General features: G+C 33.3%; 209 protein-coding genes, 3 tRNA genes and 2 riboswitches (2 of these 214 cut by a window edge). Of the genes, 137 read left to right on the top strand and 75 right to left on the bottom strand.

What is annotated here, in order from left to right; genetic code table 11:
- The 17 genes from Q1A73_RS07225 to tsaB all read left to right on the top strand — a co-directional run.
- Positions 1–639 carry the 3' portion of an energy transducer TonB gene (locus Q1A73_RS07225; RefSeq protein ID WP_299603516.1) on the top strand. Its footprint begins 108 nt before the window's first position, so 639 of the gene's 747 nt are visible here — the last part of the coding sequence; its start codon lies off the left edge, out of view; it ends in the stop codon at positions 637–639.
- 111 nt (positions 640–750) lie between these two features.
- The gene (locus Q1A73_RS07220) at positions 751–1,494 is read left to right on the top strand and encodes an energy transducer TonB (protein WP_299603512.1); all 744 of its coding nucleotides are present in this window, start codon (positions 751–753) and stop codon (positions 1,492–1,494) included.
- Between the two features lie 231 nt (positions 1,495–1,725).
- The gene (cyoE, locus tag Q1A73_RS07215; RefSeq protein WP_299603509.1) at positions 1,726–2,628 is read left to right on the top strand and encodes a heme o synthase; all 903 of its coding nucleotides are present in this window, start codon (positions 1,726–1,728) and stop codon (positions 2,626–2,628) included.
- Entirely contained in the window at positions 2,619–3,200 is a 582-nt protein-coding gene (locus tag Q1A73_RS07210) for a cytochrome c oxidase subunit 3 (protein ID WP_299603506.1), read from the top strand. Before cyoE ends, Q1A73_RS07210 begins: the two co-directional genes overlap by 10 nt.
- A gap of 48 nt (positions 3,201–3,248) precedes the next feature.
- Entirely contained in the window at positions 3,249–4,232 is a 984-nt protein-coding gene (locus Q1A73_RS07205; RefSeq protein WP_299603503.1) for a cytochrome c oxidase subunit 3, read from the top strand.
- Between the two features lie 25 nt (positions 4,233–4,257).
- Positions 4,258–4,617, top strand: a complete 360-nt coding sequence (locus Q1A73_RS07200) for a cytochrome C oxidase subunit IV family protein (protein ID WP_299603500.1) — start codon at positions 4,258–4,260, stop codon at positions 4,615–4,617.
- Between the two features lie 100 nt (positions 4,618–4,717).
- Complete coding sequence (locus Q1A73_RS07195) at positions 4,718–5,371, top strand: hypothetical protein (RefSeq protein ID WP_299603497.1); 654 nt, start codon at positions 4,718–4,720, stop codon at positions 5,369–5,371.
- Positions 5,372–5,373: 2 nt separating this feature from the next.
- On the top strand, positions 5,374–6,108 hold the full coding sequence (locus Q1A73_RS07190) for an SCO family protein (RefSeq protein WP_299603493.1): 735 nt from the start codon (positions 5,374–5,376) through the stop codon (positions 6,106–6,108).
- On the top strand, positions 6,101–6,643 hold the full coding sequence (locus Q1A73_RS07185) for a DUF420 domain-containing protein (protein ID WP_299603490.1): 543 nt from the start codon (positions 6,101–6,103) through the stop codon (positions 6,641–6,643). The genes Q1A73_RS07190 and Q1A73_RS07185 overlap by 8 nt, the downstream gene beginning before the upstream one ends.
- 31 nt (positions 6,644–6,674) lie before the next feature.
- The gene (locus Q1A73_RS07180; protein ID WP_299604661.1) at positions 6,675–6,893 is read left to right on the top strand and encodes a hypothetical protein; all 219 of its coding nucleotides are present in this window, start codon (positions 6,675–6,677) and stop codon (positions 6,891–6,893) included.
- A gap of 240 nt (positions 6,894–7,133) precedes the next feature.
- On the top strand, positions 7,134–7,835 hold the full coding sequence (locus tag Q1A73_RS07175) for an ABC transporter ATP-binding protein (protein WP_299603488.1): 702 nt from the start codon (positions 7,134–7,136) through the stop codon (positions 7,833–7,835).
- Complete coding sequence (locus tag Q1A73_RS07170; RefSeq protein WP_299603486.1) at positions 7,828–9,075, top strand: ABC transporter permease; 1,248 nt, start codon at positions 7,828–7,830, stop codon at positions 9,073–9,075. The genes Q1A73_RS07175 and Q1A73_RS07170 overlap by 8 nt, the downstream gene beginning before the upstream one ends.
- Before the next feature lies 1 nt (position 9,076).
- Positions 9,077–10,342 (top strand): ABC transporter permease, encoded by a 1,266-nt coding sequence (locus Q1A73_RS07165; protein WP_299603483.1) that lies wholly within the window; start codon positions 9,077–9,079, stop codon positions 10,340–10,342.
- Positions 10,343–10,400: 58 nt separating this feature from the next.
- The gene (locus tag Q1A73_RS07160; RefSeq protein ID WP_299603481.1) at positions 10,401–11,513 is read left to right on the top strand and encodes an efflux RND transporter periplasmic adaptor subunit; all 1,113 of its coding nucleotides are present in this window, start codon (positions 10,401–10,403) and stop codon (positions 11,511–11,513) included.
- Positions 11,514–11,628: 115 nt separating this feature from the next.
- On the top strand, positions 11,629–13,077 hold the full coding sequence (locus Q1A73_RS07155; protein WP_299603479.1) for a TolC family protein: 1,449 nt from the start codon (positions 11,629–11,631) through the stop codon (positions 13,075–13,077).
- A 77-nt stretch (positions 13,078–13,154) separates the two neighbouring features.
- Complete coding sequence (locus tag Q1A73_RS07150) at positions 13,155–14,435, top strand: efflux RND transporter periplasmic adaptor subunit (protein WP_299603477.1); 1,281 nt, start codon at positions 13,155–13,157, stop codon at positions 14,433–14,435.
- A 35-nt stretch (positions 14,436–14,470) separates the two neighbouring features.
- Positions 14,471–15,130 carry a tRNA (adenosine(37)-N6)-threonylcarbamoyltransferase complex dimerization subunit type 1 TsaB gene (gene tsaB / locus Q1A73_RS07145; protein ID WP_299603474.1) on the top strand — a complete coding sequence of 220 codons (660 nt, stop codon included), beginning with the start codon at positions 14,471–14,473 and terminating at the stop codon, positions 15,128–15,130.
- 104 nt (positions 15,131–15,234) lie between these two features.
- Here tsaB and Q1A73_RS07140 read toward each other — a convergent pair whose 3' ends face one another.
- The 4 genes from Q1A73_RS07140 to Q1A73_RS07125 form a co-directional block, all read right to left on the bottom strand.
- Positions 15,235–15,939 (bottom strand): hypothetical protein, encoded by a 705-nt coding sequence (locus Q1A73_RS07140; RefSeq protein ID WP_299603471.1) that lies wholly within the window; start codon positions 15,937–15,939, stop codon positions 15,235–15,237.
- A gap of 456 nt (positions 15,940–16,395) precedes the next feature.
- Positions 16,396–17,091, bottom strand: coding sequence for a hypothetical protein (locus Q1A73_RS07135; RefSeq protein WP_299603469.1), 696 nt, complete (start codon positions 17,089–17,091; stop codon positions 16,396–16,398).
- Positions 17,092–17,428: 337 nt separating this feature from the next.
- Entirely contained in the window at positions 17,429–17,629 is a 201-nt protein-coding gene (locus Q1A73_RS07130; protein ID WP_299603466.1) for a dodecin family protein, read from the bottom strand.
- A 124-nt stretch (positions 17,630–17,753) separates the two neighbouring features.
- The gene (locus Q1A73_RS07125) at positions 17,754–18,659 is read right to left on the bottom strand and encodes a NifU family protein (RefSeq protein ID WP_299603463.1); all 906 of its coding nucleotides are present in this window, start codon (positions 18,657–18,659) and stop codon (positions 17,754–17,756) included.
- 246 nt (positions 18,660–18,905) lie between these two features.
- On the opposite strand from Q1A73_RS07125, the gene Q1A73_RS07120 reads away from it, so the two are divergent.
- Entirely contained in the window at positions 18,906–19,934 is a 1,029-nt protein-coding gene (locus tag Q1A73_RS07120; RefSeq protein WP_299603460.1) for a type IX secretion system membrane protein PorP/SprF, read from the top strand.
- Positions 19,935–19,987: 53 nt separating this feature from the next.
- On the opposite strand, the gene Q1A73_RS07115 is transcribed toward Q1A73_RS07120, so the two are convergent.
- Both Q1A73_RS07115 and Q1A73_RS07110 read right to left on the bottom strand, forming a co-directional pair.
- The gene (locus Q1A73_RS07115) at positions 19,988–20,491 is read right to left on the bottom strand and encodes a rhodanese-like domain-containing protein (protein WP_299603457.1); all 504 of its coding nucleotides are present in this window, start codon (positions 20,489–20,491) and stop codon (positions 19,988–19,990) included.
- A 36-nt stretch (positions 20,492–20,527) separates the two neighbouring features.
- Complete coding sequence (locus tag Q1A73_RS07110; protein ID WP_299603454.1) at positions 20,528–21,706, bottom strand: vWA domain-containing protein; 1,179 nt, start codon at positions 21,704–21,706, stop codon at positions 20,528–20,530.
- 210 nt (positions 21,707–21,916) lie between these two features.
- On the opposite strand from Q1A73_RS07110, the gene Q1A73_RS07105 reads away from it, so the two are divergent.
- The gene (locus Q1A73_RS07105; RefSeq protein WP_299603451.1) at positions 21,917–24,196 is read left to right on the top strand and encodes a histidine kinase; all 2,280 of its coding nucleotides are present in this window, start codon (positions 21,917–21,919) and stop codon (positions 24,194–24,196) included.
- Positions 24,197–24,237: 41 nt separating this feature from the next.
- Positions 24,238–24,972, top strand: a complete 735-nt coding sequence (locus Q1A73_RS07100) for a LytTR family DNA-binding domain-containing protein (RefSeq protein ID WP_299603448.1) — start codon at positions 24,238–24,240, stop codon at positions 24,970–24,972.
- 5 nt (positions 24,973–24,977) lie between these two features.
- Here Q1A73_RS07100 and Q1A73_RS07095 read toward each other — a convergent pair whose 3' ends face one another.
- From Q1A73_RS07095 to Q1A73_RS07055, 9 genes are all read right to left on the bottom strand, one after another.
- Entirely contained in the window at positions 24,978–25,508 is a 531-nt protein-coding gene (locus tag Q1A73_RS07095) for a hypothetical protein (RefSeq protein WP_299603445.1), read from the bottom strand.
- Between the two features lie 174 nt (positions 25,509–25,682).
- A complete protein-coding gene (gene murI, locus Q1A73_RS07090) occupies positions 25,683–26,471 on the bottom strand; it encodes a glutamate racemase (protein WP_299603442.1) in 789 nt (262 codons plus the stop codon).
- Positions 26,472–26,558: 87 nt separating this feature from the next.
- Positions 26,559–27,068 (bottom strand): OmpH family outer membrane protein, encoded by a 510-nt coding sequence (locus Q1A73_RS07085; protein WP_299603439.1) that lies wholly within the window; start codon positions 27,066–27,068, stop codon positions 26,559–26,561.
- A gap of 42 nt (positions 27,069–27,110) precedes the next feature.
- Positions 27,111–27,971, bottom strand: coding sequence for an OmpH family outer membrane protein (locus Q1A73_RS07080; protein ID WP_299603437.1), 861 nt, complete (start codon positions 27,969–27,971; stop codon positions 27,111–27,113).
- A gap of 36 nt (positions 27,972–28,007) precedes the next feature.
- The gene (locus tag Q1A73_RS07075) at positions 28,008–30,638 is read right to left on the bottom strand and encodes a POTRA domain-containing protein (protein WP_299603434.1); all 2,631 of its coding nucleotides are present in this window, start codon (positions 30,636–30,638) and stop codon (positions 28,008–28,010) included.
- A 4-nt stretch (positions 30,639–30,642) separates the two neighbouring features.
- A complete protein-coding gene (locus tag Q1A73_RS07070; RefSeq protein WP_299603431.1) occupies positions 30,643–31,380 on the bottom strand; it encodes an isoprenyl transferase in 738 nt (245 codons plus the stop codon).
- 4 nt (positions 31,381–31,384) lie between these two features.
- Positions 31,385–32,068 (bottom strand): DUF6089 family protein, encoded by a 684-nt coding sequence (locus Q1A73_RS07065; protein WP_299603429.1) that lies wholly within the window; start codon positions 32,066–32,068, stop codon positions 31,385–31,387.
- Positions 32,069–32,168: 100 nt separating this feature from the next.
- On the bottom strand, positions 32,169–33,053 hold the full coding sequence (locus tag Q1A73_RS07060; protein ID WP_299603427.1) for an NAD kinase: 885 nt from the start codon (positions 33,051–33,053) through the stop codon (positions 32,169–32,171).
- Between the two features lie 38 nt (positions 33,054–33,091).
- The gene (locus tag Q1A73_RS07055) at positions 33,092–33,748 is read right to left on the bottom strand and encodes a CBS domain-containing protein (protein ID WP_299603424.1); all 657 of its coding nucleotides are present in this window, start codon (positions 33,746–33,748) and stop codon (positions 33,092–33,094) included.
- A 98-nt stretch (positions 33,749–33,846) separates the two neighbouring features.
- Here Q1A73_RS07055 and Q1A73_RS07050 point away from each other — a divergent pair, with 98 nt between their 5' ends.
- From Q1A73_RS07050 to clpX, 8 genes are all read left to right on the top strand, one after another.
- Entirely contained in the window at positions 33,847–34,560 is a 714-nt protein-coding gene (locus tag Q1A73_RS07050) for a pyridoxine 5'-phosphate synthase (protein WP_299603421.1), read from the top strand.
- An 8-nt stretch (positions 34,561–34,568) separates the two neighbouring features.
- Positions 34,569–35,336 carry an alpha/beta fold hydrolase gene (locus Q1A73_RS07045; RefSeq protein WP_299603419.1) on the top strand — a complete coding sequence of 256 codons (768 nt, stop codon included), beginning with the start codon at positions 34,569–34,571 and terminating at the stop codon, positions 35,334–35,336.
- A gap of 122 nt (positions 35,337–35,458) precedes the next feature.
- On the top strand, positions 35,459–36,706 hold the full coding sequence (locus Q1A73_RS07040) for an outer membrane protein transport protein (RefSeq protein ID WP_299603417.1): 1,248 nt from the start codon (positions 35,459–35,461) through the stop codon (positions 36,704–36,706).
- Positions 36,707–36,799: 93 nt separating this feature from the next.
- Positions 36,800–38,341, top strand: coding sequence for a G-D-S-L family lipolytic protein (locus Q1A73_RS07035; protein ID WP_299603415.1), 1,542 nt, complete (start codon positions 36,800–36,802; stop codon positions 38,339–38,341).
- Between the two features lie 102 nt (positions 38,342–38,443).
- Complete coding sequence (locus Q1A73_RS07030) at positions 38,444–38,791, top strand: phage holin family protein (RefSeq protein WP_299603413.1); 348 nt, start codon at positions 38,444–38,446, stop codon at positions 38,789–38,791.
- Between the two features lie 86 nt (positions 38,792–38,877).
- Positions 38,878–40,200, top strand: a complete 1,323-nt coding sequence (gene tig / locus Q1A73_RS07025) for a trigger factor (RefSeq protein WP_299603410.1) — start codon at positions 38,878–38,880, stop codon at positions 40,198–40,200.
- Between the two features lie 102 nt (positions 40,201–40,302).
- On the top strand, positions 40,303–40,977 hold the full coding sequence (gene clpP / locus Q1A73_RS07020) for an ATP-dependent Clp endopeptidase proteolytic subunit ClpP (protein ID WP_299603407.1): 675 nt from the start codon (positions 40,303–40,305) through the stop codon (positions 40,975–40,977).
- 95 nt (positions 40,978–41,072) lie between these two features.
- Complete coding sequence (gene clpX / locus Q1A73_RS07015) at positions 41,073–42,305, top strand: ATP-dependent Clp protease ATP-binding subunit ClpX (protein ID WP_299603405.1); 1,233 nt, start codon at positions 41,073–41,075, stop codon at positions 42,303–42,305.
- 104 nt (positions 42,306–42,409) lie between these two features.
- Here the strand turns inward: clpX and Q1A73_RS07010 are convergent, their stop codons facing one another.
- Positions 42,410–42,751: a hypothetical protein gene (locus Q1A73_RS07010; RefSeq protein ID WP_299603403.1), complete on the bottom strand. Its 342-nt coding sequence runs from the start codon at positions 42,749–42,751 to the stop codon at positions 42,410–42,412.
- 229 nt (positions 42,752–42,980) lie between these two features.
- Positions 42,981–44,513, bottom strand: coding sequence for a GH3 auxin-responsive promoter family protein (locus tag Q1A73_RS07005; protein ID WP_299603400.1), 1,533 nt, complete (start codon positions 44,511–44,513; stop codon positions 42,981–42,983).
- A 125-nt stretch (positions 44,514–44,638) separates the two neighbouring features.
- On the opposite strand from Q1A73_RS07005, the gene Q1A73_RS07000 reads away from it, so the two are divergent.
- Entirely contained in the window at positions 44,639–45,436 is a 798-nt protein-coding gene (locus Q1A73_RS07000) for a DUF2797 domain-containing protein (RefSeq protein WP_299603397.1), read from the top strand.
- Here Q1A73_RS07000 and Q1A73_RS06995 read toward each other — a convergent pair.
- From Q1A73_RS06995 to Q1A73_RS06950, 10 genes are all read right to left on the bottom strand, one after another.
- Positions 45,429–46,883, bottom strand: coding sequence for an aminotransferase class V-fold PLP-dependent enzyme (locus Q1A73_RS06995; RefSeq protein WP_299603395.1), 1,455 nt, complete (start codon positions 46,881–46,883; stop codon positions 45,429–45,431). The two genes, Q1A73_RS07000 and Q1A73_RS06995, sit on opposite strands and share 8 nt — an antisense overlap.
- Before the next feature lie 95 nt (positions 46,884–46,978).
- Positions 46,979–47,611, bottom strand: coding sequence for a LysE family transporter (locus Q1A73_RS06990; protein WP_299603393.1), 633 nt, complete (start codon positions 47,609–47,611; stop codon positions 46,979–46,981).
- Between the two features lie 99 nt (positions 47,612–47,710).
- Positions 47,711–48,157 (bottom strand): hypothetical protein, encoded by a 447-nt coding sequence (locus tag Q1A73_RS06985; protein ID WP_299603391.1) that lies wholly within the window; start codon positions 48,155–48,157, stop codon positions 47,711–47,713.
- Between the two features lie 80 nt (positions 48,158–48,237).
- The gene (locus Q1A73_RS06980; protein ID WP_299603389.1) at positions 48,238–49,512 is read right to left on the bottom strand and encodes a hypothetical protein; all 1,275 of its coding nucleotides are present in this window, start codon (positions 49,510–49,512) and stop codon (positions 48,238–48,240) included.
- A gap of 453 nt (positions 49,513–49,965) precedes the next feature.
- Positions 49,966–50,409, bottom strand: a complete 444-nt coding sequence (locus tag Q1A73_RS06975) for a hypothetical protein (RefSeq protein ID WP_299603387.1) — start codon at positions 50,407–50,409, stop codon at positions 49,966–49,968.
- A gap of 27 nt (positions 50,410–50,436) precedes the next feature.
- On the bottom strand, positions 50,437–51,693 hold the full coding sequence (locus Q1A73_RS06970; protein WP_299603385.1) for a hypothetical protein: 1,257 nt from the start codon (positions 51,691–51,693) through the stop codon (positions 50,437–50,439).
- A 374-nt stretch (positions 51,694–52,067) separates the two neighbouring features.
- A complete protein-coding gene (locus Q1A73_RS06965; protein ID WP_299603383.1) occupies positions 52,068–52,505 on the bottom strand; it encodes a hypothetical protein in 438 nt (145 codons plus the stop codon).
- Between the two features lie 38 nt (positions 52,506–52,543).
- Positions 52,544–53,812: a hypothetical protein gene (locus Q1A73_RS06960; RefSeq protein ID WP_299603381.1), complete on the bottom strand. Its 1,269-nt coding sequence runs from the start codon at positions 53,810–53,812 to the stop codon at positions 52,544–52,546.
- A gap of 395 nt (positions 53,813–54,207) precedes the next feature.
- On the bottom strand, positions 54,208–56,838 hold the full coding sequence (locus Q1A73_RS06955; RefSeq protein ID WP_299603379.1) for an AsmA-like C-terminal region-containing protein: 2,631 nt from the start codon (positions 56,836–56,838) through the stop codon (positions 54,208–54,210).
- 77 nt (positions 56,839–56,915) lie between these two features.
- Positions 56,916–57,641, bottom strand: a complete 726-nt coding sequence (locus tag Q1A73_RS06950) for a queuosine precursor transporter (RefSeq protein WP_299603376.1) — start codon at positions 57,639–57,641, stop codon at positions 56,916–56,918.
- Between the two features lie 110 nt (positions 57,642–57,751).
- On the opposite strand from Q1A73_RS06950, the gene folK reads away from it, so the two are divergent.
- A complete protein-coding gene (gene folK / locus Q1A73_RS06945; RefSeq protein WP_299603373.1) occupies positions 57,752–58,882 on the top strand; it encodes a 2-amino-4-hydroxy-6-hydroxymethyldihydropteridine diphosphokinase in 1,131 nt (376 codons plus the stop codon).
- On the opposite strand, the gene Q1A73_RS06940 is transcribed toward folK, so the two are convergent.
- The 3 genes from Q1A73_RS06940 to Q1A73_RS06930 all read right to left on the bottom strand — a co-directional run bounded on the left by Q1A73_RS06940 (position 58,879) and on the right by Q1A73_RS06930 (position 61,459).
- The gene (locus tag Q1A73_RS06940; protein ID WP_299603370.1) at positions 58,879–60,198 is read right to left on the bottom strand and encodes a dipeptidase; all 1,320 of its coding nucleotides are present in this window, start codon (positions 60,196–60,198) and stop codon (positions 58,879–58,881) included. The two genes, folK and Q1A73_RS06940, sit on opposite strands and share 4 nt — an antisense overlap.
- 78 nt (positions 60,199–60,276) lie before the next feature.
- The gene (locus Q1A73_RS06935; RefSeq protein ID WP_299603367.1) at positions 60,277–60,837 is read right to left on the bottom strand and encodes a hypothetical protein; all 561 of its coding nucleotides are present in this window, start codon (positions 60,835–60,837) and stop codon (positions 60,277–60,279) included.
- Between the two features lie 85 nt (positions 60,838–60,922).
- On the bottom strand, positions 60,923–61,459 hold the full coding sequence (locus Q1A73_RS06930; protein ID WP_299603364.1) for a TrmH family RNA methyltransferase: 537 nt from the start codon (positions 61,457–61,459) through the stop codon (positions 60,923–60,925).
- A gap of 194 nt (positions 61,460–61,653) precedes the next feature.
- On the opposite strand from Q1A73_RS06930, the gene mutS reads away from it, so the two are divergent.
- The 6 genes from mutS to Q1A73_RS06900 all read left to right on the top strand — a co-directional run bounded on the left by mutS (position 61,654) and on the right by Q1A73_RS06900 (position 68,646).
- Positions 61,654–64,245 carry a DNA mismatch repair protein MutS gene (gene mutS / locus Q1A73_RS06925; RefSeq protein ID WP_299604659.1) on the top strand — a complete coding sequence of 864 codons (2,592 nt, stop codon included), beginning with the start codon at positions 61,654–61,656 and terminating at the stop codon, positions 64,243–64,245.
- 229 nt (positions 64,246–64,474) lie between these two features.
- Positions 64,475–64,546: transfer RNA gene (locus tag Q1A73_RS06920), tRNA-Gly, on the top strand.
- 19 nt (positions 64,547–64,565) lie between these two features.
- A tRNA-Leu gene (locus Q1A73_RS06915) sits at positions 64,566–64,649 on the top strand.
- Between the two features lie 317 nt (positions 64,650–64,966).
- Positions 64,967–66,154 carry an endo-1,4-beta-xylanase gene (locus Q1A73_RS06910; RefSeq protein WP_299603361.1) on the top strand — a complete coding sequence of 396 codons (1,188 nt, stop codon included), beginning with the start codon at positions 64,967–64,969 and terminating at the stop codon, positions 66,152–66,154.
- Between the two features lie 21 nt (positions 66,155–66,175).
- The gene (locus Q1A73_RS06905) at positions 66,176–67,597 is read left to right on the top strand and encodes an MFS transporter (RefSeq protein ID WP_299603359.1); all 1,422 of its coding nucleotides are present in this window, start codon (positions 66,176–66,178) and stop codon (positions 67,595–67,597) included.
- Between the two features lie 11 nt (positions 67,598–67,608).
- The gene (locus Q1A73_RS06900; RefSeq protein ID WP_299603356.1) at positions 67,609–68,646 is read left to right on the top strand and encodes a glycoside hydrolase family 43 protein; all 1,038 of its coding nucleotides are present in this window, start codon (positions 67,609–67,611) and stop codon (positions 68,644–68,646) included.
- A 186-nt stretch (positions 68,647–68,832) separates the two neighbouring features.
- Here the strand turns inward: Q1A73_RS06900 and Q1A73_RS06895 are convergent, their stop codons facing one another.
- Genes Q1A73_RS06895 through Q1A73_RS06885 form a run of 3 tightly spaced genes read right to left on the bottom strand, consistent with a single transcriptional unit; the run spans position 68,833 to position 72,125 of the window.
- A complete protein-coding gene (locus Q1A73_RS06895; RefSeq protein WP_299603353.1) occupies positions 68,833–71,001 on the bottom strand; it encodes a molybdopterin cofactor-binding domain-containing protein in 2,169 nt (722 codons plus the stop codon).
- 10 nt (positions 71,002–71,011) lie between these two features.
- Complete coding sequence (locus tag Q1A73_RS06890; protein WP_299603350.1) at positions 71,012–71,485, bottom strand: (2Fe-2S)-binding protein; 474 nt, start codon at positions 71,483–71,485, stop codon at positions 71,012–71,014.
- A 25-nt stretch (positions 71,486–71,510) separates the two neighbouring features.
- A complete protein-coding gene (locus tag Q1A73_RS06885; RefSeq protein ID WP_299603347.1) occupies positions 71,511–72,125 on the bottom strand; it encodes a hypothetical protein in 615 nt (204 codons plus the stop codon).
- A gap of 279 nt (positions 72,126–72,404) precedes the next feature.
- On the opposite strand from Q1A73_RS06885, the gene Q1A73_RS06880 reads away from it, so the two are divergent.
- From Q1A73_RS06880 to Q1A73_RS06870, 3 genes are all read left to right on the top strand, one after another.
- Positions 72,405–73,895 (top strand): FGGY family carbohydrate kinase, encoded by a 1,491-nt coding sequence (locus Q1A73_RS06880; RefSeq protein ID WP_299603344.1) that lies wholly within the window; start codon positions 72,405–72,407, stop codon positions 73,893–73,895.
- A gap of 476 nt (positions 73,896–74,371) precedes the next feature.
- Positions 74,372–74,614 (top strand): hypothetical protein, encoded by a 243-nt coding sequence (locus Q1A73_RS06875; protein WP_299603342.1) that lies wholly within the window; start codon positions 74,372–74,374, stop codon positions 74,612–74,614.
- 137 nt (positions 74,615–74,751) lie between these two features.
- The gene (locus Q1A73_RS06870) at positions 74,752–75,873 is read left to right on the top strand and encodes a pentapeptide repeat-containing protein (RefSeq protein WP_299603340.1); all 1,122 of its coding nucleotides are present in this window, start codon (positions 74,752–74,754) and stop codon (positions 75,871–75,873) included.
- 8 nt (positions 75,874–75,881) lie between these two features.
- On the opposite strand, the gene Q1A73_RS06865 is transcribed toward Q1A73_RS06870, so the two are convergent.
- Together Q1A73_RS06865 and Q1A73_RS06860 are read right to left on the bottom strand one after the other, a co-directional pair.
- A complete protein-coding gene (locus tag Q1A73_RS06865; protein WP_299603338.1) occupies positions 75,882–76,310 on the bottom strand; it encodes a hypothetical protein in 429 nt (142 codons plus the stop codon).
- Positions 76,307–77,017 carry a methyltransferase domain-containing protein gene (locus tag Q1A73_RS06860; protein ID WP_299603335.1) on the bottom strand — a complete coding sequence of 237 codons (711 nt, stop codon included), beginning with the start codon at positions 77,015–77,017 and terminating at the stop codon, positions 76,307–76,309. The genes Q1A73_RS06865 and Q1A73_RS06860 overlap by 4 nt, the downstream gene beginning before the upstream one ends.
- Before the next feature lie 54 nt (positions 77,018–77,071).
- Between Q1A73_RS06860 and Q1A73_RS06855 the strand changes: the two genes are divergently transcribed.
- Positions 77,072–77,668 (top strand): nitroreductase, encoded by a 597-nt coding sequence (locus Q1A73_RS06855; RefSeq protein WP_299603333.1) that lies wholly within the window; start codon positions 77,072–77,074, stop codon positions 77,666–77,668.
- 126 nt (positions 77,669–77,794) lie between these two features.
- On the opposite strand, the gene Q1A73_RS06850 is transcribed toward Q1A73_RS06855, so the two are convergent.
- The 4 genes from Q1A73_RS06850 to Q1A73_RS06835 are packed head-to-tail and all read right to left on the bottom strand — an operon-like array spanning position 77,795 to position 80,626.
- The gene (locus tag Q1A73_RS06850) at positions 77,795–78,160 is read right to left on the bottom strand and encodes a hypothetical protein (protein WP_299603331.1); all 366 of its coding nucleotides are present in this window, start codon (positions 78,158–78,160) and stop codon (positions 77,795–77,797) included.
- A gap of 53 nt (positions 78,161–78,213) precedes the next feature.
- Complete coding sequence (locus Q1A73_RS06845; protein WP_299603329.1) at positions 78,214–78,987, bottom strand: TIGR03915 family putative DNA repair protein; 774 nt, start codon at positions 78,985–78,987, stop codon at positions 78,214–78,216.
- 6 nt (positions 78,988–78,993) lie between these two features.
- Complete coding sequence (locus Q1A73_RS06840) at positions 78,994–80,256, bottom strand: putative DNA modification/repair radical SAM protein (protein WP_299603327.1); 1,263 nt, start codon at positions 80,254–80,256, stop codon at positions 78,994–78,996.
- A complete protein-coding gene (locus tag Q1A73_RS06835) occupies positions 80,246–80,626 on the bottom strand; it encodes a DUF559 domain-containing protein (RefSeq protein ID WP_299603325.1) in 381 nt (126 codons plus the stop codon). The genes Q1A73_RS06840 and Q1A73_RS06835 overlap by 11 nt, the downstream gene beginning before the upstream one ends.
- A 165-nt stretch (positions 80,627–80,791) precedes the next feature.
- On the opposite strand from Q1A73_RS06835, the gene Q1A73_RS06830 reads away from it, so the two are divergent.
- Complete coding sequence (locus Q1A73_RS06830) at positions 80,792–81,559, top strand: LexA family transcriptional regulator (RefSeq protein WP_299603323.1); 768 nt, start codon at positions 80,792–80,794, stop codon at positions 81,557–81,559.
- Here Q1A73_RS06830 and Q1A73_RS06825 read toward each other — a convergent pair.
- The 5 genes from Q1A73_RS06825 to Q1A73_RS06805 all read right to left on the bottom strand — a co-directional run bounded on the left by Q1A73_RS06825 (position 81,556) and on the right by Q1A73_RS06805 (position 89,756).
- Entirely contained in the window at positions 81,556–82,551 is a 996-nt protein-coding gene (locus Q1A73_RS06825) for a phosphatase domain-containing protein (protein WP_299603320.1), read from the bottom strand. The two genes, Q1A73_RS06830 and Q1A73_RS06825, sit on opposite strands and share 4 nt — an antisense overlap.
- A 73-nt stretch (positions 82,552–82,624) precedes the next feature.
- Complete coding sequence (locus tag Q1A73_RS06820; RefSeq protein ID WP_299603317.1) at positions 82,625–85,042, bottom strand: sodium-translocating pyrophosphatase; 2,418 nt, start codon at positions 85,040–85,042, stop codon at positions 82,625–82,627.
- Positions 85,043–85,153: 111 nt separating this feature from the next.
- Positions 85,154–85,684, bottom strand: coding sequence for an inorganic diphosphatase (locus tag Q1A73_RS06815; protein WP_299603314.1), 531 nt, complete (start codon positions 85,682–85,684; stop codon positions 85,154–85,156).
- A gap of 205 nt (positions 85,685–85,889) precedes the next feature.
- On the bottom strand, positions 85,890–88,388 hold the full coding sequence (locus tag Q1A73_RS06810; RefSeq protein WP_299603311.1) for a DUF5686 and carboxypeptidase-like regulatory domain-containing protein: 2,499 nt from the start codon (positions 88,386–88,388) through the stop codon (positions 85,890–85,892).
- Positions 88,389–88,778: 390 nt separating this feature from the next.
- Entirely contained in the window at positions 88,779–89,756 is a 978-nt protein-coding gene (locus tag Q1A73_RS06805; protein WP_299603309.1) for a pyruvate dehydrogenase complex E1 component subunit beta, read from the bottom strand.
- A gap of 163 nt (positions 89,757–89,919) precedes the next feature.
- Between Q1A73_RS06805 and Q1A73_RS06800 the strand changes: the two genes are divergently transcribed.
- The 9 genes from Q1A73_RS06800 (at position 89,920) to Q1A73_RS06760 (ending at position 98,148) form a co-directional block, all read left to right on the top strand.
- Entirely contained in the window at positions 89,920–90,666 is a 747-nt protein-coding gene (locus tag Q1A73_RS06800; RefSeq protein WP_299603307.1) for an electron transfer flavoprotein subunit beta/FixA family protein, read from the top strand.
- A 58-nt stretch (positions 90,667–90,724) separates the two neighbouring features.
- Positions 90,725–91,693 carry an electron transfer flavoprotein subunit alpha/FixB family protein gene (locus Q1A73_RS06795; protein ID WP_299603305.1) on the top strand — a complete coding sequence of 323 codons (969 nt, stop codon included), beginning with the start codon at positions 90,725–90,727 and terminating at the stop codon, positions 91,691–91,693.
- 88 nt (positions 91,694–91,781) lie between these two features.
- Positions 91,782–92,399 carry a bifunctional nuclease family protein gene (locus Q1A73_RS06790; protein WP_299603300.1) on the top strand — a complete coding sequence of 206 codons (618 nt, stop codon included), beginning with the start codon at positions 91,782–91,784 and terminating at the stop codon, positions 92,397–92,399.
- Positions 92,400–92,448: 49 nt separating this feature from the next.
- Positions 92,449–94,155 (top strand): nucleoside transporter C-terminal domain-containing protein, encoded by a 1,707-nt coding sequence (locus Q1A73_RS06785; protein ID WP_299603298.1) that lies wholly within the window; start codon positions 92,449–92,451, stop codon positions 94,153–94,155.
- Positions 94,156–94,312: 157 nt separating this feature from the next.
- Entirely contained in the window at positions 94,313–95,137 is an 825-nt protein-coding gene (locus tag Q1A73_RS06780; protein ID WP_299603295.1) for a thymidylate synthase, read from the top strand.
- 24 nt (positions 95,138–95,161) lie between these two features.
- A complete protein-coding gene (locus Q1A73_RS06775) occupies positions 95,162–95,590 on the top strand; it encodes an energy transducer TonB (RefSeq protein ID WP_299603292.1) in 429 nt (142 codons plus the stop codon).
- Positions 95,591–95,690: 100 nt separating this feature from the next.
- Entirely contained in the window at positions 95,691–96,857 is a 1,167-nt protein-coding gene (gene egtB / locus Q1A73_RS06770) for an ergothioneine biosynthesis protein EgtB (RefSeq protein WP_299604657.1), read from the top strand.
- Positions 96,858–96,869: 12 nt separating this feature from the next.
- Positions 96,870–97,844 (top strand): L-histidine N(alpha)-methyltransferase, encoded by a 975-nt coding sequence (locus tag Q1A73_RS06765; protein ID WP_299603289.1) that lies wholly within the window; start codon positions 96,870–96,872, stop codon positions 97,842–97,844.
- A gap of 22 nt (positions 97,845–97,866) precedes the next feature.
- Positions 97,867–98,148: a DUF427 domain-containing protein gene (locus tag Q1A73_RS06760; RefSeq protein WP_299603287.1), complete on the top strand. Its 282-nt coding sequence runs from the start codon at positions 97,867–97,869 to the stop codon at positions 98,146–98,148.
- A 27-nt stretch (positions 98,149–98,175) separates the two neighbouring features.
- On the opposite strand, the gene Q1A73_RS06755 is transcribed toward Q1A73_RS06760, so the two are convergent.
- Complete coding sequence (locus Q1A73_RS06755; protein WP_299603284.1) at positions 98,176–98,472, bottom strand: isoamylase early set domain-containing protein; 297 nt, start codon at positions 98,470–98,472, stop codon at positions 98,176–98,178.
- A 124-nt stretch (positions 98,473–98,596) separates the two neighbouring features.
- Positions 98,597–99,679: an aminotransferase class V-fold PLP-dependent enzyme gene (locus Q1A73_RS06750; RefSeq protein ID WP_299603281.1), complete on the bottom strand. Its 1,083-nt coding sequence runs from the start codon at positions 99,677–99,679 to the stop codon at positions 98,597–98,599.
- A 77-nt stretch (positions 99,680–99,756) separates the two neighbouring features.
- Between Q1A73_RS06750 and Q1A73_RS06745 the strand changes: the two genes are divergently transcribed.
- The 3 genes from Q1A73_RS06745 (at position 99,757) to fabD (ending at position 102,561) form a co-directional block, all read left to right on the top strand.
- The gene (locus Q1A73_RS06745) at positions 99,757–100,704 is read left to right on the top strand and encodes a dihydrofolate reductase (protein WP_299603278.1); all 948 of its coding nucleotides are present in this window, start codon (positions 99,757–99,759) and stop codon (positions 100,702–100,704) included.
- A gap of 7 nt (positions 100,705–100,711) precedes the next feature.
- Positions 100,712–101,563, top strand: coding sequence for a fructosamine kinase family protein (locus Q1A73_RS06740; RefSeq protein ID WP_299603275.1), 852 nt, complete (start codon positions 100,712–100,714; stop codon positions 101,561–101,563).
- A gap of 116 nt (positions 101,564–101,679) precedes the next feature.
- A complete protein-coding gene (gene fabD, locus Q1A73_RS06735) occupies positions 101,680–102,561 on the top strand; it encodes an ACP S-malonyltransferase (RefSeq protein ID WP_299603272.1) in 882 nt (293 codons plus the stop codon).
- A 74-nt stretch (positions 102,562–102,635) separates the two neighbouring features.
- Here fabD and Q1A73_RS06730 read toward each other — a convergent pair whose 3' ends face one another.
- Positions 102,636–103,142 (bottom strand): hypothetical protein, encoded by a 507-nt coding sequence (locus Q1A73_RS06730; protein WP_299603268.1) that lies wholly within the window; start codon positions 103,140–103,142, stop codon positions 102,636–102,638.
- 300 nt (positions 103,143–103,442) lie between these two features.
- Between Q1A73_RS06730 and Q1A73_RS06725 the strand changes: the two genes are divergently transcribed.
- Complete coding sequence (locus tag Q1A73_RS06725) at positions 103,443–104,600, top strand: gliding motility-associated C-terminal domain-containing protein (RefSeq protein ID WP_299603266.1); 1,158 nt, start codon at positions 103,443–103,445, stop codon at positions 104,598–104,600.
- 14 nt (positions 104,601–104,614) lie between these two features.
- Here the strand turns inward: Q1A73_RS06725 and Q1A73_RS06720 are convergent, their stop codons facing one another.
- The 8 genes from Q1A73_RS06720 to Q1A73_RS06685 all read right to left on the bottom strand — a co-directional run bounded on the left by Q1A73_RS06720 (position 104,615) and on the right by Q1A73_RS06685 (position 114,211).
- Entirely contained in the window at positions 104,615–105,115 is a 501-nt protein-coding gene (locus Q1A73_RS06720; protein ID WP_299603263.1) for a TlpA disulfide reductase family protein, read from the bottom strand.
- Between the two features lie 158 nt (positions 105,116–105,273).
- Complete coding sequence (locus Q1A73_RS06715) at positions 105,274–105,540, bottom strand: hypothetical protein (protein ID WP_299603261.1); 267 nt, start codon at positions 105,538–105,540, stop codon at positions 105,274–105,276.
- 56 nt (positions 105,541–105,596) lie between these two features.
- The gene (locus Q1A73_RS06710; RefSeq protein WP_299603258.1) at positions 105,597–106,871 is read right to left on the bottom strand and encodes an amidohydrolase family protein; all 1,275 of its coding nucleotides are present in this window, start codon (positions 106,869–106,871) and stop codon (positions 105,597–105,599) included.
- A gap of 116 nt (positions 106,872–106,987) precedes the next feature.
- On the bottom strand, positions 106,988–107,977 hold the full coding sequence (locus Q1A73_RS06705) for a prolyl oligopeptidase family serine peptidase (RefSeq protein ID WP_299603255.1): 990 nt from the start codon (positions 107,975–107,977) through the stop codon (positions 106,988–106,990).
- Between the two features lie 100 nt (positions 107,978–108,077).
- Positions 108,078–109,682 carry a DEAD/DEAH box helicase gene (locus tag Q1A73_RS06700; RefSeq protein ID WP_299603253.1) on the bottom strand — a complete coding sequence of 535 codons (1,605 nt, stop codon included), beginning with the start codon at positions 109,680–109,682 and terminating at the stop codon, positions 108,078–108,080.
- Positions 109,683–109,798: 116 nt separating this feature from the next.
- A complete protein-coding gene (locus tag Q1A73_RS06695) occupies positions 109,799–110,983 on the bottom strand; it encodes an SNF2 helicase associated domain-containing protein (protein WP_299603251.1) in 1,185 nt (394 codons plus the stop codon).
- Positions 110,984–111,088: 105 nt separating this feature from the next.
- Positions 111,089–112,258, bottom strand: a complete 1,170-nt coding sequence (locus Q1A73_RS06690; protein ID WP_299603249.1) for a DegT/DnrJ/EryC1/StrS family aminotransferase — start codon at positions 112,256–112,258, stop codon at positions 111,089–111,091.
- A gap of 144 nt (positions 112,259–112,402) precedes the next feature.
- Entirely contained in the window at positions 112,403–114,211 is a 1,809-nt protein-coding gene (locus tag Q1A73_RS06685; RefSeq protein WP_299603248.1) for a T9SS type A sorting domain-containing protein, read from the bottom strand.
- 210 nt (positions 114,212–114,421) lie between these two features.
- On the opposite strand from Q1A73_RS06685, the gene Q1A73_RS06680 reads away from it, so the two are divergent.
- Positions 114,422–115,669 (top strand): glycosyltransferase N-terminal domain-containing protein, encoded by a 1,248-nt coding sequence (locus Q1A73_RS06680; protein ID WP_299603246.1) that lies wholly within the window; start codon positions 114,422–114,424, stop codon positions 115,667–115,669.
- On the opposite strand, the gene Q1A73_RS06675 is transcribed toward Q1A73_RS06680, so the two are convergent.
- Positions 115,666–116,322, bottom strand: coding sequence for a DUF2461 domain-containing protein (locus Q1A73_RS06675; protein WP_299603244.1), 657 nt, complete (start codon positions 116,320–116,322; stop codon positions 115,666–115,668). The genes Q1A73_RS06680 and Q1A73_RS06675 overlap by 4 nt on opposite strands.
- Positions 116,323–116,429: 107 nt before the next feature.
- Here Q1A73_RS06675 and Q1A73_RS06670 point away from each other — a divergent pair, with 107 nt between their 5' ends.
- Positions 116,430–116,717: a hypothetical protein gene (locus tag Q1A73_RS06670; RefSeq protein ID WP_299603242.1), complete on the top strand. Its 288-nt coding sequence runs from the start codon at positions 116,430–116,432 to the stop codon at positions 116,715–116,717.
- A gap of 79 nt (positions 116,718–116,796) precedes the next feature.
- On the opposite strand, the gene Q1A73_RS06665 is transcribed toward Q1A73_RS06670, so the two are convergent.
- From Q1A73_RS06665 to Q1A73_RS06650, 4 genes are read right to left on the bottom strand one after another with little or no spacing between them, the layout of a single operon-like run.
- Positions 116,797–117,411 carry a deoxynucleoside kinase gene (locus tag Q1A73_RS06665; RefSeq protein WP_219006751.1) on the bottom strand — a complete coding sequence of 205 codons (615 nt, stop codon included), beginning with the start codon at positions 117,409–117,411 and terminating at the stop codon, positions 116,797–116,799.
- Positions 117,412–117,417: 6 nt separating this feature from the next.
- Positions 117,418–118,203: a hypothetical protein gene (locus tag Q1A73_RS06660; RefSeq protein ID WP_299603235.1), complete on the bottom strand. Its 786-nt coding sequence runs from the start codon at positions 118,201–118,203 to the stop codon at positions 117,418–117,420.
- A gap of 31 nt (positions 118,204–118,234) precedes the next feature.
- Entirely contained in the window at positions 118,235–118,915 is a 681-nt protein-coding gene (locus Q1A73_RS06655; RefSeq protein ID WP_299603231.1) for a response regulator transcription factor, read from the bottom strand.
- Complete coding sequence (locus Q1A73_RS06650; RefSeq protein WP_299603229.1) at positions 118,908–120,431, bottom strand: HAMP domain-containing sensor histidine kinase; 1,524 nt, start codon at positions 120,429–120,431, stop codon at positions 118,908–118,910. Before Q1A73_RS06650 ends, Q1A73_RS06655 begins: the two co-directional genes overlap by 8 nt.
- A 128-nt stretch (positions 120,432–120,559) precedes the next feature.
- Here Q1A73_RS06650 and Q1A73_RS06645 point away from each other — a divergent pair, with 128 nt between their 5' ends.
- The 16 genes from Q1A73_RS06645 to Q1A73_RS06570 all read left to right on the top strand — a co-directional run bounded on the left by Q1A73_RS06645 (position 120,560) and on the right by Q1A73_RS06570 (position 135,561).
- Positions 120,560–121,282 (top strand): TlpA disulfide reductase family protein, encoded by a 723-nt coding sequence (locus Q1A73_RS06645; protein ID WP_299603228.1) that lies wholly within the window; start codon positions 120,560–120,562, stop codon positions 121,280–121,282.
- A gap of 6 nt (positions 121,283–121,288) precedes the next feature.
- Positions 121,289–122,107: a GLPGLI family protein gene (locus tag Q1A73_RS06640; RefSeq protein WP_299603226.1), complete on the top strand. Its 819-nt coding sequence runs from the start codon at positions 121,289–121,291 to the stop codon at positions 122,105–122,107.
- Positions 122,108–122,137: 30 nt separating this feature from the next.
- Positions 122,138–123,301, top strand: coding sequence for an aspartyl protease family protein (locus Q1A73_RS06635; RefSeq protein WP_299603224.1), 1,164 nt, complete (start codon positions 122,138–122,140; stop codon positions 123,299–123,301).
- 91 nt (positions 123,302–123,392) lie between these two features.
- Positions 123,393–124,274 carry a GLPGLI family protein gene (locus Q1A73_RS06630; RefSeq protein WP_299603222.1) on the top strand — a complete coding sequence of 294 codons (882 nt, stop codon included), beginning with the start codon at positions 123,393–123,395 and terminating at the stop codon, positions 124,272–124,274.
- 26 nt (positions 124,275–124,300) lie between these two features.
- Positions 124,301–127,039: a carboxypeptidase-like regulatory domain-containing protein gene (locus Q1A73_RS06625; protein ID WP_299603220.1), complete on the top strand. Its 2,739-nt coding sequence runs from the start codon at positions 124,301–124,303 to the stop codon at positions 127,037–127,039.
- A 107-nt stretch (positions 127,040–127,146) separates the two neighbouring features.
- Positions 127,147–127,758, top strand: a complete 612-nt coding sequence (locus Q1A73_RS06620; protein ID WP_299603217.1) for a hypothetical protein — start codon at positions 127,147–127,149, stop codon at positions 127,756–127,758.
- Positions 127,759–127,940: 182 nt separating this feature from the next.
- Complete coding sequence (locus Q1A73_RS06615) at positions 127,941–129,704, top strand: alpha/beta hydrolase-fold protein (protein WP_299603214.1); 1,764 nt, start codon at positions 127,941–127,943, stop codon at positions 129,702–129,704.
- A gap of 71 nt (positions 129,705–129,775) precedes the next feature.
- Positions 129,776–130,063, top strand: coding sequence for a YciI family protein (locus Q1A73_RS06610; protein ID WP_299603211.1), 288 nt, complete (start codon positions 129,776–129,778; stop codon positions 130,061–130,063).
- Between the two features lie 71 nt (positions 130,064–130,134).
- Positions 130,135–130,608: a hypothetical protein gene (locus Q1A73_RS06605; RefSeq protein ID WP_299603208.1), complete on the top strand. Its 474-nt coding sequence runs from the start codon at positions 130,135–130,137 to the stop codon at positions 130,606–130,608.
- A gap of 468 nt (positions 130,609–131,076) precedes the next feature.
- Complete coding sequence (locus Q1A73_RS06600; RefSeq protein WP_299603206.1) at positions 131,077–131,544, top strand: nuclear transport factor 2 family protein; 468 nt, start codon at positions 131,077–131,079, stop codon at positions 131,542–131,544.
- A gap of 492 nt (positions 131,545–132,036) precedes the next feature.
- The gene (locus Q1A73_RS06595) at positions 132,037–132,570 is read left to right on the top strand and encodes a hypothetical protein (protein ID WP_299603204.1); all 534 of its coding nucleotides are present in this window, start codon (positions 132,037–132,039) and stop codon (positions 132,568–132,570) included.
- 90 nt (positions 132,571–132,660) lie between these two features.
- The gene (locus Q1A73_RS06590) at positions 132,661–133,197 is read left to right on the top strand and encodes a hypothetical protein (protein WP_299603202.1); all 537 of its coding nucleotides are present in this window, start codon (positions 132,661–132,663) and stop codon (positions 133,195–133,197) included.
- 20 nt (positions 133,198–133,217) lie between these two features.
- Complete coding sequence (locus tag Q1A73_RS06585; protein ID WP_299603199.1) at positions 133,218–133,559, top strand: hypothetical protein; 342 nt, start codon at positions 133,218–133,220, stop codon at positions 133,557–133,559.
- Positions 133,560–133,593: 34 nt separating this feature from the next.
- A complete protein-coding gene (locus Q1A73_RS06580; RefSeq protein WP_299603196.1) occupies positions 133,594–134,055 on the top strand; it encodes a hypothetical protein in 462 nt (153 codons plus the stop codon).
- A 378-nt stretch (positions 134,056–134,433) separates the two neighbouring features.
- Positions 134,434–134,973 (top strand): hypothetical protein, encoded by a 540-nt coding sequence (locus tag Q1A73_RS06575; RefSeq protein ID WP_299603193.1) that lies wholly within the window; start codon positions 134,434–134,436, stop codon positions 134,971–134,973.
- A gap of 72 nt (positions 134,974–135,045) precedes the next feature.
- Positions 135,046–135,561 (top strand): DUF302 domain-containing protein, encoded by a 516-nt coding sequence (locus Q1A73_RS06570; protein WP_299603190.1) that lies wholly within the window; start codon positions 135,046–135,048, stop codon positions 135,559–135,561.
- Position 135,562: 1 nt separating this feature from the next.
- Here Q1A73_RS06570 and Q1A73_RS06565 read toward each other — a convergent pair whose 3' ends face one another.
- The 8 genes from Q1A73_RS06565 to metK all read right to left on the bottom strand — a co-directional run bounded on the left by Q1A73_RS06565 (position 135,563) and on the right by metK (position 144,007).
- The gene (locus Q1A73_RS06565; RefSeq protein WP_299603187.1) at positions 135,563–135,907 is read right to left on the bottom strand and encodes a hypothetical protein; all 345 of its coding nucleotides are present in this window, start codon (positions 135,905–135,907) and stop codon (positions 135,563–135,565) included.
- Positions 135,908–135,994: 87 nt separating this feature from the next.
- The gene (locus Q1A73_RS06560) at positions 135,995–138,907 is read right to left on the bottom strand and encodes a patatin-like phospholipase family protein (RefSeq protein ID WP_299603184.1); all 2,913 of its coding nucleotides are present in this window, start codon (positions 138,905–138,907) and stop codon (positions 135,995–135,997) included.
- Positions 138,908–139,000: 93 nt separating this feature from the next.
- On the bottom strand, positions 139,001–139,921 hold the full coding sequence (locus Q1A73_RS06555) for a hypothetical protein (RefSeq protein WP_299603182.1): 921 nt from the start codon (positions 139,919–139,921) through the stop codon (positions 139,001–139,003).
- Between the two features lie 53 nt (positions 139,922–139,974).
- Complete coding sequence (locus Q1A73_RS06550; RefSeq protein WP_299603179.1) at positions 139,975–141,006, bottom strand: hypothetical protein; 1,032 nt, start codon at positions 141,004–141,006, stop codon at positions 139,975–139,977.
- Positions 140,988–141,431, bottom strand: coding sequence for a hypothetical protein (locus Q1A73_RS06545; protein ID WP_299603176.1), 444 nt, complete (start codon positions 141,429–141,431; stop codon positions 140,988–140,990). The genes Q1A73_RS06550 and Q1A73_RS06545 overlap by 19 nt, the downstream gene beginning before the upstream one ends.
- Positions 141,432–141,678: 247 nt before the next feature.
- Positions 141,679–141,996, bottom strand: a complete 318-nt coding sequence (locus Q1A73_RS06540) for a hypothetical protein (RefSeq protein WP_299603173.1) — start codon at positions 141,994–141,996, stop codon at positions 141,679–141,681.
- Between the two features lie 194 nt (positions 141,997–142,190).
- Positions 142,191–142,565 (bottom strand): hypothetical protein, encoded by a 375-nt coding sequence (locus Q1A73_RS06535; RefSeq protein ID WP_299603171.1) that lies wholly within the window; start codon positions 142,563–142,565, stop codon positions 142,191–142,193.
- Positions 142,566–142,750: 185 nt separating this feature from the next.
- Positions 142,751–144,007, bottom strand: a complete 1,257-nt coding sequence (gene metK, locus Q1A73_RS06530; RefSeq protein WP_299603168.1) for a methionine adenosyltransferase — start codon at positions 144,005–144,007, stop codon at positions 142,751–142,753.
- 360 nt (positions 144,008–144,367) lie between these two features.
- A riboswitch (SAM riboswitch) is annotated at positions 144,368–144,474 on the top strand.
- Positions 144,475–144,593: 119 nt separating this feature from the next.
- On the opposite strand from metK, the gene Q1A73_RS06525 reads away from it, so the two are divergent.
- From Q1A73_RS06525 to Q1A73_RS06415, 23 genes are all read left to right on the top strand, one after another.
- Positions 144,594–145,883, top strand: a complete 1,290-nt coding sequence (locus Q1A73_RS06525; protein ID WP_299603165.1) for an O-acetylhomoserine aminocarboxypropyltransferase/cysteine synthase family protein — start codon at positions 144,594–144,596, stop codon at positions 145,881–145,883.
- Positions 145,884–145,950: 67 nt separating this feature from the next.
- Entirely contained in the window at positions 145,951–146,931 is a 981-nt protein-coding gene (locus tag Q1A73_RS06520) for an alpha/beta fold hydrolase (protein ID WP_299603163.1), read from the top strand.
- A 13-nt stretch (positions 146,932–146,944) separates the two neighbouring features.
- The gene (gene thrA, locus Q1A73_RS06515; protein WP_299603160.1) at positions 146,945–149,356 is read left to right on the top strand and encodes a bifunctional aspartate kinase/homoserine dehydrogenase I; all 2,412 of its coding nucleotides are present in this window, start codon (positions 146,945–146,947) and stop codon (positions 149,354–149,356) included.
- Between the two features lie 30 nt (positions 149,357–149,386).
- Complete coding sequence (locus tag Q1A73_RS06510) at positions 149,387–149,812, top strand: OsmC family protein (RefSeq protein ID WP_299603157.1); 426 nt, start codon at positions 149,387–149,389, stop codon at positions 149,810–149,812.
- Positions 149,809–150,987 carry an aminotransferase class I/II-fold pyridoxal phosphate-dependent enzyme gene (locus Q1A73_RS06505; protein WP_299603154.1) on the top strand — a complete coding sequence of 393 codons (1,179 nt, stop codon included), beginning with the start codon at positions 149,809–149,811 and terminating at the stop codon, positions 150,985–150,987. The genes Q1A73_RS06510 and Q1A73_RS06505 overlap by 4 nt, the downstream gene beginning before the upstream one ends.
- A gap of 109 nt (positions 150,988–151,096) precedes the next feature.
- Positions 151,097–154,306: a type IX secretion system sortase PorU gene (gene porU, locus Q1A73_RS06500; protein WP_299603151.1), complete on the top strand. Its 3,210-nt coding sequence runs from the start codon at positions 151,097–151,099 to the stop codon at positions 154,304–154,306.
- Between the two features lie 164 nt (positions 154,307–154,470).
- Positions 154,471–154,737 carry a DUF2061 domain-containing protein gene (locus Q1A73_RS06495; RefSeq protein WP_299603149.1) on the top strand — a complete coding sequence of 89 codons (267 nt, stop codon included), beginning with the start codon at positions 154,471–154,473 and terminating at the stop codon, positions 154,735–154,737.
- Positions 154,738–154,766: 29 nt separating this feature from the next.
- Entirely contained in the window at positions 154,767–155,393 is a 627-nt protein-coding gene (locus Q1A73_RS06490; protein WP_299604655.1) for a phosphoadenosine phosphosulfate reductase family protein, read from the top strand.
- A 50-nt stretch (positions 155,394–155,443) separates the two neighbouring features.
- Positions 155,444–156,382: a sulfate adenylyltransferase subunit CysD gene (cysD, locus tag Q1A73_RS06485; protein WP_299603148.1), complete on the top strand. Its 939-nt coding sequence runs from the start codon at positions 155,444–155,446 to the stop codon at positions 156,380–156,382.
- Positions 156,383–156,539: 157 nt separating this feature from the next.
- Positions 156,540–157,787, top strand: coding sequence for a GTP-binding protein (locus Q1A73_RS06480; RefSeq protein WP_299603145.1), 1,248 nt, complete (start codon positions 156,540–156,542; stop codon positions 157,785–157,787).
- 107 nt (positions 157,788–157,894) lie between these two features.
- Complete coding sequence (locus tag Q1A73_RS06475) at positions 157,895–159,985, top strand: HEPN domain-containing protein (protein WP_299603142.1); 2,091 nt, start codon at positions 157,895–157,897, stop codon at positions 159,983–159,985.
- 51 nt (positions 159,986–160,036) lie between these two features.
- Positions 160,037–160,804: a uroporphyrinogen-III C-methyltransferase gene (gene cobA / locus Q1A73_RS06470; protein WP_299604653.1), complete on the top strand. Its 768-nt coding sequence runs from the start codon at positions 160,037–160,039 to the stop codon at positions 160,802–160,804.
- Between the two features lie 160 nt (positions 160,805–160,964).
- Positions 160,965–161,567 carry a bifunctional precorrin-2 dehydrogenase/sirohydrochlorin ferrochelatase gene (locus Q1A73_RS06465; RefSeq protein WP_299603139.1) on the top strand — a complete coding sequence of 201 codons (603 nt, stop codon included), beginning with the start codon at positions 160,965–160,967 and terminating at the stop codon, positions 161,565–161,567.
- A complete protein-coding gene (locus tag Q1A73_RS06460; protein WP_299603136.1) occupies positions 161,554–162,609 on the top strand; it encodes an NAD(P)/FAD-dependent oxidoreductase in 1,056 nt (351 codons plus the stop codon). The genes Q1A73_RS06465 and Q1A73_RS06460 overlap by 14 nt, the downstream gene beginning before the upstream one ends.
- Positions 162,610–162,692: 83 nt before the next feature.
- Positions 162,693–163,013, top strand: coding sequence for a 2Fe-2S iron-sulfur cluster-binding protein (locus Q1A73_RS06455; protein WP_219006710.1), 321 nt, complete (start codon positions 162,693–162,695; stop codon positions 163,011–163,013).
- 92 nt (positions 163,014–163,105) lie between these two features.
- A riboswitch (SAM riboswitch) is annotated at positions 163,106–163,212 on the top strand.
- A gap of 164 nt (positions 163,213–163,376) precedes the next feature.
- Positions 163,377–164,378, top strand: a complete 1,002-nt coding sequence (locus tag Q1A73_RS06450; RefSeq protein WP_299603129.1) for a homocysteine S-methyltransferase family protein — start codon at positions 163,377–163,379, stop codon at positions 164,376–164,378.
- 3 nt (positions 164,379–164,381) lie between these two features.
- Positions 164,382–167,075, top strand: a complete 2,694-nt coding sequence (gene metH / locus Q1A73_RS06445) for a methionine synthase (RefSeq protein ID WP_299603127.1) — start codon at positions 164,382–164,384, stop codon at positions 167,073–167,075.
- A 28-nt stretch (positions 167,076–167,103) separates the two neighbouring features.
- Complete coding sequence (gene metF / locus Q1A73_RS06440) at positions 167,104–168,057, top strand: methylenetetrahydrofolate reductase [NAD(P)H] (protein WP_299603125.1); 954 nt, start codon at positions 167,104–167,106, stop codon at positions 168,055–168,057.
- Between the two features lie 49 nt (positions 168,058–168,106).
- Positions 168,107–169,201 carry an acyloxyacyl hydrolase gene (locus tag Q1A73_RS06435; RefSeq protein ID WP_366141426.1) on the top strand — a complete coding sequence of 365 codons (1,095 nt, stop codon included), beginning with the start codon at positions 168,107–168,109 and terminating at the stop codon, positions 169,199–169,201.
- Positions 169,198–169,947, top strand: coding sequence for a head GIN domain-containing protein (locus Q1A73_RS06430; protein WP_299603122.1), 750 nt, complete (start codon positions 169,198–169,200; stop codon positions 169,945–169,947). The genes Q1A73_RS06435 and Q1A73_RS06430 overlap by 4 nt, the downstream gene beginning before the upstream one ends.
- Positions 169,948–170,226: 279 nt before the next feature.
- Entirely contained in the window at positions 170,227–173,355 is a 3,129-nt protein-coding gene (locus Q1A73_RS06425) for a PAS domain S-box protein (RefSeq protein WP_299603119.1), read from the top strand.
- Between the two features lie 154 nt (positions 173,356–173,509).
- Positions 173,510–175,819, top strand: a complete 2,310-nt coding sequence (locus tag Q1A73_RS06420; RefSeq protein WP_299603116.1) for a PAS domain-containing sensor histidine kinase — start codon at positions 173,510–173,512, stop codon at positions 175,817–175,819.
- Entirely contained in the window at positions 175,812–176,219 is a 408-nt protein-coding gene (locus Q1A73_RS06415) for a response regulator (RefSeq protein ID WP_299603113.1), read from the top strand. Before Q1A73_RS06420 ends, Q1A73_RS06415 begins: the two co-directional genes overlap by 8 nt.
- A gap of 13 nt (positions 176,220–176,232) precedes the next feature.
- Here Q1A73_RS06415 and gldA read toward each other — a convergent pair whose 3' ends face one another.
- Entirely contained in the window at positions 176,233–177,126 is an 894-nt protein-coding gene (gene gldA, locus Q1A73_RS06410) for a gliding motility-associated ABC transporter ATP-binding subunit GldA (RefSeq protein WP_299603110.1), read from the bottom strand.
- A gap of 316 nt (positions 177,127–177,442) precedes the next feature.
- Between gldA and Q1A73_RS06405 the strand changes: the two genes are divergently transcribed.
- Positions 177,443–178,756: a family 1 glycosylhydrolase gene (locus Q1A73_RS06405; RefSeq protein WP_299603107.1), complete on the top strand. Its 1,314-nt coding sequence runs from the start codon at positions 177,443–177,445 to the stop codon at positions 178,754–178,756.
- On the opposite strand, the gene Q1A73_RS06400 is transcribed toward Q1A73_RS06405, so the two are convergent.
- Positions 178,753–179,214, bottom strand: coding sequence for an Lrp/AsnC family transcriptional regulator (locus Q1A73_RS06400; RefSeq protein ID WP_299603104.1), 462 nt, complete (start codon positions 179,212–179,214; stop codon positions 178,753–178,755). The genes Q1A73_RS06405 and Q1A73_RS06400 overlap by 4 nt on opposite strands.
- A gap of 182 nt (positions 179,215–179,396) precedes the next feature.
- On the opposite strand from Q1A73_RS06400, the gene Q1A73_RS06395 reads away from it, so the two are divergent.
- The 23 genes from Q1A73_RS06395 to dnaG all read left to right on the top strand — a co-directional run bounded on the left by Q1A73_RS06395 (position 179,397) and on the right by dnaG (position 208,193).
- Complete coding sequence (locus Q1A73_RS06395; protein WP_299603101.1) at positions 179,397–180,371, top strand: NAD-dependent epimerase/dehydratase family protein; 975 nt, start codon at positions 179,397–179,399, stop codon at positions 180,369–180,371.
- A gap of 56 nt (positions 180,372–180,427) precedes the next feature.
- On the top strand, positions 180,428–181,615 hold the full coding sequence (gene kbl, locus Q1A73_RS06390) for a glycine C-acetyltransferase (RefSeq protein WP_299603098.1): 1,188 nt from the start codon (positions 180,428–180,430) through the stop codon (positions 181,613–181,615).
- A 344-nt stretch (positions 181,616–181,959) separates the two neighbouring features.
- Positions 181,960–182,790: a prephenate dehydratase gene (locus tag Q1A73_RS06385; protein WP_299603096.1), complete on the top strand. Its 831-nt coding sequence runs from the start codon at positions 181,960–181,962 to the stop codon at positions 182,788–182,790.
- On the top strand, positions 182,787–183,983 hold the full coding sequence (locus Q1A73_RS06380) for an aminotransferase class I/II-fold pyridoxal phosphate-dependent enzyme (protein ID WP_299603093.1): 1,197 nt from the start codon (positions 182,787–182,789) through the stop codon (positions 183,981–183,983). Before Q1A73_RS06385 ends, Q1A73_RS06380 begins: the two co-directional genes overlap by 4 nt.
- 12 nt (positions 183,984–183,995) lie before the next feature.
- Positions 183,996–184,844 carry a prephenate dehydrogenase gene (locus Q1A73_RS06375; protein WP_299603089.1) on the top strand — a complete coding sequence of 283 codons (849 nt, stop codon included), beginning with the start codon at positions 183,996–183,998 and terminating at the stop codon, positions 184,842–184,844.
- A gap of 51 nt (positions 184,845–184,895) precedes the next feature.
- Positions 184,896–185,978: a bifunctional 3-deoxy-7-phosphoheptulonate synthase/chorismate mutase type II gene (locus Q1A73_RS06370; protein WP_299603086.1), complete on the top strand. Its 1,083-nt coding sequence runs from the start codon at positions 184,896–184,898 to the stop codon at positions 185,976–185,978.
- Between the two features lie 50 nt (positions 185,979–186,028).
- The gene (gene rsgA, locus Q1A73_RS06365; RefSeq protein WP_299603083.1) at positions 186,029–186,979 is read left to right on the top strand and encodes a ribosome small subunit-dependent GTPase A; all 951 of its coding nucleotides are present in this window, start codon (positions 186,029–186,031) and stop codon (positions 186,977–186,979) included.
- 50 nt (positions 186,980–187,029) lie between these two features.
- The gene (dtd, locus tag Q1A73_RS06360) at positions 187,030–187,482 is read left to right on the top strand and encodes a D-aminoacyl-tRNA deacylase (protein WP_299603080.1); all 453 of its coding nucleotides are present in this window, start codon (positions 187,030–187,032) and stop codon (positions 187,480–187,482) included.
- Positions 187,483–187,506: 24 nt separating this feature from the next.
- On the top strand, positions 187,507–189,423 hold the full coding sequence (locus Q1A73_RS06355) for a DUF3857 domain-containing protein (protein WP_299603079.1): 1,917 nt from the start codon (positions 187,507–187,509) through the stop codon (positions 189,421–189,423).
- Between the two features lie 16 nt (positions 189,424–189,439).
- Positions 189,440–191,464 (top strand): transglutaminase domain-containing protein, encoded by a 2,025-nt coding sequence (locus Q1A73_RS06350; protein WP_299603077.1) that lies wholly within the window; start codon positions 189,440–189,442, stop codon positions 191,462–191,464.
- A 1-nt stretch (position 191,465) separates the two neighbouring features.
- Positions 191,466–191,792, top strand: coding sequence for a nucleotide pyrophosphohydrolase (locus Q1A73_RS06345; RefSeq protein ID WP_299603073.1), 327 nt, complete (start codon positions 191,466–191,468; stop codon positions 191,790–191,792).
- Positions 191,792–192,046, top strand: a complete 255-nt coding sequence (locus Q1A73_RS06340) for a hypothetical protein (protein ID WP_299603070.1) — start codon at positions 191,792–191,794, stop codon at positions 192,044–192,046. The genes Q1A73_RS06345 and Q1A73_RS06340 overlap by 1 nt, the downstream gene beginning before the upstream one ends.
- A 1-nt stretch (position 192,047) precedes the next feature.
- Positions 192,048–193,268 carry a 3-phosphoshikimate 1-carboxyvinyltransferase gene (locus Q1A73_RS06335; protein ID WP_299603067.1) on the top strand — a complete coding sequence of 407 codons (1,221 nt, stop codon included), beginning with the start codon at positions 192,048–192,050 and terminating at the stop codon, positions 193,266–193,268.
- Positions 193,269–193,347: 79 nt separating this feature from the next.
- A complete protein-coding gene (gene queA, locus Q1A73_RS06330) occupies positions 193,348–194,397 on the top strand; it encodes a tRNA preQ1(34) S-adenosylmethionine ribosyltransferase-isomerase QueA (protein WP_299603064.1) in 1,050 nt (349 codons plus the stop codon).
- Positions 194,398–194,750: 353 nt separating this feature from the next.
- Complete coding sequence (locus Q1A73_RS06325; RefSeq protein ID WP_299603061.1) at positions 194,751–195,722, top strand: chalcone isomerase family protein; 972 nt, start codon at positions 194,751–194,753, stop codon at positions 195,720–195,722.
- Between the two features lie 82 nt (positions 195,723–195,804).
- The gene (gene rlmN / locus Q1A73_RS06320; RefSeq protein ID WP_299603058.1) at positions 195,805–196,845 is read left to right on the top strand and encodes a 23S rRNA (adenine(2503)-C(2))-methyltransferase RlmN; all 1,041 of its coding nucleotides are present in this window, start codon (positions 195,805–195,807) and stop codon (positions 196,843–196,845) included.
- 99 nt (positions 196,846–196,944) lie between these two features.
- Complete coding sequence (locus Q1A73_RS06315) at positions 196,945–197,922, top strand: polyprenyl synthetase family protein (protein ID WP_299603055.1); 978 nt, start codon at positions 196,945–196,947, stop codon at positions 197,920–197,922.
- Between the two features lie 194 nt (positions 197,923–198,116).
- Positions 198,117–199,697, top strand: a complete 1,581-nt coding sequence (locus Q1A73_RS06310; protein WP_299603052.1) for a S41 family peptidase — start codon at positions 198,117–198,119, stop codon at positions 199,695–199,697.
- 90 nt (positions 199,698–199,787) lie between these two features.
- On the top strand, positions 199,788–200,357 hold the full coding sequence (locus tag Q1A73_RS06305) for an RNA polymerase sigma factor (RefSeq protein WP_299603049.1): 570 nt from the start codon (positions 199,788–199,790) through the stop codon (positions 200,355–200,357).
- Positions 200,338–201,177 (top strand): hypothetical protein, encoded by an 840-nt coding sequence (locus tag Q1A73_RS06300; protein ID WP_299603046.1) that lies wholly within the window; start codon positions 200,338–200,340, stop codon positions 201,175–201,177. The genes Q1A73_RS06305 and Q1A73_RS06300 overlap by 20 nt, the downstream gene beginning before the upstream one ends.
- A 78-nt stretch (positions 201,178–201,255) precedes the next feature.
- Positions 201,256–202,323 (top strand): hypothetical protein, encoded by a 1,068-nt coding sequence (locus Q1A73_RS06295; protein WP_299603043.1) that lies wholly within the window; start codon positions 201,256–201,258, stop codon positions 202,321–202,323.
- Between the two features lie 524 nt (positions 202,324–202,847).
- Positions 202,848–206,120, top strand: coding sequence for a T9SS type A sorting domain-containing protein (locus Q1A73_RS06290; RefSeq protein ID WP_299603039.1), 3,273 nt, complete (start codon positions 202,848–202,850; stop codon positions 206,118–206,120).
- Between the two features lie 111 nt (positions 206,121–206,231).
- Positions 206,232–208,193, top strand: coding sequence for a DNA primase (gene dnaG / locus Q1A73_RS06285; RefSeq protein WP_299603036.1), 1,962 nt, complete (start codon positions 206,232–206,234; stop codon positions 208,191–208,193).
- Here the strand turns inward: dnaG and Q1A73_RS06280 are convergent.
- Both Q1A73_RS06280 and nadE read right to left on the bottom strand, forming a co-directional pair.
- Positions 208,190–208,822 (bottom strand): response regulator transcription factor, encoded by a 633-nt coding sequence (locus Q1A73_RS06280; RefSeq protein ID WP_091407582.1) that lies wholly within the window; start codon positions 208,820–208,822, stop codon positions 208,190–208,192. The genes dnaG and Q1A73_RS06280 overlap by 4 nt on opposite strands.
- A 144-nt stretch (positions 208,823–208,966) precedes the next feature.
- Positions 208,967–209,755, bottom strand: coding sequence for an NAD(+) synthase (nadE, locus tag Q1A73_RS06275; RefSeq protein ID WP_299603034.1), 789 nt, complete (start codon positions 209,753–209,755; stop codon positions 208,967–208,969).
- A gap of 163 nt (positions 209,756–209,918) precedes the next feature.
- On the opposite strand from nadE, the gene gldB reads away from it, so the two are divergent.
- From gldB to Q1A73_RS06260, 3 genes are read left to right on the top strand one after another with little or no spacing between them, the layout of a single operon-like run.
- On the top strand, positions 209,919–210,887 hold the full coding sequence (gene gldB, locus Q1A73_RS06270; RefSeq protein WP_299603032.1) for a gliding motility lipoprotein GldB: 969 nt from the start codon (positions 209,919–209,921) through the stop codon (positions 210,885–210,887).
- Entirely contained in the window at positions 210,887–211,225 is a 339-nt protein-coding gene (gene gldC / locus Q1A73_RS06265) for a gliding motility protein GldC (RefSeq protein WP_299603030.1), read from the top strand. The genes gldB and gldC overlap by 1 nt, the downstream gene beginning before the upstream one ends.
- Before the next feature lie 33 nt (positions 211,226–211,258).
- On the top strand, positions 211,259–211,621 hold the full coding sequence (locus tag Q1A73_RS06260) for a GTPase (RefSeq protein WP_299603029.1): 363 nt from the start codon (positions 211,259–211,261) through the stop codon (positions 211,619–211,621).
- On the opposite strand, the gene yihA is transcribed toward Q1A73_RS06260, so the two are convergent.
- Both yihA and Q1A73_RS06250 read right to left on the bottom strand, forming a co-directional pair.
- Positions 211,618–212,223: a ribosome biogenesis GTP-binding protein YihA/YsxC gene (gene yihA, locus Q1A73_RS06255; RefSeq protein WP_299603027.1), complete on the bottom strand. Its 606-nt coding sequence runs from the start codon at positions 212,221–212,223 to the stop codon at positions 211,618–211,620. The two genes, Q1A73_RS06260 and yihA, sit on opposite strands and share 4 nt — an antisense overlap.
- Before the next feature lie 13 nt (positions 212,224–212,236).
- Positions 212,237–213,001 carry an alpha/beta hydrolase gene (locus tag Q1A73_RS06250; protein WP_299603025.1) on the bottom strand — a complete coding sequence of 255 codons (765 nt, stop codon included), beginning with the start codon at positions 212,999–213,001 and terminating at the stop codon, positions 212,237–212,239.
- Between the two features lie 303 nt (positions 213,002–213,304).
- On the opposite strand from Q1A73_RS06250, the gene mraZ reads away from it, so the two are divergent.
- The 15 genes from mraZ (at position 213,305) to Q1A73_RS06175 (ending at position 229,638) form a co-directional block, all read left to right on the top strand.
- On the top strand, positions 213,305–213,775 hold the full coding sequence (gene mraZ / locus Q1A73_RS06245) for a division/cell wall cluster transcriptional repressor MraZ (protein ID WP_299604649.1): 471 nt from the start codon (positions 213,305–213,307) through the stop codon (positions 213,773–213,775).
- Positions 213,753–214,658, top strand: coding sequence for a 16S rRNA (cytosine(1402)-N(4))-methyltransferase RsmH (gene rsmH / locus Q1A73_RS06240; protein ID WP_299603022.1), 906 nt, complete (start codon positions 213,753–213,755; stop codon positions 214,656–214,658). Before mraZ ends, rsmH begins: the two co-directional genes overlap by 23 nt.
- A gap of 9 nt (positions 214,659–214,667) precedes the next feature.
- Complete coding sequence (locus Q1A73_RS06235; protein WP_299603019.1) at positions 214,668–214,979, top strand: FtsL-like putative cell division protein; 312 nt, start codon at positions 214,668–214,670, stop codon at positions 214,977–214,979.
- 6 nt (positions 214,980–214,985) lie between these two features.
- Positions 214,986–216,980 carry a penicillin-binding protein gene (locus Q1A73_RS06230; RefSeq protein ID WP_299603017.1) on the top strand — a complete coding sequence of 665 codons (1,995 nt, stop codon included), beginning with the start codon at positions 214,986–214,988 and terminating at the stop codon, positions 216,978–216,980.
- Positions 216,977–218,440 carry a UDP-N-acetylmuramoyl-L-alanyl-D-glutamate--2,6-diaminopimelate ligase gene (locus Q1A73_RS06225; RefSeq protein WP_299603015.1) on the top strand — a complete coding sequence of 488 codons (1,464 nt, stop codon included), beginning with the start codon at positions 216,977–216,979 and terminating at the stop codon, positions 218,438–218,440. The genes Q1A73_RS06230 and Q1A73_RS06225 overlap by 4 nt, the downstream gene beginning before the upstream one ends.
- A 55-nt stretch (positions 218,441–218,495) precedes the next feature.
- The gene (mraY, locus tag Q1A73_RS06220; protein WP_299604647.1) at positions 218,496–219,725 is read left to right on the top strand and encodes a phospho-N-acetylmuramoyl-pentapeptide-transferase; all 1,230 of its coding nucleotides are present in this window, start codon (positions 218,496–218,498) and stop codon (positions 219,723–219,725) included.
- 1 nt (position 219,726) lies between these two features.
- The gene (murD, locus tag Q1A73_RS06215; protein ID WP_299603012.1) at positions 219,727–221,061 is read left to right on the top strand and encodes a UDP-N-acetylmuramoyl-L-alanine--D-glutamate ligase; all 1,335 of its coding nucleotides are present in this window, start codon (positions 219,727–219,729) and stop codon (positions 221,059–221,061) included.
- A 43-nt stretch (positions 221,062–221,104) separates the two neighbouring features.
- Positions 221,105–222,334: an FtsW/RodA/SpoVE family cell cycle protein gene (locus Q1A73_RS06210; RefSeq protein WP_299603009.1), complete on the top strand. Its 1,230-nt coding sequence runs from the start codon at positions 221,105–221,107 to the stop codon at positions 222,332–222,334.
- A complete protein-coding gene (gene murG / locus Q1A73_RS06205) occupies positions 222,331–223,431 on the top strand; it encodes an undecaprenyldiphospho-muramoylpentapeptide beta-N-acetylglucosaminyltransferase (protein WP_299603007.1) in 1,101 nt (366 codons plus the stop codon). Before Q1A73_RS06210 ends, murG begins: the two co-directional genes overlap by 4 nt.
- 10 nt (positions 223,432–223,441) lie before the next feature.
- The gene (gene murC / locus Q1A73_RS06200) at positions 223,442–224,791 is read left to right on the top strand and encodes a UDP-N-acetylmuramate--L-alanine ligase (protein WP_299603004.1); all 1,350 of its coding nucleotides are present in this window, start codon (positions 223,442–223,444) and stop codon (positions 224,789–224,791) included.
- Positions 224,788–225,504, top strand: a complete 717-nt coding sequence (locus tag Q1A73_RS06195; RefSeq protein WP_299603001.1) for a hypothetical protein — start codon at positions 224,788–224,790, stop codon at positions 225,502–225,504. The genes murC and Q1A73_RS06195 overlap by 4 nt, the downstream gene beginning before the upstream one ends.
- Before the next feature lie 7 nt (positions 225,505–225,511).
- Positions 225,512–226,873 carry a cell division protein FtsA gene (gene ftsA, locus Q1A73_RS06190; protein ID WP_299603000.1) on the top strand — a complete coding sequence of 454 codons (1,362 nt, stop codon included), beginning with the start codon at positions 225,512–225,514 and terminating at the stop codon, positions 226,871–226,873.
- 145 nt (positions 226,874–227,018) lie between these two features.
- Complete coding sequence (gene ftsZ / locus Q1A73_RS06185; RefSeq protein WP_299602998.1) at positions 227,019–229,007, top strand: cell division protein FtsZ; 1,989 nt, start codon at positions 227,019–227,021, stop codon at positions 229,005–229,007.
- Between the two features lie 95 nt (positions 229,008–229,102).
- Positions 229,103–229,552, top strand: coding sequence for a GatB/YqeY domain-containing protein (locus Q1A73_RS06180; protein ID WP_299602995.1), 450 nt, complete (start codon positions 229,103–229,105; stop codon positions 229,550–229,552).
- 12 nt (positions 229,553–229,564) lie between these two features.
- Positions 229,565–229,638, top strand: a tRNA-Arg gene (locus Q1A73_RS06175).
- Positions 229,639–229,987: 349 nt separating this feature from the next.
- Here the strand turns inward: Q1A73_RS06175 and Q1A73_RS06170 are convergent.
- A protein-coding gene (locus Q1A73_RS06170; RefSeq protein WP_299602992.1) for a hypothetical protein crosses the window boundary here: on the bottom strand, positions 229,988–230,686 show its 3' portion. 261 nt of this gene lie beyond the right edge of the window; the window shows 699 of its 960 coding nt (coding positions 262–960); its start codon lies beyond the right edge, outside the window — the gene reads right to left on this strand; it ends in the stop codon at positions 229,988–229,990.

Below are 230,686 nucleotides of genomic sequence, written 5' to 3'. Positions count from 1 at the left end.
TCAGAACCAATTAAAAAGATTGCGGATAAACCTGTGGTCATTGACGATGAACACTTGGTTTGGGATGGTGCTTTTGAGGTTTATCAAGAGCCAGAGCAAAAAGTAGTGGCGCAAAAACAACCCGTGCCTATTCCTGATCCTACTGATTTCGAAGTGGTGGAAGATGATGTCGCTTTAGATGATCCTACTGATGAGTACGAAAGCAAGGAACCAACAGAGGTAAGTGCCCCTTTTAATCCAGATGCTATTTCTAGTGAAGAAGAGGAAGAGATTCCGGAAAATGTTCCTTTTTCGGTAGTGGAAGATGTTCCTATTTTTCCAGGTTGCGAAAAATTGAAAACCAATAAAGAAAGGGCAGCTTGCTTTTCTGAAAAGATTGGTAAAATTATTTCCAGAAAATTCGATACTAGTATTGGAGGAAATTATGGTTTAAGCGGTGTGCAAAGGATTTATACCTTATTCGATGTAGCTGCTGATGGAACTATCCAGAATATACAGGTGCGAGCTCCTCATCCAAAGTTGAAAAAGGAAGCAGAAAGAGTTATTCGTTTGTTTCCTACTATGACACCTGGGAAGCAACGCAAAACTCCTGTAACGGTAAAGTACCAGCTTCCGATCGTTTTCAAAGTTCAGGATTAAGAACAGCTATTTTTTAAAATATGAGAATCCCGTTACGAATATCGTAAACGGGATTCCTTTTTGGTATGCTTGTTGATTTCAATTTTAATTGTAACGTTAAAACTAAATAATATGAGTAACAAGCATGATGCTAATGTACGAAAAAGTATGTTGGTGAACTTTCAGATTGGGCTTATAGCAAGCCTTTTATTCGTTTTTACGATGTTCGAAACATATAGTTCTGTTTCGGTAATCGCACCACCAGACGATGAAGTTGATAACATAGAGGATGTTAGCTTCACGATGGATGTTTTTAGGGTAGAGAAACCAAAAATTGAAAAGCAATTGGTTGAGGCGAAAAAAGTAAAGAAACAGGAGTTGGTGGAGCTAAATAAAACCGAAGAAAAGTCGGTTGTCGATAAACTTACAAAACAACTTGGTATAATAAACGAAAAAGGGAAAACTAAAGCTGTTTCCGTGGATTCAATTTTAGACATTGTTGAAACCAAAAATATTACTTACGATATCACTAAAGTTACTGTGGCGCCAATTTATCCAGGATGTGAAGGGTTGTCCAGTAATGATGAAAGAATTGCTTGTTTATCCAGTAAGATTAAGAAAATAGTTTCTTATAAATTCAATACTGATTTAGGTGCTGAGTATGGTCTTAAAGGAATGCAAAGAATCCATGTTCAGTTTCAGGTAAGTAAAGATGGATCTATAAATAATATTAGGGTAAGAGCACCACATCCAGCTTTAGAAAAAGAAACCAGACGAGTGGTAAGAAAATTTTCTAGGATGACACCAGGAAAGATTGGTAAAGATGCTGTAAATGTGAAATATTACTTGCCAATTAAATTTAAAATAGAAGAATAGTTGCTATAAATAGTGATAAAAGTCTATCCTCATAAGTGGATAGACTTTTTTAATATTTTTTCGGTATGATTTGTAAGTGTTTAGAAGTGTCTTTGATTGAGCTAAATGACGCTTAATTTGTGGAACAGTTGTTAAAAGGTGAATTATAAATAGTTATAAGTTGTCTATAATGCTTTTAAGGCATATCTTTGCACAACTTTTTTTAAAAGCAATTTAGATAACGTGCAAAATTTGAGTATAACCCAAGTAGATACTGCCAAAGTTTCTGTTATTCAGGATTTTAAAGAGATTACTAAAATGCGTCTTGCGTTGAGTGTAGTCTTTTCTTCTGTTGCAGGTTACCTTTTGGGAGTAGAAAGCATATCTTGGACCACATTGGGTCTTCTATCTATAGGTGGATATTTTATGGTGGGTGCATCTAATGCTTTTAATCAGATCATAGAGAGAGATCTGGATGTGCTAATGGATCGTACAAAGAACAGACCTATTCCCTCAGGAAGAATGTCTGTAAGTACTGCTTTTATAATAGCAAGTATATTTACAATATTAGGAATTTCAGTATTGTTTGTGATCAATCCACAAACAGCTATGTTCGGTGCGATTTCAATTTTTATTTATGTAAGTCTTTATACACCACTTAAAACGAAGACACCTCTGTCAGTTTTTGTGGGGGCAATTCCAGGAGCAATTCCTTTTATGTTAGGTTGGGTAGCAGCGACAGATAACTTCGGTATAGAACCGGGAACACTGTTTATGATTCAGTTTTTTTGGCAATTTCCTCATTTTTGGGCTATTGGATGGTTTTTATTCGATGATTATAAAAAAGGAGGCTTTTTTATGCTTCCTACGGGAAAAAGAGATAAAGGTACTGCAACCCAGGTAGTGATTTATACAGTATGGACAGTTGTTACATCATTAGTACCTGTTTTTGGTGTTACTGGACGACTGTATATTACACCAGTATCAGGAATCTTAATTCTTATACTAGGTGTTTTTCTATTAAGATATGCAATACGTTTGTACAAGGTTAAAGATGCTAAAACTGCGAAACAATTAATGCTTGCAAGTGTTTCTTACATTACTTTATTGCAAATCATTTATGTGGCTGATAAATTTATTCGTGTATGGATTTAACACAAGGAACGACAATCGAAAAACAGAAAAGAGCCAAAAAAACTATGATGTGGTTTGCTATGATAAGTATGACCATGACATTTGCTGGTTTAACAAGTGCTTATGTAGTAAGTAAAACTAGGGAAGACTGGTTGACTGATTTGGTTTTTCCGAATGCTTTTTTAATTAGCTTATTTATCATTATTGGGAGTAGTATTTCTTTTTACATGGTAAAAAAAGCAATTGAAAAAGAGAATAGAAGTTTAGCAACTTTGTTATTATTGTTAACTTTAGTATTGGGAACGTTTTTTGTTTTTATGCAATTTCAAGGTTTTGCGGATATTATGGATCAAGGGTATTATTTTACAGGTCCATCGGCAAATATTGTCCCAACGTTTTTGTATATCATAGTCGTATTACATATAGTCCACGTAATTGTTGGGCTAATCGTACTTTTAGTCGTAATTTATAATCATTTTAAACAAAAGTATAAAACAGGGCAAACCCTTGGTTTAGAACTGGGTGCTATGTATTGGCATTTCGTAGATGTTTTATGGGTTTATCTCTTTTTATTTTTATATTTCGTTAGATAATAAAATTGATTACTTTTGTGGAAAATTTAACAATACCAAATTCTTTATATGGAAACAACTGTTACTAATACAGGTACAGAAGGTAAAACTTGGGGTGGAGGTAACAAACCACTGAAAGTGAGTTATGGTAAGATGATGATGTGGTTTTTTATCCTGTCTGATGCACTTACATTCTCTGGGTTTCTTGCTGCTTACGGTTTTTCAAGATTCAAATTCATAGATTCATGGCCAATCGCGGATGAAGTGTTTAATCACTTTCCATTCCTTCATGGAGTAGATGCTCCGATGTATTATGTGGCATTAATGACGTTTATATTAATATTTTCTTCAGTAACAATGGTACTTGCGGTAGATGCAGGGCACCAAATGAAACAGAAGAAAGTAATTCTTTATATGTTCTTAACGATTATTGGTGGAGCAGTTTTCGTTGGTTCTCAGGCTTGGGAATGGAAAAATTTCATCAAAGGAGAGTACGGAGCGGTAGAAACTAAAGGAGGTCAGATCCTGCAGTTTGTAGATAAAGAAGGTCACAGAGTCGCATTACACGATATAGCTATTGTAAATGCTAATAAGGATAGAGAGCAACACCAAAGCAAAAACGGAATTTGGTACGAGTCAGAAAAAGAGCTGCCTACGTATACAATTCAGGAGATAAGAGACGGTTTTGCTAAAAAAAGTGACTTATTGGTAAGAACTCAGATTTTAACGGAGAAAGGTGAAAAGACAATCTTATCTAGAGAAGAGTCCTTAAAAAGATTAAATACGGATGCTATTGGTATTGTAGAAGGAGCGAATTTGATTCATAATGAATATGGAACACCGTTGTTTGCTAATTTCTTTTTCTTTATCACAGGATTCCACGGATTTCACGTATTATCTGGAGTTGTGATCAATATTATCATATTTTTTAATGTGATATTAGGGACATACGAGAGAAGAAAGAATTACGAAATGGTGGAGAAAGTAGGACTTTATTGGCACTTCGTAGATTTAGTTTGGGTATTTGTATTTACATTCTTCTACCTGGTTTAATTATTAAAAAGATTTTAAAATAGATATGGGACACGATACAGCACACCACGAATCAAATACCAAAAGAATATGGTATGTGTTCGTTTTATTATCAGTAGTGACGATAGTAGAAGTGATTTTAGGTATTATCAAACCTGCATTTTTAATAGAGACTACAGTTATTAGTATGAAATTGCTAAACTGGATCTTTATTATCTTAACGATTTACAAGGCATATTACATTACATGGGCTTTTATGCATATGGAAGGAGAGACAAAGGGACTTCGTAGATCAGTTGTTTGGACAGCAGTATTTCTAATCAGTTATTTGATTTTTATCTTGTTAACCGAAGGAGATTATATTTATGAAGTTTTCAAAGCTGGTCATAAAAGCTGGGACTTTTAATTAAGATATACAGACGTTAAAAACGTAATAAAAGATAGTAAAAGACGGTTGGTTTCAGCCGTCTTTTTTATTTTTGCAGATAAGTTAAGTTGTTGATTTAATGAAAAAATTTTTAGTTCTAGGTACATTATTTATTCTGCCAATAGTAGCATATTTATTTTTTGCTTCAGCTGTAGATAATTTCTCCAAACTCCCGGTTTTAGTAGAGTCCGTTGGCGATCTTAATAACTTCGAAAGCCTTGAAAAAAAAGACATAACATTACAGGATAAAATTACAATTTTAGGTTTTTTAGGAGATGACATCCTTAGTAAACGAGGTAACGCTTTCAATCTTAATCAGAAAATATATAAAAAGAATTATGAATTCAGAGATTTTCAATTCGTAATGGTTTGCCCTTATGGTAGCGAAAATCAATCCAAGGAGCTTATTAAAGAATTAAGTAAGTTAACTGATGTATCTGGTTGGAATTTTGTTTTTGGTACTCCTGAGCGCATAGAAAGTTTTTTTAAAGGGTTAAAAACACCGTATTCTTTAGATGAGAAGAGTGCAACAGATTTTGTCTTTATCATAGACAAAAAAATGAATCTAAGAGGGCGAGAGGAGAACAGAGAAAAGAATGAGATAGATGTATATGGATATGATACTAGCTCTGTAGCTGATCTTAATAACGTTATGGTAGATGATGTGAAGGTGATATTAGCGGAGTATCGTTTGGCATTAAAAAAATATAAAGCAGATCGTAAAGAAAAGTAGCTATGAAAAAATATTCATATGTTGGTATATCTTTTATTATCCTAGTTTTTGGAATCATTTTTATTCCTAGAATAGTAAATAGAGTAAAGAAGTCTTCTATTGTGGAAAATGATAGGATGAGTGCGAGCAATCCAATAGTCAATCAAAAGCTTTCTTATATTAAAATTAACGGAAAGCCAAGAAAAGTTCCTGAGTTTGCGTTTCTGAATCAAGATAGTATGCTTATAACTAATCATGACTTTAGAGGAAAGGTTTTTGTCGTAGATTTCTTTTTTACCAGTTGCCCTACGATTTGTCCAAAAATGTCTAAGAATTTGGTGTATTTACAGGATAAATTAAAAGATTATAAGGATTTTGGTGTAGCTTCATTTACCATTAATCCAAGACGCGATACTCCAAGTATCCTAAAAAAGTACGCAGAAAACTATGGTATATCAAACCCTGATTGGCATTTACTCACCGGAGAACGAGAAGATATATTTGATTTAGCGAATGCTGGATTTAATATATATGCCGCTGAAAACCCTGAGGTGCCTGGAGGTTTTGAACATAATGGTCACTTTGCATTAATAGATAAAGATGGGTATATCCGATCTCGTTATGATGCTTCTGGTAATCCTATTATTTATTATAGAGGTACTATTGGTGTAGAAGAAAAAAAGGATGAAAGTGGAGAGGAAGAGCAAATTACAATCTTGTTAGAAGATATAAAGAAATTATTAGAAGAGGATGAGTAAAAGTATTTCAGAAACCGAAAGCAAGTATAATAAATGGATCGTTGTGTTATCTATTGCTATTCCAGTAGCAGTCGCTGGATTGTTTTTTATAAATCTTAAAAAATTAGGTTTCGATGTAGAACCGTTAACTTTTTTACCACCAATTTACGCTACGATAAATGGATTAACAGCAGTAATTCTTGTGATTGCATTTTGGGCAATAAAAAATAAGAAAGTAAAATTGCATGAGAATCTCATGAAGACTGCTATTGTGTGTTCTGTTCTTTTTTTAGTAATGTACGTCGCATACCACATGACTAGTGAATCTACTAAGTTTGGTGGAGAGGGAATAATCCGTTATGTGTATTTGTTTATTCTTCTTACTCACATACTGTTATCAATAGTTGTTATTCCTTTTGTTTTGATTACTTATGTGAGGGCATTAGCTAAGAGTTTCGAAAGGCATAAAAAAATTGCTAGAATTACATTTCCAATATGGTTGTATGTTGCAATTACGGGTGTTATTGTTTATCTGATGATATCTCCTTACTATTAATTTATAACTTCTAAATAGGGATCCTTAGATGATGAGATTAAAATATATATTGATTTTAGTGTTGATGTTGTTTTTTACACTTCCAATGGATGCACAATGCGCTATGTGTCGTGCTGTGTTAGAAAGTGAAGAAGGTCAGCAAACTGCTAAAGGAATTAATAATGGGATCGTATACCTTATGATTATCCCATATATTTTGATTGGCACTGTAGGATATTTTATTTACAGAAATAAGAAAAAAGCTTCCTAGGAGATTTAATAGCTTTTTACTCAATATAAATGTTTAACATTTTAATAACACATGCTACTGTAACGAAATTGATGTAGGATTAGTCTTATCTAATAAGACTACACTAACCAATCTTTTGTATTTCTGGAGGGGAAACCAGAAACAGCATATAAAACATACTATTTTTAGTACCAAGGTGTAAGTCTTAGTTTATATTAGTGAAGGTATCATATTGTGCCTCATAATCTTAATCTAAGTATTATGATTGAAATTAAAGACTTGCATAAATCTTACCAGATGGGGAGTAATTCTCTGCACGTTTTAAAAGGAATCAATTTTAATGTTAATGAAGGGGAACTTGTTTCTATCATGGGGTCATCGGGCTCTGGAAAATCTACGTTGCTAAATATTTTAGGAATGCTCGATGAAGCTGATTCTGGAAGTTACTTTTTGGATAATATTCCTATTAAAAACCTTAACGAAAAAATCGCCGCTAGATATCGGAATAAATTTCTAGGGTTTATATTCCAGTCTTTTAATTTAATTAATTATAAAAATGCCTTGGATAATGTCGCTATGCCATTATACTATCAAGGGATTAAAAGGAAGGAAAGAACGGACAAAGCACTTCATTATCTGGAAAAGGTTGGATTAGCAGATTGGGCAACACACTTACCGAACGAATTATCTGGAGGACAAAAACAGCGGGTAGCGATTGCGAGGGCATTAGCATCTGAGCCTAAAGTACTGCTTGCAGATGAGCCAACAGGAGCATTGGATACTAAAACCTCTTATGAAGTAATGGATCTGATTCAGGGAATAAACGATGAAGGTAAAACAATCCTTATTGTTACTCACGAAGAGGATATAGCGCATATGACCAAACGTATTGTTAACCTTAAAGATGGTCTTATTATAGATGACGGTATTGTAGAACAAGTAAGAGCAAATTCATATGTTTAATATCGAACGCTGGCAGGAAATATTTGAGACAATTCGTAAAAACAAATTAAGAACCTTTCTAACCGGACTGTCTGTTGCTTCAGGAATATTTATTTTGGTAATACTTCTTGGTGTGGGACAAGGAATGCAAAATGGAATTGCAGAAGAATTTGAAGGCGATGCCTCTAATAGTATATGGGTTTGGACAAGACCAACATCTGTAGAATATAAAGGAATGAACCCAGGAAGGTTCTTTAGCATGACCAACGAAGATTTTGATTTTATTCATAAGACCAATGAAGATGTAATAGAATACGAATCATCTAGAGTGAGAATTTGGAATGCTACAATATCATATAAAAAGGAATCTGGAAGTTATAGAATTGAAGGTGTTTTTCCAGGTTTTCAATTTATTGAAAATCAGTCCATGGTATCGGGTAGGTTTATCAATCAGAATGATATCGACGAAAAGGGTAAGATTGTAACACTGGGAAGAAAAGTGAAGGAAGCCTTGTTTAAAAATGGGGAAGATCCAATAGGAAAATATGTTAAACTTAATGATATTCCTTTCAAAGTTGTTGGAGTATACACGGATAAAGGTGGAGAACGGGAAGAGGAGCAGGTTTCTATTCCTTCCACTACAGCACAACAGGTTTTTAATCGTGGTCAAAATATTAATAATCTATCTTATACTCTTAAGCCAGAAAAAGATTTTGAAACTGCAGTAGCAAAATCTGAAGAATTTGTGGCTTCAATTACCAGATATTTAAAAAACAAACACGTTATCGCTCCAACAGACGATCGAGCTATTGGAATCGGGAATTCTTTAGAGCAGGCTAAAAGATTTTATAGCTTGATTTTTATGATCAAAGCCTTTTTCTGGTGGGTAGGAGTGTGTACGATTATAGCAGGTGTAGTGGGGGTAAGTAACATTATGCTTATCATTGTTAAGGAACGAACAAAAGAAATAGGTATTCGGAAAGCAATAGGGGCATTACCTTCTTCCATTATTGGAATGATTTTGCACGAAGCTATATTTGTGACTGCTATAGCAGGTTTTACTGGATTAATTTTTGGATTGATTCTATTAGAAATAGTAGGACCTATGGTCAAAACAGATTTCATATCCAATCCTTCTGTAAATTTCAATATTGCCATTACCACCGTATTCATATTAATTATTGCAGGAGCACTCGCAGGATTTTTTCCAGCATGGAGAGCAGCAAAGATCAAACCCATTGTAGCACTTAGAGACGAGTAATATGTTTAATAGAGATAAATGGAATGAAATAATAGAAGCCCTAACGGCTAATTGGTTTAGAACCTTGTTAACTGCATTTGGAGTTTGTTGGGGGATATTCATTTTAGTAATACTGCTGGCAGCGGGAAAAGGGTTGGAAAATGGTGTAAAACGAGGCTTTGGAGATATTGCTACGAATACCATGTTTATGTGGACACAGATTGCAACCAAACCTTATAAAGGTCTACCCAAAGGAAGAAGATTTAATTTTAAAATAGGAGATGTAGCTTCAATTAGAGAAAAAGTACCTGGATTACTATATATTTCTCCTCGTAATCAACTTGGAGGCTTTGGAGGGACTAATAATGTTGTAAGAGGTTTAAATACCGGAGCTTTTAATGTTTATGGTGATTATCCTGAGATCATTAATCAAGATCCAATTACTATAACTTCCGGAAGATTTGTCAATTATGGGGATATCGATAATAATAGAAAAGTAGCTGTAATTGGTGAAGGAGTAAAAAAAGAGTTGTTTAAAATAGGTGAAGATCCCATTGGTGAATATATAAAAATTAAGGGGGTTAGTTTTATGGTGATTGGAACTTATATGAAGAAATCTAATAATGGAGATCGAGAACAAGGCCAAAATGAAATTTTTGTTCCTTTTACTTCTTTTTCGCAAGCTTTTAATAGGGCAGATAACGTTGGATGGATGGCGATTACAGCACAAGATGATCACTCAATTACCAAGTTGAAGAAGAATATAATCGATGTAATGAAAACTAATCATACCATACATCCTGAAGATAACAGGGCAATTGGAAATTTTGATCTGTATCAAGAGTTTAGTAAGATTAATGGACTTTTTATTGCCCTTAGAGGAGTAGCTTATTTTGTGGGAGTTCTGGTATTATTATCGGGTATTATTGGTATTAGTAATATTATGCTGATAGTTGTGAAAGAACGAACTAAAGAAATTGGAATTAGACGTGCCCTTGGCGCTTCCCCTTGGTCTATAAGAGGGCAAATTTTATTAGAGTCTATTTTTCTAACTATTATTTCTGGTATGACAGGCATTGCAGTATCTACAGGAGTTATATTTTTAGTAAATAAAATCTTAGATGGGATACCCGCTACTAATGAAACGATGTTTGCAAATCCTAGTGTAGATCTCACAGTCGTTTTTGTGGCTTTACTCATATTAATAACAAGCGGACTTTTAGCGGGTTTAATACCAGCACAAGTTGCTATCAAAACAAAACCAATAGATGCTTTAAGAGCAGAATAAAAATAAATCAATCAAAGTTTTACTGTTGCAACAGTAAACAAATCAATAAACACGGAAAATGAAAAAAACAATAACAGTTATTATCTTACTTCTTATAGTAGTTGTATTCGGAGGCGCATTATATTATTTGTATCAAAAAAATCAGGAAGATCCTGTAACTTATAAAACAGAACAAAGTACTGTAGAAACGATTATTAAAAAAACCGTAGCAACAGGAAGTATTGTGCCGAAAGAAGAAGTGTTAATAAAACCAAACATTTCTGGAATCATTGAAGAAATATATATCGAAGCTGGAGATCAGATTAAGTCCGGTGATCTAATTGCTAAAATTAGAGTGATACCCAATGTGTCTTCATTGCAAAGTGCTAAAAATGCGGTGCAAACGGCAAAAATAGATTTGGATAATCAGGAAAAAGTTTTCAAAAGACAAAAAGAGTTGTTTGATAAAGGAGTTATTTCTGCAAATGAATTTGATGGTTCGGATGTAACTTACAAACAATCAAAACAAAACTATGAAGCAGCACAGCAAAATTATCAAATTGTTAAAACAGGAACTACACGAGGATTAGGAAGCGCTGCGAATACATTAATCCGCTCCACAGTTTCTGGGATGGTTTTAGAAGTTCCGGTAAAAGAGGGGAATCAGGTGATTGAATCAAATAATTTTAATGATGGTACCACTATCGCTGCTGTAGCAGATGTAGGACAAATGATTTTTGAAGGAAACGTAGATGAAAGTGAAGTAGGAAAGATTAAAGAAGATTTACCATTGGAAATAACGGTAGGAGCGATAGAAAATAAGAAATTTGATGCCGTTTTGGATTATATTGCACCGAAAGGAAAAGAAGAAAATGGAGCCATTCAGTTTGAAATTAAAGGTACACTGAATAAAAAGGATACCACATTTATTAGAGCAGGACTAAGCGCAAATGCATCTATTATTTTAGCAAAAGTTGATAGTGTAATGGCATTGAAAGAATCTCTTATCCAGTATGATTCGAAAACACAAAAGCCTTTCGTAGAAGTGGCTACAGGAGATCAACAATTTGAAAATAGAGATGTTGAGTTAGGAGTAAGTGATGGAATTCATGTAGAAATTAAAAGCGGAATCACGAAAGAAGATAAAATCAAAGTTTGGAATCAAATTAAGAAACCAGAGTTTGGAAATTAATTTTTTTCAAAAAAAGTGTAACAACAATAATCAATAGTATACAAATAGGTATCAGAAATATAAATTTAAGTATAAGAAGATGTTTCTGAGCGACCTTTTAAATAAAGAGAAACCGATGAAAGTTAAAATTTCAATTATTTGCTGTGTCCTTTTCGGGATGCTTACTGTACAAGCACAAGATAAAAAATGGACATTAAGAGAGTGTGTGGAGTATGCTTTGGAAAATAATATTACTATTAAACAATCAGCACTTAATGTAGAAAATGCAGCAATAGATAAAAAAGATGCTTTGGGTAATTTTTTACCATCTCTAAATGCACAGGCATCTAACTTTTGGAGATCAGGTTTAGCAACAGATCCGATTACAAATACGAACAGTACGGCAACTTTTAGAAGTTCATCATATGGTATTAATGTTGGGATTACTTTATTTGATGGGTTAAGAAACGTGAAACAGTTTCAAAGAGCAAAATTGAATAAACTTTTAAGTCAGTATAATCTTGGAAAATCTAAAGACGATATTGCGTTGTTTGTAGCTAATAGTTACTTACAAGTTCTATTGAACAAGGAATCTTTAAAGGTAATAGAAAAGCAACATGAAATTACCTTAGAACAGTTAAAAAGAACAAAGGATTTGGTAGATGCAGGTGTTTTGCCGCAAGGAGATCTTTTGGAAATAGAAGCGACCTCTGCAGATGAGCTTACCCGAATTGTACAAGCGGAAAATGCTGTGTTAATCGCTAGAGTAGGACTTGCACAAACACTATTAATAAAGGATTATGAAAAGTTTGATATTGCAGAGCAAGATTATCTAGTTCCGTCTTCTTCGATTTTGAATAAGTCTGTTGATGAGATTAGGTCTAGCGCTAGAGAAGCTAGATATGAAGTGCAAATTGCAGAACAAAATAAGCTAATTGCAGAAAAAGATTTAGAAATAGCAAGAGGTGCTTATTATCCTACATTAAGTGGTTCGTTTGGATATAATACTAGTGAAGTTGGAAATGATACATTCAGTAGATCAATTGATCCAGACAACCCAACAGTAGATTTACCAATTGGATTTGTTGGAAATACTGGAGAGGAAGTATTTCAAACTCAGCCAAACTTCTTAATACAAGAAGCGGGACCTACACCATTTATAGAACAATTGTATAATAATGATGCACTTTCTTATGGATTATCCCTTTCTGTGCCAATTTTTAATGGTTTCGCAACTAGGAATAATGTAAAAAGAAGTAAGATTAATGTTAAGCGTACACAGTTTCAGCTAGAACAAGCGGAGCTAGATTTAGATAGTAATGTATATCAGGCCTATTTGGATGCTAAAGGATCTGCTGAAGCTTATGAGGCTTCTTTAGTTGCTGTAAAGGCGCAAGAAAGAGCTTATGAGTACGCGAAGGATAGATATGATGTTGGAAGAACCAACGCATTTGATTTTAGTCAGTCAAAATTCAGATTAGAAAATGCACAGAGTAATGAGGTGCAAGCAAAATTCGATTACATATTCAAGATTAAAGTTCTAGAACTTTATTTTGGAATCAAAATAGCAGACATAAAATTATAATTTAAATAGTCCATTAAATTTGGGCTACTTAACTAAAGATTGTAATTTCATTTTATAGAATTAATTTAAACTAAGTCATGAGTAGAAAAACTTTACTAATCATTTTAATTTTTGTTATTGTTTTAGTTATTGGACTTGTCTTGGGCAAAAAAGCAGGATGGTTTGGTAAAGATGGAAACCTAAAAGAAGTAGAGATTTCAGAAATCCAAAAGCTAGATATTGTGGAAACCGTTTCTGCTACAGGAAAAATTCAACCAGAGGTAGAAGTGAAGCTTTCTTCTGAGGTTTCTGGAGAGATCATTGACTTACCTATAAAAGAAGGTCAGCAAGTACAAAAAGGAGATCTCTTAGTTAGAATTAATCCTGATATTATCCAATCAGGATTGAATAGATCTCAGGCGGCATTGGAAAATGTTAGAGCAGGATTACAACAAGCTGAAGCTAGTTTAAAAGAAGCTAAGTTAAGTTACGAACGTAATAAAGAATTGTTCGACAAAGGCGTAATTTCCAAGGCAGAGTGGGATACTTCAGTGTCGGCTTATGAAGTGGCACAAGCAGCTAAACAATCTGCTTTTTATAACGTAAAAAGTGCTCAGGCAACTGTGAATGAAGCAAAGGATAATTTAAGTAGAACAACGATCTACGCGCCAATGAGTGGTACGATCTCTAAATTATCGGTAGAACTCGGAGAAAGAGTAGTAGGTACACAACAAATGGCAGGTACAGAAATAGTTAGAGTTGCTAACTTGAGTAATATGGAAGTAGAAGTTGATGTTAATGAAAATGATATTGTAAAAGTTTCTCTTGGTGATTCTACTATTGTTGAAGTAGATGCGTATTTAAAAAAACAATTTAAAGGGTTAGTTACCGAAATTGCTAATTCTGCAGAAAGCACATTAAGTGCTGATCAAGTAACTAACTTTAAGGTAAAAGTTCGTATTCTAGAAGAGTCTTATAAGGATTTGACAGAGGGTAAACCAGAAAGTTACTCACCATTCAGACCTGGAATGACAGCAACAGTAGATGTTATTACCAATAAAAGAGAGAGTGTAATTGGAGTTCCAATTAGTGCAATAGTAATAAAAACGGATACTTCTAGTAGTGCTAAAAGGAAATATACGAAGGAAAAAATAAAAGAGTCTGACGAGAAATTTGAATGTGTTTTTGTTAATGATGGAGGATCTGCTAAACTAAGAGTTATCAAAACAGGAATTCAGGATGATAGCAATATAGAAATTACAGAAGGCTTAAATGTTGGAGAAAATGTTATTGTGGGGCCTTATAATGTTGTTACAAAGACATTAAAAACAGGAGATAAAGTAACTTCTAAAAAGCAAAGCAAAGCCAAAGAAGAATAAGATTATTAAAGGTATCTTTGCATAAATTTTTTAAGATGGCCTATATTCTTTGTTTAGAGACTTCTACAACTAATTGTTCTGTATCACTATGTAAAGATGGTAAAGTAATTGGCTTTAAAGAGGATTACGACACCAAATATTCTCATGCAGAACGCTTGCATCAATTCATAAAGATTGTACTGGAGGAGGCATCAATAGAGTTTAAAGAGCTTAATGCAATAGCAGTAAGTAAAGGGCCTGGTTCCTACACAGGTCTAAGAATTGGAGTGTCCTCTGCAAAAGGACTTTGTTATGGTCTACAAATACCATTAATATCTATAAGTACCTTACATTCATTAGCGATGCAAATACAATGCGATAAGGGATATATTGTGCCAATGATTGATGCTCGTAGAATGGAAGTATATTCAGCTATATTTTCAAAAGATTATAAGAAAGAAAGATCCATAGAAGCTGAAATTTTGGTAGAAGATTCGTATCAATCTTATTTGCAGAATAATGAAGTATGTTTTATCGGTAATGGTGTATCCAAGTTTTCGGAAATTTGTGAGCATAAAAACGCCAAGTTTTTTCCAGAAAAATTACCGTCTTCTAAAGAAATGGCAATCTTGAGTTATCAGAAATATGTAAATAAGGATTTTGAAGATGTTAGTTATTTTGAACCTTATTATTTAAAAGATTTTGTAGCGGGTTAGGCTTAAGGAAGTAATACAATATCAATTCACAGAAGTTATTTTATACAACAAAAGAGGTCATCTCAGAATAAGATGACCTCTTTTGTTTTGATTTTAAATATAATTTAATCTCTTCTACTTCTATCGCTAAGTAAACTTCTAGATCTATTGCCGTCCGTACTTTTTAAAGCATTATATCTTGATACTAATCGAATAAGATCTTCTTCCTTTCTTACCTTAATACGATTCTTTTTCATGTATTTCTTTAACTCTTCTTCTTTATCACTTAAAGCAGCTAAAATCTCTTTCTTATTCATTGGAAGTTCCATTATAATCCCACGTTCTTCTAAGAAATATTTGGTTTTGATACGCACCTTTCCTGGTGTTGCAGTACCACTTACCGAACCTTTTGGATCAGGTTTAGTTATCTTCACAGAATACTTTTTATAGATTCTATACTTTTCATTTAGCTCTACCAAGACATAATACCCCGGTTTTTTTAACCCACGCTGAGTTTTAAAATTACAATAGTAATAGTAATCTCCGTCTATTCGTGCATGTGATGTAGGACTCTTTAAAAGTTCGAATAAATCACCGCCTTTTTTGAATTCTAATGCATCTGTGTAAGCATTATATCTTAGTTTGGTATCAAAGGTTCCTGACTTTTCATCAATGACACTTGCATCCTTATATTTTAAGGTTTTGTGTATAGAACCATCATACTCATCAAAAGTAGTTACTCTTTTGGTTGGTTTTAGTAAAGATTGCGGAAGTTGCGCAAACAATAAAGGCGATATTAATAAAAATAATAAGTGTAGTATTTTTCTCACGATCTATTGATTTAGGTGTATTAAATTTAATAAAACGTAGGTTTAAATACAAAAATTACAGTTTTAATACTTTATTTTTATTGATTATTCAATACTTTTAAATTATTGGCAATTTATTAATGAGAAATAACATATTTTGTTGAAAATATAACATCTATTTTTTACGGGAATACTGTAAAGTTTGTCTCGAAAACGTTTTAGTTTGTAGGAAATTACTTCATTTTGTTTGCTAAAAGTTTGATTTTCCGATCGTAAAACGCTTCCTAGGAATTATCTATTTTGAAAGGGAATTTTTAAACTTTTAAACTTGTTTTTATGGCGTGCCTGAATCTCTTTTCTGTTATAGATACTTTATAGAGTCAAAAGTTAGTTGATAAGCATAAAAAAACATCTAGGAATCAAATTCAGAGATGTTTTTTTATTTATAAATGACCTTAAAAGAAACTAGTACATAAATTAATTTCTTCTAGTGAGTAAACTCCTTGACCTACTTCCATCTGTACTTTTTAATGCATTATACCTGGATACAAGACGGATTAAATCTTCTTCTTTTCTTACTTTAATACGCTCCTTTTTGATGTATTTTTTTAGTTCTTCTTCCTTATCACTAAGCGCAGTTAATAGCTCCTTTTTGTTCATAGGAAGCTCCATAATGATACCACGTTCTTCGAGAAAATAAGTGGTTTGCATTTTTAATTTTCCCGCAACATTATTACCATTGGCAGCACCACCTTCATTAGGTTTCTTAATTTTTAAATCAAACTTTTTATAGATTTTATATTTCTCATTTAACTCTACCAACACATAATATCCTGATTTTTTGTGACCTCGTTGTGTTTTAAAATTGCAATAATAAAAATAGTCTCCATCTATTCTTGCATGTGAGGTAGGCTTCTTTATTAATTCATATAATTCTGATCCTTTTTTAAACTCTAATGCATCTGTATACGCATTATAACGAAGTTTTGCATCAAATGTTCCTGACTTTTCATCTATCACACTAGCATCCTTATATTTAATACTTTTATACATAGAGCCGTCATAGTCATCAAACATAGTTACTTCTTTGGCAGGTTGGATTAAAGACTGCGGAAGCTGAGCAAATAAAAAAGGTGAAATTAATAATAATGGAAATAGTAATAGTTTTTTCACGATTGTTAGATTTAGGTGAAATAAAATTAATAAAACGTAAAATTTAATGCAAAAAATAGCTTTTTAATATCAAATTTTTATCAATACCTCAATGTTTGGTGTTTTTTTTCAATTTTTTAATTACAAAAAATCAATTTTATTGAAAGATTGACACTGTTTAATTACGGTAAAACCATAATATTGATTTCGAAAACGTTGTAATTTGTAAGAAAAAACTTATATTTTTTGATATTTTTTTGTTTTTTCTTCTAGAAATCAGTTTGTTAAGTAAAAACCATTGTCAACAAAGAAACATCTCAATTAATAATGAGATGTTTCTTTATAAAGTGATACGGTTCTAACTAATCTCGAAAGAAATTTTAAGAATAACTCTATATTCTTTGATCTCACCATCATCAATGATCAACTTTTGATCAGAAATCCATGCTGACTTAATGTTCTTTAATGTTTTAGCTGCTTCTTTTACTCCATTTTTAGCTGCATCTTCCCATCCCTTCTCAGAAGCTGCTATTACTTCTATAACTTTTACTATTGCCATTTCAATAATTTTTTGGTTAATATTTTATTATATTCTCTAAGATACGAGATACTTAGGTTAAATTTTACTAGTAACCGCTATTATTTTCGTGGTTTTTCGATATGATTAACGAATATTCGATGAACTACCCGTTTATCGCCTCTACGTAGGCAACTTTATCTTTAAGCATTTCTTTAAGCATATTCTCGATTCCATTTTTGAGGGTAAATGTAGAAGAAGGGCATCCACTACAAGCACCTTGCAAAATTACTTTTACTCCTTTGCTTTCAGGGTCATAGGAATCAAACATAATATTTCCTCCATCACTTGCCACGGCAGGTTTGATATATTCTTCAATAATGTTGACAATATCTTTTGATGTGTCATCTAATTTTTCAAAATCGGTATCTGCTTGTTTTTCTACCTGACTTTTGGAGACAGTGGCATTAGCTGATAAAACCTCTTTACCTTGTTCTAAATATTCTCGAAGAAATTCTCTTAATTCTAATGTAATATCCTGCCAGTCCGCAATGTCATACTTATGGATAGAAATATAGTTTTCATCGATGTAGATCTCTTTTACAAAAGGGAAATTGAACAACTTTTCTGCTATAGGTGCTTCTTTGGTATCATCGATACTTTTAAATTCATGACCAGCTGTCACTAGCTTTTTATTGGCAACAAATTTTAATACAGAAGGATTCGGTGTACTCTCTGCATAAACGGTTATAGCTGTCTTTTTTGGTGCAGTTGTTTCATTAATTACAGGTTGACCACTATTCAGGTAATTTTCTATCTGTTCTGCTACTTCATCTTGCACATCATTCCATTCTACAATTTCGAACTTGTCAATGGCAATAAAGTTTTGGGCTATAAATACTCTTTTTACAAAAGGAAGATAGAATAATTGTTGGGCTAAAGGAAAGTTTTTAGCATGGTCAATATTCTCAAATTCATAACTTGTATGCTTTGTCAAAAAAAAGTTTGCTTCAAATTTTAGTATACTGGGATTAGAAGTAGCTTCTATTTTTATCTCAAATTTCTTTTCCATAATCAAATTTTATGCAAATTTACTAAAAACTAAATCCAACTTGCCCTTTACGCTTTAAGATTAAGAATGTTTTAATACGTAAGATAAAACCTATGTTTTTATAAAAATTTATATATTTGAAGCTGGCACGAAGTAATATTTTAGTTTGGGAAAGAAATATGAAAGCCCCTACAATATAAGCTTGATTAAATAGTTTATATTGAAATAATTAACCTAGTTTTTCCTTTTTTTAACATAAAGCCTCTAATGAATTTGAAGAAATATTATTTGTTGCTTGCTATTTTAACCTCACAATTTATTTTTTCTCAGGAAGGAATTCCGGTTTATGCAGATTATCTTTCTGATAATCTATACTTGGTACATCCGTCTATGGCAGGAGCATCCAATGCTAATAAAATCAGGCTTACAGCGCGAAAACAATGGTTTGATGTGGATAATGCACCAAGTACGCAATCTGCTAACATCAATTTTAGAACTAATGATAAAGTTGGTTTGGGCGCTATAGTGTATAGAGATGAGAATGGACGTTTTACACAAACAGGTGCTTTTTTGACTTTTGCGTATCATTTATTGTTTTCACGTGATCGAACCGATCTTAATATGCTTTCTTTTGGTATGAGTGGAGCTTTTATCCAATCCAATGTAGATGAACGGGGTTTGGATGATCCAGCAGATCCTGATCCTGTGTTAAGAGGTAATCTCCAAAAGGATGCTTATTTTAATGTGGATATAGGAATGTCTTATCATTATCTCGATTGGTATGCGCATTTTACGGTTAAGAATGTATTGCCGACCGCAAGAGATATTTTTGATAATACTGATATTGGTGCTACTATTAGAGATTCTAATAACCAAAGAAGATATATCTTCTCAGTGGGATATGTATTCGGATTAGGAAATAGCGCTTGGAGTCTTGAACCTTCTGTTTTATATCAAGCTACAGATCAGACAAAAGAAAGTACTATTGATGCTAATCTAAAAGTGTATAGACGTTTTGGAGAATTAGCCACTTTATGGGGAGGCTTATCATATAGAAGAAGTTTTGATGGTGCTGAGTTTTCCCAGACAGGGATAGAAATAGAAAGTCAGAAACTACAATATATAACTCCTTTTCTAGGAATCAATTATAAAAAATGGATGGTTGGCTACACTTACAGTTACCAGTCCAACTCCGTAGTGTTGAGTAATGGTGGATTTCATCAGTTAACAGTGGGGTATGATTTTGGAAAACGAAAAGAACGTTGGAATTGTCACTGCCCAGCCGTTAATAATTAAAAATATATTTTCATATAAGTAATGGCAAGCTCTAAAAAGCTTGCCATTTTTGATTACTTTACTGTTGTTCCCGAAAATGTAATACGTTTATCTTTTATCCTTACAAGAGATGCTAGTTCGTATACATTTTTGTATCCGTATCCATATAAATTTATAAAAGTTGGAATATTTAATGCCAAAGGAAGACTCTTGGTTGGGAAGTTGATAGCGTCTCCATCAATATTGTTATTACAATAAATTAAAATTTTAGTTTTTTTGTTTGGGATTAATTTGGCTAATTTCTTTTCAGTAAAATCAGAAAAATTCAGATTTACTGCGCCTTTTAGGTGTTTCTTGTCATATGCTGATTTTGATCTGGTATCTAACAGTATAGTATTAGGATCCTCTGCAAATTCTAAAAACGTTTCTAAAGGAATAAGTCTTGGCTGTCTGTATACCAAGACTTCTTCAGTGATCTCTGCAAATGCATTATAGTCGATTTTAGATTTTGGTAATTCTTTGTTTGATTGTGCAGTCATTGCTAGCGGCAATAATATTAGAATTAAATATGTTTTCATTGTATGATAATTATAAATTAAATCACGAATTAGATATTACTTTTCCCAGCTAAAAGACTTTTTTTGTCCTTGAGTCTTTATGGCTTTGATCAACGCTGCTTCTAGATTAGCTTCATCCTTTTTACTGTTTTTTTTGATATACGCTAAACGCTTTTTATTTAAATTTTGAATTTCATCCTGAATTTCCTTTCTTTCCTTACTCTTTTCAGCTATATATTGTTTCAACTCTTTACTAGATTTTTCTTTTAATTCTATAGGTAATTCTTCTTTTACTACTTCTTCTATTTCAAAACTTTCCTCTTCTACGGCGTCCACAAGATCCCAACTTTTGTTTTTGTAAAAACCAGAACTTTTACTGATTGCTCTGCTTACAGCATTGGCTTCGCTGTAGGATCTCGCATTACGATCTTGTTCAGCTTGTAAACTAATTTTTTTAGAACCTTCGTTACCATAATAGATATAGGTGTTATTTAGTTTTCTATTTAGTTGTAATATGATATCATCATAAGGTGTAGCTATATGAATTGTTTCTCTATTATGATCAATTGCGCTATATTCTCCATTGGTTAAATCTGCTCCGTCTTTCCATTTGGTGTTGATACCTTGAGCATAATTACCACAGAAAATAGTATTTACTGTTATGTCTTTCTCCTTAGCATCGATAGCGGCATCTTTATAGTCTAACGGTCCTTGTGTAAAAGGTTCATTACCTGCGATAAAAATTAGTTTTAGATGATCATTATTTTTTTTCCAATCCAATTGATTGATAGAGGTATTAATTACTTTACCACAGTATTCATTTCCACCATTAGTGGTAAGCGCAAATAGCTCTTTTGAAATTTCATCTAAATCATCCGAAAATGGAAGAACCTGTCTGATGTATCCTTCTTGAGATGGTAGTCGATCATTACCATATTCATATAAGGCGATTTGCAATTTTATTTCATAATGACCACACTTGGCATACGATAATTCATTTACTATTTCCCACAACTGAGCTTTTGCCTGGTCGATGAGTCCATCCATACTATTACTCGTATCCAGTAATAAAGCTACCTGAATATTTTTGGTGTCTGGATCTGTTTTGGAAGTGTAAATTTCTAAAGCTTGCTCGGTTTGGATGGCTAACTCGGTATTTTTTTCATTTTTTGCTTGGCATGATATAGGAATAGTAAGCAAACATCCTGCAAGCATCCATGTATATAGTGTTTTCATAGGTTTAACAATTTTTAAATTCTGTATAAAATTATGCTGAACTTTTTTTGATAAAAACTTAGAATGAGGAACATACACATATGAATGAGTAAACGTGTCTAGTTATTTAGTGAAATTGCATTTGGTGCTACGGAAAAGCTTTAAAACTTGGTGTAACCGAATATTCCGATTTTATAATCCCATATAAATGGATTAAGTTTACCTAGACTTATGAAGTATATAATGAGTAAATATTATTTTGTTTTAGTAGTAATGTGGTTGTTGTCTAATACCATGTTTGGGCAGCATAATGCAAAGACTTTTGAAAATAATAAAGCTGACAAGCGTAGTCAGTTCCTGGAAATTAGGGGAACCGTAAAAGAAGACAATACTCTTGAACCTCTAAAGAACGTAGAAATTAGAGTTGTTGGAGGGCAAACGTATCATACAGATAATCAGGGTGATTTTAAGATAAAAGCTAGAATAGGAGATGAAATTATTATTAGCCATGATAACTTCAATACTGTATATCATACAATAACAAGTAGTGAACGGATAGATGTTAAGGTTCAGGAAGATCCAGATGGATTTGTTTCAAAAAAGGAAATAAAGCGAAAAAAACTTTCTGCAGCTTATGGTTCTAATCTTAAAGCTGCGAGAAACACGATGACAAAAGATGCTGCAATAAGTATTGATTATGTGACCAAAGCGCTGGAAACTATTGAAGATGATGACGTTTTTGGAGATGAAAAAAAGGCAGAGCTTTTTGAAACTCTCGGAGATATCTATGCGTATTGGAAGCAACCAGATCTAGCAGAAAGTAATTATAAAACTAGTATAAGTAACAAGTATAGTATAGACGTAAAAATTAAGCTTGGAAATGCACAATTACAGAATAGCGATTATCAATCTTCATTGGTAACTTTTGATCAACTTAAAAAAGCTAAGCTAAATTCTGTTCAAAGAATAAAAGTATATGAAGGTTTAGGTGATAGTTATAAGGGTCAGAATGATTATGAAAATGCAAGTAAGAATTATAATATAGCATTGTCATTTGCTGAGAAAAACAATTCGGAGGATATCGTAATCGAGTTGAATTCTAAACTGGCAGAAGTGTTTCAAATTCAAGGGAATATTAATGATGCCGAAGAGTATCTCGATAATTCAGTACAGTTAGCAAGTAGAAGAAGTAAAAAGTCTTCGGCAAGACAACGGGCTAAGGCTGCGGACTTCTACAATAAGAATAATAGTTTTGCAAAAGAGATACAATTAAGAAAAGAAGCACTAGAAGATATCCAGGAGATGGAGGAGACAGAAGCGGAGAGTCCAAGTCCAATAGTATTGGATAGTATAAGTGCTCTAAATAGTATCAGTTTAGAGGACAGAGCTATTACTTCTCAAGTACAAAATTATAAAATCGCTAATGCTTTCGCGGCACAATCAGAGTATGATGAAGCAATTCCATATTTAGAGGAAAGTATTAAAAAAGCAGCATCAGAGAATGATTTAGTAGTCCAGAAAGATGCTACTCGAAAATTAGGAGAAGTATATCGAGAAAAAGGAGAATTAGAAAAAGCTTCTGAAGCTTTTGAAGAATACGAAGTGATCATTGATAAACTCTATATTCAAAAAGAGCAAGAAATTTCTCAGGCAACGAGATTTAATAGAGAATTAGCACAAAGAGCGAATCGGATAGCTTCACTCGAAAAAGATCGAGAACTGAATGAGAGTAGATATAAATTAGCCTTTGCTTCTCAGGAATTAGCAGGTCAACAGAAGATTATTATTTATTCTTTAATCGGTTTGTCCATATTATTGCTTTTGGCAGCTTATCTAATGTTTCGAAATATAAAGCAACAAAAGTTTGCTAATAATTTACTAGCGTTAAAATCTCTTCGTTCTCAGATGAATCCTCACTTTATTTTTAATGCTCTGAATTCGGTAAATACTTTTATAGCTACAAGTGATGAAAGGGCTGCGAATCGATATCTTACGGATTTTTCGTTGCTCATGAGAGCAGTTTTAGAAAATAGCGAAGAAGATTTTATTCCTTTAGAGAAGGAAATAGAACTTTTGGAACTTTATGTGCAGTTGGAACATTTTAGGTTTCAAGATAAATTTGAGTATAAAATAAACGTAGATCCTGAAATAGATATAAAACAATATATGATTCCTCCGATGCTGCTTCAGCCGTATGTAGAGAATGCGGTTTGGCATGGACTACGTTATAAATCGGATAAAGGTTTTCTTTCCATTAATTTTCAAAAAACAATAGATGGCACTATCGAGATAGTAATTGCGGATAATGGTATTGGAAGAGAAAAATCAAAATCCCTAAAAACATTAAACCAGAAAAAACAGAAGTCCCAAGGAATGAGTAATATTAAGAAAAGAATACAGATACTTAATACTATGTATAAGGATAAAGTAGATGTTTTTATTTCGGATTTAACTAATGACGAAGAAGGGACAGGAACTCAGGTAAGGTTGATTCTTAAAAAAGATAAGTAAGTACTGTAGTAAACAAAATATAATTTAATAAATCAAAGACTGTGAAATTAACTGCAATTGTAGTAGATGATGAGGCAAATAGCCGAGCAATTCTAAAAAATTATTTACAAAAATATTGTCCAACAGTGCAAGTATTGGGAGAAGCTGCGAGTGTTCAGGAAACTTTAAAGATCTTGGATACGGAGAATCCTGATCTGCTGTTTTTGGATGTAGAAATGCCTTATGGGAATGCTTTTGATTTGTTGGAACAAGTTCCTGATAGAACTTTTGAAACCGTTTTTGTTACTGCTTATGATCATTATGCTGTAGATGCGTTAAACGCACAAGCTACATATTATCTTTTAAAGCCGATTGCTATTGATAATCTGATCAAAGCAGTGGATCATGTTACTCATATTAAAGAGCGGGAAAAAGAACTCCAGGACAAAGTACTTACTCCTAAAATTTCGGCAACAGTAGACGGGAAAATTACAATACCTCAGCAAGATGGCTTTGAAGTGTTAAAAATATCAGACATTTTATATTGCCAAGCAGATGATAACTATACCAAGATCTTTCTGAACAATGGCCAGAAATTGGTAAGTAAGACTTTAAAGTATTTTGAAGATACGTTAAAAGATCAAGGCTTTGTTAGAATACATAAGAGTTATTTGGTAAATGTAAATATGATAGTAAGATATAAAAAAGGAAAAGGGGGTAGTGTACAACTATCATCAGGAAAAGAATTGATGGTTTCTTCATCCAAAAAAGGTACCTTGTTAGACTATTTTAAATAATATGATTACCAAGTGAAATTGGGTGAATTCCAATTATAACTGCTATAAGAAATTCCTTTGCGACGCTTGTATGCTGGAGAGTCAACGAATAAGGTTTTTACTTGTTCATCCCAGTCTTTGATAATTGTAAAATAACTACTATTTACAGCAGCCATGATCTGTCCGCAATCATGACAAATATGTTTTTTATAATCTAGAAAGTAATGCGCAAATTCATGAAAGGCAACTACTTTTAAAATTTCATCATCCAGTAATGTAATCCAATTAATGATAATATTTTCTACTTTGTTATTATTATCTCGTGTAAGCATACCCAGAGTTGATCCTTTTTGAGAAATAGTTAATGTGTCTACAATATCAATATTTTTAAGTTCAAAAAGTTTGTCATGATATTCGATATTGTATTGCTTACAATATTCAAAAAATGTATCGAGATGAGGCTTTAATCTACCGTCGATTTTAACGTTATTCTGGGCAAAACCAAATCCCATGGAGAATATTCCAAAAAGCAACATAAAGCTTTTGTTTATCGTCATAATTTTAGGGGTACTTAAGGTTATTAGTATGGGCGACTCTAATTGTTTTAAAATCAATCCGTTACCAAATTAAAGGAAAAATTAATTGTAGTGAAGATAAAAGAATGTTAAAAGTCGCTGAAGCGTATCTCATATTAACAAACTTTAATGTTATAGAATCTTTTTCCTACAAGTTTAAAATTCTAAATAAGAAGCTGTTGTAGAAATTTTGTGGTTAAAAAGGATGTCTTCCAGAACGGATAGTGTACCATTAGTAAAGAAATGGTGTTCACCTTTTTGGGTACTTTTAGAAAGTAAACTGTTCTTTAATAAAATAGACTTTGTCTGTCTGGCAACTGCTTCACCAGAATCTATAATAACAATATGGTTTGGGAGTATTTTTCTTAATATTGGAATAAGATAGGGATAGTGCGTGCAGCCTAGAACAAGATAATCAATATCTTTTTCTATCATAGGTTGAAGATAGGAGGTAAGTAGTGCGTGCATCTCCGGAGTGTGAATTTTACCTTCTTCTATAAGTTCGACTAATCCAGTACCTACAACCTCAATAACTTCTATATTGTGAGCATAAAGGTCCGAAGTTTTTGCAAAAAGTTTGCTGGTTAAAGTTCCTTTAGTTGCTAATACTCCAACTCTTTTGGTTTTTGTTTGTAGAGCTGCGGGTTTTATAGCAGGTTCAATCCCAATAAAAGGAATATCAAATTGTTGCCTCAATTCCTTTATTGCGTTGGTTGTAGCCGTATTACATGCGACAACAATAATTTTGCACTGTAGTTCTAGAAGTTTTTTGGTGTTTTTTATGCTTAAGGATAAGATTTCGTTCTTACTACGTTTTCCGTAAGGGGCATATTTACTATCCGCTAAATAAATCGTATTTTCATTGGGAAGCATAGTGGTAATTTCTTTCCAAATAGAAGTTCCTCCAATACCAGAATCAAAAATACCTATAGCTTTGTTACTCATTAAAACTAAAATAGAATGGTTCAAAAATAAAAAAACAGTGAGAAACTCAAGTTGCTCACTGCTTTTTTTATTTTAAAAGGTAATTTTTTAGATACCTAAATCTTTTTTAACATCAGCCATTAAATCTTTACCTTCAGCTAAGATTACTCCTAATCCTGTAGTAGAGTCTAATACGTACTGGAATCCTTGCGCTTTTGCTACCTTTTGAATAGATACACGAGCACTTTCATAAATAGGCTTTAACAATTCAACTTCTTTTTTCTGAAGATCTTGTAAAGCATTTTGTCTATAATCAGCGATACTTTTTTCAGTAGCCTGCACTTCTTGTGCTCTTTTAGCATTTTCCTCTTCAGTTTTAGAAGGTGCTTCTGCTTGATATTTTTTCATGGTATTTTGTAATTCTAATACCATATTTCTAATTTCAGCTTCATAGGTCTTGTTTAGCTTCTCAATTTCGCTTTTTGCAGCTTTAAAAGCAGGCATTGCTTCTACTAGCTCTTGGGACGCGATATGAGCAACTTTGGATTGCGCATTTACGAAACTTGACGCTCCTAAAACTAATGCACAAGCTACTAATAGGGTTCTAAACTTTTTCATTCTAATAATATTAATGTGTTATAAATTTAAAAATTAATTTCTCTAGTTATTATCGTTTTCTTCAGTCTCTCCTTCTTTATTGTCATCAGACTGAGTGTCATTCTTTAATTGTTCTTTTAAGGCTTTTATTGAGTCTTTTTTTCTTTTTTGCGCCGCTAAAAGTTTTGCTCTTCGCTCTTCAAATTCTTTTTTCTTAGCTGCTCTAATAGAATCTCTTTCTGCTTTTCTTTCGGCTAATAATCGTTCTCTTTCCGATTGTTTTTTAGCTGCTGCTTTTTCTCTGTCAGTTACTTCTTTTTCTTGTTCTACATTTCTTTTTTCAGCTCTTTCTAGTGCTTTCTTTTCTCTTTTGCTATTTACTTGTTTTCTTTTAGAAGCTCTATTGATTCTTAATAATATTTGATCACTAATATCATGCCTGTCTGCCGAAAACAACATTACTAAATCTGCAGACTTATCAAATATAAAATCATATTTTTTATTCTTAGCAACTTCTTGAACAGCAACAAAAACTTGATCTTGTACCGGCTGAACTAAGCGCTTTTTCTGGATAAATAGGTCTCCATTAGGTCCAAATCTTTTTTGTTGATATTCTAGAATCTCTTTTTCTTTGAAAAAAATATCTTCTTCTCTTTCTTCAATCAATTCTTTAGTTAGCAGAACACGTTCGTTGTTGAGGTCTTTTCTCATTTCTTCAACTTCCTTTAATTCAGCCTCGATTTCTACTTTCCATTTTTGTACTTTTTTTTCTAAATCAGCAGAAGCTTCATTGTATTCTGGTACATTTTCTAGGATATAATCCATATCAATGTATCCAATTCTAATACCTTTTTGAGCTTCAGCTGTAGTGGAAAAAGATGTCCAAAGAATAGCTGCTAATACTAAAAGAACTTTTGTTTTCATGATCCTGTGTTGTTTATAGAAATAATCGTGCCAAAATTAAAATTGTTGTCCAATGATAAAGTGAGTCTCCCATCCATTATTTCCTGTCGTTCCTGGAATTGGGTCAAAACCATACCCAAAATCAATACCCAGCAATCCAAAGGCTGGCATAAAGATACGTAAACCTGCTCCAGCAGAACGATTTAATTGAAAAGGATTGAATCCTCTGAAGCTATCATAAGAAGCTCCTCCTTCTAAAAACGCCAGCATATATATAGATGCAGATGGTTTTAGAGTAATTGGATAACGAAGTTCTAACGAATATTTATTATAAATTGTTGCCCCATCCTCAACAAAATCTGGATCATTTGCTCTACTTAAAGGAATTATAGACTGATTAGGGTATCCACGAAGAGCAACAACCTCTCTTCCATCCAGAGCAGTTGCTCCCAATCCATCTCCTCCTACGAAAAATCTTTCGAATGGAATATTTCCTCTGTTGTTATTATAGGCACCAAGAAAACCATACTCTCCTCTGGTTCGTAATACCAAAGGTTGTTTTCCTATTTTAGTTAGTGTTGTGTACCAGGTAGCATCAAATTTTATTTTGTAATATTCTAACCAATCGAAACGTTCCTGATCAATTTCTCCAATTTCTGTATTTATCTCTCCAATCCTGTCATTAGTCGGGTCTGTATTTACTAGATCTTCTTGCTCTTCTAGTAAACTAGCTCTTTCATCTGCTAAAGCACCATAATCGGTTCCGTCCCATAAAGAATACGGCAATGATAATTTTGCAACAAGATTGAATTCAGAACCGGATGTTGGGAAAATCGGGTTTACTGCGGTGTTGTTTCTGTTAATACCTATTGTATATGCCAAGTTGTTAGATGACCCATCACCAAAGGTAAACAGTCTTGTGTTATAGTTTTTAAGGTTATAATGCTGTATGCTTACTGCTTGTGATAAGGTAAAGTAGTTATCTGGCCAGTTTAATCTTTTTGCAATTCCAATAGAACCACCAGTAATTAAGAACTTACTATCTCTGTCTACATCACGTGTTCTTTGATTAAATAAAAATTGAATAGTATGCGAAAAAGAAGTTGAAAGTTGGAAAGGTCTTTTTCCTCCAAGCCATGGTTCTACAAAAGAAAGACTGTATGTTTGAAAGAACTGACTTGCTTGCGCACGAATTCTTAATGTTTGTCCATCTCCCATCGGAAGTGGGCTATACGCTTCTTTCTTAAAAATGTTTCTAATAGAGAAGTTACTAAACGCTAAACCAAGGGTTCCAACAAAACCACCTCCTCCAAAACCACCTTGGAGTTCTATTTGGCTCGCTCCTTTCTCTACTACAGGATAATTAATATCAATAGTTCCAGCTTGTGGATCAGCGTTTTTAAACTGTGGTTCTAGTTGTTCTGGATCAAAGAAACCTAATTGTCCTATTTCTCTCACCGTTCTTACCACAAGATCTTTACTATAAATCTGACCAGGTTTAGTTCTTAGTATTCTATAAACTACATGATCATTTGTTTTGTCATTTCCAGTAACTGTAATATGATCAAAACGCACTAACTTTCCTTCTCGGATTCTTATTTCAAAATCTATAGTATCATTTTTAACATCAGTTTCTACAGCATCTATATTAGAAAATAAGTATCCATTATTCTGATATAGGTTAGTCAAGTCGTTTGCATCAGGTTTGGTGTTGTCTGCGATTTGTTTTTCTAAAAGAACACCATTGTAAACATCTCCTTTCTTTATAACCAATTGTTGTGCTAATTGGCTGTCAGAATACACACTGTTTCCTAAGAAGTTGATATCCCCAAAATAGTATTTGTTTCCTTCTTCAATAGAGAGGTTGAGCGAAACACTGTTGTCATCTTCTACTATTAAAGAATCAGAGGTGATTCTAGCGTCTCTATAACCTTTTTCTTTGTATTTACTGATGATACTTTCTTTATCATCTTGATAATCACTTTTAATATACTTAGAGCGTTTCCAGAATCTCCAGAATTTCTTCTGTTTCGTATTCTTCATAGCGGCTCTTACCTTGCTGTCGGTAAACTGCTCATTACCATTGATTCTAATTTTATCAACTTTTACACGATCTCCCTTGTCAATACGCACTAACATATTTACCTTATTGGTAGGAACGGTGTCTTTTACAGGAGTAGTGTTGATAATTACCTTAGTATTAAGGAAACCATCTTTACGGTATTTGTTGGTAATAAAATTTCGTGTAGTGGTTATAAGGTTTTCTGTAACCTTTGTTCCTGGATTAAGACTGTTATCTTTGATGAGATCTTCTGCTTTACGTTTACGTACACCTTCAACTCTAGCTTGATTTAATTCTGGTACTTCCTGAATGTTTATTTCTAAAAACGCTTTTTCTCCCTCTACCTTAGTGATGTAAAAATTAATATCACTAAATAATTCAAGATCCCATAATTTTTTTATGATCTGACTAATACGATCTCCTGGTAGTGCAATTCGCTCTCCATTTTTTAATCCTGTAAAAGTAATAATGGTGTTTTCATTATAGGTAGATATCCCTGTAACTTTAATATCCCCAATAATATATTCTTTTCCAGAAGTACCAGGTAAATTTTGTGCTGAAAGTAATGCTGTATTTAACAAAAATGCAAGGAACGCAAAATATGTAATAGGTAATTTTTTTGTCATCTCTTTAACTAAGCTGCTCACTAGTTTTTCCAAATCTTCTCTCTCTTTGTTGATAATTTAAAATGGCCTCAAATAAATCTCCTTTTTTAAAATCTGGCCATAATATTTCAGTAAAATATAATTCAGCATACGCAATCTGCCATAACAAAAAATTACTAATACGTTGTTCACCACTGGTTCGTATTAATAAATCTACATCAGGCAGATTTTTAGTATACAAATGCTCATTAATGACTGCTTCATTTATAAGATGTGGCGAAAGTACATCATTTTTAACTTTATTACTGATTTCTTGAATAGTTTTTATAAGCTCTTCTCGACTACCATAGCTTAGCGCTAAGGAAAGTGTCATATGCGTGTTATCCTTAGTCTTTTCAATGACTTCGAGTAATTCTTTTCTTGCTTTTTTCGGTAATGCTTGTAGATTTCCTATAGCATTTAATCGAATGTTATTTTTTTGAAGAGTGCTAATTTCTTTTTTCAGAGAATTTACCAAAAGCTTCATTAAAGTTTCAACTTCTAGCTTAGGTCTGTTCCAATTTTCCGTAGAAAAAGCGTATAATGTAAGATATTTTATTCCAATTTCGGCAGAAGCTTCTACTGCTTCTCGTACTGCTTTTGTTCCGTTTTCGTGACCAACAGCTCTAAAGAGCCCTTTCTTTTTGGCCCATCTTCCATTTCCATCCATTATGATGGCTACATGTTCCGGAATGTTAGAGTTTAGTTGTTCTTTATCAATCATTTTTTTAAAATGCACAATAACATGGAATGCGCCCCCATGTGTAAGATAATGTTATACCAGTAAATACATACCAGTCATTATTGTTTAAATTACCAAATCCTGTTCCAAATGCACTGTCCGGATCACTTCCGTCCAGATTATCTGTAAATGTGTATCGAGCACCAATTTCTGCACCTAATACCCAATGTCTTCCTATAGTCTTCTTTATACCAACTACCATTGGTATAGCTACACTCCATCGCTCACTATACGAGCTAATTTGATTACCATTATTTGGATCTACTGCCTTGGCACTATAGTTAAATCCAGTTAAACCAGTATAAAGGTATGGTGTAAATTGCGGTTGCCCATCATATAAATACCATTCCCAGAAATTAAATTCTAATCCCAATGATAATTCCTTTACAGAATTGTTGAAGCTAAAACCTCTCTGAACTCTTCGGTCATCGCCATTTAAATCATTAGATTTAAGATTAGCGTACAAGAACGAAGCCCTAAAGGCATGTCGTTTACTTCTATTCCATTTCCCAATGGCACCTACTGCTAATGCGTTAGGAGCGATGTAGTAGGTAGATCCCACATCACCAATATAATTAGAACCACCGAGCATTAGTCCAACCTCATAGGTCTGGGAGTTCATAAATTGCCCAAAAAACAAAATTACTACAAAGGATGCTAAGTATCTCATAGATTTTCAAAAGTTTGCAAATATAACAATTAACTTTACTACACAAGAATTTGAGTGAAATAGTATGAATTAAAAAACACTTTTTAGCAGTTTTTATTGTTTAATTACGTTTATCTTCACCCCAAAGCATCTTTTTTCTCAATGTTTTTAAGAAGCTGTCTCCTTCCAAAACTACCATATTAATTTTGAAAGGTGCTTTTTTAATAACAACGGTAGTTTCGTTGGGTAAGGTGTGTACTCTTGAGTCAAGAGACACTAGATAAGAATCTTCTCTTCCAGATACTTGTAAAGTAATTTCTTTATTGTCTGGAATTACTAAGGGTCTGGCATTAAGGTTATGTGGAGCAATTGGTGTTAGTACCATGCTTTCTGCATCAGGCATCATTACAGGACCTCCACAACTTAGAGAATATCCGGTAGAACCGGTTGGTGATGAAACAATTAACCCGTCAGCCCAATATGAAGTAAGAAACTCATCATTTAAACTTGTATGTACAGTAATCATAGAAGTAGAATTTCTACGACTAACCGCAATCTCGTTCATGGCAAAATTTAATACTCCAAATTCTTTGGAAGGAGGAACTGTATCTATCGTCACTATAGTTCTTGGTGAAATGTAATATTTTTGGTCTAAGATCAAATCAATTGTATCCTTGATTTCTTCCTTTTGGATTGTCGCTAAGAAGCCTAATCTACCCGTATTGATTCCAGCAATAGGAATTCCTAAATCTCGGACATAAGTTATTGTTCTTAATATTGTGCCATCTCCTCCAATACTGAAAAAAAGATCGTAAGAGTCATCTAATTCTTCGAAAGTGCTAAAGTGAGAGTAACTCTTGTCAATATCTTCATGAAGTTCTATTAGCTCAAGAAAATTCTTTTCAATTACAACTTCGATATTATTCTTGTCCAGTGCTTCTAACAACTGCTGAATGTATGTTCCAGAATTTTCATGATAGAACTGGCCGTAAATACCTATCTTCATTATGATGTCATTTCTTTAAATTATTTCTGTATAGTAAGCTAAATATTGAGGTACTTTTCTAAATATTGAGATCGTTCCTTAAGGTTATTTAAGAAAGAATCTTCGTGATGTTTAGAAACTATGTTGTAACTATATCTTCTAAAAGTTTGTACGATATTATTGATATCACTATCATTAATTTTTAAAGTAATTTGAGTGACATCATTTTCCATATTGGAAATGAAAAGACCGAGTAGTTTTGCATTGTTAGATTCTACTATCTGAGACACTTCGCTAAATGAGTAATCCAAAACTCCTTTCTCTACTATCAATATATTCCCAGGTTCACTAAGAAAAGGAGTTTCATTAAAGAGGTTCATGATATCTCTTAGTTCAAAATATCCTTGATAATTATTTTGATCATCAAGTACAGGCATAATATTAGAATGATTTTGGGCAAAAGATTCTAATATATCTAACCAGTTGGCATCTGCTCGTACAAAAAATCCTTCTAAAGCGTATAAATAGGACTCAAGTGATTTTTCGGTATCAAAACATCTTGCATCTGCTTCTGCAATGCAACCTACATAAGTCTTGCCATTAAAAACAGGGAAATGGGTGTATGTTAATTCGTTAAATAACAATTGTGCATCTCCAACCTTTGCTGAGGTAGCAAGGGGCTGTATTTCATTTATTATGTATAAACTTGTCTTCATAATTCCCGGGGCTTTTTGTGCAAATTAATCAAAAATATGTAACCGAGGGGCTCTCAAGTTTGTATTTTTGTTATTTATTAAAAGTTATATCAAAAACTATGACAAAGTTAAGTGTAAATATCAACAAAATTGCAACTTTGCGTAATTCTCGAGGCGGAAACACTCCAAATTTATTGAAGGTGGCTTCAGATGTTCAGGATTTCGGTGGCGAAGGAATTACAATTCATCCAAGACCCGATGAACGCCATATTAGATACCAAGATGCATATGATTTGAAATCTGTGGTGCATACCGAATACAATATAGAAGGTAATCCAATTCCTAAATTTATAGAATTAGTACTTAATATAAAGCCTACACAGGTTACCTTAGTTCCGGATGCAGTAGATGCTATTACCAGTAATTCTGGTTGGGATACTTTGAAAAATAAAGAGTTTTTGCAAGAGGTGATATCGGAATTTAATAGAAATGATATTAGGACTTCGATTTTTGTAGACCCATTAGAAAAAATGATTGAAGGAGCAAAAGAAACGGGTGCGGATCGAATTGAGTTATATACAGAAGCTTTTGCCTCAGAGTATGCAAAAGGTAATCTAGAAGCAGTGAAGCCATATGCACAATGTGCCCAATTGGCAAACGAGTTAAGTATTGGGGTGAATGCAGGTCATGATCTTTCGCTGGATAATATTAAGTTTTTTAAAGAGAATATTCCTGGATTATTAGAGGTGTCCATTGGACACGCATTAATTAGTGAATCTATATACCTTGGATTGGAAAATGTAGTAAATATGTATTTACATAAATTAAAGTGATTGCAAATATGAAATTACATTCAAATATTTTTGGAGAAGGTATACCTTTTATTGTATTACATGGTTTTTTGGGGATGGGCGATAATTGGAAAACCTTAGCAAAGAAAATTTCAGAGCAGGGGTATCAAATGCATTTGATAGATCAAAGAAATCATGGGCGTAGCCCTCATAGTGATGATTTTAGCTATGAATTTATGGCTTCTGATCTATTAGAATATTGTAATGATCATCATCTTAAAGATATTATTCTTCTTGGTCACTCCATGGGTGGTAAGACAGCGATGTTATTTGCAGTAAATCATCCAGAAGTGATTCATAAACTGGTAATCGCAGACATAGGTCCTAAATATTATCCACTACACCATCAAGATATTTTAGATGGGTTGAGTTCTTTAGATTTTGATATTTTGAAAAGTCGGTCAGAAGTGGATAATGCACTAAGTGATTATGTAAAAGATCCTGGAGTGAGAATGTTTTTGATGAAAAATTTATTCTGGAAAGAAAAGGGAAAACTAGGGTTACGAATGAATTTAGAAAGTTTGGTGCAAAATTCTTCTGAAATTGGTATTGAACTTACGGATAATTTTCAATACCTTGGAGATACTCTTTTTATGAAAGGAGATAAATCTAATTACATTTTAGAGGAAGATGAACATCGGATTAAGGCGCAGTTTCCTCTTGCTCAAATTCGGGAAATTTCCAACTCTGGTCATTGGTTGCATGCAGAAAACCCTGTGGAATTTTATTCTAATTTATTAGAATTTATTAAAAATTGAATAAAAAATGTTATGTATGCATAATATTTTAATGATTTAGTTGGATAATTGTTATTTTCTGCTAAATTTGATGCTTTCTTTTTACAAAATTCTAATAAAAACAAAAACAATTTTAATTTATTATGAAAAAACTACTATTATTAGTTCTATTCGCCCTAGTGACATTTGTCACCTACGCAGGTGGATATAGAGTTAGTGTGCAAGGGCAGAGAGCTATAGCTATGGGGCACACAGGTGTTGCTGTAGTAAATAGTGCGGAGCTAGTATTCTTTAACCCAGCAGGTCTGGTGTATTTGGAAAATAAATTGAATGTAAGTGCCGGTGCTAGTGGTATTTTTACAGATGTAATTTATCAAAACGCTGATCTTGGAATTTCTTCTGAAACCGATAGTTCTGTAGGAACACCACTTAACCTATATGGTTCTTATAAAGTAAATGATTGGTTAGCAATGGGTCTTGGTGTATACACACCTTATGGTAGTGAGGTGACTTGGCCAACGGACTGGGCAGGATCACATTTGGTAAATAATATAGAGTTAGCAGCAATATACATCCAGCCTGTAGTGTCTATTAAATTGTCTGATAAATTCAGTATTGGTGGAGGGCCTATTTTTGTAACAGGTTCCGTTAATTTTAATAGAAATGCTAACAGGACATTATCGGATATTGAAGGTAATAGATCTAATATAACCGTAGATGATTCTGGAGTGAGTAACTGGGGATGGAGTGTAAGTGCAATGTTTAATCCTACTGATAATTTTAGATTAGGATTTAGTTACCGAAGCGAAATCATTTTGGAAGCAGAAGGAGGAGAAGCAACTTTTGCAAACTTCCCAAACTCTCCGTTAACTCCATCTAATGAAACAACAACTTTTGATGCTGAGTTACCGTTGCCTGCAGAATTAACAATTGGTCTTTCGTATCAGTTCCACGAGAAGTGGTTATTTGCATTTGATTACAATAGACAATTCTGGGATGTGTACGAATCTTTAGATATTCAGTTCGGTAACGGATCAACTTCTTTAAATCCACGTAATTACCAGAATTCTTCAGTATATCGTTTTGGTCTGCAATATGATGCAACTTCTAAGATCTCGCTTAGAGCTGGTTATTATATCGATGAGTCTCCAGTACAATCAGGATTTTTTGCACCAGAAACACCACGTAATGATTCTCAAGGGTTTTCTGGAGGTGTTAGTTTTGCAATCACCCCTAAGTTAGCTATAGATGCTTCTTTCTTTTACTTAAGATTCGAAGAAGTAGATGCGTCATATGATTTCTATCAAGAAAATGGTCAGAACGTTCCATTTAGTGGAACATATAAATCAAGCGCTTTCGCGCCAGGACTTGGTTTAACTTATAAATTATAATTCAAAGATGAAATAAGTCATTTCAGTAGGTTGAAACCAACCTGATTGATTTTTGGCGATTCCATCTGACAATTAAAAAAATAATAAATACAGATGAAAAACAATATAAAATATTTAGCAGTTCTGGCATTAGGATTAGTTGCTTGTGAGCCAGAGTTTGATAATCCGATTGATGAACCAGGTGTGTTTACTAGTGGTGAAGCAGATTTTTCTAATTATGTTGCATTAGGTAATTCATTAACTGCAGGATTTGCGGATAATGCATTATACATAACAGGGCAAGAGAATTCATATCCTAATATCTTAGCTGGACAGTTTGAACTAGCAGGAGGGGGAGAATTTACACAACCTCTTATGGCAGATAATACTGGAGGTGCATTGTTGGGTGGTACTCAAATTTTAGGAAATAGATTAGTCTTAGCTGTGGATGCTGAAGGAAATCCTGGTCCTGTGACTTACACAGGAGGAATGCCTACTACAGAAATATCTAATAATTTAGGAAGCTCTTTTAATAATATGGGAGTTCCTGGTGCAAAAAGTTATCATTTAGCGGCTCCAGGATATGGAAATGTTGCAGGTGTAGCTGCAGGTTTAGCGAATCCTTATTTTGCTAGATTTGCTTCTGCAGCAGATGCTACCGTGATTGGAGATGCTGTTGCTCAGAGTCCAACTTTTTTCAGTTTATGGATAGGAAATAATGATATTCTTAGTTTTGCTACTTCTGGTGGAGTAGGAGAAGACCATAACGTAACAGGTAATATAGATCCCGCTACTTATGGTAGTACAGATATTACGAATAGTAATGTTTTTGCTTCAGTGTACAATGATTTATTAGCAGCACTTACAGCTGGTGGCGCTAAGGGTGTAGTACTTAATTTACCAAGTGTTACTTCGTTGCCATTCTTTACGACGGTACCTACAAATGCAGTACCTTTAGATGCGCAAACTGCAGCATTTTTAAATTCGCAATTTGCTGCTTACAATACACAAATACTTCCAGGATTAGCAGGACTTGGTTTAATTTCTGCTGAAGAGGCTGGAAGTAGACAAATTAATTTTGTAGCTGGTCAGAATTTTGTAACTATCGTAGACGAATCATTAACAGATATCTCAGCAATAATACAAGGACCTCCTTTTAATTTAGATCCACAGACTGCTGGGTTGTTAGGGCAATTAAGACAAGCAACATCGTCAGATTTAATTCCGTTAACTTCTGCTGGTAACATAGGAGTAGATCTTGCAGGTGATGGAACGTTAATTAGTGGTGTTTCTGTGCCATTAGGAGATGCTGATGTGTTGACTGTTGCGGAGCAAGCAGCAGTAGCGAATGCTCAGGATGCGTATAATGCAGCGATAAGAGCCTTAGCGACTGCCAATGGTCTTGCATTTGTAGATGTGAAGTCTCTTTTACAACAAGCAGCTGGGAGTGGTATACCATTTGATTCAGGTGTAGTAACATCTACATTTGTAACAGGTGGAGGATTTTCTTTAGATGGAGTGCACCCATCTCCAAGAGCGCATGCCATTGTGGCAAATGCAGTAATGGAAGCAATAGAAGATACGTATGGAGCAAGCTTACCTTCCGTAAATCCTGGAGATTTCGGAACGGTTACACTTAGTAATGATGTGAACTAAGGTTTTTCCAATATATTTATTAGAAACCTGCTATTTTAAATAATAGCAGGTTTTTTTATTGTTTTGTTTTTGGTAACTTGAGGTCAATCTAATCTAATTATAATGAAGTTTTTAATTAAAATGATACTTAGCGCCATTGCTGTATTGGTACTTGCTGAGATATTACCAGGTGTAAAGGTAGATAGTTATGTAAGTGCACTCATTGTTGCAGTGCTTTTAGCAATTTTAAATGCTGTGCTAAAACCGATATTGGTAATACTTACATTGCCCGTTACCATAGTTACTTTGGGGTTGTTTTTATTAGTTATTAATGCAGCAATCATATTAATCGCAGACCATTTTGTGTCTGGTTTTGGAGTAAATGGTTGGTTGTGGGCGTTAATTTTTAGTGTTTTACTCTCTATATTTCAATCTATATTATATTCTATTTTGAAGAAAGATAAAAGTTAACTGTTTTTCAAGGAGTTAAAACTTTGTTGGGTTGTAAAAAAGTATTACTTTTGCATCCCGATTTTTAGTACAAAAAAGTAGAGATAATGAATATTTCAAAAGAGCAATTAGATGATTTAAATGCTGTAGTAACAGTAGATATTGCAAAAGAAGATTATAGCGATAAAGTAGATAGTATTCTTAAAGATTATCGTAAAAACGCCAATATACCTGGATTTAGAAAAGGTCACGTGCCAATGGGATTGGTAAAAAAGCAATATGGTAAAGCCGTTTTGGTAGATGAAGTAAATAAATTATTGCAAGAGGCTCTGAATAAATATTTGACTGAAGAAAAGTTAGATGTTCTTGGAAATCCACTTCCAAAGGAGCAAGATAATTTTGATTGGGATGCAGATAATTATTCTTTTGAATTTGAATTAGGTCTTGCTCCAAAGTTTGATGTAAAACTTAATGGTAAAAAGGCAATTACTCATTACAAGATTGTAGCAAGTGATGAAATGATTGACAACCAAATCAAAACTATTCAGAAGCAGTATGGTAAGTTAGTTGCTAAAGAAACTGCTGAAAAAGATGATTTGATCAATGGAACTTTTGTGAATGAGGAAAAAGAGATAGATAATCAAACTACAATCTCTTTAGATAAGATAAAAGGTAAAAGAAATTTAGATAAATTTATAGGTGCTAAAGTAGGAGATGTACTTACTTTAAAAACTAAAGGATTGTTTTCTGAAGATCGTGATTTACAAAGTGCTTTAAAAATTAGCGAGGAAGAAGCTAATGGTTTGGAAATAGAGGTGACTTTTACGATTTCCGAAATAAATACTCAAGAATTAGCTGATTTAGATCAGGAGTTGTTTGATAAGTTATACGGAAAAGATGCTGTAAAAACAGTTACCGAGCTTAAGGAAAGAATAAAGCAAGATGCTGACCGTCAATTTGTGCAGCAATCTGATCAGCAATTGCTTAATGACGTTACCGAGAGTGTTTTAGAAAACACTAAGTTCGACTTACCAGCTGAGTTTTTACAAAAATGGATTCAGGCTACTGGAGAGCAACCATTGACCGAAGATGAGGCAAAAGATGAGTATGAGAAAAGTGAAAAAGGATTGCGTTTTCAATTGATCGAAGGTAAAATTATTAATGATAATAACCTTCAGGTGACTTTTGAAGAGTTAAAAGAATTTGCTAAAGATTTGATCAAAGGACAAATGGCACAATTTGGACAAACATCTCCAGAAGATAAAGAGTTAGAGGACATTGCAGCAAGAATTTTATCCAACCAAGATGAAGTGAAAAGAATTTCTGAACAGTTAATGAGTCAGAAATTACTTGGATACTACAAGGAGAATGTTAAATTGAAAGAAAAAGAAGTAAGTTTTGACGATTTTGTAAAAGAAGTTTACAAATAATCAAGACAAACTAATAAGGAATTTATACTTATATTTAGGGCGTTAAACCAAGTTTTGGTTAACGCCTTTTTTTATAAAAATAAAATTTCAGAAGAAGAACATATGAATTACGGAAAAGAATTCGAAAAATACGCTACTCAGCATCATGGTATCAGTAGTAATTACTATGATAAAATCATTAGTAGTATGTATCCTGTAGGGATGACACCGAATATCATTGAAGAACGTCAGATGAATGTTGCAATTTTTGATGTATTCTCTCGTCTAATGATGGATCGCATCATCTTTTTGGGAACAGGTATTAATGATCAAGTAGCTAATATTATACAAGCACAACTTTTGTTTTTGGAGAGTGTTGATTCTTCAAAAGATATTCAGATTTATATTAATTCACCAGGTGGGAGTGTATATGCTGGTTTAGGTATCTATGATACTATGCAGTTTATTAAGCCAGATGTGGCTACTATATGTACAGGAATGGCTGCGTCTATGGGAGCGGTTTTATTATGTGCTGGAGAAAAAGGTAAGCGTTCTGGATTACCACATAGTAGAGTGATGATTCATCAGCCTCTTGGAGGAGCCCAAGGACAAGCTAGTGATATTGAAATTACAGCTAGAGAAATTCTTATATTAAAAGAGGAGTTGTATAAGATTATTGCGAAACACTCTGGGCAATCATATGATAAGGTATATGAAGATAGTGATAGAGATTATTGGATGAAAGCAGATAAGGCTCTTGAGTATGGAATGATTGATGAAATTTTGACAAGAGAATAGATTATAATTTAATAATAATAAGCAAATTGTAAATTTGCACCCCTAGTATTGTCTGTTGTTAGATTGTAACGGACAAATTTTTGAAATAGATAATTATGCCGAAAGAAGAATTAGAATGCTCGTTTTGTGGAAGAAAGAAGCCGGAGACTAATTTGCTTATAGCAGGTCTGGATGCTCATATTTGTGATCGTTGTATAGTTCAGGCTCATGGAATTGTGGTTGAAGAAGCAAGAGATGAAGAGACAGGAGAGTTAAGCTCCGAATTGATGCTTCGTAAGCCTATGGCGATTAAGAAGTTTCTTGATGAGTATGTAATAGGTCAGGAGTTTACTAAAAAAGTAATGTCTGTCGCTGTATATAATCATTACAAAAGACTACTGCAACCTAGTACCGATGATGATATTGAAATACAGAAGAGTAATATCATTATGGTTGGTCAAACCGGAACTGGAAAAACACTAATAGCTAAAACGATTGCTAAGATGCTTAATGTGCCTTTGGCTATTGTGGATGCAACAGTTCTTACTGAAGCGGGATATGTAGGGGAAGATGTAGAGAGTATTTTAACACGTTTGTTACAGGCGGCAGATTACAATTTAGAAAAGGCGCAACGAGGTATTGTGTTTATTGATGAAATCGATAAGATCGCTAGAAAGAGTGATAACCCAAGTATTACACGTGATGTTTCTGGAGAGGGAGTGCAGCAAGCTTTACTTAAGTTATTGGAAGGAACTATAGTAAATGTTCCACCAAAAGGTGGGCGTAAGCACCCAGATCAAAAATTCATCGAGGTAAATACTGAGAATATTCTTTTTATCGCTGGAGGGGCTTTTGATGGTATCGAAAGTTCAATACAGAAAAGATTGAATATGCAGGCAATGGGCTTTAGTGCTTCTAAAACAGAGGATACTATTGAAAAAGATAATTTGTTGCAGTATATTATACCAAAAGATCTAAAGGATTTTGGTTTAATTCCGGAAATAATAGGTCGTCTTCCTGTATTATCGCATATGAATCCACTGGATAATCATACCTTAAGAGCTATTTTAACAGAGCCTAAAAATGCTATTATCAAACAATATAAAAAGTTGTTTGAAATGGATAATATCGAGTTTACGATAACACCAGGAGCATTAGACTATATAGTAGAAAGAGCGGTAGAGTATAAACTAGGAGCTAGAGGATTGAGATCTTTATGTGAAGCAATTTTAACAGATGCTATGTACGAATTGCCAGAAAGTGAAGAAAAAGAATTAAGAGTTACTAAGGACTATGCCGAGAAGAAATTGAATAAGTCTACAATAAATAAACTAAAAGCAGTTTCTTAAAAGGAACGAAATATAAATAATGTAAAAAGCTCATTAGTAATATACTAATGAGCTTTTTATTTTTAGAGCTAATGCTAAAAAAGTAGTGATTTGTAAAAATAGTTTTACTCTTCCTTTTCAGAATATAAAACTTCATCTCTTTTCTTAGAAATTATTTCTTCTGTGTTTTTGATTACCAAATCTGAACTATTTTTAAGATCTATATTAAATCCATTTTTAGATATTAAAACTTCATAAAAAGCAGTTTTAGAAGTTTCACCATAACAAACTTTCTTGTTGTCGGTAAGGATATCATTTGCAGAAATATCTAATGTTTTAAGTTTAGTTGTAGAAACTTCTAATGTTGAATTGTTGTTGGTGGTAGTGTTAATAGTTTTGTCATTTTCTTGTGCAGAAATTGAAACAAAACAAGAAATAAAAACAATGCTTAGTATAAACTTTTTCATATTTTGGGACATTTGAAGTTGTAACTATCTGGTAACAAATTTAATATGAAAATTTCCTCAGAAAAAGAGAATTTAAAAGTTTTAGATAAATCGTTTTTTTTAATCGATGAAGTACTCATTTTCGACGAAAAAACAAAAACTATTACGTAAGTATTTTACGTTAAAACCGTATTTTTTTATTAATTTTTAATAAAACTGGTAGAAAAAATCCAAATAATACCTAAAACAATTATAGTGTAAACGAGTTAATTTTATTTAAGACCAGTAACTCGTCCATATACTTTCTGGAGTTAGAAAGACGAGGTATTTTGTGTTGTCCGCCTAATTTGTCATTCTTTTTGAGCCAGTCATAGAATAGATGAGGTCTTGCTTTATTGATTTTTAAAATATTTAAGGTAGTGTCGTTATATCGCTTAGCTTCATAATCACTATTAATGTTCTGGAGATTTTGGTCTAATAAGTTTGCGAATAGTTCTAGGTCATCAGGTAATTTGTTGAATTCTATCATCCATTCATGAGCACCCTTTTCCCTTCCTTGCATAAAAATAGGGGCAACTGTATAATCTACTATTTCGCTATTAGTTTCTTTTGTAGTTTTTCTTAATGCTTCTTCTGCATTTTCAATAATTAGTTCTTCCCCAAACACATTGATATGGTGTTTGGTTCTTCCAGAAACCTTTATTCTATAGGGGTTGGTAGATGTAAATCTAACCGTATCACCAATTTTGTATCTCCACAGACCAGCATTGGTAGTGATAATAACAGCATAATTTACTCCTATTTCTACTTCGCTTAATGGAATAACTTTTTCATCATTTGTTCCATAAGTGTTCATAGGAATGAATTCATAAAAAATCCCATAGTCTAACATCAGTAATAACTCAGAAGATTCGTTTCGATCTTGAATGGCGAAAAAACCTTCAGAAGCATTGTAAATTTCATAATATCTAAAGGAGTCACCAGGAAATATTTTTTGATATTGATCTTTATAGGGTTCGAAGCTAACACCGCCATGAAAATATACTTCTATATTATTCCAAATCTGGTAGATATGATCATTTCCGGTAGTTTCTAAAACTTGATTTAATAGTACTAGCATCCATGAAGGTACACCGGCAAGACTCGTTACATTTTCTTGTATAGTTTCGTTAACAATGGCAATCATTTTAGTTTCCCAATCACTCATTAAAGAAACTTCATTGCTCGGTGTAGAGCTATATTCTGCCCAAAATGGCATATTATCAATTATAATGGCTGATAAATCACCAAATGAAGTACCATTTTCTTTATATAATTCTTTGCTTCCACCTAAACGAAGACTTTTTCCTGTAAATAATTTTGAGTTTTCGTTATTGTTCAGATACATGCAAAGTAGATCCTTTCCAGCTGCATAATGACAATCTTCTAATGATTCTTGGCTTACAGGGATAAACTTGCTTTTTGCATTTGTAGTTCCGCTGGATTTTGCAAACCACTTTATGGGAGTAGGCCAGAATATATTGTGTTGCCCCAATCGGCTTCGCTCGATCATTTCTTCATAATCTTCATAAGATCTTATAGGAATTCGCTCTTTGAAAGTTTCGTAATTATGTATAGAAGAAAAATCGTACTGTTTACCAAACTCAGTATTTCTAGCGGTTTCCAATAAAACATGAAGTAGTTCTAGTTGTACCTCGTTTGGGTATTTCAGAAAAAGCTCCATCTGGTGAAAACGCTTTTTAAGAAACCAGCTAGCGATAGAATTGACTATAGGGATTGGCATTTTTTGACGTATCTTTGAGCTTTAATTATTATAAATATGATTGTGTAATTATTATTCGTAGGAAACTAAAATAATAAAAATAATTACATTTTTTTTACTGATTTAACTTTATAACTAAACTTTTCATGCAATATCAAGGAGTTTTGACAAAGATGCAAACCGAGATTGGCGATCCAATACAGTATTATTTAGTGTTTGATTCTGATTTTATTCATGTGAATCAGTTGTTAGGTAAAACATTAAAAATAAGTTTTGTTGGATATCAGTGTTTAGCATGTGGTAAAAACAAAAAAATATACAGACAAGGATATTGTTATGATGATTTTTACAATCAGCCACAGGTAGGTGATTGGGTAATGCGTCCAGAATTGAGCAAAGCGCACCTGGGAGTTGAGGATAGAGATCTCGAATTTGAAAAGAAAGTTCAGTTGCAGCCGCATATTGTGTATTTGGCTAATTCTAGTAATGTAAAAGTAGGAGTTACCAGAAAATCGCAAGTACCAACCAGATGGATTGATCAAGGTGCACATGAAGCTATAGAAATTGTAGAAGTACCAAATAGGTATCTAGCAGGTATTACAGAGGTTGCGCTAAAAGAGCATGTAGCTGATAAAACCAATTGGAGAAAAATGCTCAAAAATGAGATTGATGATGAGAATTTGGTAACCTATAGAGATCAATTAAGAGCATATATTCCTGATGAGGTAAAAGATTATTTTATTGAAAATAATACGGAAACTGAACTAAGCTTTCCTGTATTAGAATATCCAACGAAATTAAAGAGCTTAAATCTAGAAAAAACACCAGAATACACTGGTGTTCTTAAAGGTATCAAAGGTCAGTATTTAATCTTTGAAGATAGTACGGTTTTTAATGTTAGAAACAATGAAGGTTATGTGGTTCAATTAACAATGCTTAATTAGTAAATTCTTTTGCTAATAATTCTTCTCCATATACTTCACATTGTATAATTGTTTCTTTTATATGATCTAAAGTAGTTCTAGGGTTTATAAGACACATTCTTAATACTACTTGACCTACCAAAACAGTGGTCACTAATAATGCTTCTCTGGAATGCATTATTCTTTCAGAAATTTTTTGATTGATTAGATCAATTTCTTTTTCTGATAAGTCTCTGTCTATAGGGTTGAATCTAAAATTGATAACGGCCAACGTTGCAGGAGAAACAACTTCCCAGGTAGAACTTTTTCTTAATATAGTTTCTGTTTGTTCGGCAAGTTCTATGTTATATTGAATCGCTTTTTTAAAAGCGTTTAGACCAAAAGTCTTAAGGGACATATAGAATTTTAAGGCTCTAAAACGTCTGGTTAGCTGAATTCCATGATCATAGAAGTTAATTTCTGATTGATTTCCTTCTACATCTCTTAGGTATTCCGGTTGTTCTCTAAAAGTTCCGCTTAACCAATAATGATTTTTAACAAGTAAACAACCCATTTCATACGGCTGGAAAAACCATTTGTGAGGGTCAACCGTCAACGAGTCTGCTTTTTCAATGCCTTTGAGTAATTTTTTACCATTATTTGCAAGAATTGCAGCGCCACCATAAGCGCCATCAATATGAAACCACAGTTTCTCCTCTTTACAGATTTTTGCAATTTCGTTTAATGGATCTACAGTACCTGTATTGGTGGTTCCTGCCGAGGCTATAATACAAAAAGGATCTAGTCCCTGAAGACGATCTTTTGCAATGGCGTTTTTTAATTTATTAAGTGATATTTTAAATTCTAAGTCAGTGGGGATAATTCTAATTTGACTTTTCTTAAAACCAATTACTTTAATCGCTTTAATGTTAGAAGAGTGGGCTTGGTCAGATAAATAAATAACTGCCTTGGAGAAATCATCTCCGCATTTAATTCTTCTTGCAGTAACTAATGCAGTTAAATTAGCCATAGATCCTCCGCTGGTAAAGATGCCTCCACCTCTTTTCTTTCCAAAACCAAAAATTTCTAATAACCAGTTCATTGTTAATATTTCTAGCTCTGCTGCACCTGGAGAAGCGGCCCATCCTCCGGAAAAAATATTAAAACCTGTAGCTATCGTATCTGCCATAGCACTGATATAATTGCTAGGCCCTGGAACAAATGAGAAGGATTTAGGATGTGTTACAATGGTGCTTTGAGGAATTACTTGATCCATTACAAAATTCAATACATCATGTGCATTGGTCGGGCTGCTAGGAATGTCTTCTGTAAGTAGTTCATCCATTTCTTCTCTGGAAGCAATGGCAACTGGTTTTTTGGAATCTTGAGTTTCAAAATGTGAAACAATATGGTCTATAATAGCATAACCATACTTTTTCATGTCTTCTTTAGATAACTGTAACTTTGCGTTCAGATCCTGTTCGTTCATAAGTGTCTTTTATAGAAATCTGATGCAAATGTAGAGGGTTTTTAATGATTTGTATTAGTAAAATTCGGTAGAAAAAGAGTAATTACTATAGGATATTAGATGATGAGCAGTTTTATTCCTTGAACAAGCGAAATACAGATTAATGCAATACCGATAATACGAAATAATTTAGTTTTTGAATCTCCTGGTTTATTTGCCATTCTATTCCCCCATTTACTATACAAATAGAGAGTGCTGATTTTTCCCATGTATATACCTATAAAGAATAAAGATAAAGCTGCCAAAGATGTTTGAAGAGAAAGTTCAAAGAAATGTTTGTTGATTAAAGAAATAGCGACAATCCAATAGAGTACAACGGGAGGGTTTAAGAAAGCTAACGAAAATCCCGTAAGAAATTTAGATGTGCCAAATTGTATTCTTTTTGATTTTCTTTGATGATTTGAGCTTTTCTTGTGCAACAAAAAGTAAACGCCTACAATTGAAAATGCTATGATGGTTATTATCTGTATCCACTGATTGTTTTCGAAAAAACCAGTAAGTTCCATGCTGCAATGCAATGCAAAAAACGCCAATAAAACTTCACCTATTCCTGCAGCTAAAGCTATTCGAAAAGCTTTTTGAGTATCTTCCTTGATGGTAGTATTGATAACAGCAATATTAACTGCTCCAAGTGGTAATGCTCCAATGGTGGAAATTAAAATTCCGAGAACGAGATAAAATGTGATCATATCCCATTAGTAGAGATTTTTAAAATTCCCTTACAGAGTTGTCTGTTAATTTGTGTAAGAAAAAGAGTGCTAATTTTTGGTAAAAAAGATTCGAAAAATTTAAAAGCTTCTCGTAACCCCTATTCTCATCTTTTTAATGATGTCTTCAAAGTAAAGAATAGTTAAAATGATCTTTTCGGTATCTGCGTAGGGAACTAGTTCTTCTATAGATGTTTGGAAAACGTTGACAGCTTCTTCTGCGGTTTCTGTACTTTTTTTAAGTGATTTTATATGACCAGAATCTTCTTTGATCCCTAAATCCGCTAATCTAACATCCGGTTCGTTCGTTAACGATAAAAAAGGAAGAACGGTTACGATTTCTTTTATTCTATCTTGATACAGCTTAATAAGCTCTCCTTTTTTTAGATTTTCAAGATCGCTTATGGTGTGAAATTTAGTGATTTGATGTTTTTTCTGAAAAAAAATGGCTTCATCTTTTTTCTGGCCATGTGTGTTTTGGATGAATAGAAAAAAGATGAAACCTATTAAAATATTTGATTTAAGCATAATGTAAATGATCGTATTTATTCAAGTATCAGATTTGGGGCGCTGATTAGGGTACAAAAAAGGTATAAATGGTATGTGATTTATTGCATTACCATATAATTGTTCATAGCTTTTTTTAATTGGAATTTTGGTGCGGTTTTACTATTTGGATCTTCAAATAACTTGTCAACGCTTACGAAGTCTTTAGTAAATCTATTGTATTTCAAAATATTTAATACACCAGTATTTGGTTTATAGCTTACTTCTACACCTTCTCCGTGGATATTAAAGAAGCTATTGTCCATTTTGAAAGCTCTTTCTAATACAGCTAAGGAAGTATAAGATTCATCAAACTTTACTACGTTTGAAAATCCTGATATTTTAGAGTTGTGTAAATATACTAATGCTGAATTTGTTGCTGATATTGCAGAAGCTGTATGGATATAGTTCGAATTATCAGAAAGATTCACAAATGTCGAATTAGTAATAGCTACATCAGATACCGCATTTGGCTTAAGAAAGCCTTGATCTTTGTTATAACCATCAATTTCTATTGCATAAGATCCTTTAGGACTATTTATATATGGATGTCTAATTGCCATTAGATGATCTAAATCTCCCTTAAAACCTTCAGAAATTTGGAAGTCATCATCTTCTGCTTTGTAAGAAAGTACATTGGTGATATTATTTTGCCCTCCAGCAAAACTGAAAGAATCCTGACCAGAGTAGCTTACCATGATGTGATCAACTATAGAGGCTTGCCCTATGCCATAAAGAGATAAGCCATTATTATTTTCTGACCCCGTTGATTTGTTTCCTGGGAATTCTATTCTAACATATTTTAAAACTGTAGTTTGCTCTTCATGTTTATTTCCACCATATACGGCATATTGTGGGTTGATTTTACCTTGGATTACTGAATTTCCGGAAACAGAATTAACTTTACCAGATCCAGCAATAATAATACCACCCCAGTCTCCACTAGCTCTAGACTTGGAAGCTTTATTGGATGTAAATACAATTGGGTAAGCCTCAGAGCCTACTGCTATAAGTTTTGATCCCTTCGTAATAATAAGTTTACCAGGATTTTCGTGATCTCCTCTTATGACTGTTCCTTCTTGTATACTCAAAATAGCGTTCGCAGTAACATAGACATCACCCGATAATAGGTATACAGAACTATTACTTAAGTGTGTGTCTTCTGTAATAATATTAGGTAATATTTCGTCTGCTTCTGGGTATTCTGTAGAATTTGGTGTAAAGTTAGCCCAACCTTTAATCCATTTACCATCATTGGTATTAAAATCTTGAGCTGTGGTATTAAAAAATAAGAAAGAACATAAAATAGATGTAATTAAAGCGCATCTTAGTTTCATAAAAGTTTTATTTTGGGGTTATCGATTTAGAAGAAAATTCTTTCTTCTTTATTAGCGATACTAAATTAAAACACTTTTTGAAAAGTTGGTTACGTGTTTACCGTAATATTTGTACGTTCATCGTTATTTTTATGTATTTTATGAAAATATTAGGAGTAATTTTCTTACTTTTTTGAATAAAAATAGTTGATAATCAGGTTTTTATGATTTGTTTGTTTTTTTGGGATAAAAATTTGAAGAAATAAGTTTTTTGAAAAATTATTTTTTGTATTAATTTTTATTTTTTCAAATAAACAATTGATTATCATTAATTTAACAGTGTTTATGAAATTTGTATAAAAATTGATTTTTTTGGGGAATTTTGAAATGATTTATGGTTTGTAGGACAATAAAAAATCTTACACAAATATTATTTGTCGATTATTTTGTGGTTTTTGTCGATGTTTCTTACGGTTAAATATTTCCGTCTTTTCCTAATCGCATTTTTTTGATCATTTCTTCAAAGTATAAAATTGACCAAATGATTTTGTCTGTATCTGAATAAGGAACTAATTCTTTGATGGTGTTAGTAGTATATTCAAATGCTCTATCAGCTATTTCGTTATTTTTCTCTACGACTTTTAAATTATCAGAATCTTCTTTTATTCCTATGTCGCTTAAACTTGTTCCTGGTCTGTTAGATAATGATAAGTAGGGTAGTACTACAAATATTTCTCTGGTACGTTCTAAATATAATTCTATTAATTCTCCTTTATTTAGGTCTTGTAACTCATCGATTGTATGGAATCTAGTAATTAGCTTACTGTTATCGAATAAAACTCCTTTTCTTTTTACTTGGGCGTTTAGAGAGCTTATTAATACTAGAAATACTGTTATTGTTAGGATTGCTTTTTTCATTTTTGTTAGTTTTAAATGTCTTTAGTGTTATTGAACTACCATATAATTGTTTAATGAGTTTTTTAGTGAAAAATCAGGGTTTGTTTTGTCTAAGGGAGCACTAAAAATCTCTTCTGGCTGCTTAAATGATTTGGTAAATCTGTTGTATTTCAATAGGTTAAAAGTGCTATTTTTAATATCGTTATGTGTGATTACGCCCTCTTTGTGTACATTAAAAAAACTGTTATCTAATTTGAAAGCAGTTTCTATCATGCCAAGCGTAGAAAATGTTTTATCTAATTGTACAACGTCTGAAAAACCTGAGATGCTTGAATTGTTTATGTATAATTCGCCAAGATTGTTTATAGATATTGCTGCTCTGGTGTGTGTGTAATTGCTTTCATCTACAAGACTAATTAGAGTTGCTCCTGTTATGTCTATGCTAGACAATATTTTAGTATTATCAAAACCTATTTTTTTATTGTACCCATCTACCTCTATTGCATAAGAGCCATTATTACTAGTTATGTACGGATGTTTAACAGCGACTATATTAATAAGTTCTCCTCGATATCCTTGGGTAAAGTCAAAATCGTCATCATTCGCTTTGTAAGAGATTAGGTTTTTGGAAGTTGAAGATCCACCATGCCATTCGAAAGAGTCATCTGCAGAATAACTAACCATTATATTTTCAACTACAGATGAGTTGCCTAAGGCATATAATGATAACCCATTGGTGGATTTGCCAGCATATTCTATTCTTATGTAACGTAAAACGGTTGTTTCTTCATCAATATTATTTCCTCCAAAAATGGTGTATAAAGGATTGAATTTCCCTTTTATGATTCCTTCTCCTTCAATTGTATTTGCTTTTCCAGAGCCGATGATTGTAATTCCGCCCCAATCTCCACTTTTTCTGGAGTTGCTCGATTTGTTAGAAGTAAATACTATAGGAGCTGATTTTGTGCCATCTGCTATTAGTTTAGATCCTCTAGTAATAATGAGGTTAGTAGTTTGATCTGTATCTGCTTTAATTAAAGTTCCTTCTTGAATTGTTAAAGTAGCATCATTGGTTACATAAACATTTCCGGAAATAAAATAAATAATATCACTTCTTAGATAAGTGTCTCTATCTATAATATTAGGTAGTTGTTCTTCGTAATCAGCATAATTAGTTTTATTAGGAGAAAAATTAGTCCAATCTTTCATCCATTTTACATTATTTGTATTGAAATTATTTTGAGTAAATCCGGAAACCGAAATTGCAATAAATAAAAATAAACTTAGTAAATCTCTTGTTTTCATAACGCTATCTTTTAAGTTCTACTTTCATTAAACCGTTAGTGATGATTTGTTTTTTATAAATCGTGCTTTATAAATTTGTGATATCGTTTAGTTCGGATTTATAAGAGAAAGATTACAAGAAAAATGATTTATTAACACTTTTTAGGATATTTTCTAACGTAAGAAAATCAATTTTTGTTGTTGTTTTTCAGAAGGTTATGGTTTTGGGATACCTTGTTTAAAGGGAGGTAATATGATTGTGATAATTTAGAACTGGTATGAAATATTTTAAGTTTTAGCTTTTAGAAGTAAGGTTAGTGTTTGTTAGAAAATGTATAGTATAAATCAAAAAAAGCAGCCTTTTTAGGCTGCTTTTATAAATAATCCTTGTTTTTTTAAAAATTCCCATTGACTCCAATTCGAATTTTTTTAATCATTTCTTCGTAATAAAGTATAGACCATATTATTTTTTCAGTATCGGCGTACGGAATAAATTCTGTAATAAGATTACTGGTACTTTCAAAAGCTTCCGTTGTAGTTTCATGATGCTTTTTTAAAAGCTTAAGATTATCAGAGTTTTCTTTGATTCCAATATCAGATAAACTTACGTTTGCTTCGTTGGATAATGCGATATAAGGCAATACAGTTATAACTTCGTTAACTCTTTCTATATAAAGCTTTACGAGTTCTCCCTTTTTCAGTCCTTCTAACTGATCAATAGTATGAAACTTTTTTATGAGTGTTCTTTGGTCAAATAAAATATTGCTTTTGGTTTGAGCAAAACTTACGGCAGTTATAAATAAGGTGAAAAATAGGATGGTAATCGATTTCATTATAAGAGTATTAGTTTAATTATGGTAAATTTAAAAATTTACTGCATAACTGTATAACTATCACGGGATTGTTTTAAAGTAAATTTAGGATTTTTTTTGTCCAAAGGATTTTCGAAAAGGTCCGCTGCACTTTTAAACTGAGTCGTGAACATATTATATTTTAATAGTTTTTGAACATCTGTTGTTCCTGCTAGACGTGAAACAACATTCTGATCATGAACATTAAAGATGCTATTTTCTAAAGAGAAAGATTGTTGCAGGTTGCTATAAGATGTATAAGAATTATCAAATTTTACAACATTAGCAAAACCCGATATTCTCGAGTCTGAAAAATTTAGTTGCGCTAAATTTTTAGAAGAAATAGCGGCCGATGTATGCTGGTAATTACTATTGTCTGATAGGTTAATGAGTGTTGCTTCTTTTATTCGTACTGTGGATAACTGTTTAGCAGTTAGCCCAGATTTTTTGTCATATCCGTCAATTTCAATTGCGTAAGAACCGCTTATATCCGAAATATATGGATGTCTTATGGCAACAATGTTATACAATTCACCTCTGTATCCCAAAGTAAAATCATAATCGTCATCTTTAGCTTTATAAGAAACTAAATTATTTATATCTAGTGTTCCTCCAAAGAATTCAAATGAATCGTCAGCAGAATGACTGATCATAATGTTATTTAAAATTGATTTTTTTCCTACAGCGTATAACGAAAGACCATTTAGTTCTTTAGATTGGTTGATTTTTTTTCCTGCGTATTCAATTCTAATATAGGTCATGATCGCAGTCATTTCATCATCATCATTACCGCCATATAATGAGTATTGCGGTAAAAAGTTTCCTTCTATTACTCCTGATGGCGCTGGAGAGTTTATAGTAGCTGAACCAGCGATTACAATTCCGCCCCAATCACCACTTTTTCTAGCTTTAGGCGATTTGTCGGAAGTGAAAACGATTGGCTGTCCTTTTAAACCTCTAGCGATTAACCTGGATCCACTAGTGATTACCAAACTTGTTGGAGTTTCTGTGTCACATCGTAAAATGGTTCCTTCCTCTATGGTTAATGTGGCGCCATTGATTACATAAACATTTCCAGAAAGAAGATACGTGAATTCATTAGACAGATAAGTGTCTTCATCAATAATATTAGGAACATCACGATCGGCTTCAGGATATGCTTCGTGATTAGGGTCAAAATTTGTCCATCCTTTCATCCAGCTCATCGAACTATCATTCATCGCGTTTTGAGAATATGATAATGATGAAATAAATAAAAGAAATACAATGGGGAAAATTGCTAGTTTCATAATTTATACGTGGGGATTATTTTTAATGTAAAATTATAACTATAAGCATAAGTTAGTCAAAATGTAACTTTACTAAATAGTTAATCTAAGTGTTAAAAAATTATTGTTTAGTTTACAATGAATTGACTAAAAAAATAAACTGTAACAGTGACGGGTGTTATTTGTGAAGTTCTAATAAGACGTTTTTTTAAAAGGTTTATAAATGAGTTATCCCAACTATAACCTTTACCTTTTTTTTGTATATCCCAGTACTAAAGTACTAAGAAATAAACGTAAAAAAAATTAATTATTGTATAAGCTACCATCTGCAATTAATTTTTAAACAAAACGAAATACAGTAATGTCTTGATTAAGAAAATAATAAAAAACCTTAACAACTATTAATTATTATAGATCTAGTTTTTAGTGCCTGTTGTGTCTTTTTTCTTTTTTTTGCCTAAAAAACCTCCTAAAATATCTTTTGCAGCATCTTTTAATTTGTCTTCAGGTTTATCTGATGTAGTAGAGGTGGTAGAATCTTTTTTCTTAGAACCACCGAGCAAATCTGTAAGTACTTTAGAGCCTTCTCCTATAATTTTGTCTTTAGCTTTGTCTTTTTGTTTGTCTATAATCTGTTGGGTAAGTTGTTTTACTGCTTGACCTGTATTAAGACTGATTTTTGGATTAGAAAAGTTTCCTGATATTCCAACCGGAAGTGCTACCTTCATTTCATTGGTTTCTTGAGCGCTTAATTGTGAGATCAGTCCACCAACTTCATTACCAAGGTATTTTGCAGGTACATCTAAAGATACATTGTAATCCATATTCATGTCAAAACTATGACTTCCTCCAGCTGTAATTTTAATGCCTTCGATATCAAAATCGAAAGGTTTTACGTTTATTTTACCGTCGTCAAAGTTTAAAGATGTCTTGATATCCTTTAGATTTAGTTTGTTGAGGTCTAAAAAGTTTAATTGGTTATCTAAATTAGATAATAACGGTGTTTGCGAAGTATTTACTTTCGCATTTAGAATTTCTGCTAACGCATTTCCTTTTAACGAATTCAATACTGGTGTAAGATCGTCATTAAGATTTCCATTAAGTTTTATTTGGGTGGTTAATGCTCCGGTGAGAGCTTTGGCAATAGGAGCTAATCCTTGCAATAGTTCTAAGCTTGCAAAAGATTTAGCGATATTGATTTTACTTAAATCCAGGTTCATTCCAAAATTCGGAGTATCTGTTTTAGTAGATACTTGTCCATTAAATGCAAGACCTCCATCAAAGAGATTGGATGTTACATTCTGTAAATAGGCTGTCTCGTCATTTATTTTTACACTTCCTTTGGTGTTTTTTAATTCAAGATTGTCATATAGTACCTTCTTCGCGTCAAAATTTAAAGTTGCATCTATAAAGGATGGTATTTTCAGGGCGTCATTAGTGGAATTTTCAGTGGTCTCTTGTTCTGTTGTTTCTGATTCCGCAACCATAAAATCATTTACTGCGAATATCTCCGAACTAACATCGAAATTTCCCTTCAGGTCTTGCTTTGAAAATAAAAACCCCATTAAATTTTGTATCGTACCTGCTGCAGCTAGGTCAGATTTGCCAGTAGTAACATTCATTTTTTCTAAGGTAATTTTTCCTGGTTGAAAGTTGACATTGGCGTTTTCTATTTTTATTTCACTAGATAATTCAGCTGAAGCATAGGTGAATTTGTCTAAACTTATAGTTCCAGAACTTTTAACATTTTGATATTGCTCCTTTTCTAAAGACTCCATATCAAAATTGGTATTTACATTTGCCTTCAATATTCCGTTTAGTTGTTGTTCTAGCTCCATTGGATACGCCTTGTCTAGGTTAGCAAGGTTTAGCGTTCCTTTTACAGCCATATCCACAATCATATTGGAAGTTATTTTTTTTAGACTACCATTAGCAGCAAAAGTATCTTGGTCAATTCTGAAAGTAAGATTGTTTATATTAACATACATGTCGTCGGCTAAACCAGTGTCATTTTTTATTTGAGTATCAATAGTGATATTTTGAACACTTTTTGGAAGATCTGGATATTTGAAAGATGCATTGTTGGAAGCAATTTTAATATCCATTTTAGGGATGTAAGTATCATCGGATTTTCCTTTGATCATTCCATTGATTGAAAACTCTCCTGTCGTTTGTACGCCATCTAAGTTCTTTGCATATGCTTCAGGAATAACAGCAAGAAAGTTTTTAAAATCTGATGTAGGAGTGCTGAAACTAATATCAACATCTGTATACTTTTCAAAAAGTTGCACAAACCCTTTGAACTCAAGAGGTAGCTGATTTACCAAAGCCTTATTCTCTTTAAATGCATATCGCTGGTTTTCCAGATCCAGTTCCAGTGCTGCTTCTAATTGTAAGGCGTTTTTGTTTAAATAATTCGTGTCATCTAAGCTAAAAGATACTTTGGAACTTGATTTAGTGTCTAAGATAATCTTATCTCCTGACAGAGATCCATCACCGCTATGATTAACATTCGTCATGCGTAAGGCAATTTTACTTACATCATTTTGATACAAAAGCTTACTATTGTTAATCTCATAATGATCTAGTTCAAATGTAAATGAACTACTTTCTTCTTCTTGCACGGATTCTTCTTTTCCTGAAGATTTTACAATATCGAAGTTCGAATTTTCTAAAGAATCTGTTTTAACGGCAATATTAGCCTCGTTTATAATAAATTTTTGTACACTTATTGGATCCGATGCTCCTTTGAATAATTCTTTGATCGACATATCCAAAGATATTTTTTTAGCATACGCAAGCGTATCTCCTTCAAAAGGGGCGAAGTTGATGATAGAAAGTTCTTCAATAATGACAGAAGCTTTAGGGAAACTTCTGATTAAGCTAATGTCAACATCTGCAAAATCAACTTTGGCATTAACATGTTCATTGGCTAAATAGCGGATCTTATCTTTGATGGTACCTCCGAATAATAAAGGAATTGATATGAGTGCTATTACTAGGACCAGTATAATAATGCCGAATATTTTAAGGACCTTTTTTACCATTATTCTTGCTTTTTATGTAAAGTAACGATTTAACCGTGTATTATGTTGCGGCTCTTGAGTTAACTATTTGTTAGATTTTAATATTCCAAATTTAATTCCTCACCTGGTTTCAACTGAAATCTTTTTCGAAGACCAAATACGGTTAGGTATAAAAACGGAGTGTCTATAGTAGCTACGATGACCTTAAATAAGAAGCCACTCATAACAAAAGGGATAAAATTATCCCAAGAAAATATTTCATTAAGGCACAGCAAAGAGATAATCGTAACACTATCTATAAGTTGAGAAAGAAAAGTGGAAAAATTATTTCTTATCCAAAGATGTTTTCCTTTGGTCATTCGCTTCCAGAAATGAAAAATCCTTATGTCTATGTATTGAGCAAATAGATATGCGGTCATAGATGCAAATACAGAGATCAAACTTTTGCCAAAAACTAAATTAAAAGTATCGTTATCTACCTGAATATTTGGGTCGGTTCCAGGATCAATGTAAGCATCTACAGAGGCAGCGCCATAAATTATCAAAAGAGAAAAAACGGATGCAAAAATTCCAGCTGTAACCATGAGATTGGCTTTTTTCTTCCCATAGATCTCACTCACAATATCCGTGATAAGAAAGGTTAATGGATATGGTATAAGACCAACACTTATAGTGAAGGTGTAGATTCCGAAAAAATCCCATTGAAAAAATTTCTGAAAGATGAGATTACAAACAACTAATGAGGATATAAATAACGCTCCAAGAATAAGGTAAATTCGGTAGGCTGTTGCTTTGTCTTTTGGATTTAAAGAAGTTGAATTCAAAATAAAAAATAGTTCATAATACTTCGCACAAAAATAAGGTGAAGTGGTTTTGTTTTCCTTAATTTGCTCTTAAAAATACGGAGTTCCGATTAGATTATAAAAAACCCAGCTTGAAAACACAGCATCGCATACATATTTCTTTAGGAAGTAATATAGGTAATAAGTTAGATCACCTTCAGAAAGCAGTGAATGCTATTTATCATGAATTAGGAGATGTAATTAAAATATCCAGTGTATATCAAACACCAGCATGGGGTTTTAGCAGTGATGACTTTTATAATGCTTGTATTCTCCTAAAAACCTTTTATAGTACTACGCAGGTTTTAGAGAAGCTTCTCGAAATAGAGACTTCATTGGGTAGAAATAGAAGTGATTCGGAAGGGTATGAGGCAAGGATTATTGATTTGGATATTATTTTTTCTTCAGAAGGAACAAGTGATACGCGAAGATTACGAGTTCCACATCCTTCTATGCAAGATCGTAAGTTTGTTTTAAAACCGCTCGAAGAGATTGCAAAAGAAGAAATCCATCCTGTTATGAACCTAACAGTAGGTGAGTTGTTGGAGAACACTCCCGATGAATCTGCTGTCGTATTAGTAGAAGGCCAAATTGTAAATCCAAAAGAAAAGTATTTACTGTCTAATGTTCAGTATCTCACTATTGAAGGGAATATTGGCGCTGGAAAAACAAGTCTAGCTCATTTAATTTCCGAAGAGTTTAATGCAAAATTAGTTTTAGAACGTTTTGCTGATAATCCATTTTTGCCAAAATTCTATGAGGATATGGAGCGTTATGCTTTTCCTTTGGAAATGTCTTTTTTAGCTGATAGATATCAACGTCTTCAGGATGATATTGGTCAATTAGATTTGTTTAAGGATTTTGTTGTGAGTGACTATGATGTGTTTAAGTCTTTGATTTTTGCTCAGGTTACATTACAGGAAGATGAGTATAAACTGTACAAAAAGGTTTTTGATATCATGTACAGAGATTTGCCAAAACCGGGACTGTATGTTTATTTGTATCAAAATACTGAACGTCTTTTAGAAAACATTAAAAAAAGAGGAAGGGATTATGAACAAAAAATTCCAGCAGAGTACTTAAATAAGATCAATAAGGGATATTTGCGATTTATTAAAGCTCAGCCAGATTTAAATGTTAGGATCATAGATATTTCTGAAAAAGATTTTATCAAAAACCGATCAGATTATATTTGGGTTTTGGAATCTATTTTGCAGCATTAACTTTTTTGAAGCTCTACGGCAATCTTTTGAACTTCATCCAATACGCGCAAAAGATTACCACTCCATAATTTTTCTATTTGCTCTTCGGTATACCCTCTTTTCACTAATTCTAAGGTTACATTAAAGGTTTCTGAGGCATCACTCCAACCTTCAATTCCACCGCCACCATCAAAATCTGAACTGATACCCACATGATCAATTCCTATTTTTTCTACCATATAATCAATATGGTTTACAAAATCCTCAACATTCACAGCAGGTGGTAAGTCTTTCATTTTTTTAACTTTTGCTCGGCGGATAGCGGCCATTTTACCTAAAAAATCATAATACGTTTCTTTTTCTTCAGTACTTAGCTTCATCACTTCTTCTCGCTCTAACCAGGTAACACCCATAGAATCTGCTATTTGTTTTCCTATCTCAACTTCCTTTACAACTCTCTTTTCAAACTTTTCTGTGTTTAAATAAGAAGTAAAAGCTACTGTTTGTACCACACCACCATTATCTTTTAGCCACTGCAATTGTTCATCGTCTAGATTTCTGCTATGATCACACAAAGCTCTTGCTGAAGAGTGAGAAGCGATAATTGGGGCTTTAGAAAGTTCAATCATTTGGCGCATCGACTCTTTTGATGGGTGAGACACATCGATCATCATTCCCCATTTATTCATTTCTTTGATTACTTCTTTTCCTAAGTCGCTAAGTCCATTATGTAACCAAATATCATCTGCTTCTCCTGTATTAGAATCACAAAGTTGGCTATGACCATTATGAGATAATGACATATACCGAGCACCAAGATCATAGAATTTTTTTACATTACTGATATCATTTCCGATAGGATACCCGTTTTCGATACCGATCATAGCAACTTTTTTACCGGATTTATGAATGTTACGAACTTCTGAAGAATTTTTGGCTAATGCTATCTGATCCGGAGCAATCGTATCTACTAAACGATGTATAGCGTCAAATTTCGACATAGCAATTTCATGGGCTTTTTTAAACCCACTAGCACTTAGTGAATCTTGACCCGTATATACGATAAACCAAGCTACATCTAAACCTCCCTTTTCCATTTTGGGTAAAGTTATTTGAGAATTAAGATCCTGTGTGTAATTAATAGAGTCAGTAAAATTTTTAATATTAATATCACAGTGGGTGTCCAATGTAATTACATTTTTGTGAATCTCCTTTGCTTTGGTAATTATTTGGTCTGCAGTCATAGGTTCCTCATTCTTGGATTCTGATTTAGTTGCCTTTTCATTGCAACTTAGTATAGCTAGAAATAGAACAAGTGTGATCGTGATATTTTTCATTTTGCAATGGTTATATAGCGTTAGTTAGCATTAAACTTACAAAACAAAATCGGGAATATCTTTTTAATGACAGGTTATTTATAAGTTTAAAGTAGCCGATATTTCTTTCTCAAATTGTAATCCATCAGTGGTTTCAATAGAAAAGGTGAAGTTATATTCCTGATTTTCGAATTGAGATTTTTCTAAAAACTCGTTTAAAAAATCTACATAAAGAGTCGTTAAATAAAGATCAATGTTATTCGCTATTTCAGTTATTTCGATTAAATTAGAATTGGCGTGGATTATGTTACCATCATATATGAAATCTTTGTCGAGACTTATTTTAAGACTTTCTAAATTTAATTCATTTATATAGGAGGTATTATCACAATATGTATGAAAAGCATAAGCAGAAGGAATGAGGTTAACATTAATATTACTCGACGCGATATTGTTTATGTCGAACCTTGCGATTAAGGTAAACTCTCCTGTTAATACAACTTCAGAATCTGGAGTAGATGTTGTATTAAGCTCAAATAATTCTATACTTCTAATATTTTGAATTTGATATTTTTGTTCAGGGCAGCAACTATAACCGATTACTGATACTAATGAGAATACTACATATAATTTTATTGTAGTGATAATTTTCTTTTTCATAGTCCCCTTTTTTATTTTCAATTAATAGATGAATACTATGAAAAATGGTTGCGTAAGCTGTTGACAAAGATTGAAAGATAGAATCTCAGACTACCTTATTAAACAAATCCCATATAACTATTCCGGTACTAACAGATATATTTAAAGAATGCTTAGTGCCATGCTGAGGTATTTCGATAACAGTATCGCTTAGGCTTACAATATCTTGTTGTACTCCTTTTACTTCATTACCAAATATGATTGCATATGTTTTATTTGGTTCGGGATTAAATTCATTAAGCATTACTGCATTTTCTGCTTGCTCGATAGATAATATTTGTATCTGTTGCTGTTGTAGTTCTTGGACAAGTTCCAAGGTGTTTTCCTTGTATTCCCAATCTACGGTATCAGTAGCACCCAAAGCAGTTTTTTGAATATCTTTATGTGGAGGAGTGGCTGTGATCCCACACAGATATATTTTTTCAATTAGAAAAGCATCCGCAGTTCTGAAAACAGATCCAATGTTATTAAGACTTCTGATATTATCTAAAATAATAATAAGAGGTGTTTTCTTTGCTTCTTTAAACTCTGTGACCGTTTTACGGTCTAATTCGCTATTTTTTAGTTTTCGATTTTTTTCCATTGCAGCAAAAATAGGATTAATTAAGAATTTCCTTAGATGTACCTTTTAGGGAAATATGATTGTGAATAAAAATGAATAACTCCTGTAGGCTTCTTTTCAAAAAAAAATGGAGATTACCTACTTTAGCCGTTACACAAAATCATATCCCTTTGGCAGCAAAAAAAGCAAAGAAAGAAAAAAAAGTAACTCCTTTAATGAAGCAGTATAATGCAATTAAGGCGAAATATCCTGATGCGTTATTACTATTTAGAGTAGGTGATTTTTATGAAACATTTGGAGGCGATGCTATAAAAACAGCGGCAATATTGAATATTGTATTGACAAAAAGAGGAAATGGCAGTGAACATGAAACAGCACTGGCAGGATTTCCTCATCATTCTTTGAATACATATTTGCCTAAACTTGTAAAAGCAGGAGAAAGGGTAGCGATTTGTGATCAATTAGAGGATCCAAAACAAACCAAAACTATAGTAAAAAGAGGAGTTACAGAACTTGTTACACCAGGTGTGGCTCTAAATGATGAGGTGTTGCAAAGTAAAACCAATAACTTTTTGTGTGCTTTGCACTACGGAAAGAAAGAATTGGGAATTGCTTTTTTAGATGTCTCCACTGGAGAATTTTTAACGGCGCAAGGTGATATTGCACAAATGGATAAATTACTACGTAATTTTAACCCAAGTGAAGTTTTAATTCCGAAACCCAAAAAACAATCTTTTCAAGGTGATTTTGGAAGCGATTTCCATACTTTTTTTCTTGAAGATTGGGTGTTTAAGACAGATTATGCCAATGAAACCTTACAAACACATTTTGGAACGACATCTCTTAAAGGGTTTGGTGTAGATCATTTACAAGAAGGAGTTATTGCAGCAGGTGTGATTCTTCATTATCTAGGCGAAACACAACATCATAAACTACAACATATAACTTCTATTCAGAGAATTGCAGAGGATGAATATATCTGGATGGATCGCTTTACAATTCGTAATTTAGAATTATACAGCCCTAATGCCGTTAATGCGGTTACCCTTATCGATGTGATTGATAAGACTATTTCTCCAATGGGTGGACGAACCTTAAAAAGATGGTTAGCATTGCCACTTAAGAATATTGCAAACATTCATAAACGTCATGAAGTTGTTCAGTATTTTTTGGATAATGGAGATTTACTTCAGAAAATTCAGCATCAGATTAAGCAAATTGGAGATATAGAACGCTTAATTTCTAAAGTTGCTACGGGTAAAGTAAATCCAAGAGAAATAATCCAATTAAAAAATTCATTGGAGGCTATTGTTCCAATAAAAGCGCAGGCGACTAATAGTAAGAACGATGCTTTAAAAGTTATTGGTGATACGCTGCATGATTGCGAATTGCTAAGAAACAAGATCAAAGAAACTCTGAATGAAGAGGCTCCTGTAAATATATTAAAAGGGAATACCATAGCAGATGGTTATTTAGATGAATTAGATGAACTTAGATCCATTGCTTTTTCCGGAAAGGATTATTTAGATAAAATGTTAGAAAGAGAAACCGAGGCTACAGGTATTACCTCTCTTAAAATTGCATCTAATAACGTTTTTGGGTATTATATAGAAGTACGAAACACACATAAAGATAAGGTTCCAGAGAATTGGATTCGAAAACAGACATTGGTTAGTGCAGAACGATATATCACTGAAGAATTAAAGGAATATGAAGCTAAAATTCTAGGTGCTGAAGAAAAAATTCTATTGTTAGAGCAACAGTTGTTTGGTGACTTAATCGTATGGATGAATGAATACATAAAACCGGTACAATTAAATGCCAGTTTGATAGGGCAATTAGATTGTTTGTGTTCTTATGCACAATTAGCAAATGAAAATTCTTACACTCGTCCAATAATTGATGATTCGCATGTTCTTGAGATTAAAAATGGTCGTCATCCTGTAATAGAAAAGCAATTACCACCAGGAGAACAGTATATCGCTAATGATGTTTCTTTAAATAGAGAAGATCAGCAAATGATTATGATTACAGGCCCTAATATGAGTGGTAAATCTGCTATTTTAAGACAGACTGCATTGATTGTTTTGTTAGCTCAAATGGGAAGTTTTGTTCCAGCAGATGAAGCTAAAATTGGAGTGGTGGATAAGATATTTACTAGAGTGGGAGCTAGTGATAATATTTCTATGGGAGAGTCTACGTTTATGGTAGAAATGAATGAGACAGCAAATATTCTGAATAATATATCAGATAGAAGTTTGGTGTTGTTAGACGAAATTGGACGTGGGACTAGTACGTACGATGGTATTTCTATTGCTTGGGCCATTAGCGAATTTCTTCATGAGCATCCTGCAAAACCTAAAACATTGTTTGCAACACATTATCACGAGTTGAATGAAATGTGTGATACGTTCCATCGAATTAAAAATTATAATGTTGCGGTGAAGGAGTTAAAAGATAATGTTCTTTTTCTTAGAAAACTGGTTCCAGGTGGGAGTGAACATAGTTTTGGAATCCATGTAGCAAAAATGGCAGGAATGCCACAGCAGGTATTACACAGGGCAAATAAAATGCTTAAAAAACTCGAAAAATCTCACAGCAGCGAAGAACTTACTGATAAAATAAAAGGGATTCAGGAAGAAGATGAATTGCAATTGAGTTTTTTCAATTTAGATGATCCATTATTAGAAGAAATTAAAGAGGAAATCGTAAATATTGATATAGATACCCTTACTCCAGTAGAAGCTTTGATGAAATTGAATGAGATTAAACGTATGTTAACCAGGAAGAAAGCTTCTCAGGTTTAGTGAGACTTTGTTTTGGAAAATGAGGGGACAACTTTTTCAAAACAGCTAGTGGAATAAATCCAATTGAAAAACGGGAACTGATTATCGGAAGAAAGATTTGATCTTATTGTGTTGAAGTATTGTTAGTTAAAATAAAATTTTATTCTTTTTTTAAAAAAGGCTTTGGTATTATAAGAAATGTTTTAAATTTGCATCCGCAATAAGGAATTGCGAAGTTCTTATAAAAACTGCGAAAGTAGCTCAGGGGTAGAGCATCACCTTGCCAAGGTGAGGGTCGCGGGTTCAAATCCCGTCTTTCGCTCTGAGAAAACATATATCACGCTCGGGTGGTGGAATTGGTAGACACGTTGGACTTAAAATCCAATGAACATTAGTTCGTACGGGTTCAAGTCCCGTCCCGAGTACTTAAGAAAACCTCTTGATAATTTCAAGAGGTTTCTTTGTTTTTAGACGTTTCTTTTTATGTAATACTTTTACAACGTTTTCCTTCGAAAAGAGAATATGAAAAGCTTTTCATATTCATTAATTATCACATTTAGGAGTTTTTCTTTTAAAAAATTAGTCTTTTATTTCCATAAATAGGTAACCTCTATCAAATTTTACTAAAACTTTTAAGTAGATTTTCAGGCTTGATAAGCCGAGATACTTTGCTTATTTATCCTATGACATTATTTTGCCAATGTTAAATCTAACAGTTTTTAGAGGAATAATGATAAAAAGCATGAATAACAAAATATTTGAGAGATATATGTCTAGGAAAACTAAAATATTCCTATTGTCAGCTACCATGGTTTGGTTTTGCTCATGCAATGAAAAGAGACAAACGGGAATAGCAAAATCAGAAACTATAAGTGTCGAAAAAAATCAGGAAGTATCTCTAAAAGATACTTTCAAAGAAGACTTTTTGATAGGAGCTGCATTAAATACAAGTCAGATTAAAGAAATAAATACAAGAGCCTTAAAAGTAATACAAAGAGAGTTTAGTGCTATTACACCAGAAAATGATATGAAATGGGAGCAAATTCATCCAGAACCAGATGCTTATTTCTTTGATGTTGCCGATGCTTACGTAGATTTAGGTCAAAAAGCAGGTATGCATATTGTTGGTCATACTTTGGTTTGGCATAGTCAATTGGCTCCTTGGGTGCATGAAGTAAAAGATAGCACAGATATGGCTGATTATATTGAAAAGCATATTAATACTATAGTAAGTAGATATAAAGGAAAGATTCATTCTTGGGATGTTGTAAATGAAGCATTGAATGAAGATGGAACTCCTAGAGAATCTATTTTTTACAATGTGATGGGAGGTGAAAATTATATTGAGCTAGCATTTCGGCTAGCGGCCAAAGCAGATCCAGATGCTAAACTGATTTATAACGATTATAATTTATGGAAACCGGAAAAAAGAAAAGGTGTAATACGTATTGTCCAAAACTTACAAAAGAAAGGTATAAAAATAGATGCTGTAGGTATGCAGGCTCATTGGAGTATAGAAGGTCCATCTATTAAAGATATAGAAGACAGTATTATTGCATATGCAGCACTAGGTGTTGAGGTTATGTTCACCGAATTAGATGTTACTGCACTACCAAATCCTTGGGAACTAAATGGAGCAGCTGTAGAACAAAGCTATGAACGTTATGAAGGAGATCCTAAGTTTAATCCCTATCCAAATGGATTAACATCAAGAGCCAAAGAGAAAATAAATAGCCGATATGAAGATATATTCAAACTCTTTTTGAGGCACAAAGAAAAAATAAGTCGCGTGACTTTTTGGGGAGTCAATGATGGACAGTCTTGGCTTAACAACTGGCCTATTAAAGGACGTACTAATTATCCTTTATTGTTTGATCGTGAGTTTCAACCAAAATCTTCTTACGAACGTGTAATTGCATTAAAGCAATAATCTTTTAAAGATTAATATAACATGAATCTAAAAACTCATAAACTATCTATCAAAGAAAAAATTGGCTATTCTCTTGGTGACTTGGCGGCTAATTTGGTATTCCAAACACTGGTAACGTATCTTGCTTATTTCTATACAGATATCTATGGATTAACACCAGAAGATACTGCGATTGTAACACTTACAGTCGGGTTGGTTGCAGCATTTGTTTTTAACCCTATCATTGGAGCTATTGCAGATAGAACTCAGAGTAAAATGGGAAAATTCAGACCATGGATTTTATTTACAGCGATCCCTTTAGGTGTTTCTGCACTTCTGGCATTTAGTACACCGGACTTTGAGTATAAAGGAAAAGTTATTTATGCCGTAATTACCTATAGTTTGTTGTTGTTGCTTTATGCCGCTAATAATTTACCATATGCAGCTTTGAGTGGCGTAATTACAGGAGATATGAAAGAACGAAATAGTATGTCTGCATATCGTTTCGTTGCTGTAATGGGAGCCCAGTTTTTTGTGCAAGTATTTATGTACGATCTAATTCTAAAAGCCGGTAATGGAAATAAAGCTGAAGGAATGGAAACCGTAATGACTTATTTGGCAATTATAGGAACCATTATGTTGCTTATTACTTTTTTTACTACCAAAGAGAGAATTGTTCCTACTCCAGAACAAAAATCAACATTAAAAGAAGATATATCTGACCTAGTAAAAAATCGTCCATGGATTATTATGCTTGCTCTTACAGTTTTGGTTTTTATAACTTTAGCTATGAAAGGAGGATCCTATGTGTATTATTTTGAAAATTATGTAAATGCAGAAAAGCTAGATGCATTTTTAACACCTTTCAAAAGTTTTTTACCAACCTTTGAGAATGAAACTTCTTTTGGACTCGGAGTTTTTAATGGTGGAGGTATATTATTTGGTTTAGTAGGTATTATGCTCTCTAAAAGACTCGCCGATAAATATGGTAAGCGTAATGTTTTTGGAATATCCTTATTTATATCAACACTTTTTATACTTGTATTTTACTTTTTTTCTCCTGAATCCGTTGGTTTAATATTCGGAACTCAAATACTACATGGATTCTTTTATGGGATTAGTACTCCTATTTTATGGACCATGATTGCAGATGTAGCAGATTTTTCAGAATGGAAAACGAGTAGACGGGCCACAGCTATCATTTTTTCTGCTATGATGGTTGGATTAAAAGGTGGGTTGAGCATAGGTAGTGCATTAGTTGCATCAATTCTTGGTGCTTATGACTATAACCCTGAACTGATAACGCAAAGCCCAACAGCAATTCACGGGACTAAAATGCTAGTTAGTATTTATCCTGCGATTCCTTTTTTAATTGGTATTGGGTTATTATTTTTTTATGAAATCAGTAAAAAAATGGAACTCCAAATAGAATCAGAACTTAAACAACGTAGAAACGAATCCTAATTTTTTTAATAATGCCAGAAGAAAGCATAGATCATATAGATTTTAAGGATCTAAATAGAAAAGCAATTTCACAACCTCTAGTTTCGCATATGTATACTGCAGATCCCTCTGCACATGTGTTTAACAATAAAATTTATATTTACCCTTCCCATGATATAGATGCTGGAGAAGCATTTGATGATCTAGGGAGTCATTTTGCAATGGAAGATTATCATGTGCTTTCAATGGATACGATAGATAGCACAGCAGAGGATCATGGAGTGGCATTGCATGTGGATGATGTTCCTTGGGCAAAATGCCAAATGTGGGCTCCAGATGCTAATGAAAAAGATGGGATGTATTATTTATATTTTCCAGCTAAAGATCATGATGATATTTTTAGAATCGGAGTAGCTACAAGTAAATCTCCTGTAGGCCCATTTATTGCGCAGCCAAAACCAATTAAGGAAAGTTTTTCAATTGACCCCGCTGTTTTTAAAGACGATGATGGTAATTACTATATGTATTTTGGTGGAATTTGGGGAGGACAATTACAACGTTGGCGTACTGGAAAATTTAATCCAGATCAGCCTGAAAGTCCAACAGCATTTCTCCCAGAAGATAATGAACCAGCACTCTTACCATTTGTAGCAAAATTAACAGATGATTTATTAGAATTTTCTGAAAAACCAAAGCCAATTGAAATTCTAGATGAAAATGGAAATTTGCTTTTGGCTGGAGATAATGATAGACGTTTTTTTGAAGCTGCTTGGTTGCATAAATATAATGAAAAGTACTACTTTTCATATTCTACAGGAGATACGCACTTTATTTGTTATGCTGTTGGAGATAATCCTTATGGACCTTTTACGTATGGTGGACGCATTCTTAATCCAGTAGTTGGGTGGACATCACATCATTCTATTTGCGAAGTTGAAGGTAAATGGTATTTGTTTTACCATGATTCGAGTTTATCAAACGGAGTAACACATCTACGTTCTGTGAAAGTTGCTGAAATAACTTATAGAGAAGACGGGAGTATCGAAACTTTAGATCCTTATCGATTATAAATTTTGTAAAGATATAAACACTACAGTCGTCATATAAAATTTCGATGTTAACCAATTTTAAATGCTTAAGAAAACCTCTTGATTTTTTTCAAGAGGTTTCTTTGTTTTTAGACTTTTTTAAAAGGATTTAAGGTATTGAAATGGTTTTGTATAACAACGATTTACAAAAATGATGTATAATTTTATCTAAGATAATTTTAGCGGTAAATCAGTTAATCGTTTTCCTGTTAATCTACGAACCGCATTGGCTACTGCGGCGCCAATCGGTCCCATTGGAGGCTCACCTACGGGTAAAGGAATGTCAGCACCCTGAATAAAATGTATATCAATTTGCTTAGGAGCATGTTTCATTAGAGCCATATCATAAGGACCATAAATTGTAGGAGTCAGTTCTCCATCTTCTAAGGTCATTTTTTCAAACATAGCACCACTCATTCCCATAATGATAGAACCTTCACACTGGGCTTTCACTTGATCTGGGTTTACAACTACGCCACAATCAAAAGCGCAAGTTACTTTATGAACTTTTATGCTGTTGTCTTCTATAGAGACTTCAACCACATGTGCGGCTGGTGAATTAGCATCAGTAGATGCAGCAAAGCCCATAGCCCGACCATTAACGGGTTTGTCATTATACTTACCTTTTTCTGCTGCTAATTTTACAACATCGTATAATCGTTTCTTGTTACCTTCATTGGAGATACTTGCTAAGCGGAAATCAACTGGGTTTTTCTCTGCACGAATAGCCATTTCATCTACAAAACTTTCAATCGCAAAAGTATTTGCTAATAGACCTAAACTTCTCCACCAACTAGTAGCGAAAGGCAAGGTGGTATGCCATTGTACTGCTCGATGATTTGGTACTTTATCATACATAATTTGTCCTCCTCTCATAGCTCCTAAATCAGTACCAAGAACAGATGTTAGAATTCGGGGCATGATTAAGGCATTGACCGCTACATCACCACTTGCATAGTGATGTTCTAAAGCTTCTAAATAACCATCGTTATTTAGTTTTCCCTTCATTATATGATGTGTAGGTGGGCGAAATAGATCATGTTGAAACTCTTCTTTTCGTGTAAAAATATATTTTACTGGTTTCCCAACTTCCTTAGATAACTGAACAGCTTGTACTGCATGATTGGTGTTTAATCTTCTACCAAATCCTCCACCTAAATAGGTAGGAATAATATTTACTTTTTCGGTATCCACATCAAAAGCTTCGGCGACCACTTTTTGAGTAGCACCAGGCACTTGCGTAGAAAGTATAATTGTAATATCTCCATTATTATAATCTGCAACTGCTCCATTGGGTTCTATTTGAGCATGAGCACCGATAGGACTGGTGAATTCCATAGAGATAACATCGTTGTCGTTTGAATTTAGTGCTGTTCCGGCTTTTTGGGTAATGCTTTGATTTCCTTTACCTACTTGTAGCATGTTACGCAAATCTTCTTCTGTATAGCGTTTTTCTATCGTCCAATCTACGTTGATTTTGTATTTAGCAGCTAATGCTTGGGCATAAGATTTTGCAATAACTCCTACCCAATCATCCATGAGAACAACCTTGACAACACCAGGCATTTTTTCGGCTTTGGTAGTATCAGCACTTTTAAATTTTGCCCCTACAACACTAGGTCTAATAATAGCTGCATGGAGCATGTCTGGCATTTCAGCATCCAAACCAAAAATAGGATCACCAAAAACTTTAGCATTCAAATCAATACGTTTTACTGGTCTTCCAATGAATTTATAATCTTTCATTGGTTTTAATTCTGGTGTGTCAGGAATATCCCATTCAGTAATATCGTTAGCAACTTCTGCATAGGTCATTGTTTTTCCGCCTCCAGAAATAATACCTTCTTTAGTAGACAAAGAGGAAACGTCTATATCCAATTTCTTGGCAGCTTCTATTTTTAGCATTTCTCTCATAGTAGCGGATAACTCACGGAGAGGTTGCCATAATCCACCAACAGATAAGCTACCTCCAGTACTCATAGCGTCTACAACACCTGTTTTTGTAGCAGCACCAATAACCGTGATCTGGTCAATATTTAGATCCATTTCATCGGCTATCATTTGAGCAAAACTGGTAAAAGAACCTTGTCCCATTTCGACTTTGGGAGAATGAAAAATGACTTTGTTTTCTTTAGTTAGTTCAAACCAAAGATTGGGTTCTGTTCCACTTCCCATATAAGTTGGAGCCATTGTTTCTGCCATTTCTAACATAGAACGGCGTAATGGATTTCTAAATACATAGGTACCAACAGCTAATACACCAAGAGTTCCTAAACCTCCTCTGACTAAAAATTTTCGACGAGAGATTCCTTTAGATTTTTTTTCTTTGTTACTCATAATCGTAATTTTAGCTATTGGAATTGTTTTTTATTTCGGCAGCACGATGGATTGCTTTTCGCATTCTGTAATAAGTAGCGCAACGGCAAACATTTATAATATTTTGATCAATATCATCATCCGTTGGATTTGGTACTTTTTCTAATAATGCTGCTGTAGCCATCATAAATCCTGGTTGGCAATAACCGCATTGTGGTACTACTTCTTCAATCCAAGCTTGTTGAACAGGATGTGGATTTTCTGGTGTACCCAGACCTTCTATAGTGGTGATTTTTTTTCCTTCTGCAAATTTAACAGCATATGAACACGAACGCACTTCTTCCCCTTCAACCATAATCGTACACGCTCCACAAGCTGCTTTACCACAACCAAATTTAGTACCTTTTAAATCTAGGATATCTCTTATTACCCATAATAAAGGAGTGTTACCATCTTCTATGTCAACGGTTTGTGAACTTCCGTTAATAGTAAATGCTATTTTCATAAGTATTAATTTTAGTTATTAGTAATTATTCGGTAGGGATTACAGCACCATCCTCAAACCATTGTTTTACTGCAGAGATATATTCATCTAAAGGTACTGGAGGTAGCTTTCTTGGTGTGCCATCAGCTCTAACACCTGGTTCCCATGCCCAAAGTACGAGTTCATGTTCTGTTAAGTGATGCATTAATTCTTCGTGATTTCTGCCTCCATTACGTTCCGGATCAAGCATAGATTCTGCAATTTCTTTCCTACTTAAACCTTCCCACATCATACTAGCTGGTGCCAGACTCCATTCTGGTGCTCCAGGAACACCCGAGTAATCATTGTTTTCTGATTGATGACAGGTAGTACATTTAGTAGCTTGATATCCTAGATTGTTTTCACCTCTAGACATTCCAAAATAGTGTGGATGTCCATCGTCTCCTTGTTTTGGAATATTGTCGTTAGGATGGCAGTTGATACAACGTGGACTTACAAGAACGTCCATCATCTTGTTGTAATTTTCATCCGAAGAACTTTTTTTTACAGCATCATTTGAAGAAACTGGAATGTATGCTGTAGGTGCTTTCAAATTAGAAGCTAATAGAATACCTGTTGCCAAAAGTATAGGTATAACATAAACAATTGAAGCTTTCTTCATTGTATTATCTATTTAATGAGTTAAGAGTTTTAAAATGAATGGTGTGTTAATTTACTTCTTTTTTATGACTACTAAAAGAATAAAAGTTTACTGATAAAGCTTTTTTTTAAGAAGATAACTTAATTATTGCGGCGAGAAATGAAAATGTTGCTGGAGAACGGTAGACTTCGTATAGTAAAAATTACGAAAACTATTAAACCCAATTTTCGGTGATACTTTAGAAATAAGTTTTGTTTCGCCTAAAGAAATGAAACTTTTGTATCTGAAATAAAATAACACATGTATTATATAGGATTTGACATAGGAAGTTCATCAGTAAAGGCAGCGTTAGTTGATGCTGAAACAGGAAAGTCTGTAGCATCTCTAAGTGAACCCGAAGAAGAAATGAATATCATCGCTATCGAGAAAGATTGGGCAGAACAAGATCCAGAATTATGGTGGCAATATGTATGTAAAGCCTCTAAGAGGTTATTAAAAGAAAATACAATTAATCCTAATCGGATTAAGGGTATCGGAATTGCATATCAGATGCATGGATTAGTAATTGTAGACCATAATCATGATTTAATTCGAAATTCTATTATTTGGTGTGATAGCCGTTCGGTACATATTGGAGAAGATGCTTTTGAGAAATTAGGAGAAGATGTATGTCTAAATAATCTACTAAACTCACCAGCTAATTTTACGGCATCTAAATTAAAATGGGTACGAGATAATGAACCGGAAAGTTACGCTAAAATTCATAAGTTTTTGTTACCAGGAGATTACGTTGCTTTTAAGTTTTCAGGGGTTTTAAATACTACCATTCCTGGTTTGTCAGAAGGGACATTATGGGATTTTAAAAAGAAAAAATCGGCAAATTGGTTATTAGAACATTTCGAAATAGATACTAACATCGTTCCTGATATTGTTCCTACATTTTCGAAGCAAAGTGTACTTTCTGAAGATGGTGCCAAAGAAAGTGGTTTAGAAGCTGGAATCCCTATTTTGTATAGAGCGGGAGACCAACCAAATAATGCTTTATCACTAAATGTTTTTAATCCAGGAGAAGTAGCTGCTACCGGTGGTACTTCTGGAGTTTTGTACGCAATTACGGATAATTTAGAAGTAAAAGAAGGCGTAAAAGTCAACAATTTTGCACACGTAAATTATACAGAAGAACATGCTAGTATAGGTAAGTTGCTATGCATTAATGGAGCTGGGATTCAATATCGTTGGTTAAAAAATAACTTGAATTTAGAAACCAACTCATACCAAACCATGAATTCCCATGCATCCAAGGTTTCGGTAGGTTCTAATGATTTACAGCTCATACCTTTCGGTAATGGAGCAGAAAGAATGTTTGATAATAAAACTTTAGGAACACATATCTGTAATTTAAATTTAAACAAACATACACGGTCACATATTTTTAGAGCAGCGCTAGAAGGGATTGCATTTTCATTTATTTATGGTTTAGAAATTCTTAAAAAAGACAATGTAGATATCAAAGTCATTCGCGCAGGAAATGATAATCTATTTCGATCAGAAATATTTTCCAATACCGTAGCAACGTTGATCAATCAAGAGATTGAGATTTATAATACTACAGGAGCGATTGGAGCTGCCAGAGCTGCTGGGCTAAGTGATGGAACTTTTGAAGATTTTGGTACTATGATTACCAAGAATGATCATGTGATGACTTATCATCCATTACAAAATAGAGACAATTATAAAGAAGCATATTCTCGTTGGAAAACAGAATTAAATAGGATTTTAATAAACAAATAATATAAATAGCCTTATCAATAAATAAAGAATATTGTAAAGGAATTAGTTGTATTGATTATGAAGGCCTGGTGTTGTGTAATGTATTGATTTTGTGTTCTTTTAAAATTGCACTGCGCGTACTAATATAATTACTTATGTAAACTTGGTTGATAATTTCTTATCAGAGGACAAAGGTTCTTTTGGATGGATTCAGAACAATCGATTATTAGCGTTGATATTAATTTGAAAGGTGAATGCCATGATTGAGAAACAATAGAATTTGGCATAAAATTTGGTTTATTTGATAAAACGACAATAATTGTTTTCTCTTCTTTTAATCCCTTTATATTTTAAAATTTAATTTTGAATTTTAAAATATAAGGATACTACTGCCCAAATCGATGAAACGTGCTTTTTATCGGAAATCCTCATTTTTCTACACGTAGATATTCATTCTTGAAAGCTTAGAATACTAAATTTCATTTCAATTTTTGAAAATGGACCAGAATCATTTAAGTATTCAAGAAGAGCTTAGTATATCAGATTTAAGAAAGGTAATTCGTAATCTGATTACTTTCATTGTGGTTGATGGTAAAGAATATGTGAATGATTCTGATAAAATAGATTACGTAAAAAGTTATGTAATGCTTTTAGCAAAAATAATAAATCAAGTAGACCAAGAAGAACATACTTCTTTAATAGAAAATATTTCCGACGATATCGCTAACTATATAAAGTAAGGGTATGGTTTTTGGACTATATTTTATTATGTTAGATTTGGAAAGCCTTTTTTGATTAAAAGGCTTTCTTTTTTATTTGGAGTGAATCTATTAACTTTAATATATTGAAACCGTTATAATCTAAACCCCTCAATATAGTGTCCGAACAAGAACGAATACAACAGTTAGAAAAGGAAAATAAAATTCTTCAAAGTCAGCTAGATCAAATTAAGCAAAGAAGAGAGAAGAAAAAGAATGTTGGTTTTTGGTTGTTAAAAAAATCTAGTGTTCCATTACTGGGAATTCGTCTCAAAAAAAGCATTAATAATGCTATTAATGAGTATAAAGAAACAAATACTGTATCTGTGGATACCGTATCTGATGTTTCTTCTAATATTATTTGGAGAGTTACAAGAATTGGTTTGTTTGGTGTTTTAATTACATTGATCCCTTCTATTATTTTAATGTTTCAAACTTGGTTGGTAATTAATCAAAATGTTTTAGTAGGTAACCAAAATGCGTTAATAGAAGCGGAGAGAAGGTCTTCTCTAGTGTTTATAATGGATAATTTACTTTCTGATTTAAGTGAAGAATTAAAATATAAAGGATCGAGTGAGCGCAACATAAGTCCAGTGTTAGAAGCTAGAATTGCTAGTTTGACTAGGGCAATGAAACCCTATAAGTACGAAGAGGATGGCAAATTGATCGATGAGAAAATAAGCCCAGAGAAAGGACAATTGTTATTTAGTTTAATTCGAAGTAATCTTGCGGATCAGTCATATAGAGAGATTTTAGATGCTTCGGATTTTAGTTATACCTATTTTAAAGATATATTTTTAGGAAGAGGAGTGAACTTAAAATATATTAATCTTAATCATTCAAATTTGTCAGAAGTAAACCTTCCAGCGGCCAATTTAGAGCGTGCTGAATTGGTGGAAGCAAATTTGGAACGAATTAATCTTTCAGATGCTATATTAAAAAGGACAAATTTTACAGAATCAAATTTAAAATATTCTGAATTGCTAAGTGCCGATCTTACAAATGCTAAGCTGTATGGAGCTGATCTTACAGAAGCAGATTTAACCGAAGCCACCTTGTGGGGAACTAAATTGGAAGATGCAAATTTAACAGATGTGATATTGGATAATGTTATTGTGCACCGTCAGGACTGGATTACTTATGTAAAAGATTCTCTGGATCTAAAAGGAGCCAGTGATATTCAGGAAAAATACAGAGTAAAAAAACAAGGGAAACAGCAATTTATTCTTATTAAAAAGTAGAGAAGTACTTATTTTTTAAAAATGGCACTGTGTATTTTACTTACTAACCAGTTTCCAGCTGGAAAGTATAAGGCAAAAAATAGAGCCATTCCCAAACTAAAATTTTGAGGATTAAATAATTTATCCAAGATGTTATTGGGATAGACATATGAAGTTTGCAGCCAATATCCTAAAAACTCCAGTATTCCCATGGCTACTAATCCATATGCATATTGATTAAAAAAATTATATTCTTTTAGTAGTATAGAAATAGGAATCATATATAAAATATAACAGCTAATTACTTGCCACCAATAAGTAAATCTTGCGATTTCCATTTCCGCTCCGAACGCATTCATTCCAAGTCCCCAGGTAAAATAGACTAGAATGTAAGTTAATAGAAGGGTTTTTGGAGTATTCTTTATATTGTTGAAATGGTTTAATAAAATTTCTTTCATTGGTGAAGATCAATTTTTGTTAAGGTTCTAAACCAGAATTTTTTATCTACTTGATACTTTTTTACTTCTGATTTTTTTAAAATAGATTGTAATTCGGCAACAGTAAAAGCTCTTTTAATAGCTGTCAATCCATCAGATTTAGCCATCGATGATAGTGGTAATATAAAACTAGATAGTTTAAATAAGATGTAAGCAACTTTACTTCTTTTTAGTTCACTAAAGATAAGATGCTTAATTCCTTTTTGTTTTGTTTTCTTAATGAAGTCAACCAACTCCATATCTCGAAAATGATAAATAAAGTGACTACTAATTACAATGTCACATTTGGGTATAGTAAACGAATCATCTAGTATGTTTGCTGTTTCATATGTAATTTCATCGTGATACGCATATTTGGAATTTGCATAAGCTATGCTCTGAGGATTTCCATCAATTCCTAATACTGAAACTTTTATTCCAGCTTTACTTAAGCGATTATAAATTTTATAAGCAGTATCTCCACCACCACAACCTAGATCTACAATTTTTAAGATTTTTCCATCATATATTTTAGAACAATAATCGAGAGTCGTTTTGGTTAATTGCCTATGATTGCCAAATAAACTATTTACCAACTGTAGACTGGATAAAGTATTGTGTAAAATAGTACCTGATAGCGATAGGTTGTCTAATTGTTCTGAGGTATGAAGACGAACTTGGAAATTCAAAATATATAACTTAGGATTTGTTGTTATTCGTCTCGATAATAATAATAACTTTACATGAAAAGTGTAAAATTAATGAATAAAGAGTATTTAAACCAGATAATAAGAGAACGAAGAGCTATTTTTCCAGCACAATATAATGATCAACCTGTTTCTGAGGAATTTATCAAATTACTATTAGAAAATGCAAACTGGGCACCTACACATAGATTAACAGAACCGTGGCGTTTTAAAGTTGTTAGAGGAGCGGCAAAGGATCGTTTAGGAACCTTTTTATCGGATACCTACACCGATATTACACCAGAAGATAGTTTTTCTCCTTTTAAACATAAGAAGATTAAAAATAATTGTTCGTTGGCAAGTGCTATCATTGCGATATGTATGAAACGTGATGATAAAGAAAGGGTGCCAGAGTGGGAGGAAATCGCTGCCACGTCAATGGCGGTGCAGAATATGTGGTTAACCTGTGCAGCGCATCATGTAGGATGCTATTGGAGTAGTCCTGGGCTTATAAAGTATATGGATGAATTTTTTGATTTTGAAGAAGGTGAAAAATGTTTAGGATTTTTGTATTTAGGAAATTATGAAGACGATGATTCTATTTCTTCAAAGAGAAGTCCAATGGAAGATAAAGTAATATGGTTGGATCAGTAACGTCTTTCAAACTTAATTAAGAAATTAATACACCTTTCGGAAAAGGGTTAATTCTGAATAATAAAATCTTTTAAATAAAAAACCATCTGCCATAGGCAGATGGTTTTACATATATATTACTATATATTATTGCTTTTTCAAGGCGTCAGCAGCTTTATTAGCTCCGTCTTTCACTGCGTCTTTTGCAGCATCAACTGCATCACCAGCAGCTTCTTTTGCAGCGTCAACAGCACCGTCAACAGCTTCACCAGCAGCAGCTTTAACAGAATCTACTACTTCTCCAGCAGCTTCTTTAGCCTCTTCTACTGCTTCACTAGCAGCTTCTTTAGCTTCCTCTGCAGCATTTTTCACTTCTTCTTTAGCTTCCTCTGCAGCATTTTTTACTTCTTCTACAGCTTCTTCCGCAGCATCTTCAGCTTTTTTAGTGTCTTTACAAGACGTAACTGATACTGCAAACATTAGAGCGATTGCTCCTAAAAATAATCTTTTCATAATTGATAGATATAGTTAATTGGGTTATTCAACGTCAAATTTAACATTTTATTTTAATATTCGTTTTTTTCTATCAAGTATTTCCAGTACCGCTTTGGAAGATGTTGTATATGTAGTTTTGAATTCTTTCGGGATTTTATATTTACACTATCATAATAAGATTTCCATAGTTTTTGAAAATCCATTTCTTGTGCGGAGTATACATCTTTTTCAATCGTTGTTCGTAGTTTAGAAAAAAAGTCTACTGTAATGAATTCTATATTGATGAGATTGTAGCATATACCGTATCCTCTTTTAATGTCATATATAATCCATTTCTGATCTGCATATCTGTCTTTGAAATGGCGTATCAACAATGGTAAGACATTGAAATCTGGTTCTACTGTGGCAACATAGTAATCATCTTTTGTTTTTTTAAATCGTACAAAGGCTTCCATGCGGTGTTTTTCTCTTTGTACCATTTTGGCAACTTGGCTAATTTTTAAAATGTCTTTGTTACTATAATCTAAACCTATGTTTTGCGAAGTGTCAAAAATATTTTGAATATAAGATAAAAGGGTGTTTTCTACACCTTTGATCTCACTTAAAAAAGCCTTGAAAATTGCTCGTTTTTGTGGTTTCGGAACTTTTTTCCGTAGGCCATCCCATACTCTTTTTGCCTTTGTTTTATCTGTATGGACAATTTCGGAAATTGTAAATAGTTGGTTGTTTTCTTCAGATTGCTTCTGTATTAGTGGTAGTTGTATTTTTTGTTCATATACCATAAATACGCACGACAGAAACCCATCAAAACTTCCATCGTATTGTAATATAGTATGAGGTGCCATGATTAATTATGAAAAGAGACTTAGTTGATTACTAAAGTGTTTTTGATGCTTACTATATGAATTACGGAGTATCACATTTTTAAGTCGAGTAGGAGAAATGTCCTTGTGGTAACTATCTTTAGAATCACAGGTGATAAAGTACTTTGCTCTATTTAGGGAAATGCCTATTGCTTTTAGATGACTCCAATTTAATTTTCTAAATTTTCTAGCTTGTATTATTTTATAAACTGATTGCATTCCTATTCCAGGTACTCTAGCTAATAAATTTTTGTCTGCCTTATTGATGTCAACCGGAAAGGTTTCTGGACTTCTTAACGCCCAACTGAGTTTTGGATCTATGTCTAGGTCGAGATTTTTGTGATCGTCGTTTAATAACTCTTGAATGGAAAACCCATAAAATCGCAATAACCAGTCTGTTTGATAGAGTCGGTTTTCTCTCAGAATTGGAACTTCTGTATGTATTGACGGTAACCGATCATCTTTACTAATAGGAATGTATCCAGAATAATATACCCTACGCATATTGAATTTTTTGTAATAGTAGGTAGCTGAGTACATGATATCTCTATCACTTTCTCCAGTTGCTCCAATGATCATTTGTGTACTTTGTCCAGCAGGAGCATATTTGGGAGTACTTTTTAGTAGTTTTCGTTCGGCTTTATACTGTATAATCTCATTCTTCACCTTATTCATTGGTTTAATAAAGTCTTCATGCTTTTTATCTGGAGCGAGAAGTTTTAATCCTGATACAGTAGGTATTTCGATGTTTACGCTAAGACGATCGGCGTATAAACCAGCTTCTCTCATCAACTCATCACTAGTGCCCGGAATAGATTTTAAATGGATATAACCGTTAAAGTTTTCTTCTAATCGTAGTTTTTTGGCAACTGCTATTAACCGTTCCATGGTATAGTCAGAACTTTTAAAAATTCCTGAACTCAGAAATAATCCTTCTATATAGTTTCTTCTGTAAAAATTAACAGTTAAATCTACAACTTCCTGAATTTTAAAAGCAGCTCTTTTAATATCATTACTTTTTCTCGTTACACAGTAAGCACAATCAAAAATACAGTGATTGGTGAGTAAGATTTTTAATAAAGAAACACATCGTCCATCTTCTGTATAACTATGGCATATGCCCATTGCTGTAGTGTTACCAAGACTTTTTTCTTTGTTAGCTCTTTTAACTCCACTACTTGCGCAGGATACATCATATTTTGCAGCATCTGCAAGAATTGATAATTTCTCGCGAATTCTGTCAAACGACATAAGATGAGGTATTTTGCTGATTTATGAGATGTTTTAATGCTCTAAAAACTTCCTCTATATCTACAAGAATTTGATGATCGGTAAAACGAAGTACCGTAATTCCCAAAGAATGAATATGTAATTTTTTTGGAGCATCTAAGTTGTACACGTCAGAAAACTCATGCGCGTACCCATCAATCTCAATTGCGATCTTAAAAGCAGGACAATAAAAATCAAAGGTGTAATTATTTATTCTATGATCCTGAAGAAAGTAATATCCCTTTTGTGTCAATCTTCTATGTAATTCTTCTTTTACAGGTATAGAATTGTTCAAAGAATATCGTATTGTTTTTTCAGATTCTGGTCGATGTAATAAGATTTGTGGTATCATAGATGATAGTAAACTAGTAATTTTTCCAAATTTATGGAATAATTCCAAAAAAATAAAAATGAAATTATGTTAAAATTGGAATTATTCCAAAAAATAGTATATTTGTTAAGAATGGCTCCAAAACCTAGTGACAGAAATGTATGCTAATAAATAAATCGAAGTTGTATGGATAATATAACCAACCAAACCATTCAACGCTTCAAATCTATTCGCGAGGAAAATCATTTTACACAATCTGATTTTGCCAGAGTTTTAGATATTAAAAATTCTACTGCGGATATAGAAAGAGGGAAAACCAAAATTTCGGGAAAAGTTGTTTCTAAACTACTTCAGGAGTTTGGAGTAAATCCTCTTTGGTTGTTTGGTGAAAGTGATCAAAAAAAAATTCAGTTACACAACGGTGATGTTTCACCAAAGATGGTAACCGTAGATTCAGAGAATAATGAAAACATTGTTCTTGTTAATGTAAAAGCCGCAGCTGGCTATCCTCATAATGTACAGGATGTGGATTGGTATCAGCAATTACCTGCTTTTGATATTCCCCTTCCGGAGTATAGAAATGCTACTTACAGAGGTTTTCAAGTAGAAGGTGATAGTATGCTACCGGTACTTGAGCCTAAAGAATGGGTGATAGGAAAAGCTGTAAATAATCTTTCTGAAATAAGAAGCAACGCATTGTATGTAGTAGTTTTACACGATAGTGTTGTGGTAAAAAAGGTTAGGAAAAATGATGATTCTTCTGCATTAACCTTAATTTCTTTAAATACAGATTATCTTCCTTACTCTATAAAGGCACATCAAATAGTAGAATTATGGGAGGTGAATAGTAAACTAAGTTTTAATATCGATGCAAATTCGGATACAGCAAGTATAAAACAATTGCAAGATGCAATGTTGGCTCTTACATCGGAAGTACGAAGTTTAAAAAATTAGTCTATAAATCCTTGTTCTCTTGCATGTTCTTCTGCTTCTAATGAAGAGTGGGCAAGCAGTATGGGTGCAATATCGAAAGAATCAATAATTTTTTTGATTCTTCTCTCTTTGCGCTTATGATTTACGCTTCTTAGATAAATTGCTAATATTCTATTAGGATATTTTTTTGCAATATTCGTATAGATATCTGCATCTTTCTCTCCGCTATCTCCTATTAAAATAAATTTCATATTAGGATATAATTCCAATAGGTTGATTATTTCTGTGTACTTGTGAGGTGTTTTTAGTTTTGGAGTTTTATCCAAAAATGTTCTAAAATCCCTGAGTAAAATGGGACCTTTAGGAAAAGCGTGTATTTTTAAAAAAGCACTTAGATAGTCATATAAATTCCAGGGACTGTTGCTCACATAAAAAATAGGATTAGTCGTTTTTGAGTTTTTACCTTTTCTTAATTTTTGATAAAACTCAACTGTTCCTTCTAGAGGGAGGCGTCTATCAAAATTTTTGAAAAATGTATTAGCAATAACCCTCCATTTAAACAATGATGCTACACCTGTATGTAAAATCGTATCATCAATATCACTGATAACACCATAGGATGCGTTCGCTGAAGGTACTAACATGCTGCCTTCAAAAATATTTGATTGAATAATTTTTTTGTTCTGGATTTTATAAGAAACGGTATAAGGTATCCATCCTTCTTCATTAATTAGATTATCCGTGTTAATGGAATTTTCATCAAAATGATAATAACCTTCTAGATCTGTTATCGTTGTGAATGTTTGAGTTTCAGAAAGCTTCAATTCAATAGGGACCTTTTTAACCTCGTCACTTTCAAATTGCTTATAAATATTATAAAGAGTTCTAAATGTTTTCGTGTTCCCATCAAAACGAATGTTTTCATCTTCTAAAGCTCTCCCGGTAGCTCTAAGCCTAGAGTTAGTTCCATAGCCAAGATAGGTGTTGATTCGTAAGGGTTTTTTCTTAAACATTCATTCGGCGTTGATCCATAAAGATAAAAAACCTCGCTAATGGGCGAGGTTTTTTAATCTATTTCTTTTACAATTATTGTAAACTGGCCTTAATTTCTTCAATTTTAGCTTTTACTTCTTCTTCTGTTCCTTCTAATTTTTTAATTTCGGTTGAAGTTTTACCGTTCATAGTCGTTTTTATAGATACTTCTGCTTTAGCTATATCGCCATCCATTTCCATAGTAACTTCAATTTGTTTTTGAATTTCTTTTGAAGAAGTGTCTTTTGATTTTACTATTTCAATTTCTTCATTTACGACTGCAACCGCAGTTTCTGATGTGTGTCCACCTAGAATAGGAGCAATAACAAGTCCTATAAGACAGGTTAATTTGATTAATATATTCATAGATGGTCCAGAAGTATCTTTAAAAGGATCTCCAACGGTATCTCCTGTTACTGCTGCTTTGTGAGCATCAGATCCCTTGTAAGTCATTTCTCCATTGATTTCTACACCAGCTTCGAAAGATTTTTTAGCATTATCCCAAGCACCACCAGCATTATTCTGAAAAATAGCCCATAGCACACCACTTACTGTAACACCAGCCATATATCCACCTAACATTTCTGCAATTGCTTGATGATTCATTCCAAAAATCATGGGAATAAATGCAATTGCCAATGGGAATCCTATAGTTAGTAATCCAGGTAACATCATTTCTTTTAATGATGCTTTTGTAGAAATAGCGACACATTTATCATATTCTGGTTTCCCGGTTCCTTCCATGATTCCAGCAATTTCTTTAAATTGACGACGTACTTCATATACCATTTCCATGGCTGCCTTTCCTACAGCGTTCATAGCCAATGCAGAGAATACAACAGGTACCATTCCTCCAATAAATAACATTGCTAATACCGGTGCTTTAAAAATATTGATTCCGTCAATTTCGGTAAAAGTAACATAAGCAGCAAATAATGCTAGAGATGTTAGCGCAGCAGATGCAATAGCAAAACCTTTACCAGTGGCAGCAGTTGTATTTCCGACGGAGTCTAAAATATCAGTGCGTTCTCTTACGATAGGTTCTTGTTCGCTCATTTCTGCAATTCCTCCTGCATTATCTGCAATAGGTCCAAAAGCATCTATGGCTAATTGCATTGCTGTTGTAGCCATCATTGCAGAGGCCGCCATTGCAACTCCATAGAAACCTGCGAACGCGTAGGATGCCCAAATAGCACCAGCAAACAATAGTACAGAAGAGAAAGTAGAAATCATACCTGTAGCTAATCCAGCAATAATATTGGTTCCAGCTCCAGTACTTGATTTTTGTACAATTTCTAAAATCGGTTTTTTACCTAATCCTGTGTAGTATTCAGTAACGGCAGAAATAACTCCACCTACGAAGAGACCGACTAAAGTTGCATAAAATACTCGCATAGATGAAATATCAACAAGTCCTTCTCCAAAAAATTCCATTTTCATAGTTTCAGGAAGCATGTAAGTACATAACGCAAAACAAGAAACAGCTACCAAAGCAATTGAAGTCCAGTTTCCTATATTAAGAGCTCCCATTACTTGAGCTTCTTTAGCTTCATTGGTTTTTATTTTTACTAGCATTGTTCCAATTACAGAAATAATAATTCCAGCACCAGCAATAGCAACTGGCAATAATACTGGTCCAATTCCATTAAATCCTTCATTAACAATGTTTCCGCCCATGTCTTTTATGATATAGTTTCCTAATACCATGGCAGCTAAAACGGTTGCTACGTAAGATCCAAATAAATCAGCACCCATTCCGGCAACATCTCCAACATTATCTCCAACGTTATCAGCAATGGTGGCAGGGTTACGAGGGTCATCTTCTGGAATACCAGCTTCTACTTTACCTACAAGATCGGCTCCTACATCAGCAGCTTTAGTATAGATTCCACCACCAACACGAGCGAACAATGCTATAGATTCAGCTCCAAGAGAAAATCCAGCCAATGTCTCCAATACAACAGTCATATCCATAGTGTTGGTCCATTCTCCACCCATAAAGAAGTGAAAAAATATGATAAAGAAAGCTGTCAATCCTAGTACCGCTAAACCAGCAACACCAAGTCCCATAACAGTACCACCTCCAAAAGATATTTTAAGTGCATTAGGTAAACTAGTTCGGGCTGCTTGAGTAGTTCTTACATTTGTTTTGGTAGCTATTTTCATACCTATATTACCAGCAAAAGCAGAGAAAACCGCTCCAAAAATAAAAGCGATAACAATTAACCAGTGAGTAGTTGGGACTATAAATGAAACTATAGTAAGTAATACACTAACTATTATAACAAATATCGAAAGTAATTTATATTCAGCATTTAGGAATGCTAAGGCACCTTCATAGATGTGATCTGAAATTTCTTTCATTTTACCATCTCCAGCATCTTGTTTCATTACCCAAGATTTTTTAACTAGCATATAAATAAGCCCCAGTGCTGCCAAAACAATTGGCATATAAATCATGTTTGATTCCATTAAAAGTCTTTTTAGTTAATTAGTCGCTAAATGTAATAAAATCATATAAATATAAAAAGCGCAATGTTTTATCAAAAACATTGCGCTTTTTTAGTATTTTATAGCTCTTGGTTAGTGTATGCTAAATAATCCTTCAGGTTTATCTTGTATATCCTCAAAACGTTTAACACAAGCTTTGATGATTTCTTTGGCTTCATCTATATTACCCCAGCCACCAACATCTACTTTCTTTTCTTCAAGATCCTTGTATACCTGGAAAAAGTGTTCTATCTCTTTAATCAAATGCGGGTTCATTTCTTTCAGATCAGCTAATTTACTTGCTATTGGATCTGCAACTGGTACACATATTATTTTTTCGTCAGGACCTTTTTCATCCGTCATGTGAAAAACTCCGATAGGTTTAACTTCTATAACACATCCTGGAAAAGTAGGTTCCGTTACCAAAACTAATACATCTAAAGGGTCACCGTCTAATGCCATAGTTTCAGGAATGAAACCATAATCAGCGGGATACATCATTGATGAAAAAATCATTCGATCGTAACGGATTTTTTTTATATCGAAGTCATATTCGTATTTATTACGACTTCCTTTTGGTATTTCGATAAGTACATCGAAACTTTCGCGTGTTGCTGCGCTCATATTCTAATTCTCATTTTTATGGGCGGCAAATATAAGTATTACAAGGGGTTGGTTAAAATTTATTCCCAAAAATAACACGGTTTTTTACTAAATTTTAATGTTATCGTAACCTAAAAGGTTTTCGTAAAAATCAATTCTTTCATTTTTAGAAAAGAAATAAAACTCTAAAGATGAATAAAAGATAAAGTGTACTCCAAAAATATACCTAAAAATAGAATCCAAAAGAACCTGTGACACCAAAATCACGAGCATCCGGATTATCGAAATAATTGCCTCGGAAATGGAAATCAATTCTGAAAATTTTAAATATATTTCCAACCCCAACGCTATATTCCCAATAAATTTCTTCATCGGGTGCTCCAACGGTTTGTAGAAAACCAGATGCATCCAAAGAAATGTTTTCATCTGATAATTCACCCCAAACCCCTCTAACTCCAACAAGTTCTCGTAAGTTTAGTTTTCGAAGCAAAGGAATTCTAGAAAATATTCTACCATTGAAATTATGCTCTATATGTACTGCCGCATATGTGTCGGTAACGAATTCGTAAAAATTAAGTAGTGGAAATGTGTTTTGAATAGATAAATAGGTTTGGTTACCAGGCACGACACTAAGTAATCCTAGAGGAACTTCTCCGAACGTTTTTCCTAATTCTATGGAACTATTAAGTACTCCGAAACCTCCAATATTCCAGGGTTGTCTATAGAAAAATTGAACTTTTTGATATTCAAAATCGCTTTCTAATATGTGATCCAGACCTACGGAATAGTTAAGAAATAGTTGCGCATAATCACCGTCATTAACCGTTATTTTATCAACTCCATATCCTGTAGTTTTTCTTCCAGGATAATAAGCGAGTGTTGTAGCTATCTCTGCCTGAGTGATTTCTGATTTCACCTCTCCAGTATCTGGATCAAAGAAATCTAAGCTAAATAAATCTCTATCAGCCGGTTTCAAGGTTCTATAGGACCCAGTGACACCGATAGTAAAGTTTTTTCTAGGTTCTATTTGCATAGAAAATGCAGATAAGTTGATCGAAGTAAGTCTATTATTATCTCCTGTGGCAACAATAGAAGAAGATGCTAAACTCCTTCCTTCTACATCGTTAGTGTTGGTGAGACTTGCTCCTAGCTGTTCTACATCACGGCGATTACCGGCAGAAACAATTAATCGCGATTTTCTGTCCACCAGGTATTTACCTGAGACTCCGTACTTAAATTTATTGTCTCTTAAACCATAAGCTCCATAACCTTCAATCCTCCATCGATCATTCGCCGTAAAATAAGTGCGACCTCCAGCTCGTAATCGGAATCCTTCGATAGCATTGAATCCTACTGTGGAGAATAGCGGACCAAAATCCCATCCATTAAATTCTACATATCCTGTTGCTAAAATAGTTCCTACATTGTAGAGCCTTTTAAAAGCTTTAACCGTTCTTAACGTATCTAGAAGTTTATAGACTTTCTTTTCATCTTTATTTAATTCTTCCATCCTGGCATTTGCCCAAAAGGAGTCATCACGATTATAAATGTCTTGATTATACGGATCTACCTGGCTCTGATAAAATTTTTTATCTTTCTTTTGATCGAATTTATAGTTGTCATATAATGTGGTGCGTTTTCCATAAACACCTCTTGATTTTTCTTTCTTGTTAAATGCAAAATCAGATTGAAAATAATCTTTAGTAATTAAGAATATGGAGTCATTAAGCACATCAAATTCCTGTTCTATGTACAAGTCTTTTACCCAGTTGATATTGGCACTTTTAGTTACCTCTAGGTTGATCTCTTTAATCGCCCAAGTAGTATCATTTACCCAAAAGTCTCCTTTGAAGGTAAGCTCATTTTTACGCCTAGGATAATATACAATATTATAGCACCATTTATTTCCAATATAGGCACTATCAGTAAGCACATAGTTATATACGTTAATCCCTGTTCTTGACAAAGGACTGGTGAAACTCTTGTCGAAAAACTTTAGGTAGTTGTCATAGATGTTATAATCAGAATAAAGATCTTTTACAAAAGCAATTAATGTTTGATTATCACTAAATCCTGCATTTTTATTTCCCTTTAGTACTTCTTTAAATTCATTTATCTCATTATCACCATAAACTTTAGAAATGGCTTCATTAAGAAATATAGGTAGGTAGGTTTTACCAGTGATTCTTGAAGTATCGATATCTTCAAAAATAAACTCCATACCATTAAAAATTCGACTGTTTACCAGAGCGCTATCTATGGTATTAAGGTCAAACTCTAACTTTTCATACTTGTCGTAATTATATTGTTTGAACTTTTTGACACCATTTTCCCTGCGATTTTCCCAGATTTTCCGAAGTATATCAATAGCAGGATTGTTTTTTTTGGAGGTTTTTCCTTTATAAATGACAACTTCATCCAATGATGCTGCTTCTTCCTCGAGAACTACTTCCATATTGTAGGTAGTTCGTTTCGTTAGTTTTACTGTTTTGGTTTGAAAACCTAAGAAAGAGACTTTAATGCTACTATGATTCTCGTCAGACTCCATGTAGAACTTACCATTTTCATCAGTAATAGTACCGATAGTTGAGTTAACAAAAACTATGTTGGCAAATGGAACTGCTTGTTTGTTGCTGTCGTAAACATATCCGCTTACTTTGGTTTGTGCAAGAATGAAGGAGTTACTACATACTAAAAATAAAAACCCTAAAACCCAATATCTCATCTAATATTCTTAAATAATTATGATGACACAGTAGTTCTTAAATAACAATCAATTTAAAATAATAAAGGTTCGTATTCTCATTTCCCTATTATCTTGAAATTTTCAACTTGAATTCAATTACCACATATTCATCAATAAATGTAAATGTTGTTTTTTCTAAAACACACCAATATAAAAATACCCTACTATTTTTAAGCACAAATTTAAAAATGCTTTGCAAAATGATTAATGCAAAACATTTTTAATGTGTAAAAAAATCAATTTTGTATTTCAAAGTACCCTTATATCGTTTGTGTAAACTCGTTTTGTTTTATCAAATTTCGAGCCAACATTTATTAAGCGAATCAAAATTTTTTAAAAAACTTGAAGCGCAAATTAAAAGGGTTCAGTTTATTTATACATTACTTTTTTGACAGCTTTAACAACATCTGTACTATTCGGCAACCATTCTTCTAATAAAACAGGAGAATATGGAGTAGGGGTGTCAGCCGTATTTATCTTTATAACAGGTGCGTCTAGATAATCAAAAATGTTAGATTGAACCTGATAAGTAATCTCAGATGCAATATTTGCTAAAGGCCAAGCTTCTTCTAGAATAACTAACCTATTTGTTTTCTTTACCGAAGTAAAAATAGCTTCTAAATCTAAAGGTCTCACAGTTCTAAGATCAATGATTTCGCAAGAAATATTGTCTTTCGCTAACTCATCGGCAGCTTTATACGCCTCTTTAATAATCTTCCCGAAAGAAACGATAGTAACATCGTTACCTTCTCTTTTAATATCAGCAACACCTAATGGGATAGTGTATTCTCCTTCAGGAACTTCTCCTTTGTCACCATACATTTGTTCGCTTTCCATAAAGATCACTGGATCATCATCACGAATTGCCGATTTTAATAATCCTTTTGCATCTTTAGGATTAGAAGGGATAACCACTTTTAATCCAGGAGTATTAGCAAACCAGTTTTCAAAAGCTTGTGAGTGAGTAGCACCTAATTGTCCTGCAGAAGCTGTAGGTCCTCTAAATACGATTGGAACATTAAATTGACCACCACTCATTTGTCTCATCTTTGCAGCATTGTTAATTATCTGATCAATTCCAACCAATGAGAAGTTAAATGTCATAAATTCTATAATAGGACGGTTACCATTCATGGCACTACCTACGCCTATACCAGAAAAACCAAGTTCAGAGATAGGAGTATCGATTACTCTGTCTGGTCCGAACTCATCAAGCATGCCTTTACTAGCTTTATATGCTCCGTTATATTCGGCAACTTCCTCACCCATTAGGTAAATGGATTCATCTCGTCGCATTTCTTCGCTCATTGCTTCACAAATAGCTTCTCTGAATTGTATCGTTTTCATTTATAAATATTTAATTTTGTGCTACACGAAAGGCAAAAGTAGCAATTAATAGGCGTTACCAAATACAGAAAATTAAAAAATTTATTATGCATGCATAGTAAATTCGACATTTTATTTGTACCTTCGCTTTTATTATTAAATTCTCAAAAAATACCTATATAAAATGAAAATATTAGTATGTATTAGCCATGTGCCAGACACAACTTCTAAAATTAATTTTACAGAAGGAGATACGAAGTTTGACACAAATGGAGTACAGTTTGTTATTAATCCTAACGATGAATTTGGATTAACGCGCGCTATGTGGTTTAAGGAGAAGCAAGGAGCTTCAGTAGATGTTGTAAATGTAGGAGGACCAGAAACTGAACCAACTTTAAGAAAAGCTTTAGCAATAGGAGCAGATAATGCAATAAGAGTAAATACTGAAGCTACTGATGGATTTTATGTAGCTAAACAGTTAGCTAAAGTAGTTCAAGATGGAGGATATGATCTTGTGATTGCAGGAAGAGAGTCAATAGATTATAATGGTGGAATGGTACCTGGAATGTTAGCTGGACTTACAGGAGCTAATTTTATCAATACTTGCATTGGATTAGAAATAGATGGGGATTCTGTAACTGCTATTCGCGAAATCGATGGAGGAAAAGAAACTTCTACTACAAAATTACCATTAGTTGTTGGAGGACAAAAAGGATTGGTTGAAGAGAGTGATCTTCGTATTCCGAATATGAGAGGAATTATGATGGCACGTAAAAAACCACTTACGGTTGTTGAGGCTGTTGAAGCAACTCAGGAAACCAAAGCGGTTAAATTCGAAAAGCCAGCACCAAAAGGTGATGTAACACTAGTTTCTCCTGATAATGTAGGACAATTAGTAGAGCTATTGCATAACGAAGCAAAAGCAATTTAATAAAATACAAGTTTAAAGTAATACCTATTAACATAGGTTCAACATAAAAAAAATAAATATGTCAGTATTAGTATATACAGAAAGTGAAGGAGGAAAATTTAAAAAGGCTGCTTTCGAAGTTGCGTCATATGCAAAAGAAGTAGCTAATATGCTTGGTACTACAGTTACTGCTGTTAGTGTTAACGTTGATGGTAGTAGTGAACTAGGTACATACGGAGTTGATAAAGTATTAGAAATTAAAAACGATAAGTTAGCGACTTTTAATGCAAAAGCGTATGCAGATGCTTTAAAGCAGGCTGCAGAAAAAGAAGGAGCTAAAGTTGTAGTGCTTAGTTCTAGTGCAGATAGTAAGTTTTTAGCATCACTTTTAGCGGTTAATCTTAATGCAGGATATGCGTCTAACGTAGTAGCATTACCCGAGAGTGCTTCACCTTTTACAGTAAAAAGAACTGCTTTTACAAACAAGGCATTTAATATTACCGAAATCACGACTGATGTGAAAATTATCGGACTATCTAGTAATGCATTTGGATTGAAGGAAGCTTCTGGAGCTGCTGCTGCTGAAGGTTTTGATCCTTCATTAGCTGATGAAGATTTTGCAGTGAATGTAACGTCTGTAGATAAAGCAACAGATAAAGTGTCTATCGCAGATGCAGAAGTTGTAGTTTCAGGAGGTAGAGGTCTTAAAGGGCCAGAGAACTGGGGTATGATCGAAGAGTTGGCAGATGTACTTGGAGCTGCAACAGCGTGTTCTAAACCTGTGAGTGATATGGGATGGAGACCGCATGGAGAGCACGTAGGTCAAACAGGAAAACCAGTAGCTACTAACTTATATATAGCAGTAGGGATTTCTGGAGCAATCCAGCACCTTGCAGGAATAAATTCTAGCAAGATAAAAGTAGTGATCAATAACGATCCAGAAGCGCCATTCTTTAAGGCTGCAGATTATGGTATTGTTGGTGATGCCTTTGAGGTAGTACCGCAGTTAATTGAAAAATTAAAGGAATTTAAGGCGAATAACGCATAATTTTCATAAATTGTGCCCAATCAAGGGCTGTTTGAACTTAGGTAAAAGTCCATTTGTTCAAACAGCCTTTTTTTTATTGAAAATTACTATGAGTTTAGTTCGTCTGAACATAAAAGGAATATCTTACAGTCAAACCCAAAATGGTGCTTATGCATTGATTTTAAGTGAGGTGGATGGAGAAAGGAAATTGCCAATTGTGATTGGTGCATTTGAAGCACAGTCTATAGCTATTGCTCTGGAAAAAGAAATTAAACCTCCTCGTCCTTTAACGCATGACCTGTTTAAAAATTTTGCAGATCGATTTGATGTAGTCGTGAAACAGGTAATCATTCATAAATTGGTAGATGGCGTTTTTTATTCAAGTATTATCTGCGAAAGAGATAAGATTGAAGAAATAATAGATGCTAGAACCAGTGATGCTATAGCACTAGCCTTGCGATTCCAGGCTCCAATTTTTACGTATAAAAATATTCTTGATCAAGCAGGAATTTACTTAAAAGTAAATCCTAAAAAAGATGGTGAAGATGAATCAGAAAGTTTGTTGGTAGATGAATTGGTTTCTGATGATGTGGAAATGGTAGGAAAAGAAACTAGTTATCAGGATTTATCTTTAGAAGAATTAAATCGTATGCTAGAACAAGCAGTAGCTAATGAAGATTATGAATTGGCAGCTCGAATACGAGATGAAATCTCGAAAAGAGGATAATTTTGATTTCTAATTGTTCCGAAATATTATAATATTACCTTATTGATATATGAAAAAAGGAGTACTCTCTTTCCTATTATCTTTTTTTGCATTTACAATTATCTCAGCGCAATCCATAGAGAAAAAGTGGATATTAAAAGATGTAAAAGGAGATAATGAAACTATTTTTCAAGTTGGAGATAATGATTATCTGGATTTTCAAAATGGTGTCTTTTCTTATGCATTTGAAGGAAATTCTGAAAAGCTTACAGGAGATTATCTTGCTCAAAAAAATGTCGTATTACTGTTCCCTGAAAAATCAGAAGATTCTATTATTAAATATAGATTGAAAAGTATCACGGATACTACCTTGGTTCTATCAAAAAATAACCTTTCCTATTCATTTGTTGTAAAACCTAGTGATCCTGAAACCCCAGTTGTAGCTGAACAAGGTGATGCGCTAATTCCTAATCAAGGTTTTTCTTTTTCAAGTTTGTGGAGAGGAGTTCTAGGAATGCTGGTATTATTAGTTATTGCATTTTTGTTTAGCAGTAATAGAAAAGCTATAAATTGGAAAACTGTTGGTTTAGGTCTGGGATTTCAATTAATAATAGCTATTGGTGTTTTAAAGGTTCCATTAGTACAGACGATATTTGAATGGGTTGGAAGTCTTTTTGTTAGTGTTTTAGACTTTACGCGAGCAGGAAGTAAGTTCTTATTCGAAGGACTAGTGGTAGACATGGATACTTTTGGTTTTATATTCGCTTTTCAGGTGTTACCAACTATCATTTTCTTCTCGGCGCTAACATCACTATTATTTTATTTAGGTGTTATCCAAAGAGTAGTGAAGGGGTTAGCTTGGTTATTGACAAAAACATTAAAGATATCTGGAGCTGAAAGTTTAAGTGTTGCAGGTAATATCTTTTTAGGGCAAACAGAAGCTCCTCTATTAATAAAAGCCTATTTAGAAAAGATGAATAGGTCAGAAATTTTGTTAGTTATGGTGGGTGGAATGGCTACTGTAGCGGGAGCAGTGCTGGCTGCATATATTGGATTCTTAGGAGGTGATGATCCAGTTCTAAGATTACAATTTGCTAAACACTTATTAGCAGCATCAGTGATGGCGGCTCCTGGAGCGATTATTATCTCTAAAATACTATTTCCCCAAACAGAAAAAATTAATACAGACGTATATGTTTCTTCAGAAAAAATAGGATCTAATATACTGGATGCTATAGCAAATGGTACCACTGAAGGTCTTAGGCTAGCAGTAAATGTTGGAGCAATGTTATTAGTTTTTGTGGCATTTATTGCTATGCTAAATGGTATTTTGGGATGGGTAGGAGATATTACTTCTTTAAATGCTTGGGTAGCTTCGAATACGGCATACCAAAGTTTATCCCTTGAACTTATTTTAGGATATCTTTTTGCACCATTAATGTGGTTAATTGGTGTTGCTAAAGAAGATATTGCTTTAATGGGGCAACTTTTAGGAATAAAATTAGCGGCTAGTGAATTTGTGGGGTATATACAATTGGCAGATTTGAAAAATGTAGCGAATGCAACACATTTAACATACAACAAATCGGTGATAATGGCTACCTACATGTTGTGTGGTTTTGCTAATTTTGCTTCTATCGGCATACAAATAGGTGGTATAGGATCTCTTGCTCCAAGACAACGAAAAACATTGTCGGAGTTTGGGATGAAGGCACTAATTGGAGGTACGATAGCTTCACTTTTGTCTGCTACAATCGCAGGAATGATTATTGGTTAATAGAAAGGGATTTTTTTTGCTGAAACTTCAATGCTAGAATAACTTTTACAAGTATTTCATAATCTAGCTATTAAAAGATTGCTCAATACCTATTTTTCGTATATTTGACGGAATTAGTAGAACTTTAACAAACTCAAAAGAAAGTCAGAAAGGGAATATGAAGCAATATTTGGATCTGGTACGTCACGTACTGGAGAATGGAAATGAAAAAGGAGATAGAACCGGAACAGGAACAAAAAGTGTTTTTGGGTATCAAATGCGATTCGATTTGAGCGAAGGGTTTCCAATGGTAACTACCAAAAAACTTCATTTAAAATCTATAATACATGAATTATTATGGTTTTTGAAAGGAGATACCAACGTTAAGTATTTGCAGGATAATGGTGTTAGGATTTGGAATGAATGGGCAGATGAAAATGGAGATCTGGGACCGGTATATGGATATCAATGGAGAAACTGGAACGGAGATGAAATTGATCAGATTCAAGAAATTGTAGAAGCTTTAAAAAAGAACCCAGATAGTAGGAGAATGTTGGTTTCTGCATGGAATCCAAGTGTCTTGCCAGATACGTCTAAATCATTTTCTGAGAATGTGGCTAATGGCAAAGCTGCGCTACCACCTTGTCATGCATTTTTTCAGTTTTACGTAGCTAATGGGAAATTATCTTGTCAGTTGTATCAGAGAAGTGCAGATATATTTTTAGGAGTACCTTTTAATATAGCGTCATATGCATTATTTACAATGATGATGGCACAGGTAACTGGATATGAAGCTGGCGAGTTTATACATACATTTGGAGACGCACATATTTATAATAATCATAAAGAGCAATTAGAATTACAGTTGTCTAGAACACCGAGAAATTTACCTACCATAAAGATTAATCCAGAGGTAAAAGATATTTTTGGCTTCGTTTTTGATGACTTCACATTGGAAGACTATAATCCGCACCCACATATTAAAGGTGCAGTTGCAGTTTAACCCCCAAATTTAAACTGAATTACTATGAAGAAACTATTACTTATTATTACAATTTTATGTTCCACCTTCTTGTTTGCTCAGGATAATATTATTCTTTCCAAAGAAAATGCAAATGAAAAGGGGATTACGCCAATATGGCCAAAATGCGATAAATCCAGACAAACACCTATTAAGTGTTTTGATAATAACCTGCGAAAGCATATCATCTCTAATTTTAGATATCCAGAAATTGCCGCTAAAGAAGGCTTGGAAGGTACAGTTACCGTAGAATTTATTATTAATAATAAAGGTAAAGCAGAGGTGATTGATGTAAAAGGTGGGCACAGACACTTGCAGAGAGAAGCTGTTAGGATCGTTAGAGCAATTCCTAAAATGAAACCCGGAAAGTGGGGAAAAAAGCCGATAGCTATAGCATATGAAGTGCCAATTACCTTTATAAAACCTAGTAATTAATATTCCATATTTAACAATGGATTAACTCCTTTATTAGGTAGATACAGCTTAAAAATTATTAAATTTGAGTGTATTCGTAAATCGAATACACTCTTTTTTTATGGTAATTACTGATAATTTGCTATCTTCCTTGTTAGAGACAAGAGCTCATACAGAAGAAATTTGTTCCCCGCTTCAGATCGAAGATTACGTTGTGCAACCCATCGTTGATGTATCTCCACCGAAATGGCATCTAGGTCATACTACTTGGTTTTTCGAAGAATTTATTCTTACAAGATATTATGCTGATTATAAAAGGTTTCATGAAGACTTTGCCTTTGTATTTAATAGCTATTATGAAAGTATCGGAAAACGAGTAGTGAGAACCAATCGAGGTAATTTATCTCGTCCCACAGTCAATGAGGTATATCAATATAGAGATTATGTCACCAATCACTTGCAGGTACTTCTAGAAAGTATGGAGGATGAAGAATTGAGATCTCTTGTAGAAATTGGAATACATCATGAGAAACAGCACCAAGAGTTATTGCTAACGGATATTAAATTTATTTTGGGTAATAATCCTTTACTTCCAAAATACAGTAGCACTTTTGATGAAAATCCGAATAGCAGTGCTTCTGATAAATATCACTTTATTGACGAAGGTATTTATGATATTGGTTATAAAGGAGAAGACTTTTGTTACGATAATGAGTTGGGAGTTCATAAAGTGTTTCTAGAAGCATATAAAATAGCAAATGATCTAGTAACTAATAAAGAGTACTTAGATTTTATTAATGATAAAGGATATGAGGATAGCCTTTTATGGCATGCTGAAGCGTGGGATTGGCTTAACACCGAAAAAATAAAAACCCCTTTGTATTGGCATAAGATTCACGGAGAATATCATCAATATACTTTACAAGGACTGCAACAATTGGATTTAAATGCTCCAGTGACACATTTATCCTATTATGAAGCTTTTGCGTATGCACAATGGAAAGGAGAACGTTTGCCGACAGAATTCGAATGGGAAGTTGCCCATAAATTATTTGATTGGGGATTGCGATGGGAATGGACAGAAAGCGCCTATTTACCATACCCTAATTATGCTAAAGCTCCAGGAGCACTCGGAGAATATAACGGAAAGTTCATGGTTAATCAAAAAGTACTCCGAGGAGGTTCCATAGCAACTCCTAAAAATCATACAAGACCAACATATCGTAATTTTTTTCACCCACAACTAAGATGGCAATTTAACGGATTGCGATTAGTAAAAAGTAAGTAATTCCCCTTTTACATGAGTTCAAAAGATCAAAGCGTTTTAATGTGTACTTTCGGAAAAGAAGTACACGAAGGATTAACTAGTTTTCCAAAATATCTTTCATCTAAATATTTTTATGATGAAGTTGGTGATAAGCTTTTTCAGAAAATTATGGCATTGCCAGAATATTATCTTACCAATGCCGAGTATGATATTTTTAAATTACATAAAACGAATATTTTAAAGAGTTTTGATCCTTTTAAAAAAGGGTTTGATTTAATTGAACTTGGCGCTGGAGATGGAAAAAAAACTAAAGTGTTATTAAAAGAATTATTGAAAGAGAATTATGATGTAACATATCATCCGATTGATATTAGTAAGCATGCTGTTGATGGATTGGTAGAAAATCTTTCTTTAGAAATACCGGAACTTCAGGTAAAAGGTCAAATAGGAGAGTACTTTGAAGTATTGGATAGGTTGAAACACATAAGTGTACGTAAAAAGGTGATTATGGTTTTAGGTTCTAATATTGGTAATCTCTTACACCCAAGAGCAATTCAGTTTTTAAAAAAATTGAACGCGGTAATGAATGCTGATGACGAAGTTTTTATTGGATTTGATCAAAAAAAACATCCACAGAAAGTTTTAGATGCTTATAACGACCAAACAGGTGTAACAGCTGCTTTTAATAAAAATGTCTTAACAAGAATTAATAAAGAACTTGGAGGTAATTTTGATGTTGATGCTTTTATGCATTGGGAAGTATATGATCCCGAAAGTGGTACCGCAAAAAGTTATTTGGTAAGTAAAAAGAAGCAAACAGTAGATATTGATTGTTTAGAACTACAAGTGCATTTTGAAGCTTGGGAAAGTATACATACAGAGATTTCTCAGAAATATGATGATGATACTGTGAAATGGCTGGCAAAAGAATCAGGCTTTGTTATTACTAATAATTTTACGGACGAAAATGAATATTATAAGAACTATGTGTTCAAAAAGTCAGAATAAAAAAATATAAAATAAGAAAGCTATGAAAGCCATATGGAATAATGAAATAATTGCAGAAAGCAATGACACTAAAGTAATCGAGAACAATCACTACTTTCCTCCTGAGGCAATAAAGAAAGAATTTTTTAAGTCTAGTGACACACATACCAACTGTCCATGGAAGGGTGTAGCATCTTACTATACCGTTTCTGTAAATGGTAAAGAAAATAAAGATGCCGCTTGGTATTATCCTGAAACTAGTGATTTAGCTAAGCAAATCAAAGGATATGTGGCATTTTGGAAAGGTATTGAGGTTGTAGAGTAATACAACCTCAATTTTATATATTTTTGCTTAAAGTACTAATATGCTATTTTCAGCAGCAGCAAAATCGTTCCACTGATATCCATCAGCTTCTGTTTCATTTGTCCACTCTCCGTCAACCACGTATTTAAATTCAAATTTTTGATCTTTAGGAAGATTTAAAGTTCCTTTAAATGTACCATTTTTCAATTTTTTCAATACAGTAGCTTCTGTGTTCCACTCGTTAAATTCCCCAGCTACAGAAACGCTTGATGCTTCTTTTGCAGGTACAGAAAAAGTAACTTTGCAAATTGGTTTTGACTTTAAGTATTGTTTGGTTATAGCCATAATTCTTGTTTATAATTAATTCTTAGTTAATAAAATTATCTGTTAAATTAATACAAAACATTAAAAAACAAAAGTGTGAAGAGTCAGATTTTCAATAATTTAATGAACAATTAACAATTAAATATTAACGATAACGATGTAGTATTCCGACAAGCTTGTCAATGTCTTCTTTATTATTATAAAGATGAAGACTTATTCTAATGCCATTTCCTCTTAGTGAGGTAATGATGTTTTTTTCTTTAAGAGTGTTGTGTAGTTTCTGGTCTCCTTTAATGTTGAAAATCGCACTATTATCATTTCGTTGCTTAGCAACTTTGTCTAATACTCCAAGATCGGTAAAATTATGCTTTGCATACGTTGATAATTCCTTGATTTTTTCTTCAATTTCTGAAAGTCCAATTTTAGAAAGAAACTGAATTGAATGTTGCAAACTCCCGAAGTTGAATGTGTCTAAATGACCACATTCGTATCTTGATCTAATATTAGTATATGATGGGTCATATGATGAGTTTAACGAAGTTTTTAAATAATTATTTGGCGTTAATTGTTTCAGAACTCCTTCTTTAAAAAGTAAAAAACCATTACCATAGCCTCCTAAAAGCCATTTGTAACCACTACAACCTAAAATATCAACTCCAGATTGTTCAAAATTGAAAACTTTTGTTCCACAAAACTGCGTGCCGTCTGCTATGATAAGAAGGTTTGGATGTTTAATTTTTAGATTTTTTAAAAAATCTAGATCTATGGTAATTCCGTTTATATATTGTACTAAGCTAAAAGCAAAAATATCAGGTGAATATTGAGCAATTGCTTCAGAAATATTTTCTTCTAAAGAGGTATTTACCTCCGCATAGCATACTTCGAATTCTTTACTTTTTACAGAAAAATTAATCGAAGGGTAATCTTCATCCAATAACAAAATCTTTTTGTTTTTCTCTAATCCGTTTAAGATAGTATTAAAGCCGATAGAAAAATTAGGAGTTAGGACAGTATTTTCTGAAGTGCCGCCACAAAAATCTGCAATGGATTTTCTTACTGTATTTAGAAATTGCTCTTGATGGTCACGAAACATACTTCCTCCGATCAAAAAATCTAAATCATGTTCTTGTCTGTAATCCAATAAAGAATCATAGAGTAATCCAGAGGAAGCTGTGTTTAAGTAAGTGTTTTGAGATAGTACGGGAAATTCTTTTTGTAAATTCTTCATAAGTTCGTTTAGGGCTTTTTACCAAAACCTTTATATTTACTTTGATATTAATCAAGTGTCACTAAGGTACCATTAAAATGTTTTCAAAAAGAAAAGATACTCCACAAATTGATCCTGTTCAAAAAGAATTATATGAGCATGCACGTAAAAGAGTTGTTCAAAAGAAAAGACTGTTTCAACACTTTATTGTGTTCTTGGTTGGTTCATTATTTTTAGTGGTATTGAATCTATTAATTGGATTTGGTAAAGAGTATACCTTTTTTGGAATTAACTGGTCCGTCGTAGCAGTTATTTGTTGGGCATTCTTATTTGTACTCCATTTTTGTAATGTTTGGTTGTTTCATAAGTTTATGGGAGCTGATTGGACAAGTAATCAAATGGAGCGCTTGATTGCGAAACAAAAAGCAGAAATTGAATTGATTCAAAAAGATGTGGACAAGATGTATCCTAAAGATGAACTGTTGAAAAAGAAAGATGATTTTATTAAACAAGGACAACAAGCTACTATGACCAAAACTATTAGTGCAGAAAAACTTAGTCAAAATATAACAATGATTGCAGCTGCGGGAGAAAATGATGCGCTGGGTAAGGATAATGACTTGGTTTGGCATTTGCCAAATGATTTTAAACGTTTCAAGCAATTAACAACAGGACACCATATTATCATGGGGCGAAAAACGTTTGAGTCGTTTCCGAAACTGCTACCAAATCGTGTTCATGTAGTGATTACAAGAAATCCAGAATATAAGCCAGAAGGGGTTATCGTTGTGCATTCTATGGAGGAAGCATTAAAGGTTTCAAAAGATGATCCACAACCATTTATTATTGGTGGAGGAGAGATTTATAAGATAGGATTAGATTATGCAGACAGTATTGAGCTTACACGAGTTCATGGCAAATTTGATGCTGATGCTTTCTTTCCTGAAATAGATCCTGAAATATGGGTTCTAGAAAATAAGGAGCTTCATGGAGCAGATGATCGTCATGAATATGGGTTTACTTACTTAACTTATAAAAAGAAGTAACTCTAACTTGTTTTCCATCCATTTCATAAAGTATATTGAAGATTTACTAGAAGAAGAGGTAAAAGAAAAAAAACCACTCACTGGCGGTGATATTAATCAAGTTTTTTTCCTAGAAACTGGTACGAGAAAACTGGTGCTTAAGCTTAATAGTCTATCCGATTTTCCAAAGATGTTCGAGGCTGAGGCGATCGGACTACAAGAATTAGAAAAAGCAAAAATTTTTAGAGTTCCTAATGTAATACAACATGGATATTATGAGAATACTGCATTTTTATTGCTAGAGTATATTCCAATTGGAAGACCAGTTAAAAGTTTTTGGATGAATTTTGGTGAGCAGTTAGCGTTAATGCACCAAAAAAGTAGACCGTTTTTTGGTTTCGAAAGTGATAATTATATTGGAAGTCTACCTCAGTGTAATACTGATTGTAATTCTGCTGCAGAATTTTATATTACTCAACGATTATATCCACAATTTACCTTAGCATTCCAAAAGGGTTTTTCTTTTCAGAATTTAGATGCTTTCTATAGCAATATTGAAAAAGAGATTCCAAAACAAGTTTCAAGTCTTATACATGGAGATTTGTGGAATGGAAATTATATAGTGGATTCTGATGGAAATCCATGTTTGATTGATCCTGCAGTTTCGTATGCGCCTAGAGAAATGGATATTGCCATGATGCATCTGTTTGGTGGTTTTGATTCACAATTGTTTCAAACTTATAATGATGTTTTTCCACTTCAGCCAAATTGGAAAGATAGAATACATCTTTGGCAATTGTACTATTTGCTAGTACATCTAAATATTTTTGGAAGTTCTTATTATGATAGAGTGCAACAAATCCTGAAAGTTTATACTTAATTACAATATATTTTACAGAGGTGGTTATAGTTGGTTTGCCTAAAATTATAGATGTTTACTAATAACCACTATCAACATTATACTTACTTTTGTCAAAATTTTAAAATACACAATACATGAACGCATATGTTTTTCCAGGTCAAGGGGCTCAGTTTTCAGGAATGGGGCTGGATTTATATGAAAATTCAGAAGTTGCAAAAGAACTTTTTCATAAAGCCAATGATATTTTAGGTTTTGAGATCACAAAAATCATGTTCGAAGGAACAGCAGAAGAGTTAAAAGAAACGAAAGTGACGCAACCTGCTATTTTTTTACATTCTGTAATTCTTAGTAAGGTGTTAGGTGATGCATTCAAGCCTGATATGGTTGCGGGGCATTCATTAGGCGAGTTTTCTGCTTTGGTAGCTAGTGGAGCTTTGAATTTTGAAGATGCATTGCAATTGGTTTCTAAAAGAGCGTTAGCTATGCAAAAGGCTTGTGAATTAAAACCTTCTACTATGGCAGCAGTTTTGGGATTAGAAGATGAGGTTGTAGAAAAAGTATGTGAAGAAATTGAAGGAATTGTAGTCGCAGCAAATTATAACTGTCCAGGTCAATTAGTTATTTCTGGAGAAGTAGAAGCAATAGAAAAGGCTTGTGAAGTACTTAAAGAAAAAGGTGCTAGAAGAGCGTTGGTGTTACCTGTTGGTGGCGCATTTCACTCACCATTAATGGAACCGGCTAGAGAAGAATTGGCAGCAGCTATTGAAGCTACTAATTTTAGTACACCAACGTGTCCAATTTATCAAAATGTGACTACAACAGCAGTTACAGATCCAGAAGAGATTAAAAAGAATCTGATTGCACAATTAACAGCTCCAGTAAAGTGGACACAAAGTGTAAAGAATATGATGAAGGATGGTGCTACCTCATTTACAGAAGTAGGACCAGGAAAAGTATTGTCTGGGTTAGTAAAAAAAGTAGATCGATCTATGGAAACCATTTCTGCTACGATCTAAAAGAAAAGTTTGAACAAATTCTTAATAAAAACCTCAAAGAGTGACTTTGAGGTTTTTTATTTGATAATAGAATGCTATTGAGAAACCGCTTTGAATTGTGTTTCTAAGTATACTTGTTTCCATACTCCATTTTGGTAGGAGCCAACCTTGAAGTTATAGGTGTTATCATCAACATATTCCCACATATCGGTTACCAAAGAATCGCCATACTGATACTGATATAGAATGTTTTTTCCATCGACTACTATAGTTCCTTCAGTAAGTCCCCCAAAAACATCAAATTCCCAAAACTTTATAGTCTTGGAAGTCTTATCAAACTTTCTGACACCATGATTCCGCCATCCATATTCGGTTTGTTCTTGGTTTGTAAATCCTTTAGATCTGGCTATCACTAGAGTATTATGCAAATCATACTTAAAAGTTGTTTCCTGTTTAAAAACGCTTCCGTTTCCCCATTTTCCTTCCGCTTTCCACTCCTTGTTTACAAGGTTTTTAAAGGCATCAAGATTAGGTTCTTGTGCTAAAACTAATTGGGGTAGAAAAATGCTACATATAGTAAATAGAATAATTTGATACTTCATAATTAAAAGAGATTTCTAGTACAATATAAATAATTGCGGGGATACTATCTATTAATATGTTTTTAGAGTTTAATCAGGTTATATGCTATTTTAAATTAAAGTAGAAAATATGGGTATTAAAGGTTCATCGATTCATGAGAACCATTCGTCTATATTTATTTCGATAAACGGTAAAATGACGGTTAAACGGTGGAATTTTCCCATTCGAAGGTAATAATTGTTGTTCTGTCCAGAGTCGATGATAACCTGGTTTTTAAGGATTTACTTTTACATCAACAAAAACCATAAAGCCCTAATAAGATGTCAAATTTCAAATCAATATTCACCTTTACTTTAATAGCCGTTAGCTTCTTAGGATTTGCACAAGACGCTTTTCATAATTTTGGAAATGCACAAATTCATGGTGCTGGAACAGTGGGATTTCATATAGATGTTATCAATGATGGAGAGTTTAATGATAATAAGGGAAAGGTTGGTTTTTATAGTGAAAATAATTTAACGGTTTCTGGTGACAATAATCCTGTTTTTTACGATGTAGAAATCGATACAAAAGAAGGTTTGTTTTTGGATGTAGCTGTAGGGGTTACTAATTTTCAGGAATTTGTGAATGGTAGAGTCATAACAGATAGAGAGCAGAAAAATATCTCATTGGATTATATAGGAGATGCTCCGTATTTAGGTGAAAGCGATGAACGATATGTTGATGGATATGCTACTTTAAGTGGATTATTAGATTTTTCCTTTCCAGTGGGTGATGATTTTAGATTAAGACCAATAAAAATAGAAAGTGGTGCTGCAACAAATACTTCGAGAGCTGCGTACTTTTTTGAAAATCCAAATACACCTAATTTTTTTACTGAGAGATTTAATACAGAGCAGTATGAAGAATTATTATACGGAGTTAGTATTTTCGAATTTTGGGATTTAGATGGAAATCAAAGTACTAAGGTTACTTTAACATGGGATAGTAATAGTAATATTCCTACTCTTGTAGATGATGTAGAAGATTTAAGAGTGGTAGGTTGGAGTAAATCACTTAAGAAATGGGTAAACTTAGGGAATACTAATGTGATTGGAGATTTGGATAATGGAGAGATTTCTTCAGACGTAATTATTCCAGATGATTATGAAGTATTAACCTTTGGTTCGTCTAACAGATTACTAGATGGAGATTTAGAAGTTTTTACTGCGGTGTCGCCTAATGGAGATGGATACAATGATACTTTTAGAATTCAGGGTTTATCTCAATTCCCAAATAATCAAGTGTCTATATATAATAGATGGGGAGTATTAGTGTTTCAAAAGAAAGCATATCACGAAAATCAAAACTTTGCTGGTATTTCTGAGGGTAGAGCAACGGTATCGAAAGAATCAAAATTACCAGAAGGAACGTATTACTATGTATTAACTATTGAAGGAGCAAAAGATAGAGCTGGGTATCTGTACATTAATAGATAAGCTAATATTTAATTCTACCTTTTATTGTTAAGTATTTCATCAATTTCTTTGAAAGAGTAATTCCCTAAGAGTGTGCCATCTGGAGCAATTAAAAACTTGGAAGGTATTTCGGAAACACCGTATTTTCTGGCAATATCTGATAAGAGTACAAAACGATTTTGATTTACAATCTGATGCTTCCAAGTATATCCATATTTATTAGTAACCTTTTCCCAAGACTTTAGATTTTTCTCAAGAGCTACTGTAACTACAGTAAGATCCTTAGAATGTTTGTTATGTAGCGCCACTAGTTCTGGACTTTCTCTTAAGCACGGCGCACACCACGATCCCCAAAAATCCAATAGTACATATTTACCTTGAAGATTTGATAATTTAAAAGGTGTTCCATCTATTAGTTCAGCTTCAAAATCTGGAGCTATATTTCCATTAGAAGCAGCTGTTAATTTGGTGTATGTGTAAAATACCCCAAAAAGTAGGATTCCTCCTAAAAGAATATAGTTGAGTGTCTTTTTCATGAGCTTATCATTTTTTCAGAATCGGATAGCATGTACTATAAATCTTTTATTCAATTTATTTAATAGTGTATACTATCTTTTTTTAACTCTTAAAACAGCATTAGAAATTATAATAACTAATGCTGTTTTTTAGGTTAGTCTGAAGTGTTTAGAATTCCTTAATTCAATTTTCTTTCTTTTAGGATTTCTTCAAGTTCTTTATTGTTTTTAGAATTTTTGATGATTCTATAAATCAAAAAAGCTAAAATAAACATTGGGATCAGTCCCAATGGTTTTTTAGCAAGACTCCATCCTACAATTCCGACTACAAAAATTCCTGCCATAAATCCAATCAATAGGGCATGGAATATTTTAGAATTCTTTAATTTCTTTTTTTCGATTAAAAGTTCTTCATCTGTTAATTTAGAAAGCTCAGTTTTGGTCATTGATAATTTTATGTTTGAATAATCGATATTTCAATTAGAAAATGTATAAAGCAAAATTATTGCTTGTATATTTTTCCGTTTTTCATCACAAAAACTACATTCTCCATTGTTTTGATATCATCTCTAGGATCTTCGTCTACCGCTACAATATCTGCAATAAAATCTGGAGCTATTTGTCCTAATTCTTTGCTCATATTTAATACTTTGGCATTAACAATGGTGGCACATTGAATAGCTGTAATTGCAGGCATACCAGCTTCAACCATATATCCAAATTCTTTTCCATTTTGTCCATGTTTAAAAACTCCTGCATCGGTACCAAATGCAATTTGCACTCCTCGTTTATAAGCTTTTTTAAAGGTATCCTGAATTTTAGGACCTATCTCTAATGCTTTGGGAACAATAATAGCAGGATAATACCCGTCTATTTCTGCTTTTTCGGTTACTTCTTTACCGGCAGTAATTGTAGGGACCAAATAAGCTTTCTTTTTTTTCATAAGATCCATAGTTTTAGTGCTCATTAGAGTTCCGTGTTCTATGGTAGTTACTCCGCCATTCAAGGCACGTTGCATACCCTCATCTCCATGTGCGTGCGCCGCGACATGAAATCCATAATCCTTAGCGGTTTGACAAATAGCTTTTATTTCTTCTAGTTTAAATTGAGGATTAGAACCACTTTTTGCCACACTTAATACACCTCCTGTAGCAGTAATTTTAATAAGATCAGCTCCGTTTTTATAACGTTGTCTCACAGCTTTTTTTGCATCTTCTATACCATTTACAACTCCATCTTTAGGTCCTGGATCTCCCATAATAGTTTTTTTGCTTCCATTCGTGGGATCTCCATGACCACCTGTACTGGAGATAATTTTTCCAGCAGTAAAAATTCGTGGTCCTATAATTTTTTCCTGAGCAATTGCTTTTTTTAAGGAAATATTTACGCCGCTTCCTCCAAGATCTCTTACGGTGGTAAATCCTGCTAACAATGTAGCTTCTGCAAATCCTACCGAGTTGTAAGCAACATCTGCATCATTGTTCGTATAACGCTCTAGATAGGCTTTAGGATTCGATTCACTCTCCATGTGTACGTGCATGTCGATAAGTCCAGGCATTACTGTTTTGTCCTTTAGATCTATAATAATGTCATTGCTTTCTCCTTCTGTATATCCTGTTTCTATTTTACTGATTTTATTTCCAGAAACGACAATAGTTTTTTCGGTTAGTATTTTTCCAGTTTTGGTATCAATTAGTTTTCCACATTGAATATAAGTGTCTTGTGAAAATAGGGTAGTACTTATTATTGCTAAAAGCAATGTGTAAATGAGTTTCATAAGCTAAATATGTATAAAAGTTGTTCGTGTATTTATAAGGTAAACAATTTAAAATAAATTAATTTAACCAATATCTAGATTATGATTTCTTTTAGAATTATTGCAGCTCTAAACAGTTATCTCCCATGGAATTCCATGTCGGGTAATGGAGTGTCTTCTTTTAGATAGGTGTTAAACCATTGAATTACATCTTGATCTCTTTCTTCTCTAAACTGGCTGATACCATGATCTGCTCCTTCATACACTTTTAACCTATATGGGATTCTGTATTTTTCTAATTGTAGTGCTAATTGTAAGGAGTTTGTGGATTTTACTCTCCAATCAGCATTGCCATGTAATAATAGGATTGGGACTTTAGGAGAAAATTTATCTGCCCATAAAACTGCAGATCTTTTTTCTAGTTCCTCTTTTTTGTTTTGAAGGTAGTTAGGAATTAATTCTTTATACACTCCTTTTTCCATATTAGGACGATCAATAGTTCGTAAATCAGACTTTGCACCTCCTACTACTGCTGCTTTAATGACATCTGTTTTAGTTAAAGCAATATATGTCATCATTCCGCCGCGACTCCAGCCATACATACCTATTCGATTGGTGTCTGCTTTTGGTAATTCTTCGACTACTTTGGTAAGGTTTAAAATATCATTTACATCGCTACCACCAAATTCTTCCATGCCTTCGCTTTTACCAGATCCTCTATAGTTGCATCCGATCACAATATAACCTTCGTTTGCTAATTGGGAGAATATGTAAGCGGCAGGGAGTTTCATATCACCTTTAAATAACTGTAATGCTCCAAAGTCTCTATTGCCACCCCGATTGTAGATAATCACAGGATATTTCCCTTCTTTTTTAGGAATCGCAGCAAAAGCCTGAATTTTTAATCCATCACTGAGATAAGTGATTTCATGCATATCTATATTTTTAAGAAAGTGAACCCCATCTTTGAATGTAGACTTGGTATTGTCAGAATATAAATGAGGATAATCTTGCCAGCTGATTTTTTGTTGCTCTATTATTATTGATTCCTGAGAAGAACAGGAGCCAAAATTGAAAGCAATTATAAGTAAGGCTAAAATGTATTTTATATTCAAATTGTATATCATGTTTTTCTTTAATGACAGATGAAATTAAATAATATTACAACAAATCCTTACTACTGCAAAAAATAAAAATTGCCATGATTATATTTTTCAAAGTCTAAATCTATTTCAATAATTCTTCCAGATCATTTTCTATATAGTCTGGGATGGTATTAATATCGATGATTTCTTCAGAAAGATGTTGTTTTCTTTCTTGTAGTTGTAATATCTTTTCTTCGATAGTATTTTTGGTAATAAAGCGAGTGACCATTACGTTATTTTTTTGTCCAATACGATGTGCTCGTGCTACTGCTTGTTTTTCGATAAAAGGATTCCACCAAGGATCTAATAGTAACACGTAGGATGCTTTGGTGAGGTTTAACCCAACACCTCCTGCTTTTAGAGAAATAAAGAATAGAGAGATCGAATCATTTTCCTGGAAATCGCAAACTATTTTTTCTCTATCCGAACTTTTGGTCTGACCGGTAAGGCTAACAAAAGAAATGTTTTGAGCCTTACTCCATTCTTTATAAATATCTAAATGGGAAACAAAAGAGCTAAAAATTAATACTTTTTTATTTGATTTTATCAAAGTATCTAGATAGGATATAACATCTTTAAACTTTCCAGAAGGATTTTCGGTTTGAGAATCCACAAGTTTTGGATGATTGGCTAATTGCCTTAGATTGGTAAGTGTGTTGAGTATATGTATTTTGTTTGTTCCCTCGGTATCTATTCCTAATAATAAATTTCTGGCGGCGGATTTTTGAGCTTCATATGCTTTCTCTTGAGCAGGTAACATTTCTGTGTAAATAACTTGTTCTGATAGTTCTGGTAAGTCTTTAGCAACCTGTTCTTTGGTTCTTCTTAAAATAAATGGTTCTATAAGTAATTTAAGCTCTTCAATTCGTTCTTGGTTTTGATGTTTCTCTATAGGTGTTTTAAAATGATCTTTAAAAAACGGAAAGCTACCGAGCATACCAGGGTTAATAAATTCCATTTGTGACCAAAGATCAGATAGTGAGTTTTCTATAGGCGTACCGCTTAACGAGATTTTATGTGTTGCTTGTATTTCATTTATAGCCTTGAATATTTTAGACTCTTTGTTTTTTATTTGCTGACTTTCATCTGTAATGATGTAGTTAAACTGTGTTTTCTGGAGTATGTTAATATCCTTAGATAAAGTTGTATAGGTGGTTAAAATAACATCATAGGTTTCTAAATACGGGGCAACCTTTTTTCGATCACTGCCAGTGTATTTTGTAATGGTTAAATGAGGTGCGAACTTTAATATTTCCTGCGCCCAGTTAAACACTAAGGAAGATGGTAAGACAATTAAAGCTTTTAGATATGTTTTTATTTCCAAAGGATCACTAAATAAATCTAAACGAACGGTTTGTACAGCATTCGGTTCTGGAGTTAAAAGTTCTTTAGTGAATACTAAGGTTGCTATTGTTTGCAAGGTTTTTCCAAGTCCCATATCATCAGCAAGACAAGCACCTAATTGGTTTTGTTGGTGTTTTACCAACCATTTTACACCTTCTTCTTGGTACGGTCGTAAGGTAGCTTTTAGTTTGGATGATGGTTGATACGTTTCGTCCGGAATTGTATCGATTTCTAATTCTGTAGGAGGAATAATCTCTGTTAATAAGGTATAATTACCCTTGTTTACGAGAATAGTTTCATCTTTTATGGTACTAAAATTCGCTATCTTTTTATATCTGGTCATCCATTCTAAAGGGATGATAAATACAGAAGAACTATTTTCTAATGGGAAAAAGCGATTATTAGCTTTGATGTAAGGTATAAATCTTGAAAAAGGAATCTCTTGATTCCCAATCTGAACTATTCCTTTGATATCGAACCAGTCATTTTTTTTTTATGTTGCAATTCTAATTGATACGAATCTAGAGTAACCTTTTTGTCGTCGAAATCAGGAAGAGCAATATCGAATCCTTCTAACTCTAACTCCTTATGATTTTTTTGTATCCAATTAAAAATAGCTAAAGGATCATCAGAATTGTCTGTTTCTAATAAGAGATTAGAATTTAGGGTTAATCCTTTTGCTGTCAATCTCGCAATAACTTCTTTCTCTGCCTCTGCATCTCTTTTGGTCTGAGTAATCTGAATTTCTTCATTTGATCCAAAATGCACATCAGAAGAGGTTTTTTTATTACTATGATACTCAAAAGCTGCTTCTCCATAATCGAAAACCACTTTCGCAACAAAATTTTCAGTAATAAAATCCTGGATCACTTCTATTTTGTAGGATGCTATGTTTTTGTGTATCAGTATCTCAAAACCATTTGCAATTACATCGACATTTTTAATTACAGGAAGAATAACTTTATCCAAATACGTTTTAATGTGTTTTTTGGCAATAGTTATTTTTTCTTTACTAAAAAACGGTTTTAATTTATTAGCATTTAAGTTATTGATGTGATAAACCGTTTTGTCAATAGAAATCCAAGAAGGTTCATTTAACAATATTTGAATGCTATGATTTTGCGGAACTATGACACGTTCTTCTTCCTTAAGCGTAAATGCGTAATCGATACCATCTTCCGTTTTCGTGAATTCTAGAATAGGATGTAATGTATTAGCTCCTATCGATAGTCGATGTACTTCAAATGGATCTTTTCTTTGCGCATTATGAATGATTGGATACTCATTTTCAATAACTAAAGCATAGAAGGCGGTAAGCTTATCATGTATGTGGTTAATAACCACATCTTTAATCTTAGGTTCTTTTAGGATATCCGCCAATCCAAAAGTTTTTCTTTTTTTAGCGGGTCTAAATTTTTGTTCTAAAACTGCAACTTTTAAACTGGAGCAGATTTCCAGTAACTGTTCATGAGCCGTTTCTAAATAAGGAATACCAAAGCTGTCTAGAATTGCAGGAGTTGCTTGTTTTTCTACGTACCCAAGACCATTTGGTTTTATAGGTACGATATATGCTTCTGGTAATGGGGGAATTCCTGGTAGATTGGCATGATCAACCAGATTATAACAGATACAAAGTGAATCCATTTTGGGTGGTTTATATGGTTGTATTTAGTTGTTTAAACTAAAGGTGTTGTTATCGTTGGTAGCATAGAATGAAATTTACGCTCCATTCTATCCTATAAGTTAAGTTTATTTTGAGACAAAATCAATTACTGTTTTAGTAATGAAGTCAATTTGTTCGTCATCCAATTCTGTATGCATTGGTAACGAAATTACTTCTTGTACTAACTGATTCGTTACAGGGAAATCATCTTCATTATAGCGATCGTCTAGATAAGCCTTTTGTTTATGTAATGGTATTGGATAATATACACCGCAAGGAATTCCAGCTTCATTTAAATGGTTTACTAAAGCATCACGATCTGCATAAAGTACACGAAGGGTATATTGATGAAATACGTGGCAATTACAGGTGTCACAAATAGTATCAACTCCAGTTCCACAGCTATTTCCTTTTACTTTTGGGGTTACGATGTTTTCGATACCTTCAAAAGCTTTACTATATTTTCTAGCAGCTGCTCTTCTTGCATTATTATAAGAGTCTAAATTAGGTAGTTTAGCTCTTAGTACAGTAGCTTGTATAGAATCCAAACGAGAGTTTACTCCAACTACATCATGATGATATCGTTTGTACATACCATGATTTACAATACCTCTTATGGTATGAGCTAATTCATCATCATTGGTAAAGATAGCGCCTCCATCTCCGTAACATCCTAAATTTTTAGAAGGGAAAAAAGAAGTAGAAGAAACATGTCCAATAGTTCCTGTTTTGGCAACTTTTCCATCAGCAAACTTATAACTAGAACCTATCCCTTGGGCATTATCTTCGATCACATAAAGATTATGTTCATTGGCAATAGCCATAATTTCATCCATATTAGCAGCTTGCCCAAATAAATGAACGGGTACAATTGCTTTTGTATTCGGTGTTATTGCCTTACGAATAGCTTCTGGATTTATATTAAAAGAATCTTCTTCGACATCAACTAAAACAGGTGTAAGCTGCAATAAAGCAATTACTTCTACTGTTGCTGCGAAAGTAAAATCAGCAGTGATTACTTCATCTCCAGGTTTTAAACCTAGTCCCATCATTGCTATTTGCAATGCATCCGTACCATTAGCACAAGGAATTACGTGTTTCACAGCTAAATATTCTTCTAATTCCTTCTGAAAACTATGGACTTCGGGACCATTTATAAAGGCTGCAGATGAGATTACTTCCTGAATCGATGCATCTACACGTTCTTTTATTTGTTCGTATTGACCCTTTAGGTCAACCATTTGAATCTTCTTCATGAGATGTGTTTTGTAACTGGACGAAAGTACAAAATAATGAAGCCACTGCCAATGTGATCATACATTTTGATCCGTTTTTTATTAACGAATAAGCTCAAAATTGAATCCCACTGGCAATAGTCTTGGTATGAATGGCTTACATTTTTACTCCTTTACAAATTTTACTACTTTTTCCTTGTTGACTTGTAATAGATAGATACCTTTGGATAGTGATTGAAGATTATTAGAGATATCATATTTCGAATTTTGATTCGTAGGAATTACAAAATCCTTGATTCTTTTTCCACTTATATCATAAATTGCTAATGTAATTTGATCACTATTGTTGGGATATCCTGTTAGTGTTAAAATAGCTTTGTCTTTAACAGAGTTTGGAGTAATTGTTAAAGATTTTTCTGTTGTTATTGGTGTATTTATTTCTTCAGTATTCATAGATTTATAGACATCTCCAACTACAAATCCAGAAATAATACTTCTTTTAAAATTACCTTCGCTTTCAGAATTTAAAAATAAACTGTAAACCCCATCTTCTAGTCCTTTAGTATTAAAGTAAAAGCTTCCATTCTTTTTGCTAAAGCTAATTAATCGTGGATCATTTTCTTGCGCTACGCCATTTATTTCTGAAGTTTTTATAATCACACCACGAACTTCGGTATTTCTTGGTACTTGTTTGTCTTTTTGCTCTGCGATAATGTCAACTTTTAATATCGGAAATATACCTTTAGGTTGATGTTCTAACTTCATGGTAATTCCATTATTTTGTTTTATGAATGCGGCAAAGCGAGAATCACTTTTTAATTGTTGTTTGTTATTAGCTACAGTGATGATGGTCTTGTGCTCTTCCTGTTGTTGAGGCTTTAATAGTTCAGTCTTTTTTTGATTTTCTGAAGTACTGGTAAATTGAGCCTCAGCGTTTTCGTGAATGATCTCTGCCACTGCAAATGTTGAATTTTTATCAAGTACAATTTGGTCATACTCATTTTCGGAATGGATAATATAGTAATTACTGGTAGTAATATAATTATTAGAGATAGTCGAGTTAAGTGTATTGGGACTTCTTTGGGATCTATTTTGCAAATAGGATTTTACATAAGGCCAACTAAACTGTCCAAAGCTAACATCTAGATGATCAAAAAATGCACGATAATCATTTTTACGGAATACGTATTCTCCACCAGGCCTTAGGGTACTCGAATAAGGTGCCACGCCATCATTAGCTCCTTGTACAGGTAATAAAACACCTCCAGTTAAAGTAAAAGCTGCTCTAGCCAATAGATTAGATCCAGTGAAATATCCAGAAGCACCTAAGATGACAAATTTATCTGGTTCATTATTTTCATTATTGTCTAAATATGGTCGAACCACATCTCTACAATAATAAGTGGTAGAGGTTCTTGCTCCTTCATTAAGCCCTGTTAATCGCCAAGCCCAGTTTAGCCAAGGCATTTGAGAGATATCTGCCAAATATGTTCCCCAATAGGGCGTCCCTAAAGCAAAAACCTGAGATACTTGATTTTTCTTACCATATGCTATCATAGCTGCTTCTGCAGCTTTTCCTCCATTACTATGAGCAATGATAGTTACATCAGAAACATTGTACTTTGCAGTAACGATATCTATGGATTCTGCAAGTAATTCTCCATTAACCCATATACCACCTCCTCTTGTTGTAGCTACAAAAACGGCTTGATAACCTTCTTTATAGGTTTCTTTATAAAAAGAATTATCAAATAAAAATTGATTTTGATTCAGATCAATATAACCATGATTAAATAGGAGAACTTTTCCATTATAATTTGGTGGAGTAGCACCATAATGAATAGTGGATTTAAAAAGAGGTCCTATAAAAAAAGGATTTAGTTGATCTGGTTTTGGTAATTGTACTTCGGTAAAGCTTTGAGCAAATAACAAGGTACTGGTCAATAAGGTAATGAGCGTAATTTTTAATTTCATGGAGTTTGAGTTTGTGTGAATATTAATGTTAAATTAATAAAATTAGATTAATAATATTAACAAAAAATTAATTAAATTATTAAAAAATTAAATTAAATGTATTTTGTAATGATTTATGAAGAATTTCTATTACACTTTTTTGAAAATAGGATTTGACTATTTTTTTATAGGAAAGAGCTGTATTTTAGCAGCAGATAAAAACCTAGACTCTTGAATTTTTTATACAATGTTTTCATAGCTGTATTTAACAGTTTGCTTCCGATCATTGGATTGTTAAGCCCCAAACTCAAATTATTTGTTCAAGGCAGAAAAACAATTTTTGAGGTTTTAGAAAAACGTATAGAATCTGAAGATCAAATTATTTGGTTTCATTGCGCTTCTTTAGGAGAATATGAACAAGGAGTACCTGTTATGGAGGAATTAAAAAAGAAGCACCCAAACTATAAACTTTTGATTACTTTTTTCTCTCCTTCTGGATATGAAATTAAAAAGAATAGTACGTTGGCAGATATTATCACGTATCTACCGATAGATACTAAAAGAAATGCGAAACGGTTCGTTCAATTGGTAAATCCGAAACTTGCTGTTTTTGTGAAGTATGAGTTTTGGCCAAATTATCTGAACGCATTAAAAGTTAATGATACTCCTATTAGTATTATTTCTGCAGCGTTTAGAGAAGATCAGTCATTTTTTAAATGGTATGGAGGTTTTATGAGAAATGCCTTGCAAAAAGTAGAGCACTTTTTTGTGCAAGATACAACATCTAAAAATTTACTTGAAACAGTTGGGTTTACTAATGTTACCATAAGCGGAGATACACGTTTTGATAGAGTTTCTCATCAGATTGAAATGGATAATAAGGTAGATTTTATCTCCAATTTTATTGATAATAGAATTTGTATCGTTATTGGAAGTTCTTGGCCGGAAGATGAGGAAGTGTTTGTTGATTTTATAAATCAAGCTCCAAAAGATGTTTGTTTTATTGTTGCTCCGCACGAAATCAAGGATAGCGGTGTACAGAAATTGAGACAAAAGCTTACATCAAAGACTGTTCTTTTTTCCGAAAAAGAGGGGAAGAGCCTGAAAGAATATTCGATATTTATAATGAATACTATTGGGTATTTATCACGTGTGTATAGTTATGGTGATATCGCTTATGTAGGTGGAGCCATGGGTACTTCAGGATTACATAATATTTTGGAACCTGCTACATTTGGAATACCGATTATAATCGGACAAAATTTTGATAAGTTTAGAGAAGCAAAACAACTTCAGAAATTAGCTGGATTGTTCTCAGTTACAAACACTACAGAGTTTACCAGAATTATGAATAAGCTGATTGATAATAAAAAATTCAGACAGCAAACAGGAATGATCGCTGGTCATTTTATTAATAGTAATACAGGTGCTACTCATACCATAATAGAATACTTAAGTAAGAAACTAGAACAGGCTTAAACCGTTACTGCTTGGCGTAAGTATCTTCTAAACGGAAGCATTTCTTGATACACTTCGATTACTTTTTCTGTAAAACCTGGTTGTAGTACTTCATCTTGTTCCAGTTCATAGGCTACTGCAAATGTTTTCTTCTGCAATAGATTGATATATTCATGATCCATCGCATAACCTTTGGGTGCTTTGGTAAGGTTATTACCGTCATCATATAAATCACCAAACATGTTTTTAAAGCTTTTTTTATTGATAATTTTAATCAATTCTTCTCCATTGTAATCAATCGCTTCTCTAATACTATTTAAAACTTTAGTATCAGGACGCCAAAATCCTCCTGCCAGGACACATTGTGAAAGACCAATCTCTATATAAAAATCTCCTTGTTTAGAAAGCTGATCCAATCCAGCGCCAAAATGATCTTTATAAACAGGCTTGTTAGGATGAAAAAGAAGATTATTATTAATACGGCTAATACCTTTTTTACCAGAAGTCGGAAAATAATCTGGATCAATTTTTATAAGTTTTACTTCTACATCATCCAGCCAATTGATGAAAAAATTTCGTACTTCTTGATACCATTTTCGGTTAGCATCCATCCATTCTTTGTGATTGTTTTTTTGTAATTCTGAAAGAAAATGAAATAAGTCGCTGAAATTCATTATGTTAAAAAAATTAAGAATTTTTGTGAAAACATTACCAAGGTAATAGAAATAGTGGGATTAGAATACCGTTATACCCATATAATAACAACTAAAATTTTTTTATTATGAAAAAAGTAATGTTAGCCTTAGCGTTTTTATTTACTTTAAATGTAATGTTTGTTTCTTGTAGAGATACAAATAAAGAAACAGAAACTACGACTGAAGAAACCAGCGAAGTACAAAAAGAGGTAGAAACTTCTATAGAAGAAGCTAAAAAAGACGCTGCCGAAGTTGAAAAAGAAGTAGAGCAAGCAGTAAAAGAAGCTGGAGAAGAAGTAGAAAAGTCTTTAGAAAAAGCAGTTAAAGAAGACGATTCAAATACAGAAAATGAAGGTGGTGAACAAACATCTTAAAACCTGTTAGAATAAAAGAGACTTACTGAAGTAAGCTAAAAAAGAAAGACCTTTCTAATCGAAAGGTCTTTTTTTATTTTTAGAATAAACCGTTTAATTCTGCATCAATACGGTTAATAATATTTCCGAGATCTTCAGGGTTATCTACAAAGTTTAGATGGTCAACATCTACAATAAGTAAATTTCCTTTGTCATAACCATGTGCCCAAGCCTCATAACGCTCATTAAGACGACTTAAATAGTCAATGCTGATAGTGTTTTCATATTCGCGTCCCCGTTTATGAATTTGGGCCACTAGATTTGGTATGCTACTTCTTAGATAAATCAACAAGTCTGGACCTTCAACAACACTTTCCATAAGGTCAAATAGTGATCTGTAATTTTCAAAATCACGATTGGTCATTAATCCCATGGCATGAAGGTTAGGTGCAAAGATATATGCATCTTCATAGATCGTTCTGTCTTGTATGATATCTTTTCCGCTTTCTCGTATTTCAAGAATTTGTCTAAAACGACTGTTTAAGAAATAGATTTGTAGGTTAAAAGACCAACGCTCCATTTTGTTGTAAAAATCTTCTAAATAAGGATTTTCTAAAACATCTTCGAATTGAGGTTCCCATCGATAATGTTTGGCCAATAATTTAGTTAGTGTTGTCTTTCCGGCACCAATATTTCCTGCAATGGCTACATGCATAGTTGATTAATTTTTTCGGGGTGTTAGGTCAAAACTGTAAATCGTACTTTGTTGGTAAATATAAAGGATTTCATTAGTAACATGAAACTGTTTTATATGAATTTCCGGAAGATTTATTTTTTCGATTTCTTCCGTCTTCGTTCGATAATAATACAAACCATCTTCTTTTTGAAGAATTAAATCGTTATTAATAATCTTTATATTTTGATATCCTTCGTTTTGTATCTGACTTAATAAGCTTCCATAAATATTATACTGAGTTAAGGTTTGATCCGTAAGAACCCAGCAGTAATTAAAGGTGCTTTGTAACGATTTTGGAAGTTCATTTAGAGGTTGTGTCGTAACCAATGTTTTTTCAGAAACAGTATTGAAAATATCCAGTTGTTGTGTATTGTTATCAAAAATCCAAACACTGTTATCATTGGCTGGAGTCATTAAAGAAACATTTTTAAACTCTGCGATAGTATTAAAATTTACACGATCGATTTCTGATAGATACTTGTCTACTGTAACTAATGTATTCGAGGTTTCATAGAATAATACAATTTTTAAAGGATTTAAAATAGATACTTGGGTAAGTTCACCCAAAATAAAATCACCAAATTGCCATTCTTGATTGTTCCATTTTTTATAAAAAATATTTTCTTTTTGATAATAAATAGCACCAAAAGAATCTACACCTAAAAATATATCCGCATTTAAAGAAATAGAATCGTTAAGGGTGACATTTCTTTGTGCGAAACTGATTTGTATAGATGCAACTAGAATAAAATACAGAAGAATTTTTTTCATGAATCAGCAAAGTACAAAAATAAGACCAGTTTTAACAAACTAACTTATACCCAAAACCTCGTACATTAATAATCTGAATAGCATCATCCTGTTTTAATTTCTTTCTAAGCTTAGTGATAAATACGTCCATGCTTCTACCATTAAAGAAATCATCATCTCCCCATAATTTCTTCAAAATCATAGAACGATCCAATACCTGATTTTTGTTTTTGATTAAATGGAAAAGTAAATGCGCTTCTCTATGAGTTAGCTGATGAGATTCATCCTCGAAAGTGAGTGTTTGTTTCGGGAAATCAAAAGTATACTTACCTACAGTTAGCGCTTCCGAATTTTGTTGTGTTCTGGTTCTGTGCAACAGATTATTAATGCGAACAATTAACTCTTCCATGCTAAAGGGTTTTTTAAGATAATCATTACCGCCAATCGTAAATCCTTCTACCACATCTTGCGTTTGCGATTTTGCAGTAAGAAAAATGATGGGAATCGTATCGTCCTCCAATCTAATTTCTTTTGCCAAAGTAAATCCATCTTTTTTGGGCATCATCACATCTAACACCAATAATTTAGGGGAAATAGAAGAATATAAAGCGTAGGCTTCTTCACCATTTTTAGCGAGATGTACTTTAAAGTTTCTTGTTTCCAAACTTTCCTTTATGATCTGACCTAAAGAAGGTTCATCTTCTGCAAGTACGATTTCAACAATATTATCCATTGGGTAGTGTTATCTTAAAATTAGTATGACCTTGATCTAGTAGTAAAGCAATGGTTCCTTCGTGTTTTTCGATAATGGTTTTCGTATAAAATAAACCAATACCAAATCCTTTTACATCATGGGTATTCCCTTTAGGAACTCGATAAAATTTTTCAAAGATTCTATCTTTCTGAGATTTCGTAAGAGAAGTACCATTATCTTTTATCTCTAAAATAATATTAGGATTGGTGTTTTGTAAAGAAACTTCAATATGATCACCACCATATTTAATAGCATTGTCAATAATATTATTAATAGCATTTTCAAAATGAAATGGATCTACCTTTTTCCAAATATTGTTATGTGAACTCTCAAAATTTATTTCCTTTTCACTAGTATTAGCTTGATATCGACTAATAATAGTTTGCGTTAAATCCACTAAGTTGATTTCTTCAAGGTTTAGTTCCAACTCATCACTATTAAGAGTAGCAGTTTCTAATATTTTTTCTACCATAGTGTTCAGTTTTCCTAACTGATCAGAAGACATTTCTACATATTTTTTTGTTTTTTGTGGATCATTTTCTGTATTAAAATTTTGAATCCCCTCTAGTGCTGCGCTAATAGTAGCGATTGGCGTTTTAAATTCATGAGTAATATTACTAATCAAATCATTTTTTAGTTCTGCCAATTGCTTTTGATGATTAATAATTCTGAGTAGATATAATAAGCATCCAATAACAGCCGCTACCAGAAGAAAAGATAATACGATACCAATCAGGTTTTTCTTTAGGATAGGAAGTGTCGTATTTGTAAAAGACATTTCTAAAGAACTTCCTCTGGGTAAGTAAGAAGATTTCGTTTTGGTAGTTAGATCTGACCTACTTATGATGTCAGGATTGAACACATATGAAGCTCCTCTTTTATCCTGAAATGTAATGCCGTAAGAGATGCCTAGTTTTTTGCGCTGTAATTGATCTGCAATTATAGTATCTAAAGTTTTTAAGTTTAACGAATCTTCACTAATCGAGATAATGATTTTTGAGGTTAATTGTTCGAAAGCTTTTTGTCTGGATGTAAATATCTTAGGTAGGTTTAGCGTATCTGTATATTCTAAAATCTCTAAAGTATCTGGACAGGGACTGTTTTTACAAGGGTTGATACTATTCAAACGATCCATGCTATCTACAGAAATACCTCTGTAAATTTTAATGTCGCTATGATCTAATCCTTCAGAAAAAGTATAACTCTTAAAGTCAACAGTGCCCGAATCTATTTCTTTAAGCAAACTTCTAAAACTATTTTGTTTGAGGAAAGAATTGATATTAGAGGAATCTGAAGAAAACCCAATAGTATTTTTCTCTGCTAAGTCTGTGTAATATTGATCTACAGCATGATCCAAACTTATTTGTACTTCATTGATTAATTGTTGTTTACCAGCAACATAGTTTTTGAAATTCCAGTAAACCTGGATACTTAATGTAACCAGAATTACAAAGACAATAAAGTATAAGATATTTTTATAACGATTCTTTTGCATACCCCAAAAATAGGATTCTTAAATGATATAAAATGAATCGGTTAACACTCGTTAACACTGGTTAACGGTTTTGTTTGCATTAGGTTTTCATCTTTGTGATGTACAAATCATATAAAACTAAAATGTAAATGAAAAAACCAATCGTACTCTTTATTGCAATATTGACGTCAGTAATGATTCAAGCGCAATCCAATTATTATAGAAATGCCAATGGAGATGTGTTTAATGAAGCTGAATTAAAAGAAGCAGAACAAAAAATAGCTGATAAAATTCATAAAATCAGTGAAAAAGCAATTGTGGAAATTGAAATTAAAGATACTAGTTTCAAGAAAGATTCCATTATCCATGATTTTGGTTTTCATGTGAATCTTAATGGTTCGACAACAACGAAAAGTAAGTTACATTCATTAAAGAATAAAAAACTACCATACGCTTCTTTAGTAGGATTATCTGGAGATCGATTGTATACCAGTGAATTAGAAGGGAAGCCTACCTTATTAAATTTTTGGTTTACGAAATGCAAACCATGTATTGATGAGATGCCAGAACTAAACCAATTAAAAAAAGAGTACGGAGATCGCATCAATTTTGTAGCGGTTACTTATGAACCTAAAGAAAAAGTTGAAGCATTTTTACAAAAGCACAACTTTGATTTTATTCAGGTAGTTGACGCTCAGGAATATATTGATACTTTAGAAATACAAGCTTTTCCTAAGAAAGTACTCCTAGATAAAAACGGAGCTATTAGTTATATCGCAAATGGAATTCCCTATATCAGAGATGAAAATGGAGGGATGAAAATGGGAGAAGCCACAGAATTAAAAAATAAATTAGAAACCCTTTTAAAATAAATAGACATGATAAGACTTATCATTATTGTTACCTTATCCGTAATCGGAAGTGTTACTGCTCAAGATTTTCAAGGCATTGCTACCTACAGTACCGATAGGAAATTAGAAATACAATTAGACAGTACGCAAATAAACTCTGAAATGCAGAAGCAAATTCATGAAATGATGCGCAAACAGTTTCAGAAGGAATATACTTTACGATTTAATAAATCTGCTTCGGTTTATAAAGAAGAAGAAAGTTTAGGAGCACCACAGCCAGCTTCAGGAATGCAAATAATGGTTGCAGGATCAGGAGCTTCAGATATTTTGTATAAGAATACAAAAGATGAAAAGTTTGTTGCGCAGAGAGATATGCTCGGTAAGATGTTTTTGGTAAAAGATACCTTAACTCATTATAACTGGAAACTTGCTAATGAAACCAAAAAAATAGGAAATTATAATTGCTATAAAGCTACAATGACCAGAACTCAGGAAATTATAAGAGAGTTAAGAGTAAATGACGATGAAGAAAAGTCCGAACCAGAAACAAAAGAGATTGAAGTAGTGGTTTGGTATACACCAGAGATTCCTGTGAATAATGGTCCGTCTAATTATTGGGGATTACCAGGATTAATTATGGAAGTGAATGATGGTGATTTACGAATTTTGTGTAATAAAATAGTACTTAATCCCAATAAAAAAATAGAAATTGAAGCACCAACCAAAGGTAAAGAAGTCACCGAAACCAGATTTGAAGAAATCATGCGTAAGAAAATGAAAGAAATGCAAGACAGATTGCCAAGGCGAGATGACGGTAATAGTATAGAAATTAGAATAGGAGGATAATCATATAACATCAATCAAAACAATCAAAAAATGAACAGGATTTCTTTTCTAATGGTTTTATTATACACGTTTTGCGTTCAAGCTCAGGTAACAACCATACCGTTTGAAGAAGACGGACTCGTTTTTATCAACGTAAAAGTAAATGAGCACGAAGAATATTTGGATTTTGTGTTTGACACAGGAGCGTCTATTGGAGTTTTGGACAGTACTGTAGCAAAATCCCTGAACATAAAATCCAACTATTCTCAGAGCGCACAAGGAGCCAATGGTTCACAAACCTATCATATTGCTACTAATCAAAGCTTAAAGGTAGGGGATGTGGTATTTTCAAATTCAAATCTGGTTCTGGTAGATTTACAAAAGCTTTCTCAGCGATCAGGTAGAAAAATTCAAGGAATTATAGGTTACGATGTTCTAAAACGGTATCAAACGCGTTTCGATTTTCAGGCAAATACAATTATATTATATAAGCAAGAGGATCAAATTTCTGAATTGGATACGTTTACCAAAATTCCAATGAGATTTGATGGTACTCCGATACCACAAATGGAGCTTACTTTTACGCTAAGAGATGGAAGTACGAAAACTGGGAACTTCTTATTCGATAGTGGTGCTAATATGAGCTTATTGTTTAATACACCGTATGCATTACAGCATGATCTTAAAAATCGAACAGGTAAAACAATAAAAGGTAAAGCAAGAGGACTAAATAAATCTACTACTTATACCAAAGGGACTATTGAAAACTTGTCTTTAGAGGATTTTGAGTTCACTGATATTCCGATTGATATTTCAGAAGGAAAGGAAGGTGTTTCTGCTTCTTCTAGTTATACTGGGATTTTAGGAGCCAAAATCATCAACCGATTCGATATGATCTTAGATTATAAAAATCAACTATTCTATCTAAAACCCAATTCAAAATATAATACACCTTTTGAGTTCCCTACCAGTGGAATTGGCGTCGAAAAAGTGTCGGATAAAATCCTAGTGAGTTATGTGGCAAAGGAAAGTGAGGCATATCAAAAAGGTATTAGAGAAGGTGATGAATTAATCAACATTGATGGATATGACGGTAAAGAATTGAATGAATGGAAAAAGCATTTAAAACAAGATCAGAAAGAAACAACCATCCAAGTAAAAGATGCAAAAGGCAAAATGTATCAGGTAGTGATTTTACTAAAGCGAATGATCTAAAAGTGAGTAGTTGTTTTTTAGGATTTAATTAACTTTTATGGATTAAACCGTGTAGAGATATCATAGTCTTATCATTTTAAAACTGCCTATTATGAAGACAATAAGTACACTGGTTGCCGTCTTAGTAACCTCATTAACAATCGCACAAGACTTTCAGGGAAAAGCGTATTATTTTAGTAAAACAGGGATGGATATGAATTTTGGCGGACGCCAACTTTCGGAAGATCAGAAAAAAGCAATCGCCGAAAGAATGAAATCTGCTTTCGAAAAAACATTTATACTCACCTTCGATAAAAGTGCTGCTACTTATAAAGAAGAAGCACAATTAGAGACCACAGGTGGAGGTGGAAGATGGGGAGCTATGCTATCAGGTTTTACTTCTAATAATTATTATAAGGATGTAAAAAAAGGAGAGTATTATGATCAAAGAGAATTTTATGGTAAAAACTTCTTGATCAAAGATTCCTTGCAAACCTACCAATGGACCATGGTAAATGAAACCAAAAAAATTGGGAATTATACTTGTTTTAAAGCTGTTACAACTAAGAAGGTTAGTGAAGTTATGGATTGGAGAGCTATGAGACGAAAGGCTAGAGAACTTAGAGATCAAAGAGAAAAGGGATCTGGTGATCAGGCAAATGCAGGTGATGCACCAGAACGACCAGAAATACCTGATGAGATCGAAGTAGTAGCTTGGTATACTCCCGAAATCCCTATCAGTCAAGGTCCAGGATCGTACTGGGGATTGCCGGGTTTAATTTTAGAAATTCAGGAAGGTAGAACCACATTATTATGTAATAAAATAGTGCTAAATGCAGAGGAAAGAGAAGAAATAAAAGCACCAACAAAAGGGAAAGAAGTTTCGCAAGCCGAGTTTGATGAAATCACGAAAAAGAAAGTCGAAGAAATGATCGAACAATTTAGTACACAACGACGCGGAAGAGGAGGATTTGGCGGAGGAAGAAGAAACTAAATTCTTTAAAAAATTAATCAAAAAACATGAAACAAAATATACTGTTTACCATTTTATTGGTAGGGATGACTATGTCCGCTCAAAAAGTACAAATTACAGGATTTGTAAAAGATTCTGTGGGAAACCCATTAGAAATGGCTAATGTAATTGCCTACAAAAAATCAGACAATGCCATGACAGCTTATGGTATTACCAATAGCAAAGGAAAATATAGTTTATCCGTACCAGTCAATCAAACCTATCTATTAAAAGTTAGTTTTATAGGGCTTTCTGCAAAAGACAGAACTATCGAGATTACTACAGAAGATGAGCAGATAGATTTTCAGATGACTTCCGACGAAAACAGTTTGGATGAGGTAGAAATTGTATATGAAATTCCGGTAGTAGTTAAGGGCGATACGCTGGTGTATAATACGGATTCATTTACTAATGGAAACGAAAAAAAATTAGGAGATGTATTAGATAAGCTTCCTGGAATAGAAGTCAATGATGACGGAGAAATTGAAGTAGAGGGTAAGACAGTGTCTAAAGTAATGGTAGAAGGCAAAGATTTTTTTGATGGTGATTCTAAGCTAGCTACTAAAAACATACCAGCAGATGCATTGGATAAAGTAGAAGTATTACGTAATTATGAAGATGTAGGTCAATTACGTGGATTGAGAAATAACCAAGATCAGGTAGCAATTAACATAAAGCTTAAAGAAGGGAAAAAGAATTTTTGGTTCGGAGATATAACCGCCGGAGCAGGAGTAGGCGACACAGAACGTTATCTGATTAAACCAAAGCTGTTTTATTACAGTCCTAATTACAGTATTAATATACTCACGGATTTTAATGATATTGGAGAAGTTCCTTTTACACGAAGAGATTACTTTAATTTCACAGGTGGATTTAGAAATTTAGGAAGAGGAGGAACATCCTTTAATATTACCAGTGACGATCTAGCTTTTGCTGTTTTACAAAATGATCGGGCAAATGAAATTAATACTAAGTTTGGAGCTGCTAATTTTAGCATGTCCGCTAGTAAAAAATTAGATATCAGTGGATATGGTATTGTGAGTAACACCAAAACGGATCTGATTACTAATACACGAAGAACCTATATTGACGATACACCAGATCCTACAGATAATACGATCGAAGAAACATCCGATGTGGCACAACAAAGAAGTACATTAGGATTATTAAAGCTTAGTGCTAGTTATAAGCCTAGCGAAAATTTTAGATTGGATTATGATATATTCGGAAAATTATCAGATCAGCAAGAAGATGATACCTTTATTTCAGAAAGGGATAATATTTCTGAAGATATCAATGAGCGTTTAGAAAATACTCCTTTTTCGGTACAACAAAACCTAAATGCATATTATACGTTGGATGCTAAAAATATTTTTTCTTTTGAAGCGCAACATTTATTCCAAGAAGAAGATCCTTTTTATAATGCCATACGATCTGAAATACCTTTTAGAGGAGTTTTTACGGCAATCAATGATCCTTTAGATCCAACCTCAGATACTTTTGATCCGCTAGAAGAATCAGACCGATACAATATCAATCAGCAAAAAACTGTACAAACCAATAAGCTAGATGCTAAACTGGATTATTATTATGTACTAAATAAAAAGAGTAATCTAAATTTTACCTTAGGATCTACGCTAAGTACTCAGAATTTTGATTCCTCTATTTTTCAAATCTTAGATAATGGTGATCAGAATACTTTCGATACTGAAGAGTTTTCGAATGATGTAACGTATAACTTTAGAGATATTTTCGCAAGTGCTCATTATAAGTTTATTACGGGTATTTTTACCTTCAATCCAGGAGTGAGTCTTCATAATTATAATCTTAGAGATGAGCAATTAGGTACCACCATTGATCAAAATGAATGGCTGGTGTTACCCGACTTTTTCGCATTGGTGCAGTTTAAGAAAAGTGAAAGCCTTCGTTTTAATTATTCTATTACAGCTAACTATACGGATATTAATAATCTGGCAGAAGGATATGTGTTTAATAATTATAATTCCTTATCACAAGGAAACAGAAATTTAGAGAATGCTTTGTATGATAACTATTCGCTAAACTACTTTAGTTTCAATATGTTTAATTACACCAATATTTTTGCTCGATTGAGTTATAGCAATAGAAGAAACCCTATAAAAAATACAAGTGTAATTACTGGAATTAATAGAGTAAACACACCAATTAATTCTAATCTTGCCGATCAGATTCTAACAGCCAATGGTAATTTTACCAGAACTTTTGGTAAGATCAAAGGGAATCTGAGTGCAGTACTAAGTTGGTCTAGTTTTAATAATATTGTCAATGCGTTGCCTAGTGAGAGTATTAGTCTTACCCAAACCTATCAAACAGAATGGTCTACTAACTTTAGAAAAGGGCCTAACTTTGATTTAGGATATAGTATTACTGTGAATGATTATGATAACAACGGAGCCGAAAGTACTTTCTACACGAGCCGACCATTTGCTCGATTAGATTGGACGTTTGCTAAAGGGTTTTTACTAAAATCATCCTACAGTTATTACAATTATAGCGATACACAAACTACCTTAAATGAATATAGCTTTTGGGATGCAGAATTGTTCTATCAAAAACCCGATAGCAAATGGGAGTATAAGTTTTGGGTAACAAATATTCTTAATACCGAAAGTATCAATCGTGATAGTTTCAACGAACTGTTTAACAGTACTTCTAGCTACGTTGTGCAACCTAGATATTGGTTGCTTAGCGTAAAATATAATTTGTAATCAAATTACTTTAATCATTGTATATGTTGTGCTATGGGTTATCAATTTCCCATAGTACTTCGTATATGTATATCATCATTAATATCATCATCAAAAAACACAAAATCATGAATTTACAAGCATGCACATTACTTCTATTTTTAGGAGTTTCAATAGTTGGTTTTACTCAGGAAACAGCCACTATGACGATTGAACCAGGATTTGAAAATAAGGATCTGCAAGGACTGGTTAACTTTGAAAATCTCTTTTTGGATAAACTTATTTTTGAAGGGAAGCCTATTAAAGGTAAATCATATAGTATCGAAATTATTGAGTATATCAATGGTAAAGAAAGTTCCAGAGAAATACTTTTTGACGGAAGAGAATCTGATATTTTCAATATAAAATCAGAGAAGGAAACATTAAGCTTTTATGCAAAGCTAGATCAAGGAAAACTTAAAGTACAAATGCATGGGAATAGATTTAGAAGTAAAAAAATGTATTATGATCTCAAGGGCAATGCAGACATCTATACGCTTAAGGATTTTTTAGGAAGTAAAGAAACCACAACTATAGACTTAGAAAAGAAACATCCTGTATTGGCTATAATCACTCCAACAGTTCATAAAGATGGTTCTAGTTCCTATTGCGAAGTAGTGCAGTGTGATATTGCTACAGACGAATTGGGGAAACGTTTTAAAATCCCTCATTATTTTATCATGAGTATACAGTTTAGGTAGCATATTGATCTCCTCACACATTTAAAAGATAAAGGTCAGTTGGGTTGAGTATTTTTTGACATGTAAAGGAAGAAAATGTATTGAGATTTTTTGAATCAAAAGAAATTTACGTTTCTTTAAAAAGTGTTTATATAAACATATCTAAGATCACTAAAATCATCATCTCATAAACCATCAACAACATGAAAAAAACTCACCGCGTGTATCCAAATGTATTTTGGGTAGCTATTTTGTTTAGTATCTCATTTTTTTTCTCGTGCACTACTAATAATAACAATATTGATAGTGCTACCGCAGAGATTCAGGTTTCCTTTACTTCAGAACAGTATGAAGAGGCATTGGACGGTAGGCTAATTGTTTTGATTTCAGAACAGATAGAAAAAGAGCCTCGATTTCAGCTAAGAGATGATTCTAAAACCTGTCAAGCTTTTGGGATGGATGTGAATAATTGGAAAGCAGGTGAACCAATGTCTTTTGATACGAAAGCTTTTGGATATCCAATTCGTAGCTTTGCAGAATTACCGTCTGGAGAGTTTTATGTGCAAGTATTATTTCATAAATACGAAACTTTTAACAGGGCAGATGGTCATACGGTTAAATTACCAATGGATAGAGGAGAAGGACAGCAATGGAACAAAGCGCCAGGGAATCTCTATTCCACTCCTCAGAAAATTACGATTACCGATGGGCAATTTCCTGCAATTAGTATACAGTTGGATCAAAAGATACCTCCAATCAAAGCACCAGAGGATACCAAGTATGTAAAACATATAAAAATTAAGAGCAAATTATTAAGTGAGTTTTGGGGTAGAGATATGTATTTGGGAGCACATGTATTGTTACCTGAAGGATGGGAAACACATCCTGATGTAAAATATCCATTGGCGATTATGCACGGGCATTTTCCGAATGATTTTGGAGGATTTCGAATGACTCCTCCCGATGCTGATTTAAAACCAGAATATAGCGAGCGTTTTGATGTCGAAGGCTATAATGTGATGGTACAGCAAGAAGCCTATGATTTTTATAAAACCTGGACAGGTCCTGATTTTCCTAGAGTTATTGCTATTAAAATACAACATCCTACACCGTATTATGACGATTCGTATGCGGTGAATAGCGAAGCACAAGGACCTTATGGAGATGCGATTACCTACGAATTGATCCCACATATCGAAAAACAGTTTAGAGGAATCGGAGAAGGTTGGTCTCGATTTGTGTACGGCGGAAGTACAGGAGGATGGGAATCGCTGGCGGTACAGGTAAAATATCCTAAAGAATATGGAATGTGTTTTGCTGCTTGTCCAGATCCTATCGATTTTAGAGCGTATTGTTTGGTAAATATCTATGAAGACAAAAATGCATATTATAAAGAAGGTGTTTTCAGAAAAACATTAGTGCCCGGTCATCGTGATTATTTGGGTAATGTAGATGCAAGTCTTCGTGATATGAATTATCGAGAACTGGTATTAGGAACTAAAGGTAGATCAGGACAGCAATGGGATATTTGGGAAGCTACCTATTCGCCAATAGATGAGGAAGGCTATCCGAAAAGAATCTGGGATCGTCTTACTGGTGAAATCGATGCTGAAGTTGCTGCGTATTGGAAAGAGAACTTTGATCTGGCGTATATTCTGAAACGAGATTGGGCAAAACACGGTAAAGATTGGGAGAATAAAATTCATTTGTACTGCGGGGATATGGATAATTATTATCTCAATAATGCGGTATATCTAGCCGAGGAAATCTTATCAGAAACAACCGCTCCTTATTATAATGGGGTTGTAGATTATGGAGATAGAGCCGAACATTGCTGGAATGGCGATCACGAAAATGGTAATCATATCAGTAGATTACGATACCATCGCATGTTTATTAAAAAATATGTCGAGAAAGTTGCCAAAGTGGCTCCCAAAGATGCAGATTTAAAAAGTTGGAGGTATTAACTTCTGCTTTAGTGTCGAATTTTGTACTTAAATATCTATAGAAATGTACTGTATAACTAAATAGATAGGAAATGTTTATTATTAATCTTACCTATATCGTGGAACTCAAAAAAGTAGACCAATTTTTGAATGATCATGTCGAGTTTCTCAACGAACAATATGCGTTAGGAAATTTCTTAGCGTCTGGTCGAAAAGTTCCGAGAACAGGTGGAATTATTTTGTCCAATGTAGCATCTAAATCCGAATTGGAAAATATTATATCTAAAGACCCTTTCCATAAAAATGACTTAGCTAATTATGAGTTGATAGAATTCATACCAAGTAAGACTTCTAAAGCATTGCAGTTTTTGATAAAGTGAAAACTTTATGTCTACTTCACGGAAAACGGGGTAGAGGAGATTATGATAAAGATATAATTTAGCAACTAAAAATGAACAACCAAATTACAGATCAGATAAAAGCAGACCTTTTAGAGTCTTTTGAGTTTTATGCGAACTCAAAGTATACTGGTTATGATCCGGTACGACCAGTGGCAAAAATTATTTTTTCGGCTCAAGGAGAAATTACATCACCGCCAGACTTAGAGTTTATGGGGTATGGTGGTGGTTCCGAAGGGGAAGTCTTTGATGCCTGTGGAGGATTTAATTTAGAACCATTTTTTCCATTGGATACAGATGGAGAATATTTCGAAGATGATGATGAAGAATTTATTAGTGAATGTTTGCAAAAAGCAGGTGAAGCAGTGTTGGAAAGTTTACAATCTGTAGCAACAAGCGAGGCATTTTTTAATATTCCTAAAGAAGGTCCTATTGTATTTGTACTGAATATAGTAGATCAAAAAAGCAAGGTGATTTGCAGAATCCATCCAGACGGACAAGTCGAATTACCTCCAAAAAAGAACTAAGTTCTTAAGATTGAGTAATACATCTTGCTATATGAATTAATGCAACGTTTCAAAGCAGTGCTTTGAAATCTTTTCACTAATTTTAAATCAATAAGATAGGATGGGAGTGGCCTATCAAAAAGAAATTTGAAAATCAAACCAGCAGCGAGGGCTTGGGGATGAAAAACTGTTTGAGCGGTAGTTAGTTTTTTTCATTCTTGGATGTGGGTGGTGTAGTATTTTCTTAGGTTCTTTTTGTAAGTCTAGACTTTTTTGTTTCTTTTTTTGGCAATGAAAAAAAGAAAAGAAACTATATCAAAGCGTATCGGCGAAAACTTTAGTTAGTAACTTTTTATTTCTTAGCTTCTCAATACATCAGAGGGTAAGATCCTTTAAATAGTTAAGTAAGTTACAATTAACTCGGTATTAACGTATTGTTTTGGATCGTCCGTATACATTTGGGTATATAACATTAAATGTGTTTTTTAGATGATTTCAAAAGCAACTTCCATATTTCAATTGATACTTTTCTTATTGGTTACAAGCGCTATGCATAGTCAGGAGGCTACAAAAGCTCATAAAGATTCCTTGGATGCGGTAGTGAAAAAATACTATGAATTAAACGTTAAAATTTTTCAGGCCAATTCGACTCCAAAAGATATTGATAATGTATTCGAGCTTTTTACCGAGGATTTCACCTATGTACATCCAAAATATGGTGGTACGTATACACGCCAAAAACTCTATGACGGATACCTTAAGAATCAAAAAAGTGGGAGATATTTAGGAACTATAGAAGATATAGAAACCATAAATAAAATTATTGGACTTAATGCTGTAGTTACCCAAAAGAGATTTGTTGAAAATAAAGATGGTGAGATTAAAAAGGGAAAGCCAGAAATGACGCTTTTTGAATTTAAGAACGGAAAAATTTCTCGAATCTTTGAATATTGGTGATTTAAAAAACTGCCAGAGGGAATTTAAGTTTTTTAAACTTGTTAGTGAATAGGGGTATATAATTGTAAAATATAGAATTAAGATGTTGTGTCTATTATTAGAAATAGAAAGAAATTATGCCAAAATATAGTCTTAGAAAAATATCAAGGTATTGTTCCTAACGGTTAATATTATAGGTGCTTTTAACTGTATTACTAAAAAAAAAGTGATGAAGGTAGTAGAAGTCATGCTTCTAAAAAGATAGAGCTAATAGTTAAACAAGCTTTTTTAAGTTTTCATAATAAGAAAGAATTTATCCTTTTCGAAAACAGTTTCTTCTCATTTTAGTCGATGGATCAGAACTTTTCCTCATACACGTATAACAATTTGTTTTCAAATAATTTAAAAAGTGAAAAAATGTAAGAAAATAAGCTGTTTGTCATATAGTGTATTAGTAATTTCGTTTTTTCTAAAATAAAATTGAATAAAACCCTCTAAGTTTTAACAATCCGTATGAAGACAAAATTAATTGTACTACTATTTCTAATCTTAGGTTGGAATGCTTCTTATGCATGTACTTGTAAAAAAGTAAAAACAGTAAAACAAGCCTATAAATACCATGAGTCTATTGTATATGGTAAAGTGTTGCGAAAAACTTTAGTTACGTTAGAGAGCACAATGAATCCACAAAGGCGAGATTCATTAAAACAGGTATATGAAAATAATTACCGTAAATTAAGGAGTTTAAAGGCTAAGGGAATCCTAAAAATTGAGGTAGAAATTATAAAAGAATTTAAAGGAAGATCTAAAACAAGTATACTAACCATTTATACACCTAATACTAGAGAGGATTGTGGTTATACGGAATTTGAGGTGGGAAAAGAATATTTGATATATGGATCCTCAAGGGGTTATATGTATTTAGAATTTCAGGCAAAACGAAAATATATTGAATATGAACGTAAGAATACTTTTTGGACAGTTCATTGTTATCGTACAAAAGAATATCTGGAATCAGAGGCTAAAGAGTTAGGTGAATTGATGTGATAAAAAGTGTACTTATTATGGGTAACATATCTCGTCATTATGATACTTATATAATATAAGGTGTAGTACTGTTGAAAATATGAGTATATAATGAAATTTGAGCTTCCATTTAATGAAAAAATATTCGTAAAGCAATTGACCTTAAATTTTGATTTAGTTTGGGAGAAGAATTTTAGGAAGAATCATAGAACGCTGTTCTGGATGATTCCCATATTTATATTAGGAGGTCTCATTGTGTATGGAGGAAATAATCTTGGTCATGTTTTTCTTGCTATAGGTTTCTTTTATTTGATTAATTATCTTAACTATTATTTTCATTACAAAAAGAATAAATCATATTACTTTGATATTGTTAAAGAAGAAGTTGAGGGATATATAAAAGCTAATGGGTGTAGTATCTTTGAGTTTACAGAGAATTATTTAAGGTATAAGGATTATAAATTTGAAACTAAGATTAATTGGGAAGCATTTAAGAATGCAAGGGTCATAAAAAACAATTTGTTTCTAGATATGAATTCTGGGAACAAGGCTTCTTATATTATCGGTATAGAGGAAGTAGGTATAGAAGATTTTGAGCAAATCATCGAATTTGTGAAAATAAAAGTAGAAAAGCATTCTATTCAATAGCTTTATCTAAAATACATTTTATGGATACAAAACAAATAACCACCAAGAAAAGCACTAACTATAGGACTTGGTCCTTTCGATTTTTGATATATCTTCTGTTGCTCAATATATTGGTTGCCTATATGGTGGCTACACATGTTAATTTGCCCATTACTATAGAAGGTTATGAAAAACCAGAAAACAATACAGGTACGATGCTATTTATTTTAGGAGGTCTTACTAATTTGTTATTTGTAGCTGGAGCAGTTCTAACGGTATTGAGTATAACAAAAAAAGAAAAAAGAGATTATAAATATTTTGTTTCCATTATAGGATATCCCATTTTTTTAGTACTTGGAGTAGCATCTATTCTATTAAGTTAAAAGAGATACATATCATAAATTTATTTTCAAAAACATGTTAGGAAGTTCGTTTGAAGAAAATAAAAAAGCACCGGAAAAGACCGTTATTTATTTTTCAAGATCGCGCAGTCTATTTATAATTATCTTTTGTGTTTTGCTTATTTGTTTTGGTATTTATGTTTTTTTTAAAATAAATTATTTTCTTGCAATTGCACTTTTTATAGGAGCAGCTATAGGAATTCATAGAAATTTAAAATTATATAAAGACCAAAGACCTCAACTTATTATTTCTGACAAAGGGATTACTGATAATAAAGGGAAATTTAGAAGTTGGTCGGCTATTAAAAATGAGGAGATAGTTCCTAAAGCTAGATTTTATAACGATAGCAGTGGTGACTATCTAATATATGATTATCATAATAGGAACGAAAAAATATCAATTGACGAATTGGATATTGGTATCGGAAAGCTAAACTATTTGTTGAGAATTTACAGAAAAAGAAGTCAGAAAAGTTAGAATCAAAAGCTTAGAAAGGTTTTCTATAAATGGAGTAAAAAATAACTTGTAGAACTAAATACAACCTTTTATTCAGAATTATTCTTAGCATAACTTCTTCGTTTATAAATTACATTTTCGATATATCAACGAATAAAAATAATCGAATTCAAACTTAGATCTGAATCTTTTAGAAAGGGTATGTAGTCTTTGTAAGCTAATAAAGAAAACAAGTTTGATATAGTCAATATTTTCGTCAAAATGATTTTTTAGAAACTTTGATCATTGAGAGTTATAATAAAATTATAATTGGACCAATTCTGTTTTAACAATATGTTAATCTCCTCACAAATTAGAAAATGTTTTGGTTTTCTAGTATCTTAGTATAAAAAGTAAGGAATGCTTAGAAATATCGTAGTATTATTTCTGGTAGTAATATGTAGCTCTTGTAATCGGGGAAAACAACAAGAAGAACCTACAAATGAATTAAAGGGATGGCAAGTCGTGTATATCAATGACGATCAAGGAAATCCTCTATCAGGAAATATTAATGACCTAAAAAAAGCCGTTCGACAAGGATGTGTTGTTCGTGTGGGTTGGGGAATAAAAAATGAATACAAAAAAGATCGTTTGCGTAGAACTTTTGAAGTAGAACATACTGCAGAAGCACAATTTTTAACGATTTCTGAAGGCCATGTATTTGCGCAACTGGACCGAATTATGGGACAAGCGCCTTCTCGAGAGCGTCCTAAAATAAATCTTGTAAAGACTCATTATTGGCATTCTGTACTTGGAACCACAGGAGAAATGACTCAGGTATACCAAGATCATCATGATATAGATAAAAGTGATGAATTTATAGAAGATGTAAAAATGACTTGGTATGTAAATGCAAATGATTGCGACTATAAAGGTAATCCTAATCAACCTTTATATTAAAATCAGAATGCTATGGAAATGATTGTTAGCAAATTCCATCTGATAATTGAAGAAAAAATAAAATATAAGCAGATGAAACAATCGATCATTTTTACGCTTTGTGCTTTCATGTTGTTTTCGTGTAATCAAGCAACAAAAGATACGTCTAATACTACCAAAAATATAGAAGAAGAACGTATGGAAATCACTTCAAAACAAGGTTTAATTATTAAGAAAAGCACTCAAAGTTTCGATAAAACCTATTCAAAATTAGTAGATATCATAGAAAATAATCCTAACCTTAAGATTATCGCACAATTAGATCATCAGGCAAATGCTGCGTCTGTGGGCTTAACTCTAAATCCAACAAAAATTATCATGTTTGGCAATCCAAAACTAGGCACGCCTCTGATGCAGAGTGCGCAATCTACTGGACTAGATCTTCCGCAGAAAATATTAGTATCGCAAGATGATCATGGTATTGTACAGATATCCTATAACGACCCTCAATACCTACGACAACGTCATGGAATAGAACAGAAAGACGAGGTACTTACTAAAATAAGTGGAGCACTGGATAAAATAACATCTGCAGCAGCAGGATTATAATTTAATTCTGAAGTTTTACTTTAATAGGACCTCCGCTAGAAACGTAGCTTCCTCCAACTTCATCTAGATTGACATTTAGCTCTTCGCTTGTACTTATTTTATTAATATCTACTCGCAATTGATCATAAGTGCTTACTCCTTTGATGTTTACATCAATTTCATCGGATGTATCTAGCTTTACAGTAATGGTTCCGTCATCATTAAGAGGTACTAGTCCATAATTTAATGGTGTGGAAGATTCGCTAGCATATGCTTTCGGGATAATATTGATGTCTTTGATTACAATTATAGATAAGGCAATGGCGATAATGGTAAGAACTACTTTGGTATAAGTATCAGTTTTCATAATTGATATATTTTGTAAGAAAATCATCAAAAACCACACCGAGACGTGGTTTTTGATGATTTATAATACGGTTAGATTAGTAATATACTATTCTCGTAGTAATTTTTTGTCTAAAGATTCGGTTTGTTCTTTAAAATACCATCCTTCTTGTCCATTTGATAGTTTTTGTAAATCAATTTCTAATAATGGATTTACATGATAATTAATGTTTTTTAGTGAATAATGTAAAGAGGTATTTTCATCATTAATAGATGGTTTTATCAATGGAAGATTGAATTTATCCAATCGCATTTCTATGATAATATCTTTATAGTTATTTTCGATAGCAATACGTTTTCGTTTTGGATATAAATTACCATCAATGTCGTTGGGCATTTGTACCTTGTCTGATAGTGATAAACCAAGTCGATCGATTTCGATGGAGTCTATTTTTAGGAAATCTGCGTTTTGTGAAGTGGCATTGGTTCTTAAGATATTTTGCTGTTTTATATATTCTAAAAGTGATACTTGGAAATAGTACTGATACCTCTTTTTGTTTCCTGAAATTTTAATAATATGCTCAACAGCCTTTCCTTTTTTTATAGTATCATCTGCACAACGAAACATAAGTTTTTTATTGAGCTGTATATCACTAAGAATAGAAATAGTAACCGGTTCCAAGGGCATATAATTTATTTGATCAACTCCTTTACGTATAAGATTTTTTAAAATATTTGATCCTCGCCAAGGTGATTTTTTAAAAATCGAAGAAACAAACAATCCAGCGGATACAATAGGCATTGCTAGAGTACCTAATAATGATGTTGCTACGAACGGTATTTTTAATAGAATAAATTTCAAATATTTATTACTTAATAGTACTCCTTTTAATCGTGTAACAGAAGGATTGAAAAGGTTTTGTTCTAATGCTGCTGCATAAGTACCCTTATTATTAAAAAAGTCAATTTCTTCGATTTGATCGGTGAGTTTTTTTTCAAAATTCAGGAAGTTATCGCTTGCAATAAAAGGTCTGTTGGGTCTAAAGCCGCCTAAACTTTCTTTTAAAGATATTAAAGTACTTAAACGTGCAAAGGCAAAGGAATAGTTTCTTGCTTTCTCTGAGGCAAACCCACCAAAAGCTTCAATTTCACTTCCAGGGAGTTCTATCGTATTAAGAGTTTTGTTAATCGGAAGTATGGCAGCACGATATGCATTCTCATTTTTACCATCCGTATTTAGTGCAAAATCAGCGATCACTTTAAAAACGGTCTGCGCAAATACGTTTTGATTCTCTTTTTTAGTAAGTTTTAGAGTGTTATATACGGTTGCAATATCTAAGGATTTAGATGTTGCTATGGTATTGTCGATTAATTTTTTCAGTTTTTCCAGATCATCCAATTCCAAGTGGATACAAGCTTCGTGATTTAAAGATGAATCTTTGCAATTTTTTTCAATTTCAGCAAGAAAATAGATCATAGGATCTCGAGTTCCTAGAGATATCATGCCATTTTGAAGATTTTTGGTAATCTTATTAAAAGCGGTTGCAATGATTTCTACAGTTAGGTTATGACTCATATCTGTATTAGCGTCCAAATATTTGAAGATGGTTTTCCTAAGCTCAAAATTTTCTTGTATATCAATTATTTTATGTTCTTCTTTAATGCTTCCCTGATTGGTGAGTACTCCTAATATACTAGATACATTGCCAAAGAGCTTGCCCAATTCTTTCTTGAAAGAAACTTCGTTTCCAGATTTTTTTACTGGTGAAAAGGCGGATATTTTAAAAGAATGATATTGTTCTTTTCGTACAATAGGATCTACAAATAGGATTAGTCTTTCTTCATTGTTTGTTATTCGTCCAAAATCCTGAAAAGTTCCTATTTTAAAAGCTTCTCGAATGGGTTCGTTATTAAAAGTACCTCCGTCGATATATGGGAAATTAAAAGATTCATAATCTAAAGTATTGTTGTTCTCTTCAGCAAAGTAGCTGTTCTGTGTAAAGGTGTTGTTGTTCTTATGCTGATGACCTACGATTTCCTGTTGTATTTTGCTAAAAGAAGAAGGCCAACTAGTATGCTTTTCGGAATCACCAAATTCTGCTTTGTATCGTTTTAAGATCACGGGTTCAAAGGCAATAGGAAAGGCTCCACAACCAAGTGCTGAAGCCGATATAGTAGCCCACGCACTCCTGTCTGTCATTTTGAAGTGTGTGGGCTGGTTTGGTTTTGGGTTACTGCAAAATTTTAGCCAACGCGAATCGGTTTCTTTGCCGTCTTTTTCAATTGCTGTTTCATCGAAAACAAAATCTATAACTCGCAGTTCTGAGTGATTTTCTGATCCTACAGATTTTAAAAAGTTCTGTTGTAATCGATCCTTATCAGAATTTCCACTGGTATTACCTTTAGAAAAGTCAATTTCAATAGGCAATAAGTTAGTAAGAGAACAAGCAAAAATGACTCTCTTAGGATCTAATAACTGCCTTCTGGAAACATCAACTCCATCAGAAGTCATTAAATAGTTCTTCGTAAGATCTTCTAATAATTTTCGGTCTAATAAAGAGAAAGACTCGTTGGGTTTTATAGGGTTTTTAGAGCGATTTTCGTTATTATATAGTTTTACAGAATCCACTTCTTTAACCCATAGTTTATGCTGGATTTTTTGTGCTAGTTGAAGCGCTTTTAAGGTTTCAAACTTACTTTTGTGTTTTTCTGCTTTAGCGACATCATCGGAGAAGTATTCTTTGATAATTTCATTTAATAAATCCTGTTCGGTAAGCTGGTTATTTACCAATGGAATCATAGAGCGATAATCTATAAGACATTTAAGCATTATTGTTAAAGCAATAGCTCCTGCACTTGCTCCACTCATACCATCTACGATTACCTGATCATAGTCATTATTGTCATTGTCTTTACCATAAAGAACTAATAATTTTAGTGCTTCTGTTAACGCCGCACCAGAAAAAGAGCCTAATGAAACTCCTCCTCCCATCGCTAAACATACACGAAGTGTTTTTCCCATGATTTCTTATGTTATTTGTTATACAAACATTTTATTTTATCACAGATTCGGTGACAAAATTTTCTAGGGGATGTTTAGCAAAAAAAAGCTTACTTAATCTCGATTCATATATCTCGATTTACTAATCTTTTGTTGCATTTGCGGAGCAGGTGGGGTTGTAGGGATATTTACTGGGGATGTTTCAGAGGTGTCTTCATTAGAATGTATATCTGTACTTACATCATCATTATCATTTGGATTGCTAGGGTCAGGAGCTGTATCTGGTGCTTCGGGACTAACAGGAGTGCCTAGTTTCCCTGAGGTTTCGGTAGGAGTAATACCAAATAGCGTACCTGCTGCGGCTTTTAATCTTTCAGTAAATTCCTGAGAGGCAAAACCAGAAATAATAGCAAGACTCATAAAAGATACCATTCCTCTAAATGAAATATATTCATTGTCATAACTTGGATTAGCAGTAGAAGAAATGATAAGATGTGATATAAAAAAGATTAATAATCCAGATATGGCAGCCGTTAAAGGTCTAATAAGATAGGGAATAAATAAATTATCTGGGAAAGATTGTTCTTCTCGGTAAAATTCAAAAATACCTCTTAGATTCGCTAATACACCTCCTAGCATTCCTGCTAGAAACATTACAACAAGCATGTCTAGAAAATTAACGTGCTCAACATCTTTCGCGATCTCTTCTTCTTGTTCATCTGGTGTAAGTTTATTCTTCTTTGCATCGGTAGAAACTGCTAAATTTACCCGTGTTTTAGATATGGCTGCTTTGGTAGTATCTCTAATGATTGTATCTATTTCAATAGGTTTCGATGGCATAGGTTGTACAGCAACGGTAGAGGAATCCACAGCATTGTTATTTGCATTTATTGCTTCTTGTTTGTCTGCCTTCTTATTTTCTTCCTCATCAAAAAAATCTTTATCATATACCAGCACATAAAAGTAACTATACAAAAGTAACACTGAGGTAATAGCTAGTACAACATTGTATAAGATGGTTATTGTCGGTTTCATGAGTATTGGATCAATATTGAATTTTTACTTAGATTATTTGTGTCTTTTATACTTTATTTTTTTGCTTGACTAAAATTCCATTTAATTCCTGGTTTTAGAATAACATCTTCGTCACCAGTAATTGCGTTAGTTTCTTTCTTTAGGGATACAAAAAGAGTAATACTCGGAATTAAATATGCCTCAGCATATCCACCAAAATCTATACTTTCTGTTATACTATTATGATACGCTTCTGCAGATAAAATTAGTTTTTGTCCATATTTTCTAAGTGCAATTCCACTAATGAATCCGTCATTATCCGTAGCTTGGGGTGTTTGTTCATAACGATACATAATCATTCCATTAATACTCATTCCACTTTTACCGAAATCATATTGACCTACAAGCCAAGCTTGATGTCTATAGGTAACAATGCTGTCGGTTTTAAAAGAGTTATCTCTTGCTCTACCAGCAATAGCATATCCTAGGGCTAGAGAACCTCCAGCTTTTTCCATGTAGCGAGTTTTTGCATTTATGTATGCTTGTTTTAGAGCAGGATTATCTACAACGGTTCCCGCATCATCGGAATTCATAGGTCCTGGATCTGTATCGGGGAGTAGCGCATTATCAATATCTTTTCCTAGTTCTTCATCGAATATAAGATCTTTACTGTCAAATAGTGTAGCTCTTAGTCCTCCAGAAAATAACAAATCGTCAGGGAAATCCATAGAATTTATAGTAGCGATAGAAAATTGGAGATTTGCAAGAAATCTTTTCCCATAACTATTTCTGTATTCTTTTACACTTTTTAGTCTGCCACCAAAAGCGAAATATGGATTGAAATCAAAAGCCAATCCAGGGCTTACTTCATTACCGCTTAAAAAATTACTAGCCAGTTGCGTAATAATTTCTTGAGGAGTACTAGCTCTCATGATAGTTGTAGGATTGGCATCTAGCACCGCGAAAGCAGGACTCTCAGGAACATTGTAATCCAGCTTAAAAGCGTAGGCACCTTGATTATCACCAGGTAATTCGGAATCTTGCGAATACCCAACAAGTGTAATAAAACTTATTAGTAGTAGATAACTTATTCTGTGTCTTTCCATAGGTCAGAAGTTGAAAAGTTATCATTGATAAGATGTTTGAAAATCACATGATTCCCAAATTTTAATTGTTTTCCATCAGAACATTTAGGAACAAGACGCGATGATTGCTTTGTCCATCGATTTTTTCCATCTTGTATCACAGTAATACTAAATTCTCCTCGTAACACATTTGGTATAGAAGAACAAGCATTGATAGACCATGCAAGAGAATCATTTTCTATTTCGTTCGGTTTTTCTAATAGAATAAATTCATCTACACCATCATCACCAGTAATAACATTAAATTTCTCTTTCTTTTCCCATTTCCCGTTTTGAAGTTCCCACAGAACAAAAATTGATCCGGATCTAATTCCGTTATTGGCGGTTACTCTAACTTTTAAAGAGCCACCGTCTGGATCAATTAAACAATAATTTGATTTCGGCATGATGGGTATGGTTTTAAGTTTTTGATATTTTTAAGCGTATTTAGATTTTAAAAAGAAAGAATGCTGTCAATAGTTTTGGTTAAGATGGCAATCTATTGTATCCAAATAGGATAAAGTTATCTTTATAAATCTTACTCTAAAAATACATTAAAACCTTGATATCAGTCACAGGTTAATACCCCTTTTTTTGGTAAAATCCCGTTTTTAATAGTAAAGTTCATTTTGAAGTCAATTAAGCAGATGATTACTACCACTCCGTGATCTGAGTATTGACTTTTGATACCTTTATTTCCACGAATATTGTATCTACAGTTTTATAACTATGAATACCGTCTTTGCTCTTAGCTATTCTTCTTTTATTTCGTCTAATTTCTCTTTTTATTTTTCTCCATTCTCTATCAGCATCCTTCAATGCTTTCTTGTTGTTAGCTTTCTTGTTTTTGTCATTTTCAGTGTTAGAAGAATACGTTGATGTAGTATTTGTATTCTCCATAGTGGTAGCTTGTCCAATAAGATTTTGACCAGACCAAATCAAAGCGATAGTTAATAATATTCTCAATTTCATAATAGATGGGTTTTTAATTACTTGATTTACAGTTGCTAAATTAGTTTTTATTCTCATTCCAAAACAGAGGGAAAATGTCCCTTTTTGATCAGGAATTATCCCCTAGCACTATAGAACATCTTTAATTTATGTGTATAAATAAAAAAGGATGTCAACTTCTTGACATCCTTTTTTAACTATAATGAATTATTTTTTTACCAACCTGATAGTTGCGATTTATCACTTGTTGTAGGTGGAATTAATACAAAAACTGTATCTACTATTTTAGAAGCAAAGATTTCTTTCTGGTCTTTCATTCTTTGTTTAGTAGTTAGCATCTGCTTTTTGATATCTGCCCATTCTTCATCAGAATATGGTCTCGATGAAATATCTTTTGATGCTGATTCGGACTCCTCTGGAGTTTTTATAATAAGTCTATCTGCAGAAACAGAATTGTCTTCATTATAAGAACCTTCTTCAATTTTAAGATCAACTTCTTTAATTGATTTTGTGTTGTTTTTGTAATCTTGTCCAAAAGAAAAACCAAAAACACAAAGCATTATAAAAGTAACAGCAATTTTTATTTTCATTTTAATACTTTTTGAAAAATTGATTATCAAGACTAAATATATTTTAAAATGATAACCTTTATTTTAATAATTTAGTATTCGTAGGTCTTCTTATAGTATCCGAAAATATGATCAATTAAAAATGATATAATTCCAAATATATAAAGTATTGGAGGCTATAAAGTTACGTGAAAATTACGATATAGTTATATCTGAAAAACTTTTTTTACCTGATCTACATAATCAAGCTTTTCCCAAGTAAATAATTCTACCTCTTTTTCAACCTTCCCAGAATAAGGACTTTCAAATACTTTTGTTACAAGCTTAGGTTGCTTACCCATATGTCCGTATGCTGCAGTTTCTTTATAAATTGGATTACGTAGTTTTAAGCGTTCTTCAATAGCAGCCGGTCTCATATCAAAAATGTTAGCTACTTTTTCAGCGATTTCTCCATCAGTAATACCTAAAGTACTAGTTCCGTAGGTGTCAACAAAAATCGAAGTTGGTTCCACCACACCAATAGCATAAGAAACCTGTACTAATACTTCACTAGCTACGCCTGCTGCTACTAAGTTTTTTGCAATATGTCTAGAAGCATACGCTGCAGAACGATCTACTTTACTAGGGTCTTTTCCAGAAAAAGCACCTCCACCATGAGCTCCTTTTCCACCATAGGTATCTACTATGATTTTTCTTCCAGTAAGACCAGTATCTCCATGTGGTCCACCGATTACGAACTTACCTGTTGGATTTATATGATATGTGATCTGATCATTAAATAAATCTTGAACATATTTTGGTAGTTGAGCGATTACTCTAGGAATCAAAATAGATACAATATCATTTTTAATTTTTGCTAGCATCACTTCATCGTCAATATCAAAATCATCGTGTTGAGTAGATACAACAATTGCTACAATACGTTGAGGTACATTGTCATCACTATACTCTATAGTAACCTGACTTTTGGAGTCTGGTCGCAGATAAGGAATTTCAGTGCCTTCTCTTCTTAATTTTGCTAGTTCGATTAAGATTTTGTGTGAAATATCTAAAGCCAACGGCATATAATTTTCCGTTTCCTTAGTAGCGTATCCAAACATCATTCCTTGATCACCTGCACCTTGCTCTTCTTTCGTTTCTCTATCTACTCCTTGGTTAATATCCTGCGATTGTTCATGTATTAAAGAAATAACACCACAAGAATCACCGCTGAACTGATATGCTCCTTTAGTGTATCCTATATCATTAATTACTTCTCTTGCTATTTGTTGTACATCAAGATATGTTTTAGATTTTACCTCTCCAGCAAGAACTACTTGTCCAGTTGTTACTAAAGTTTCACAAGCTACCTTGGAATCCTTATCAAAAGCTAGGAAATTATCTAACAAAGCATCACTAATTTGATCTGCTACTTTATCCGGATGTCCTTCAGATACACTTTCTGAAGTAAATAAATACGCCATTTTTTGTTGTTTTTATAGAATAAACTATAATAAATAAGAAGGATTGCAAGTAAAGAAGCTTTCGATTTGAAATAATATTATATCGAACTGCTTTAGCATTTATTCACTGAATTGATCTAGTCATAGTACAATGTCAGCTCTTTAGGGTTGCAATCAGTCAAATCTATCCCTTTTTTTATTAATTCGGCAAAGGTAAAAAAAATGATAATATTCGAAAGTATTTAACGTATCATTAATTTATTTACAAGAAGAAAAACTTTTAGAGGGTGTTTTTTTAGATCAAAATAATTTTTAAGACAAATTGTTTCTAGTTGAAAAATAATTCTTAGTTTTGCTTCGAAGTTTCTTATACATGTTAGTAAGTTATTAAGAAAGGTGGAGGGAATAGACCCTATGAAACCTTAGCAACCCTTTAGTCATAAAGAAGGTGCTAAATTCTATTCGTCATTTGACGAAAAAGATAACTCAATGCAATTACTATTCTTGTAATTGTTATTTCCTTTCTTTTTAATTTTCTATGCAGCCACTTTAAGTGACTGATGTATTTGAATTTTATCAATTATTTAAAATTTAAAAATAGAAAATTATGAGTGCACAAAAATTTGCAACAGAAGCTTTACACGCAGGTCACGATGTTAAAACTAACGGCGGAACCAGAGCAGTTCCGATCTACCAAACAACATCTTACGTTTTTAATGATGCAGATCATGCTGCTAATTTATTTAACTTATCAGAGCCAGGATTTATTTATACAAGACTAAATAATCCTACAAATGATATTTTAGAACAACGATTGGCAGCTTTAGAAGGAGGTATCGCAGCAGTTGTTACTGCATCAGGAACCGCTGCCATAAATACTACCTTACTTACGCTTCTTAAATCAGGAGATCATATAGTAGCTTCTAGTAGTCTATATGGAGGAACCTATAATCTATTAAATGTAACATTACCAAGATTTGGAATTACTACCACTTTTGTGGATCCTTCGGATGCTGAAAACTTTAAAAATGCCGTTCAGGAAAATACCAGAGTATTCTTTGTAGAATCCTTGGGTAATCCTAAACTAGATGTTCTGGATCTTAAAGCTATTTCTAAAGAAGCAAAAGCTTACAAAGTGCCTTTAATTGTGGATAACACAGTGGCTACACCAGCATTATTAAACCCAATTGAACACGGTGCCAATATTGTAATCCATTCGTTAACAAAATATATCAGTGGTAATGGAACTTCTCTTGGAGGTGTTGTCATAGATGCAGGAACTTTTGATTGGTCAAGTGGGAAATTTCCAGAATTTACCGAGCCTTCCGCAGGATATCATGGTTTAGTATATCATGATACATTGGGAGCTGCAGCTTTTATTGCTAAAATTAGAATAGAAGGCTTGAGGGATCATGGTGCTGCTTTAAGTCCTTTTAACGCATTCCAAATTTTACAAGGTTTAGAAACACTTGAGATTAGAATTAAAAAGCACAGCGAAAATGCATTAGCATTAGCTAAATGGTTACAAGAGCAAGATGAAGTGACTTGGGTAAAATATCCAGGATTGGAGAGCGATACCTATCATGAGCTTGCTAATAAATATCTTCCAAAAGGACAGAGTGGTATTATTACTTTTGGTGTAAAAGGAGGGTTTGATTCTGCTAAAACTGTAGCGAATGAGACTGAGATTTTCTCTTTATTGGCAAATATTGGAGATTCTAAATCTTTAATTATCCATCCAGCAAGCACTACACATCAACAGCTTACTCCAGAACAGCAAGAATCAACAGGAGTTACACAGGATTTGATTAGACTTTCTGTAGGGTTAGAAAATGTAGAAGATTTAAAAACAGATTTAAAAGGAGCCTTTGCAAAAGTAGCTCAAAAAGTTAATTAAGAATCATATATCAGGTTGATGGTTAATTCTTATTCTTTTGAAGATGAATAAGGGTTAGCCATATCAGATGAAGTTACATAATTCTATGCTTCAAAAAGTTCAAATAACGGATTTTATAACAGTAAATGGGCAAAAAGTAGCACAATTTCCTTTGTTCTATGAAGTGTTTGGAAAACCATTGAATACAGCTCCTATAGTTTTAGTAAATCATGCTTTGACTGGGAATTCTAATGTCTGTGGAACAAATGGTTGGTGGAATGGGCTTATAGGATCTGGTAAATGTATCGATATCAATAAATATACAATAATTGCTTTTAATATTCCGGGTAACGGTTATGATGGGGATGAAGATAATTTGATTTCCGATTATCAATTGTTTACTGCGAGAGATATCGCCAGGATTTTTGCTGAAGGGTTAGAACAATTAGATATAAAAACATTGTACGCCGCCATTGGTGGGTCTGTCGGTGGGGGAATAGCATGGGAATTAGCAGCATTGGAGCCAAAGCTGATTAAACATTTAATTCCAGTAGCTACGGATTGGAAATCTACAGATTGGTTAAAAGCAAATTGCTTGGTACAACTACAAATTTTGCAGAATTCTAAGAATCCTGTTTATGATGCTAGATTACATGCCATGTTGATTTATAGATCTCCGGAATCTTTTAAACAGAAATTTGATAGAAGTTTTAATGATGAACAGAAGATGTATAATGTAGAAAGTTGGCTGTTACATCATGGAGAAAAATTAAAGGAACGGTTTACACTTTCAGCATATAAGCAACTCAATTATATTCTAGCTAATATCGATATAACAGAGGGAAGAGGAAGCTTTAGCGATGTGGTAGCTACAATAGCATCTGATATTCATATCATAAGTGTGAATTCAGATGGTTTTTTTACTGCTAGTGAAGATATGGCCACTTTTGAAGAACTTAAAAAGGTGAAAACAAATATTGCACATCACATGATAGATTCAGTGCATGGACATGATGCTTTTTTAATAGAATTTGATCAGCTAGGTGAATTGTTATCTGATGTATTTTAAAATTAATTAGAAAATGAAAATTCTAAAATTTGGAGGAAAATCACTTGCCAATGGAAAAGGAATCCATAAAGTGGTAGATATAATAGAAGATAAGGCAAAGAGTGGAGAAGCTTTGGCTGTTGTACTTTCTGCTAGAGGGAAGTCCACTGATGAGTTGGAAGAAATTTTGGAAAAAGCAGTAAATAATGAAAGCTACCAAGAACAGCTTGCTGCATTCAAAAAATATCAATTGGCAGAGTATGCTAATTTCAATGCAGATATAGAATTTGAAACCTTGGATAAATTATTTGAAGGAGTTTCTTTATTAGGTGATTATAGTAAAAGAATCAAGGATCAAGTATTATCTCAAGGAGAAGTGATTTCTGCTAAATTGCTTACCCATCTGCTGCAGGAAAGAGGTGTAAATGCTAATTTTACAGATAGTAGAGCTTTAATTAAAACGGATGCTACCTTTGGAGAAGCACAACCGCTAGAGAAGTTATCTAAAGAAAATGTGGTGAATCATTTTAAAAAGTATAACGGAGATACAGTAAATATAGTAACTGGTTTTATAGCTTCGAATACGAAGAATGAAACAACTACTTTGGGTAGAAATGGAAGTAATTATACGGCTGCATTATTAGCAAACTATTTAGATGCAGAGGAGTTGCAAAACTTCACCCACGTAAATGGTATTTATACAGCGAACCCAGATCTGGTAGCTGATGCCAAAAAAATAGAAAAGCTATCTTTTACAGAGGCTAATGAATTAGCTTATTTTGGAGCTAATATTTTACATGCAAAAACCATTATTCCTTTAATCGAGAAGGATATTCCATTACGAATTTTAAACACCTTTGATCATAATGATAATGGGACATTAATTACTTCTGAAGCAAGTAAAAAAGGAATTAAATCTTTGTCTGTTTTAGAAAATGTGTCTTTAATTAATTTAGAAGGAAGGGGACTTCTTGGAAAAGTAGGAGTAGATGCTAGAATATTTACAGCGCTTGCTTACAAGAATATAAGTGTAAGTATTATTTCCCAAGGTTCTTCAGAAAGAGGGATAGGATTAGTGGTAGCTTCAGAAAAAGCAGATGAAGCCAAAAAAGTCCTGGAACAAGAATTCGAAGTGGATTTTCAGACACAAGATGTAAATACGATTACGGTAGAGGATGAGGTTTCTGTAATTTCTATTATCGGACAGGATTTAAGTACGTTTCATAGACCATATAATGCACTCATTAAAAATCAGGTTATTCCGTTACTTTTTAATAATACTGTTTCTGGCAATAATGTGAGTCTGGTCGTTTATAAAAAGCAGCTTAATAAGGCTTTAAATGTAATTCATGGAGAGATTTTCGGAGTAACGAAAAAAATTAATATTGCCATTTTTGGTCATGGATTGGTTGGAGGAACCTTAATCAATCAAATTTTAGAGTCTGCGGAGAAAATTAAAAAAAGAAAAAAAATCGACCTTAATATTTTTGCAGTAGCAAATTCCAGAAAGGTGCTTTTGGATCCAAAAGGAGTGGATGCTAATTGGCAATCAAATATAAATGAAGGAATAGCTTATAGTATTCAGGATATAATTGATTTTGCCAACCAATACCATTTAGAAAACTTAATTGCAGTGGATAATACAGCAAGCAAGGAGTTTACTGATAATTACCTGAAGTTAGTAGAGAATGGTTTTGATATCGTGTCTTCTAACAAGATTGCGAATACTTTAAGTTTTGATTTTTATAAAGATTTACGAAGTAAATTAGAACAGTATCAGAAACAATATTTATACGAAACTAATGTCGGTGCAGGTTTGCCTTTAATTGATACTATAAAACTACTGCATTTATCAGGTGAAAATATTACCAGAATTAAAGGTGTTTTTTCTGGATCTCTTAGTTATTTGTTTAATACGTTTTCTAAGGAGGATAGAGTATTCAGTGAAGTATTACGGGAGGCAATGGATAAAGGATTTACAGAGCCAGATCCAAGAGAAGATTTATGTGGAAATGATGTAGGTAGAAAGCTATTGATTTTGGCAAGAGAGTTAGACCTAAGTAATGAGTTTGTAGATATCAATATTCATAATTTGATTCCTGAAAACTTACGAGGCGGCGATGCGAGCAGTTTTTTGAATAAGATAGAAGAGTTAAACCCTGTTTATCAAAAAATAAAAGACCAGCAGCAGCCTAACCATGTTTTACGATATATTGGTGATTTACATGGTGATTTATTCGAAGAGAAAGGAATTTTAGATGTTACGTTAGTATCCGTACCAGAAAGTAGTGCGTTAGGTCAGGTAAAAGGATCCGACTCTATATTCGAAATTTACACAGAATCTTATGGAGATCAACCGATCGTAATTCAGGGAGCAGGAGCGGGAGCAGCTGTAACTGCTAGAGGAGTTTTTGGTGATATTTTGAGATTAACAGAAAAAGGATAAACTTAGCGAATAAAGAAACTTAAAAATAAAATGAAAATACAACTCAAAAGAATAGATAGCGATTACCATTTCGAATTAAAGAATGAAAGAGGTCATGTGACCTATATTGATAGTAAAGCCGAAGTGGGTGGACATGATCTTGCGCCAAGCCCAATGGAATATGTGTTGATGGGAGTAGCAGGATGTAGTGCTATTGATGTGATTTCTATATTAAAAAAACAACGACAAGAGATTACAGAGTACAGGGCAGAAGTAGATGGAACACGTGTAGCAATAGATGGTGCAAAACCTTTTAAAGAAATTTCGGTAACTGTATTTTTAGAAGGAGAAATCTCGCCAGAAAAGGCAAAAAGAGCTGCTCAGTTATCATTTGAAAAATATTGTTCAGTTTCTAAAACACTAGAACCAACAGCTACAATTAATTATAAAGTTGTAGTGAATAACGAAGAAGTATGAGCTTAAAAAGCCACAATTTTGAAACCCAAGCAATAAGGACTCAAACTGAAAAAACTCAGTTCTTAGAGCATTCTACTCCAATGTATATGACATCGGGATTTGTTTTCGAAGATTCCGAAGAAATGAGGGCTGCATTTGCTGAAGAAAAAGATAGAAACTTATATAGTAGATTTAGTAATCCTAATACAACGGAATTTGTAGATAAAATTTGTAAACTGGAAGGAGCAGAAGATGGATATGCATTTGCAACTGGAATGGCAGCTGTATTTTCTACGTTTGCAGCATTATTAAATGCAGGAGATCATATCATTTCAGCCAGATCAGTATTTGGATCTACTCATTCTCTTTTTACTAAGTATCTTCCTAAATGGAATATAGAAACTAGTTATTTTAAGGTTAATGAAGTAAATACGATAGAGGATCTGATACAGTCTAATACCAAGATTATTTATGCAGAATCTCCAACGAATCCAGGAGTGGACGTTTTGGATTTAGAAGTTTTAGGGGTAATTGCTAAAAAGCATAATTTATTATTGATAATTGATAATTGCTTTGCAACACCTTACTTGCAAAACCCAATAAAATTTGGAGCGGATTTAGTAATTCATTCTGCCACAAAATTGATCGATGGTCAAGGTAGAGTTTTAGGTGGTGTAACTGTTGGTAAAAAGGAATTGATTCGGGAGATCTATCTTTTTTCGAGGAATACAGGACCTGCTTTATCTCCTTTTAATGCTTGGGTGTTGTCTAAAAGTCTAGAAACGCTAGCGGTTAGAGCGGATCGTCATTGTGGGAATGCATTGAAATTAGCAGAATTCTTAGAAGAACATCCAAAGGTGAATTGGGTGAAGTATCCTTTTTTGAAATCACATCCGCAATATGAAGTAGCCAAAAAACAAATGAAACTTGGAGGCAATATCGTAGCCTTTGAAGTTACGAATGGAGTAGAAGGAGGGAAAACTTTTTTCGACAGTATTCAAATGTGTTCGTTATCAGCAAATTTGGGAGATACTAGAACCATTGTTACGCATCCAGCATCTACTACACATAGTAAATTAGCAACGGAGGATAAACTTTCTGTAGGGATAACAGATGGAATGGTAAGGTGTTCGGTAGGTTTAGAACATATTGATGATATTATCGCAGATATAGAACAAGCCTTGGAAAAGATATAGTGGTATAATATTTGGATATTCCAACACTAAAAATATAGTGCATTTAACAGATGCTTTTGTGTAATTTAATTTGTTTTCAAGAGAATTTAGTTGGTGTAATTGATTTGGTATGAATAGACTAAATGTTATTAGTTTTTGCTTCTTTATGCTTAATTTTGCTGCATTCTGCACAGGAAGGATAAATGCATTAGCACATGCGAATCTGCAACAACCTTCATTTCAAGAAGCATCTAAAATTCCATTATCGAACTCTGTTTTAACAACAGGAAATTGGTATAAGTTTTATGTGGCTAAGACAGGAGTTCATAAAATCTCATATCAATTTTTGATAGATTTAGGGTTGGATGTTTCTAATATAGATCCAACCACCATTAAAGTTTATGGTAATGGTGGTTCTATGTTACCGTTAAGAAACAAAGAGAATACTACTTTTGATTTAATAGAGAATCCAATAAAAATTGTTGGAATTAAAGATGGTAAATTATCTAAAGATGCTTACATCTTATTTTATGGTCGTGGTACTAATGAATATAATTCTGATAGTAAAACCCACATAAATTTATATGATGATAGATCATTTTATTTTATCACTGCAGATGGTAAAAAAGGAAAGCGTATTTCTGAAGCTAAGAATTCAATTAAAAAAGGTGATACGCTCATTACATCTTTTATAGATTATCAGTTTCATGAAATTGATGATTTTAATCTTGGTTTAATGGGGCGAAGATGGTTTGGTAATAAAATGAAAGAAAATGAAGAAAAAAGCTTTTCTTTCCATTTTCCTAATAAAGTAGATACAGCATCTATCCACTATACGTTGATTGCTGCTAACCAGTCCTATAAACCTTCTATACTAGAAATTGAAATTAGTGAGAGAGATCTGGAGAAGATTAGTTTTCCACCATCTTCTAATAATGTCTTTGCTAGAGAAGGTCGATTGCAAAAAACCTTTAGAACAAACTCAGATTCTATACGTTTTGGTTTAAAGTACTTTATTAATGAAAAAGCTTTAGGAAAAGCCTTTATAGACTATATAAGTGTGTCTACAGAAAGACTATTGATAAATACGGATAAACCTTTAGAATTTGGAACGCCGCTTTCTCGAAATATAGATAAAATAGCAACAGTACAGCTATCAAATGCTGGTAAGATTGAAGAAGTGTGGGATGTTACAAATCCTTCGGAGCTTACTGTCTATAAAAATTATTCGCTTCAAAATACATTCGATTTTAATATTCGAATGAATCAAGAAAGAAAGTTCATCTCTGTCTCTTTTGATCATTTTTACACTCCTTTGCTATTAAAAGAATCGAAAGTAGAAAATCAAAATCTGAAAGGAACCATTTTTTTAGATGATACAGGTAAGTTCTTAGATATTGATTATTTGATTATTACCACACACGAGATGTTAGGAGCAGCAAACAGATTAGCAAATTTTCATAGAGTTCATAATGGTCTTAATGTAAAAGTAGTTTCATTACAAAAAATTTATAATGAGTTTAGTAGTGGAAAAAAAGACATAGGTGCCATTAGGAATTTTATTAGGTACGTGTATAGTAATGCTTCTGAAGAAAATAAAAGAGTTTCTTATGTCTGCCTCATGGGTAATGCTACGATAGATTACAAAAATAAGTTAGAAGGAGTTTCAACTCTTGGAACTTTTAAAAAAAATGATGTTCCTAGTTTTATAAGCTACAATAGTTTTTCTAATACAAGATCATATATTTCAGATGATTTTTTTGTGATGATGGATCCCGAAGAAGGAACGATGCAGTTAAAAGATGACTTAGATATTGTAGTAGGTAGAATATTGGTAAACGATGCAAAGGAAGCAGATGAGTTTGTAAATAAATTTATAGGATACCATCAAAAGAGTTCTTTAGGGGATTGGCGAAATGATATATTATTACTTTCTGATGATATCGATAAAAGATGGGAAAGAGGGATTCAGGAAAATCTGGATAAATTGTCGGATTCAATAGTTGTGAAATATCCTTTTTTGAATATTTCGAAGATGTATAGTGATTCATATCTGCAACATACCTCTTTCAGTGGTCAAAAATATCCTAAAGTCACTTCAGATCTAGTGAAAAGAATTCACAGAGGTGCAGCAGTAGTTGATTATTTCGGGCATGCAGAAGAAGAAGGCTTCGGAATTGAATTCTTTTTTACGAAAAAAGAAGCCAGGGAATTAAAAAATATCAATCGACTTCCTTTGTTTATTACTGTTACTTGCTTGGCTACTCGTTTTGATAACCCACATACGACTTCTGTGGGAGAGTATCTTTTTAAGAATCCGAAAGGAGGAGCAATAGGTTTAATTGCAACAACAAGAGAGATTTTTTTGAGTAGTGGTATCAGAATAAATAATAAAGTTATAAGGTCTTTGTTTTCAGAGAATGGAGCATCATTAAAACCAGCAGAAGCAGTCTTGAAGTTAAAAAATAGTTCACGATTTCATGATAAAAGAAATGTGTTTTTTATTGGTGATCCAGCCATGTCGCTTCAATTGCCTTCTGCTGGAGCTCAAATAACCCATGTTAATAACATACCGATCGATAAGTTTAAAGATACGTTGAAGGTGTTAGATAAAGTAAAAATATCCGGGCAATTGATAAATGATAAAGGAAGAGTTAAGAAAGATTTTAAAGGTAATATACAACTTACAGTTTTCGATAGAGAAAAAGATAGGGAAACATTGGCAAATGATCGAATTAAAGATGCAAAAGGAGATTTGATAAGGATGAATTATAAGAGTCAAGATGAGATTGTTGTTCGAAGTAATGCAAGGGTTAAAAAAGGACGATTTGATATCAGTTTTGTGTTGCCAAAAGATATGGATGTTGCTGTGGGAACTGGAAAAATAAGTTTATATGCTCAAGAGGATAATACTACAAAAGACTTATTTGGTGTATATGACAAAGTTTTAATGGGAGGTATAAATGATGCTGTAGCAAAAGATGTCAAAAGCCCTAAGGTTAAAATGCTTTTAGGAGGTAAAGAGATTAAAGATATTAATGTTATTACCTCTAATACGAAAATGGAAGTATTTATTAGTGATGAAAGTGGTATAAATCTTTCGCAAGGTCTTGGGCATCAGATAGAATTGATCATTAATGGTGACGAAGAAAAGAGGGTTATTCTTAATAATTCTTTCAAAAATCAAAACGACACTTATAAAAACGGCGTAATAGAATACGCGTTAAAAGATATAAACCCTGGATATCATAGTCTTAGTTTTAAAATATGGGACAACTTCAACAATAGTACCACTGTAAAAACAGATATTATTATGATTGATTCAGAGGATTTAAGATAATTTGGTTAATAATCTACTAATCTACTAGGGTTTTTATTAATAATATCATAATTATTTCATTTCTAGTAATTTTTTAAAGTTTTTTGGACTTAATAATAGAATTTTATATCTACATTTGTTTAATAATCTACTATTCCGATAGGGTAATAGGTTTTAATTAAAAAATGGTTGTAGATCAAATGATATTAGATAAAGTAGCTACGAAAAAAACATCGTACGAAACTGATAGAGCTTCAGAAAAGCCTTTGCGTAGTGTTGCAAAAGCTATTAGCTGGAGAATCGTTGGTACGTTGGATACATTGATAGTTTCTTATGTGTTAACAGGAGAGATCGCTCTAGCTACATCTATCGCATCAATTGATTTTGTGACAAAGATGATATTGTATTTCTTTCATGAAAGAATTTGGAATCGAATCAAATGGGGAAAATAATTGCTATTACAGGAAAAGAGAAATTAAAGATGAACTTTACAGAAAAAGACATAGAAAGATTGAATAATACTTTAAAGGATAAGAGTCCTTTAGAAATTGTTCAATGGGCTGTTTTAAATGCAAAAACACCTGTGGTAACAACTAACTTTAGACCTTATGAAGCCGCAATATTAAATGTATGTGCTCAGGCTTTATCGGATATTCCAGTGATTTGGTGTGATTCAGGTTATAATACACCGAATACATATAGACATGCTGAGGAAGTTATTGAGTTATTGAAATTAAACATTAAACTGTATGTTCCTAAGCAAACTTCTTCTCATAGAGATGTGGTGATGGGGATTCCTGATATCGAGGATCCTATGCATAAGTTATTTACCGAACAAGTAAAGCTAGAACCTTTTAAGAGAGCAATGGCAGATTTTAAACCAGATGTTTGGTTTACTAACCTGAGAAAAGGACAAACAGCGTTAAGAGATTCACTAGATATTTTGAGTTTGAGTGGAGATGGAGTACTTAAAGTAAGTCCATTCTACTATTACAGTGATGCAGAGTTAGATGTGTATTTAGAACAGCATAATTTACCAAACGAATTTAAATATTTTGACCCTACCAAAGTGTTAGGAAACAGAGAGTGTGGATTACATACTAATTAATCTGGTGTAGTAGTGTAGGACGTAAAAAAGAAGATTAAAAAACACATTATATGGAAGTTATTGAACATATAAAAGAACAAGTTTTGGATAAAAAAGTACTAGAAGTAAATCCTTTGGAAAGTGAAGCAATTTATATTTTTAGAGAAGTAGTTGCTCAGTTCGAGAAGCCTGTATTACTTTTTTCGGGAGGGAAAGATTCTATTACATTAGTGCGACTGGCACAGAAAGCATTTTATCCTGCTAAAATCCCATTTCCATTATTACATATTGATACGGGGCATAATTTTCCAGAAACTATCGAATTTAGAGATCGCCTAGCAGAAGAGCTAGGAGTAGAGTTAATTGTGCGTAATGTTCAGGATTCTATTGATCAGGGTAAGGTAGTCGAAGAAAAAGGAAAATACGCTAGCCGTAATAGTTTACAAACTACAACACTCTTGGATGCTTTAGAAGAATTTAAGTTCGATGCTGCAATCGGTGGTGCTAGGCGTGATGAAGAAAAAGCTAGAGCCAAAGAACGTATTTTTTCTGTAAGAGATGATTTTGGTCAATGGGATGAGAAAAATCAGAGGCCAGAATTGTTCGATCACCTCAATGGGAAAATAGATTTGGGACAAAACGTGAGAGTATTTCCTATAAGTAACTGGACCGAATTAGATGTTTGGAGTTATATCCAGAAGGAAGGGATAGAAATTCCGTCGATTTATTTTGCACACAAACGTAAAACGTTTGTTAGAGATGGTATGATATGGTCTGCAGAAGATGATATCGTACATAGAGAAGAGGATGAACTGGTAGAAGAACGATTGGTTAGATTTCGTACAGTTGGTGATATGTCATGTACTGCTGCTGTGCTTTCTGATGCAATTACCATCGACAAAGTAGTAGCGGAAATAAGGGAATCAACAATTTCAGAAAGGGGAGCTCGTATCGATGATAAAAGATCGGAAGCGGCAATGGAAAAAAGAAAACAACAAGGATATTTTTAAAATGAGTTTATAGTTGTTAGTTAATAGTGCTATGTGGCTAGCTAATTATAAAATGGTGATAAAGAATTAAAAAAATATAGGTGATAGTCTTTTTGCTAATCAATATTATAAAATGTAACGATCAACAATTAACTATTAACCTTCAACCAAAAAAGAAATGGACGTACTAAAGATTGCAACAGCAGGAAGTGTAGATGATGGGAAGAGTACTTTGATAGGTCGTATTTTATACGACACAAAATCATTGACTACAGATAAGTTAGAGGCTATAGAAACTAGAAGTAAAGCAAACGGATTTGATTATCTTGATTTTTCATTGGCTACAGATGGATTGGTAGCAGAAAGAGAGCAGGGAATCACTATTGACGTAGCTCATATTTACTTTTCAACAAAAACCAAAAGTTATATTATAGCAGATACTCCTGGGCATATAGAATATACCAGAAATATGGTTACTGGAGCTTCTACCTCTCAGGCTTCTATTATTTTGGTAGATGCTAGAAAAGGAGTAATAGAACAAACATACCGTCACTTTTTTATCAATAATCTGTTAAGAGTTAAAGACGTTATTGTAGCAATTAATAAAATGGATTTGGTTGATTTTTCAAAAGAGAAATATGATGCTGTTAAGTCTGATTTTGAAAAGTTAATTGCTAAAAGTGATTACAAAGAGCAGAATGTTACATTTATTCCGGTTAGTGCATTACAAGGAGATAACGTAGTTGCCAAATCCGAAAATACGCCTTGGTATGATGGTCAAACATTGTTAGAGCATCTAGAAGAATTAGATGCACAAGACGTATTTGAAAAAGCAGAGGTGCGTTTCCCAGTGCAAACAGTAATTAGACCTAAGAAAGATGAATTCCATGATTTTAGAGGGTATGCAGGTAAGTTGTACGGAGGAGATCTTTCGGTAGGAGATGAGGTTACTATTTTACCGTCCTTAACAACGTCCAAAATAAAAGAAATATTCTTTTTTGATCAGCAATTTGACACAGCAGGTAGAGGTAGTTCTTGTACATTAACCTTAGAAGATGATGTAAACGTTAGTCGTGGAGATATGATTGTAAAATCATCAGAACAACCAAAAGTAGAAAAGCAATTATCGGCTACAGTTTGTTGGATGGATAATAAGAATTTAAATCCAGGAGCAAATTATTTAATTCAGAGTGGGAGTAGTAGAATTTTGGCAAAAGTGAAAAATGTTAGCGGCACGATTGCTACAGATTTTTCTGGAGAAGATACAGAGCAAAATTCATTAAGTCTTAATGAAATTGGGAAGGTTCAGATACAATTAAGTAAGCCTTTGGCTATTGATTCTTATAGTAAGAATAAAGCCTCGGGATCATTTATATTAATAGATTCTCAAACAAACAATACCGCAGGCGTTGGTTTTATAGACTAGTTAAATGGCCAACATTTAGAAATAAAGAAACAAGAATTTTTAAGAATTAAAAATTGAATACAAAAGTCATAGGTACGTCTTTTTTTAAGCTTTAAACACGAAAAAAAATGCAAAGTTTTAGAACAGAAATAGAAAACCCAGTTGTCGAAAAAGACATTATAGAATTAGCAAATAAAATTGAGCAATTCCATAAAGGGAAAATCGATGAGGAAAAATTTCGTAGCCTTCGTTTAGCAAGAGGTGTATATGGGCAGCGTCAGGAAGGAGTGCAAATGATTCGTATTAAACTACCTTATGGTAAGGTTTTAAGTAATCAGCTACGAAGAATTTGTGAGGTTTCTGATGAGTATTCTAGAGGTAGATTGCATATTACGACTAGACAAGATATACAAATACACTATGTGGATTTGAATAGGACTCCAGAACTTTGGGCAGAACTAGAAAAAGATGATGTGACTCTTAGAGAAGCTTGTGGAAACACGGTACGTAATGTTACAGCTTCCGAAACTGCAGGGATTGATCCAAGAGAGCCTTTCGACGTGTCACCGTATGCAGATGCATTGTTTCGTTTCTTTTTAAGAAATCCTATTTGTCAGGAAATGGGGCGTAAATTCAAGGTGTCTTTTTCTGGAACAGAAGAAGATACAGGATTATCATATATGCATGATTTAGGATTTATTGCCAAGATAGAAAATGGTGTAAGAGGTTTTAAAGTAATGTTGGCAGGTGGATTAGGGTCACAACCAAGACATGCAGATGAGTTGTATAGCTTTTTACCAGCTAACAAAATAATTCCTTTGATGGAAGGAGTGTTAAGAATTTTTGATCGTCATGGTGAGCGCAAAAGTAGAGCCAAAGCTAGAATGAAGTTTTTAGTTAAGAATATTGGCTTAGACGCTTTTAAAAAATTATTAGAAGCAGAGCAAAAAGCTATTGCGCAAAAAACAGTGGAGATAGATGCTGAAAAATATGTAGCATCCGTTCCAGTTGATATTGAAGCACCTGTGGTAGAAATTAAAGATCAAAAAGCTTTTGATTTGTGGAAATCTACCAATGTGATCACACAAAAACAGGATGGATATGTTGCTATTGGAATCAAGGTTTTATTAGGAGATTTCTACACTGATAAGGCAAGATTATTAGCAGATTTAGTAGAAAAATACGCAGCAGGAGAATTAAGGTTATCACTGCGTCAAAATATTTTAATTCCTTTTGTAAAAGAAAATTTAGTGCCTTTCTTCTATCAAGAATTAGAAAAGTTAGGATTTGTTGAAGCGGGTTATAATAAAGCAATTGATATTACTGCATGTCCAGGAACTGATACGTGTAATTTGGGAATAGCAAGTAGTACAGGTATTGCAGAAGAATTAGAAAGAGTTATAAAAACAGAATATCCTCAATATTTAGAAAAAGACGATCTTGTAATAAAGATCAGTGGATGTATGAATGCCTGTGGACAGCATAATATGGCAAATATTGGTTTCCAAGGGATGTCTGTTAGAACCAAAGACAAGTTAGTAGCGCCAGCGCTTCAAATATTATTGGGTGGAGGAAATCTAGGAGATGGTAAAGGTCGATTTGCAGATAAAGTGGTTAAAGTGCCAAGTAGAAGAGGACCAGAGGCTTTACGTAGAATATTAGATGATTTTGAAGCAAATTCGAATGGAAGAAAATTTGTAGAGTATTATGCAAACCAAGGAGAAAAATATTTCTACGATTTTCTAACAGACTTATCCAATGTGGATAATCTTACCCAAGAAGATTTTATCGATTGGGGAAATGAAGAAGAATATGTAAAAGCGATTGGAATTGGAGAATGTGCAGGCGTAGTCATAGACTTAATTGCTACTTTGTTCTTGGAAAGTGAAGAGAAGATTGAAAATGCAAAAGTATCTTTTGAAAACGAAGTCTACTCAGACGCAGTTTACCATGCTTATAGTTCTCTTGTTAACTCTGCAAAAGCCCTATTGTTAGCGGAAAATAAGAAGACAAATACACATGCAGGTATTATCAATCAGTTTGATGAAGAATTTGTGTCAACTGGCAAAATAAATCTAGATGGAACATTCGCAGATTTGATATATCAGATTCAAAGAAATGCACCAAGTAAGGATTTTGCAGTGGATTATATTAAAAATGCAGGGCAATTTTTGCAAAAAGTGCAAGCCTTTAGAGCACTTGAAGTGGAAAATGTATAATATCTTTACATCAACCGAATTTGTGATAATAAATTGTGTAAGTAGATGAAAATGAGTAGCAAGATGCCAAAGTTAACAGTTGTAGGAGCAGGTCCAGGGGATCCAGATTTAATTACATTAAAAGCTATCAAAGCATTAGCATCAGCAGATGTTGTATTGTACGATGCATTGATTAATGAATCTCTTTTAGAATATGCTCCGAATGCCGAAAAAATATTTGTAGGGAAACGAAAAGGGTGTTACGCTTATCAACAAGAACAGATCAATGAATTAATTATTAGTAGAGCAAAAAGTCATGGACATGTCGTTCGATTAAAAGGAGGAGACCCTTTTATTTTCGGACGTGGAGCAGAAGAAATTGATTATGTGCAAGAATTTGGAATTGAAACAAATATGGTTCCTGGGATATCATCATCTCTAGCGGTACCAGCATATCAAGGAATTCCACTGACAAAACGAGGTTCATCCGAGAGTTTTTGGGTGATCACTGGAACAACAAAATCTCATAAATTATCACAGGACGTTTGCCTGGCAGCTAAATCTAATGCGACTGTGGTAATTTTAATGGGAATGAGCAAGTTAAGCGAAATTGTTAGTATCTTTGCAGCCGAAAATAAACAAGAGGTTCCTGTAGCTGTTATCCAGAACGGAACAACTGATAATGAGAGGTTTGGATATGGTTCGATTGGAACTATAGAACAAGTAGTTTCAGAACAAAAATTGTCTTCACCTGCCATTATTGTAATCGGAGAAGTAGTGAAACAAAGAGCTAAATTAGCTTCTATTTGTAAGAATATAAAAGAAGAAATCGTATCTTGATAGTTCAGGATAGCTATAAAGATGAAACGAGTATTGAAAAATTTAATATTTGTTTGAAAAAAGAAAATGTTTAAATTTTTAATACGAGAACAGAGTGGTTACACAGGTTCTCAATTTTATAATTAATTTATTATTGAAATAATTAATAAAATTTAAGCGTGTGAAAGAAAGAAATAATTTATATCCCGTTTTTCTAAAGGTTAGAAATCTCGAAATTCTAATTGTAGGAGGAGGAAATGTGGCCGAAGAAAAACTAACGTTCTTATTAAAATCAAGCCCGGATGCTAAAGTAACAATGGTGTCTCCAATGTATAGAGAAGATACTGTGACTTTGGCAAGTAAGTTCGGAGTAAAAATGATAAAAAAGAAATATCACAGACGTTTTCTGAAAGGAAAACATATAGCAATTGCTACAACAGATGTTCCAAAAGTTAATGTACAAGTGTATAAAGATTGTAGGAAAAGAAGTAAATTGGTGAATGTAGCAGACAATCCTCCATACTGTGATTTTTATATGGGAGGTATTGTTACCAAAGGTAATGTGAAAGTGGCTATTTCGACTAACGGAAAGTCACCGACCACTGCCAAAAGATTACGTCAGTTTTTTGAAGAAGTAATTCCAGAAAATATTGATGACTTAGTCAAAAATTTAAATGAATATAGAAAAACAATAAAAGGTGATTTCGAGGAAAAAGTGGAAACACTCAATGAATTTACCAAAGGATTAATAGGAAAAAAAGAAGTTGAACATGATCAAGACTGATATTCTAATCATCGGAGCAGGACCAACAGGTTTATTCACTGTTTTTGAAGCAGGATTATTAAAATTAAAAACACATCTTATCGATGCGTTGCCACAACCAGGTGGTCAATGCTCGGAAATATATCCTAAAAAACCGATTTATGATATTCCTGGATTTCCAGAAATTTTGGCTGGAGATTTAGTAAATAATTTAATGGAGCAGATAAAACCTTTTGAACCAGGTTTTACTTTAGGAGAAAGAGCTGAAACAATTGAGAAATTGGAAGATGATACCTTTTTGGTGACTACCAACAAAGGAACGAAACACAATGCTCCTGTAGTAGCGATTGCTGGAGGATTGGGTTCTTTTGAGCCTCGTAAACCACCAATTCCTAATATTGCGGATTTCGAAGATAAAGGAGTGGCATACATTATTAGAGATCCTGAGGTGTATAGAGATAAAAGAGTAGTAATCGCGGGAGGTGGAGATTCAGCATTGGATTGGACTATTTTCCTTGCAGATGTGGCAAGTGAGGTTACTTTGGTACACAGAAGGAATGAATTTAGAGGTGCTTTAGATTCTGTAGAAAGAGTAGGTGAATTAACTAAACTGGGTAAAGTAAACTTAATTACCGAAGCCGAAGTAAAAGAAATTAAAGGAGAAGATCACGTTACAGGTGTTGGAATCAAACACAAGACACAAGGAGATATTAATGTAGATACAGATTACTTTATTCCATTATTCGGATTATCACCAAAATTAGGTCCAATTGCAAATTGGGGATTAGAAATAGAAAAGAATGCAATTAAAGTTGATAATTCGTATGATTATCAAACAAATATTCCAGGAATCTATGCTATAGGAGATGTAAATACCTACAGGGGAAAGCTTAAGTTAATACTTTCTGGATTCCATGAAGCTGCCATTATGTGTCAGAGTGCCTATCAAAGAATCTTCCCTGATAAAAAATATGTGATGAAATATACTACAGTAGGTGGAGTAGAAGGATTTGATGGATCTAAAAAAGAAGCCAAAAAAGAGGTAGTAAAAGCAATCGTATAAGACTTATAAATTTTTTTCCTCGTAAGTAATACTGATCATTTTCGGTATATTTACGAGGATTTTTATACCCTTAATGCAATAGTATGTCAGACGTTACTATAAAGATAAAAGATAGAGAAGGAGAAATTCATGAAGTACAAGCTCCTACTGATATGGCAATGAACCTAATGGAGGTGTGTAAGGCTTATGAACTTCCGGTAGAAGGTACTTGTGGCGGAATGGCTATGTGTGCATCTTGTCAATGTTATATTTTATCAGATCATGAGCTTCCAGAAATGGGACAGGATGAGGACTTAATGTTAGCAGAAGCTTTTTATGTGGAGGATAATAGTAGACTTGGCTGCCAGATTCCAATCACTCCAGAATTAGATGGATTGGAGATTGAATTAGCTCCAGAATCCTAAAAAAATAGATTAAACTTGCAAAATAAAAGGCTATGCCTTTTATTTGTAAACGTTTTACGTAGATAATGTCTACGCAGTTCATAAATTTAATTATGTTATCAAGAAAGGTGGAGGGAATAGACCCTATGAAACCTTAGCAACCCTTTATCTGTTAAAGAAGGTGCTACATTCTATTCGTCTCATACGAAATAGATAACAATGATGTATGGCTCAGCCTATTTCCATTTATTTTTCTTGATATAGTAATTGTATGATTGATAACCTATGTCTGGTACTGTTATTTTAGTATTAGACAGAATGTTTTTCATATGTAAAGATCTTTTTATGGATCAAACTACATGTGTGTAATTATCGGATTTTTAAATGAAGGATATACAAAAAATATTAGAGGAAAGAATCCTTGTGTTGGATGGAGCAATGGGGACTATGCTACAACGTCATAAGTTTACCGAAGAAGATTTTAGAGGCGAACGGTTTAAGGATTGGAAAGTTCCAGTTCAAGGGAATAATGATTTATTGAGTATTACGCAACCCGAAGCAATTAAAGAAGTACATCGCTTGTATTTTGAAGCAGGTGCGGATATTGTGGAAACCAATACTTTCTCAGGAACAACTATTGCCATGGCAGATTACGAAATGGAAGAATTAGTATATGAATTAAACTTTCAATCTGCTAAGATAGCTAAAGAGGTGGCAGATGAATTTACCGCTAACGAACCTAATAAGCCACGTTTTGTTGCTGGATCTATTGGGCCTACCAATAGAACTGCTAGCATGTCACCAGATGTAAATGATCCTGGTTTTAGAGCGGTCACTTTTGATGAGTTAAGGATAGCATATAAACTACAGGTGGAAGCATTATTAGATGGAGGGTCTGATATACTTTTGGTAGAAACTGTTTTTGACACATTGAATGCAAAAGCTGCTCTTTTTGCAATAGAAGAAGTAAAAGACGAAAGAAATATAGAGGTGCCAATCATGGTAAGTGGAACCATAACAGATGCAAGTGGGAGAACACTATCTGGTCAGACAGCGGAGGCATTTTTAATTTCTGTTTCGCATATTCCTTTATTGTCTATAGGATTTAATTGTGCCTTGGGAGCAAATCAGTTAACTCCACATTTAGAGGTGCTATCACAGAAAGCTGATTTTTGGGTGTCAGCACATCCCAATGCAGGATTGCCAAATGCTTTTGGAGAGTATGATGAAACTCCAGAGCAAATGGCAGATCAAATAAAAGAATATTTAGACAAAAATTTGGTAAATATTATTGGAGGATGTTGTGGAACTACTCCAGAGCATATCAAGGCAATTGCAGATATTGCCAAAAAGTATCAACCAAGATCATTAGAAGCAGTGATTTAGATTATGGCGGTAAAGGAAAAAAGAAAATACTTAAAGTTATCCGGACTTGAGCCGATGATTGTTTCGGCTGATACGAACTTTATAAATGTTGGTGAGCGTACTAATGTAGCAGGATCTAGAAAATTTCTTCGTCTCATCAAGGAAGAGAAATTTGATGAAGCACTTGATATTGCCAGACATCAGGTAGAAGGAGGAGCTCAGGTGATCGATATCAATATGGACGATGGTTTGATAGACGGAAAAGAAGCGATGGTAAGGTTCCTGAATCTTATTATGGCAGAACCCGATATTGCCAGAGTGCCAATCATGATTGATAGCTCTAAATGGGATATTTTAGAAGCAGGATTACAAGTTGTACAAGGAAAATGTGTAGTAAATTCTATCAGTCTAAAAGAAGGAGAAAAAGAGTTTATAGCACATGCCAAAAAAATCAAAAGATATGGAGCTGCAGTAATTATAATGGCTTTTGATGAGGTTGGTCAGGCAGATAATTATGAACGCCGTATTGAGATCTCTAAAAGATCCTATGATATCCTAGTAAATCAGGTTAATTTTCCTCCCGAGGATATCATATTTGATTTAAATATATTTCCAGTAGCTACTGGAATGGAAGAACATCGTAAAAATGCAATAGATTTTATTGAAGCTACGAGATGGGTAAGAGAAAATTTACCTCATTGTAGTGTCAGTGGTGGAGTTAGTAATGTTTCTTTTTCCTTTAGAGGAAACAACGTGGTTAGAGAAGCCATGCATTCTGTGTTTTTATATCACGCTATTCAGGCTGGAATGAATATGGGTATTGTAAACCCTACAATGCTCGAAGTATACGATGATATACCTAAAGATCTATTGGAATATGTAGAAGATGTGATCTTAGATCGAAGAGAGGATGCAACTGAACGTTTACTTGATTTTGCCGAAACCGTAAAAGGAACTAAAAAAGAACAAACAGTTGATCTTTCCTGGAGAGAAGAACCTTTGCAAGACCGTATAACCAGAGCATTGGTAAAAGGAATTGATCAATACATAGAAGAGGATGTAGAGGAAGCGAGACAAGCAGCCGATAAGCCTATTGAAGTAATTGAAGGTAATCTGATGACCGGAATGAATGTAGTTGGAGATTTATTCGGTTCGGGAAAAATGTTTTTACCACAAGTTGTTAAATCAGCTAGGGTTATGAAAAAAGCAGTTGCTTACTTATTACCTTATATCGAAGAAGAAAAGAAAAACAACCCAAGTTCAGCCGAAGGAAATGGTTCTGCTGGAAAAGTGTTAATGGCTACTGTAAAGGGAGATGTTCATGATATCGGTAAGAATATAGTGTCTGTTGTATTAGGGTGTAATAATTATGAGATTGTGGATCTAGGAGTTATGGTACCGCCGGAGAAAATTATTCAGACCGCAATTGATGAAAGTGTCGATATCATTGGATTGAGTGGATTGATTACTCCGTCTCTGGATGAAATGGTTTTTTTAGCCAAAGAAATGGAACGTAGAAATTTTAAAATTCCATTATTGATCGGAGGAGCAACTACTTCTAAGGCACATACCGCGGTAAAAATAGATCCGCAATATCAAAATGCTGTGGTGCATGTAAATGACGCATCAAGAGCAGTGACTGTGGTAGGAGATCTTTTGAATAAAAGAAGTAATCAAAAATACGTAGGAGCATTAAAAGAAGACTATGAGAAATTTAGAGAGAGCTTTTTAAAAAGAACAAAAAAGAAGGAGTATCTATCGATTGAAGATGCAAGAAAAAATAAATATACCATCGACTGGAGCACTTCCAAAATTACAGAACCAAATGAGTTAGGGGTTCAGATTATCGAAGAGTTTGATTTAAATAAGTTAGAGCCATATATTGATTGGACTCCATTTTTTAGGTCTTGGGATCTTCATGGAAAATATCCAGCTATTCTAAATGATGAAGTTGTAGGAGAACAAGCTACTTCCTTATTTACAGATGCGAAGGAATTACTGAGCAAAGTGCTTAAAGAAAGATTACTAAGTGCAAAAGCAATATTTGGGTTGTTCGAAGCGAATACCATTAATGATGATGATATAGAGGTTAAAACTAATTCTGGAAATTTTGAATTTAGAACTCTTAGACAGCAATTAAAAAAGCATGCAGATAAACCCAACTTCGCGTTAGCCGACTTCGTCGCTCCAAAAGAATGTAAAAGACAAGATTATATAGGATGTTTCTGCGTTACGACAGGATTTGGAACCAAAGAGCTGGCAGAGGATTTTGAAAAAGAACATGATGATTATAATTCAATTATGATTAAAGCTTTAGCAGATCGTTTGGCCGAAGCTTTCGCAGAATATCTACATGAAAAAGTAAGAAAAGAACATTGGGGATATGCTAAAGAAGAAAAACTGTCTAATGATGAGTTAATTAAAGAAGCTTATAAAGGAATTAGACCTGCACCAGGATATCCCGCTTGTCCGGATCATCTCGAGAAACTAACAATCTGGGAACTATTAAAGGTAAAAGAAAATATAGGAGTCGAACTTACTGAAGGTCTGGCGATGTGGCCAGCAGCTTCGGTTTCGGGATATTACTTTGCTAACCCTGAAGCAAGATATTTTGGTTTGGGAAAAATAAAAGAAGATCAAGTCAAAGATTTTGCTTCAAGAAAAAATATCGACTTCGAGCTGGCAAAAAAGTGGTTAAGTCCTAACCTAGTAGAATAAAAAATACCAAGTAAACAACTAAAACTAAATGAAGGTTACCGATCATATAAAAAAGGCTAAAGGAAAAACATTATTTTCATTTGAATTAATTCCTCCCCAAAAAGGAAAAAGTATCCAAGAATTATATGATAATATAGATCCCTTAATGGAATTTAATCCTCCATTCATAGATGTAACTACATCGAGAGAGGAATTTATCTATATTGATCGCGAAGGTCTCTTGGATAAAAAATTAACAAGGATGCGTCCAGGAACAGTTGGTATTTGTGCATCAATTACACATAAGTATAATGTTGATACAATTCCACATGTACTATGTGGAGGGTTTACAAAGGAGGAAACGGAATATCTTTTGGTAGATTGTCATTATTTAGGTATTGATAATGTAATGGCACTTCGTGGAGATGCGATGAAAGAGGAAAAATATTTTAGTCCAACAAAAGGAGGTCATTGTTATGCAAATGAATTGGTAGAGCAGATTGTAAATATGAATAATGGTCGATTTCTACATGAAGTTATAGAAAGTGATAATCAATCTGACTTTTGTATAGGTGTTGCCGGATATCCAGAAAAACATATGGAAGCTCCGTCTATGAATGCTGATATAAGAAGATTAAAAGATAAAGTTGATGCTGGTGCTGATTATGTGGTAACCCAAATGTTTTTTGATAATAAAAGATATTTCGCCTTTGTAGAAAAAGCTAGAGAAGCTGGGATTAATGTCCCAATAATACCTGGTATCAAACCTGTAGCGGTAAAAAGACATCTGCAATTATTACCTCAAGTTTTTAAGCTAGATATGCCAGATGAGTTAGTAAGTGCTGTAGAAGGTTGTAAGACTAATAAGCAAGTTCGTGAGGTAGGAATAGAATTCGCAATCCAACAATCGAAAGAATTAATGGAATACGGAGTGCCTGTATTACATTATTATTCAATGGGAAAATCTGATAATATTAAAAAAATAGCAGAAAGCGTATTCTAAAACTATCAAGATTTTGGAAACCTAAAAGTGCTATCTTACATTTGCCACAATGATGAAGCGCATTTGTATAGTATTGATAATGTTGGTGCACTCTGTGCAATCTCAAGAGGATAATAAGTATTATGGTTTTGATGTAAACAACTTTTATGGAACTATTCTAAAACATAATCCAGATATATCTCATTTAATAACAGGACATCCTTCAGGAGTACTACTTTCGGTAAACAGAAAGACCTTTGGTAATAAAGAATGGGAAAGATTATATAACTCACCCGATTATGGGCTCTCATTCATATATCAGGATATGGATAATGAGTTTTTGGGTCAAAACTTTGGGGTCTATTTACATTATAACTTTTATTTTTTCAAACGTCTTTTGATGTTTAGATTAGGACAAGGATTAGCCTATACAAATAGTCCATACGATGAAGATGATAATTTTAGAAATGTGGCATACGGATCACATTTCATGAGTTCTACATTTGCAATGCTCAATCTAAAAAAAGAAAACATCTTAGGAGGACTTGGTTTTCAAATGGGATTAGGAGTTATTCATTATTCTAATGCAAATTTTAAAGCACCAAATAAAAGTACAAATACACTAGTGTTTAATGCAGGTTTTAATTATGTGTTAGATTCACAATATCCTGAATATATAGAAAAAGAAAAAGGAGAAGTAAGAGGTTCAGAACCATTAGGATATGGTTTTATATTTAGGAGTGGAATCAACGAAAGTGATGTTGTTGGATCTGGTCAGTTCCCATTTTATACCTTTGCAGTTTTTGCCGATAAACGATTGAATAAAAAGAGTAGTTTGCAGCTTGGAGCGGAGTTATTTTTTTCGAAAGCACTGGAACGTTTTATTGATTTTAGATCTACGGGTGATTTCGAAGATGGAACCACAGGTGATGAAGATGCAAAAAGGATAGGGTTATCGTTGGGGCATGAATTAAGAGTAAGTAATATTTCTATATTAACACAATTGGGATATTATGTATATTATCCCTATGATTTTGAAGGACAAGTCTATAACCGTTTTGGATTAAGATATTATGTTAATAAAAATATATTTGGATCAGTTACAGTAAGATCACATGCGGCAAAAGCTGAGGCAGTTGAATTTTCTATTGGTTACAGATTATGAAAAAGATACTTATAATAATATTGATGCTGTTTATTATTTCTTGTGATAGCGAGAACGCTATAGATTGTTTTCAAAGGACAGGAGATTTAGTACGACAAGAAGTTGAGGTTCCAGATTTTTCTAGAATTTTAGTAAATCAGAATGTAGAAATGGTTTTGAAACAAGGAGAACAGACCTCTATAGTAATAGAAACTGGCGATAATTTATTAAATGAGGTTTCTGCTATTGTCGAAGGTGATCGATTAGTGTTAAGTAATACTAATGATTGTAATTTTGTAAGAGATTTTAATCAAACTAAAATTTTTGTAACAGCTCCTAATATTACTGAAATTAGAAGTGCTTCCCAATTTGATATTTCTTCAGATGGAACACTTACCTATCCTCAACTAAGATTACTATCTGAAGACTTTGTGGAAGATAATGAAGGGAGTGTAACCGGCACATTTACAATTATAATTGAAAATCAAAGCTTAATTATTGTAGGGAATAATATTACTTCATTTTTTTTATCTGGCAGTACGAATAATTTGAATGTTAATTTTGCATCTGGTACCGGAAGATTTGAGGGAGAGGATTTGGTTGCTACAAATGTTAGGTTAAGGCATAGAGGAACAAACAAAATTATCGTAAACCCTCAAGAGTCGATAACAGGTGAAATTAGAAGTACTGGAGATGTCATTTCCATAAATCAGCCTCCAGTGGTAGATGTGCAAGAGTTTTTTACAGGAAGACTAATATTTAATTGAAATTTACATACAAAAGGGATTTTTCCCTTTAATTTTTTTCAATAATTTTTGTTAAATTTTGTGATTTTCACTTTGTTTTTTTCTTTTTTATGTATCTTTATTTTCTTTTCAAGAAATTGTAAATCATATATTTACGTTTATTTTTATTGCGTTTTTTTATCATAACTGTGTTACGGTTTTGTAATACAAAATAAATGGTTTTACTGGTTTATAAAATTGATAATATTGCGTAAATTTAATTACCCCGCAGAGCAAACAGTTGAATCTTAACAAAATTGTATGGCCTATAGCGAGGAAACTACTTTTAGAAATTACGTTCATTTACGAGAGAATTATTTACAAAGAGAACTTTACGAAATTGTAAAGAAAGACGAAAAAGTTTTTGATTTCATTCAAGATACTATACTAGATGGTGTTTGGTTTTGGGATTTAAAAGATCCTGACCAAAAATGGATGGATGAAAAATTTTGGAGTATTCTTGGATATACTGCCACCGAAATTCCAAAAGAAAAATCTTTTTGGAAAAAAATAATAATTCAGGAAGATTTAGAAAAGATATTGAAAAGTTTGGATGAGCATCTCGATCAGCCAAATAAACAATATGATCTAGTGGTTAGGTTTACTCATAAGTTAGGACATATAGTTTGGTTGAGATGCAGAGGTATTACTATTTCGGATATCAATGGTGAACCTTTATGGATGATCGGGGTATATGCAGATGTTACTAAATTAGTAAATACAGAATACGAATTACAGCAGCAAGTTGAAAAGTATAAAGATACTATTGAGAGTACCAATTCAGGTTCTTGGGAATGGAATTTGCGAACGGGAAAGGTGGTTTTTGATGAGAGATGGGCTAATACCATGGGATATTCCCTCTCCGAATTACAACCAGTTTCTTTAAATACCTGGGTAGATTTGATGCATCCTTCTGATCATATAAAATCGACAAAGGTATTGCAACAACATTATGAAAAGTTGATACCCTACTATGAGTGCGAAACACGATTGAAACATAAGAATGGAGATTGGATTTGGGCATTGATAAAAGGAAAAATAGTGAGTTGGGATGAAGAAGGTAATCCTGAATTATTAGTAGGAACCCAAGTCGATATCACTGAGAACAAAAAAGCTTTAGAAAAGAATAGATTATTTGTAAGTCAAGCACCAAGCGCAATAGCCATGTTTGACACCAATATGAGATATCTTGCAGCATCTAGCAGGTGGTTTGAAGATTATAATATAGTTGGACAAGATATTATAGGAAAATCTCAATATGAAGTTTTTCCGGATATGAAAGAAAAATGGGAAAGTATTTATAATAAATGCTTAAATGGGGAAACGCTTAGAAAAGACGAAGATTGTTTAGAGAGAAATGAAGGTTGTAATCAATGGATTTCTTGGGAATTACGCCCATGGTACAATAAACAAGGACAGATAGGAGGTTTGTTAAAACATACCTCAGATATATCCAAATTAAAAAAAGCGGAAGAGCTTAGCGAAGAACGAAAAGTTTTTTTAGAAGCAATTTTAGATAGTATCGATGTAGGTGTTGTGTCCTGTGATGATAAAGGTTTGTTAACCTTATTTAATAAAACGGCTAAAAAATGGCATGGATTGCAAGCCAAACCAATTTCTCCTTCGGACTTATCAGAATATTATGGTCTACGAAAACCTGATGGGATTACACCCTTAAAAGAAGAAGAGATTCCTCTTATAAAAGCATTAAGAGGAAATCAGGTGATGGATGATGAAATAGTGATTACATCGACATCTAGCAAACAAAGACATGTTGTAACCAACGGTTCCCAATTGATTGGTGTTAATGGCGAGGTTAGAGGAGCTGTGGTTGCCATGCACGATGTTACGGATAGAAAATTAGCTGAAGAGAAATTAAAAATAAGTGAACAAGCTTTTAGAGGGAATTTTGAAAGTGCGGCGACAGGAATGGCTATTATTGGTCTAGATGGACGATGGATAGAAGTAAATGATGCTGTTTGCAATATGATAGGATATCGAAGGGAAGAATTAACTAACATGACATTCCAAGATATTACCCATCCTGAAGATTTAAATAAAGACTTAGGATTATTGAATAAGCTTCTAAATGGTGAAATATCCTTTTACCATCTAGAAAAGAGATATTTTCATAAGAATGGTAGAGAAGTACACGGATTGCTTTCGGTTTCTTTAGTAAGAGATAAAAAAGAAACACCATTATATTTTATTTCTCAAATAACCGATACCACTCAGAGTGTATATAATCAAAGGAGATTAGAAGATACTTTAGCTAAGTTAAAAGGTATTTTGGAATCGAGTAGTAGAGTTGGAATAATAGGGACCGATGTTTCAGGAATCATAACGACATTTAATAAAGGAGCTGAAAACCTTTTAGGTTATGATCGAGAGGAAATGTTGTATAAGCAAAGTCCAGTCATTATTCATGATCAGGAAGAAGTAGAATTGGTTGGACGGAAATTGTCGCATGAGTTACATAAAGAAGTAAAAGGTTTTGATGTTTTTATTGAATTAACAAATAAAAAGAAGCATTACACAAAGGAGTGGACATATATTAGGAAAGATGGAACAAGATTTCCTGTGCAGCTTACAGTCACTGCAATCAAAGAAAGGGATAAAACGATAGGTTACTTAGGAGTTGCTACAGATATTAGCGATATAAAAAAGGTCGAAGACGAGCTCAAATCCATTTTAGAACTAACGGAAGAACAAAATGAAAGGTTAAGAAATTTTGCTTACATCGTATCTCATAATTTAAAATCTCAATCAGGTAACTTCGAGATGTTACTTGATATTTATACCAAAGAAAATCCCGAAGCTGAAAAATCTGAGGCGATACAACTATTTAAAACTGCTTCTACTCGACTATCAGACACCATAAAACATTTAAACGAGGTAGTGCAAATTAATAATTCTATTGGCGAAAATTTGACTTCCAGTAATCTTAAAAAATCCATAGATGAAGTGGTGAAAACAATATCGGTAATCTCAAAGGACGCTGAAGTTACTATCAATAATAATATATCCGAGGAGTTATGGGTACAAGCTATTCCTGCTTACTTAGATAGTATTATTTTAAATTTTATAACTAATGGGATTCGATACAGATCTAAAAGTCGTGATAGTTATATCAATATAGAAGCTAGGATTCAAGATGATTTTATCGTCATGCTTATAGAAGATAACGGATTAGGAATAGATCTAAAAAAGTATGGTTCTAAGTTATTTGGAATGTATAAAACTTTTCATAACAATGAAGATGCGAGAGGTATTGGACTATTTATCACAAAAAATCAGGTTGAAGCACTTGGTGGAAAAATTAAGGTTAAAAGTAAAGTAGATCAGGGAACTACATTTGAGATTTATCTTAAGAAAGGAAAGCAATTCTAAATTCAGATTGTATTTTTTCTTAAAAAATGGATTTTTTTAAGAAATATGTTACAAAAATTAGCGAATTATTTAGGGAATATTCAGTAACTTTAAGTGATATTCAACGTTTGCACAATTCCCTCATTCGCTTATAAAAATAAAAATGAACATGACCATGAAATTGACGAGAGTAAAGGATATAGCGCAAGATTCGAATAGAGATCACTATCTAAAGGAAGAACTATATGGCTTAATCAAAACTGATAGTTATATTTTTGATTTTATACAAGAAGCAGCCTTAGATGGGATATGGTTTTGGGATCTATTGGATCCTGATAATGTATGGATGAATCCAAGATATTGGACTCTTTTTGGATATGATCCGGCGACCAAACCCCATAAAACAGATGCTTGGCAAGAAATCGTATTTAAAGAAGATTTAAAAAATATATATGCCAATTTTACTGCGCACGCAGAGGATCCCTCAGTTACCTATGATCAAATAGTTAGATTTAAACATAAACTAGGACATACCGTATGGGTGCGTTGTAGAGGTGTAATGCTCAGGGATGATCAAGGGAAACCTATTAAAATGCTTGGTGCTCATACCGATATTACTAATATCAAAGAAAAAGAAGAAGAGCTAAGGTTACAGTCCGCTTTTTTTGAACACATTATTGATGGAACTGGATTAGGAACGTGGAAATGGAATGTTAAAACTGGTGAAACTATCCTAAATGAACGCTGGGCAGAGATGATTGGATATACTTTAGAAGAGCTGAAACCAATCTCTTTAGGAACCTGGTTAGCACACTCTACCAAGGAAGATCAAGATCGATCGAATGAACTTTTAAAAGAACATTTTGAAAAAAGAACTCCATTTTATGAGTGTGAATTTAAAATGAAACACAAAAATGGAGAATGGATTTGGGTTTTAGACAGAGGGAAAGTAGTAAGTTGGGATGAAGAAGGTAACCCAGAATGGATGCTTGGTGCTCATACTGATATTACGGAGATAAAGAAAAAAGAAGAAGAACTAAGGATACAATCGGCCATATTTGAGCATATTATCGATGGGACGGATCTTGGTACTTGGCAGTGGAATCCCGAAACTGGAGAAACTATTTTTAATGAAAGATGGGCAGAAATTATTGGTTATACCTTAGATGAAATTGGACCGATTTCTATAGATACTTGGGTTAAATATACGCACCCTGATGATATTCAAAAGTCAAATACATGTCTGGAAGAATATTTCAAAGGAAATACTCCTATATACGAATGTGAAGTAAGGATGAAACACAAAAATGGGGGGTATGTTTGGATATTGACTAAGGGTAAAGTAGTTAGCTGGCATGAAAAAGGAAAACCAGAGTGGGTTTTCGGATCCCACCAAGATATTACAAAGAAAAAGCAAGACTTCGAAAGAAATAGACTTTTTATAGAACAAGCTCCAAGTGCCATAGCGATGTTTGATAAAAAAATGAACTATTTGGCCGCATCGCAAAAATGGTTTCAGATTTATGATATAGAAGGAGAGGATATCATAGGAAAATCTTATTACAATATCTTTTCAAAGGTTAGCAAGATCAGGAAAATGAATATTGCTAAATGTTTAAAGGGTACGGTAATTAAAAATTATGAGGAAAAAATACATAGAAAAAAGGGAGATTTTGTCTGGCTGTCTTGGGAATTGCGACCTTGGTACTCTGATGAAAATGAAATAGGAGGTATTATCATACACGTTTCAGATATTACCAGAATTAAAAAAGAAGAAGAGCTAAAATCTTTGTTAAGAGTAGCAGAAGATCAAAATCGAAGATTGAAAAACTTTGCACATATCGTTTCACATAATCTGAAGTCTCATTCCGGAAATTTTGAGATGTTATTGGATTTATTCTTACAGGAAAATCCAGAGATTAGAGATAATGAAATTATTAGGCTATTTAAAACTGCTTCTTTAAATCTTTCAGATACTATTGCGCATCTAAATGAGGTTGTATTGATTAATACTTCCTTAGATAAAAGTTTGGTTCCAATTGATCTCAAAGAAGCGATAGATGAAGTCATAAGAGGCGTTTCTGCAATCGCAATAGAATCCGAAGTAGCCATAAATAACCAGGTAAATGATAATATAAGAGTGATGGCAGTACCAGCTTACTTAGATAGTATATTACTTAACTTTATAACTAATGGTATTAAGTATAGATCATTAGAGCGAGAAAGTTACCTTACATTAAGTGTTGTAAAAGAAGATAAATATATGGTGTTATCAATTGAAGATAATGGATTAGGTATAGACCTAAGAAAACATCGATCTAAATTATTCGGAATGTATAAAACCTTTCATACCGAAATTAAAAATGCCCGAGGAATTGGATTATTTATAACAAAGAACCAAGTAGAAGCTATTGGTGGTAAAATAGAAGTTAGTAGCGAAGTGGATAGAGGAACAACCTTTAAAATTTATATGAGATATGAGTAAAATAGATATTGCCTGTGTTATAGATGATGATCCAATTTTTGTTTTTGGAATTAAGAAGGTGATGCAACTCATCGACTTTTGCGAAGGAATCTTGGTCTTTAAAAACGGTCAAGAAGCTTTAGATAATCTAAAAGCAATCATTTCTGCCAAAGAACAATTACCGGATATCATATTGTTAGATTTAAATATGCCAATTTTAGATGGTTGGCAATTTTTAGAAGAGTTTATAAAGATTCCTTGTAATAAAAAGATTCTTATTTATGTAGTTTCATCTTCTGTAGATCCAGAGGATGTATTGCGTGCTAAATCTTACGAAAGTGTTAGTGAGTATATTGTAAAACCAATATCAGTAGCAAAACTAAAAGAAGTGCTTTATGATTTTGAAAATGCGACTGGATAAAAAATAGTAAGGTTTAATTCGTTAGCTCTCTAAATAAACTCTCTAGGTTTTTATTTTTTCTCGAAAGCTGCAGGATTTTTAGTTGATTATCATGAGCAAAATCAAAAACTGCTGGTCTCATATCGATTGTAGTATCAAATGTGAGTAAGTATACAAAGCCATGGACATTTTTAACCTTTTTGATATAATCAAATTTGGATAAAAAGGCTTCCTCTACTCTGTAATCAAATTCAACTTCAATGATCTGATCAGTTTGATCCATCATTTCATTTAAGTCTTTATCAGCTACTATTTCACCTTTGTTGATGATAATAACACGATCACACATGGCTTCTACTTCCTGCATAATATGTGTAGAAAGAAAAACTGTTTTTTCTTTGCCTACCGTTTTGATAAGTTCTCTGATTTCTACCAACTGATTTGGATCAAGTCCAGTGGTTGGTTCATCAAGAATTAATACTTTGGGATCATGAAGTAATGCACAAGCCAATCCTACACGTTGGCGATATCCTTTAGATAATTGACTAATTTTTTTATTGGATTCTGGTAGTAAACCAGTTTGTTGTATTACTTCTTCAATTCGAGATGTAGTTACTTTATAAACCTGAGCATTAAAAGCCAAATATTCTCTAACATACATGTCTAAATACAAAGGATTGTGTTCTGGAAGATAGCCTACATTCCTTTGTACATCCATAGATTCTGAATGTATGTCAAATCCGTTTACTTGTGCTTTTCCGGAGCTAGGATCTAAATAAGTAGTCAAAATTTTCATCATTGTGGATTTTCCAGCACCATTCGGACCTAAAAAGCCAACAATTTCTCCTTGTTTTACTTCAAATGAAATTTCTTTCAAAGCATTTTGCTCATTATATACTTTAGAAATTTTTGAAACTGAAATAGACATAACTTCCCTTTATATTCAAAAGTACATAAAACCTTATTTATTGTATGTAAATCAAATAAAAAAATATAAAATCAGATCATAACCTTTTGATAATGTTTTGATAAACTTACCTGAGTTACATTTTGTTAAATTCATAATTAAAAGGTATTCAATATGATAGCTAGCAAAATAATAAGGTTTGTACTTAGATTATTTCACAAAATAATATGTAATGTTCAGCAAGTATTTTTTGCTGTATTCTTTCCTTTTTTCAAGCGAGGTTTATTTAAACACTAACCATTTACCATTTTTTCTTACATAGTATTTTATTCCATTAATGGGCTCTAAGAATCATATTATTTGGGGAGTCACTACTGCTGCAGCTCAAACTGAAGGAGCTTTTGATAAAGATGGAAGGGGTGCTTCTATCTGGGATACATTTACCAAGAATTCCAGAAAAATAAAGGATAAATCCAATAATCAGATTGCTACTAATTTTTACGAACGTTTTGAGGAGGATATTGATGTATGTGTCGATATCGGGTTAAAGATATTTCGCTTTTCTATCTCTTGGTCAAGAATAATTCCTGATGGGACTGGAGCTATTAACGAGAAAGGAATCGAATTTTATAATAAGGTAATAGATTATTGCCTTAAGGTCGGAATAGAGCCTTGGATCACTGCATACCATTGGGATCTACCTCAAAAATTACAAGACAAAGGTGGATGGCGAAATAGGGAGGTAATCGCAGATTATGAAAATTATGTTCGTGTTCTCAAGGATCATTTCTCGGATCGTGTAAAAAATTGGATTCTTGTAAATGAAGCTATAGTATGTATTGGAGCTGGATATTTTCTAGGCATACACGCTCCAGGAAAACGGGGAATTAAAAATTTCAGCGCGAGTATTCATCATATTTTATTAGCGCAAGCCAAAGGGTTTCATATTTTAAAAACAGACGATAGTTTACATATTGGGACAGCTGTAAGTTGTACTAAAATTGAAGCTTATACAGATCAAAAAAGAGATCAAAAAGCCGCACTTAGAATAGATGCATTAATGAATCGTTTATGCATAGAACCTTATCTTGGATTAGGATACCCTAAAAATGAATTACCACTTGTAACTAATATTGAAAAATTCATACAAGAAGGAGATATGGAAATCATGAAAGTGGATTTTGATTTCTGGGGTATTCAAACATATGCTAGAGAAGTAGTGAAAAGTGCATGGTATATTCCTTATTTAGGCAGTGTTTTGGTAAGTCCAAAAAAAAGAAAAGTGCCTGTTTCAGTAATGGGATGGGAAACTCATCCAGAAGGAGCAGAATTTTTTTTAGAACGGTTTTCCAAATACGATTCAGAAAAACCCTTATGGTTGTCAGAGTGCGGAATAGCTTTGTCAGATGAAGAAGATGATTCTAAAAGGATAGCTTATTACAAGAAAATTATCATTGGAATGGAAAACGTTATAGCCAAGAAGATTAATTTGAAAGGAATTTTGTTATGGACACTTGTAGATAATTTTGAATGGGCAGAAGGTTATATTCCTAAATTTGGAATTGTAGGTATGGATAAAACTACACTCAACCGAAAAATGAAAAAAACAGCATTCTGGCTTAAAGAGTACTTGTCTAATCAATTTGATTAAATATAAAATTCTGAAGAATGTTTAATTTCCTTAAGAACAAACGTACTGTTTAGAACACCAATATTCTCTATTTTAGAGAGTTTCGACTTTACAAAATCATGATACTCTTCAAGACTTTTGGTATGGATTTTTAATACAAAATCAACCTGTCCAGCCATATGATAACACTCTTGTACTTCATCTAGATTCTGAATTTGTTCTTCAAACTTTTCAATAAATGCCTCATTGTGATAGCGCATAGATACTTGACAAATAGTGGTAATTGATCTGTCAATTAATTTTTTATCCAAAATCGCTACATATTTTTTTATAAATCCTTGTTTTTCCAACCTACGTACTCGTTCATAAACAGGAGAAGGAGTTAAATTTAGAATAGAGGCTATTTCTTTAGCTGTCTTTTTAGAGTCTTTCTGAAGAATTCTTAGAATGGTTAAATCTATTTTGTCTAATTGATCCATAAATGTTGATTAAAAATTACTTTAAATCTATCGTTATTTTATTGTTAAAAGTAAATAATGTTTTTTTAAAGTGATATATCAGTAAAAATTACTTAATTTTTTTGTTTTATCAAATATAAACATTGTTATTCTTATTTTAGTAAGTAAATAACACTGTAAAGTGTTAAAAAATTAAGAGGAAAATGGATACAAAAGTTTTAGTAATTGGTGCAAATGGTCAGCTCGGTTCTGTATTAACCAAAGAGCTTCAGAAAAAATATACCATAGAAAATGTAATTGCTTCTGATCTTGAGCAAAGGGATTCTTATAAAGGAATTTTCGAAGTAATAGATGCTACGAATCAACAAAGAATCCAAGAGGTAGTAGAACGATATAAGATTACTCAGATATATCATTTGGCTGCAATTTTATCGGCCAAAGGAGAAGAAAATCCATTAGCTACCTGGGATATAAATATGAAAACACTTTTTAATGTTCTTGAAGTATCCAGAAAGAATCAAATAGAAAAAGTGTTTTTCCCGAGTTCTATTGCTGTTTTTGGAGAAGGCGCGCCACTAATAAATACTCCAAACGACTCATATCTTAATCCTGCCACAGTTTATGGAATGAGTAAAGCATCTGGAGAAAATTGGGCTCAGTATTACTTTCTTAAATATGGATTAGATGTTAGATCGATTAGATATCCTGGAGTCATAGGATACCAATCATTGCCTGGAGGAGGAACGACTGATTATGCTGTTGATATTTATCATAAAGCAGTAAAAGAAGAAGACTTTAGTTGTTTTCTGAAAGAAGATGCAACCCTTCCTATGATATTTATGGAGGATGCAATAAGAGCTACTTTAGAATTAATGGATGCTCCAAAAGAAAATATTACCGTTAGAACTTCTTATAATATTGCGGGAGTGAGTTTTTCTCCGGAAGAAATTACCGCCGAAATCCGTAAATTATATCCCGATTTTAAGGTTACCTATGAACCCGATTTTAGACAAGAAATTGCAGCAAGATGGCCAAAATCTATAGAAGATACAGCTGCAAGAAAAGATTGGGGATGGCAAGCTAATTATGATCTTAAGAGTATTACTGAGATTATGATCCAAAAATTACAACAGAAGTACAAACAAGGTTCAAGAAATAAAGAAATACTAATGTTTTAGAAATTACTGTTGCTAAAAAATCAAAATAATAAATATAATACAATAACAATATATACATGTTTTCAAATATAAAAGATGACTTACAGAAGGAATTAGATGATATCAAATCAGCTGGTTTATATAAGTCAGAAAGAATAATTACCACACCACAAGGTGCCGAGATCGATACAACGAATACCAAAGAGGTTTTAAATTTTTGCGCGAATAACTATCTTGGACTTTCTTCACATCCAGATGTTATCCAAGCTGGTAAAGATGCTATAGATTCTCACGGTTATGGATTATCTTCTGTTCGTTTTATCTGTGGAACTCAAGATATACATAAAGAATTGGAGCGTAAAACTGCAGAGTTTTTAGGAATGGAAGACTGTATTTTATATGCAGCAGCGTTCGATGCAAACGGAGGAGTTTTTGAACCAATCCTTACAGCAGAAGATGCAATTATTTCTGACTCTCTAAATCATGCTTCTATTATCGATGGAATTCGTTTGTGTAAAGCAAAGCGATTTAGATATGAACATAATAATATGGTCGATCTTGAAAAGCAATTAAAAGCTGCAGAAGGATCTAGAAGAATATTAATTGTTACAGATGGTTCATTTTCGATGGATGGAACCATTGCACAGTTAGATAAAATTTGTGATTTAGCAGATGCGTATAATGCTATGGTAATGATTGATGAATGTCATTCTACTGGTTTTCTTGGAAAAACTGGGCGAGGTACCCATGAATATCGAGATGTAATGGGACGTATAGACATCATTACAGGAACCTATGGTAAAGCTCTTGGAGGAGCATCAGGAGGTTTTACAGCAGCCAGAAAAGAAATTGTAGACATGTTACGTCAACGATCTAGACCTTACCTATTTTCTAATACCGTGGCACCTTCTATTGTTGGAGCATCTATAAAAGTATTAGATTTATTAAGTTCCTCTACCGCCTTAAGAGATAAACTAGAAGAAAATACTAAGTATTTTAGATCAGAAATGACAGCCGCAGGATTTGATATTGTTCCTGGAGATCACCCAATAGTACCAGTAATGTTATACGAAGCAACATTAGCTCAGGAATTTGCAGCAAAATTACTTGATGAAGGAATTTATGTGATTGGATTTTTCTATCCTGTTGTTCCTAAGGAAAAAGCACGTATTAGAGTTCAATTATCAGCTGGACATGATAGAGAACATCTAGAAAAAGCCGTTAAAGCATTTACTAAAGTAGGTAAAGAACTGGGAGTAATATAATTACTAACGTTTGTTAGTGTTTTAAAACTTAGAAAATTCTTATTATAAAGGTTAGTTTATTCAAAATTTAATAGTAATTGCAGGTTAAAAATTAATAATTAATGATAATACCTGCAGATTGATGAAAAAAACTAAAATTTATTTTGTATAGTAATTGTTTTAGCTACTTTAGCAACATATTTAAAACAGAAATGAACAATTTATTTACTTGGAACCGATTTTATTTTTTCTTCTTTTATTTTAAAGGAAGTTCGGGATCGCTATGTAAATAAATAAGTCAAATTTATAAATTAGAATCCCGATGTAGAATCGGGATTTTTTTTTGAACATAAAATTTAAAACGTTTGAGTAAAAGAGTTGCCATACAAGGAATAAAAGGTTCGTATCACCATGGAGTGGCACAAGCATACTTTGGTAATGAGATTGATGTTCACGAATGCATGTCATTTCAGGAGTTAGTGCACAGCTTAGAAAATAAGAAAAGTACCGATGCAGTGATGGCGATCGAAAACTCTATCGCGGGATCAATTATTCCTAATTATGCCTACATTGATGAACATGATTTAACCATTTGTGGAGAATATTTTCAGCCAATTCATCATTGTTTAATGGCATTGGAAAATCAGGAAATTTCTGATATTAAAGAAGTATATTCTCATCCTATGGCTTTGCTTCAGTGTAAAGATTTTTTTCGTAAACACTCTCATATTAAGTTGGTCGAAGATGCGGATACAGCTGATGTGGCCAAAAGAATTCAAGAGCAGAAGTTAAGAGGTATAGCGGCAGTTGCAGGAGAAACCGCAGCTAAAATTTATGATTTGGAAATTTTAGCAAAAAATATTCAAACTATAAAAACAAATAGTACCAGATTTTTTATTCTCAATACAGATGAAAGTTCTGGCTTGGATAGTAAGGAAATCAATAAAGCATCATTAAAATTTCTTACAGATCATAAAAGAGGTAGTTTGGCTACTGTACTTAACGTTATGAGCGATTGCAGACTGAATCTTACTAAAATTCAGTCATTACCAGTTATTGATATGCCATGGAAGTATTCCTTTTTTGTGGATGTAACGTTTAATAAATATGAAGAATATCAAAAAGCTATTTCTATATTAAAGATTATGGCTTTGGAATTAAAAATACTAGGAGAATATAAAAATCAGAACGGATGAGTATTCAAACAGCAAAACGGTTAGAAACGATAGAGGAATATTATTTCTCTAAAAAGTTGCGTGAAGTTAGGGCACTGGCGGCTTCAGGAAAGCCGATTTTAAACATGGCTATTGGAAGTCCTGATTTGGACCCTCCAAAAGAAGTTGTAGAAGCTATACAGACAACAGTATTGCAAGATGGCGCACATAAATACCAGAGTTATCAGGGTGTTCCAGAACTTAGAATGGCTTTTGCCAATTTTTATAATACTAACTATGGAGTAGCATTAAATCCTGAAAATGAGATTTTGCCTTTAATGGGTTCTAAAGAAGGAATTATGCATATTTCATTAGCTTATCTTAATGAAGGTGATCAGGTATTGGTGCCTAATCCTGGATATCCTACCTATACATCTGTTACAAATTTGGTAGGTGCAGAACCACTATTTTATGATCTAAAAGAAGCTAATAATTGGGAACCGGATTTAGAGTTGTTATCAAAAAAGGATCTAAGCAGAGTTAAGATTATGTGGATTAATTACCCTCATATGCCAACAGGAGCTTCGGGTAGTGTAGAGACTCTTAAAAAATTAATTGCTTTTGCAAAAAAGCATCACATACTATTGGTAAATGATAATCCATATAGCTTTATATTAAACGATAATCCGACTAGCATTTTATCTATAGAAGGTGCGAAAGATGTAGCACTAGAGTTAAATTCTCTAAGTAAAACCTTCAATATGGCTGGATGGCGAGTAGGAGTAGTAACTGGAAGTCAGGATAAAATTAAAGCAATCCTTAAGGTCAAAAGCAATATGGATAGTGGTATGTTTTTAGGTATTCAAAAAGGAGCTATTGCAGCATTGAAACTATCCCATGATTGGTATGATGAGATAAATGCTATCTATAAAGAAAGACGAAAATTAATATGGGAACTAGCTTCATTATTAGGTTGTTCATTTGATAAAACAGCAACCGGAATGTTTGTGTGGGCGAAATTGCCAGAAGGAATCGATGCAGTAGAATTTATTGATCATATATTGTATGAAAACAGTGTGTTTATAACTCCTGGAGATATTTTTGGGAGTAATGGTAAAGGATATATTCGTTTTTCGTTATGCGTTACTAAAGAAAATATAAAAGAAGCAATCGAACGACTTGAGAAAAAACAAACACAATTTGCGAATAATAATATCGTACATCAAAAATCGTAATTTGTATATAGAATGAAGGTATTTGTAATAGGAATAGGGTTAATAGGCGGGTCGTTTGCTATAGATATTAGAGCAGCTTTTAATGAAGCTAAACTCTATGGTGTCGATAAAAATGAGCAGCATTTAGACAAAGCGATTTCTCTAGGAATCATTGATGAAAAATCAACTTTTGATGAATTAGATGAAGCTGATGTGGTAATTGTATCCGTTCCCGTAGATGTTACAGTGAAACTACTACCAAAAATTTTGGATAAAATTAATGATGAATGTCTCGTTTTTGATGTAGGTTCTACCAAAAAGAAGTTATGTACTTCGGTAGAAGATCATCCAAAAAGAAGAAATTATTTAGCAGCACACCCCATTGCAGGAACAGAGTTTTCAGGACCGCAAGCAGCGATAGCCAATTTGTATAGAGGGAAAACAAATATCATTTGTGAGGTGGAAAAAACAGCCTTTAAATTGCAGGAACGAGGCATGGAGATTTTTAACAGATTAGGAATGAGAATTCGATATATGGATCCTGCTTCGCATGATAAACATATAGCTTATGTTTCGCATTTATCTCATATAAGTTCTTTTATGTTAGGTAAGACCGTGATTGAAAAGGAAAAAAACGAAAGAGACATATTTGACATGGCAGGTAGTGGTTTTGCTTCTACAGTTCGTTTGGCAAAAAGTTCACCAGAAATGTGGACCCCAATTTTTAGACATAATAAAGAAAATGTCATAGAAACATTAACAGAATATATTGCGAATCTGACACAGTTTAAAGAATTAATGGAGGAGGATAATTTTGTTGAAATATATAAGGAAATGGAAGATACAAATCATATAAAAGCAATTCTGAAAGGAATATCATAACAACTATAACCCGCGAAAAACGTAAAATTAAAACAGTATAAAAAAATAGAAATGGAGAATAAGAAAGAACTTAGAAACTGGCTAGATGCATATAATTTGGATCATCCTTTGGTAATTGGAGGTCCTTGTAGTGCAGAAACTGAAGAGCAAGTAGTTAAAATTGCACATCAGCTTAAGGATTCTGACGCAACTGTATTAAGAGCAGGAATCTGGAAACCTCGCACAAGACCAGGGAATTTTGAAGGAGTTGGTGCTTTAGGATTAAAATGGTTACAACGTGCCAAAGAAGAAACAGGGATGAAGATTGCTACTGAAGTGGCGAACCCACATCATGTAGAATTAGCATTAGAGCATGGAGTAGATGTTCTTTGGATAGGGGCAAGAAGTACAGTGTCACCTTTTATTGTGCAGGATATTGCAGATGCTTGTAAAGGAATTGATAATCCAGTATTGATCAAAAATCCTATCAATCCAGATCTTTCGCTATGGTTGGGTGCGGTAGAACGTTTTTATACTGCAGATGTGAAAAATTTAGGAGTAATTCACAGAGGTTTTTCGACCTATGAAAAAACGAAATATAGAAATATTCCTGAATGGCAGATTCCAATTGATCTTCAAAATCGTTTTCCTGATCTTCCGTTAATTTTAGATCCTTCTCATATAGCAGGAAGAAGAGATTTGATTTTTGACCTTTCTCAAACAGCATTAGATCTTAATTTTGACGGACTTATAGTAGAAACTCACTATGATCCAGACAATGCATGGAGTGATGCCGCACAACAAATTACACCAGATACTTTAATTCAGCATATGAAAGATTTAAAAATTCGTAAAGAAGTAGGCGTAGACGAGTCTTACCAGAAGACATTAAGTGAGTTGAGAGCAAAAATCGACGTAGCGGATAATCAACTATTAGATGTGTTATCAAAGAGAATGAAAATTTCTGACGAAATAGGAAAAGCAAAAGCAAAGCAAAATGTAGCGATCCTGCAATCCAAACGTTGGAATGAAATTTTAGGAAAAATGATTCTTGAAGGAGAAGAAAAAGGATTAAGCGAAGAATTTATTTTAAGAATTTACAAAGCTATTCACCAAGAGTCAATCAATCATCAAAAAAAGGTAGCGAAGTCTTAAATATGAATATTAGCTCTTTGGAATAGAGATTTATTTGCATCTTTGCGTTTATGACAGGAACTGTATATAAATCTACTGGAAGTTGGTATACCGTTAAATCGGAAGAAGGTGCTGTGTACGAATGTCGTATAAAGGGTAAATTTAGGATCAAAGGTATTAAAAGTACCAACCCGGTTTCTGTTGGAGATGTAGTTGATTTTAAGTTGGAAACTAAAAATGACAGAGAGACTGGTGTTATTGAGAATATTAGAGAACGCCGAAATTATATTATCAGAAAATCGGTGAACTTATCCAAACAAACCCACATCATTGCCTCAAACATTGATGTGGTTTTTTTATTAGTTACTCTTAATAATCCTCCAACCTTTACTGCGTTCATAGATCGATTTTTAGTTACTGCAGAAGCGTACGATATCAAGGCTGTGTTGTTGTTTAATAAAATAGATACTTATAACCAGGATGAACTTGTAGAGATAAAATATCTTGCAGCACTATACAGGGAGATAGGATACGATTGTATTGGAATTTCTGCAAAAACTGGCAAGAATGTCGATAAAGTTAAAGAGTTAATGAAAGGAAATACTAGTATGTTTTCTGGTCATAGCGGTGTCGGTAAATCTACATTGGTTAATCTTATAGAGCCTAATTTGTCTTTAAAAACAGCAGAGATTAGTGGTCAACATCAACAAGGTCAACATACTACCACTTTCGCAGAGATGTATGATCTTAGTTTCGATGCCAAAATTATCGACACACCTGGTATTAAAGGATTCGGTATTGTAGATATGGAAAAAGAAGAAGTCGGAGATTATTTTCCAGAGTTCTTTGAGCTTAAACAGCAATGTAAGTTTAATAATTGTCTTCATATCAATGAACCAAAGTGTGCAGTAAAAGAAGCATTAGAAAATGAAGAAATTGCCTGGTCCCGTTACAAAAGTTATCTACAGATTTTAGAGGGCGAAGATGAGCACTACCGAAAAAATAATTATAACGAAGAATAATTTTTTAAGTTTTTAGGGTAACATTTCCTTCCAATTTGACACATACTATTATGAAAGCAGTAATCCAACGAGTATCGGAAGCTTCTGTTACCGTAAATCAAGAGAAAATCTCAGAAATTAAGTTAGGTCTTTTGGTTTTATTAGGTATAGAAGATGAAGATACAAAAGAGGATATTGATTGGTTATCTGGAAAAATAAGCAGATTAAGAATTTTCGGAGATGATAAGGGTATGATGAATCAGAGTGTTGTAGATGTAGGTGGGAACGCTATAGTAGTAAGTCAATTTACACTATATGCAAGTACAAAGAAAGGAAATAGGCCTAGTTTTATTAAAGCTGCAAAACCAGAGAAAGCAATTCCACTGTATGAAGAATTTGTAAAACAATTCGAAAAAGATTTAGGAAAAAACGTTGGGACTGGTCAATTTGGGGCTGATATGAAGGTATCTCTGCTTAATGATGGACCGGTTACAATCATTATTGATACTAAGAATAAAGAATAATAACTACCCCAGAATAAGATAAATATGTTTCAAAAAATACAACAACTTCTAGTTGTCCTATGTCTGTGTGTCTTTTCGGAAATTAATTGTCAGGAAAATTTTGAATTACAATCGGTACTTTTAGATTCTACCCTTACAGCAAATGCCAACGCTATTGTTAGGTCAGAGGATGTCGTGATAGAAATTAATTCGGTTAATTCTGTAGTTGTAAAAACTAGAAGAGTAGTTACTGTTTTAAATAAATACGGTGAAAAATATGCAGATTATTATGAGCCATATGATCCTCAAACGAAAATAAAAAATGTAAAAGCTTTAGTTTATAATTCTTTAGGAGAGGAAATTAAAAAGTTTAAGAGGAAAGATTTTAGTGATCGAAGCATGTATGATGGTTTTTCATTAATTGGAGATAATCGTTATATCTATTTCGATTATACTCCTGTTGATTATCCGTATACTTTAGTTTATCAAAGTGAAGTGGAAACTAAAAATTCAGCTTTTATAGAGCCTTGGGTTCCAATATCTAACTATAATCTTAGTGTTGAAAAAGCTTCATACAAAATTATTAATCCGAGAAAAATTCCGCTTAGAACAAAGGAAAAATCTTTTGAAGGATATCCAATTGAATTATTAAAAGGAGATCAGGAAATATCCTATAAATTATCAAAAGTACCGGCACTTACCAAAGAATATAGAAGCCCTTCCTTCGGAGAATTGATTCCTATGGGAAAAGTAACCCTTGGTGATTTTTCTTTAGTCAACGTTGATGGATCTGCTAACGATTGGCAAAGTATGGGAGCATGGCAATACAAGAATTTGGTTTCTGGAAGAGGTGAATTACCGGATTCAGTTATTCAAAAAGTTTCTGAATTAGTAGCTGATGCAAAATCCAATAAAGAAAAAGCAAAACTTATTTATGAATTTGTACAAAGTAAAACCAGATATATCAGTGTACAGTTAGGAATTGGTGGATGGATGCCAATGAAAGCCGAAGATGTAGATCGGTTAGGGTATGGAGATTGTAAAGCACTAACCAATTATACCAAAGCTCTTTTGGAATCTCAGGATATTACTTCTTATTACACCGTGGTATACGGAGATTCTGATAAAAGAGATATAGATGCAGACTTTGCTTCTATGCAAGGTAATCACGCGATATTAAATATTCCTGATGAACAAGGAGATATTTGGTTAGAATGTACAAGTCAAACCGCTCCATTCAACTTCATTGGTGATTTTACAGATGATAGGAATGTACTTGTTGTTAAGCCCGATGGAGGAGAAATTAAAAGAACAAAAAAATATCAACCAGAAGAAAATACGCTTCATACAAAGGCTACAGTTTTTTTACAAGAAGATGGTTCTATAACTGCAGATGTAGTTTCTACTTCTGAAGGATTGCAATATGATTGGAGATATTTAACTAAGACCAAATCCATTAAAGATCAAAAACTTTATTTTAAGGAATATTGGGATTATATAAACAATTTAAATATCCTAGATGTAGAACTTATCGATGATAAAAATAATATAATCTACCAAGAAAAAGTAAAGATTAATGCTAGAAACTATGCTACTAAAGCGGGTAGTAGGTTATTAATAGTTCCTAATTTTTTCAATAGGATTAAAAGTAAAAAACCTAAGTATGCAAACAGAAAAACGCCTTTGGTGATTTCAAGAGGATATGAAGATAAAGACGAATATGAAATTAAAATTCCGGCAGGATATGGTTTTAGTAAGCTTCCAGAGAAAAAAACGTTTGAGAGCATTTTTGGGAGTTATTCCTGTAACATTGAGCGTATTGATGAATCAACTCTTAAGTATATCAGAGCTTTAAAGATAAGCGATGGGACATATCCTAAGGAAAAGTATGAAGAATATAGACAGTTTATGTCTAAAATTAGAAATGCAGACAAAACGAAAATAGTACTTAAACAACAATAAAACTAATCAACTAAACATGGGGAAATTATTTAAAATTACAGTAGTCGCTTTACTGTTCATATCTTTGAATTCGTGGGCGCAAGAATATAAATTTGGAAAGATTTCTAAAGAAGAGTTACTAGAAAAATCATATTCATCTGACAGCTCAGCCAATGCAGCAGTGTTATATGAGAGTAAAAAAATACGTTTTGATTTTAATCAACAAAATGGTTTTCAGCTGATCACGGAAGTTTTCAAAAGGGTAAAGCTGTATAATAAAGAAGGGTTTGATTATGCTACTACAGAATTGCTACTTTATAAAAACAATGGAGATAAAGAGAAAATAAGTAATCTTAAGGGAGTAACTTATTCTATTATAAACGATAAAATCGTTGAAACAAAATTGAAGAAAGACGGGATATTTAAAAATGAGTATTCCGAGAACAGAGACCAGATAAAGTTCACAATGCCATCATTACAAGAAGGATCAGTGATTGAGTACAAGTACAAGATAACATCTCCTTTTGTTTATAGTATAGATAGAATTTATTTACAACGTCAAATTCCAATTAGAAAAATGGATGTAAGTGTGAAAATGCCAGAATTCTTTAATTTCAAAAAGTTGACAACAGGTTATTTGCCAATTAATTTGAAAGAATCCAGTGCGCAAGATGTTATTAATTTAACTTCAAAAAGTAGATCAAGTGGTGTTAGTGCGTTAGGAAGAAATACAAAATATTCTAATAATAATGTTGATTACAGGGTTAATATTAATACAATTAGCTCTGAAAATATACCAGCATTTAAAGTAGAACCTTATTCAGGAAATATTACAAATTATATTTCTTCTATTAATTATGAATTGTCTTATGTGAAATATCCTAATAGTCCAATAGATTATCGGTCTACTACCTGGGAAGACGTGTCTAAGACAATTTATGATAGCCAGAATTTCGGAGCAGAGCTAAAGAAAGTTGATTATTACAAGGATGATGTTGACCAATTACTTAGTGGTGTGTCAAAACCATTGGATAAGGCTATGAAAATTTATGATTTTGTAAAACAAAAAATGTCTTGGAATAAGAGAAGAGGGGTTTTTGTAAATGACGGAGTGAAAAAGGCTTACAAAGAAAGTACTGGAAGTGTTTCTGAGATAAATCTTATACTAACTTCCATGCTTACATATGCAGGTATAAATGCCAATCCTGTAATTTGTAGTACAAGTGATGTTGCCATCCCTCTATTTCCAACAATCGATGGATTTAATTATGTGATCACGCGAATAAAATTACCAGATGGAGGATTGATATATTTAGATGCTACGGATAAATATGGTATGCCTAATATTTTATCAAAACGCATTATAAAGGGTATGGGAAGGGTGATTGCCAAAAATGGGACTTCAGAAATGGTTGACTTTAGACCAGAAGCTCCATCAGTTATGGCATATCGAGTACAATGTGAGATTGATGATCAAGGAGTAGCGAAGGGAAAAATGAACGTCAACTATAGAGATTATTTAGCACATGATTTTAGAGTAGATAATGGTGCTAAAGATGATCAAAGTAGAGCACAACGTTTTCAAAAAGAATATGGGATATCTGAATTGGATGAGTATACTGTAAAAGGTATGAAAGCTTATGGAAAAGGCATAAGTGAAAAATTTAATTTTATGATAGAAGATCAAATTGAAGCGATAGAAGATGAAATATTCTTTTCACCTTTATTATTTTTGAGGGATAAAGAGAATATATTCAAATCTGATGATAGGAAATACCCTGTAGACTTTGGATATGGTTTTTCTAATAAGTACATGTTGAATATTAAAATACCTGATGGATATACGGTTGCTGAATGTCCTAAAACTTCAGCGTTCAAATTACCAGATAATCTTGGAAAATTCTCATTTAGATCAAATGTTGTAAATGGAATAATACAGGTCGTGGTCGATGAAACGATCACCGCTCCAGTAATACCAGCAAATTATTATCCTGCTATTAAGGAGTTTTATAATCAAGTGATACAAAAAGAAAATGAGCAAATAGTTCTTAAAAAGATATAAAATGAATATTCAAAACGCCCAGAAAGCGGTAGATGATTGGATCAAAAATCATGGAGTTCGCTATTTTAATGAGCTTACTAATATGGCACAACTTACAGAAGAGGTAGGTGAGGTAGCTAGAATTATAGCACGTAGATATGGAGAGCAAAGTGAAAAAGAAAGTGATAAAAATAAGGATCTGGGTGAAGAGCTTGCAGACGTAATGTTTGTAGTTTTATGTCTGGCTAACCAAACAGGAGTGGATCTCCAGGAAGCTTTTGATAAAAAGCTGGATATTAAAACAAAGAGAGATCACGATCGTCATCATAATAATGAGAAATTAAAGTAATGTTTAAAACAATTATATCTTCCAAAAGATATTGGATTACTGTATTGCGTTTAGGACTTATAGCGATGATACTACTTGGTTTTGTTACACATATTATGGAATATGGAGGGATTACCTCTGATACTTTTATGGATGATAAAATCAATAATGGTCGATGGGTGAGATATTTGATATCAAGGGCTGTGGGAGGACTTGCCTACGGGATGATTCAGGGATACTATTTTGAACTAAGAAAACACAAATCAAATCGATAAAATGAATTTGAAATTAAGCCATATTTCGAATATTAAGAATAAGAATCTACAAATTACTGGATCGAAAAGCGAAACCAATAGGTTGTTGATTTTACAATCTCTTTATCCAGAAATTGAAATAGATAATATCTCTAATAGTGATGATTCTAGACTAATGAGAGCTGCATTAGCTAGTAATGAGGAACTTATTGATATTCATCATGCAGGTACCGCAATGCGATTTTTAACAGCATACTTTGCCGTAAAAAATGGTCGGACTACAGTGCTTACTGGTAGCAAAAGAATGCAAGAAAGACCAATAAAAATATTGGTAGATGCCTTAAGACAATTAGGATGTGATATCTCCTATGTTAAAAATGAGGGATATCCGCCGATAAAAATAGTAGGGAAAAATCCAGAAAGCCATAAAGTTTCACTAGCTGCAAATGTAAGTAGTCAATACATATCAGCTTTAATGCTGATAGCCTCTTCTTTGCCAAATGGATTAGAAATTACTTTGGAAGGAAAAGTAACTTCTGTACCCTATATCAATATGACATTAAGTTTGCTTAAGGATGTTGGGATTAATGGAAGTTTTGAGAATAACATAATTCAAATTGAGCCTTTAAAGATAGTGTCACCAAAAACTGTGGTAGTGGAGTCTGATTGGAGTTCAGCATCTTATTTTTATAGTATTGTTGCCTTGTCAGATTTTGGCAACGTAACTTTAGGAAGTTATAAACAAGATAGTTATCAGGGAGATGCTTCTTTGTCAGAAATATACAAAAGATTAGGTGTTGAAACCACTTTTAAAGACAATAAGATTACTCTTAAAAAGATCAAATCTTTCGATAGTTCCCAGGTCTTAGAATTAGATTTGTCTAATTCTCCTGATATTGCGCAAACAATCGCTGTTACCTGTTTTGGTCTAGGAAAAGCTTGTTATCTTACTGGTTTGCACACACTAAAGATTAAAGAAACTGATCGATTAGAAGCATTAAAAATCGAAATTGAAAAATTAGGAGGTGAAGTATCAATTACTGATGATTCTTTAAGGTTAAATGCTTCTACGTTAATTAATTCTGGTATTGCTATAGATACCTATCACGATCATAGAATGGCTATGGCTTTTGCTCCACTAGCTCTAAGAGAATCATTATGCATTAACGATGCGGATGTAGTGTCCAAGTCGTACCCTGATTTTTGGGATGATTTAAAGAAATTAGATTTTAAAGTGCTGTAAATAAAAATATATCTGTTGATTTACTTGACAACCCCTATATCCAGATTGTATATTTGCTGCTCCTAAAAAAGAAACACTAATGAAGTTATCACATTTCAACTTTGACCTTCCAAAAGAATTATTAGCAGAATACCCTTCAGAAAATAGGGATGAAGCACGTTTAATGGTTCTTAATAGAAAAGATCAAACCATAGAGCATAAACAGTTTAAAGATCTAATTGATTATTTTGAACCTAATGATGTTATGGTTTTAAATAATACAAAAGTATTTCCAGCTAGATTATATGGAAATAAAGAAAAGACTGGTGCGAGAATTGAAGTGTTTTTATTAAGAGAATTAAATTCGGAAACTCGCTTGTGGGACGTACTTGTTGATCCAGCACGAAAAATTAGAATAGGGAATAAATTATATTTTGGAGATGATGAAAGTCTAGTTGCCGAAGTTATTGATAATACCACATCTAGAGGACGTACGCTAAGATTTTTGTATGATGGATCCTATGACGAGTTTAGACAAAAACTTACAGACTTAGGAGAAACTCCTCTGCCAAAATATATCAAAAGAGAGGCAGAGCCAGAAGACGAAGAAAGATATCAAACAATTTATGCTAAAAATGAAGGTGCTGTTGCAGCTCCTACTGCTGGATTACACTTTTCTAAACACCTAATGAAGCGTTTGGAAATAAAAGGAGTAGATTTTGCAGAAATTACCTTGCATGTAGGTTTAGGAACTTTTAATCCTGTAGAGGTAGAAGATTTATCTAAGCATAAAATGGATAGTGAAGAAGCTTATATTACAGCAAAGGCTACAGAAACTATTAATCAAGGAATAGCTAATAAGCAAAGAATTTGTGCTGTTGGAACTACAGTAATGAGAGCTTTAGAGAGTTCTGTTTCTTCGGATAAAACTTTAAATGAATTTAGAGGTTGGACGAATAAGTTTATTTTTCCTCCATATGACTTTAGTATAGCAAATAGTATGATAACTAATTTTCATACACCAAAGTCTACTTTGTTAATGATGGTTTCTGCTTTTGCAGGTCATGATTTTATTAAAGAGGCTTATGAGCAAGCAGTGAAAGAAGAATATAAGTTTTATTCGTACGGAGATGCCATGTTGATTCTCTAAGCACAAGCTATTAAATAAGTAAGAAAAAACCTCTGCTTTACATTGATAAGGCAGAGGTTTTTTTATAATATATCCAAAATAATATACTTTTTTCCTAATTCTAAATTAAAGTATGTATTCAAGTAGATGTTGTATAAATCTTAAAATTAATGGGTTATAATGTTTATTTCATAAAAAATAACTATTTTGCGGCGCTTTTGACAAAAATTACGGTTAAACCGTAATACAAAAGTGGTTGAATATCGAATAATTCGGTTGTTTGTCGAAAAGTGTAAAAGGAGCTAATGGTAGATTCTTCTTTTTTAAAAATTAATCGTTTCTTGCAAGCACCCTAAATCAAAAAACGTTAACCTATGAGCAGAATATTACACATTGTATTTCTTTTCGTAACCCTATTCTCGTTTTCTCAAACTAAAGTTGGTAACCTTCATTATAATGATATCGATGTATTCGAAAATCATGAGTTAATGCTTAATGGTGCTGGAGAAAGAGAAAAATTATATACCATTGGATTATATTTAGATTTTGAAGTGGATGGTGTTGATGATGGACTAATGGTAGCTAATAAGGATGAAACTATGGCGCTTACCATAAAAACTATAGCTGATATTTCTAATGATGAGTTAAAAGAAATTATTAGAAATGGCTTAGAAAGAGCTACAGATGGTAATAGTTATTTGATGGAAGATCAGATTAGAGATTTTATCAAGCTACTTCCAAAAGAAATAAATAAGTACGAGATCTTTAAAATTGTCTATACTAAAGACAAAAAGTTAACTCTTTACAAAAATAAGGAGCGATTAGGAGCTGTAAGAGATTGTTTAGAGTTTAAAAAGGCGCTGTTTAAAATTTGGTTGGGAGAAAATCCAATTGATTCTCAACTAAAAGAGGATTTACTGGGTTCTTTTGATGCAAACCCAATTCTGGGCGAGTGGAAAGCTTATGATAAAAAAACTGGGGTAGCAATTAATATTGTGCAACTTTATATGATTGAAAATAAAGTTTTCGGATCTATTCAGCGAATGTTACGTCAATCAGAAAGAGATGCAGTGTGCTATGAATGTCAGGGAGATGATAAAAACCAACCCGTGGAAGGATTAGTAATTCTGAAAAATTTGAGACTTAAAAATGATCTTAAGTATACCAATGGATTCTTTACCGATATCAAAACTGGTAAAGTATCAGATTGTCAAATCTGGATAGATGAAGATGATTTAGATGTACTTAATGTTAAATATCGTGGTGGTGGCGGAGTACATCAATGGAAACGTGTTAAAACATCCCGTAAAGATAATCGAGAGGATTTTCGAACAGTAAAATTCTAAATCACTACATATCAACCATACTTTTTAAATTGTTTATATCGCTTTCGGTATACACCTATCTTTTACATATTTTTGTAACGAAATGAAACCGAAAAAAAAAGATATAAGAGCGCTTACCAAAGAACAATTGCGTCAGTTTTTTGTGGAGAATGGAGATAAAGCGTTTAGAGGGAATCAGGTATATGAATGGTTATGGAATAAAGGAGCTCACAGTTTCGAGGAGATGACCAATATTTCTAAATCAACTAGACAGATTTTAGAAGATCACTTTGTAATTAATCATATACGAGTAGATCAAATGCAGCGAAGTACCGATGGTACTATTAAGAATGCGGTAAGACTACACGATGGATTAGTAGTTGAATCTGTTTTAATACCAACTCCTACAAGGACTACGGCTTGTGTTTCATCACAAGTAGGATGTAGTTTAGATTGCCGTTTTTGCGCTACTGCAAGATTAAAAAGAATGCGAAACCTAAATCCAGATGAGATTTATGACCAAGTGGTAGCAATTGATAATGAAAGTAGACTATATCATAATCGACCGCTTTCTAACATTGTATTTATGGGAATGGGAGAGCCTTTAATGAATTACAATAATGTTCTTAAAGCTATAGATAAAATTACATCTTCAGAAGGTCTTGGAATGTCCCCAAAGCGAATTACTCTTTCAACTTCGGGAGTCCCCAAAATGATTAAAAAAATGGCGGATGATGAAGTGAAATTTAAATTAGCGGTGTCACTACATTCTGCAATTGATAGTGTAAGAAGCTCCATTATGCCATTTAACGAAAACTTTCCTCTTAAAGATCTAAGAGAAGCCTTGGAATATTGGTATAGCAAAACCAAAAGTAGAATAACCTACGAATATGTGGTATGGAAGGGAATTAATGATGCTAAGAAAGATATAGATGCATTAGTGCAATTTTGTTCATATGTTCCCTGTAAAGTAAATTTAATCGAATATAATCCTATAGATGACGGAGAGTTTCAACAAGCTTCGAATGCCGCTACCGATAATTATATAAAGGCTCTAGAATCGAAAGGGTTTGTCGTAAATGTAAGAAGAAGTAGAGGGAAAGATATCGATGCAGCTTGCGGACAGTTGGCTAATAAATCTTAAATAAACGTTTCATATAAATTATTGATGAAGTGTTTTGATGCTCAATACGGATTATACTATCTTCGCAACTAGTTAACACACAAAATAATCTACCTCGGATTGAAAGTCGTTGAGCAAATAAAACTGCCTATTAGTGATGAGATGGAACTTTTTGAACAAAAGTTTTCTCAATCCATGTATTCTAATGTTGCTTTACTCAATAGAATTACCCATTATATCGTAAATAGAAAAGGAAAACAAATGAGACCAATGTTTGTTTTTCTTGTTGCTAAAATGGTTTCCGGAGGCGAAATCAAAGAACGTACTTACAGGGGAGCTTCAGTTATAGAACTTATACATACAGCAAGTCTTGTTCATGATGATGTGGTAGATGATTCTAATCGTAGAAGAGGTTTTTTCTCGATTAATGCACTTTGGAAGAATAAAATCGCAGTTCTTATAGGAGATTATCTGTTATCAAAGGGAATGTTGGTCTGTATTGATAATAATGATTTTGATTTGTTGAAAATCATTTCTGTTGCGGTACGAGAAATCGTAGAAGGAGAACTTTTGCAAATTGAAAAAGCTAGAAATCTTGATATTACCGAAGATATCTATTACGAGATTATTAGGCAAAAGACAGCTACATTAATTGCTGCTTGCTGTAGTGTAGGGGCGTGTTCTGTAGAACCAGAATCTGAATCAGTGGAAAAAATGAGAAAATTCGGTGAACTGATTGGAATGGCTTTTCAGATAAAGGATGATCTATTTGATTATGGCGATACGGCTATTGGGAAGCCTACAGGAATAGATATCAAAGAGCAAAAAATGACATTGCCGTTGATCTATACATTAAACCATTGTACAAAAGAGAAGAAGAAATGGCTTATCAACTCCGTTAAGAATCACAATAAGAATAAGAAGCGAGTAAAAGAAGTTATTGATTTTGTAAAGGTTAGTGGAGGATTAGAGTATGCTACCAAAATCATGCATCAATTTAAAGAAGAAGCTTTAACGATCTTGTCAGAGTATCCAGAATCGGAGTATAGGTCTTCTCTAGAATTAATGGTTAGCTACGTAATCGATAGAAAAAAATAATTAAAATTCTCTTTATCTTTCTTAGAGTATGATAGTGCTCGCTCCAATTTTTTTAATCAAAAATAAAAGTTGGTATTAGTTTTGATGATCAAGGATAATTGTAAAATATTTTCTTGGATGAGATACTTTTAGGCTATAGTATCGTCTCTCTCAAAGAATGTCAAACTCATTTAATTTTAAACAATTCGTGTTTTATGAATAGAAAACTATTTTTATACATTGCTATTATAATAGTGATATCAAGTTGTGGATCTGTAGAGAAGTATAATAAACAAATAAGTAAGAAACATAGTCCAGAAGAATTAAAAGAAGATGTAGAGTATGCTTATAAAAAACTGAAAAAGTTGCATCCAGATGTATACTGGTATATTTCTCAGGAAGAATTAGATGGTAAAGTACATAAACTAAAGGATGAGTTAACAAAACCCTTAACTACAAAAGAGTTTTATACAGTATTTGCTCCTGTTATTACAAGTATTAAACAAGGGCATTTATCTATACAAGCACCTTCAACAAAGCAGACCAAAGAGTCCATCAAAGAGAAAGGAAAAAGGGATTCTCCTTTTAACTCATTGTCCTTTGAGAGTTCGGAAGATAGGCTTTATGTGAAAAAGGTTTTTAAAGGAGATACTACAATCATAAAAGGATCTGAAGTTATTGCGTTCGAAGATGAAAAAGTAGAAGACCTTTTAGCTTCTTTTAAAACATTTCATGCTAGCGATGGATATAACCAAACTTTCATTCCAAAATTTATAGGTAATCGTTTCGGTTTCTTTTATATGAATACACATAAGCGAAAAGATAGTGTTTTATTGCATTTAAAGTTTAAAGACAGTCTTTATCAAAAGTATATATATGCGAGTTATGATAAAGCGAAAGACTTATCTACTAAAAATGATACTATAAAGCAGGTAAAGAAAAGACTAAGTAAATTAGAAAGAAAAAAAGCAAAAGAAGCTCGGAAAAACCTATACAAGAAGAATAATAAGTACGGATATAATAAACGAACAGATGATTATAACAGAAATTTTAGTTTCTTAAAGTCAAATAGCGAAACGCCCATTGCCTATATGAAAATAAAGAGCTTTACTAATGGCGGGTATAAAGAGTTTTATAAAGAGAGTTTTGCTAAAATTGATTCTGCAAAATCTACAAACTTAGTAATAGATTTAAGAGGTAATTTGGGAGGGAGATTAACGGAAATTGATGATCTATATTCCTATGTGACAGATAAAGAATATGTGTTTATAGAAAAATCAAAAATGACCGGAAGGTTAAGTTTTTTATATCCATACTTCCATACGAAATCAATAACGACCAAAACAGCCGCTACATTGTTATCTCCTATATTGGCAGTGTATCACTTGTTTAAGGTAAAAAAGGAAAAAGGAGATTCGTACTTTAAATTTAAATACAGTAAATTAAGAGATCCTAAGCCGAATAATTATAAGGGTAAGATTTATGTTTTAATCGATGGCGAAAGTTTTTCCGCTAGCAGTATTTTTTCTACACATTTAAAAGCAACAAAACGAGCAACTTTTGTAGGAGAAGAAACAGGTGGTGCATATAATGGTACTGTGGCAGGAGTCTATGCTCCAATAGAATTACCTAATTCTAAGATAAATATGCGTGTAGGGCTATTAAAAATTAATGCACCGTATACTATTGAACCAGATGGTTATGGGATTAAACCAGATGTTCCTATAGAAAGTAATGTAACGACAGATGATAAAGAACTACAGTGGGTTATAAATGATATTGAAGGGTCGAAATAAAAAATATGTATTTTTTTTATTATCTCAGACAACCTTTTTAATTTTTGTTGCGTCTATATATATAGAAGATCTTAAATAATTGATTTTACTTTGAAAGTTATTCAGTTTTATAAAAGCGAAACACAACTCATTAAGAAAGCTGCAAAAGGGCATCGTGATGCCCAGCATCAGATATATGAAAAGCATGCATCGAAAATGTTGAGCGTGTGCAGATATTATATAAAAGATATTCATCATGCAGAAGAAGTTATGCTGTCTGGATTTCTAAAAGTATTCATGAATTTAAAGAAGTTTAGTTTTCAGGGAAGTTTTGAAGGATGGATTCGAAGAATTATGATTAATGAGTCTATTTCATTTTTACGAAAGCAAAAGCAATTAGTTTTTACCGAGGATATTTCAATGTATAAGGAAGAGTCCTGGAATAATATACATATAGAACTAGGAGTAGGGCAAATCCAAGAGCTAATTGATAGTCTGCCAGAAGGGTATAAAATGGTGTTTATACTATATGCTGTAGAAGGATATAAGCACAATGAGATTGCTGAAATGCTGGATATTAGCATCAGTACATCTAAATCTCAACTCTTTAAGGCAAGAAAAGTGTTACAGCAAAAGTTAAACCAACAAAACATGATTAGTAATGGCGCCGTTAAAATTTGAAGATAATATAAAGGACAAGCTAGAACAGCGCACGATACAACCATCAGATGCGATTTGGGAAAGATTAGATCAAGAGCTTGACGAAAAAAATGGGCAAAAAAAAGTGAAGAAATATTGGTGGATCGGTCTAGCAGCTAGTATAGTAGGAGTTTTAATGATCACCACGTTTTTTACGAATTCTTCTAATAATTTAAAACCTTCTAATAATCAATTGGTCGAGGTTACAAATGAAAAAAATGATAGTAAACAATCAGAAGATATAGATGTACTTAATATTGATGCATTAAAAGAAGAGGAAATAATTGCTAATAAAGAAGTGAAAGAAGCAATTGAGAAAGAAATCAATACTCCTATTATAAAGAAGAATAAAGAAGAAAAATTACAGAATAAAAAATCCCTTCGATCTACTGTTGCCACCATCGGGTCCATACAAGAGATAGAAGAAAACTCAGTAGAAGATACAAAAATAGCTATTGCAGCAAAATCAGAAGTTATTACAGATCCAATTAAAGCAATAGAAGAGCCTTTGGAGCTAAATAAAGGAGTTATTGACAATAAAATTTCGGACATAGTAGCACAGGTAGAGCAACTCGAACAAAATAATAAAGTGGTTACGGATAAAGAGATAGAAGCTTTACTTCTAAAAGCTCAGCACGAAATAACTACACAACAAATTTTGCAATCTAATACAGTAAATGCTTCCGCACTGCTTCTAGACGTAGAAGCAGAATTGGACGAGTCATTTAAAGATCGGGTTTTTGAAGCGCTAAAAACTGGTTTTGAAAAACTTAAAACAACTGTAGCAGAAAGAGATAATTAATATAAACATTCATCAATCAATTCTTACTTATTCCCTCTCATCTTCGAGAGGGGAAAAAGTAAGTCAAATCAATTATTTATGAGAACACTAATTATGTTCGTCGTGATTACGACAATGACACTTAATGCCCAATTTTTAACGGCACAAGAATCAGAAAATGCTGATAAAATAGAGGAATTAAAAAAAGAAAAAGAAGGCATAGTGCTTTCTGAAAAGGAACAGCTTAAAAAAGGAGTGGAAGAGATTAATGAAAGATTGGTAAAAGGCGAAATAACAACTGATGAAGCTCAAGATTTAAAAGAAAGCTTAGCTAAGAAACATGCCTTAAATATTGAAAATAGATTGGCAATCGTTGATAATCAGATAGCATTATTAGAGCGTAATAATGCGTCATACCTTTCTGATAAAACAAAACTCTCTATAGGTTTTGGTGCTAGAGATCATGATGATGGTGATATTTTGTTCGGAATAAATGTGAAAAATACGAAGAAGGCCAAGAAGAAATATGATAAACGTACCTATTCGGATTTAGTGGTTGCTTTTGGATTAAACAATGCAATTGTGGAAGATCAATCGCTTGATGATTCGGATTATAAAATTGCTGGAAGTAGATTTTTTGAAATTGGTTTAGCTTGGAAAACAAGAGTTTTTAAGAATTCAAATTTTATGAGAATCAAATATGGAATTTCTTATCAATCTAATGGTCTGAAACCTACAGATAATAGATATTTCGTTGAGAATGGAGATCAGACGGAGTTAGAAGAATTTAGAGTGGAATTGGATAAATCTAAATTTAGAATGGATAACATCGTAGTTCCTGTACATTTTGAATTTGGTCCTTCTAGAAGAATAGAAACTGACGAAAGATTAAGGTTTTCTACAAGGAAGAAATTTAGAATTGGCTTAGGTGGATATGCCGGTGCAAATATAAGTACACGTCAAAAATTAAAATATAAAGAAAACGGTGAGCGCGTAAAGGATAAAATCAAAAGAGATTATAATACCAATGACTTAATTTATGGTTTAAGCGGCTATTTCGGTTTCGGAGATATGTCTTTATATGCTAAGTATGATCTATCTCCAATTTTCGAAAATGCAGCAGTTGATCAGCGAAATGTGTCTTTGGGATTGCGTTTCGACCTTTAGGATTTACCATAATCGGTAAGGTTCTCTATTCAGTTTTCATATTGTAAGAAAAGCAGAGGTGAATTTTTAGACCAATTTAAATTTTAAGTGTTAGCCATTTTTTGCGGGAAAAGAGTTATGTGTAATCATAGCTCTTTTTTTTGTTTCCATATTGATTGGGGTTTGAGCTTATATAGATTTTATAAGGGATCAAAAATACTCTACCAACTTACTATAGAAAATATTATTGTTTCTTCAATGTTAAATAATACACAAATTTAACACTATTGTTAAATTATCATTAAAATATAAATCCCTTAATTTGATTACGGTTTTAAAGTAAATACCTGATTGTAAGTATTTTATGACACTGTTTTTTTTTATTCCTAGGTTAAATAATCTATATTTAAATCACTCTAAAAGTTAAATTTTTGAGTATAAAATTTAAGCTTTGATTATGCGCATGCCCCCTATTCGCAATCCAAAGACCTACTACTTATGCTAAAATATGGTTCAGTGAAGTAATTGTTAACCAAATTTTAGATATGAAAACACAATTCTATTATTTTGCATTTTTTATGCTTTGTAGTCTTGGGCTTATTGCTCAACAAAAACCTCAAAAAGCCAGCTTATTTGGAAAGGCCGAGTATGTCAGAACCGTGCCTGCCCTATCAAAGATGGATAATATCATTTCAGCTAAAGGAATGATAAAACATGGTCAGGAAAAAAGAAGAGGTAGAAATACCTATGTTCCTGGAAAAGGACTTCCTGCTGCAGGACAAAACGATCCACTTATGCAGTTTCAGCAGAAGTCTGTAAGAACAGCTATCTCTACAGAAGTAGCGAACTTCCAATCGCACGAAGGCTTTAGTACACCAACGGATCCAACTGGAGCTATTGGTCCTAACCATTATGTGTATGCATTTAACTCTGGTTTTGGAATTCGTGATAGAGCTGGAAATGTTCTATTAGCTGAAGCTTCTCTGGCTACCATTTTTCCTGGAGAAAGCTTAGGAGATCCAATCGTATTATATGATAATTATGCAGAGCGTTTTGTTATTATGCAGTTTAGTAACACTCCGAATGGTATTCTAATTGCAGTTGGACAAGGACCAGATCCTGTTAACGACGGGTGGTTTACTTACAGATTTAATACAGGTTCATTTCCTGATTATGAAAAAATATCTATATGGAGTGATGGATACTATATAACTGCTAATAAAGATTCTGGATCTGCGGGTAGTAGCGAAGTAGTTTATGCAGTAGAAAGAGATCTAATGTTAGTAGGAGATCCTAACGCTCAATTTGTTGGATTTCCGCTTCCTGGAATCACTACAAGTGGTTTCTATAGTCCAGGAGGATCTAGTGCAACAGGACCTACATTACCTCCTGTTGGAGTAGGACATTCTATCATCTATTTACAGGATGATGGATGGACTGGAGTTTCTCAGGATCACGTAAAAGTATGGACAACGGATGTGGATTGGACAAACGTTGCTAATTCAACTATTTCTCAACCACAAGAAGTTTTAACGGCTCCTTTTGATAGTGTATTTGATGGAGGATCTTTCTCTAATTTACCACAGCCTAGCGGTAATGATATCGATGCATTGCAAGCGACTATGTTATATATGACTACATATAGACGTTTCCCTAGTCATAACTCAATGATTTTTAATTTCGCAGTTGATTTAGATGGTAACGATGATCTTGCAGGTATTCGCTGGTATGAATTTAGACAAACTGCTGATGGTCAACCATGGACTATTTTTCAAGAAGGTACGTATGTGCAACCGGATGGTTTGAGTGCTTTTTGTGGAAGTATGGCTATGGATGGTCAAGGAAATATTGGATTAGCTTATACAGTAGTAAGCACTTCTGTTTTCCCTTCTATTCGTTATACAGGAAGATTAGCTAGTGATCCAATAGGAACTATGACATTAGCAGAACAATCTGCAGTAGAAGGTACTCAGGTTGATCCTTCTTTCAGATATGGAGATTATGGTCACATGACTATCGATCCTACAGATGATTTAACATTCTGGCATACGGCTGAGTATTTTGATGGAGGTTTTAGAAAAAACCATGTAGTAGCATTTAATTTACAGCCAGACACTCCAGATACGGAAGCACCAACAGCTCCTACGAACTTAGTGGCTTCTAATACTACAGATGTTTCTACGACAATTAGTTGGGATGCTTCTACAGACAATATCGGAGTAACCGCATATGACGTATTCCAAGACGGAACATTAGTAACTACTGTAGCTACAACTTCTGCGGATATAACAGGATTGGCTCCTTCTACATCTTATGATTTTACCGTGGTAGCAAAAGATGCAGCTGGTAATGAGTCTCCTGCTAGTGCGGCGTTATCAGTAACTACAGAAGCTCCAGATACAGAAGCGCCAACAGCTCCTACGAATCTTACAGCATCTAGTACTACAGCTGGACAAACTACACTTAGTTGGGATGCTTCTACAGATAATGTAGGTGTTGCAGCATATGATGTGTTGCAAGATGGTGAGATCGTAGCTACGGTTTCTGATACTACAGTAATAGTTACTGGTTTAGCACCAGAAACAACATATGAATTTACAGTTGTTGCAAAAGATGCAGCAGGAAACGAGTCGGTAGCTAGTGATCCACTTTCGGTTACTACACCTGCAGCTTCAGGTTGTTTAGCAGGTTTAGTGCCTCCTTACGCAGAAAGTTTTGAAACTGGTTTAGGAGATTGGACTCAGAGCTCTGATGATGACCTAGATTGGACAGTAGATGCAGATGGAACACCATCTAATAGAACAGGGCCTTCTAGTGCTGCAGATGGTTCAAATTACATTTATGTGGAAGCTTCAGGAAATGGAGTAGGATTCCCTAATAAACAAGCAATCATTACTTCTCCATGTATCGATCTTTCAGGAGCTTCTTCTGCTTCTTTCTCGTTCCAATATCACATGTTTGGAGCAAACAACTTTGGTTCATTAGATGTTGAGGCAAGTAATGATGAAGGAGTAACTTGGACAAGTATTTGGAGTAGAAGTGGAAACCAAGGTAATTCTTGGCAGTCTGCTAGCATCGATTTAGCTGCATATGTAGGTACAGGAGTTCAGTTAAGATTTAACAGAGTAACTGGTGGTACTTGGAGAGCAGATGCTGCTATTGATGATGTACAGGTAACCGCTGATGGTGGACCTGGTGGATCGGATTGTGCTTCTGGAGATGTAACACTTAGTATTACTTTTGACGATTACCCTCAGGAAACCTCTTGGACCCTTACTGACTCTGAAGGAAGTGTTGTAGCTTCTGAAAGCTATTCTACTGCTAATCCAGATGGATCAACAGTTACAGAAACAATTTCAGATTTAGGAAATGGAACATATACGTTTACAATTTCTGATTCTTTTGGAGATGGAATCTGCTGTGGATTTGGTAATGGTTCTTATACATTATCAAGTGATTCTGGTGTCATCGTAAGCGGTGGAGAGTTTGGAAGCTCTGAAGCAACTGATTTCTGTGTAGAAGGAGCAGGGGTAAGATTAGATACGTATCCATTAGATGATCTTCGTTCTAATAACGATGATGTATTTACGATTTACCCTAATCCGGCTACAAATGTATTAAACGTTACTGTTGGAAATAGAACTATCAATAGTGTTCAAATCTTCTCAATGTATGGCCAATTGGTTAGAGAAATTTCTGATCAAGGAAAGAAGAGCCAAATTGATATAAGTAATTTAGCTTCAGGAACATATTTTGTTCGTTTTACTTCTGATAAGGAAGAACTTTTAATAACAAGAAAGTTTGTTATAGCAGAGTAATAATCTATAACGAAGTTATAATTTAGCCAAAGGAGGCTGTCTGAAAAGACAGCCTTTTTTTATATCTGTCAACCGAAGAAAGAGTCTCGAGAATTATATTATTTTTGCTTCATGATTCATAAGTCTACCATAGATGCTGTATTCGAAACTGCCAGATTAGAAGAGGTTATTGGCGATTTTGTGCAACTGAAAAAATCAGGAAGTAATTTTAAAGGATTAAGTCCATTTAGTGAAGAGCGCACACCATCATTCATGGTATCTCCGGTAAAGCAAATTTGGAAAGATTTCTCTAGTGGTAAAGGAGGGAATGTAGTTGCATTTCTTATGGAGCATGAGCATTTTACCTATCCCGAAGCAATAAAATACTTAGCTAAGAAGTATAATATTGAAGTAGAAGAAACAGAGCAGACTGATCAGCAAAAAGAGCAGGCAAACGAGAGAGAGAGCATGTATTTGGTGAGTGAGTTTGCTAACGATTTTTTTCAGAATACGTTACATAAAACAGAACAGGGCAAGGCTATTGGTCTAACGTATTTTAAAGAAAGAGGGTTTACTACAGAAACGATGCAGAAATTTGGATTAGGATACTCTCCTGATGTTTGGGATGCATTTACTAAAGAGGCTATTAAAAAAGGCTATAAATTAGAGTTTCTAGAAAAAACAGGGCTTACTATTGTTAAAGAAGAAAAGCAGTTTGATAGATTTAAGGGAAGAGTCATGTTTCCTATTCAATCTATGTCTGGTCGTGTTCTTGGTTTTGGAGGAAGGATTTTAACAAACGAGAAGAAAGCAGCTAAATATTTAAACTCGCCAGAGAGTGATATTTATCATAAAAGTAAGGTGCTCTATGGTATTTATCATGCTAAGCAGTCCATAGCCAAAGAGGATAATTGTTTTTTAGTAGAAGGGTATACTGATGTTATACAGTTTCATCAGACTGGAGTAAAGAATGTGGTTTCTTCATCCGGTACAGCTTTAACTTCAGATCAAATTAGATTGATTAATAGGCTTACTAAAAATATTACGGTCTTATTTGATGGTGATGCCGCTGGTATGAGAGCTTCTATTCGAGGAATAGATCTTATTCTCGAGCAAGGAATGAATGTAAAGGTATGTAGCTTTCCTGATGGAGAAGATCCGGATAGTTTTGCGAAGCAAAATACTTTAGATGAACTTACGGAATATCTAAAGGAAAATGCTCAGGACTTTATTCGATTCAAAGCTTCATTATTGCAAGAAGAATCTAAAACAGATCCGATTAAAAAAGCGGAATTGGTGAGAGATATGGTGGTTAGTATTTCGAAGATTCCAGATGTTATAAAGCGTGAAATCTATGTGCAAGAGTGTTCTCGAATCATGGATATTTCGGAAGATGTACTTTTTGATACGTTAGCTCAAATTCGAAATGTTGGGAATAAGGAGTCGCGGAAACAAGAAAAAGAAGCTAAAAAACCTCTGGAAGTTGTAGATCAAAAGGTACAAAAGCAACCGAAGGTAAATGAACTTAATAGTTTAGAAAAAAAGATTATTGAGATTTTACTGCTTTATGGTACTCAAGAAGAAGAGTTTGAGGATCTGGTGATGAAAGAAAATGAAGAAGGAGAGTTGTATTTGGAGCCAGAGCTTTATACAACAAAAGTATTCGAAAAAATATATTTAGATCTTCAGGAAGACGAAATAGAATTTACACAGAGTATCTTCAGAGAAGTATATACCATATTGATAGAAAAGCTAAATCAGGAAGAAGACTTTAAAATAGAGCATTTTATAAATCAAATACCACCAGAAGTAGCTTACGAAATTACTGAAATTATGATGGATGAGGAACGTCATGCATTACACCGATGGTACGATAAAGAAATTCATGTAAAACAGAAGAAGCATACTGTTTCTCAGTATGTTTCAGATACGATTTTAAACTTACGTAGATTCTTAATTAACCAAAAAATAAATGAGCTTTCACAAGAAGTAAAAGCTCAAAATTTTGAAAATAATCTTAATATTTTAGAGGATATTAGAGATTATCAAACGTTAAAAAAACTATTATATCAAAAACTAAATAGAGTGATTTAATTTATGTGTAATAATCTAGATTGATGTATAAGATCTGCTAGATTATCAACCTTTAGTTTTTTCAACAATCTTGTTTTGTAAGTACTTACAGTTTTTTCGTTTATAGACAAGGTGCTTGCAATATCTTTATTACGTTTACCAGAGGATAATAAATTCAATACTTCTATTTCTCTTGAAGAAAGTTTCTTGTATTTAACTACCATGTTATTTTCATTGGTATTCCCGTTTGCTAACTGCTGAGTAAGATTATCATTAAGATAAATACCACCTCGCGCAACTCTTTCAATAGCTTTTTTAAGAGTTTTGGTAGCAACGGTCTTGGATAGATATGCAGAAGCTCCAGCCTTAATTGCACTTAGTGCATACATTTCTTCTGGGTGAGAGCTAAATATAATAACCTTTATTCCAGTAAATTCTTTTTTTATGGTTCGCAAAGCCATAATGCCATTAATCTGGGGCAAGTCTAATTCCATGATTAGTATATCTGGGGTATTAGATTTCAAAATATCATACATTTCATTTCCGTTACTTACTTTTCCGATGATTTCGAAATCTTCAGAGTTTCTAAGTAGAGAAACAATCCCTTTTCTAGTAATAGGATGATGATCTGCGATTAGTACGTTTGTCATTCTTGTTTACAATTGATAATGTTAATTTTTAATTTTAATGGGGTTAACATTTCTAGGGGTAATTCTGATATTTGTCTTTGTGCAAAATTACTAAGAACTACTAGTTGTAAACTTTTTTTTACCAAGTTATCGATAAAATGTTGTTTAAATCAGATCAACGGGTATTTCACATACTGGAATTGGGACCATTTTGTGTTGATTTACGGCATTTAGACGAGAATAAATTGTAAAAACTTCTTTTTCTCTGCCAGAAAAATCGTCACTTTTCTTACCTAAATCCTTCATTTTCATAGCCCATTCCAGTTCATCATAACTCGCTCCAATCTGATCCTCATCACTTCTGCTATCTCCAAATAAACCATCTGTAGGAGTAGCTTTTTGTATCGATTCGGGTACTTCTAGTACTTTAGCCAATTCATATACCTGACTCTTTAATAAATCTGCAATTGGACTTATATCAACGCCGCCATCACCATATTTAGTATAAAAACCTACACCAAAATCTTCAACTTTATTTCCTGTACCTGCTACTAAGTAGCTATTTATCCCAGCTAGATAATATAAAGTCGTCATTCGTAATCTGGCTCTGGTATTGGCTAACGATAGGTTTAATCGGGCTTCAGAGTCGCCGTTAGGAACCACAGTTTTAAATTCTTCAAACACTGGAGTAAGATCCACTCTAGTGTCAGATACCTTGTCAAAACGTTTTTTTAATTGAGCAATATGTTCTTGAGCTCTGTTTACCTGACTTTGAGCCTGATGTATCGGCATTTCTACGCACAAAACATTCAATCCTGTTTTAGCGCACAAACTTGAAGTTACCGCACTATCAATACCTCCACTAATTCCCACAACAAAACCATTAATATTTGCATTATTAGCATAATCCTTTAACCAGTTTACAATGTGGTTAATTACTTTTTCAGTCTGCATATTCTATTTTTTATAGTAGTGTTAATTTATATCTATGTTACATTTATAAACTATTATTACAGTTACAATATATGATAATAGTAAATTTGCGATATAAAATTAATAAAAAAAGCTAGCGTTAAATAGGAAGAGTAATTATTTGTGTAGATATTATAATATTTGAATGAAGTATAGTAAGTTTTTAAAAATAGTCGTAGTTTTTTGCATAATCATATCTTGTTCTAAAGAAAGTAAAATTGAAAAGGAAATTGCTGCAATACCCGTAAAAATTGGAATAGAACGTTTTGATAGGATTTTTGCAGATGTTACAGAAGAAAATCTAGCATCTGTAAAAGATAAGTATCCTTTCTTTTTTCCAGGTGAGAATAATGATAGCATTTGGATTCAAAAAACAAAAGATACGTTACAGATAGAGATTAATCAGGAAGTTGAAAAAGCATTTACTGATCTTTCGGTAGAACGAGAGCAATTAGAGTCTTTATTGCAGCATATTCAGTATTATTTTCCAGAAGCCACTGTTCCAAGAGTGATTACGATTACTTCTAATGTTAACTATCAAAAAAAAATTATTTTATCGGATGATTTGTTAATCATTTCTTTGGATACCTATTTAGGAGCAGATCATCACTTCTATGGAGGAATTCAAGCGTATTTAAAAGATCGTTTCGTAAGAAGTCAGATATTACCTGATATCGCAACTACCTATGCGAGACAATTGGTAGAGTTGCCTAAAGACAGAACATTTTTGGCAAATATGATTTATTACGGAAAAGAGCTATACTTAAAAGATCTATTTCTTCCTGATTTTTTGGATAGTGAAAAAATGGCGTACACAGAAAGCCAGTTCGATTGGGTGAAAGCTAACGAAGAAGAAATCTGGAGATATTTTATTGATCGACAATTATTATACAGTACTGAAGCAGATTTATCACCAAGATTTCTTTATCCAGGACCTTTTTCTAAATTTTATTTAGAAGAGATCGATCAAGAATCGCCAGACAGAGTAGGGCAGTATATAGGTTGGAGAATTGTAAATGCGTATATGAAAAATAACAATGTATCTTTGCGCCAATTATTATTAACGGATGCCGAAACAATTTTTAGTGCATCGAAATATAAACCAGCGAAATAATGGCAAATACTCATAAATCCGAAATCAAAATTGAAATTGAACTTGATGAGAATAGGGTTCCTGAAAAATTAAATTGGACAGCAAAAGATGGTGGTGTGGAAAACGAAGAGACAAAGGCATTACTTTTGTCAGTCTGGGACAATAAAAACAAAGAAAGTCTTCGTATTGACCTATGGACAAAAGATATGCCAGTGGATGAAATGAAAGTGTTTTTTCATCAGACATTGGTGTCTATGAGCGAAACTTTTAATAGAGCAACTCAGGATGAGAAAATGACGGCTACAATGAAGGATTTTTGTGATTATTTTGCGGAAAAACTTGATCTAAAAAGAAAGTAGTTTAGGATAGATATATGCTAAACTAAGTTAATTATGAAGCGAATAATCTTCGTGTATAATGCTCAATCCGACTCCTGGAGTAAATCCTTGGATTTTGCTCATAAAATTATAAGCCCTTCTACATATAATTGCAGTTTATGCAGCTTAACACATGGAAGTTTTTCTGAAAGAAAAAAATGGAAGATATTTAGAGAGACGACTTCCCATACACTGATTTTTGAATATAAAAATGAGTTTTTGAAACGGTTAGAAAATAACCATAATCAGACGTTTCATTTTCCAGTTATTGTAGAAGAAAATCAGGGTAATTATGACATTCTAATTAGTTCAGATGAGCTGAATAAAATAGGTTCTTTAGACGAATTAATAGAAAAAGTGAAGAATAAAATGGGCTAAGAAGAAGCAAGCTGTTGATTGATTTCTTCAATATAATTCAAAACATCATCCTTGCCTAAACCATTAGAAGAAGACGTGATAAAATAATTAGGCATCTCCTCCCAATATTTCAGCATTTCATTGGTGTATGCTTCAATGTTTTGCGGTAGTTTCGTTTTCGAAAGTTTGTCTGCTTTTGTAAAAATGATTGAAAAAGGTATTTGATTCTCTCCAAGCCATTGCATAAATTCCAAGTCAATCTTTTGGGGTTCGTGTCTGCAGTCTACAAGTACAAAAGCTGATACTAATTGAGTACGCTTCGAAAAATATGCAGTGATAAATTTCTGAAATACTTTTTTTGACGATTTAGAAACTCTTGCATAACCATAGCCTGGTAAATCTACTAAGAACCAGTTTTTGTTTATAATAAAATGATTGATTAGTTGTGTTTTTCCCGGTCTTCCAGAAGTTTTGGCAAGACTCTTTCTACCTGTCAACATATTGATCAAAGAAGACTTTCCAACATTGGATCTTCCTATAAAAGCATATTCTGGCAAATTGTTTTTAGGACATTTTGCCAAATCGCTGTTACTCATTACAAATTCAGCGCTGCTAATCTTCATTAGATCCTTGGGATTAGAAATTACGCTCTTGTAACCAAGAATGTAATAGTTTGTTAAATTCTTCTGGGTGTTCCATCATGGCAGCATGACCACATTTATCAATCCAATAAAGGTCAGAATCAGGTAATAACCTGTTAAAATCATCTGCAACCTCAGGAGGAGTTACATTATCATTTTTACCCCAAATGATACACGTTGGTGTCTTCATGTTAGGAAGGTCTTTTGCCATGTTATGTCTTATGGCACTTTTAGCAATAGCAAGTGTTCTGATTAATTTGTTACGATCATTTACGGTAGCATAAACTTCGTCTACAATTTCCTTAGTAGCAATTGCTGGATCATAAAATACATTTTCGGCTTTTGCCTTAATATATTCGTAATCACCACGTTTTGGGTAGCTTTCTCCCATGGCACTTTCGTACAATCCAGAACTACCAGTAATTACCAAGGCTTTTACTTTTTCTGGAAACATTTTGGTGCACAGAAGTCCTATATGACCACCAAGAGAATTACCAAGTAAAATTACTTCGTCATATCCAAGTTGGTCTATAAAATCTCTAAGATATTTGGCAAATGTACCAACACTAGTTTTTATTAAAGGCATTTCATACAGAGGAAGCTCTGGAATCAATACTTTATATCCATTTTTTGGAAAATAATTGCTAACGCCATCAAAGTTGCTTAGTCCACCCATCAATCCGTGTAAAATCACGATTGGCGTGCCTTCCCCAAGCTCTAGATAACTGAATTTTCCGTCTTTTTTTAATTCGTGCTTCATTAATACTTCTTACAAGAATTAAAAGCAAATATAGCATTTTCATAATTAGTTTGAAGATTTTTTATGAATACTGCGACAGTATTTTTTTAGATTTTTTTAATCCTTCATTTTTTTTCTTCCTGAATAGGTCAAAACCAAGAATTTATACCTAAAACGATATTTCATTGATAAGCAAAATAGTAGGGTGAGAGTGTTGAGGTTTGAAGATTTTTGGAGACAACTTATTAACAATGTGGTAGATTGTGGTAAAAAGTGGTAAAATTTTCAATATATTTGACTAATTATAGAAGTAAGAAGGAAAAAGTGGTAAATCTTATAGGTACATACGAGTGTAAAGCTGACGCGAAAGGTCGTTTGATGTTGCCTGTAGCATTTAAAAAACAGCTTTCGTCAATTTTGCAAGAGGGTTTTGTATTAAAACGTTCAGTGTTTCAGTCTTGTTTGGAGCTGTATCCAATGGAAGAATGGAATCTGCTAATGCAAAAAATGAATAAGCTGAATCGCTTTAAAAAAAAGAATAATGATTTTATCCGAAGGTTTACAGCAGGAGTTAAGGTTGTGGAAATTGATGCAACAGGACGTCTTTTGATACCTAAGGATTTAGTGAGTTTTGCTGGGATTACCAAAGAGCTAGTGCTGTCATCCGCTGTTAATATTATTGAGATATGGGATAAGACTCAATACGAAAAAGCAATTGATGATGCCGCTGTTGATTTTGCAGACCTGGCAGAAGAAGTAATGGGATTCGACGATGAAGCAGACGGAATATCATAATCCAGTTTTATTAAAAGAAACTGTAGATGGACTAGATATAAAACCAGATGGGATATATGTAGATGTAACCTTTGGAGGAGGTGGTCACTCTAGAGAGATTTTGAAAAGACTTGGTCCGAATGGAAAGTTATATGCTTTTGATCAAGATAAAGATGCTTTAACAAATACTATTGATGATGATAGGTTTGTATTGATTAATGAAAATTTTAGGTTCATAAAAAGATTTCTTCGTTTTCATGGGGTTCGCAAAGTTAATGGTGTTTTAGGAGACTTTGGGGTTTCTTCACATCAATTTGATGTGGCTGAAAGAGGTTTTTCAACCAGATTTGAAGCAGATCTTGATATGAGAATGAATCAGGATCACGAATTATCAGCTTATCATGTGATTAATGAATATGACGAGTCGGATTTAAGAATGATGTTTTTACAATATGGGGAGTTAAGAAATGCTCCAAAATTGGCAAGGGCTATTGTGGGAGCTAGAAATAAACAGCCTATTAAAACAAGTTTAGAGCTAAAGGAGATATTAAAGCCTTTTATGGTAAAGCATAAGGAGCATAAGATACTGGCTCAGATATACCAAGCTATAAGGATTGAGGTGAATCAGGAAATTGAAGTATTGAAAGAATTTTTAATGCAGACACAGGAGATACTAGGTGTTGGAGGGAGAGTGAGTTTTATCTCTTATCATTCTTTAGAAGATAGATTGGTAAAACGATTTATTCGTAATGGGATGTTCGAAGGAGAACCAGAGAAGGACTTATATGGTAATGTGTCGGTTCCTTTTAAAAGAGTGGGAAAGTTAATCGTTCCTTCCGAAGAGGAGATTAAAATAAATAATCGAGCTAGAAGTGCAAAATTAAGAGTGGCAGAGAGAATTTGACAAAAGGTTATGAAGCAGACAGTGTATGATATATTAAAAGGTAAGTTTTTGATCGCGGATGATGCGATGAAAAATTGGCGTATGCTTCTCTTTCTTTCATTTTTAGCCATTATTATGATTGCAAGTTCTCACAATGCAGAAAGTAAGGTTCATGAAATTGCTAGGTTGAATAATGAAGTAAGAGAATTGAGAACACAATTTGTAGATGGAAGAACTGAGTTGATGCAGTTAAAAATGGAGTCTTCAGTAATTGAAAAGATGACGAAGAAAGGAATTAAAAGACCAACAAGACCACCACAGAAAATAATAGTAAAAGAATAATTTGTTTTGGCAGTAAAAGATAAGAACATATTAAATAGGTTGTACTTCATTTCAGGATGTATGTTCATCTTCGCTATTTTGGTGTTGGTAAAACTGGTAAAAACACAATTTGTCGAAGGGGATACATATCGTGCTAAAGGAGAGCAACGAGTTTTTAAAACATTTGATATACCGGCCAATCGAGGTAATTTGTATGATAGTAAAGGGAATTTGTTAGCTACTTCAGTTCCTAAATATGATATTCGATTTGATGCGGTAACGGTAACCGATAAAGATTTTAGAGAAAATATAAATGGGTTATCTAAGGCTTTGTCTAAAGAATTTGGGAAATCGGCAGAGTATTATGATGATGCATTAAGAAGGGCTCGAGACAATAAAAATAGATATTTCTTAGTCAAAAGGAATTTAGGGTATTCTCAGTATATGAGAGTAAAGAAATTTCCTTTGTTTAAATATGGTGCTAATCGTGGTGGACTGATTGTAGAGCAACGTACGATTCGAGAGCATCCTATAGGAAAGATAGCTGAGAGAACTGTTGGTTATGAGCGACGTGATGACCAAGGGTATTATACTAGAGTAGGACTCGAAGGCGCTTACGGTCCGTTTTTAAGAGGTAAAGAAGGAAAACGTAAAAAACAAAAAATTGCAAAAAACCAGTGGAAACCTATTGGAGACGCAAATGAAGTAGAACCTCAAGACGGATTTGATGTGATATCTACAATTGATGTAAATGTGCAAGATATTACTCATCATGCATTGTTAGCACAATTAGAAAAGTTTGAGGCTGAACATGGAACAGTTGTAGTAATGGAAACTAAGACTGGTGAGATCAAAGCAATTTCTAATCTTGGTAGGACTAAATCTGGAAAATACTACGAAAAATTAAATTATGCGGTGGGAGAATCTCATGAACCTGGATCTACCTTTAAGTTAATGGCAATGGTCGCGGCGCTAGAGGATAAAGTAATTGACTCTAGTTATGTTGTGGATACAGAGAATGGAAGAGTTCGATTCTATGATCGTGTAGTGAAAGACTCTAAATGGGGAGGATATGGAAAAATTTCTGCTGCTAAAGCTTTCGAGTTATCATCAAATACAGCTTTTGCTAAAATCATAGATGAAAATTATAAAGAGGATCCTAAAAAATTTGTAAACCGATTGATGAATATGGGCTTACATAAAACATTAGGATTGTCTATTAAAGGAGAAGGGAAGCCTAAAATACCATATCCAGGTGATAAAGATTGGTACGGAACTACGCTTCCGTGGATGGCTCATGGATATGGGGTTGCCGTAACACCTTTGCAAACATTAGCATTTTATAATGCGATAGCAAATGATGGGGAGATGGTAAAACCGAGATTTATTAAAGAAGTAAAAGCTTGGGATAAAACTCAAGAAAAATATGATAAAGAGGTTTTAAATCCTGCTATCTGCTCGAAAGAGACGGCTAAAATAGTTCAGGAAATGATGAAGAATGTAGTTATTAGAGGTACAGCTGATAATATACATACAGATAACTTTCAGATAGCTGGGAAAACTGGTACTTGTTGGGGTAATTATGGAAAAGATAAAGAAAGAGAATATATATCCTCTTTTGCTGGATATTTTCCAGCAGAAGATCCGAGGTATTCTTGTATCGTTGTAATTCATAAGCCGAATAAGGAGAAAGGATATTATGGGAATATAGTAGCTGCACCGGTTTTTAAAACTATCGCACTAAAAGTATATAACGATATACCTGTGGTTGATGAAGTAAGTGCAGATATTGTTGAAAGTAAAGAGATAAGTGAGAGTTATGAAGGGTATTTTCAAAAAGCAAGAAAGCATAAAACTATAATGCCCAATGTAAAAGGAATGCCAGCAATGGATGTGATTTCTCTTTTAGAAAATATGGGATTAAAAGTTGAAATCAAAGGTTCGGGAACTGTGAAAAGTCAGTCTATAGAACCAGGAACAAAAGTTAAGAACAATCAAACTATTAGGATAGAATTATCGTGATCGAGTTAAAAGATATTTTATATAAGGTGCCTATTAATGCTGTTGTTGGAAATACTGCAACAACTATCAATAAGATTGAATTTGATTCTAGAAAAATCAAACAAGATGATGTCTTTGTGGCAATTTCGGGGACGGTTGTTAATGGGCATGATTATATAGAGAAGGCAACTAATAATGGAGCAATCGCAATTATTTGTGAGGAGATGCCAGAGTTTTTGATTGATGGTTTGGTGTATGTTCAAGTAGAGGATACTCAAAAAGCATTAGCAATAATAGCAAATAACTATTTCGGATCTCCGTCTGAGAATTTGAAACTGGTTGGAGTAACAGGGACTAATGGAAAAACTACCATAGCAACCTTGTTGTATCAGCTTTTTAAAAAAGCAGGATTTAAAGTTGGGCTTCTTTCAACCGTAAAAATACTAGTGGATGATGTAGAATTTAAAGCTACTCATACAACACCAGATTCACTTACAATTAATCATTATCTGAAAGAAATGAATGATGCTGGTGTTGAGTATTGTTTTATGGAGGTCAGCTCTCATGGGATTGATCAAAAAAGGACTGAAGGATTGGAATTCGAAGGAGGTGTTTTTACGAATCTATCTCATGATCATTTGGACTATCATAACACTTTTAAGGAGTACCGTGATGTTAAGAAACGATTTTTTGACCAGTTAGGTAGTAAAGCTTTTGCTTTAACAAATAAAGATGATAAAAATGGAAGCTTTATGCTTCAGAATACGAAGGCAAAGCAATATTCGTATGCACTTAAATCATATGCAGATTTTAGAGGGCAAATTCTTGAAAATAGTTTGGGCGGTCTTTTATTAAAAATAAATGATAATGATGTTTGGACAAAATTGATAGGAAGTTTTAATGCGTATAACCTTTTGGCAATTTTTGGAACCGCTGAATTGTTAGGTCTAGAAACCTTAGAGATTTTACAATTACTAAGTGATTTAGAAAGTGTGAGTGGTAGATTTCAGTATTTGATTTCTGATAAAAAAGTAACAGCCATAGTCGATTATGCACATACTCCTGATGCTTTAAAAAATGTCTTGGAGACGATCAATGATATCCGTACCAATAACGAAACATTGATTACAGTAGTTGGTTGTGGAGGAGATAGAGATAAGGCAAAAAGACCTGTAATGGGAAATATTGCAACAGCTCTAAGTAATAAGGTGGTTTTTACAAGTGATAACCCAAGGACTGAAAATCCGGAACAGATTATAGAGGATATAGAAAAAGGAGTGGAGCCACAAAATTATAAGAAAATCATATCCATTACAGATCGTAAACAGGCAATCAGAACTGCTTGTCAATTTGCAGAAGAGAATGATATCATTCTAATAGCTGGAAAAGGTCATGAGACGTATCAGGAGACAAATGGTGAGAGGATTGATTTTAATGATTTTGAAATAGTAAAAGAAGAACTTAAAAAAATAGGAAAATAAATAAACCCTTTTCATTCCAGAGTTATTTGGATGTATTGGAAAGGTATTGATGAGTATGTTATATTATTTGTTTCAATATTTAGAAAATGAATATCAGTTTCCTGGAGCATCTTTGTTCCAGTTTATCACCTTCAGAGCGGCGATGGCGATTATCCTATCGTTATTGATATCTACTATCTATGGTAAACGAATTATCAGTTTCTTAAGAACTAAGCAAATGGGCGAAAGTATTAGGGAATTAGGTTTAGAAGGACAAGCTGAAAAAGCTGGTACTCCAACAATGGGAGGAATTATTATAATCCTTGCTACTGTGGTGCCGGCATTACTTTTTGCTAAAATCGATAATATATACATCATCCTTTTACTGATTACCACCTTGTGGATGGGAGTAATTGGCTTTACAGACGATTATTTGAAGATTAAAAAGAAAGATAAAGAAGGGTTAGCGGGTAAGTTTAAAGTAATAGGCCAGGTTGGATTAGGTCTTATTGTTGGTTGTACTATGTATTTCCACGATGATATTACGATAAAGGAAGAGAAGTTAAATTCTGATATCGTACAAATAGAATCTAGTGAAGAGCAATCAGATTTTAACCCTGCAGTGAAATCTACCAAAACTACAATTCCGTTTTCTAAGAATAATGAGTTTGATTATGCCAGTTTGATCACCTGGATCAATCCAGACTTAGCTAAATATGCGTGGTTGATTTTTATTCCTATTGTAATTATCATAGTAACTGCGGTTTCGAACGGAGCTAATCTTACGGATGGGATAGATGGTTTGGCAGCTGGATCTTCAGCAATAATTGTACTCACACTGGCGCTGTTTGCTTGGGTGTCTGGTAATATTGTTTTTTCAGATTATCTCAATGTAATGTATATACCCAATTCGGGAGAGATGACTATTTATATAGCTGCTTTTGCAGGAGCACTCGTTGGGTTCTTATGGTACAATACGTATCCAGCACAAGTTTTTATGGGAGATACCGGTAGCTTAACAATTGGCGGAATAATCGCGGTAATCGCTATTGCTATTAGAAAAGAACTTTTGATTCCTATCGTTTGTGGAATATTTTTTATAGAAACACTTTCTGTAATGATGCAGGTAAGTTGGTTTAAGTATACTAGGAAAAAATATGGAGAAGGAAGAAGAATATTTTTAATGTCTCCATTGCACCATCATTATCAGAAAAAAGGGATTCATGAGAGTAAAATAGTCGCAAGATTTTGGATTATAGGAATTATTCTGGCAATTGTGGCAGTGATTACTCTTAAAGTAAGGTAGTGTGAAGCGATTAGTTGTTTTAGGAGCAGGAGAAAGTGGTGTAGGAACGGCTATTCTGGGTAAAAAAGAAGGATATCAGGTTTTTGTTTCTGATAAAGGAAAGATAACAGATGATTATAAAAAGGTTCTTAGAAATTTTGAAATAGAATGGGAAGAAGAAAAGCATACAGAAGATAAAATTCTAAATGCTGATGTAGTCATGAAAAGCCCTGGTATTCCTGATAAAGTGTCTTTAATACAGAAGCTAAATGGATTAGGAATACCAGTGATTTCGGAGATTGAGTTTGCATCACAGTTTACCTCCGCTACTATTGTTGGAATTACAGGTAGTAATGGAAAAACCACCACAACGATGCTTACGCATCATTTGGTAAGTCATGGAGGTTTAGATGTAAACATGGGAGGTAATATTGGGGATAGTTTTGCGAAGCAGGTTGCAGAAAATGATGCTGAATATTATGTGTTAGAGCTAAGTAGTTTTCAGTTAGATGGAATTAAAACATTTGCGCCACATATTGCTGTGTTAACTAATATCACTCCTGATCACTTAGATCGATATGATCACAAATTTGAAAACTATATAGCTTCAAAATTCAGGATTGTAATGAATCAAAATGAAAATGATTATTTCATTTATGATTCCGATGATAAAGTGATTACAAAGTATTTGACAGAGCATCCTATTCGTTCAAAATTACTGCCTTTTTCATTAAAGGAAAAAGTAGAGAATGGAGCGTATTTAGAAGAAGATAATATAAAAATAATAATAGACAACAACGAATTAACCATGCCGACAAAAGATTTAGCATTAAAAGGAAATCACAACGTTAAAAATGCTATGGCAGCAGCCACAGTATCACAATTATTGAAAATAAGAAAGACTACTATAAGAGAGTGTCTAGAAAATTTTCATGGGGTAGAACATAGACTAGAAAATGTCTTAAAAATTAATAACGTTCAGTATGTGAACGATTCCAAAGCGACCAATGTTAACGCTACTTTTTATGCGTTAGATGCTATGAAATCTTCTACGGTTTGGATTGTAGGAGGTGTAGACAAGGGAAATGATTATACAGAGTTGTATCCGCTGGTAAACGAAAAAGTAAAAGCAATTATTTGTTTAGGTGTTGATAACAGCAAAATTATCAATGCTTTTGGTAATTGTGTAGATAATATCATAGAAACGCAATCAATGAAAGATGCTGTTAACATAGCTTATAAGATAGCGGAGCGTAATGAAAATGTATTGTTGTCACCTGCTTGCGCTAGTTTTGATTTATTTAAAAACTACGAAGATAGAGGAAGGCAATTCAAAGAAGCTGTAAGAGAATTATAACATTGTTTTACATAAAAGAAATAGAGAATAAGAATTTAGTAGAGTGACCAAAGTTTTAAAAAATATAAAGGGAGATAAAGTTATATGGGCTATCGTAGCCCTGTTGGCATTGTTTTCGTTCCTTCCTGTATATAGTGCTAGTAGTAATTTAGCGTATTTGTACGGAGATGGAAATACCTTTGTGTATCTAGTAAAGCATTTTGCACACTTGCTTTTAGGTTTTGGTATTATGTATTGGGTGCATAAAATTCCTTTCCATTATTTTAAAGGGCTTTCTATTATTATGATACCTGTAGTCATAGTATTGTTGTTGTTTACAATGGCTCAAAATAATACCATAGGAGGAGCAAATGCCAGTCGATGGATTCGGTTGCCTTTTGTCGGAGTTACTTTCCAAACGTCTACATTAGCTGCGGTAGTCTTAATGGCGTATGTAGCTAGATATCTTTCTAAAATAAAAGATAAAAAAATCAGTTTTAAAGAATCCTTACTTCCATTATGGTTGCCTGTCTTTTTAGTGCTGATGTTGATATTGCCAGCTAATTTCTCCACAGCTGCAATTATCTTTTCTATGGTAATTATGTTAGTGTTTTTAGGTGGCTATCCCATAAGATATATCTCGGTAATATTGGGGTCTGGATTACTGGTGCTTACCTTTTTTATTCTAACAGCAAAGGCATTTCCAGATGCATTTCCGAATAGGGTTGATACATGGGTTAGTAGAGCAGAAAACTTCTTTAATGATAAAGATACTCCTGAGGATTATCAGATAGAGCGCGCTAAAATTGCTATTGCAAGAGGAGGAGTGATAGGAAAGGGGCCTGGTAAAAGCGTGCAAAGAAACTTTTTGCCACAATCTTCTTCAGATTTTATTTATGCGATTATTATAGAAGAGTGGGGGCTGATAGGAGGAGTTTTTTTAATGTTCCTGTATTTAATGTTGTTGTTCAGGTTGGTTATTGTAGCACATAAGAGTTCGGATATATTCGGAAAACTATTGGTAGTTGGTGTAGGATTGCCTATTGTATTTCAGGCATTAATCAATATGGCTGTGGCTGTAGAGCTTTTTCCGGTGACCGGGCAAACACTTCCTTTAGTTAGTAGTGGAGGTACCTCTATATGGATGACTTGTATGGCACTAGGAATGGTATTAAGTGTAAGTAGTAAAAGAAGTGTTGATATAAATGAAGACGAGTCTGATCCTATAAATGCAAAAAAAGAAGAATTAACCACAGAAGAAAATCCTTTAGAGGTATTGAGTGAAGCGATATGATAAAGCAACCTAAGATTATATTATCAGGTGGAGGTACAGGAGGACATATTTATCCTGCGATCTCCATAGCTAATGAATTGAAAAGTAGGTATCCAGAAGCTTCTATTTTATTTGTTGGGGCTAAAGATCGTATGGAAATGCAAAAAGTTCCAGAAGCAGGATATCCTATAGAAGGTTTATGGATTAGTGGAATTCAGAGAAAACTATCATTGAGCAATTTGATGTTTCCCTTAAAGTTGATTAGTAGTCTTTGGAAATCAAAAAAGATTATAAAAAAATTTCAGCCAGATGTGGTAATTGGTACGGGAGGTTTTGCGAGTGGGCCTTTATTAAAAATGGCAAATTCTGCAAATATTCCAACGGTACTTCAGGAACAAAATTCGTTTCCAGGCATTACGAATAAGTGGTTAGCAAAAGGAGCAGATAAAATTTGCGTCGCTTACGATGATATGGATCGGTTTTTTCCGGAAGATAAGATCATCAAAACTGGAAATCCTGTTCGTCAGGATTTGTTGGAAATTGATAGTAAAAGAAATGAAGGGCTCACTACATATAATCTTGATCCAGAAAAAAAAACGATTTTGGTGATTGGCGGAAGTTTAGGGGCCAGAAGAATCAATCAGCTTATAGAAAAAGAGTTGACTTTTTTTGATAAAAATGAAATTCAAGTGTTATGGCAATGTGGTAAGCTGTATTATGAGGAGTATAAAAAATATGATAGCACTAAAGGAGTTCAGGTTCATCAGTTTTTGAATACTATGGATTTGGCTTATGCTGCAGCTGATGTAATTGTTTCTAGAGCTGGAGCTAGTTCAGTGTCTGAATTGTGTATCGTAGCAAAACCTACATTGTTTATACCATCTCCAAATGTAGCTGAGGATCATCAAACAAAAAATGCCAATGCAATTGTAAGTCAGAATGGTGCTAAAATGCTTCAGGAAAGTGAGCTTGATGAGAAATTTGAGAAAACGATTACACAGTTATTGTCGTCAGAAGCTATGCAGATAAAGTTGACACATGCTATAAAAAAGCTTGCATTACCAGATGCTACAAAAGATATTGTAAACGAGATTGAATTATTGATAAGAAGGAATTGAGATTAAAGGGATGAATAGAGATTTAAATAGTATACATAACATCTATTTTATTGGTATCGGAGGTATCGGTATGAGTGCCCTTGCAAGATATTTTAAGTTTTTAGGTAAAAATGTAGCTGGGTATGATAAAACGCCAACTCAGATAACTAAAGATCTGGAAGCATTAGGAATTCAAATTCACTTTACGGATGATGTAAGTGTGATTCCGAAACAGTATTTGGAAAAAGAAGAAACACTGGTGGTATATACTCCTGCGATACCAAATGCACATACAGAATTAAATTTCTTTAAGACTCAAAGTTTTTCTATAAAGAAGAGAGCTGAGATTTTGGGATTCATCACGAAGGATCGATATACGTTAGCAGTTGCAGGAACACATGGCAAAACAACCACTACCGGAATTTTAGCACATTTATTAAAAGAAAGTGGAGCAAAAGTGACAGCTTTTTTAGGAGGAATTAGTGAAAACTATAATTCTAATCTAGTGTTAGAAGGAGATGAAGTGATTGTGGTAGAAGCTGATGAATTTGATAGGTCATTTTTGCAATTGTATCCTGATATCGCATCAGTAACATCTATGGATGCAGATCATCTAGATATTTATAAAAAAGCAGATGCTTTAGAAGAGTGTTTTAATGAATTTGCTTCAAAAGTGAAAGATCATATTTTGGTTCGTAATGGATTACCACTTTCAGGGAATACTTTTGGAATCGATGATGACTCTGATTACTGTGCTCAAAATATTAGAATAGAAAACGGCACATATATTTTTGATTTAAAAACACCTTCTCAACTAATTAAGGATTTGCATTTAAACCTGCCAGGTAAACATAACTTGTTAAATGCTATCACAGCCTTTGCTATGGCATTGCTTTATGGCTCCCCAACCACTGCCTTAGCAAAGGCTTTATATAGTTTTAGAGGTGTTCAAAGAAGATTTAGCTATCAGATCAAATCAGATTCGTTAGTGTATGTGGATGATTATGCACACCACCCGACAGAAATAGATGCACTACATCAGGCAATTAGAGAAATGCATCCGGGAAAAGAGGTGTTAGCAATTTTTCAGCCTCACTTATATAGTAGAACACAGGATTTTGGAGCAGACTTCGCAAGGAGTTTAAGTCAGTTTGATCAACTATTATTATTGGATATTTATCCAGCTAGAGAGCTCCCGATAGAAGGAGTAACATCGAAGTGGTTGCTGGAGATGATTGATTTGGAAGATAAAAAAATAGTATCAAAAGAAAGTTTAATTGAAGAAGTTTTAAAAAGCAAAGCTGAAGTTATCACGACAATTGGAGCTGGAGATATTGGAGAAGAAGTTACAAGTATAAAAGAAGCATTGTTAAAGGTATGAAGAAGGTATTGACATATGTAAAATATATTGGACTCATTGGATTGATAGCTTTTCTTTTTGCGTTTACAAGTACCAGAAACGAAAAAAGAAAAATTGAAGGAGTGGAGATAGAATTCATTGAAGAACAGAATCCTTACATAAATGAATTAACGGTTAATAAATTGTTAATACAAAATCAAGTTGGAGTGACGAATGTAGGTAAAGAAATTTTAGTTTTGAATAATGTAGAGAAGGGGCTGGATGCACACAAAATGATTGAAGATTCAGATGTGTATCTCACTGTTAGCGGACAACTTAAGGCACGAATCAAGCAGCGTACACCTATCGCTAGGGTTAACGCAGTCGTTCCTTTTTATGTCGATGTTACAGGTAATACGATGCCATTATCGGATAATTATTCGGCTCACGTACCTCTTGTAAGCAATGTTTCAGAACGAGAAGTTTCAGAAGTTTTTCCATTATTAAGAAAAATTCAGGAAGATGAGTTTTTAAAAAAACATGTAGTAAGTGTTTATCAAAACAATATTGGTAATTATCAATTGGGATTACGAGTATATGATTTTGAAGTTGTTTTTGGAAAAATAGAAAGGTTAAATAGTAAGGTTAAAAATTTTAAGGCATTTTATCAAAAGGCATTAAAAGATAAAAGCCTAGGAAAATATAAGAAAGTTAGTTTGCAGTTTAGGAATCAAGTTGTGTGTACAATAAAATAATGCCAATATGGAAAGAGCAGAAAGTGAAATAGCGGTAGGATTAGATATAGGAACAACAAAGATTGTTGCTATGGTCGGTAGGTATAATGAGTACGGGAAGATGGAAGTATTGGGTGTAGGAAAATCCAAAAGCTTGGGTGTACATCGTGGTGTAGTAAATAATATAACGCAAACAATACAATCTATACAACAAGCTGTACAAGAAGCGGAAAGTGTTTCTGGTGTAAAAATAAATGATGTTACTGTAGGGATAGCAGGGCAGCATATTAGAAGCTTGCAGCACAGTGATTATATCACAAGACCTAATGCAGATGCCGTAATTGATGAAGGTGATATAGACACATTATGTAATCAAGTGCACAAATTAGTGATGTTACCTGGTGAGGAAATATTACATGTACTACCACAAGAATATAAAGTGGATGGTCAGGCTGAAATTAAAGAGCCTGTAGGGATGTATGGAGGACGTTTAGAAGCAAACTTTCATGTAGTAGTCGGTCAGGTTACTTCGATCCGAAATATAGGTAGATGCGTAAAAAGTTCTGGATTAGAACTTTCTGAAGTTACTCTAGAACCTTTGGCTTCAGCAAATGCAGTATTGAGTCAGGAAGAAAAGGAAGCTGGTGTTGCGTTGATAGATATCGGTGGTGGAACTACAGATCTTGCCATTTTTAAAGATGGTATCATTCGTCATACAGCAGTGATTCCGTTTGGTGGAAATGTGATTACTGAAGATATTAAAGAAGGTTGTTCTATTATAGAAAAACAAGCGGAATTACTTAAAATCAAATTTGGGTCTGCTTGGCCCGGAGAAAATAAGGATAACGAGATTGTTTCTATACCTGGATTAAGAGGAAGAGAGCCTAAAGAGATTACATTAAAGAATTTATCAAAGATTATTCACGCACGCGTGGTAGAAATCATTGAACAAGTTTTTTTAGAGATCAAGAATTATGGGCATGAGTCTCCAAAGAAGAAGTTAATTGCAGGGATTGTATTAACAGGTGGAGGGTCACAGTTAAAACACCTAAAGCAACTTGTAGAATATATCACAGGAATGGATACCAGAATAGGATATCCAAACGAACATTTGGCAGGAAATAGTGATCCAGAAACCACAAGTCCTATGTATGCAACAGCAGTAGGATTGGTAATGGATAGTCTTGTGCATATTAAAAAACAGAAAAAAGCAGCGATTAGAGAAGCTGTTGTTGAAGATACGTTGAATACCGAACAAGAAACTACTACCACTACTATTGAAGGAGAAGGTATAGAAGAGGAAAAACCAGTAGTAGATTCGAGGCCAAGAAAAAATATTCTTGAAAAGTGGACGGAGAAATTCAAGGAGTTTCTGGACAACGCTGAGTAGGTTCTAGCGTAAAGAGAATGTCCAGTAGACATTTTTAGTATGGTGTTAGCGTTGAGATGTCATGGAAATTAAAGAAAAATAAAGCTCGGTTTTGAGCTTATAAAATATTAAAAATAAAAGTAAGAGAACAAGAAAATTAGCAGTTATGAGTAACAACGAGGAGTTTGAAAACATTTCTTTTGATTTACCCAAGAATCAATCAAATGTAATAAAAGTTATTGGAGTTGGTGGAGGTGGTAGTAATGCCATTAATCATATGTTCCAACAAGGAATCAAGGGAGTTGATTTCGTTATTTGTAATACGGATGCACAAGCATTGGAAAATAGCCCTATACCAAATAAGATACAATTGGGAGTATCTCTTACTGAAGGATTAGGAGCTGGTGCAAATCCAGAAATTGGAGAGCAATCAGCAGTAGAAAGCTATGAAGAGATTAAGTTAATGTTGGATACGAATACCAAAATGGTATTCATTACTGCTGGAATGGGTGGAGGTACCGGAACAGGAGCAGCTCCTATCATTGCTAAAATGGCGAAAGAATTGGATATTCTTACTGTAGGAATTGTAACGATTCCATTTCAGTTCGAAGGTAAAATGAGAAATGAGCAAGCACAGTTAGGTGTTGAAAAATTACGTTCTCATGTAGATTCTTTAGTGGTAATTAATAATAATAAACTTCGTGAAGTATATGGTAATTTAGGTTTCAAAGCCGGTTTTTCCAAAGCTGATGAAGTATTAGCAACTGCATCTCGAGGAATTGCAGAAGTAATTACGCATCACTATACTCAAAATATCGATTTACGAGATGCTAAAACGGTATTAAGTAATAGTGGAACTGCAATCATGGGGTCTGCGCATGCATCTGGTGCAAAAAGAGCTCATGATGCGATTGTAAAAGCATTAGATTCTCCATTATTAAACGATAATAAAATTACTGGTGCTAAGAATGTACTATTGTTAATTGTTTCTGGTAAAGAAGAAATTACAATCGATGAAATTGGAGAAATTAATGACCATATTCAGCAAGAAGCTGGTCATGGTGCCAATATTATCATGGGAGTTGGTGAAGATGAATCTTTAGAAGATGCCATATCAGTTACTGTAATTGCTACTGGATTTGACGTAGAACAGCAAGATGAAATCGTAAATACAGAAACGAAAAAGATCATCCATACTTTGGAAGAGGAACAGCGTGCGACTACTCAGGATTTAACACCTAAGTCTACATCACGTTCGACTCCGGTTATAAATCCGATACCTCCAAAAGAGGAAGTAAAAGAAGAACCAGCTATTATTAAGCATGAGTTGATAGAGGAGGAGGAAGAAGAAAATATAAGTGAGTCTTTGTTGCTTCCTACAACAGAATTTTTAAAGAACATAGAGGTTGTAGAGCCAGAAGAGGTAAATCCTTTTTCTGTAGATAATGATTTTGTTATTATCAATGCTCAGGAAATCATTAACCAAATCGAGGTAAATGATGCGAATGAGATTGCTGCTGCTGAATCTGAAAAGGAAGATCAATTTACTTTAGCATTTGATATGCCAGTAGGTGGAAATGAAGAACCAAAAGTACAGCAGGAGAGTACTATTTTTGATACTCCAAAGCAAGAGGAAGAAAAACCGATAGTTTTTGATCTTACTGATGATATTTTAGAAGTTGAGGTAAATGAACCAATAGAGGTGGTGCCTACCAGTGAAACTACGGCGGGTGATGTTCGTAGATATAGCCTCGAAGAATATATGGAAGAGGAGAAGAGATTAACTGAAGCTAAACCATTAGCAGAAGTAATTGAAGAAGATCAGGAAGTTATTTTTGAGAAAAAAACTGTAGAGCCTTCTCCAGCAGCGGAGCCTGAGGAAAATGTAGATCCTATAGATCAGCCAATTTCTGAAACTCTAAAAGCTAGAGCGGCAGAGCGTAGAGCGAAAATGAAAGAGTTTAATTATAAGTTTAGAAATAACGCTTCACATATAGATGACATCGAAAAAGAACCAGCATATAAGCGTGCAGGTTTAGATGTAGACTCTCGACCAGAATCTTCAGAATTGTCTAGAACTTCATTAGGAACGGATAGTAATGATGATATTCAATTGAGAAAAAACAATTCTTTTCTTCATGATAATGTAGACTAAGAAATAGAAAATGTTTTTCAGATAAACCGATAATCTAAAATAGATTATCGGTTTATTTTTTATCTTCGCAATCCAAAAGATTAAAACCAGTAATTATGAGTTTACAGGCCAAGGTTATGACTGCCATGAAAGAAGCTATGAAAGCAAAAGATACTAATGCTTTAACTTCATTGCGAGCAATTAAATCTGCTATTTTGTTAGCACAAACAGAGAGTGGAGCAAAAGAAGATTTAAGCGAAGATCAGGAGTTAAAATTGCTTCAAAAACTTGTAAAACAAAGAAAAGATAGTGCTGCAATTTTTACCGAACAAGGAAGAGAAGATTTAGCACAGCCCGAACTTGATCAAGCCAAGGTAATTGAACAATTTTTACCGGAGCAATTAAGTGAGGAAGAAATAGAAAAAGTAATAGTTGATATTATTGCTAAAACAGGTGCAGAAGGAATGAAAGATATGGGTAAAGTTATGGGAATGGCATCTGGACAGTTAACTGGTAAAGCAGACGGTAAAACAATTTCTACTATTGTAAAAGCTAAATTATCTTAAGGATATTTAATAGGCCGTGTGGCGCAACTGAATAGCGCATCAGATTTCGGCTCTGAGGGTTGGGGGTTTGAATCCCTCCACGGTCACATCAGGCACAAAACCTGCAATGAAATTGCAGGTTTTTGTTATTTGGAAAAAACCAAAACGCTAGTTTTGAGGTTTTGGAAAATAACAAAAACTTTAAAGCGTTAGCTTTGCTAGTTTTGTATTTGCAGCAGTGAGTATAATGAGATCGACAAAGTTAATCCAAAAATATAGTTTGAAGTTTTTAAATAAATAAAAAATAAGAACACTAACTCTAGGTTTTTTATTTGGAAGAGTTAGCTTCAGGGGATCAACAAAGCTAATCTCTCCTCTGTCGTATCAAATGGACAAATATGTTTCGCTGACTCTTGTACTTTTTTTGTATGTATTGAAGTGATCTTATACTCAGATCTAATCTGTAGAAAGTTCAATTTTTATTTTGGTAATATTCTTCAAATCAATGGTGATGATGATGCCAGAATCTCCATAACAAATTAAGTGTTCATTTTTTATTTCTGCCTTACAAATGGGATTTGAAAATGTAAAAAAGATAGCCCAATTTAAGATTCCCGATAGAGAAGTAGATGCAATAAATCCTTCATTACCCATGCCACCATCTCCAAAAACAAATTGTTGATTTTGATATTCAAACGCTCCATGAAAAATATCGTATTCAACCCAGATATCATCATTATATTTTTCAAGACTTTCTAAAGTGGTATCACATGTTGGTGACCAATAGCGTTTCGTTTCACCATTATTCGGGTTATAAGTACTGTAGGCATTTGCCATGATGATATCTCCTTCTCCCATGATGATAGCATCATATCCTGGCAAGTATCCTTGTTTCCATTTTTCTTGTATTTTCGGGTGCATCGTATATTCTAATTCGTTAAAGTCTATTTGTTCTATTTCTTTCAAAAAAGCTTTGGGTAAATGTTCTAAAAACTGTTTGAGTTCGGCCACTTTTTCAATTACAATATTATCGTTGTTTAAGGTGTTAAGTTCGATTTTTTCTGTTTCCATAGGCTGTAACTCTTCGTTAAAAGAACTACACAACTGATATTTAAAATGGATAACTTCTTTGCCAATTTCAATACTAATCAGAGC

It is taken from the genome of uncultured Aquimarina sp., from assembly GCF_947492115.1.
Classification (GTDB): Bacteria; Bacteroidota; Bacteroidia; order Flavobacteriales; family Flavobacteriaceae; genus Aquimarina.
Note: the sequence above shows the minus strand (reverse complement) of the source record. Positions and strands in the feature narration are given on the sequence as shown.

Coding starts and splice junctions, on each gene's coding strand:
- metK (WP_299603168.1), bottom strand. CDS start 144,007: ATGGCGTATTTATTTACTTCAGAAAGTGTATCTGAAGGACATCCGGAT.
- Q1A73_RS06675 (WP_299603244.1), bottom strand. CDS start 116,322: ATGAATTTCAGCGACTTATTTCATTTTCTTTCAGAATTACAAAAAAAC.
- Q1A73_RS06900 (WP_299603356.1), top strand. CDS start 67,609: ATGCCAGAAGAAAGCATAGATCATATAGATTTTAAGGATCTAAATAGA.
- thrA (WP_299603160.1), top strand. CDS start 146,945: ATGAAAATTCTAAAATTTGGAGGAAAATCACTTGCCAATGGAAAAGGA.
- Q1A73_RS06425 (WP_299603119.1), top strand. CDS start 170,227: ATGGCCTATAGCGAGGAAACTACTTTTAGAAATTACGTTCATTTACGA.
- tsaB (WP_299603474.1), top strand. CDS start 14,471: ATGGCCTATATTCTTTGTTTAGAGACTTCTACAACTAATTGTTCTGTA.
- Q1A73_RS06670 (WP_299603242.1), top strand. CDS start 116,430: ATGAAAAAAGTAATGTTAGCCTTAGCGTTTTTATTTACTTTAAATGTA.
- Q1A73_RS06475 (WP_299603142.1), top strand. CDS start 157,895: ATGCAAAGTTTTAGAACAGAAATAGAAAACCCAGTTGTCGAAAAAGAC.
- murG (WP_299603007.1), top strand. CDS start 222,331: ATGATAAAGCAACCTAAGATTATATTATCAGGTGGAGGTACAGGAGGA.
- Q1A73_RS06820 (WP_299603317.1), bottom strand. CDS start 85,042: ATGGAATCAAACATGATTTATATGCCAATTGTTTTGGCAGCACTGGGG.
- Q1A73_RS06610 (WP_299603211.1), top strand. CDS start 129,776: ATGTTTATTATTAATCTTACCTATATCGTGGAACTCAAAAAAGTAGAC.
- Q1A73_RS07075 (WP_299603434.1), bottom strand. CDS start 30,638: ATGACAAAAAAATTACCTATTACATATTTTGCGTTCCTTGCATTTTTG.
- Q1A73_RS06990 (WP_299603393.1), bottom strand. CDS start 47,611: ATGATCACATTTTATCTCGTTCTCGGAATTTTAATTTCCACCATTGGA.
- Q1A73_RS06910 (WP_299603361.1), top strand. CDS start 64,967: ATGAATAACAAAATATTTGAGAGATATATGTCTAGGAAAACTAAAATA.
- Q1A73_RS06490 (WP_299604655.1), top strand. CDS start 154,767: ATGAACTTTACAGAAAAAGACATAGAAAGATTGAATAATACTTTAAAG.
- Q1A73_RS06655 (WP_299603231.1), bottom strand. CDS start 118,915: ATGGATAATATTGTTGAAATCGTACTTGCAGAAGATGAACCTTCTTTA.
- gldC (WP_299603030.1), top strand. CDS start 210,887: ATGGCAAATACTCATAAATCCGAAATCAAAATTGAAATTGAACTTGAT.
- Q1A73_RS06415 (WP_299603113.1), top strand. CDS start 175,812: ATGAGTAAAATAGATATTGCCTGTGTTATAGATGATGATCCAATTTTT.
- Q1A73_RS06570 (WP_299603190.1), top strand. CDS start 135,046: ATGAAACAATCGATCATTTTTACGCTTTGTGCTTTCATGTTGTTTTCG.
- Q1A73_RS06250 (WP_299603025.1), bottom strand. CDS start 213,001: ATGAAGCACGAATTAAAAAAAGACGGAAAATTCAGTTATCTAGAGCTT.
- Q1A73_RS06985 (WP_299603391.1), bottom strand. CDS start 48,157: ATGCTTAAATCAAATATTTTAATAGGTTTCATCTTTTTTCTATTCATC.
- cobA (WP_299604653.1), top strand. CDS start 160,037: ATGAGTAGCAAGATGCCAAAGTTAACAGTTGTAGGAGCAGGTCCAGGG.
- nadE (WP_299603034.1), bottom strand. CDS start 209,755: ATGCAGACTGAAAAAGTAATTAACCACATTGTAAACTGGTTAAAGGAT.
- Q1A73_RS06590 (WP_299603202.1), top strand. CDS start 132,661: ATGAAATTTGAGCTTCCATTTAATGAAAAAATATTCGTAAAGCAATTG.
- Q1A73_RS07035 (WP_299603415.1), top strand. CDS start 36,800: ATGAAAAACAATATAAAATATTTAGCAGTTCTGGCATTAGGATTAGTT.
- Q1A73_RS06555 (WP_299603182.1), bottom strand. CDS start 139,921: ATGAAACCGACAATAACCATCTTATACAATGTTGTACTAGCTATTACC.
- Q1A73_RS07050 (WP_299603421.1), top strand. CDS start 33,847: ATGACAAAGTTAAGTGTAAATATCAACAAAATTGCAACTTTGCGTAAT.
- Q1A73_RS07115 (WP_299603457.1), bottom strand. CDS start 20,491: ATGAAAACATATTTAATTCTAATATTATTGCCGCTAGCAATGACTGCA.
- Q1A73_RS06965 (WP_299603383.1), bottom strand. CDS start 52,505: ATGAAATCGATTACCATCCTATTTTTCACCTTATTTATAACTGCCGTA.
- Q1A73_RS06835 (WP_299603325.1), bottom strand. CDS start 80,626: ATGATACCACAAATCTTATTACATCGACCAGAATCTGAAAAAACAATA.
- Q1A73_RS06400 (WP_299603104.1), bottom strand. CDS start 179,214: ATGGATCAATTAGACAAAATAGATTTAACCATTCTAAGAATTCTTCAG.
- Q1A73_RS06375 (WP_299603089.1), top strand. CDS start 183,996: ATGAAGGTATTTGTAATAGGAATAGGGTTAATAGGCGGGTCGTTTGCT.
- Q1A73_RS06760 (WP_299603287.1), top strand. CDS start 97,867: ATGAAAGCCATATGGAATAATGAAATAATTGCAGAAAGCAATGACACT.
- Q1A73_RS07005 (WP_299603400.1), bottom strand. CDS start 44,513: ATGCCAATCCCTATAGTCAATTCTATCGCTAGCTGGTTTCTTAAAAAG.
- Q1A73_RS06810 (WP_299603311.1), bottom strand. CDS start 88,388: ATGAGATATTGGGTTTTAGGGTTTTTATTTTTAGTATGTAGTAACTCC.
- Q1A73_RS06420 (WP_299603116.1), top strand. CDS start 173,510: ATGAAATTGACGAGAGTAAAGGATATAGCGCAAGATTCGAATAGAGAT.
- Q1A73_RS06940 (WP_299603370.1), bottom strand. CDS start 60,198: ATGAAAAATATCACGATCACACTTGTTCTATTTCTAGCTATACTAAGT.
- Q1A73_RS06880 (WP_299603344.1), top strand. CDS start 72,405: ATGTATTATATAGGATTTGACATAGGAAGTTCATCAGTAAAGGCAGCG.
- Q1A73_RS07205 (WP_299603503.1), top strand. CDS start 3,249: ATGGAAACAACTGTTACTAATACAGGTACAGAAGGTAAAACTTGGGGT.
- Q1A73_RS06640 (WP_299603226.1), top strand. CDS start 121,289: ATGATAAGACTTATCATTATTGTTACCTTATCCGTAATCGGAAGTGTT.
- Q1A73_RS06620 (WP_299603217.1), top strand. CDS start 127,147: ATGAATTTACAAGCATGCACATTACTTCTATTTTTAGGAGTTTCAATA.
- Q1A73_RS06825 (WP_299603320.1), bottom strand. CDS start 82,551: ATGTTTAAGAAAAAACCCTTACGAATCAACACCTATCTTGGCTATGGA.
- Q1A73_RS06780 (WP_299603295.1), top strand. CDS start 94,313: ATGAAGCAATATTTGGATCTGGTACGTCACGTACTGGAGAATGGAAAT.
- Q1A73_RS06575 (WP_299603193.1), top strand. CDS start 134,434: ATGCTTAGAAATATCGTAGTATTATTTCTGGTAGTAATATGTAGCTCT.
- Q1A73_RS07120 (WP_299603460.1), top strand. CDS start 18,906: ATGAATTTGAAGAAATATTATTTGTTGCTTGCTATTTTAACCTCACAA.
- Q1A73_RS07010 (WP_299603403.1), bottom strand. CDS start 42,751: ATGAAAAAGTTTATACTAAGCATTGTTTTTATTTCTTGTTTTGTTTCA.
- Q1A73_RS06705 (WP_299603255.1), bottom strand. CDS start 107,977: ATGATATACAATTTGAATATAAAATACATTTTAGCCTTACTTATAATT.
- ftsA (WP_299603000.1), top strand. CDS start 225,512: ATGGAAAGAGCAGAAAGTGAAATAGCGGTAGGATTAGATATAGGAACA.
- murC (WP_299603004.1), top strand. CDS start 223,442: ATGAATAGAGATTTAAATAGTATACATAACATCTATTTTATTGGTATC.
- Q1A73_RS06785 (WP_299603298.1), top strand. CDS start 92,449: ATGAAAAAAGGAGTACTCTCTTTCCTATTATCTTTTTTTGCATTTACA.
- Q1A73_RS07210 (WP_299603506.1), top strand. CDS start 2,619: ATGGATTTAACACAAGGAACGACAATCGAAAAACAGAAAAGAGCCAAA.
- clpX (WP_299603405.1), top strand. CDS start 41,073: ATGCCGAAAGAAGAATTAGAATGCTCGTTTTGTGGAAGAAAGAAGCCG.
- Q1A73_RS07195 (WP_299603497.1), top strand. CDS start 4,718: ATGAAAAAATTTTTAGTTCTAGGTACATTATTTATTCTGCCAATAGTA.
- Q1A73_RS06970 (WP_299603385.1), bottom strand. CDS start 51,693: ATGAAAACAAGAGATTTACTAAGTTTATTTTTATTTATTGCAATTTCG.
- Q1A73_RS06615 (WP_299603214.1), top strand. CDS start 127,941: ATGAAAAAAACTCACCGCGTGTATCCAAATGTATTTTGGGTAGCTATT.
- Q1A73_RS06690 (WP_299603249.1), bottom strand. CDS start 112,258: ATGAAGAAGATTCAAATGGTTGACCTAAAGGGTCAATACGAACAAATA.
- Q1A73_RS07080 (WP_299603437.1), bottom strand. CDS start 27,971: ATGAAAACAAAAGTTCTTTTAGTATTAGCAGCTATTCTTTGGACATCT.
- Q1A73_RS06635 (WP_299603224.1), top strand. CDS start 122,138: ATGAACAGGATTTCTTTTCTAATGGTTTTATTATACACGTTTTGCGTT.
- Q1A73_RS06755 (WP_299603284.1), bottom strand. CDS start 98,472: ATGGCTATAACCAAACAATACTTAAAGTCAAAACCAATTTGCAAAGTT.
- Q1A73_RS07130 (WP_299603466.1), bottom strand. CDS start 17,629: ATGGCAATAGTAAAAGTTATAGAAGTAATAGCAGCTTCTGAGAAGGGA.
- Q1A73_RS06695 (WP_299603251.1), bottom strand. CDS start 110,983: ATGGATTCACTTTGTATCTGTTATAATCTGGTTGATCATGCCAATCTA.
- Q1A73_RS06455 (WP_219006710.1), top strand. CDS start 162,693: ATGTCAGACGTTACTATAAAGATAAAAGATAGAGAAGGAGAAATTCAT.
- Q1A73_RS06875 (WP_299603342.1), top strand. CDS start 74,372: ATGGACCAGAATCATTTAAGTATTCAAGAAGAGCTTAGTATATCAGAT.
- Q1A73_RS06715 (WP_299603261.1), bottom strand. CDS start 105,540: ATGACCAAAACTGAGCTTTCTAAATTAACAGATGAAGAACTTTTAATC.
- Q1A73_RS06505 (WP_299603154.1), top strand. CDS start 149,809: ATGAGCTTAAAAAGCCACAATTTTGAAACCCAAGCAATAAGGACTCAA.
- Q1A73_RS07220 (WP_299603512.1), top strand. CDS start 751: ATGAGTAACAAGCATGATGCTAATGTACGAAAAAGTATGTTGGTGAAC.
- rlmN (WP_299603058.1), top strand. CDS start 195,805: ATGAAACCGAAAAAAAAAGATATAAGAGCGCTTACCAAAGAACAATTG.
- ftsZ (WP_299602998.1), top strand. CDS start 227,019: ATGAGTAACAACGAGGAGTTTGAAAACATTTCTTTTGATTTACCCAAG.
- fabD (WP_299603272.1), top strand. CDS start 101,680: ATGAACGCATATGTTTTTCCAGGTCAAGGGGCTCAGTTTTCAGGAATG.
- Q1A73_RS07160 (WP_299603481.1), top strand. CDS start 10,401: ATGAAAAAAACAATAACAGTTATTATCTTACTTCTTATAGTAGTTGTA.
- rsmH (WP_299603022.1), top strand. CDS start 213,753: ATGAAGCAGACGGAATATCATAATCCAGTTTTATTAAAAGAAACTGTA.
- Q1A73_RS06775 (WP_299603292.1), top strand. CDS start 95,162: ATGAAGAAACTATTACTTATTATTACAATTTTATGTTCCACCTTCTTG.
- metH (WP_299603127.1), top strand. CDS start 164,382: ATGGCGGTAAAGGAAAAAAGAAAATACTTAAAGTTATCCGGACTTGAG.
- Q1A73_RS06345 (WP_299603073.1), top strand. CDS start 191,466: ATGAATATTCAAAACGCCCAGAAAGCGGTAGATGATTGGATCAAAAAT.
- Q1A73_RS06430 (WP_299603122.1), top strand. CDS start 169,198: ATGAAAAAGATACTTATAATAATATTGATGCTGTTTATTATTTCTTGT.
- Q1A73_RS06815 (WP_299603314.1), bottom strand. CDS start 85,684: ATGAGCGCAGCAACACGCGAAAGTTTCGATGTACTTATCGAAATACCA.
- Q1A73_RS06310 (WP_299603052.1), top strand. CDS start 198,117: ATGAATAGAAAACTATTTTTATACATTGCTATTATAATAGTGATATCA.
- Q1A73_RS06510 (WP_299603157.1), top strand. CDS start 149,387: ATGAAAATACAACTCAAAAGAATAGATAGCGATTACCATTTCGAATTA.
- Q1A73_RS07200 (WP_299603500.1), top strand. CDS start 4,258: ATGGGACACGATACAGCACACCACGAATCAAATACCAAAAGAATATGG.
- Q1A73_RS06565 (WP_299603187.1), bottom strand. CDS start 135,907: ATGAAAACTGATACTTATACCAAAGTAGTTCTTACCATTATCGCCATT.
- Q1A73_RS06370 (WP_299603086.1), top strand. CDS start 184,896: ATGGAGAATAAGAAAGAACTTAGAAACTGGCTAGATGCATATAATTTG.
- Q1A73_RS07170 (WP_299603486.1), top strand. CDS start 7,828: ATGTTTAATATCGAACGCTGGCAGGAAATATTTGAGACAATTCGTAAA.
- Q1A73_RS07065 (WP_299603429.1), bottom strand. CDS start 32,068: ATGAGATACTTAGCATCCTTTGTAGTAATTTTGTTTTTTGGGCAATTT.
- Q1A73_RS06665 (WP_219006751.1), bottom strand. CDS start 117,411: ATGCATGTAGCCATTGCAGGAAATATTGGTGCCGGAAAGACAACACTA.
- Q1A73_RS06520 (WP_299603163.1), top strand. CDS start 145,951: ATGAAGTTACATAATTCTATGCTTCAAAAAGTTCAAATAACGGATTTT.
- murI (WP_299603442.1), bottom strand. CDS start 26,471: ATGAGTAACAAAGCTATAGGTATTTTTGATTCTGGTATTGGAGGAACT.
- Q1A73_RS06290 (WP_299603039.1), top strand. CDS start 202,848: ATGAAAACACAATTCTATTATTTTGCATTTTTTATGCTTTGTAGTCTT.
- gldA (WP_299603110.1), bottom strand. CDS start 177,126: ATGTCTATTTCAGTTTCAAAAATTTCTAAAGTATATAATGAGCAAAAT.
- Q1A73_RS07180 (WP_299604661.1), top strand. CDS start 6,675: ATGAGATTAAAATATATATTGATTTTAGTGTTGATGTTGTTTTTTACA.
- Q1A73_RS06335 (WP_299603067.1), top strand. CDS start 192,048: ATGAATTTGAAATTAAGCCATATTTCGAATATTAAGAATAAGAATCTA.
- Q1A73_RS06235 (WP_299603019.1), top strand. CDS start 214,668: ATGAAGCAGACAGTGTATGATATATTAAAAGGTAAGTTTTTGATCGCG.
- Q1A73_RS06605 (WP_299603208.1), top strand. CDS start 130,135: ATGAACAACCAAATTACAGATCAGATAAAAGCAGACCTTTTAGAGTCT.
- Q1A73_RS07095 (WP_299603445.1), bottom strand. CDS start 25,508: ATGACGATAAACAAAAGCTTTATGTTGCTTTTTGGAATATTCTCCATG.
- Q1A73_RS07060 (WP_299603427.1), bottom strand. CDS start 33,053: ATGAAGATAGGTATTTACGGCCAGTTCTATCATGAAAATTCTGGAACA.
- Q1A73_RS06885 (WP_299603347.1), bottom strand. CDS start 72,125: ATGAAGAAAGCTTCAATTGTTTATGTTATACCTATACTTTTGGCAACA.
- Q1A73_RS06805 (WP_299603309.1), bottom strand. CDS start 89,756: ATGAAAACGATACAATTCAGAGAAGCTATTTGTGAAGCAATGAGCGAA.
- Q1A73_RS06460 (WP_299603136.1), top strand. CDS start 161,554: ATGATCAAGACTGATATTCTAATCATCGGAGCAGGACCAACAGGTTTA.
- Q1A73_RS06660 (WP_299603235.1), bottom strand. CDS start 118,203: ATGAAAAAAATTCTTCTGTATTTTATTCTAGTTGCATCTATACAAATC.
- Q1A73_RS06585 (WP_299603199.1), top strand. CDS start 133,218: ATGGATACAAAACAAATAACCACCAAGAAAAGCACTAACTATAGGACT.
- dnaG (WP_299603036.1), top strand. CDS start 206,232: ATGATTCATAAGTCTACCATAGATGCTGTATTCGAAACTGCCAGATTA.
- Q1A73_RS07165 (WP_299603483.1), top strand. CDS start 9,077: ATGTTTAATAGAGATAAATGGAATGAAATAATAGAAGCCCTAACGGCT.
- Q1A73_RS06525 (WP_299603165.1), top strand. CDS start 144,594: ATGAGTGCACAAAAATTTGCAACAGAAGCTTTACACGCAGGTCACGAT.
- Q1A73_RS06280 (WP_091407582.1), bottom strand. CDS start 208,822: ATGACAAACGTACTAATCGCAGATCATCATCCTATTACTAGAAAAGGG.
- Q1A73_RS06745 (WP_299603278.1), top strand. CDS start 99,757: ATGTTTTCAAAAAGAAAAGATACTCCACAAATTGATCCTGTTCAAAAA.
- Q1A73_RS06720 (WP_299603263.1), bottom strand. CDS start 105,115: ATGAAAAAGACACTCAACTATATTCTTTTAGGAGGAATCCTACTTTTT.
- Q1A73_RS06980 (WP_299603389.1), bottom strand. CDS start 49,512: ATGAAACTAAGATGCGCTTTAATTACATCTATTTTATGTTCTTTCTTA.
- Q1A73_RS06795 (WP_299603305.1), top strand. CDS start 90,725: ATGTCAGTATTAGTATATACAGAAAGTGAAGGAGGAAAATTTAAAAAG.
- Q1A73_RS06650 (WP_299603229.1), bottom strand. CDS start 120,431: ATGCAAAAGAATCGTTATAAAAATATCTTATACTTTATTGTCTTTGTA.
- Q1A73_RS06955 (WP_299603379.1), bottom strand. CDS start 56,838: ATGGTAAAAAAGGTCCTTAAAATATTCGGCATTATTATACTGGTCCTA.
- Q1A73_RS06480 (WP_299603145.1), top strand. CDS start 156,540: ATGGACGTACTAAAGATTGCAACAGCAGGAAGTGTAGATGATGGGAAG.
- Q1A73_RS06800 (WP_299603307.1), top strand. CDS start 89,920: ATGAAAATATTAGTATGTATTAGCCATGTGCCAGACACAACTTCTAAA.
- dtd (WP_299603080.1), top strand. CDS start 187,030: ATGAAAGCAGTAATCCAACGAGTATCGGAAGCTTCTGTTACCGTAAAT.
- gldB (WP_299603032.1), top strand. CDS start 209,919: ATGAAGTATAGTAAGTTTTTAAAAATAGTCGTAGTTTTTTGCATAATC.
- Q1A73_RS06855 (WP_299603333.1), top strand. CDS start 77,072: ATGAAAAGTGTAAAATTAATGAATAAAGAGTATTTAAACCAGATAATA.
- Q1A73_RS06395 (WP_299603101.1), top strand. CDS start 179,397: ATGGATACAAAAGTTTTAGTAATTGGTGCAAATGGTCAGCTCGGTTCT.
- Q1A73_RS06625 (WP_299603220.1), top strand. CDS start 124,301: ATGAAACAAAATATACTGTTTACCATTTTATTGGTAGGGATGACTATG.
- Q1A73_RS06960 (WP_299603381.1), bottom strand. CDS start 53,812: ATGAAACTAGCAATTTTCCCCATTGTATTTCTTTTATTTATTTCATCA.
- Q1A73_RS06685 (WP_299603248.1), bottom strand. CDS start 114,211: ATGAAATTAAAAATTACGCTCATTACCTTATTGACCAGTACCTTGTTA.
- Q1A73_RS06495 (WP_299603149.1), top strand. CDS start 154,471: ATGGTTGTAGATCAAATGATATTAGATAAAGTAGCTACGAAAAAAACA.
- cysD (WP_299603148.1), top strand. CDS start 155,444: ATGGAAGTTATTGAACATATAAAAGAACAAGTTTTGGATAAAAAAGTA.
- tig (WP_299603410.1), top strand. CDS start 38,878: ATGAATATTTCAAAAGAGCAATTAGATGATTTAAATGCTGTAGTAACA.
- Q1A73_RS06930 (WP_299603364.1), bottom strand. CDS start 61,459: ATGGAAAAAAATCGAAAACTAAAAAATAGCGAATTAGACCGTAAAACG.
- Q1A73_RS06300 (WP_299603046.1), top strand. CDS start 200,338: ATGGCGCCGTTAAAATTTGAAGATAATATAAAGGACAAGCTAGAACAG.
- Q1A73_RS07055 (WP_299603424.1), bottom strand. CDS start 33,748: ATGAAGACAAGTTTATACATAATAAATGAAATACAGCCCCTTGCTACC.
- Q1A73_RS06545 (WP_299603176.1), bottom strand. CDS start 141,431: ATGCCGAAATCAAATTATTGTTTAATTGATCCAGACGGTGGCTCTTTA.
- Q1A73_RS06180 (WP_299602995.1), top strand. CDS start 229,103: ATGAGTTTACAGGCCAAGGTTATGACTGCCATGAAAGAAGCTATGAAA.
- Q1A73_RS07150 (WP_299603477.1), top strand. CDS start 13,155: ATGAGTAGAAAAACTTTACTAATCATTTTAATTTTTGTTATTGTTTTA.
- Q1A73_RS07045 (WP_299603419.1), top strand. CDS start 34,569: ATGAAATTACATTCAAATATTTTTGGAGAAGGTATACCTTTTATTGTA.
- yihA (WP_299603027.1), bottom strand. CDS start 212,223: ATGAAGATTAGCAGCGCTGAATTTGTAATGAGTAACAGCGATTTGGCA.
- Q1A73_RS06645 (WP_299603228.1), top strand. CDS start 120,560: ATGAAAAAACCAATCGTACTCTTTATTGCAATATTGACGTCAGTAATG.
- Q1A73_RS06450 (WP_299603129.1), top strand. CDS start 163,377: ATGAAGGATATACAAAAAATATTAGAGGAAAGAATCCTTGTGTTGGAT.
- queA (WP_299603064.1), top strand. CDS start 193,348: ATGAAGTTATCACATTTCAACTTTGACCTTCCAAAAGAATTATTAGCA.
- Q1A73_RS07070 (WP_299603431.1), bottom strand. CDS start 31,380: ATGATTGATAAAGAACAACTAAACTCTAACATTCCGGAACATGTAGCC.
- mutS (WP_299604659.1), top strand. CDS start 61,654: ATGAAGCAGTATAATGCAATTAAGGCGAAATATCCTGATGCGTTATTA.
- Q1A73_RS06595 (WP_299603204.1), top strand. CDS start 132,037: ATGAAGACAAAATTAATTGTACTACTATTTCTAATCTTAGGTTGGAAT.
- Q1A73_RS06380 (WP_299603093.1), top strand. CDS start 182,787: ATGAGTATTCAAACAGCAAAACGGTTAGAAACGATAGAGGAATATTAT.
- rsgA (WP_299603083.1), top strand. CDS start 186,029: ATGACAGGAACTGTATATAAATCTACTGGAAGTTGGTATACCGTTAAA.
- Q1A73_RS06865 (WP_299603338.1), bottom strand. CDS start 76,310: ATGAAAGAAATTTTATTAAACCATTTCAACAATATAAAGAATACTCCA.
- Q1A73_RS06830 (WP_299603323.1), top strand. CDS start 80,792: ATGGATAATATAACCAACCAAACCATTCAACGCTTCAAATCTATTCGC.
- Q1A73_RS06295 (WP_299603043.1), top strand. CDS start 201,256: ATGAGAACACTAATTATGTTCGTCGTGATTACGACAATGACACTTAAT.
- Q1A73_RS06630 (WP_299603222.1), top strand. CDS start 123,393: ATGAAGACAATAAGTACACTGGTTGCCGTCTTAGTAACCTCATTAACA.
- Q1A73_RS06975 (WP_299603387.1), bottom strand. CDS start 50,409: ATGAAAAAAGCAATCCTAACAATAACAGTATTTCTAGTATTAATAAGC.
- Q1A73_RS06350 (WP_299603077.1), top strand. CDS start 189,440: ATGGGGAAATTATTTAAAATTACAGTAGTCGCTTTACTGTTCATATCT.
- Q1A73_RS07125 (WP_299603463.1), bottom strand. CDS start 18,659: ATGGAAAAGAAATTTGAGATAAAAATAGAAGCTACTTCTAATCCCAGT.
- Q1A73_RS06600 (WP_299603206.1), top strand. CDS start 131,077: ATGATTTCAAAAGCAACTTCCATATTTCAATTGATACTTTTCTTATTG.
- Q1A73_RS06355 (WP_299603079.1), top strand. CDS start 187,507: ATGTTTCAAAAAATACAACAACTTCTAGTTGTCCTATGTCTGTGTGTC.
- Q1A73_RS07030 (WP_299603413.1), top strand. CDS start 38,444: ATGAAGTTTTTAATTAAAATGATACTTAGCGCCATTGCTGTATTGGTA.
- Q1A73_RS07110 (WP_299603454.1), bottom strand. CDS start 21,706: ATGAAAACACTATATACATGGATGCTTGCAGGATGTTTGCTTACTATT.
- Q1A73_RS06895 (WP_299603353.1), bottom strand. CDS start 71,001: ATGAGTAACAAAGAAAAAAAATCTAAAGGAATCTCTCGTCGAAAATTT.
- Q1A73_RS07155 (WP_299603479.1), top strand. CDS start 11,629: ATGAAAGTTAAAATTTCAATTATTTGCTGTGTCCTTTTCGGGATGCTT.
- Q1A73_RS06730 (WP_299603268.1), bottom strand. CDS start 103,142: ATGAAGTATCAAATTATTCTATTTACTATATGTAGCATTTTTCTACCC.
- Q1A73_RS07000 (WP_299603397.1), top strand. CDS start 44,639: ATGCAATATCAAGGAGTTTTGACAAAGATGCAAACCGAGATTGGCGAT.
- Q1A73_RS06935 (WP_299603367.1), bottom strand. CDS start 60,837: ATGAAAAAGAAAATTATCACTACAATAAAATTATATGTAGTATTCTCA.
- Q1A73_RS06765 (WP_299603289.1), top strand. CDS start 96,870: ATGAGTTCAAAAGATCAAAGCGTTTTAATGTGTACTTTCGGAAAAGAA.
- metF (WP_299603125.1), top strand. CDS start 167,104: ATGAAGGTTACCGATCATATAAAAAAGGCTAAAGGAAAAACATTATTT.
- Q1A73_RS06790 (WP_299603300.1), top strand. CDS start 91,782: ATGAGTTTAGTTCGTCTGAACATAAAAGGAATATCTTACAGTCAAACC.
- Q1A73_RS06845 (WP_299603329.1), bottom strand. CDS start 78,987: ATGGCACCTCATACTATATTACAATACGATGGAAGTTTTGATGGGTTT.
- Q1A73_RS06340 (WP_299603070.1), top strand. CDS start 191,792: ATGTTTAAAACAATTATATCTTCCAAAAGATATTGGATTACTGTATTG.
- Q1A73_RS06750 (WP_299603281.1), bottom strand. CDS start 99,679: ATGAAGAATTTACAAAAAGAATTTCCCGTACTATCTCAAAACACTTAC.
- Q1A73_RS06725 (WP_299603266.1), top strand. CDS start 103,443: ATGTCAAATTTCAAATCAATATTCACCTTTACTTTAATAGCCGTTAGC.
- Q1A73_RS07190 (WP_299603493.1), top strand. CDS start 5,374: ATGAAAAAATATTCATATGTTGGTATATCTTTTATTATCCTAGTTTTT.
- Q1A73_RS06710 (WP_299603258.1), bottom strand. CDS start 106,871: ATGAAACTCATTTACACATTGCTTTTAGCAATAATAAGTACTACCCTA.
- clpP (WP_299603407.1), top strand. CDS start 40,303: ATGAATTACGGAAAAGAATTCGAAAAATACGCTACTCAGCATCATGGT.
- Q1A73_RS06195 (WP_299603001.1), top strand. CDS start 224,788: ATGAAGAAGGTATTGACATATGTAAAATATATTGGACTCATTGGATTG.
- Q1A73_RS06850 (WP_299603331.1), bottom strand. CDS start 78,160: ATGAAAAGATTATTTTTAGGAGCAATCGCTCTAATGTTTGCAGTATCA.
- mraY (WP_299604647.1), top strand. CDS start 218,496: ATGTTATATTATTTGTTTCAATATTTAGAAAATGAATATCAGTTTCCT.
- Q1A73_RS06260 (WP_299603029.1), top strand. CDS start 211,259: ATGAAGCGAATAATCTTCGTGTATAATGCTCAATCCGACTCCTGGAGT.
- Q1A73_RS06405 (WP_299603107.1), top strand. CDS start 177,443: ATGGGCTCTAAGAATCATATTATTTGGGGAGTCACTACTGCTGCAGCT.
- Q1A73_RS06580 (WP_299603196.1), top strand. CDS start 133,594: ATGTTAGGAAGTTCGTTTGAAGAAAATAAAAAAGCACCGGAAAAGACC.
- Q1A73_RS07175 (WP_299603488.1), top strand. CDS start 7,134: ATGATTGAAATTAAAGACTTGCATAAATCTTACCAGATGGGGAGTAAT.
- Q1A73_RS06435 (WP_366141426.1), top strand. CDS start 168,107: ATGATGAAGCGCATTTGTATAGTATTGATAATGTTGGTGCACTCTGTG.
- Q1A73_RS06890 (WP_299603350.1), bottom strand. CDS start 71,485: ATGAAAATAGCATTTACTATTAACGGAAGTTCACAAACCGTTGACATA.
- Q1A73_RS06535 (WP_299603171.1), bottom strand. CDS start 142,565: ATGAAAATAAAAATTGCTGTTACTTTTATAATGCTTTGTGTTTTTGGT.
- Q1A73_RS06995 (WP_299603395.1), bottom strand. CDS start 46,883: ATGAACGAACAGGATCTGAACGCAAAGTTACAGTTATCTAAAGAAGAC.
- egtB (WP_299604657.1), top strand. CDS start 95,691: ATGGTAATTACTGATAATTTGCTATCTTCCTTGTTAGAGACAAGAGCT.
- Q1A73_RS06325 (WP_299603061.1), top strand. CDS start 194,751: ATGAGCAGAATATTACACATTGTATTTCTTTTCGTAACCCTATTCTCG.
- Q1A73_RS06700 (WP_299603253.1), bottom strand. CDS start 109,682: ATGACCAGATATAAAAAGATAGCGAATTTTAGTACCATAAAAGATGAA.
- Q1A73_RS06540 (WP_299603173.1), bottom strand. CDS start 141,996: ATGAAATTGAGAATATTATTAACTATCGCTTTGATTTGGTCTGGTCAA.
- Q1A73_RS07040 (WP_299603417.1), top strand. CDS start 35,459: ATGAAAAAACTACTATTATTAGTTCTATTCGCCCTAGTGACATTTGTC.
- Q1A73_RS06905 (WP_299603359.1), top strand. CDS start 66,176: ATGAATCTAAAAACTCATAAACTATCTATCAAAGAAAAAATTGGCTAT.
- Q1A73_RS06840 (WP_299603327.1), bottom strand. CDS start 80,256: ATGTCGTTTGACAGAATTCGCGAGAAATTATCAATTCTTGCAGATGCT.
- porU (WP_299603151.1), top strand. CDS start 151,097: ATGAATAGACTAAATGTTATTAGTTTTTGCTTCTTTATGCTTAATTTT.
- Q1A73_RS07105 (WP_299603451.1), top strand. CDS start 21,917: ATGAAGTATATAATGAGTAAATATTATTTTGTTTTAGTAGTAATGTGG.
- Q1A73_RS06550 (WP_299603179.1), bottom strand. CDS start 141,006: ATGGAAAGACACAGAATAAGTTATCTACTACTAATAAGTTTTATTACA.
- kbl (WP_299603098.1), top strand. CDS start 180,428: ATGTTTTCAAATATAAAAGATGACTTACAGAAGGAATTAGATGATATC.
- Q1A73_RS06560 (WP_299603184.1), bottom strand. CDS start 138,907: ATGGGAAAAACACTTCGTGTATGTTTAGCGATGGGAGGAGGAGTTTCA.
- Q1A73_RS07085 (WP_299603439.1), bottom strand. CDS start 27,068: ATGAAAAAGTTTAGAACCCTATTAGTAGCTTGTGCATTAGTTTTAGGA.
- Q1A73_RS07185 (WP_299603490.1), top strand. CDS start 6,101: ATGAGTAAAAGTATTTCAGAAACCGAAAGCAAGTATAATAAATGGATC.